This is a genomic window from Bergeyella cardium, assembly GCF_009914665.1.
GTDB classification, from domain to species: Bacteria; Bacteroidota; Bacteroidia; order Flavobacteriales; family Weeksellaceae; genus Bergeyella_A; species Bergeyella_A cardium.
The window spans coordinates 1,340,343-1,571,028 of sequence record NZ_CP029149.1 but is presented as its reverse complement, the minus strand read 5'-3'; the positions used below and the strand labels follow the sequence as shown (position 1 = coordinate 1,571,028).

Annotated in this window: 204 protein-coding genes, 7 tRNA genes, 2 pseudogenes and 1 CRISPR repeat array (2 of these 214 only partly in view); of the genes and pseudogenes, 89 read left to right on the top strand and 124 right to left on the bottom strand. The window is 40.0% G+C overall.

Features of this window, described 5'->3' with window-relative positions:
- Together DBX24_RS07215 and DBX24_RS07210 are read right to left on the bottom strand one after the other, a co-directional pair.
- A protein-coding gene (locus tag DBX24_RS07215; protein ID WP_160224423.1) for a DUF4139 domain-containing protein crosses the window boundary here: on the bottom strand, positions 1–1,020 show its 5' portion. 639 nt of this gene lie to the left of the window's left edge; 1,020 of the gene's 1,659 nt are visible here — the first part of the coding sequence; its start codon is at positions 1,018–1,020; its stop codon lies beyond the left edge, outside the window.
- A gap of 192 nt (positions 1,021–1,212) precedes the next feature.
- Positions 1,213–1,737: a peptidase associated/transthyretin-like domain-containing protein gene (locus DBX24_RS07210; RefSeq protein WP_160224422.1), complete on the bottom strand. Its 525-nt coding sequence runs from the start codon at positions 1,735–1,737 to the stop codon at positions 1,213–1,215.
- Between the two features lie 265 nt (positions 1,738–2,002).
- On the opposite strand from DBX24_RS07210, the gene DBX24_RS07205 reads away from it, so the two are divergent.
- On the top strand, positions 2,003–2,722 hold the full coding sequence (locus DBX24_RS07205) for a pyridoxine 5'-phosphate synthase (protein WP_160224421.1): 720 nt from the start codon (positions 2,003–2,005) through the stop codon (positions 2,720–2,722).
- A gap of 31 nt (positions 2,723–2,753) precedes the next feature.
- Complete coding sequence (locus DBX24_RS07200) at positions 2,754–3,527, top strand: alpha/beta fold hydrolase (RefSeq protein ID WP_120489315.1); 774 nt, start codon at positions 2,754–2,756, stop codon at positions 3,525–3,527.
- Between the two features lie 287 nt (positions 3,528–3,814).
- Here DBX24_RS07200 and DBX24_RS07195 read toward each other — a convergent pair whose 3' ends face one another.
- Both DBX24_RS07195 and DBX24_RS07190 read right to left on the bottom strand, forming a co-directional pair.
- On the bottom strand, positions 3,815–4,723 hold the full coding sequence (locus DBX24_RS07195; RefSeq protein WP_160224420.1) for a UbiA family prenyltransferase: 909 nt from the start codon (positions 4,721–4,723) through the stop codon (positions 3,815–3,817).
- A 3-nt stretch (positions 4,724–4,726) separates the two neighbouring features.
- Positions 4,727–5,653 carry a mevalonate kinase family protein gene (locus tag DBX24_RS07190; protein ID WP_120489725.1) on the bottom strand — a complete coding sequence of 309 codons (927 nt, stop codon included), beginning with the start codon at positions 5,651–5,653 and terminating at the stop codon, positions 4,727–4,729.
- A 183-nt stretch (positions 5,654–5,836) separates the two neighbouring features.
- Here DBX24_RS07190 and DBX24_RS07185 point away from each other — a divergent pair, with 183 nt between their 5' ends.
- Positions 5,837–8,083, top strand: a complete 2,247-nt coding sequence (locus tag DBX24_RS07185; protein WP_260392802.1) for a TonB-dependent siderophore receptor — start codon at positions 5,837–5,839, stop codon at positions 8,081–8,083.
- Positions 8,084–8,335: 252 nt separating this feature from the next.
- On the opposite strand, the gene DBX24_RS07180 is transcribed toward DBX24_RS07185, so the two are convergent.
- Entirely contained in the window at positions 8,336–9,469 is a 1,134-nt protein-coding gene (locus tag DBX24_RS07180; RefSeq protein WP_160224419.1) for a WG repeat-containing protein, read from the bottom strand.
- Between the two features lie 120 nt (positions 9,470–9,589).
- Complete coding sequence (clpB, locus tag DBX24_RS07175; protein WP_160224418.1) at positions 9,590–12,181, bottom strand: ATP-dependent chaperone ClpB; 2,592 nt, start codon at positions 12,179–12,181, stop codon at positions 9,590–9,592.
- 205 nt (positions 12,182–12,386) lie between these two features.
- Here clpB and DBX24_RS07170 point away from each other — a divergent pair, with 205 nt between their 5' ends.
- From DBX24_RS07170 to DBX24_RS07145, 6 genes are all read left to right on the top strand, one after another.
- Positions 12,387–13,400, top strand: a complete 1,014-nt coding sequence (locus tag DBX24_RS07170) for a DHH family phosphoesterase (RefSeq protein WP_160224417.1) — start codon at positions 12,387–12,389, stop codon at positions 13,398–13,400.
- Positions 13,401–13,430: 30 nt separating this feature from the next.
- A complete protein-coding gene (gene folB / locus DBX24_RS07165; RefSeq protein ID WP_160224416.1) occupies positions 13,431–13,799 on the top strand; it encodes a dihydroneopterin aldolase in 369 nt (122 codons plus the stop codon).
- 18 nt (positions 13,800–13,817) lie between these two features.
- Complete coding sequence (locus DBX24_RS07160) at positions 13,818–14,441, top strand: bifunctional nuclease family protein (RefSeq protein WP_160224415.1); 624 nt, start codon at positions 13,818–13,820, stop codon at positions 14,439–14,441.
- A gap of 71 nt (positions 14,442–14,512) precedes the next feature.
- Positions 14,513–15,754 (top strand): MFS transporter, encoded by a 1,242-nt coding sequence (locus DBX24_RS07155; RefSeq protein WP_374210798.1) that lies wholly within the window; start codon positions 14,513–14,515, stop codon positions 15,752–15,754.
- Between the two features lie 182 nt (positions 15,755–15,936).
- The gene (locus DBX24_RS07150) at positions 15,937–16,116 is read left to right on the top strand and encodes a hypothetical protein (protein WP_160224413.1); all 180 of its coding nucleotides are present in this window, start codon (positions 15,937–15,939) and stop codon (positions 16,114–16,116) included.
- 102 nt (positions 16,117–16,218) lie between these two features.
- A complete protein-coding gene (locus DBX24_RS07145) occupies positions 16,219–17,397 on the top strand; it encodes an acetyl-CoA C-acyltransferase (RefSeq protein WP_120489323.1) in 1,179 nt (392 codons plus the stop codon).
- A gap of 50 nt (positions 17,398–17,447) precedes the next feature.
- Here the strand turns inward: DBX24_RS07145 and metG are convergent, their stop codons facing one another.
- A complete protein-coding gene (metG, locus tag DBX24_RS07140; RefSeq protein WP_160224412.1) occupies positions 17,448–19,490 on the bottom strand; it encodes a methionine--tRNA ligase in 2,043 nt (680 codons plus the stop codon).
- A 600-nt stretch (positions 19,491–20,090) separates the two neighbouring features.
- Between metG and lpxD the strand changes: the two genes are divergently transcribed.
- The 5 genes from lpxD to DBX24_RS07115 are packed head-to-tail and all read left to right on the top strand — an operon-like array spanning position 20,091 to position 24,821.
- On the top strand, positions 20,091–21,113 hold the full coding sequence (gene lpxD, locus DBX24_RS07135) for a UDP-3-O-(3-hydroxymyristoyl)glucosamine N-acyltransferase (RefSeq protein ID WP_120489325.1): 1,023 nt from the start codon (positions 20,091–20,093) through the stop codon (positions 21,111–21,113).
- A 10-nt stretch (positions 21,114–21,123) separates the two neighbouring features.
- Entirely contained in the window at positions 21,124–22,521 is a 1,398-nt protein-coding gene (locus tag DBX24_RS07130; RefSeq protein WP_120489326.1) for a bifunctional UDP-3-O-[3-hydroxymyristoyl] N-acetylglucosamine deacetylase/3-hydroxyacyl-ACP dehydratase, read from the top strand.
- Positions 22,522–23,310: an acyl-ACP--UDP-N-acetylglucosamine O-acyltransferase gene (gene lpxA, locus DBX24_RS07125; protein WP_120489327.1), complete on the top strand. Its 789-nt coding sequence runs from the start codon at positions 22,522–22,524 to the stop codon at positions 23,308–23,310.
- A 30-nt stretch (positions 23,311–23,340) separates the two neighbouring features.
- Positions 23,341–23,904, top strand: a complete 564-nt coding sequence (gene efp / locus DBX24_RS07120) for an elongation factor P (RefSeq protein ID WP_120489328.1) — start codon at positions 23,341–23,343, stop codon at positions 23,902–23,904.
- A 17-nt stretch (positions 23,905–23,921) separates the two neighbouring features.
- Complete coding sequence (locus DBX24_RS07115) at positions 23,922–24,821, top strand: LpxD N-terminal domain-containing protein (protein ID WP_160224411.1); 900 nt, start codon at positions 23,922–23,924, stop codon at positions 24,819–24,821.
- A 522-nt stretch (positions 24,822–25,343) separates the two neighbouring features.
- Here the strand turns inward: DBX24_RS07115 and DBX24_RS07110 are convergent.
- The 4 genes from DBX24_RS07110 to DBX24_RS07095 all read right to left on the bottom strand — a co-directional run bounded on the left by DBX24_RS07110 (position 25,344) and on the right by DBX24_RS07095 (position 30,722).
- A complete protein-coding gene (locus DBX24_RS07110) occupies positions 25,344–26,060 on the bottom strand; it encodes a DNA-binding domain-containing protein (protein WP_160224180.1) in 717 nt (238 codons plus the stop codon).
- A gap of 69 nt (positions 26,061–26,129) precedes the next feature.
- On the bottom strand, positions 26,130–28,154 hold the full coding sequence (locus tag DBX24_RS07105; protein ID WP_160224410.1) for a phage tail-like protein: 2,025 nt from the start codon (positions 28,152–28,154) through the stop codon (positions 26,130–26,132).
- 435 nt (positions 28,155–28,589) lie between these two features.
- Complete coding sequence (locus tag DBX24_RS07100) at positions 28,590–29,852, bottom strand: UDP-N-acetylmuramoyl-tripeptide--D-alanyl-D-alanine ligase (RefSeq protein ID WP_160224409.1); 1,263 nt, start codon at positions 29,850–29,852, stop codon at positions 28,590–28,592.
- 12 nt (positions 29,853–29,864) lie between these two features.
- Positions 29,865–30,722 (bottom strand): universal stress protein, encoded by an 858-nt coding sequence (locus DBX24_RS07095; RefSeq protein ID WP_160224408.1) that lies wholly within the window; start codon positions 30,720–30,722, stop codon positions 29,865–29,867.
- A gap of 131 nt (positions 30,723–30,853) precedes the next feature.
- Between DBX24_RS07095 and pheS the strand changes: the two genes are divergently transcribed.
- Positions 30,854–31,864, top strand: a complete 1,011-nt coding sequence (gene pheS / locus DBX24_RS07090) for a phenylalanine--tRNA ligase subunit alpha (protein ID WP_120489333.1) — start codon at positions 30,854–30,856, stop codon at positions 31,862–31,864.
- 220 nt (positions 31,865–32,084) lie between these two features.
- Here the strand turns inward: pheS and DBX24_RS07085 are convergent, their stop codons facing one another.
- From DBX24_RS07085 to DBX24_RS07075, 3 genes are all read right to left on the bottom strand, one after another.
- Positions 32,085–34,511 carry an alpha-ketoacid dehydrogenase subunit alpha/beta gene (locus DBX24_RS07085; protein ID WP_160224407.1) on the bottom strand — a complete coding sequence of 809 codons (2,427 nt, stop codon included), beginning with the start codon at positions 34,509–34,511 and terminating at the stop codon, positions 32,085–32,087.
- 337 nt (positions 34,512–34,848) lie between these two features.
- The gene (locus tag DBX24_RS07080; protein ID WP_162926742.1) at positions 34,849–35,478 is read right to left on the bottom strand and encodes a response regulator; all 630 of its coding nucleotides are present in this window, start codon (positions 35,476–35,478) and stop codon (positions 34,849–34,851) included.
- Positions 35,475–37,388, bottom strand: a complete 1,914-nt coding sequence (locus tag DBX24_RS07075) for a tetratricopeptide repeat-containing sensor histidine kinase (RefSeq protein WP_160224406.1) — start codon at positions 37,386–37,388, stop codon at positions 35,475–35,477. The genes DBX24_RS07080 and DBX24_RS07075 overlap by 4 nt, the downstream gene beginning before the upstream one ends.
- 167 nt (positions 37,389–37,555) lie before the next feature.
- Between DBX24_RS07075 and DBX24_RS07070 the strand changes: the two genes are divergently transcribed.
- Together DBX24_RS07070 and DBX24_RS07065 are read left to right on the top strand one after the other, a co-directional pair.
- On the top strand, positions 37,556–37,771 hold the full coding sequence (locus tag DBX24_RS07070; protein WP_120489337.1) for a hypothetical protein: 216 nt from the start codon (positions 37,556–37,558) through the stop codon (positions 37,769–37,771).
- Between the two features lie 117 nt (positions 37,772–37,888).
- The gene (locus DBX24_RS07065) at positions 37,889–38,626 is read left to right on the top strand and encodes a porin family protein (protein WP_160224405.1); all 738 of its coding nucleotides are present in this window, start codon (positions 37,889–37,891) and stop codon (positions 38,624–38,626) included.
- A gap of 86 nt (positions 38,627–38,712) precedes the next feature.
- Here the strand turns inward: DBX24_RS07065 and DBX24_RS07060 are convergent, their stop codons facing one another.
- Positions 38,713–40,995, bottom strand: a complete 2,283-nt coding sequence (locus DBX24_RS07060) for an NADP-dependent malic enzyme (protein WP_160224404.1) — start codon at positions 40,993–40,995, stop codon at positions 38,713–38,715.
- Positions 40,996–41,247: 252 nt separating this feature from the next.
- A complete protein-coding gene (gene typA, locus DBX24_RS07055) occupies positions 41,248–43,050 on the bottom strand; it encodes a translational GTPase TypA (RefSeq protein WP_160224403.1) in 1,803 nt (600 codons plus the stop codon).
- 219 nt (positions 43,051–43,269) lie between these two features.
- Here typA and DBX24_RS07050 point away from each other — a divergent pair, with 219 nt between their 5' ends.
- Positions 43,270–44,070 carry a S1/P1 nuclease gene (locus tag DBX24_RS07050; protein ID WP_160224402.1) on the top strand — a complete coding sequence of 267 codons (801 nt, stop codon included), beginning with the start codon at positions 43,270–43,272 and terminating at the stop codon, positions 44,068–44,070.
- A 217-nt stretch (positions 44,071–44,287) separates the two neighbouring features.
- Positions 44,288–45,433 carry a Fic family protein gene (locus tag DBX24_RS07045; RefSeq protein WP_160224401.1) on the top strand — a complete coding sequence of 382 codons (1,146 nt, stop codon included), beginning with the start codon at positions 44,288–44,290 and terminating at the stop codon, positions 45,431–45,433.
- Between the two features lie 14 nt (positions 45,434–45,447).
- Here the strand turns inward: DBX24_RS07045 and dgt are convergent, their stop codons facing one another.
- The 7 genes from dgt to DBX24_RS07010 all read right to left on the bottom strand — a co-directional run bounded on the left by dgt (position 45,448) and on the right by DBX24_RS07010 (position 51,057).
- Entirely contained in the window at positions 45,448–46,827 is a 1,380-nt protein-coding gene (gene dgt / locus DBX24_RS07040; RefSeq protein WP_120489343.1) for a dGTP triphosphohydrolase, read from the bottom strand.
- Between the two features lie 18 nt (positions 46,828–46,845).
- Complete coding sequence (menA, locus tag DBX24_RS07035) at positions 46,846–47,775, bottom strand: 1,4-dihydroxy-2-naphthoate octaprenyltransferase (protein ID WP_160224400.1); 930 nt, start codon at positions 47,773–47,775, stop codon at positions 46,846–46,848.
- Positions 47,776–47,778: 3 nt separating this feature from the next.
- Complete coding sequence (locus tag DBX24_RS07030; protein WP_120489345.1) at positions 47,779–47,973, bottom strand: hypothetical protein; 195 nt, start codon at positions 47,971–47,973, stop codon at positions 47,779–47,781.
- 6 nt (positions 47,974–47,979) lie between these two features.
- Positions 47,980–48,585 carry a MarC family protein gene (locus DBX24_RS07025; protein ID WP_120489346.1) on the bottom strand — a complete coding sequence of 202 codons (606 nt, stop codon included), beginning with the start codon at positions 48,583–48,585 and terminating at the stop codon, positions 47,980–47,982.
- Positions 48,586–48,626: 41 nt separating this feature from the next.
- Positions 48,627–49,901 carry a BatD family protein gene (locus DBX24_RS07020; RefSeq protein ID WP_221411190.1) on the bottom strand — a complete coding sequence of 425 codons (1,275 nt, stop codon included), beginning with the start codon at positions 49,899–49,901 and terminating at the stop codon, positions 48,627–48,629.
- A 62-nt stretch (positions 49,902–49,963) separates the two neighbouring features.
- On the bottom strand, positions 49,964–50,329 hold the full coding sequence (locus DBX24_RS07015) for a BatD family protein (protein ID WP_160224399.1): 366 nt from the start codon (positions 50,327–50,329) through the stop codon (positions 49,964–49,966).
- Positions 50,329–51,057 carry a tetratricopeptide repeat protein gene (locus DBX24_RS07010; protein WP_260392801.1) on the bottom strand — a complete coding sequence of 243 codons (729 nt, stop codon included), beginning with the start codon at positions 51,055–51,057 and terminating at the stop codon, positions 50,329–50,331. The genes DBX24_RS07015 and DBX24_RS07010 overlap by 1 nt, the downstream gene beginning before the upstream one ends.
- A 907-nt stretch (positions 51,058–51,964) precedes the next feature.
- Between DBX24_RS07010 and gpmI the strand changes: the two genes are divergently transcribed.
- A complete protein-coding gene (gpmI, locus tag DBX24_RS07005; RefSeq protein ID WP_160224398.1) occupies positions 51,965–53,494 on the top strand; it encodes a 2,3-bisphosphoglycerate-independent phosphoglycerate mutase in 1,530 nt (509 codons plus the stop codon).
- Positions 53,495–53,744: 250 nt separating this feature from the next.
- Here the strand turns inward: gpmI and DBX24_RS09550 are convergent, their stop codons facing one another.
- The 3 genes from DBX24_RS09550 to DBX24_RS06995 all read right to left on the bottom strand — a co-directional run bounded on the left by DBX24_RS09550 (position 53,745) and on the right by DBX24_RS06995 (position 57,134).
- Entirely contained in the window at positions 53,745–53,831 is an 87-nt protein-coding gene (locus tag DBX24_RS09550; RefSeq protein WP_427846822.1) for a hypothetical protein, read from the bottom strand.
- An 81-nt stretch (positions 53,832–53,912) separates the two neighbouring features.
- Positions 53,913–56,600 carry a TonB-dependent receptor gene (locus DBX24_RS07000; RefSeq protein WP_160224397.1) on the bottom strand — a complete coding sequence of 896 codons (2,688 nt, stop codon included), beginning with the start codon at positions 56,598–56,600 and terminating at the stop codon, positions 53,913–53,915.
- 144 nt (positions 56,601–56,744) lie between these two features.
- Positions 56,745–57,134, bottom strand: a complete 390-nt coding sequence (locus DBX24_RS06995) for a ribosomal maturation YjgA family protein (RefSeq protein ID WP_120489352.1) — start codon at positions 57,132–57,134, stop codon at positions 56,745–56,747.
- Between the two features lie 102 nt (positions 57,135–57,236).
- Here DBX24_RS06995 and DBX24_RS06990 point away from each other — a divergent pair, with 102 nt between their 5' ends.
- Together DBX24_RS06990 and DBX24_RS06985 are read left to right on the top strand one after the other, a co-directional pair.
- A complete protein-coding gene (locus DBX24_RS06990; protein ID WP_120489353.1) occupies positions 57,237–58,715 on the top strand; it encodes an MFS transporter in 1,479 nt (492 codons plus the stop codon).
- Between the two features lie 20 nt (positions 58,716–58,735).
- Positions 58,736–59,653, top strand: a complete 918-nt coding sequence (locus DBX24_RS06985) for a cation diffusion facilitator family transporter (protein WP_160224396.1) — start codon at positions 58,736–58,738, stop codon at positions 59,651–59,653.
- 141 nt (positions 59,654–59,794) lie between these two features.
- On the opposite strand, the gene DBX24_RS09540 is transcribed toward DBX24_RS06985, so the two are convergent.
- From DBX24_RS09540 to cas9, 7 genes are all read right to left on the bottom strand, one after another.
- Positions 59,795–61,321, bottom strand: coding sequence for a zinc-dependent metalloprotease (locus tag DBX24_RS09540; RefSeq protein ID WP_160224395.1), 1,527 nt, complete (start codon positions 61,319–61,321; stop codon positions 59,795–59,797).
- 27 nt (positions 61,322–61,348) lie between these two features.
- Positions 61,349–61,903, bottom strand: coding sequence for a hypothetical protein (locus tag DBX24_RS06975; RefSeq protein WP_160224394.1), 555 nt, complete (start codon positions 61,901–61,903; stop codon positions 61,349–61,351).
- Between the two features lie 8 nt (positions 61,904–61,911).
- Positions 61,912–64,179, bottom strand: coding sequence for a zinc-dependent metalloprotease (locus DBX24_RS06970; protein WP_160224393.1), 2,268 nt, complete (start codon positions 64,177–64,179; stop codon positions 61,912–61,914).
- A 33-nt stretch (positions 64,180–64,212) separates the two neighbouring features.
- Positions 64,213–64,761 (bottom strand): hypothetical protein, encoded by a 549-nt coding sequence (locus DBX24_RS06965; protein ID WP_160224392.1) that lies wholly within the window; start codon positions 64,759–64,761, stop codon positions 64,213–64,215.
- Between the two features lie 104 nt (positions 64,762–64,865).
- A CRISPR array of direct repeats spans positions 64,866–66,991; the repeat unit is 47 nt; unit sequence GTTGTGAATTGCTTTCAATTTGATTACTTTTGTGGATATCACACAGC.
- 57 nt (positions 66,992–67,048) lie between these two features.
- Positions 67,049–67,387 (bottom strand): CRISPR-associated endonuclease Cas2, encoded by a 339-nt coding sequence (gene cas2, locus DBX24_RS06960; RefSeq protein WP_120489358.1) that lies wholly within the window; start codon positions 67,385–67,387, stop codon positions 67,049–67,051.
- Positions 67,384–68,277 carry a type II CRISPR-associated endonuclease Cas1 gene (gene cas1, locus DBX24_RS06955; protein ID WP_160224391.1) on the bottom strand — a complete coding sequence of 298 codons (894 nt, stop codon included), beginning with the start codon at positions 68,275–68,277 and terminating at the stop codon, positions 67,384–67,386. Before cas1 ends, cas2 begins: the two co-directional genes overlap by 4 nt.
- Positions 68,278–68,290: 13 nt before the next feature.
- Positions 68,291–72,556, bottom strand: a complete 4,266-nt coding sequence (gene cas9 / locus DBX24_RS06950) for a type II CRISPR RNA-guided endonuclease Cas9 (protein ID WP_160224390.1) — start codon at positions 72,554–72,556, stop codon at positions 68,291–68,293.
- A gap of 162 nt (positions 72,557–72,718) precedes the next feature.
- Here cas9 and DBX24_RS06945 point away from each other — a divergent pair, with 162 nt between their 5' ends.
- Both DBX24_RS06945 and DBX24_RS06940 read left to right on the top strand, forming a co-directional pair.
- Positions 72,719–73,054, top strand: a complete 336-nt coding sequence (locus DBX24_RS06945) for a hypothetical protein (protein WP_120489361.1) — start codon at positions 72,719–72,721, stop codon at positions 73,052–73,054.
- A gap of 348 nt (positions 73,055–73,402) precedes the next feature.
- Entirely contained in the window at positions 73,403–75,424 is a 2,022-nt protein-coding gene (locus tag DBX24_RS06940; protein WP_120489363.1) for a transporter-like protein, read from the top strand.
- Between the two features lie 38 nt (positions 75,425–75,462).
- Here the strand turns inward: DBX24_RS06940 and DBX24_RS06935 are convergent, their stop codons facing one another.
- The 4 genes from DBX24_RS06935 to dnaE form a co-directional block, all read right to left on the bottom strand.
- Positions 75,463–75,759: a DciA family protein gene (locus tag DBX24_RS06935; protein ID WP_120489364.1), complete on the bottom strand. Its 297-nt coding sequence runs from the start codon at positions 75,757–75,759 to the stop codon at positions 75,463–75,465.
- Positions 75,760–75,765: 6 nt separating this feature from the next.
- The gene (locus tag DBX24_RS06930) at positions 75,766–76,338 is read right to left on the bottom strand and encodes a pyruvate decarboxylase (RefSeq protein WP_160224389.1); all 573 of its coding nucleotides are present in this window, start codon (positions 76,336–76,338) and stop codon (positions 75,766–75,768) included.
- A 150-nt stretch (positions 76,339–76,488) separates the two neighbouring features.
- Complete coding sequence (locus tag DBX24_RS06925) at positions 76,489–77,724, bottom strand: MFS transporter (protein WP_160224388.1); 1,236 nt, start codon at positions 77,722–77,724, stop codon at positions 76,489–76,491.
- 92 nt (positions 77,725–77,816) lie between these two features.
- Positions 77,817–82,436 (bottom strand): DNA polymerase III subunit alpha, encoded by a 4,620-nt coding sequence (dnaE, locus tag DBX24_RS06920; protein ID WP_160224387.1) that lies wholly within the window; start codon positions 82,434–82,436, stop codon positions 77,817–77,819.
- A gap of 150 nt (positions 82,437–82,586) precedes the next feature.
- Between dnaE and DBX24_RS06915 the strand changes: the two genes are divergently transcribed.
- The 3 genes from DBX24_RS06915 to DBX24_RS06905 are packed head-to-tail and all read left to right on the top strand — an operon-like array spanning position 82,587 to position 84,078.
- A complete protein-coding gene (locus DBX24_RS06915) occupies positions 82,587–82,877 on the top strand; it encodes a GNAT family N-acetyltransferase (protein WP_120489727.1) in 291 nt (96 codons plus the stop codon).
- 46 nt (positions 82,878–82,923) lie between these two features.
- Positions 82,924–83,652 (top strand): hypothetical protein, encoded by a 729-nt coding sequence (locus DBX24_RS06910; protein WP_120489368.1) that lies wholly within the window; start codon positions 82,924–82,926, stop codon positions 83,650–83,652.
- A 33-nt stretch (positions 83,653–83,685) separates the two neighbouring features.
- Positions 83,686–84,078 (top strand): hypothetical protein, encoded by a 393-nt coding sequence (locus DBX24_RS06905; protein ID WP_160224386.1) that lies wholly within the window; start codon positions 83,686–83,688, stop codon positions 84,076–84,078.
- Positions 84,079–84,154: 76 nt separating this feature from the next.
- On the opposite strand, the gene mltG is transcribed toward DBX24_RS06905, so the two are convergent.
- The 7 genes from mltG to DBX24_RS06870 form a co-directional block, all read right to left on the bottom strand.
- Complete coding sequence (gene mltG, locus DBX24_RS06900; protein WP_160224385.1) at positions 84,155–85,183, bottom strand: endolytic transglycosylase MltG; 1,029 nt, start codon at positions 85,181–85,183, stop codon at positions 84,155–84,157.
- 12 nt (positions 85,184–85,195) lie between these two features.
- Positions 85,196–85,963 carry a diaminopimelate epimerase gene (gene dapF, locus DBX24_RS06895; RefSeq protein WP_120489371.1) on the bottom strand — a complete coding sequence of 256 codons (768 nt, stop codon included), beginning with the start codon at positions 85,961–85,963 and terminating at the stop codon, positions 85,196–85,198.
- A gap of 42 nt (positions 85,964–86,005) precedes the next feature.
- Positions 86,006–86,548 carry a hypothetical protein gene (locus DBX24_RS06890; protein ID WP_120489372.1) on the bottom strand — a complete coding sequence of 181 codons (543 nt, stop codon included), beginning with the start codon at positions 86,546–86,548 and terminating at the stop codon, positions 86,006–86,008.
- 22 nt (positions 86,549–86,570) lie between these two features.
- A complete protein-coding gene (pnuC, locus tag DBX24_RS06885) occupies positions 86,571–87,236 on the bottom strand; it encodes a nicotinamide riboside transporter PnuC (RefSeq protein WP_120489373.1) in 666 nt (221 codons plus the stop codon).
- Between the two features lies 1 nt (position 87,237).
- Entirely contained in the window at positions 87,238–89,004 is a 1,767-nt protein-coding gene (argS, locus tag DBX24_RS06880; protein WP_160224384.1) for an arginine--tRNA ligase, read from the bottom strand.
- An 18-nt stretch (positions 89,005–89,022) separates the two neighbouring features.
- The gene (locus DBX24_RS06875) at positions 89,023–90,348 is read right to left on the bottom strand and encodes a hydroxymethylglutaryl-CoA synthase family protein (protein ID WP_160224383.1); all 1,326 of its coding nucleotides are present in this window, start codon (positions 90,346–90,348) and stop codon (positions 89,023–89,025) included.
- A gap of 443 nt (positions 90,349–90,791) precedes the next feature.
- Entirely contained in the window at positions 90,792–90,962 is a 171-nt protein-coding gene (locus DBX24_RS06870) for a hypothetical protein (protein ID WP_160224382.1), read from the bottom strand.
- 246 nt (positions 90,963–91,208) lie between these two features.
- On the opposite strand from DBX24_RS06870, the gene DBX24_RS06865 reads away from it, so the two are divergent.
- Together DBX24_RS06865 and DBX24_RS06860 are read left to right on the top strand one after the other, a co-directional pair.
- Entirely contained in the window at positions 91,209–92,036 is an 828-nt protein-coding gene (locus DBX24_RS06865) for a hypothetical protein (RefSeq protein ID WP_160224381.1), read from the top strand.
- A 96-nt stretch (positions 92,037–92,132) separates the two neighbouring features.
- Positions 92,133–92,570, top strand: a pseudogene (locus tag DBX24_RS06860) (glycine--tRNA ligase); the annotation flags it as partial.
- 205 nt (positions 92,571–92,775) lie between these two features.
- On the opposite strand, the gene DBX24_RS06855 reads toward DBX24_RS06860, so the two are convergent.
- From DBX24_RS06855 to DBX24_RS06845, 3 genes are read right to left on the bottom strand one after another with little or no spacing between them, the layout of a single operon-like run.
- Positions 92,776–93,111, bottom strand: coding sequence for a cell wall anchor protein (locus tag DBX24_RS06855; RefSeq protein WP_160224380.1), 336 nt, complete (start codon positions 93,109–93,111; stop codon positions 92,776–92,778).
- A 13-nt stretch (positions 93,112–93,124) separates the two neighbouring features.
- Positions 93,125–93,595 carry a leucine-rich repeat domain-containing protein gene (locus DBX24_RS06850; protein WP_160224379.1) on the bottom strand — a complete coding sequence of 157 codons (471 nt, stop codon included), beginning with the start codon at positions 93,593–93,595 and terminating at the stop codon, positions 93,125–93,127.
- Between the two features lie 25 nt (positions 93,596–93,620).
- Positions 93,621–94,784, bottom strand: a complete 1,164-nt coding sequence (locus tag DBX24_RS06845; protein ID WP_160224378.1) for a hypothetical protein — start codon at positions 94,782–94,784, stop codon at positions 93,621–93,623.
- Between the two features lie 365 nt (positions 94,785–95,149).
- Between DBX24_RS06845 and DBX24_RS06840 the strand changes: the two genes are divergently transcribed.
- The 6 genes from DBX24_RS06840 to DBX24_RS06815 all read left to right on the top strand — a co-directional run bounded on the left by DBX24_RS06840 (position 95,150) and on the right by DBX24_RS06815 (position 99,257).
- Complete coding sequence (locus DBX24_RS06840; RefSeq protein ID WP_160224377.1) at positions 95,150–95,818, top strand: S24 family peptidase; 669 nt, start codon at positions 95,150–95,152, stop codon at positions 95,816–95,818.
- A 664-nt stretch (positions 95,819–96,482) separates the two neighbouring features.
- Positions 96,483–97,289, top strand: coding sequence for a DUF4349 domain-containing protein (locus tag DBX24_RS06835; RefSeq protein WP_221411189.1), 807 nt, complete (start codon positions 96,483–96,485; stop codon positions 97,287–97,289).
- Positions 97,290–97,364: 75 nt separating this feature from the next.
- Positions 97,365–97,742: a glycine cleavage system protein GcvH gene (gcvH, locus tag DBX24_RS06830; protein ID WP_120489377.1), complete on the top strand. Its 378-nt coding sequence runs from the start codon at positions 97,365–97,367 to the stop codon at positions 97,740–97,742.
- Positions 97,735–98,091 (top strand): VanZ family protein, encoded by a 357-nt coding sequence (locus DBX24_RS06825; RefSeq protein WP_260392799.1) that lies wholly within the window; start codon positions 97,735–97,737, stop codon positions 98,089–98,091. The genes gcvH and DBX24_RS06825 overlap by 8 nt, the downstream gene beginning before the upstream one ends.
- A 15-nt stretch (positions 98,092–98,106) precedes the next feature.
- Positions 98,107–98,814 (top strand): SMUG2 DNA glycosylase family protein, encoded by a 708-nt coding sequence (locus tag DBX24_RS06820; RefSeq protein ID WP_160224374.1) that lies wholly within the window; start codon positions 98,107–98,109, stop codon positions 98,812–98,814.
- Positions 98,811–99,257 carry an Hsp15 family ribosome-associated heat shock protein gene (locus DBX24_RS06815; protein ID WP_120489380.1) on the top strand — a complete coding sequence of 149 codons (447 nt, stop codon included), beginning with the start codon at positions 98,811–98,813 and terminating at the stop codon, positions 99,255–99,257. The genes DBX24_RS06820 and DBX24_RS06815 overlap by 4 nt, the downstream gene beginning before the upstream one ends.
- Here the strand turns inward: DBX24_RS06815 and DBX24_RS06810 are convergent.
- Positions 99,238–99,750, bottom strand: coding sequence for a shikimate kinase (locus DBX24_RS06810; protein WP_160224373.1), 513 nt, complete (start codon positions 99,748–99,750; stop codon positions 99,238–99,240). The two genes, DBX24_RS06815 and DBX24_RS06810, sit on opposite strands and share 20 nt — an antisense overlap.
- Before the next feature lie 106 nt (positions 99,751–99,856).
- Here DBX24_RS06810 and DBX24_RS06805 point away from each other — a divergent pair.
- The 3 genes from DBX24_RS06805 to DBX24_RS06795 all read left to right on the top strand — a co-directional run bounded on the left by DBX24_RS06805 (position 99,857) and on the right by DBX24_RS06795 (position 100,130).
- Positions 99,857–99,929: transfer RNA gene (locus DBX24_RS06805), tRNA-Lys, on the top strand.
- 32 nt (positions 99,930–99,961) lie between these two features.
- A tRNA-Leu gene (locus tag DBX24_RS06800) sits at positions 99,962–100,045 on the top strand.
- 12 nt (positions 100,046–100,057) lie between these two features.
- Positions 100,058–100,130: transfer RNA gene (locus DBX24_RS06795), tRNA-Lys, on the top strand.
- Positions 100,131–100,232: 102 nt separating this feature from the next.
- Here the strand turns inward: DBX24_RS06795 and DBX24_RS06790 are convergent.
- Both DBX24_RS06790 and DBX24_RS06785 read right to left on the bottom strand, forming a co-directional pair.
- Positions 100,233–101,063, bottom strand: coding sequence for a class I SAM-dependent methyltransferase (locus tag DBX24_RS06790; RefSeq protein WP_260392798.1), 831 nt, complete (start codon positions 101,061–101,063; stop codon positions 100,233–100,235).
- A gap of 110 nt (positions 101,064–101,173) precedes the next feature.
- A complete protein-coding gene (locus DBX24_RS06785) occupies positions 101,174–103,687 on the bottom strand; it encodes a TonB-dependent receptor (protein WP_160224372.1) in 2,514 nt (837 codons plus the stop codon).
- 117 nt (positions 103,688–103,804) lie between these two features.
- Between DBX24_RS06785 and DBX24_RS06780 the strand changes: the two genes are divergently transcribed.
- The 3 genes from DBX24_RS06780 to DBX24_RS09510 all read left to right on the top strand — a co-directional run bounded on the left by DBX24_RS06780 (position 103,805) and on the right by DBX24_RS09510 (position 105,096).
- Complete coding sequence (locus DBX24_RS06780; protein ID WP_160224371.1) at positions 103,805–104,356, top strand: serine acetyltransferase; 552 nt, start codon at positions 103,805–103,807, stop codon at positions 104,354–104,356.
- Between the two features lie 150 nt (positions 104,357–104,506).
- Positions 104,507–104,773 (top strand): hypothetical protein, encoded by a 267-nt coding sequence (locus DBX24_RS09515; protein WP_309568987.1) that lies wholly within the window; start codon positions 104,507–104,509, stop codon positions 104,771–104,773.
- A gap of 5 nt (positions 104,774–104,778) precedes the next feature.
- Positions 104,779–105,096, top strand: coding sequence for a Uma2 family endonuclease (locus tag DBX24_RS09510; protein ID WP_245957200.1), 318 nt, complete (start codon positions 104,779–104,781; stop codon positions 105,094–105,096).
- 219 nt (positions 105,097–105,315) lie between these two features.
- Here DBX24_RS09510 and pth read toward each other — a convergent pair whose 3' ends face one another.
- From pth to DBX24_RS06750, 5 genes are all read right to left on the bottom strand, one after another.
- Positions 105,316–105,879: an aminoacyl-tRNA hydrolase gene (gene pth, locus DBX24_RS06770; protein WP_120489384.1), complete on the bottom strand. Its 564-nt coding sequence runs from the start codon at positions 105,877–105,879 to the stop codon at positions 105,316–105,318.
- Between the two features lie 59 nt (positions 105,880–105,938).
- Positions 105,939–106,598 (bottom strand): HAD family hydrolase, encoded by a 660-nt coding sequence (locus tag DBX24_RS06765; RefSeq protein WP_160224370.1) that lies wholly within the window; start codon positions 106,596–106,598, stop codon positions 105,939–105,941.
- Between the two features lie 20 nt (positions 106,599–106,618).
- Positions 106,619–107,245 (bottom strand): trimeric intracellular cation channel family protein, encoded by a 627-nt coding sequence (locus DBX24_RS06760; RefSeq protein ID WP_120489385.1) that lies wholly within the window; start codon positions 107,243–107,245, stop codon positions 106,619–106,621.
- Positions 107,246–107,330: 85 nt separating this feature from the next.
- Positions 107,331–110,381 (bottom strand): AAA family ATPase, encoded by a 3,051-nt coding sequence (locus DBX24_RS06755; RefSeq protein ID WP_160224369.1) that lies wholly within the window; start codon positions 110,379–110,381, stop codon positions 107,331–107,333.
- Positions 110,382–111,593 (bottom strand): metallophosphoesterase family protein, encoded by a 1,212-nt coding sequence (locus DBX24_RS06750; protein WP_160224368.1) that lies wholly within the window; start codon positions 111,591–111,593, stop codon positions 110,382–110,384. It abuts the gene before it with no gap.
- 133 nt (positions 111,594–111,726) lie between these two features.
- Here DBX24_RS06750 and DBX24_RS06745 point away from each other — a divergent pair, with 133 nt between their 5' ends.
- Positions 111,727–112,743, top strand: coding sequence for a glutaminyl-peptide cyclotransferase (locus DBX24_RS06745; protein WP_120489388.1), 1,017 nt, complete (start codon positions 111,727–111,729; stop codon positions 112,741–112,743).
- 27 nt (positions 112,744–112,770) lie between these two features.
- A complete protein-coding gene (locus DBX24_RS06740) occupies positions 112,771–113,370 on the top strand; it encodes an IMPACT family protein (protein ID WP_160224367.1) in 600 nt (199 codons plus the stop codon).
- Positions 113,371–113,376: 6 nt separating this feature from the next.
- Here the strand turns inward: DBX24_RS06740 and DBX24_RS06735 are convergent, their stop codons facing one another.
- On the bottom strand, positions 113,377–114,087 hold the full coding sequence (locus tag DBX24_RS06735; RefSeq protein ID WP_160224366.1) for a zinc metallopeptidase: 711 nt from the start codon (positions 114,085–114,087) through the stop codon (positions 113,377–113,379).
- A 475-nt stretch (positions 114,088–114,562) separates the two neighbouring features.
- Here DBX24_RS06735 and DBX24_RS06730 point away from each other — a divergent pair, with 475 nt between their 5' ends.
- Positions 114,563–115,642, top strand: a complete 1,080-nt coding sequence (locus tag DBX24_RS06730) for a chorismate mutase (RefSeq protein ID WP_120489390.1) — start codon at positions 114,563–114,565, stop codon at positions 115,640–115,642.
- A gap of 9 nt (positions 115,643–115,651) precedes the next feature.
- Positions 115,652–116,569 carry a ribosome small subunit-dependent GTPase A gene (rsgA, locus tag DBX24_RS06725; protein ID WP_120489391.1) on the top strand — a complete coding sequence of 306 codons (918 nt, stop codon included), beginning with the start codon at positions 115,652–115,654 and terminating at the stop codon, positions 116,567–116,569.
- Positions 116,570–116,573: 4 nt separating this feature from the next.
- On the opposite strand, the gene hisS is transcribed toward rsgA, so the two are convergent.
- The 3 genes from hisS to DBX24_RS06710 all read right to left on the bottom strand — a co-directional run bounded on the left by hisS (position 116,574) and on the right by DBX24_RS06710 (position 119,273).
- Positions 116,574–117,920 (bottom strand): histidine--tRNA ligase, encoded by a 1,347-nt coding sequence (hisS, locus tag DBX24_RS06720; protein WP_120489392.1) that lies wholly within the window; start codon positions 117,918–117,920, stop codon positions 116,574–116,576.
- 149 nt (positions 117,921–118,069) lie between these two features.
- The gene (locus DBX24_RS06715) at positions 118,070–118,759 is read right to left on the bottom strand and encodes a YiaD family glycine zipper/OmpA-like lipoprotein (RefSeq protein WP_120489393.1); all 690 of its coding nucleotides are present in this window, start codon (positions 118,757–118,759) and stop codon (positions 118,070–118,072) included.
- Between the two features lie 43 nt (positions 118,760–118,802).
- Positions 118,803–119,273 carry a lipocalin family protein gene (locus tag DBX24_RS06710; RefSeq protein WP_120489731.1) on the bottom strand — a complete coding sequence of 157 codons (471 nt, stop codon included), beginning with the start codon at positions 119,271–119,273 and terminating at the stop codon, positions 118,803–118,805.
- Between the two features lie 115 nt (positions 119,274–119,388).
- On the opposite strand from DBX24_RS06710, the gene pncA reads away from it, so the two are divergent.
- The 3 genes from pncA to mazG all read left to right on the top strand — a co-directional run bounded on the left by pncA (position 119,389) and on the right by mazG (position 122,624).
- Entirely contained in the window at positions 119,389–120,012 is a 624-nt protein-coding gene (gene pncA / locus DBX24_RS06705) for a bifunctional nicotinamidase/pyrazinamidase (RefSeq protein ID WP_120489394.1), read from the top strand.
- Between the two features lie 177 nt (positions 120,013–120,189).
- Positions 120,190–121,638 (top strand): sodium:solute symporter, encoded by a 1,449-nt coding sequence (locus DBX24_RS06700; protein ID WP_120489395.1) that lies wholly within the window; start codon positions 120,190–120,192, stop codon positions 121,636–121,638.
- A 206-nt stretch (positions 121,639–121,844) separates the two neighbouring features.
- Positions 121,845–122,624 (top strand): nucleoside triphosphate pyrophosphohydrolase, encoded by a 780-nt coding sequence (gene mazG, locus DBX24_RS06695; RefSeq protein WP_120489396.1) that lies wholly within the window; start codon positions 121,845–121,847, stop codon positions 122,622–122,624.
- 66 nt (positions 122,625–122,690) lie between these two features.
- Here mazG and DBX24_RS06690 read toward each other — a convergent pair whose 3' ends face one another.
- From DBX24_RS06690 to DBX24_RS06615, 16 genes are all read right to left on the bottom strand, one after another.
- Positions 122,691–124,064 (bottom strand): tetratricopeptide repeat protein, encoded by a 1,374-nt coding sequence (locus tag DBX24_RS06690; protein WP_160224365.1) that lies wholly within the window; start codon positions 124,062–124,064, stop codon positions 122,691–122,693.
- 30 nt (positions 124,065–124,094) lie between these two features.
- Positions 124,095–126,638: a DNA gyrase subunit A gene (gyrA, locus tag DBX24_RS06685; RefSeq protein WP_160224364.1), complete on the bottom strand. Its 2,544-nt coding sequence runs from the start codon at positions 126,636–126,638 to the stop codon at positions 124,095–124,097.
- A 492-nt stretch (positions 126,639–127,130) separates the two neighbouring features.
- Positions 127,131–128,504: an NADH-quinone oxidoreductase subunit N gene (locus DBX24_RS06680; RefSeq protein ID WP_160224363.1), complete on the bottom strand. Its 1,374-nt coding sequence runs from the start codon at positions 128,502–128,504 to the stop codon at positions 127,131–127,133.
- A 48-nt stretch (positions 128,505–128,552) separates the two neighbouring features.
- Positions 128,553–130,055: a complex I subunit 4 family protein gene (locus tag DBX24_RS06675; protein WP_120489400.1), complete on the bottom strand. Its 1,503-nt coding sequence runs from the start codon at positions 130,053–130,055 to the stop codon at positions 128,553–128,555.
- 2 nt (positions 130,056–130,057) lie between these two features.
- Entirely contained in the window at positions 130,058–131,962 is a 1,905-nt protein-coding gene (gene nuoL, locus DBX24_RS06670) for an NADH-quinone oxidoreductase subunit L (protein WP_120489401.1), read from the bottom strand.
- Positions 131,963–131,968: 6 nt separating this feature from the next.
- Positions 131,969–132,295: an NADH-quinone oxidoreductase subunit NuoK gene (gene nuoK / locus DBX24_RS06665; RefSeq protein WP_185123861.1), complete on the bottom strand. Its 327-nt coding sequence runs from the start codon at positions 132,293–132,295 to the stop codon at positions 131,969–131,971.
- A 6-nt stretch (positions 132,296–132,301) separates the two neighbouring features.
- The gene (locus DBX24_RS06660; protein WP_120489403.1) at positions 132,302–132,796 is read right to left on the bottom strand and encodes an NADH-quinone oxidoreductase subunit J family protein; all 495 of its coding nucleotides are present in this window, start codon (positions 132,794–132,796) and stop codon (positions 132,302–132,304) included.
- A complete protein-coding gene (locus DBX24_RS06655; RefSeq protein WP_120489404.1) occupies positions 132,796–133,347 on the bottom strand; it encodes a NuoI/complex I 23 kDa subunit family protein in 552 nt (183 codons plus the stop codon). Before DBX24_RS06655 ends, DBX24_RS06660 begins: the two co-directional genes overlap by 1 nt.
- A 77-nt stretch (positions 133,348–133,424) precedes the next feature.
- Positions 133,425–134,489 (bottom strand): NADH-quinone oxidoreductase subunit NuoH, encoded by a 1,065-nt coding sequence (gene nuoH, locus DBX24_RS06650; protein WP_120489405.1) that lies wholly within the window; start codon positions 134,487–134,489, stop codon positions 133,425–133,427.
- Positions 134,490–134,527: 38 nt separating this feature from the next.
- Complete coding sequence (locus DBX24_RS06645) at positions 134,528–135,547, bottom strand: NADH-quinone oxidoreductase subunit G (protein WP_120489406.1); 1,020 nt, start codon at positions 135,545–135,547, stop codon at positions 134,528–134,530.
- Between the two features lie 94 nt (positions 135,548–135,641).
- Positions 135,642–136,994, bottom strand: a complete 1,353-nt coding sequence (nuoF, locus tag DBX24_RS06640; RefSeq protein WP_160224362.1) for an NADH-quinone oxidoreductase subunit NuoF — start codon at positions 136,992–136,994, stop codon at positions 135,642–135,644.
- A gap of 92 nt (positions 136,995–137,086) precedes the next feature.
- The gene (locus DBX24_RS06635) at positions 137,087–137,599 is read right to left on the bottom strand and encodes an NADH-quinone oxidoreductase subunit NuoE family protein (RefSeq protein WP_120489408.1); all 513 of its coding nucleotides are present in this window, start codon (positions 137,597–137,599) and stop codon (positions 137,087–137,089) included.
- Between the two features lie 70 nt (positions 137,600–137,669).
- On the bottom strand, positions 137,670–138,890 hold the full coding sequence (locus tag DBX24_RS06630) for an NADH-quinone oxidoreductase subunit D (RefSeq protein WP_120489409.1): 1,221 nt from the start codon (positions 138,888–138,890) through the stop codon (positions 137,670–137,672).
- Between the two features lie 16 nt (positions 138,891–138,906).
- A complete protein-coding gene (locus DBX24_RS06625) occupies positions 138,907–139,401 on the bottom strand; it encodes an NADH-quinone oxidoreductase subunit C (protein WP_160224361.1) in 495 nt (164 codons plus the stop codon).
- A gap of 30 nt (positions 139,402–139,431) precedes the next feature.
- Positions 139,432–139,989, bottom strand: coding sequence for an NADH-quinone oxidoreductase subunit B (locus tag DBX24_RS06620; protein WP_160224360.1), 558 nt, complete (start codon positions 139,987–139,989; stop codon positions 139,432–139,434).
- Between the two features lie 45 nt (positions 139,990–140,034).
- Positions 140,035–140,406 (bottom strand): NADH-quinone oxidoreductase subunit A, encoded by a 372-nt coding sequence (locus tag DBX24_RS06615; protein ID WP_120489412.1) that lies wholly within the window; start codon positions 140,404–140,406, stop codon positions 140,035–140,037.
- Positions 140,407–140,568: 162 nt separating this feature from the next.
- Here DBX24_RS06615 and bshA point away from each other — a divergent pair, with 162 nt between their 5' ends.
- The 3 genes from bshA to DBX24_RS06600 all read left to right on the top strand — a co-directional run bounded on the left by bshA (position 140,569) and on the right by DBX24_RS06600 (position 143,273).
- Positions 140,569–141,714 carry an N-acetyl-alpha-D-glucosaminyl L-malate synthase BshA gene (gene bshA, locus DBX24_RS06610; RefSeq protein ID WP_120489413.1) on the top strand — a complete coding sequence of 382 codons (1,146 nt, stop codon included), beginning with the start codon at positions 140,569–140,571 and terminating at the stop codon, positions 141,712–141,714.
- A 122-nt stretch (positions 141,715–141,836) separates the two neighbouring features.
- A complete protein-coding gene (murB, locus tag DBX24_RS06605; protein WP_160224359.1) occupies positions 141,837–142,856 on the top strand; it encodes a UDP-N-acetylmuramate dehydrogenase in 1,020 nt (339 codons plus the stop codon).
- 3 nt (positions 142,857–142,859) lie between these two features.
- A complete protein-coding gene (locus DBX24_RS06600) occupies positions 142,860–143,273 on the top strand; it encodes a hypothetical protein (protein WP_160224358.1) in 414 nt (137 codons plus the stop codon).
- Positions 143,274–143,275: 2 nt separating this feature from the next.
- Here DBX24_RS06600 and DBX24_RS06595 read toward each other — a convergent pair whose 3' ends face one another.
- The 7 genes from DBX24_RS06595 to DBX24_RS06565 all read right to left on the bottom strand — a co-directional run bounded on the left by DBX24_RS06595 (position 143,276) and on the right by DBX24_RS06565 (position 150,290).
- Positions 143,276–143,797 carry a GNAT family N-acetyltransferase gene (locus tag DBX24_RS06595; protein ID WP_160224357.1) on the bottom strand — a complete coding sequence of 174 codons (522 nt, stop codon included), beginning with the start codon at positions 143,795–143,797 and terminating at the stop codon, positions 143,276–143,278.
- 7 nt (positions 143,798–143,804) lie between these two features.
- Positions 143,805–144,026: a PspC domain-containing protein gene (locus DBX24_RS06590; RefSeq protein WP_160224356.1), complete on the bottom strand. Its 222-nt coding sequence runs from the start codon at positions 144,024–144,026 to the stop codon at positions 143,805–143,807.
- Between the two features lie 16 nt (positions 144,027–144,042).
- Entirely contained in the window at positions 144,043–145,326 is a 1,284-nt protein-coding gene (locus tag DBX24_RS06585; RefSeq protein WP_160224355.1) for a DUF2851 family protein, read from the bottom strand.
- A gap of 469 nt (positions 145,327–145,795) precedes the next feature.
- Positions 145,796–146,968: an efflux RND transporter periplasmic adaptor subunit gene (locus DBX24_RS06580; RefSeq protein WP_160224354.1), complete on the bottom strand. Its 1,173-nt coding sequence runs from the start codon at positions 146,966–146,968 to the stop codon at positions 145,796–145,798.
- Between the two features lie 54 nt (positions 146,969–147,022).
- Positions 147,023–148,291 (bottom strand): ABC transporter permease, encoded by a 1,269-nt coding sequence (locus DBX24_RS06575; protein WP_185150746.1) that lies wholly within the window; start codon positions 148,289–148,291, stop codon positions 147,023–147,025.
- A 26-nt stretch (positions 148,292–148,317) separates the two neighbouring features.
- Complete coding sequence (locus tag DBX24_RS06570; RefSeq protein ID WP_120489421.1) at positions 148,318–149,541, bottom strand: ABC transporter permease; 1,224 nt, start codon at positions 149,539–149,541, stop codon at positions 148,318–148,320.
- A gap of 59 nt (positions 149,542–149,600) precedes the next feature.
- Positions 149,601–150,290, bottom strand: a complete 690-nt coding sequence (locus tag DBX24_RS06565) for an ABC transporter ATP-binding protein (protein WP_160224714.1) — start codon at positions 150,288–150,290, stop codon at positions 149,601–149,603.
- 367 nt (positions 150,291–150,657) lie between these two features.
- On the opposite strand from DBX24_RS06565, the gene DBX24_RS06560 reads away from it, so the two are divergent.
- The 11 genes and pseudogenes from DBX24_RS06560 to DBX24_RS06510 all read left to right on the top strand — a co-directional run bounded on the left by DBX24_RS06560 (position 150,658) and on the right by DBX24_RS06510 (position 161,949).
- Positions 150,658–151,611 carry a ribonucleotide-diphosphate reductase subunit beta gene (locus DBX24_RS06560; RefSeq protein ID WP_120489422.1) on the top strand — a complete coding sequence of 318 codons (954 nt, stop codon included), beginning with the start codon at positions 150,658–150,660 and terminating at the stop codon, positions 151,609–151,611.
- Between the two features lie 39 nt (positions 151,612–151,650).
- Positions 151,651–151,899, top strand: a complete 249-nt coding sequence (locus tag DBX24_RS06555) for a hypothetical protein (RefSeq protein ID WP_245957201.1) — start codon at positions 151,651–151,653, stop codon at positions 151,897–151,899.
- Positions 151,900–151,916: 17 nt separating this feature from the next.
- Complete coding sequence (locus DBX24_RS06550) at positions 151,917–152,171, top strand: hypothetical protein (protein ID WP_120489424.1); 255 nt, start codon at positions 151,917–151,919, stop codon at positions 152,169–152,171.
- Positions 152,172–152,328: 157 nt separating this feature from the next.
- A complete protein-coding gene (locus DBX24_RS06545; RefSeq protein WP_120489425.1) occupies positions 152,329–153,984 on the top strand; it encodes a ribonucleoside-diphosphate reductase subunit alpha in 1,656 nt (551 codons plus the stop codon).
- Between the two features lie 819 nt (positions 153,985–154,803).
- Positions 154,804–155,445: a CdiA C-terminal domain-containing protein gene (locus DBX24_RS06540; protein WP_160224353.1), complete on the top strand. Its 642-nt coding sequence runs from the start codon at positions 154,804–154,806 to the stop codon at positions 155,443–155,445.
- Positions 155,446–155,664: 219 nt separating this feature from the next.
- A pseudogene (locus DBX24_RS06535) lies at positions 155,665–156,514 on the top strand (IS982 family transposase).
- A gap of 400 nt (positions 156,515–156,914) precedes the next feature.
- Positions 156,915–157,460, top strand: a complete 546-nt coding sequence (locus tag DBX24_RS06530; RefSeq protein WP_221407575.1) for an RNA polymerase sigma factor — start codon at positions 156,915–156,917, stop codon at positions 157,458–157,460.
- 378 nt (positions 157,461–157,838) lie between these two features.
- The gene (locus DBX24_RS06525) at positions 157,839–158,279 is read left to right on the top strand and encodes a DUF417 family protein (RefSeq protein ID WP_120489428.1); all 441 of its coding nucleotides are present in this window, start codon (positions 157,839–157,841) and stop codon (positions 158,277–158,279) included.
- A 5-nt stretch (positions 158,280–158,284) separates the two neighbouring features.
- Positions 158,285–159,358 (top strand): peptide-methionine (S)-S-oxide reductase MsrA, encoded by a 1,074-nt coding sequence (gene msrA / locus DBX24_RS06520; protein WP_160224352.1) that lies wholly within the window; start codon positions 158,285–158,287, stop codon positions 159,356–159,358.
- 39 nt (positions 159,359–159,397) lie between these two features.
- Positions 159,398–160,645: a spondin domain-containing protein gene (locus DBX24_RS06515; RefSeq protein WP_160224351.1), complete on the top strand. Its 1,248-nt coding sequence runs from the start codon at positions 159,398–159,400 to the stop codon at positions 160,643–160,645.
- A gap of 398 nt (positions 160,646–161,043) precedes the next feature.
- The gene (locus tag DBX24_RS06510) at positions 161,044–161,949 is read left to right on the top strand and encodes a CorA family divalent cation transporter (protein ID WP_120489431.1); all 906 of its coding nucleotides are present in this window, start codon (positions 161,044–161,046) and stop codon (positions 161,947–161,949) included.
- A 44-nt stretch (positions 161,950–161,993) separates the two neighbouring features.
- Here DBX24_RS06510 and rfbA read toward each other — a convergent pair whose 3' ends face one another.
- Genes rfbA through DBX24_RS06490 form a run of 4 tightly spaced genes read right to left on the bottom strand, consistent with a single transcriptional unit; the run spans position 161,994 to position 164,965 of the window.
- Positions 161,994–162,851 (bottom strand): glucose-1-phosphate thymidylyltransferase RfbA, encoded by an 858-nt coding sequence (rfbA, locus tag DBX24_RS06505; RefSeq protein ID WP_160224350.1) that lies wholly within the window; start codon positions 162,849–162,851, stop codon positions 161,994–161,996.
- 8 nt (positions 162,852–162,859) lie between these two features.
- A complete protein-coding gene (rfbB, locus tag DBX24_RS06500) occupies positions 162,860–163,939 on the bottom strand; it encodes a dTDP-glucose 4,6-dehydratase (protein ID WP_120489433.1) in 1,080 nt (359 codons plus the stop codon).
- A 6-nt stretch (positions 163,940–163,945) separates the two neighbouring features.
- Positions 163,946–164,491 (bottom strand): dTDP-4-dehydrorhamnose 3,5-epimerase, encoded by a 546-nt coding sequence (gene rfbC / locus DBX24_RS06495; protein WP_120489434.1) that lies wholly within the window; start codon positions 164,489–164,491, stop codon positions 163,946–163,948.
- A 24-nt stretch (positions 164,492–164,515) separates the two neighbouring features.
- On the bottom strand, positions 164,516–164,965 hold the full coding sequence (locus DBX24_RS06490) for an adenylyltransferase/cytidyltransferase family protein (RefSeq protein ID WP_120489435.1): 450 nt from the start codon (positions 164,963–164,965) through the stop codon (positions 164,516–164,518).
- Positions 164,966–165,182: 217 nt separating this feature from the next.
- Between DBX24_RS06490 and DBX24_RS06485 the strand changes: the two genes are divergently transcribed.
- The 3 genes from DBX24_RS06485 to DBX24_RS06475 all read left to right on the top strand — a co-directional run bounded on the left by DBX24_RS06485 (position 165,183) and on the right by DBX24_RS06475 (position 168,631).
- Positions 165,183–165,560, top strand: a complete 378-nt coding sequence (locus tag DBX24_RS06485; RefSeq protein ID WP_120489436.1) for a hypothetical protein — start codon at positions 165,183–165,185, stop codon at positions 165,558–165,560.
- A 71-nt stretch (positions 165,561–165,631) separates the two neighbouring features.
- Positions 165,632–166,630 (top strand): hypothetical protein, encoded by a 999-nt coding sequence (locus DBX24_RS06480; protein WP_160224349.1) that lies wholly within the window; start codon positions 165,632–165,634, stop codon positions 166,628–166,630.
- Between the two features lie 24 nt (positions 166,631–166,654).
- Entirely contained in the window at positions 166,655–168,631 is a 1,977-nt protein-coding gene (locus DBX24_RS06475; RefSeq protein WP_160224348.1) for a porin family protein, read from the top strand.
- A gap of 57 nt (positions 168,632–168,688) precedes the next feature.
- Here DBX24_RS06475 and DBX24_RS06470 read toward each other — a convergent pair whose 3' ends face one another.
- Positions 168,689–169,474, bottom strand: a complete 786-nt coding sequence (locus tag DBX24_RS06470) for a porin family protein (RefSeq protein WP_160224347.1) — start codon at positions 169,472–169,474, stop codon at positions 168,689–168,691.
- A gap of 69 nt (positions 169,475–169,543) precedes the next feature.
- Positions 169,544–169,774, bottom strand: coding sequence for a helix-turn-helix domain-containing protein (locus DBX24_RS06465; protein WP_160224346.1), 231 nt, complete (start codon positions 169,772–169,774; stop codon positions 169,544–169,546).
- An 81-nt stretch (positions 169,775–169,855) separates the two neighbouring features.
- On the opposite strand from DBX24_RS06465, the gene DBX24_RS06460 reads away from it, so the two are divergent.
- A complete protein-coding gene (locus DBX24_RS06460) occupies positions 169,856–170,986 on the top strand; it encodes a hypothetical protein (protein ID WP_160224345.1) in 1,131 nt (376 codons plus the stop codon).
- A 91-nt stretch (positions 170,987–171,077) separates the two neighbouring features.
- Here the strand turns inward: DBX24_RS06460 and DBX24_RS06455 are convergent.
- The 3 genes from DBX24_RS06455 to DBX24_RS06445 form a co-directional block, all read right to left on the bottom strand.
- A tRNA-Arg gene (locus DBX24_RS06455) sits at positions 171,078–171,151 on the bottom strand.
- A gap of 51 nt (positions 171,152–171,202) precedes the next feature.
- A tRNA-Pro gene (locus DBX24_RS06450) sits at positions 171,203–171,277 on the bottom strand.
- Positions 171,278–171,286: 9 nt separating this feature from the next.
- Positions 171,287–171,371: transfer RNA gene (locus tag DBX24_RS06445), tRNA-Ser, on the bottom strand.
- Positions 171,372–171,493: 122 nt separating this feature from the next.
- Here DBX24_RS06445 and DBX24_RS06440 point away from each other — a divergent pair.
- The 3 genes from DBX24_RS06440 (at position 171,494) to DBX24_RS06430 (ending at position 173,622) form a co-directional block, all read left to right on the top strand.
- Positions 171,494–172,507 (top strand): N-acetylmuramoyl-L-alanine amidase, encoded by a 1,014-nt coding sequence (locus DBX24_RS06440; protein WP_120489442.1) that lies wholly within the window; start codon positions 171,494–171,496, stop codon positions 172,505–172,507.
- A gap of 1 nt (position 172,508) precedes the next feature.
- Positions 172,509–173,027, top strand: a complete 519-nt coding sequence (locus tag DBX24_RS06435; protein ID WP_309568986.1) for a nitroreductase family protein — start codon at positions 172,509–172,511, stop codon at positions 173,025–173,027.
- A gap of 178 nt (positions 173,028–173,205) precedes the next feature.
- On the top strand, positions 173,206–173,622 hold the full coding sequence (locus tag DBX24_RS06430) for a nucleoside-diphosphate kinase (RefSeq protein ID WP_245957203.1): 417 nt from the start codon (positions 173,206–173,208) through the stop codon (positions 173,620–173,622).
- Between the two features lie 66 nt (positions 173,623–173,688).
- On the opposite strand, the gene tpx is transcribed toward DBX24_RS06430, so the two are convergent.
- The 11 genes from tpx to DBX24_RS06375 form a co-directional block, all read right to left on the bottom strand.
- On the bottom strand, positions 173,689–174,186 hold the full coding sequence (tpx, locus tag DBX24_RS06425; RefSeq protein ID WP_120489443.1) for a thiol peroxidase: 498 nt from the start codon (positions 174,184–174,186) through the stop codon (positions 173,689–173,691).
- Between the two features lie 200 nt (positions 174,187–174,386).
- Positions 174,387–177,269, bottom strand: coding sequence for a protein translocase subunit SecD (gene secD / locus DBX24_RS06420; RefSeq protein ID WP_120489444.1), 2,883 nt, complete (start codon positions 177,267–177,269; stop codon positions 174,387–174,389).
- A gap of 140 nt (positions 177,270–177,409) precedes the next feature.
- Positions 177,410–178,324, bottom strand: coding sequence for a dimethylarginine dimethylaminohydrolase family protein (locus tag DBX24_RS06415; protein WP_160224344.1), 915 nt, complete (start codon positions 178,322–178,324; stop codon positions 177,410–177,412).
- A gap of 185 nt (positions 178,325–178,509) precedes the next feature.
- Positions 178,510–179,796, bottom strand: coding sequence for a citrate synthase (locus DBX24_RS06410; RefSeq protein WP_160224343.1), 1,287 nt, complete (start codon positions 179,794–179,796; stop codon positions 178,510–178,512).
- 131 nt (positions 179,797–179,927) lie between these two features.
- A complete protein-coding gene (locus DBX24_RS06405) occupies positions 179,928–180,602 on the bottom strand; it encodes a superoxide dismutase (protein ID WP_160224342.1) in 675 nt (224 codons plus the stop codon).
- Between the two features lie 22 nt (positions 180,603–180,624).
- Positions 180,625–180,921, bottom strand: coding sequence for a YHS domain-containing protein (locus tag DBX24_RS06400; protein ID WP_160224341.1), 297 nt, complete (start codon positions 180,919–180,921; stop codon positions 180,625–180,627).
- Between the two features lie 125 nt (positions 180,922–181,046).
- Positions 181,047–181,580 (bottom strand): azurin, encoded by a 534-nt coding sequence (azu, locus tag DBX24_RS06395; protein ID WP_120489449.1) that lies wholly within the window; start codon positions 181,578–181,580, stop codon positions 181,047–181,049.
- 99 nt (positions 181,581–181,679) lie between these two features.
- Positions 181,680–182,789: a lipid-A-disaccharide synthase gene (gene lpxB, locus DBX24_RS06390; RefSeq protein ID WP_160224340.1), complete on the bottom strand. Its 1,110-nt coding sequence runs from the start codon at positions 182,787–182,789 to the stop codon at positions 181,680–181,682.
- Positions 182,790–184,190 (bottom strand): 23S rRNA (uracil(1939)-C(5))-methyltransferase RlmD, encoded by a 1,401-nt coding sequence (gene rlmD, locus DBX24_RS06385; protein ID WP_374210795.1) that lies wholly within the window; start codon positions 184,188–184,190, stop codon positions 182,790–182,792.
- A 175-nt stretch (positions 184,191–184,365) separates the two neighbouring features.
- Positions 184,366–184,848, bottom strand: a complete 483-nt coding sequence (locus DBX24_RS06380; protein ID WP_160224339.1) for a MoaF-related domain-containing protein — start codon at positions 184,846–184,848, stop codon at positions 184,366–184,368.
- Between the two features lie 15 nt (positions 184,849–184,863).
- Positions 184,864–185,424: an NAD(P)H-dependent oxidoreductase gene (locus tag DBX24_RS06375; RefSeq protein ID WP_160224338.1), complete on the bottom strand. Its 561-nt coding sequence runs from the start codon at positions 185,422–185,424 to the stop codon at positions 184,864–184,866.
- Between the two features lie 398 nt (positions 185,425–185,822).
- On the opposite strand from DBX24_RS06375, the gene DBX24_RS06370 reads away from it, so the two are divergent.
- Positions 185,823–187,058 carry an OmpP1/FadL family transporter gene (locus DBX24_RS06370; protein ID WP_160224337.1) on the top strand — a complete coding sequence of 412 codons (1,236 nt, stop codon included), beginning with the start codon at positions 185,823–185,825 and terminating at the stop codon, positions 187,056–187,058.
- A gap of 10 nt (positions 187,059–187,068) precedes the next feature.
- Positions 187,069–188,619, top strand: coding sequence for an SGNH/GDSL hydrolase family protein (locus tag DBX24_RS06365; protein WP_120489455.1), 1,551 nt, complete (start codon positions 187,069–187,071; stop codon positions 188,617–188,619).
- A 196-nt stretch (positions 188,620–188,815) separates the two neighbouring features.
- Here DBX24_RS06365 and DBX24_RS06360 read toward each other — a convergent pair whose 3' ends face one another.
- The 15 genes from DBX24_RS06360 to DBX24_RS06300 all read right to left on the bottom strand — a co-directional run bounded on the left by DBX24_RS06360 (position 188,816) and on the right by DBX24_RS06300 (position 202,019).
- Positions 188,816–190,378 (bottom strand): peptidoglycan DD-metalloendopeptidase family protein, encoded by a 1,563-nt coding sequence (locus DBX24_RS06360; protein ID WP_160224336.1) that lies wholly within the window; start codon positions 190,376–190,378, stop codon positions 188,816–188,818.
- A complete protein-coding gene (gene lolB1 / locus DBX24_RS06355; RefSeq protein WP_160224335.1) occupies positions 190,375–191,151 on the bottom strand; it encodes a lipoprotein insertase outer membrane protein LolB1 in 777 nt (258 codons plus the stop codon). Before lolB1 ends, DBX24_RS06360 begins: the two co-directional genes overlap by 4 nt.
- A 78-nt stretch (positions 191,152–191,229) precedes the next feature.
- Positions 191,230–192,246, bottom strand: a complete 1,017-nt coding sequence (locus tag DBX24_RS06350; protein WP_120489458.1) for a sugar phosphate nucleotidyltransferase — start codon at positions 192,244–192,246, stop codon at positions 191,230–191,232.
- A gap of 89 nt (positions 192,247–192,335) precedes the next feature.
- Complete coding sequence (gene menD / locus DBX24_RS06345) at positions 192,336–194,009, bottom strand: 2-succinyl-5-enolpyruvyl-6-hydroxy-3-cyclohexene-1-carboxylic-acid synthase (RefSeq protein ID WP_160224334.1); 1,674 nt, start codon at positions 194,007–194,009, stop codon at positions 192,336–192,338.
- Positions 194,010–194,012: 3 nt separating this feature from the next.
- Complete coding sequence (locus tag DBX24_RS06340; protein ID WP_120489460.1) at positions 194,013–194,339, bottom strand: SUF system Fe-S cluster assembly protein; 327 nt, start codon at positions 194,337–194,339, stop codon at positions 194,013–194,015.
- A 15-nt stretch (positions 194,340–194,354) separates the two neighbouring features.
- On the bottom strand, positions 194,355–195,053 hold the full coding sequence (locus DBX24_RS06335; protein ID WP_160224333.1) for a 3'-5' exonuclease: 699 nt from the start codon (positions 195,051–195,053) through the stop codon (positions 194,355–194,357).
- A gap of 4 nt (positions 195,054–195,057) precedes the next feature.
- Positions 195,058–195,588 carry a Crp/Fnr family transcriptional regulator gene (locus DBX24_RS06330; RefSeq protein ID WP_160224332.1) on the bottom strand — a complete coding sequence of 177 codons (531 nt, stop codon included), beginning with the start codon at positions 195,586–195,588 and terminating at the stop codon, positions 195,058–195,060.
- Positions 195,589–195,804: 216 nt separating this feature from the next.
- Entirely contained in the window at positions 195,805–196,986 is a 1,182-nt protein-coding gene (locus DBX24_RS06325) for an ABC transporter permease (RefSeq protein ID WP_160224331.1), read from the bottom strand.
- A 4-nt stretch (positions 196,987–196,990) separates the two neighbouring features.
- The gene (locus DBX24_RS06320) at positions 196,991–197,953 is read right to left on the bottom strand and encodes an HlyD family secretion protein (protein WP_160224330.1); all 963 of its coding nucleotides are present in this window, start codon (positions 197,951–197,953) and stop codon (positions 196,991–196,993) included.
- 47 nt (positions 197,954–198,000) lie between these two features.
- Positions 198,001–199,401: a TolC family protein gene (locus tag DBX24_RS06315; RefSeq protein WP_160224329.1), complete on the bottom strand. Its 1,401-nt coding sequence runs from the start codon at positions 199,399–199,401 to the stop codon at positions 198,001–198,003.
- A gap of 81 nt (positions 199,402–199,482) precedes the next feature.
- Positions 199,483–199,716: a hypothetical protein gene (locus DBX24_RS09430; protein WP_260392796.1), complete on the bottom strand. Its 234-nt coding sequence runs from the start codon at positions 199,714–199,716 to the stop codon at positions 199,483–199,485.
- 24 nt (positions 199,717–199,740) lie between these two features.
- Positions 199,741–200,235: an MBL fold metallo-hydrolase gene (locus tag DBX24_RS09425; protein WP_260392795.1), complete on the bottom strand. Its 495-nt coding sequence runs from the start codon at positions 200,233–200,235 to the stop codon at positions 199,741–199,743.
- A complete protein-coding gene (locus DBX24_RS09420) occupies positions 200,196–200,528 on the bottom strand; it encodes a hypothetical protein (RefSeq protein ID WP_260392794.1) in 333 nt (110 codons plus the stop codon). The genes DBX24_RS09425 and DBX24_RS09420 overlap by 40 nt, the downstream gene beginning before the upstream one ends.
- A 92-nt stretch (positions 200,529–200,620) precedes the next feature.
- Positions 200,621–200,693: transfer RNA gene (locus DBX24_RS06305), tRNA-Phe, on the bottom strand.
- A gap of 120 nt (positions 200,694–200,813) precedes the next feature.
- Positions 200,814–202,019 carry an RsmB/NOP family class I SAM-dependent RNA methyltransferase gene (locus DBX24_RS06300; RefSeq protein ID WP_160224328.1) on the bottom strand — a complete coding sequence of 402 codons (1,206 nt, stop codon included), beginning with the start codon at positions 202,017–202,019 and terminating at the stop codon, positions 200,814–200,816.
- Positions 202,020–202,468: 449 nt separating this feature from the next.
- Here DBX24_RS06300 and DBX24_RS06295 point away from each other — a divergent pair, with 449 nt between their 5' ends.
- The 7 genes from DBX24_RS06295 (at position 202,469) to secA (ending at position 210,313) form a co-directional block, all read left to right on the top strand.
- Positions 202,469–203,749: a M64 family metallopeptidase gene (locus DBX24_RS06295; RefSeq protein ID WP_160224327.1), complete on the top strand. Its 1,281-nt coding sequence runs from the start codon at positions 202,469–202,471 to the stop codon at positions 203,747–203,749.
- A gap of 134 nt (positions 203,750–203,883) precedes the next feature.
- Entirely contained in the window at positions 203,884–204,492 is a 609-nt protein-coding gene (locus tag DBX24_RS06290) for a MarC family protein (protein ID WP_160224326.1), read from the top strand.
- Between the two features lie 104 nt (positions 204,493–204,596).
- Positions 204,597–204,752, top strand: coding sequence for a 50S ribosomal protein L34 (gene rpmH / locus DBX24_RS06285; RefSeq protein WP_004917131.1), 156 nt, complete (start codon positions 204,597–204,599; stop codon positions 204,750–204,752).
- A 155-nt stretch (positions 204,753–204,907) separates the two neighbouring features.
- Positions 204,908–205,618 carry a cell division ATP-binding protein FtsE gene (locus DBX24_RS06280; protein ID WP_120489469.1) on the top strand — a complete coding sequence of 237 codons (711 nt, stop codon included), beginning with the start codon at positions 204,908–204,910 and terminating at the stop codon, positions 205,616–205,618.
- A gap of 220 nt (positions 205,619–205,838) precedes the next feature.
- Entirely contained in the window at positions 205,839–206,876 is a 1,038-nt protein-coding gene (locus tag DBX24_RS06275) for a GDP-mannose 4,6-dehydratase (protein ID WP_160224325.1), read from the top strand.
- A gap of 71 nt (positions 206,877–206,947) precedes the next feature.
- The gene (locus DBX24_RS06270; RefSeq protein ID WP_120489471.1) at positions 206,948–207,169 is read left to right on the top strand and encodes a DUF2795 domain-containing protein; all 222 of its coding nucleotides are present in this window, start codon (positions 206,948–206,950) and stop codon (positions 207,167–207,169) included.
- A 72-nt stretch (positions 207,170–207,241) separates the two neighbouring features.
- Positions 207,242–210,313 carry a preprotein translocase subunit SecA gene (gene secA / locus DBX24_RS06265; RefSeq protein ID WP_120489472.1) on the top strand — a complete coding sequence of 1,024 codons (3,072 nt, stop codon included), beginning with the start codon at positions 207,242–207,244 and terminating at the stop codon, positions 210,311–210,313.
- Positions 210,314–211,009: 696 nt separating this feature from the next.
- On the opposite strand, the gene DBX24_RS06260 is transcribed toward secA, so the two are convergent.
- From DBX24_RS06260 to DBX24_RS06230, 7 genes are all read right to left on the bottom strand, one after another.
- A complete protein-coding gene (locus DBX24_RS06260) occupies positions 211,010–214,132 on the bottom strand; it encodes an efflux RND transporter permease subunit (protein ID WP_160224324.1) in 3,123 nt (1,040 codons plus the stop codon).
- Between the two features lie 54 nt (positions 214,133–214,186).
- Positions 214,187–214,783: a nitroreductase family protein gene (locus DBX24_RS06255; protein WP_120489737.1), complete on the bottom strand. Its 597-nt coding sequence runs from the start codon at positions 214,781–214,783 to the stop codon at positions 214,187–214,189.
- A gap of 58 nt (positions 214,784–214,841) precedes the next feature.
- Complete coding sequence (locus tag DBX24_RS06250) at positions 214,842–215,105, bottom strand: SemiSWEET family transporter (RefSeq protein WP_120489474.1); 264 nt, start codon at positions 215,103–215,105, stop codon at positions 214,842–214,844.
- 37 nt (positions 215,106–215,142) lie between these two features.
- Positions 215,143–215,961: a phospholipase A gene (locus DBX24_RS06245; RefSeq protein ID WP_260392793.1), complete on the bottom strand. Its 819-nt coding sequence runs from the start codon at positions 215,959–215,961 to the stop codon at positions 215,143–215,145.
- A gap of 140 nt (positions 215,962–216,101) precedes the next feature.
- The gene (locus tag DBX24_RS06240) at positions 216,102–217,157 is read right to left on the bottom strand and encodes an efflux RND transporter periplasmic adaptor subunit (RefSeq protein WP_120489476.1); all 1,056 of its coding nucleotides are present in this window, start codon (positions 217,155–217,157) and stop codon (positions 216,102–216,104) included.
- A gap of 15 nt (positions 217,158–217,172) precedes the next feature.
- Complete coding sequence (locus DBX24_RS06235; protein ID WP_160224322.1) at positions 217,173–218,513, bottom strand: TolC family protein; 1,341 nt, start codon at positions 218,511–218,513, stop codon at positions 217,173–217,175.
- A gap of 13 nt (positions 218,514–218,526) precedes the next feature.
- On the bottom strand, positions 218,527–219,153 hold the full coding sequence (locus DBX24_RS06230; RefSeq protein ID WP_120489478.1) for a TetR/AcrR family transcriptional regulator: 627 nt from the start codon (positions 219,151–219,153) through the stop codon (positions 218,527–218,529).
- A 412-nt stretch (positions 219,154–219,565) separates the two neighbouring features.
- Here DBX24_RS06230 and DBX24_RS06225 point away from each other — a divergent pair, with 412 nt between their 5' ends.
- The 11 genes from DBX24_RS06225 to cysD form a co-directional block, all read left to right on the top strand.
- Complete coding sequence (locus DBX24_RS06225) at positions 219,566–220,702, top strand: GNAT family N-acetyltransferase (protein ID WP_120489738.1); 1,137 nt, start codon at positions 219,566–219,568, stop codon at positions 220,700–220,702.
- A gap of 73 nt (positions 220,703–220,775) precedes the next feature.
- Positions 220,776–224,183 (top strand): isoleucine--tRNA ligase, encoded by a 3,408-nt coding sequence (gene ileS, locus DBX24_RS06220; RefSeq protein ID WP_160224321.1) that lies wholly within the window; start codon positions 220,776–220,778, stop codon positions 224,181–224,183.
- A 16-nt stretch (positions 224,184–224,199) separates the two neighbouring features.
- Entirely contained in the window at positions 224,200–225,057 is an 858-nt protein-coding gene (locus tag DBX24_RS06215) for a hypothetical protein (RefSeq protein ID WP_160224320.1), read from the top strand.
- A gap of 5 nt (positions 225,058–225,062) precedes the next feature.
- The gene (locus DBX24_RS06210) at positions 225,063–226,052 is read left to right on the top strand and encodes a DNA adenine methylase (RefSeq protein ID WP_160224319.1); all 990 of its coding nucleotides are present in this window, start codon (positions 225,063–225,065) and stop codon (positions 226,050–226,052) included.
- Positions 226,053–226,519: 467 nt separating this feature from the next.
- Positions 226,520–227,263, top strand: coding sequence for a DUF6261 family protein (locus DBX24_RS06205; protein WP_160224318.1), 744 nt, complete (start codon positions 226,520–226,522; stop codon positions 227,261–227,263).
- Positions 227,264–227,274: 11 nt separating this feature from the next.
- Entirely contained in the window at positions 227,275–228,300 is a 1,026-nt protein-coding gene (locus DBX24_RS06200; protein WP_160224317.1) for an NAD(P)/FAD-dependent oxidoreductase, read from the top strand.
- A 178-nt stretch (positions 228,301–228,478) separates the two neighbouring features.
- A complete protein-coding gene (locus DBX24_RS06195) occupies positions 228,479–229,111 on the top strand; it encodes a peroxiredoxin (RefSeq protein ID WP_120489481.1) in 633 nt (210 codons plus the stop codon).
- Between the two features lie 23 nt (positions 229,112–229,134).
- On the top strand, positions 229,135–229,449 hold the full coding sequence (locus DBX24_RS06190) for a thioredoxin family protein (protein WP_120489482.1): 315 nt from the start codon (positions 229,135–229,137) through the stop codon (positions 229,447–229,449).
- Positions 229,430–229,687, top strand: a complete 258-nt coding sequence (locus tag DBX24_RS06185) for a DUF6952 family protein (RefSeq protein WP_120489483.1) — start codon at positions 229,430–229,432, stop codon at positions 229,685–229,687. Before DBX24_RS06190 ends, DBX24_RS06185 begins: the two co-directional genes overlap by 20 nt.
- 146 nt (positions 229,688–229,833) lie before the next feature.
- Positions 229,834–230,529 carry a phosphoadenylyl-sulfate reductase gene (locus tag DBX24_RS06180; RefSeq protein WP_120489484.1) on the top strand — a complete coding sequence of 232 codons (696 nt, stop codon included), beginning with the start codon at positions 229,834–229,836 and terminating at the stop codon, positions 230,527–230,529.
- Between the two features lie 64 nt (positions 230,530–230,593).
- Positions 230,594–230,686, top strand: the start of a protein-coding gene (gene cysD / locus DBX24_RS06175; RefSeq protein WP_160224316.1) for a sulfate adenylyltransferase subunit CysD. Its footprint extends 816 nt past the window's final position; 93 of the gene's 909 nt are visible here — the first part of the coding sequence; its start codon is at positions 230,594–230,596; its stop codon lies beyond the right edge, outside the window.

Below are 230,686 nucleotides of genomic sequence, written 5' to 3'. Positions count from 1 at the left end.
AACCACGACATCTGCTACTGCACCTTCCATAGCATTGGATTCATAGGCTACGGCATCTTGTTTTATAGATGCCAAACCTCTTATTTTTACTTGGGCAGACCTTTTATCGGTTTCGTATTCTTGCTGCCTTTCTTTAGCGCTTTGAGCATAGATGAACCAAGGGCTAAGCTCTGGTGCGGTGTTGTTTCGGTAGGAGTTTCCGTTGATAAGGGTGAGCTTTACGCCTTTCCAGTCCAAACCTGTTCTTTGTTTTACAATCGCTTTAAAGGTTACATCCAGCGGAGCGGAGACTTTCTCACTTTTGATTTCGTAATAAGGATTCCAAGTTACATCATTCGCAAGATAGTTGATATTGAGCTTCAAGTTGCCCGCCGTGGAAGCCATTACTTTGAGGACAAGGACGCCACTTGCGAACTCTTCGGCTTCTTTTTGCTCTTTTGTTTTGAGACTGCTTTTCAGTCGGGAAAGTTTTTTAGCGAGCTCGGTTTCGTCTTTTCTGAGAGCCACGAGTTTGTTATCGATTTCAATGCGTTTTTTAGTGTAGAAATCGGTCAGTTGGGTCAGCTGAGCCACGCTTCCAGCATTGCTCCCTACCAGTACGGTTTGGTTTTTATCGAGGAGCTCAATGGCCTTCTTATTGGCGTCGAGTTCTATCTTGTTTTTGGTAATGAGGCTTTCGACAATTTTGATGCTGTCATTTACTTTCTTTATTTGCGGATTGGTAGTATCCATCTTAAAGTCGGAGGAATAATCGTCCGTAAACTGTGAGGAAAGTATAGAGACATTTCTTGAATTTACAGCAATCTGTATTGTTTTCTCATTGATTTCTTCGGAGATATTGCCAATCACCACTTCGGAGATGCCCGCAGGTACGGTGATAGAAGCTACATTTTGCAGCTCAGCAGAGTTTCTGTACACCTTTACGGCGGTTACTTTTGCTTTGGTATAAATGGGTTTCTGTCCAGAAGCCAGCCCTGTAACAAGGCTAAATACCACGGAGAATAAAATGGATTTTTTCATCATTAAATAAATTAAAAAACTGAGAAACGAAGATATAAAAAAAATAGGATAAGACCGCTCAACGAGAGGATTTTTTATCCATAAAGAATACCTATTGAGGAGTTTTCAGTCTTTGATATCATCTCTTCTAAGGGCAAGCCTAAGCCTGCTTTCTACGATATAAAGCCCCCAAAAGCCCAAAAACTACCCTTTTTATTTTTTCTGCTTTTGGGAGTGGGTAGAGATTTCCAAGCCATAAGTAGCTCTGTATTTGTACTTTTTGTAGAGCTCGCTTCTTCTGAGGAGCTTATATTTTAAGGTTTTATCATTGCGGAGGCGTTGTTTTAGCTTGTCTACCGCCTTATCCGTTACCAATTTTCCATTGAGGATAAACAATATCCCACACATCTCATTCTTTTCAAAAAGCATATCGTGAGGATAATCAACCATCACTACATCTATTCTCTGCTTTGGTGTATTCTCGACGATAGGAGCACAATTACTATCAAGGCTCAAGCCTTTCACAGGGCTTTCCCCATAATAGAGGAGGTTATCCCACTGGTATGCCTGTATCTCGTAGAAGCCTTTTGCATTGGTACGCACCTCTTCTCTACCATTAGAGACAAAAATCCCTTCTAAAGGCTTACCATTCCTCATCGAAACCACACCTCTCACCGTGATTTGTGCCATTACAGAAAACCCTAAAACCAAGCCGAATAATACCGATACTTTTTTCATTGCGTGTCTATTTCATTAATAATTTACTTGAACTGCTATAGAATTATAGATTTAATCCTCTCAATATCCCTTACAAGTGCGGGATTTTGCACCTTCTTCTTCCTCTTTTATACTAAAAAACCGAGAAACAAAGCTATTAAAAAAATGAATACCGCCCTCCCACTCCCTCCACTATAAAAGGTATTTTCGTTTTGAGGAATGCCATTTTTTTTGGAAATTAGCCCGCCGAAAAGCGTATCATTAACACTTTAAACAAAAGAAAGAAATGACAAAACTGAGTGTAAATATCAACAAAATTGCGACCCTTAGAAATGCACGAGGGGGGGATGTTCCCAGCGTAACCCAAGTAGCCATAGATGCCCAGAGATACGGTGCACAAGGCATTACCGTGCACCCAAGACCTGACCAAAGGCATATCACAAGAAAGGATGTATACGACCTTAAACCTCTTATAAGCACAGAATTTAATATTGAAGGCAATCCCCACCAGCCATTTATCGACCTTGTGCTGGATATTCGCCCAGAGCAAGTAACCCTCGTTCCCGATGCTGATGATGCCCTCACCTCTAATGCAGGGTGGGACTGCATAAAACATAAAGATTTCCTGAAAGAAGTGGTTTCAGAATTTAAAAAAGCGGGAATACGAACCTCCCTCTTCCTTGATCCCAACCCAGAAATGGTACCACACGCAGCAGATACGGGAACCGACAGAATAGAACTCTACACAGAAGCCTATGCCAAGCAATACCCCACAAATAAAGAGGCTGCCCTCCTGCCCTACCTGCAAACTGCACAGAAAGCAGAGGAATACCACTTGGGGCTCAATGCTGGACACGACCTTAGCCTTGAAAACCTCAAATACTTCGCAGAAAACATCCCCAATCTACTGGAAGTATCCATAGGGCACGCCCTTATCTCCGAAGCCCTCTATTTAGGTCTCGAAAATACAATACAAGCCTACCTGAAACGACTCGCAAAGTGGTAACCTCATCATCAAAAAAACATAAAAAAGTATTATGAACATTCTACATTCTAAAATCTACGGACAAGACAAAAGCGGTACTCCCCTCCTCGTGCTCCACGGGCTTTTTGGGATGCTCGACAATTGGGGTACCTTCGGTAGGGATACGAGCGAGTTCTTCCCCGTGCACCTCCTTGACCTTCGCAACCACGGCAAAAGCTTCCACTCGGCAGGAATGTCTCACGATGACCTCGCACGCGATATCCTGAACTATATGGATTATCACAACATTGAGAAAGCCCACCTCCTCGGGCATTCGCTCGGCGGAAAGGCGGTGATGCAGTTCGCCATCAATACCCCCAATAGAGTCGAAAAGCTCGTCGTCGTAGATATCGCCCCCAAAGCCTATCCTCCCCATCACCAAGGAATCTTCAAAGCCCTCCACAGCATAGACTTTAACACGGTAACTTCCCGCAGCGAGGTAGAAGCCCTCCTCGCCCACTACATCCACGAGCGGACGGTGATTCAGTTCCTCACCAAAAATCTTTATTGGACCGATGAGAAGAAACTCAACTGGCGCTTTAACCTCCAAGTTCTCTCCGATGAATACACCACTGCCGTAGCCAATACCATCCGCTTCGGCACCTTTACTGGGGAGACACTCTTCATCGCTGGCGAGAAATCCAACTATATCCTCCCCCAAGACGGCTTTCTGATAAAGCAGCAGTTCCCCCAGTCCAAAATCGTTAAGATAAAAAATGCAGGGCACTGGGTGCAAGCAGAAAACCCAACCGATTTTTTCCTCACCGTAACGAATTTCCTGCTCTAAACCACCCTGCCTTTACTTATTGTAATCTCACGGAACTTTCCAGCAATGTTGCGGAACTCTCCAGTAATGTTGCGGAAGAGTTCCGCAACATTGATTATAGATAGAGTGATATGACGGAACTTTTCCGCAATCTATCTTATCTATTGAGTAAGATGAATGTAAATATGTGTAGTGCCGACTACGGCATCCGTAATCTAGCTTATCTATTAAGCGAAATAGTAAGTGAATAAGTACTCTCCACGCAAGTGGGTGGTGAGCCCGATTGTGGTATAAGCATTAAAGCAGAGCTATAGAAATGCCTTCAGAAGAGGAATAACACCATCGAGGAACATTGCAAGTACCCCAATGAAAATCCAGAAACGGAGGAGGTTCATTAGCCAGAAAATATTTTTTCTATTAAATGAGAAAATGGGAATCATAGAGAGGAGAAGCACACCCGCAGAAACCAAAAAATAAATGGAAAGCACACCCGCCTGCTGTATATAATCCGCGTAGTAGATAAAAACCGCAGTCGCAGCATTGAGAAGAAGAAGGAGGAGGAGAACCACCTGAGTACCCCGCTTCCCAATCACGATAGGGAGAGTATGGTAGTTAAAGATTTTATCAGAGCGCTGAGTGAGGACATCCTTCATTACATCTACCTCCCATAGAATAAGGAAGAGGAAGACTGCCATCGCCATTATACGAACAGAAAAATGCTGATAATAGACCAGCATACCTGAGAACGGATAGAGGGTGAGAGCTACATAAGTGAGGTTATTCACAACTGCGATTTTGCTCAGCTTGTGGCTATAAAACCAGATAACGAACTGATAAAAAAGAAAGAAAAAGAAAATTCTGTACGACAAGAATAAGGCTACGACGAGAGAGAGAGCATTTAGAAATAAATAGGTATAGAGGAAATGCTTCTGAGAGACGAAGCTCTGCAACCGTACACGAAGTGGGCGCTCTACGCTGTCCTTGTCCCAATCATAAAACTGATTGATAATACCCCCTGCGGCAATGCTCAGTACCGAGCAGAAGATAATCCCATTCACTTTAATATCAAAAACGAAGTTCCTGAGGCTCTCCTCCTGATTAAACAAGAAAAAAGTAGAGACATAGAGTGTAAAAGTAAAGAACGAAAGGACGAAAACCCTCGCACCCAAAAGCAAACTGATGAACTGCGAAAATCTGTATAGCCCTTTGCTCTTCATACGCTAAAATCTATAAATAATCTCTTTGTGGAAGCCTTTAAGCATCTCTTCTGCCTTAGGATAATCCTGAGTAAAACCGAGAATATAGCCCCCACCACCGCTTCCGCAGAGCTTGAGATAGTAGGCATTGGTATCCAGACCTTTTTTCCAAGCGTTGTAGATACTGTCGGGTATCATCGGTTTAAAGTGGTCGTATGCCCAGATGGAGAGCTTCCTAAGGTTTTTAAAGAACGGATTCATATCCTTTTTCAGAAACGCTTGTATGCAGGCATTATTGTATCGTATAAACTCTTCCTTCAAGGTTTTTCGGAAACCTTCGGTCTTCATTTTCTCAAAAAAGATCTGAACCATAGGTCCTGTTTCTCCAACCATTCCAGAATCGATGAGGAAGATTGCCCCCCTGCCTTGCTCCTCTTTTGGGATGGAGACTTTATCTACATTCTCGCGGTTTTCGATAAGGATAGGCAAGTTCATATAGCAGATGAGTGGGTCTATACCCGAACTCTTACCGTGGAAATAGCTTTCCAAAAGTCCAAAGACCTTTTTGAGTTCCTTTAAATCTTCTTTGCTGATGCTTTCGGGGTTGTATTTCTTAATGGAATACTTCTCAAAGATGGCAGCAACCAATGCTCCCGAGCTACCGACACCATAACCTTGTGGGATATTGCTATCAAAATAAAGCCCCTTAGCAATATCATCTTTAAGAGCAGAGATATTAATCTCAAAACCCGCTGGAAGGTCTATACCAAGAAGCTCATCTGAATAATTGAGCAGATGCTCGTTTGATTGTTTTTCAAAATCGGTAGATAAGTCCGAAAACTTCAATGTACCCTTATAAAAGCTGTAAGGTAAGGTAAGTCCTTGCGAGTCTTCAATGATTCCATACTCACCAAACAGTAGGATTTTAGCATAGAATAAAGGATTTGTCATTTCTCTTTTCATTTAAAAGCTGGGCAAAGATAGTCTTTTTTAGTAATTGTACTCGTTTTATGGGCGTTTATTATTTCAGGAGAAGTAGTTGAAATCTATTGATATTAAAAGATATTTTCTATTAACCTCTATTGTTTAGAATGTTTTTAAACAATACTTTTGCCGGCATTAAAAATAGAATATATGATGAATAATTCATTATCCTTAGCCTTGGTTGTGGTGGGTGCCATTTGTGGAAATGCACAAACGACCAAAGACAGTTTAAAATCTAAAACAATCCCTGAAGTAGAACTCTTCGGAGAGAGAAAAAAGCAGAACAAAGGTATGGAAGTTATCACCCGTATGCCTTTGAAAGTGCGAGATCAGATACAGAGCATCTCTGTAATTTCTGATAGAGCCATCGAAGAAATGGGAGCCCTTACCGTAACAGATGCAGCAAAAAACATCCCTGGTGTAGTACTTTTCAGTACCTATGGAGATGGGGAGGAGTCTATGTCTATCCGTGGATATAGAGGAACTCCTGTACTTAAAAACGGAGTACTGATGTATTCCGATTTCAGAACAAGCTCTATACTTACCGATATGCAGGGCGTAGAAAGCCTACAAGTAATACGAGGTTCGGTAGCGATTACTCAGGGGATAGGTTCATCGCTTGGAGCTGCGGGAGGGGTAATTAACCTTACCACCAAAAAACCAAAATTCATCAATGCAGGAACAGTAGGTTTCAGGTATGGAAACTGGAATCTATTCCGACCAACGCTCGACATCCAAAGGGTATTAGACAGCGAAGGCAAAGTAGCTTTCAGGCTCAATGCTGCTTATGAAAACAAAGAATCCTTCGCCGATTATGTAAAAGGTGAGAGACTATACATCAACCCATCGGTTTCTTACAGACCTGATGATAAAACCAATATAACGGTAGAGATGGACTATATGTATAATCAAAACACACCAAACAGAGGTACAGTAAACCTCGCTCCAGATGATACAAATGCCCTCTACGAATTGCCTACAAACAAGTTTTTAGGCTTTAAAACCAATTTTAATAAAACAACTTCCCTCAACTTTGGAGCGTATGCTGATAGGAAACTCGGTGATAAGTTCCGCGTTCGCATTGCCTATCTTCAAGGTGATGTAAGCAACAATGGAGAGTCTTACTCCCTCGCAACCGTTACCTATCCAGACCCTAAAAACCCCAAAAAACAGATTATAAAAGACTACAAAGAGAGGAACAGAAGATGGACGAAGTTTAGCAGTGAAGACCACTCTAAGGTATTCCAAGCGGACTTTATCGGTCAGGAAGTGGAGACAGGTTTCTTAAAACACACCTTCCAGATTGGGTTTGACTGGAAAGAATCCTACACCCTAAGCGGTACCTATCAGCATAAATTCCTCACCGAAGTCGTACGAGGAAAAACCTCCCCACTTAGCTACATTCCAATAGATAAAATCGCTGATGTAACGGGCGAATTTACCAATGACCTCCCTGCAACCTTTAACCCTGATGATTTAGTGCATAAGGGGGATAGAATCTCTGCAAAATCTCCTATCTACGGCATTACGGCACAGGAAGTAATGGCTATCGGGAAGTATGCAAAAGCGGTTCTCGGCATCCGATACAGCTCCTACCAAGGAAATAACCAGACAGGCAAGAAAGACGCTTGGAACCCCTCTCTCGGGCTAATGATTTCTCCATTAGAGAATATGAATATCTACGGCTCTTTCACTACGACGACTGACCTTAGGGGGAACGATAGAGTCCTAGCTAATGGCGAAGGCACAATAGGGGCAACCATCACCCAACAGTGGGAAGCGGGCTTCAAATCCGATTGGTTTGATGAAAAACTCAGGTTTAATCTAAACCTCTACGCTATGAACCTTAACAATCTTTCGTACGAAGTTCTCGATGCGGCTGGAAATGGAACCAAGACTTATGACTTCGCGGGTGACCTTACCCGAAAAGGCGTGGAGATAGACCTCATCGGGAAAATCCTCCCCGAGCTCGAAGTAATGGCAGGCTACTCCTACCTCGATGCGAAGTACAAAAACAGCCCTGCGTATGTGAACGATTCCCGACCGATGATGGCGGCTGAGCATACGGCTAATGCGTGGCTCAACTATACCTTCCGAAGTGGTGCCCTTAAAGGGTTTAACATCGGTGGAGGCGCGTATTATGTAGGCGAAAGACCAGTGAATGAATACACCCAGAAGGTCATAATTCATAACACGACCCCTGGCGTAAAGCCCTTTAACCTGAATGCCTACACCACCCTAAACCTCCAAGCGGGTTACGCTTATAAGAATGTTGGCGTGAGGGTATTCGCGAATAATCTAAACAATGCCTTAGGCTACAACGCCTACTACCGCGGAGGGTATATCAATAGGAATGACCCGAGAAACTTTGCCGTACAGGTCAATTATAAGTTTTAATTTTTTCATATCGTTTAAAGTTTTTTTTAGTGCATCGGGCTGGGGATTTCCTCAGTCCGATGTGTTTTTATAGGCTTATTTTGGATTGATGAAGACTCAATCAAATACCTATTTCAAATACAATACAGAAAATTTAATCTTAGTAAAGCAAGGGTCTAAGCCCCCTATTTATATTAAAATTAGTAAAGAACTGATGTGTTTATAGGGAATCCTCAATTTTTCAATAAAAAAACTGTTTGTTTGAATGCCTTTTTATTCTGCTTCTTCGTCAAGAGACACCTTTCGAGCGGTTTCTAATAATGGATAGATAGAAGCCATTCCCCCGAATTTGGGGATTTTTTTATTCACTTGGTATTCATATCCTCTTGTATCGATGAGATAGTCTGTGCTATCTCTTTTTACTGCTATGTACTCATCATATGCATCAAAGTAACGATTGTGATTTACAGAAGACCAGCCCAAGTTTTCATATATCGCTGGATAGAGTACGCCATTAAGATTAGCAAGACCTTGTTTATTATTGAGATGCAATTCATAGAATTTGCTATTATAACTTTTTATCTTATCATATCTTATGGGAACAAACTCCTCTCCTTTCATATTAACTAAGCCCATTTTACCCATATTCTTCACATAGAATACAGGATTTATTTCGTATTCTTTATATTCTATATCATCGTATTTGACAGGAACTATCTCCTTACCCTCATAATCCAAAATCCCATACTTATCATTGATTTTTACCTTAATATATTCATCCTTATAGGTGTAGGCAACATCATATATAGCGGGGACAATCTCCTTCTCACCCCTCTTTATCCCATATTTACCATCTTTATAAAAAGCCTTATTGCCTGTATATTTATCATATTTCTCGAAGACAAAATCCGAAGTGTGGGCAACTCCCCCAGCCAAGAATAGAATATTTCCTGAGTACTCATAATAGCGCTGTATCAAGAGTTGATTTTCCTTTGTCTTGCCTATTTTAATATAGTTCTTCTGTGTCTTACCATATATCAGCGGGATAAAAATATCCTTGTTCCAGTGAGTCACTTTCAGATAATTTCGTCTTCTCTTCCCTGTAAATGTCTGCTTCTTGGTGGTGAGTTCCCCCAGCTCCATCACGGGATAGGTGAGCTCCACTTTATCAGGCTCCTGAAATTTCATCTCGACCCAATTTACAGTTTCCAAATTTTCCTCACTATTAAAGAACCTTAACATATGAGCCTTCGTGTCTGGTATCTTCTTCTTTCCATTATACTTAAATAAAGATTTGGAATAGTACTTTCCATTCAGACTTTCCAAATTTTCCAGTTTTGTGAAATAACTCGGGCGGCAGGATACCAATGCCAATACTAAAAAGATTAATAATATTTTTACTTTCATAGAACTAAAATTTAATGGTAAATGTAGAAAATTTCTCAATATTATCTCCCAATTGAAAAATACTAAATAAAAAACCACCTCTGGATGAGAGAGGTGATTTTAAAATCAAAAAACTATTATTTAATCAATCTTTCGGAAGATGAGCCCTTCGCCATCAAAGAAATCAAGGCTTATTCTATCGCCGTCATTTACTTTTCCTGCGAGGATTTCCTTAGAGAGTTTATTGAGAACATCCTGCTGGAGCACTCGTTTTAGAGGTCTTGCTCCAAAGGCTGGGTCGTAGCCCTTGTTCATAATATAATCTACTGCCTCTTCGGTAGCCGTCATTATGATGCCTCGTTTTTCGAGCATTTTGTTGAAGCCTCTTAGCTGAAGCCCGATAATCTTGCCAATCTCCTTTTTATTGAGTGGCTGGAAGAGTACCACCTCATCTATCCTGTTGATAAACTCTGGTCGGAGGCTTTGTTTGAGGAGGTCAAAAACTTCGATTTTGGTTTTTTCTACCACTTCAAACTGGTTATCATCATTTATTCCCTCAAAATTCTCCTGAATAATATGCGAACCGAGATTGGAAGTCATAATGATAATCGTGTTTTTGAAATTGACCACTCGACCTTTGTTATCGGTAAGCCTACCGTCATCCAAAACTTGGAGAAGCGTATTGAAGACATCAGGATGGGCTTTTTCAATCTCATCGAGGAGGACTACGGAATAAGGTCTCCTGCGCACGGCTTCGGTGAGCTGACCGCCCTCATCATAGCCCACATACCCAGGAGGCGCACCCACCAATCGGGAAACGCTGTGGCGCTCTTGATATTCACTCATATCAATTCGGGTGAGGTTATTCTCATCATCAAAGAGAAACTCGGCAAGTGCCTTTGCAAGCTCGGTTTTACCAACCCCTGTAGTTCCAAGGAAGAGGAAGGAGCCGATAGGTCTTTTCTCATCACTAAGCCCTGCACGGTTTCTTCGGATGGCATCTGCTACAGCTTGTATGGCTTCCTCCTGACCAATTACTCGCCTGTGAAGCTCATTTTCTAAGTGGAGGAGCTTCTCTCTCTCGCTTTGGAGGAGCTTGGTTACGGGAATTCCCGTCCATTTTGAAATAACTTCGGAGATGTTTTCTGCGGTTACTTCTTCTTTTACAAGTTCATTTTCCTCGTTTTGCATCAGAAGCTCCAGCTGTTTGAGCTCGTCCTCCTTCTCGCGGAGTTTTCCGTACTGTATCTCTGCTACTTTTGCATAATCGCCCACTCGGGAAGCTCTTTCGGCTTCAAATTTTAAAGCTTCAATATCTTTTTTAATCTGGGTTAAATCCTCAGACTTCTGTTTTTCCTGCAACCACTGTGCATTGATGGCATTTCGCTCTTCGGTAACCTTAGCGATATCTTCCTTCAAATGCTCGATTTTGGTTTGATTGCCCTCTCTGGAAATCGCAGCGAGTTCTATTTCAAGCTGCATCAGTTTCCTATCAAGGACATCGAGCTCCTCTGGTTTGGAGTTGATTTCCATTCTGAGCTTAGCCGATGCTTCGTCTATCAAGTCAATTGCCTTATCGGGTAAAAACCTGTCGGAAATATACCTTTGAGACATTTCTACCGCTGCTATAATGGCTTCGTCTTTTATTCTCACCTTATGATGAGATTCGTATTTATCTTTAATCCCCCTTAGGATGGAGATAGCAGATTCCGTGTCTGGCTCCTCTACCATTACCTTTTGGAAACGGCGCTCAAGGGCTTTATCTTTCTCGAAATATTTTTGATATTCGTTTAATGTCGTCGCTCCAATTGCTCTGAGCTCACCTCTTGCCAAGGCCGGTTTGAGGATATTGGCAGCGTCCATTGCACCCTCACCACCACCTGCACCTACAAGGGTATGGATTTCATCGATGAAAAGGATGATTTGCCCATCGGATTTGGTAACTTCATTCACTACGGATTTAAGCCTTTCTTCAAACTCACCTTTGTACTTAGCTCCCGCCACAAGCGCACCCATATCAAGAGAGTAAAGGGTTTTGTCCATCAAGTTTTCTGGCACATCTCCCGAGATAATACGGTGAGCAATACCCTCTGCTATGGCAGTTTTACCCACACCTGGTTCACCGATTAATATCGGATTATTCTTGGTTCTTCGGGAGAGAATTTGAAGTACCCTTCGGATTTCCTCATCTCGCCCAATAACAGGGTCAAGTTTGCCCTCCGCAGCGAGCTCATTAAAGTTTTTTGCATATTTATTAAGGCTTTGGTAAGTGTCTTCGGAGCTTGCCGAGTTTGCCTTACTGCCTTTTCTTAGCTCTTTAATCCCTCCTTCTAAAAGGGATTTGGTTACCCCCATATCTTTGAGCATAGTAGCCACTGGCGAGGAGATTTCTATCAGCGCAAGCCAAAGATGCTCGATGGTTACAAACTCATCTCCCATTTTCTTAGCAATATTCGGAGCGTCGAGTAAGATTTTATTTGCCGGTTGAGAAAGGTAGATATTTCCCCCCTCTACTTTTGGCAGTTTCTCTATCGCCTCTCTGTTTCTCTCTCTGATGAGCGTAGCATCTGCCTCCGATTTCTTTAAAAGGAATGATGAGATATGCTCATCTGCCTGGAAAATCCCCTCTAATAAATGCTGAGGTTCGATACTCTGGTTGCCAAACTCTAAAGCTACTTGCTGTGCTTTCTGAATGGCTTCTTGTGATTTTACTGTATATTGGTTTAAGTTCATCTGAATTGTTTTTATGTTTTATGCCCTCCCTTTCTCAAAAATTATACAACAAGACTTAACACCTCAAAAAAGGCTTATTTATCTGACAAAATTTCCGAATTAAAGTATTTTTAATTTAAATAACACTGACAAAATTTCCGATTACCTACAACAATCCTTGAAATTCTCCTAAAAATATCTACCTTTGAGGTCTTATAAAATCAAAATGTTTAGCGAAAAACAATTAACAGAAATCAAAGCGCTTTTAAAGCCAGAAAATAAAATCGTAATTATCTCTCATTATAACCCTGACGGTGATGCTATCGGCAGTACATTAGGACTGAAACATTACCTCAAAACAAAAGGGCTGGAAGCAGATACCATTGTACCCAACGACTTCCCAAAATTCCTGAAATGGATGCCCGAAGCAAAGAAAATAACCATTGCTGACTACAAAAGAAAAAAAGCCTTTGAGCTTATTGAGAATGCAGATGTTATATTCATACTCGATTTTAATGCTACCCACAGAAGTGGCAACCTCGTAGCTCCTTGGCTCGAGCGGGCAAAAGCGACTAAAATACTTATAGACCACCACCAGCAGCCAGATGATTTCAATTTCGTGTATTCGGATACCAGCGTACCTGCTACCTGCCAAATGGTCTACCACTTTATAGAAGCTATGGGAGATGCCCATCTGGTGAATAAAGACATCGCTCAGTGCCTTTATACTGGGATTATGACCGATACTGGGGGCTTCAGATTCCGCTCTACAAGTGCTACTACCCATAGAATTACAGCCAACCTTATAGAAAAAGGTGCTGACCCTGCAGAGATATCCTCCAACACTTGGGATACCAATACCCTGTCAAGATTTCAATTGCTCTCACTCATCCTTAGCCGTATAGAGATTATCGGTAATGGACGGGTTGCCATACTCTATCTAAAACGAAACGAACTGGAAAAGTATGGCTTTGAGAAAGGAGATACCGAAGGTTTTGTAAATTATGGACTGAGCATATTGGGAGTGCAGGTCTCCGCATTCTTTATGGAGGACTTATATGAAGATTATATCAAAATCTCTTTCCGAAGCAAGAGAGAGGTGGATGTTAATCAGTTCTCCCGATCGTTTTTCAATGGTGGAGGGCATATTAATGCCGCAGGAGGCAAATCATTCCACTCCATTGAAGAAAGTATTAATGAATTTAAAGAAGTATATACTCACCTCAATCTGGAAGAATAGTTTTCAAATAATATAATATCAACAACTCTAATGAGCTTAACGACCAAAATATTTCTCGAAAGCATTAAAATCTATGCGCATCACGGAGTACTTCCAGAGGAAAGGAGTATAGGAACCTACTACCTCATCAATGCCGAACTGCATACCGATTTTAGTAAAGCTATGGAAACCGATAACCTGCACCATACCATTAGCTATGCGGATATAAACGATATTATCCACCAGGAGATGAAAACTCCCTCTCTACTTTTGGAAAGAGTAGCCGGGAGAATCCTCACACGGATAGAAAAAGAATATCCGCAAGTCACCTGCCTGAAACTGAAAATCACTAAAACCACTCCACCCGTTCAAGGAGAAGTATTTGGAGCAGGCGTAGAAGTAGAAAAAACATTCAAATAAAAGCATTATCTTTGTTCTATGGATTACAAAAAACTCATCATACGGGGAATATCTTACAGCCAGACGCAAGCAAATGCCTACGCTCTGCTTCTGGAAGATGAAGAGACCGCTATTAAACTTCCCGTAGTTATTGGTAGCTTTGAGGCGCAATCCATCTCCTTAGGATTAGAAAAAGACCTTACTCCGCCTCGTCCCCTTACTCACGATTTATTCGCTTCATTCATAAAGCTCTCTTCATTAGAGCCTGTATCTGTGATTATCTATAAAATCGTAGATGGAGTCTTCTATTCCAACCTCAACTTTATGGATAAAGCTACTGGAGAAAATAGCAGCCTTGATGCTCGTACATCAGATGCTGTTGCAATAGCGGTGCGTTTCAATATCCCTATCTACACCACCCCAAAAGTACTAGATGAAGCGGGTATCCTATTAGACTTGGATGCTCTCCCTACTGAGAAAACAGAAGATGCTATTCCAGAAATAGATATAGACTTTTCCGAATTTGAGAAAAGCCTTAGGGACTTTAGCAACTTGCCGATAGAGGACTTGGAAAACCTGCTGGAGAATGCTGTAAAAAATGAAGACTATGATACCGCCTTTGAAATACAGGAAATCATCAAACAACGAAAAAATAAAAACTAACTTAAATTAATAACCGATAAAATCTTTTCAAGATGAGTACTACAAATAATGTAAAGTTAAAATTAACGGTAATGAACTTTTTAGAGTTCGCCGTTTGGGGAGCCTATCTTATCTCTATGGGAAATTACCTCGGCACTATTGGATTGGGCAGTAAAATTGGGCTTTTCTATGCTATGCAAGGGGTTGTTTCTATCTTTATGCCTGCTATTATGGGGATTATCGCTGACCGATGGATTCCTGTACAGAGGTTACTCGGTATCAACCACCTTCTTGCGGCTGTATTTATCATCTTAACGGGCTATTACGGATATTCATCAGGTGAGGGGGTAAATTTCACCATTATGTTTAGCTTGTATTCCCTCAGTGTAGCTTTCTTTATGCCGACCATTGCACTCTCTAATTCTGCTGCATATACCATATTAAAACAAAACAATTTAGATACTATCAAAGCATTTCCACCTATCAGAACGCTAGGAACAGTGGGCTTTATCTGCGCTATGCTTTTGGTAGATTTTATGGGCTTCCAGTCTGATTATCGCCAGTTTTATGTCTCTGGTGGGCTGGGCATCATACTCTTCCTGTATAGCTTTGTACTGCCTAACTGCCCAATCAGCAAAAGCAATGAAAAACAATCCTTAGCAGATGCCTTCGGATTAAAGGCTTTCGCTTTGTTTAAGAATAGAAAAATGGCAATATTCTTCATATTTTCTATGCTTTTAGGTGTATCGCTTCAGATTACAAACGGATATGCCAACCCCTATATCTCCAGCTTTAAAAGTATAGAGGAGTTCCAAGACAGCTTCGGAGCCAACCACGCCAATGCACTTATCTCCCTCTCTCAAACATCGGAGGCACTCTGCATCCTGCTTATCCCTTTCTTCCTGAAAAGGTTTGGTATTAAAACCGTAATGCTAATGGCTATGGCAGCGTGGGTTCTTCGCTTCGGGCTATTGGGTGCGGGTAACCCGGGTGGTGGCGTATGGATGTTCGTTATCTCTATGATTGTCTATGGTATTGCCTTTGATTTCTTCAATGTATCAGGTTCTCTCTTTGTAGATCAGGAGACGAATGAAGATATTAAGTCCTCTGCACAAGGCGTATTTATGATGATGACCAATGGTTTTGGAGCCACAATAGGGCTACTTATAGCACAATCTATCGTCAATTACTTTGTAAAAGAGGGCGAATCTCCCGCTCAGCAGCTGGAAGGTTGGCGCTCGGCGTGGTACATCTTTGCGGCTTATGCCTTAGTAGTGGGAGTATTGTTTGCACTGGTATTTAAGCATAAGCAGGAAAAGACCAACGCACAATAAGACATCTGTTTCATTATTGAATATACTCAAAAAGGCTCCTTACTTGGAGTCTTTTGCTATTCTGATAAGACATCATAAGGATTCGTATACCTTATTCTTTTTAGGTCTAATGACCAATAGCCTCCCACACTCTCCCTATCCAATTATCATCATACGGTCGTACGAAACTTAGTCATACGGTAATGTGGCACATCATCGCTCGGGAGAGCGACACACTCTCGCTCGGTAAGGCGAGACACCCTCGCTTGGGAGGGCGACACATTCCATTCCTTACCATTAAAAAAAACTTTACCCCAATAAACATCACTCCATTATCAGCTTTTATACACTGCATCAATAGGAATGAGTCATCAAAAAACTAAGGTAGAGGAAAGGTATGCGACCCCCAAAAGAATACCCAACGAGGATAAAGACTTTTCTACTATTTTTTTCGTAAGTTAGCCGACACGAAAAACAAAAGAATAATGAAAGAAGTATTTATAGTATCCGCTGTGCGAACCCCTATGGGGAGCTTTATGGGGAGCCTCTCCAGCATACCAGCGCCAGCACTTGGGGCTACAGCCATTCGTGGAGCGATAGACAGGATAGGCATCAATGCCTCAGAAGTAGAGGAAGTGTTTATGGGCAATGTAGTACAAGCAGGCGAAGGACAAGCGCCCGCTCGACAATCCGCAATACTGGCAGGGCTTAGTGATGTGGTTCCGTGCACCACCATCAATAAGGTATGTGCCTCTGGGATGAAAGCAGTAATGCTCGCGGCACAAGCGATTAAGTCTGGTGATATCTCTCTTGCCGTAGCGGGAGGGATGGAGAATATGTCTCAAACCCCTCACTATCTCGGAGGGAGAAAAGGCGTAAAGCTGGGGAACATCAATATGGAAGATGGGATGGTAAAAGATGGGCTTACCGATGCCTACTCGGGTGAGCATATGGGTAAGCTCGCAGAGCGCTGTGCAGAGAAGTACGGCATTACAAGAGGGGAACAGGATGCGTTTGCCATAACCTCTTATAAGCGCTCAGCAGAAGCGTGGGCAGAAGGCAGGTTTAATGATGAAATCGTGCCCGTAACAGTGCCACAGCGCAAGGGCGAGCCCCTTATCATCAGCGAAGATGAAGAATACAAACAGGTAGATTTTAATAAAATCAGCAGCCTTAGACCTGTGTTTAAGGACGGGGGAACGGTAACTGCTGCCAATGCTTCTACTATAAATGATGGAGCTTCTGCCCTCGTACTCGTATCCAGAGAACGAATGGAAGCACTCGGCTTAAAGCCTCTGGCGAGAATCCTCTCCTATGCCGATGCAGCGGGAGCTCCAGAGTGGTTCACCACAGCACCATCTAAAGCCCTACCACTGGCAGTTCGCAAGGCAAACCTCAGCATAGAAGATATTGACTACTTCGAACTGAATGAAGCGTTTTCGGTAGTAGGTCTGGTAAATATCCAACTGCTCGGCATCAGCAGCGAGAGAGTAAATATAAATGGAGGAGCAGTAGCCCTCGGGCACCCACTGGGGAGCTCTGGAGCGAGAATTATCGTTAGCCTGCTCAGCGTACTCAAACACCAGAATGCCCGCTATGGAGCAGCAGCGATATGCAACGGTGGCGGTGGTGCTTCCGCAATAGTGATAGAGAATTTACAATAAAAAAATCCCCACAACTTACAAACAGCTGTGGGGATTGATTTATTTAATGATTAACCGATTTCTACACCATTGGCAACGGTTTCATCTGGCGTTACGAAAGCGAGCTTGCCATCTGCTTTTGTAGTGAGGAGCAGCATTCCTTGGGACTCTATACCTCTTATCTTCCTTGGGGCAAGATTGAGGAGAATCATCACTTGTTTGCCGATGATTTCCTCAGGGCTGAAACTTTCTGCAATTCCCGAAACCACGGTGCGAACATCTACGCCGGTATCTACTTTTAGTTTTAGTAATTTGTCGGCTTTTTCTACTTTTTCAGCTTCTAAAATTGTAGCTGTTCTAAGGTCTATTTTTGTAAAATCATCAAATGAAATTTGTTCTTTCATAGGGTTTGCGTTAGGATTGGTTTTTTGATTGTTTATTTTTGTGTTTTCCAGCTTTTTGATTTGAGCCTCTATCACATCATCTTCTATTTTAGAGAAAAGCAGCGGCATTTCATTGATTTGATGCCCTGTTGGGATAGGCGGCGTGTTTAGAACTTCATACCAGTTTTTGTTTCCGAGATTTAGTCCAGATTTCATTTTTTGGGAAGTGAAAGGCAGGAATGGCTCACACAAATACGCCAAAGCTCCAGCGACCTGTAATGCGCAGAACATCTGTGTTTTCACGCGTTCAGGATTGTCCTTTATCACTTTCCAAGGTTCTTCATCTGCAAGGTATTTATTCCCTAATCTTGCCAAATTCATCATCTCGGTAAGGGCGTCACGGAAGCGGAATTCATCTAGGTTTTTACCGATTTTTTCTGGAATTTGCTGCATTTCGTGGTAAAGGTCTTTATCCACTTGCGCAAATTCATTAGGCTGAGGAACGATTCCGTTGTAATATTTCTGGGTAAGAACCGTCACACGATTGATAAAATTTCCAAAAATCCCTACCAATTCCGAATTGTTTTTGGTCTGAAAATCTTTCCAAGTAAAATTATTATCCTTTGTCTCTGGCGCCGAAGAAAGCAGTGCGTAGCGCAGTGCATCTTGCTGATTGGGGAAGTCTTGCACATACTCGTGTGCCCATACCGCCCAGTTTCTCGAGGTAGAAATTTTTTCATTCTCAAGGTTGAGGAACTCAAAAGCAGGTACATTGGTTGGCATAATATAGCCTCCGTGAGCCTTCATCATAGATGGGAAGATGATGCAATGGAAAACGATATTATCTTTCCCGATGAAATGCACGAGCTCGGAGTTTTCGCTCTGCCAATAATCCTTCCAGTTTTTGCCGTTTTCTTCTGCCCATTCTTGAGTGAAAGAGATATATCCGATAGGGGCATCAAACCAAACATAAAGCACCTTACCCTCTGCATTGGGCAGTGGTACGGGTACTCCCCAGTTGAGGTCTCTGGTCATTGCACGAGGTTTCAAACCGTCATTAAGCCAAGACTTCACTTGCCCGTAGACATTGGGTTTCCAATCCTCCTTATGTCCCTCGATAATCCATTGATTAAGGAAATCTTCATACTCATTAAGTGGCAAATACCAGTTTTGAGTAGGTTTAAGGACAGGAACATTACCGCTAAGCATAGATTTAGGGTTGATGAGCTCTGAAGGAGAAAGCGTAGAGCCACACTTCTCGCATTGGTCTCCATAGGCATTTTCATTTCCACAATTGGGGCAAGTACCTACAATATACCTATCGGCGAGGAACTCTCCTGCCTGCTCATCAAAATACTGCTCGGAAGTCTCCTCCGTAAATTTTCCTGCATCATAGAGCGTCTTGAAGAAATCTTGACTCATCTGATGGTGCTTCTTAGAGGTAGTCCTCGAATACCTGTCAAACGAAATCCCCAAATCTTCAAAAGATTTCTTTATAATAGCGTGGTATTTATCTACGATATCTTGAGGAGCTACGCCCTCTTTCTTTGCCCTAATCGTAATAGGGATTCCGTGCTCATCAGAGCCACAAATAAAGGCAACATCTTTCCCTGCCCTCCTCTGAAATCTCGCATAGACATCCGCAGGGATATAAACTCCTGCCAAGTGCCCAATATGCACTGGACCATTGGCATAAGGCAAAGCTGCCGTTATCATCTTCTTATCTGACATAATCTGTATTGTAATTTTTAAAGTGGCAAAGATAAGGTTTCTCAGACGATAAGCTAGCAGCTGGCTGTTGGCTTTTAGCTATTGACTGTAAGTGGTTATATTACGATGAGTTTGCAGTAAGTATCTTCGCTCACTAATTAGTGAACGGAAATTATTTTTTTTTCTCTTCACTAATTAGTGATTGCTTCCTTTTATATATTTTCTCCCTTTCACTAATTAGTTATTGCTTCAAACATTTTGGTTTCTGCCTTTCACTATTTAGTGAATGGCTCCTTTTATATATTTTCTCCTTTTCACTAATTAGTTATTGCTTCAAACATTTTGGTTTCTGCCTTTCACTATTTAGTGAATGGCTCCTTTTATATATTTTCTCCTTTTCACTAATTAGTTATTGCTCCCTTTTATATATTTTCTACCTTTCACTATTTAGTGGATGAAAATTATCTTTTTTTCTCTTCACTAATTAGTTATTGCTCCCAATCATTGGGTTTCTGCTTTTCACTATTCGCCCACAGCCATAAGCTAATGGCTAAAAGCTAGCCACCACTTACTGCTCATAACGCACACATTGGTTTTATAGAAATTATTATCTTTGCGGGTATGAAATTCACAGCTTCACAAATTGCAGAGGTAATTAATGGCAGAATCATTGGTGATGAAAATGCCTTAATTACGGGGGTAGCCCCGATAGAATCTGGTGCAGAAGGATATCTTTCCTTTGTAGCACAGGAGAGATTTTCAGATTTCATAGAGCGCACGGACTGCTCGGTACTCGTTGTTTCAGAAAAATTATTGACGGATAAACCCTACAAGGCAACCATTATCGCAGTGGAAGACGCCTATCTTTCATTTCAAATTCTGATGAATCTTTACAATGAAATGAAGCAGGTAAAACGATCCGAAATAGAGCAAGGAGCTTCTGTAGACACCTCTGCAAACATTGGCGAGGGGGTTTATATAGGAGCTTTTTCTTATATATCCGAAAATGTAAAGGTGGGCGAAGGTACGCAAATCAGCCCGCAGGTATTTATCGGGAAGAATGTAAAAATCGGGAAGAATTGCACGATATACAGCGGAGTGAAAATTTATGATTATTGTGTAATTGGAGATAACTGCATCATTCATTCTAATACGGTTATCGGTGCTGATGGCTTTGGTTTCCAGCCTACAGCAGATGGTTTTCAGAAAATCCCTCAGCTGGGCAATGTAGTTTTGGAAGAAAGCGTAGAAATCGGCTCTAATTGTACGATTGATAGAGGTACAATTGGCTCTACGATTATCGGTAAAGGAACGAAGATAGATAACCTTATACAAATTGCTCACAATGTAAAAATCGGGCAGAATAATGTCATCGCTGCACAGGCGGGCATTGCTGGCTCTACGGTTATTGGCGACTGGAATCAGATTGGTGGGCAAGTAGGCATAGTAGGGCATATAAAAATCGGCAATGAGGTGAAAATACAAGCACAGAGTGGCGTAAATAAAAATGTGGAGGACAAAGAAATTCTATATGGTTCGCCAGCCATCTCTGCAAGCGATTTCAGGAGAAATTATGTACATTTCAGGCATCTCAACGATATAGTAAAAAGATTAGAAGAATTAGAAAAAAAATCAAACGATTAATATTAATGCAATGAGTGATTTGCAAAAGACTTTAAAGGAAGAAGTAACCCTGTCGGGGATTGGTCTCCACACGGGTAAAGAAGTCAATCTTACCATAAAACCTGCTAAAGAAAATACAGGTTTTGTTTTTGTAAGAACCGATTTGGAAGGCAACCCACAAGTAGAAGCAGATGTAAACTATGTAACGACTACCGAAAGAGGAACTACCCTGGAGAAATTAGGCGTAAAAATCCATACTTGTGAGCACCTCTTAGCTGCATTAGTAGGCTGTGATATAGACAATGCCATACTAGAAATGGACTCTGCCGAACCTCCAATTATGGATGGCTCATCTATCCACTTCGTAGAAGCAATAGAAAAAGCAGGGATAGCAGAACAAAGCAAACCGAGAGAATACTTAGTAATAAAGGAAGTCCTAAACTATACAGACCCTAATACAGGCTCTGAGATTACCATCATCCCTTCCGAGCAGTATGAAGTAACCACAATGGTAGATTTCGGTACCAAAGTTTTAGGAACTCAGAATGCTACACTCAAAAACATCTCTGATTTCAAGTCCGAAATATCTTCTGCAAGAACCTTCAGCTTCCTCCACGAGTTGGAAATGCTCCTCGACCACGGGCTTATAAAAGGGGGCGACCTCTCTAATGCCATCGTATATGTGGATAAAGAGCTCACACCAGACACTGCTGAAAAACTCAAAAAAGCATTTAATAAGGATAAAATATCCATTCAGCCTAATGGGATATTGGATAACCTTACACTAAAATACCCTAACGAAGCTGCAAGGCATAAACTCCTCGATGTGATAGGAGACCTCGCCTTGGTAGGAGTGAAGATAAAGGGTAAAGTCATTGCTAACAAACCTGGGCACTTTGTAAATACACAGTTTGCTAAAAAACTAAACCGACAGTGGAAGCTGCAAAAGAAGAAAAATGTTCCAGATTTTGACTTGAGCAAACCTCCAGTATATGATATTAACGGTATTATGAGGCTACTCCCTCACCGCCCGCCGTTCTTATTAATAGACAAAATCCTTGAGCTATCAGAATCCCACGTGGTAGGTCTTAAAAACATTACGATGAATGAACCTTTCTTCGTAGGACATTTCCCAAAAGAACCTGTACTTCCAGGAGTGCTTCAAATAGAGGCTATGGCTCAAACGGGAGGAATCTTAGTCCTCGCTAATGTTCCAGACCCAGAGAACTATTCTACCTACTTCGTGAAGATTGATAATGTGAAATTCAAGAAAAAAGTAGTGCCGGGAGATACGATTATCTTCAAAATTGAGCTTATGGAACCTATCCGAAGAGGCATTGTACATATGCAAGGCTACGGATATGTAGGAGACAGCGTAGTAGTAGAAGCTGAACTAATGGCACAAGTAGCAAAAACAAAAATTGATTAAATGATACATCAATTAGCCGCAGTAGATAAACGAGCAAAAATAGGCAAAGGAGTTACCGTAGAGCCTTTCACTACCATTGCAGCAGATGTAGAAATAGGTGAAGGCACTTGGATAGGTCCTAATGTAACCATTATGGACGGAGCGAGAATCGGGAAAAACTGCCGAATATTCCCTGGTACAGTCATCTCTGCCATTCCACAGGATTTAAAATTTGACGGCGAAGATTCATTGGTCATCATCGGAGATAATACCACCGTCCGCGAATGTGTTACCATAAACCGAGGGACGAAGGCATTAGGATATACCAAAATAGGAAACAACTGCCTCATTATGGCTACGGCACACATTGCTCACGACTGTACTTTGGGCAATAATGTGATTATCGTAAATGGCTGTGGTATTGCTGGGCATGTGGAGATTGATGATTTTGTAGTAATGGGAGGGCTCTCAGCAGTTCATCAGTTTGTGAAGATAGGCAAACACGCAATGATTTCTGGTGGAGCACTCATCAGGAAAGATATTCCACCCTATGTAAAGGTTGCCCGCGAACCACTCTCCTATGCAGGAATCAATTCGGTAGGACTGAGAAGAAGAGGTTTTAGCAATGAGAAAATCTTTGAAATACAGAAAATCTACCGCTACATCTTCCAGATGAAAATGAATGTAAGCCAGGCTACCCACTTCATAGAAAAAGAAATGCTGCCAACGGCAGAGAGAGATGAGATTCTCGAATTTATAAAGAACTCTCCTCGAGGTATCGTAAAAGGATATGGCACAACAAAAGAATAAAATTTAAGAATAATAAAACATATTTAATTAATGGCAACAACAGCTGATATTAGAAAAGGGCTTTGTATTGAATTTAGTAACGACATCTACAAAGTAATCGAGTTTCTCCATGTAAAACCAGGTAAAGGACCTGCATTCGTAAGAACAAAACTTAAATCTGTAACCAACGGTAAAGTGGTAGATAATACCTTCTCCGCAGGACATAAAATAGAGGAAGTAAAAGTTATCACAAGGAAGTTCCAATACCTTTATGATGATGAAAACGGTTTCCACTTTATGAATAATGATGACTTCTCCCAAATCTACATCAATAAAGATATGATAGAGAATGCTCAGTTTATGAAGCCAGGTGAGGAGGTTACCATCATCTTGAAAGAATCTGACGAAAGCCCACTCTCTGCGGAAATCCCACCAACGGTATTCTTAGAAGTAGTAGAGGCAGACCCAGGAGTGAAAGGAAACACCGCTACCAATGCTCTGAAAAATGCTATCGTAGAAACAGGAGCAAGGGTTATGGTACCCCTATTCATAGAACCAGGAGACAAAATCAAAGTAAATACAGAGGACGGCTCCTACATAGAAAGAGTAAAATAAGTGAAAACTCATTGTTTATGACTTTCCAGCACGCTCAAATATTAAAGAATATAGCGGAAATCATCGGTGCCAAGTATATTGGCGCTGATGATTTTCCCGTTTTAGGGACTAATGAAATCCATAGAGTTCGCCCTGGGGATATTGTCTTCGTAAATCATCCGAAGTATTATGACAAGGCACTTGGCTCAGCGGCAACCGTTATCCTTATTGACAAGGAAGTCCCTTGCCCGGAAGGTAAGGCTCTCCTGATTTCCAACGACCCATTCAGAGATTTTAATACAATCAATACCTACTTTACTAAGATTTACAACTTTAAAGAAGATTTAAAGGATACCGAAATAGGCGAAAACACCTCTATTCACCCCTCTGCTGTAATAGGAAATGGAGTAAAAATCGGGAAAAACTGCCATATATTCCCCAATGTAGTCATCGGCGACCGCTGTGTTATCGGGGATAATGTGATTATACAGTCGGGCACCGTTATCGGTGGAGATGCCTTCTATTACAGAAAGGTAGATGGCAGGTTTGACAGGCTGATTTCCGTAGGAAATGTAGTGATAGAGAACAATGTAGAAATAGGAAACCTCTGCACCATAGACCGTGGAGTAACCGATTCTACCCTAATCGGTGAAGGTTCTATACTCGACAACCAAATACAAATCGGGCACGATACCCTAATCGGCAAAAGATGCCTCATCGCTTCCCAAACGGGGATTGCCGGGTGCTGCATCATAGAAGACGATGTTACAATGTGGGGGCAGGTAGGCATAGCCTCTGGGCTGCAAATAGCCTCTGGCACAGTACTCCTCGCACAAGTGGGAGTCAATAGAAACCTTGAAAAAGGTACCTACTTCGGACCTATCGCCGAAGACTTCCGAGGCTACCTAAAAAAAGAAGCCAAAATCCGAAAATTATAGCCGTAGCACAGCAGGCACACCTTGCAGGTGATGCCCACTGGCGTGGAGAGCACCCCTTAGCAGGTGGCGCACTTACTACAAACTAACCGCGCACCGCCAACTGCTAGAAGCTAGAAGCTAGAAGCCAAAAGCTAGTTGCCATTAGCCAAAAAAGAGTACGGCACCCCAAATGGGGTGCCGTACAAATAAATACTAACAATTATAAAAACGCATTATGCACACAAGTGATAAAGTGCAAGGTTTCTATTTTCTTTCTTATCAGCTAATGGCTTTAAAATTCATCGCTGAGTTTATTATTCATTCTTAAAGCTTATTTATTGTTTAGGTTTAATGGGATATCTTGGCTAATTTCTATCGCCTGAGTAGGCGAGACACTATCGCCCGAGAGAGCGAGTCACCTTCGCCCGAGAGAGCGAGACACTATCGCTCGGGAGAGCGAGACTGCTTCGCTTTTCCAATTGTCCCAAAAAAACATTAATATATGATTTAAATAGCATTATAATAGATAGTTAAGTAGATTAATCAGGCAATGACTACAGGAGTATTAAGCACCTCAGTTCTTGGGGTTTTTAGAAAGACTTTCGAGGTATTGCTAAACTGTGTAGTTATGCTCAGCTCGTAGTTGCCTGCGGGGAGCGAGGCGGGGATAAGCACCAAAAGACGAGATGGCTCATTTATCACGATGTCCTCGAGTTTTGTCTTAGCCTTGGTGTCTATATTGGTGAGGTAGATGCCATTGTCTGCGTGGGTGCCTGCAACCTTGAGGTAAGAACCTTTAATCTCTGCATTCTTGCCTTTGGTGAGTGTGCCATCGGTTTTGCCTGTGCTGAGGTCGGTAATACCGAAGATTGCCATTGGACTGGATTGCTCGCCAAGGAATTCTACTTTGGTTTGAGAGATTGCCTTCCTTAGCTCTACTCCTTGATTGACATTTACATAGACGCTGTGCTTGTCCTTATCCCAAGTCCTATCGCGGAAGGCTCCCTTGATGGCTGGGCGCATTATCACGAGACCTGTATTCACTACATAGCCTTGGAGCACGAGCTCTGTGCTCTTGCGATTAAAGCGGGAAACGATGTCTATTGCCGTCTCTTCTTTTATCTCCATACCTTCTTTTTTGAGCTCTGCTACAATCTCTGCTATGCTTACACTCCCTACGCTTGCGGGTACGCCTACAAAATCTGATGGGTCGCTGGTAAGAGGGTTATCTCTTAGCCACGCTTTTAAAGTATTTTTCATTGTAATAATGTTTATTGGTTTATAATGTTTCCTTTTATAAAAGGGGGATTGCTCCCCCTTTGGGATTTACTAGTCTTTTATGCAACGAACGGACATTGTAGATATTTTTTGTATAGTAATATTATTACCTACCCCTAATATTTGTCCTACAGTTTCACCACCTGGAGATACTGATGGATCTAAAGCTTGTGGAACTCTAAATTGTGGGTTCCTATCTTCATATGAAGATGCTCGAATATAATATGCATCATTAGAAGTATCCTGTGTTTTCGTCCATAAAAAACTCCATTGTTCTATCGAAAAAGGACTTGTACCAGAAGCTGTTCCAAGTCGAAGAATCTCTGTAAAAAAGCTTCCTCTATAAGACTTTATATCTACGAGTATACCTCCTCCTACAGTATTTAACTTCAACTGATGCATTTCTGGTTGTGTAGGGGTATGCCAGCCACTTGGGCAAGGATCAGTATAACTAGAAACATTAGCATTATACTCTGTCTTGTTATATCGTTTCCAAGCATCGGTAGTAGTACCTAAAGGAAAATCAGTCACAGAATTATATCTATAGACTCCGTTAGGGCCACTCGGTGATGGACCTGAAAGGCTACTCGGCCAGTCAATTAACTCGTGGCCATCGGCTACCCTGCCCCACTGGAATGCAGAACCAAACATTCTGTAGTCCATAAGTGTATTAGGAACTCGCATCTCATAAATCTGGTCATAGCCAAAGTCTGCTATACGGTTTGCATCGGCAAAATATGCTCCAAGGTTCTTGTCTAGCCATATCTGCCCGTCATAGGTCATTATTTTGCTGTACACAAAGCGGTGGTCATACCTGCCTGCTACCCCTGCTGTCTCGTGGTTATACTGCTTGTCTTTAACTCCTCCTGTAGCATAAACTTTTAAGTTAAATGGCGTCATCGCACTCGTTAGCTGTACCGGAATAGTAGCTATAAGCTCATCGGCACTTCCTGACTCTAAGAGTGGTGCGTTGTAAGTGCCGTCTATTACCTCCAGCGTACCTGTAATTACATTATAAAGCCCTGTACTAGGCGATTGGTGCAGCCTACCAGCAGGTATTGTTAGCTTTAAGGTCTTCTGGTTAGGCGCTGTACCTATGCTTACCGTCTTAGTGAATTCTCCAAAAGACTTACCATCTCCGTTCTTGTACGGTATCTTAACCGGTATCTTATAGATACTGCCGTCTATCTTCCCTTGGTAAGAAGAGGTAATAGGAGGTGTTCCCTGCACTGAGCTGTCTTCCTTCCAAGAAAATACAAATATGCTATGGTCTTGGAACAAGGCCGTACCCTGGCTTACGGTATAGGTCTGCTCTACATTGTATATCCCTATACGGAAAGTAGCCTTTATATTCCCTACCTGCGGCATACCTTTCAGGTTATACGAAATAATCTGGGAGGTGCCTGGTGCTACCGTTACCGAACTGTTTTGGGCTCCATCCAAAGCTACTGTGCCTGTAGGTGCAGGAACGCCCCCTGGCAGAGTGCCAGGAATGTTCGTAATCGTCATTGCAGAAGAAAGGTTTTGAGTATAAGGCGTAGCTCCAGTATTATTAATAAGAAGCTTCACCTTATGCGTACCGGAACCTGCGGCTACGGCTGTCCCCGCTTGGAAGACACCATCCCAGCCCGCTCCCATAATCTGAAGCGTAACTCCTGGTGGCAAAGAAGGCGCAACCGAAGAGATACAGTCCCAACCCGAATTAGAAAATATCTCTACGCATTTCCTATCGGTATTATAAATCATTGTACCTTCTACTATATCTGCAGAATTAAAAGCATCTCGCTCAACTGATGTTACTCTTGGGAAAATTACACCTTGCACAGAACTAGATGATACACTTGTATTCCGCGAAATATCCAGAGTAGCCTTTGGCGTCTCTGTATTGATTCCGACTCTGCCGTCGTACTCTGTCTGTGCGCTGGCTAATACTCCTATTAGCACAAACGCTAAAATCATTTTAAATCTCATATATCTATTATTTATGTTACTTCCTTGGGAATAATTATTGAGCATAGAAACTGCGATTGAGTCGCCAGCCAAAGGCTGGCGACAATGCACCTCCCCTATCTTCACTCTTGTCTGATTTTGCTCTAAAAGAAGATTGACTAGCGCTTTGTCGCTCGCTTCGCTCGCGACTTTGTGGGGAGCACAGCCTCCTGCACAAGTGGAAAAATAAAAAACGGGCAAGTGCAAAAGCGCCGATAGGCGCGCGGGCAGAGCCCGCGCGCCTATCGGCGCTCTATATAGTCTTTTAAATAAGACTATATTTTGAAGGAAGGAAGGAAGGATAACAAATTATTGCACATACGCAAGTTTGCGTATGTGATATTTGTCATATTTTGGGTATTCCTTTTCATCCTTTTTTCATCTAATTGCGAGGCAAATATAAGAGTATTTTTTTATTACGCAATAGGGGCGGCTGGCTACTGGCTTTTAGCTACTAGCTGGGGGTGGTTTGCTTCTCGCAGTAGGCTATAGGCGGTGGGTGGCTATTAGCTAAATTTCTACTTATAGCAGTTTTTCCAGAGCTATGCCTCGCGAGCCTTTCAGGAGGAGGTTTTGGGAACGAATGGGGTGAGTTTTGAGGTATTCAATGAGGGCTTCGGTATTGGGGAAGTTGTGCTCGGTATCTACTTTAGCAAAGTTTTGCCCAACGGTAATGATTTCATCAAAGCCCAGACTTTTGGCAAGATTAAAAATCTGCTGATGCTCAGCTAAACTCTCTTCCCCAAGCTCGAGCATATCACCAATGATAATGGTCTTTGAGCCTTCGAAGGTGATGAAATTATGGAGCGAGGCAGACATACTGCTCGGATTGGCATTATAGGTATCAAGGACGAGGGTTTGCCCCTCTTTTTTGATGATTTGAGAGCGCATATTGGTAGGCGTATATGCCTCAATGGCAAGGGCAATGTCATTAAAATCAATACCGAACGACAGTCCAAGAGCAGCAGCAGCACAGAGATTGGTAAAGTTATAATCGCCTGTGAGATGGGAGAGCGCCTTTCTGCCTGCGTATTCTATACCCACAAAGTGGTCAGAAGTATATTTCTGGAACATAAAATCTGATGCCTCCGTACCGAAAGAAACTCTATTAAAGTAATCCCCCACTTTCTCGCGCTGGATTTCATCATTATCATTCATTAAAATCTTCTGCTGATGGCTTTTTAAATAATCATAAAGCTCGGATTTACCTTTAATAACGCCTTCAAAACCACCGAAGCCTTCGAGGTGAGCCTTTCCAAAGTTGGTAATATAACCTATGGTAGGCTGAGAAATGCTGCACAACGCCTCTATTTCGTGCTGATGATTAGCCCCCATTTCTACCACAGCAATATCGTGTGAAGGTTTTATGGAGAGCAGCGTGAGCGGTACACCGATGTGGTTATTGAGGTTTCCCAAAGTGTATTGGACTTTATATTTCTGCATCAGTACGGTGCTGATGAGTTCTTTTGTAGTGGTCTTGCCGTTGCTTCCTGTAAGCCCTATAACGGGAATGGTGAGCTGCTGCCTGTGATGCCTCGCAAGCGCCTGCAAGAAGTCTAAAGTAGAGGGTGCAAAAAATATATTGAGGTCTCTATTCTCAAACTCCTGCTGCTCTACGATAACCGCCAAAGCACCCTGCTCTACAGCTTTTTCTGCCAAGGTAGCAGCATTAAAATTTTCACCGGAAAAGGCAAAAAAGATATCATTCTGCTCTATTTTTCGGCTGTCTATGGTTACCTTATTTGCCCTTTTGTAATAACTGTTATAAAACTCCTGTACATTCATAGCCCAAAAATACTATTTCTCCTTAATAACCAAAAGCGGGATATCTATTTTGGAGGCGAGCTTATCGCTGAGGCTGGAATAAAAGAGACTGTCTATAAAGCTGAGATTTCTTTTAGCAATGACCAGAGCATCTATATTTTCAGATTTTGTAAAGCCGAGTACGCCCTTTCTTAAATCATCTGCTTTAGAAACTACGAAGTCTAATTTATCACTGCTAAAGAAGTGTTTCCACTCATTGATTTTCTCAGCTGCAAAGGCCTCTTTCTTCTCTACATTACCACTGTATTCTATAATGTGGAGAACTTTTATCTGCGCATTAAAATACTCAGAAGCTGTGAGGAGCTCTTGTAATATCTCCTTATCGGAATCCTTAAATACCGTTGTAAATCCGATATTTTTTATCGTATGAAACTCGGCACTGCCTGGGATACTGAGCACGGGAAGGTTCATAGACTGCATAGCATTTAGGGTATTCGTGCCCCAGAATCTTTTACCAAATCCAGAAGCACCGCTAGTACCCATCACTACCATACTGATGCCTTCTTTCTTGGCCACTTTGGTAAGGATGTGCGGTAGCCCACCAGCCTCAAACATAAAACTAATCTTTAAATCGCTGAGCTGATGCTTTTCGGCAATTTCTCTTAATTTCTGACCTTCTTTCTTAAACTGCTCAAATTCGCCAAGCTCCATCGTAGTATATACATTGGCTACCAGCTCTGGATGCCCACTGTGGAAGCTGGAAAGCACATCGGCATCGAAGGCGTGTACTACAATAATCTCCGCCTGCATACTCTTAGCGAGGTGCAGGGTATAGACAAAGGCATTATCTGCCACTTCCGAGAAATCTGTTGGAAAAAGAATCTTTTTCATAAGTTTTACTTTTTAGGGTTAATATTTCTACTGATTCACGAGCTAAAATTAAATAAAATATTTGAATGACCAGAAAGCAAGCCTATAAAAAAAATTCTTACTTTTGCGCCTTACTAACGATTAAATCCAAGATGATACAAAGTATAGAAGATTATCTGAAAGAGGTACAAAACTTCGTAGCGCAAGGCAAGGAAGAAATGGAGCAATTCAGAATACGGTTTAATGGTAAAAAAGGTATTCTGAATGATTTATTTGCAAAATTTAAAGAAGTGCCTAACGAACAAAAAAAAGAGTTTGGGCAGAAAATAAATCTTTTAAAACAGTCCGTTGCAGAGAAGCTGGAGTCTCTTAAATCTACCTTTGAAACCAGCCAAACCGAAGTAAAAGAAGACCTCACACGCCCTGGCTTCCCTCTCGATTTAGGGACAAGGCACCCCATCAATTTAGTGAGAAACAGAATTATTGAAATCTTTAAATCCATAGGTTTTGCCGTAGCAGATGGTCCCGAAATAGAAGACGACTGGCATAATTTCACGGCGCTCAACCTGCCAGAATATCACCCTGCACGAGATATGCAAGATACTTTCTTCATAGAAACCCATCCTGATATACTCCTCAGAACGCATACCTCATCAGTGCAGATTCGCCATATGGAGCAAAGCGAGCCACCCATCCGAATACTCTCACCAGGTAGAGTATTTAGAAATGAGGCTATCTCCTCCCGCTCGCACTGCATCTTCCACCAGATAGAGGGGCTTTATATAGACAAAGCGGTGAGCTTCGCAGACCTGAAACAGACCATTCAGTTCTTCACCACCGAGCTCTTCGGGAAATCCAAAATAAGAATGCGTCCTTCCTACTTCCCATTCACCGAACCAAGTGCCGAAGTAGATGTATATTGGGGGCTCAACTCCGAGACTGACTACCGAATAACCAAAGGAACAGGCTGGCTAGAAATAATGGGCTGCGGAATGGTAGACCCCGCCGTACTGACTAATGTAGACATAGACCCCGACCAATACAGCGGCTATGCCTTCGGAATGGGAATAGAACGAATCGTAATGCTCCTCTACCAAATGGGAGACATCCGAATGTTCTTTGAAAACGATATCCGAATGCTCAAACAGTTCTCATTAGTATAAAGGCAATTAGTGAGTAATTAAAAATAATTAATCTTCCCCATAGAATGGATATAACTCTCCCCTAACACAGGGAGAGTTTTTCATTAAAATTAAAGCCTTAAACAATGCGATCCATACTATAAACTGATGGCTAAAAACAATTTAGTAGGGATTAGATCTAAAAGTTGGAATTCAATTCCATAAAAAAACTCCTCTGAGTATTCAGAGGAGCTCTTTTATATTAATCTAATGGATACTTCGTGGGATTTACCTCATTAAAGAGCGCATAAACCTTCTCTACAATATCATCCACCGAAGGCTTACTGAAATAATCCCCATCCGAGCCATAGGCAGGCCGATGGTCTTTGCCCGTAATGGTCAGTGGAGCAGAGTCTAAGTACTTATACCCCTGCTGATTCTCCAAAATCTGTTGCAGAATATAAGCAGACGCTCCACCTTGCACATCTTCATCTATAATCACAAGACGATTGGTCTTTTTAAGACTCTCCCCAACGATTTCGCCTGCTATATCAAATGGCACAAGAGACTGAACATCTATCACCTCAGCATTAATACCTAATTTTTGAAGCGTCTCCGCTGCTTGAGTTACAATACGCCAAGTAGAACCATAAGTTACCAGCGTTACATCTGCTCCCTCTCGGGTTATTTCTATCTTACCTACAGGTACTGTAAATTCACCCAAGTTATCAGGTTGAGTTTCCTTTAATCTATAGCCATTTAAGCATTCAATAATAAGTGCTGGCTCATCGGTTTTAAGCATTGTATTATAGAAACCTGCTGCTTTTGTTAAGCTCCTTGGCACAAGGATATTAATCCCTTTTGATAGGTTGAGAATCCCTGCCATAGGAGAGCCAGAATGCCAGATTCCTTCTAATCTATGCCCTCTTGTTCTGATGATAAGCGGTGCTTTTTGCCCTCCTTTGGTTCTGTATTGTAGAGTAGCGAGGTCATCGCTCATCCCTTGAAGGCAGTAGAGCAGATAATCCAAATACTGAATCTCCGCAATAGGACGAAGCCCCCTCATCGCCATACCAATACCCTGACCGAGGATAGTTGCCTCACGAATACCCGTATCTGCCACTCGTGTAGCACCATATTTCTCCTGCATACCCTCCAAACCTTGGTTTACATCGCCTATATTCCCAGAATCTTCTCCAAAGATGAGCGTCTGAGGATATTTTTCAAATATTTTATCAAAATTATTTCTGATGACAATTCTACCATCTACCTCTAAGGAAGTGCTGGAATATACAGGTTTAATCTCCTCCACCGAAGTCGCTTTCCACTGAGACTGAGAATAGAGATGAGAGGAGTAATTATCTTCCTCTGCTTTAAAGAACCTTTGTAATACGGATTTCAAATCTTCTTTCTGAGGTGAATTTACAGAGAATAAAAGCGCCTGCCTTCCCAAATGGAATACATCCTTTTTACCTATGGTTACAATCTTATCAAAAGCATCTAATTCCTGTTTTATGTTTTCATTTCCTTCGGATAATGCCTTTACAAGTGGATAAACCTCTGCTTTTGCATCATCTATTGGCTTTCTGTATGCTGCCCAAGACGCTTTTTGAGCCTCTTTTACTTCCTTTTTAGCTTCGTTTTCTATAGTTTCAAGCTCTTCGAGGGTAGCCAGAGGATGCTTTTTCTTATCTAATGTAACAGAATACTCAAGAATCCATTCTTTGAATTTTGCTAATCCATCATACTCTGCTTCCCAAGCAAGTCTCTCTTCGGATTTATATCTTTCGTGTGAGCCAGATGTAGAGTGCCCCTGTGGCTGAGTTACTTCTACAGCGTGAATAACTACAGGAACGCTCTCTTCACGAGCGAAGTGCTCCGCTTTGGCATAAGCATCAATGAGGGCAGGATAATCCCACGCTTTCACTTGAATAATCTCACAGCCTTGCTTTTCTCCTGCTTTTCTCTGGAAGCCAGATAGCATTTCGGCAATATCTACTTTTGCTCTTTGGTTATGGGTAGGCACAGAGATACCGTAACCGTCATCCCAAATAGAGATAATCATAGGCACTTGGAGGGCACAAGCAGCATTGAGGGTTTCCCAGAAATGCCCCTCTGCAGTGGAGGCATCGCCCACGGTACCAAAAGCTATTTCATTACCCTTGTTTGAAAACTTTTCAGAGCCTTCAAACTGAATTTCCTTGAATATCTTAGATGCTTGAGCCAACCCCAAGAGTCGTGGGAACTGCCCAGCAGTAGGAGAAATATCGCAGGATACATTTTTTATTTTGGTAAGGTCTTTCCAGCTACCATCATCATTCAGGCTTCGGGTAGCGTAGTGCCCATTCATTTGCCTACCACCTGTTGCAGGCTCTCTGCTGGTATCTGTATCTGCATAGAGCTGAGCAAAGAAAGACTGCGGACTAAGAGCACCTACAGCAAGCGCAAGGGTCTGATCACGATAGTAGCCAGAGCGCCAATCTCCCTCTCGGAAGACTTTTGCCATAGCGATTTGCGGGAGTTCTTTGCCATCTCCGAAGATACCGAATTTGGCTTTTCCTGTAAGCACTTCGCGCCTTCCAAGCAAGGAAAGCTCTCGGGAGATTCTTCCAAGTTTATAGTCATCTAAGATGCTTTTCTTAAAATCTTCAAAGGAAACCGACTGGGTTTTCAGATATGTTTCTTTCATAATAATAAGCAGTTTGCCACAAATGTAATCATTTTTAAAATATCCGTAATCTATATGAAACTAAGGAATTATTAATTTATCAAACAAAGAGACAGGGAAAAAGACATTTTGGCAGATATTAGATATTTATCACTTTTTCCTTCCGCCTTTGCTTTGCCTCCATTTTAAGTAGATTTTTTTTAGGAGATAAAATATAGGATTTGCCAGATTGTCAGAAATATTTTTAATAATTTAAAAATTAAAATTGAGTTTTATTGTATAAAAAGTATTATTAACCTCTTAAAAAATAGAGCTCATTAATTTGATAAAGCTGGTATTATACCCATTCACTCTCATTTTATATAATACCTAATTCTTTAGCTTTTTGGAGGAGGTTGATGGTTTTATTGACCGAGAATTTTGCCATTAGATTTTTACGATGGCTATCGACTGTCTGAGAGGTAATATACATTTTTTCAGCAATCTGAGGAGAGGTAAGCCCCTCGGAAATGTATTTTAGAACCTCCTTTTCGCGTTTGGTAATCGGTGGTAGGCTGGTAGTCTCGGTATTCGCAAGAGAAGCGAGGATTTTCCGCGCCTCATCATCAAAATAAATTCTACCTGAATGGACTTCTTTTATTGCCTTTTCAATCTCCACAATAGATGAGCTTTTAATGAGGTAACCAGATGCATTACTGCTAAGCATACGGAGGATATAGCTACGCTCGTTATGATTGCTCAGCGCCAGTACTTTGAGATGAGGGTACTTTGCCTTAATTTCCGCACAGAGCTCTACACCGTTGCTATCGGGCAAGCTAATATCCAATAGAAGGACATCTGCCTGGTAATCTTTTAGAATCTCCCATAGCTCTCTGGCAGAAGAAGCTGTGGCAATAATTCTCATCTCCTTTGTATTATTGATAAAACTTTGAAGCCCCTCGGTAATGAGCGGATGATCATCACAGATAATAATGTCTATTGCTTTCATATGTTGCATTCTATATTTATGGTTGTACCTTTTTGGAGTGCAGATTCTATGGTGAGTTTCCCGTTGAGGGCTATGACTCTCTTTTCTATATTATTAAGTCCTAAATTTCGGCTAACAGTCTCTGGATTGAAACCTTTACCATTGTCCTCTATTTCCATTAGCAGGAAAGGAGGCTCATAGGTGCATTGCACAATGATTTTACTTGCTTCTGAGTGCTTTATAGCATTGCTTACAGACTCCTGCAAGATGCGGTAAATGTGCATTTGAGTTACTTTATCGTTTATAATATTAAGGTTTTTGGAATAGAAATAAATCTTGCAATAATCGTTTTGTGAATTTTGGCAAAAGTCCTTTATCGCCTCTTCCAAACCATATTTGAGGAGGGTGATGGGAGCGAGGTTTTTGGAGATAAGGCGAACTTCTGATACCGCTTCATCAAGGCTATTAATGGCTTTTAGCAGTTTTTCATCTTCCTGCTCACGAGCAAGGTGCTCCAGACTGATTTTAATCCCTGTAATTTTACCACCTATACCATCGTGCAGTTCTTTTGATATCCTCTCTCGCTCTTTATTCTCACCATCAGTAAGGGCTTGTTTTACTTCTATTTCCTTTGTTTTCTGTATGTTAAGGAGTTTTTGTTCATTATGTTTCTTCCTCTGCCGATAAGTATAAATAATAAAAAATGCAATGATGATAATGAGAGCTGAACTTATCCAAAAGATAATCTTCTGCTGGTAATTTTTGGATTTAAGATATTGGATTTCGGTTTGTTGCTCCTTATTTTTAAACTTGGATTCCAGAGAGATGATTTTTGTTTTCTCATCTTCCTGCGTAAGGCTATCATAAATTACCTGAAATTTTTTCAGATACTCAAAAGCCTCTTTATAGTTTTTATTTTCATATTCTAAACTCGCAATATCATTGAGATAAATAAGATGGTTTTTCTTGTTCTTGAGAAATTTCTTGTTTTCTAACAGGCTAATCAATACCTGTTTTGCCTCGCTGTACTGCTTTAAATCTCTGTAAAGTCTGAATTTTTCATAGCTCAAGGACTGCTCATCATACTCCAGTCCCATTTTCTGAGCAAAACTAATTCCCTTTTCTATATAAGTTAAGGCTTCGGTTATGTTTTCGGTACTGATATAATATCGAGATTTCACCTTATATATGAGTACATTATACTGAGACTGCGGAATATTTACAAGTGCTTTTTCTGCCTTTTCTATTGAGTGTAGAGCTTCTATATTCTGCTTTAAAAAGAGATAGGTTTCAGCAAGGTTGATGTATGCCCAAGCAGTGGTTTCTCCTTTTTGTATAGATGATTGGGTGTCTTTATCTAAAATGCTGATGGCTTTTTTATAGTAATGAATCGCCTTTTCGTACTCCTTTATATTAAAGAAAAGAATGCCTATATCGGTATGATAACCTGCTAAAAGGGTATTATTATTTGATTTTTCTGCAAAAGGAATGCACTTTTTAAGGGTGATATCCATCAGCTGTTTGCCATTGCCTTTTATCTGCTCCAAAACACCATAGTTATGCCACAGCCGAGCTCTGTATTCGTAGGATTCTGTTGATTTTTTAGTAGCAATGAGAGGTTCTGCCTTTAAATAAAGCTGCTGGCTGGCGTCTATATCCTTATCAAAATAAACTCCCGCTTTGTAGAAGTATTTCAGCCCTTTTGTATACTCATCTTTTATATAAGGCTCTGCCTGTTTTATCGCTGAAAAAGCCATAGCTGTATCCCTGTAAGACCAGTAATCTGATATTTTCATTAATATCTTAAATTTCTCATCAGGCTTCTGAACTTCTGAGAGCTTTTTATTAAGACTATCCAGAAAAGCATCATTATTCTGGGCAGAAATACTGCTAAATATTATAATAAACAACAGGCTAAAGACTATTCTCATACAAATTAAATAAGGGTAAAAGTACTAAGGTTTTGGGAAATAAGTGCATTAAAGGTGAAAAATCCCTAAAAGTGGGGATTTCAAAATCCATAATTAGCAGGATTGTATAAACCTGTAAGCTTATCTAAGTTTGAAAAAAATTATTGATTAACATTAAAAAAACACTTATGAAATCTTTTAGAAAAAAAATTCAGGCTTTCTTTATTATATTAAGCCTGTCTCTATTAGCCTTCTCCTGCAAGAGAGCAGATGACAATGTAGGAGACAAAGACCCTATCGTTGGGAATTGGAAAATAGCAGCTATTTCCAATGGCAATCAATCGCAAGATGTATCTAATCTCGATTGCTGGAACCTGAGCAGGGGAAGCAAAACTACCCATTAGCCTTATAGACAATCAAACACTTCATGTCAACAGCAGTTCTATTACTTTGATATTTAAGAAATAGAAAATCTCTGAAACAACTTAAGTCTATCATTAAACCTATTAAAAACCAATGTAATGAAAAAAATTGTAATCTCAACCTTATGCTTATGCTGTACCTTTGTCTCTGCACAGAGGAAGCAAAATGTAAAACATAAAAAGACCACAGTACAACAAAAGAAAAGTACAAATAATGACTTAGAGCCTGCCAGAAGAAAGTCTTCGCCGTCTTATTCCAGTAAAAGCTCTGCTGGTGCCTTCCATTTCGGAGGTAAGGCAGGTGGTAACTTCACTACAATAACTGGAGAAGACAAGTACAGAAACCTGAAATCCAAATTAGGCTTCTATGGAGGTTTCTTTGCGAATTATGAAATCAGCAGAAATACGGCAGTGCAGTTAGAAGCGCTTTATCAATACGCAGGAGCCGCCATTACAATGAAACAAAATACCAATATAAAAGGCAGATGGGAGCTCAATTATATCGCTGTACCTCTATCTTTTCAGTTTAAACCTGTTCCTGAGCTCTATTTAGAGACTGGACCTGAGCTCCAGATTAATATAGAAAGCAAGCAGGTGGTTACAGATAGGGCAGGAGATGATTCAGTAAAACCCGAAGTAAATTTTAAAGATGCTACAAATACCCTCACCTTTGGTTGGAATATAGGTGCAGGATACCATATTTCGGATAATATTGGTGTAAACTTAAGATATAGCCTTGGGCTTACAACTCCATATAAAGATCCTGAAAACAACTCTACGAAGGTGACGAGGTTTAAAAATTCCAATATTCAGCTCGGAGTTTTCTATTCATTTTAGTAAATACTTTTTTCCACTCATTTCTATATGAAGAGTCCCCAAACCGTTCGGTTTGGGGACTTTCTTATAATGATTTCTAAATTTGTCTATTTCTCCTCTCTTCTCTGTGCATCGAGAACGGCTATGGTAGCGAGATTGACGATTTCATCTACGCTGGAGCGCATTTGGAGTACATGTACGGGTTTATCTAATCCCATAAGGATTGGTCCCACCATCTGTGCTACTTTCATCCCTCTGAGGATTTTGTAAGACAGGTTAGCAGATGCCAGATTTGGGAACACGAAGACATTTGCAGGTTCTGTTCCGAGTTTTGAGAATGGATAATCGCTCAAATGTTCGGAATCTAATGCAAAGTCTGGCTGAATCTCACCATCTACCACCATATTAGGATATTTATTGTGGAGGATTCTCACCGCTTCGGCTACCTTTTTAGAAGTGCGGGAATATCCTGCAAAGTTCTCAAAAGAAAGCATTGCGAGTCTCGGTTCTATGGCAAAGGTTTTCACAGTGCGCTCTGCCATTTTAGCGATATTGGCGAGCTCCTCTGCCGTAGGGTCTTGGTTGATGGTTGTATCTGTAAAGAACATTGGCTTCTTATCGGAGAGTATCATCATCATAGATGCGATTTTCTCTACTCCTTTTTCTTTACCAATGATTTTGAGTACAGGTCTCAGTACGCTGGAATAGTTCTTCGAGAAACCAACGATAAGTGCATCGGTATCTCCGTGGTGAAGCATTAGCGGACCGAAATAATCTCTCTGGCGCACATATCTCTTTGCTTTGTACTCGTTCATCCCTTTTCTTTGGCGGAGTTTCCAGAGGGTTTCTCTGTATTTTCTTCGGTTTTCTTCTTGGTCATCATCGGCAGGGTCTATAATCGGTACATCTATAGTAATACCGAATTTCTCCATTTGCTCTTTGATGTATTTCTTCTCACCGAGGAGGATAGGCTTCGCAATTCCTTCTTCTACCAAGATTTGAGCTGCTTTCAGTACATTATATTCTTCAGCATTGCCCAAAGTTACCCTCTTAGGATTAGACTTCGCACGGTTCTGCATCATTCGGAGGAGTTTTTCCTCTCTACCCATTCTATCGAGCAGATGCTGTTCATAAGCCTCGAAATCATCGATTGGTCGGCCAGCAATACCGCTTTCCATTGCCGCTTTTGCCACTGCGATAGATACTCGGGTGATTAATCTGTTGTCAAACGGTTTTGGAATAAAATAATCTCTCCCGAACTGTAAGTTTTTAAGGTTATACGCAAGGATTACAGACTCTGGTACCGGCTCTTTGGCAATAGCAGCAAGAGCTCTTACGGCAGCGAGTTTCATCTCTTCATTAATGCCTGATGCCTGCACATCAAGTGCCCCTCGGAAGATGTATGGGAAGCCGAGCACATTATTCACTTGGTTAGGATAATCGCTTCGCCCAGTTGCCATAATCACATCTTTACGGGTAGCCGTTGCCAGCTCGTAGGTAATCTCTGGGTCTGGGTTGGCAAGCCCGAATACAATTGGGTTTTCTGCCATAGAAAGTAGCATCTCTGGCGTTACTACATTTCCTTTGGACAGTCCTACGAATACATCTGCACCCTCCATCGCTTCGGTGAGGGTATTCCTGTCGGTTTTTGCAATAAATTCTAATTTCTCAGGCGTTAATCCTTCCCTTCTCTCATTAATCACCCCTTTGGAATCGCACATTAGGATGTTTTCCTTCTTCAATCCGAGGGCGATGTAGAGCTTCGTACAAGCGATTGCTGCGGCACCTGCACCATTCACCACCATTTTCACCTCCTCAATCTTCTTACCTGCAATTTCAAGGGCGTTGATAAGCGCCGCTGCAGAGATGATAGCTGTACCGTGCTGGTCGTCGTGCATCAGTGGGATATCCAACTCTTCTTTCAGCCTTTGCTCTATATAGAAAGCCTCAGGAGCTTTGATATCTTCCAGATTTATCCCCCCAAAAGTCGGTGCTATTCCTTTTACGATTTCTATGAATTTATCTGGGTCTTTTTCATTGATTTCAATGTCAAAAACATTAATATCTGCAAAGATTTTAAAGAGCAAACCTTTCCCTTCCATTACGGGTTTTGATGCCTCTGCCCCTATATCTCCCAGCCCAAGCACCGCCGTACCGTTGGATATCACAGCTACAAGGTTTCCTTTCCCCGTATAATCGTAGGCTGTGGTTGGGTTTTTCTCTATTTCAAGGCAAGGAACAGCTACCCCTGGCGAATATGCGAGTGATAAATCCCTCTGCGATGAGTGCGGTTTAGACGGTACTACTTCTATCTTCCCTTTCGGCTCAGATTGGTGGTATTCCAATGCTGCCTTTCTAAAACTGTTTTCGTCTCTGTTAATATTAGACATATTCTGATGATATTAATTTAAAAATAAGGCTGCAAATGTATAAAATATTATAGTAAATAAGCTAATGACATACAACTTTAATAGTGGCTTTCTTGCTTATAGCCAATACCCGACTATAGCCTTCATAAGTCTTCTGTCTTTATTTCTTAAAATGGCAGGTGGGTGATTGTTTTATTCTATTATGATAAGTGAAAAATAAAAGAGACCCTTGCACTTTACATACAAGGATCTCAGATTTAATAATGAAAAAAGTTACATTCTACCTCTCTCTGCGCGTTTTCTGTCCTCTTCGGAGAGGAGTTTCTTGCGCATACGGATGAAGTTGGGAGTTACCTCTATGGCTTCATCGGCTTGTATGTATTCCATACATTCTTCAAGGGTCATCAGGACTTTTGGAGCGATGTTTCCGTCCTTATCTTTCCCTGCCGCCCGCATATTATTGAGCTGTTTTCCTTCTACGATATTCACTACGAGGTCGCCAGGCTTGTTTTGCTCGCCTACAATCATACCCATATAGACTTCCTCACCTGGGTCTACAAAGAAACGACCCCTGTCTTGAAGTTTTTCTATGGAATAGGCGGTGGACTGGCCTTGATTTTTAGAAATAAGCACCCCATTTATACGGCTTGGGATAGCCCCTTTGAAGGGTTTATACTCACTGAAGCGGTGCGCCATAATCGCCTCTCCTGCCGTAGCGGTAAGCATCTGAGAGCGGAGACCGATAAGCCCTCTGGAAGGGATATCAAACTCCAAGTGCTGCATCTCGCCTTTGGTTTCCATAACGAGGAGGTCGCCCTTCCTCTGGGTAGCGAGGTCTATTACTCGGGAGGAGTATTCCTCTGGCACATCTACCACCATTGTTTCATAAGGCTCGCATTTCTCACCATCGATTTCCCTTAGAATAACTTGTGGCTGGCCAATCGTCATCTCATAGCCCTCTCTCCTCATCGTTTCTATCAGTACGGAGAGGTGGAGAATCCCCCTACCGAATACGAGGAAAGTATTGGCATCATCGGTAGGCTGCACCCTGAGAGCAAGGTTCTTCTCGAGCTCCTTTTCAAGGCGGTCTTTCAGGTGATTGGAAGTTACATACTTGCCATCTTTACCGAAAAATGGTGAGTTATTAATACTGAAAGTCATATTAAGCGTAGGCTCATCTATGGCAATCCTGTCGAGTGGCTCGGGGTCTTCTAAATCCACGAAAGTATCACCAATCTGGAACTTATCAAAGCCCACAATAGCACAGATATCTCCCGCGAAAACCTCCTGAACTTTCTTCTTGCCAAGCCCTTCGAATACATAGAGCTCCTTTACCTTGCCTTTGATAATCTGGTCACCCTCCTGAGCGAGACCTATCCACTGCCCCTCCTTTACGGAGCCTCTGGCTACTTTACCAATGGCTATTCGCCCAAGGAAAGAGGAGTAATCCAAAGAGGTAATCTGCATTTGGAGGCTGCCCTCCTCTACTTTCGGTGCGGGTACATATTTCAGTACTCCATCGAGGATGGGGAGGATGCTATCGGTCGGTTCCAAACTGGTATTAAACCAGCCTTGCTTAGATGAGCCATAATAGGTTGGGAAATCGAGCTGCTCCTCAGTGGCATCTAATGCAAAGAAGAGGTCAAAAACCTTATCGTGAACCTCCTCTGGTCGGCAGTTTTCCTTATCTACTTTATTGATCACTACAATAGGTTTCAGCCCGAGCTGAAGCGCCTTTTGAAGCACAAAACGGGTCTGAGGCATAGGTCCCTCAAAGGCGTCTACGAGGAGAATAACCCCATCTGCCATTTTGAGCACCCGCTCTACCTCTCCACCGAAGTCAGCGTGCCCAGGAGTGTCTATTACATTAATCTTTGTGTTTTTGTAATTGACGGAAATGTTCTTGGACAGGATGGTAATCCCTCGCTCTCTCTCGAGGTCGTTATTGTCCATAATAAGTTCTCCGCTCTCCTGATTTTCCCTGAAAATATTCGTAGCGTGAATGATTTTGTCTACCAAAGTAGTCTTACCGTGGTCCACATGTGCGATAATCGCAATATTTCTAATGTCTTGCATCGTGATTTTTTTCGGGGGCAAAAGTAAGGTTTTTTATTAGCTTCTCGCAACTGGTAATTGGCTGCTGGCTATTAGCTTTTGGATTCTGGCGGTGTGTGGTTAGTTTGTGATAATCGCCTGCCACGCTGTGGCTGCATCACCTGCAAGGTGTGCTTCCTCTGCTAAGGGGTTAGTCAATAAATACACTATATTTGCAGGCTTTTTAAATATTTAGAAACAATGGGAAAAATAAATCTAAAACTCTTGATGTTTATCGGGTTGCTAATGTCTAGCTATGTATTTTCGTGGGGCATTACAGGGCATAGGGTAATCGCAGAAATCGCAGAGAGACACCTCACAAAGAAATCTAAAAAAGAACTGAGAAAACTCTTCGGAAAAGAGAAAATGGCGTACTGGGCAAATTGGCCAGATGCTATAAAATCTAACTCCACAGACACTTGGAAAGACACCTTCGTTTGGCATTACATCAATGTAGAACCGCAGGCAGATTTTGCAGCCTTTAAAACTGCAGTAAAAGAGCAAAACAAACCCAATGTCTACAACCAGATTTTAGCTCTCTCCGAAACGATAAAAGACAAAAAACGACCGAAAGAAGAACGAAAAACAGCAATTATCTTCCTCATCCACCTAATGGGAGACCTCTCACAGCCTATGCACACAGGAAGAGCAGAAGATTTAGGAGGAAACAAAATAGAAATCACCTACTTTGGAAGCAAAACCAACCTCCATTCACTCTGGGATAGCAAGCTGATAGACGCTCAAAAATACAGCTATACAGAATATGCCACCCTATTGGATACAAAAAATAAAGAAGAGATTAAAGCGATACAATCTGGCACGCTAATGGACTGGCTATATGCCTCCCACAAAGCAGCAAATAAACTCTACGCTGCCACCCCCGCAGGTAGTAAATTGGGCTACGAATATCAATATAAATTCACCCCTCTACTTGAAGAACAGCTAAGAAACGGCGGACTCCGGCTTGCAAAAGTCCTCAATGAACTTCTGAGGGACAATTAGGAGAGAGAGATTGTTTTCCTCTTTTTGTTGTTTATTTACATTGGGGCTGCTTTTCTTATTTTAATTTTTGGGCAAAAACTTAACTAAACCCATCCCTTATTTTAATTTTTAATAAAAAACTTAATTAACAAACCTCCTTAATTAAATTTTAGGCGAAAAATTTAATTAAGGAGATCTATTAATTTATATCTTTGCATAAATCTTAACTAAAAAAAGTATGCAAGATTTTAAAGCAGGGAAGTATATCAATCAAGGATATTATAAAAGTTTTCAACCTGAGCTCATCAACCGTAATTGGTTGCTTAATGATATGGAGATTATATCTCTATTAAGTAAAGCAGATATTGAACTCGGCCGTTTAGATATGTATTCTAAATATGTTAATATTGATATGTTTATACAAATGCATATTACAAAAGAGGCTATACAATCTTCTAAAATTGAGGGAACTCAAACCAATATAGAGGAGGCATTCTTAAAAAAAGAAGAAATATTAATAGAACGAAGAGATGATTGGGAAGAAGTACAAAACTACATCTCTGCGATGAAAGAAGCAGTAAAACTCCTACACACCTTTCCTTTTTCCTCTCGTTTAATAAAGCAAACCCATAAAATTCTATTACAAGGAGTAAGAGGCGAGCATAAACTACCTGGAGAATACAGAAGCAGTCAAAACTGGATAGGAGGTGCTACGCTTAATGATGCTGTATTCATCCCCCCAGCAACTTCCAGCTTATCTGACTTAATGTCTGATTTGGAAAAATTTGCTAATGATGAATTTAATCAACTCCCCATTCTAATAAAAACAGCCATCATCCATTATCAATTCGAAACCATCCACCCCTTTTTAGATGGTAATGGCAGAGTAGGAAGATTATTAATTACACTCTACTTAGTGAGCTGTGGCATTCTGGAACAGCCTATTTTATACCTATCTGACTTCTTTGAAAAGAACAGAATGCTCTACTACGATAACCTAATGCGAGTAAGAACTCATAATGACTTGAAACAATGGTTAAAATTCTTTCTCACAGGTGTAATAGAAACTTCAAAAAAAGGAATAAGAACCTTTGATGATATTCTTCAACTACAAAAATCAACAGAAGATAAAATAAAAATATTAGGAACTAAAAGTTCATATGCACTGAAACTGCTTACCTATATGTATGAAAAACCTGTTATAGATGCCACCACAGCAGCAGCCGTTATTGAAAAAACAAGCGTAACCGCTTACAAACTAATAGAAAATTTAGAAACCTTAGGTATTCTTACTGAAATTACAAGAGCGACAAGAGGAAAACTCTACATCTTTAAAGACTATATTGACCTCTTTCAAGAAAGAAGTAAAGGTAGAGATTTTTAGACAGAAGCCAGAAGCTACATCGTCATTCCAATGTCTATTCCTTTGATTTTACGATAGAGGTCGGTGGCAAAATTATCAGTCATACCCGATACAAAGTCTATCACCCCAAGTACTTTTTGATAATCGGAGAACTCCTTACCATTGATGCTGCCTTCGTAGAGGAATTGCTTAGGGATAAGTTTCAGAGCTTTTTTATCGTAGGCTTTTCGCTCGGTTTTTGGCTTTAGAATTGGGAAAATAAAGTGATTAAGGAGCTCATACATTACATTATAACCTGCGTTCTCTATCTCTACCACCGCTTTATGATTGTAGATTTTCTCGATTGAGAATTTCTCTATGTCTTTCAGAGCCTGATTGCTCTCCTTATGTATATCCAAAAGGGCGGTATTAAGGTTCCCGCTCAGGATTTCCTCAAAATTCTCTTGGTAGAGGCTCAGTGCTTTATTGATAAGAGTATTGATAACTTTTGCACGGAGGTAGGAGATTCTCTCGTTTTCATTGGTAATTTGGGAGAGCTTTTTCTGAATCCTGCTAATGTCGCTCCCTACACCGCTGGACTGCACCAGCCCAAAGAATAAATCCTCACAATCTGCCGTAGAGACAATGCCCAGCCTGTGTGCATCTTCCATATCGATAATATTATAGCAGATGTCATCTGCCGCCTCTACAAGCCATACGAAAGGGTGTCTTTTATAGATTAATGGCTCCTGCTGCTCCTTCATCATACTCGTTTCCTCCGCAATCTGTTGGAAAGTAGCTTTCTCATTCTGGAAGAAGCCGAATTTCTTACGGTGAAGCTTGCCTTCCACTTTTGCCACCGCTTCGCAAGGGTATTTTGCAATGCTCGCCAAAGTGGTAAGGGTAAGCTGAGCACCCCCTACATCTTTACCCGTTTGCTGGTGGGTAAGCACTCGAATGGCATTAGCATTCCCCTCAAAATTGAGAAGGTCTGCCCACTCCTTGTCATTAAATTTATCTTTAAGAAGTGTCTCATTTCGCTCAAAAAAGCTGGCGATAGCATCTTCGCCAGAATGCCCAAAAGCGGGGTTGCCAATATCGTGGCAGAGGCAAGCCGACGCCACTACATTGGAGAGATTATAAAGGTAAAAATTTTTAGAATCTTCGGTAAGTTCATCTTTAAAACGCTCAGTAATAAACTCGCCCACCAAACTGCCAAGGCTACGCCCCACAGAGGAAACTTCTAAGGAATGCGTAAGCCTGTTATGTACGAAAACACTGCCTGGTAGGGGAAAAACCTGAGTCTTATTCTGCAACCTGCGGAAAGCGGAAGAAAAGATAATCCTGTCATAATCCCTCTGGAAATCCGTTCGCGATGCCTTAGTGGGAACATCTTGCCCCGTTCGCTTATTGGTATAAAGATGATTGAGATTCATAAGACTGAACGAAAAAAATTAATTAAAAAAATTAAGCCCAAAAGCCATAAGTACAGCCATCATAAGGGTAATGATGCCAACTTGTTTCAGGAATGGGTCAAGGTCTTTCTGTTTTTTGGTCTGCAAGATACTTCGCCTGAGTTTGGTCAGTGGGAAGAAGAGAATCATTACGATAAAAGCATAATAATTCTGCGTCTGAAAGAATTGATTTACCCCCAAGAATATGAGAATCAGAACCAGTGGAAGCTGCATCAGGAGCATTTGATACACCATCGCTCCACGGAAGCCGAGCCTCAATGCAAGTGTATTTTTCCCTGAGATTTTATCGCTCTCCATATCCCTCATATTATTGAGATTTAAGACTGCTGTACTCATCAAACCGATAGCCGAAGCAGGAAGGAGAATATCCCAACTAAAAGATTTCGTAAAAAGGAAATAACTCCCACAAACCGATACCAGCCCAAAGAAAATAAAGACCATAATATCTCCCAGCCCCATATAGCCATAGGGTTTTTTTCCCACAGTATAGCCTATGGCAGCCAAGATACACGCCAAGCCAAGCCCTGTAAAAATCAAAAACTCGTAGATAAAATCAGGAAAAAAAGCCAGATAGAGCAAAGCAAGAGTAGCTACCAGAGAGAGGAAGGAGAAGAGGAGCATTGCATTTTTCATCTGCTTAGGACTAATCTTCCCAGAGGCTACGGCTCTGTTCTCAGCAGTATGGGTGCGGTGTGTGTCTGTGCCCTTTACACCATCGCCATAGTCATTAGCAAAATTAGAAAGCACTTGGTACAAAAGTGTAACGAGGATAGCAAGAGCAAAAATCTTCCAGTCCCAGTCAGCTCCCTGCAAACCAAGCCTCCATTTAGCAATAAAAGCCCCCATAACAATCCCACTAAGAGAAAGCGGAAGCGTACGAAGGCGAGCAGCTTTAATCCAATCTAGCATATATTATTTTTTCTTTCCGATAGAGCCCCACGCATTTAAAACAAAAACAAGCAGCAGCCCTACAATACCCGCAGACAAAGATAATACAAGACTTGTATTCTCCTCGTGAAAAAAGCCGATTTCATAGTCAATCGCATAAAGACTCGCCCCAATAAACAGGATAAACAAGACGATGAATATCTTATAAAATATCTTCATTTCAGATTAATTAAAGTGAATGTAATTCTCTAACAAATGCGCAAAATTAGCCGTAAATAGCTTTATAGAAATCGCAAGCAGGATAATACCAAATACCTTTTTAAGCACTTGAAGAGTATCATCCCCCAGCTTATTCTCTATCCAATTCGCCGATTTTAAGACGATATAGACGATGAGAACATTCATCAGAATAGCGATAATAATATTAATATCGTGGTACTGAGCCTTGAGAGAAAGCGTAGTGGTAAGCGATGCTGCTCCTGCTACAAGAGGGAATGCAATCGGGACGATAGATGCGGAATTAGACTCCCCACCCTTTTGGATTTCTATACCCAAAATCATCTCCACAGCAATAATAAAAAGCACGAAAGCTCCCGCAATGGCAAATGAATTAACATCTACCGCTAAGAATTTCAAAATCTTTTCACCGATGAATAAAAAGGAAATCAATATTAACCCCGCAACAATAGATGCCTTACCAGAATCTATCTTGCCAAATTTTGATTTTAAGCTCACAATAATAGGAATAGACCCAATAATATCTATTACCGTAAAGAGCACCATTGTAGCTGAGAGTGATTGTCTTAAATCAAAACCTGAAAGGATATCCATTTATTTAAATTTTTCGCAAAAATATCATTTTATTTTCGGAATTACGAAATATGATTTAAAATTGATTTCAAATGGATATGTATCTCTAAAATATTATCTTTTAAAGGGATTGGTCTGTATTTCTCGTGCTGCATTCTTAGCAATAATTCTTGATAATCCTTAATGATTTCATTCTTTTGCTCGCTAATATATAAAGCCAAATCAGTATAACCTTCCTTTTGATATTTTTCATCTAAATCTGAGAGCAGCGCCTCCACATTCTCCAAATAAGCGGTATAATTTTCATCTTTAATCAACCTATCGAGGTCATCAAGGGTAAATGCTGGATCGGCGAGCTGCTCATCTCTCAATTTCTTTTCTATATCGGAGATGTTTTCCTCTTTTTCAGCAGTGGGCTGTGGCTTGCTCTTCCCTTTTCTTAGAAAGATAAAAGCTACTGCTAATATCCCGAAACCACTTATAATAAACGCCAGATTATCCCAAAGAGCATCGAGGAAAGTTTTTTCTATTTCCTTTTTATCGGTCTTTAAGATGGGGATATTTACATTATCTATAATCTTATCGGTATAGTCATTTACCTTATCCAGAGCTGTTTTTTGCTCATTTACTTGCTGCTCGGTAAGGATATTATAGCTTATGGTCTTTGCTCCTAAATCTATATACCTCTCCTTTTCTGGACTGAAATAAGAAAACTCTGAGGTATGCACTTCTATACGCCCTGCCTGTGTAGGAACCACTACATAATCTGCCTCTATACTCCCCGAAACGCTTTCAGAAGTGGTTTTTATATTTTGCCTAATCTTCGGAGGGAATACCTTATACTGCTCCGTTTCTTTTATAACTGGCAGAAGTTTTTTGGTGAGATTGCCCTCACCTTTTAGTTTCACCGTGATATTTATCGGTTTACCTACTTCTATATTCTGCTCCTTCTGAGGGCTTGTAATTTCTATTTTAAATTCTCCCACTGCATTTTTAAAACTCAATGGGCTCTCAGCAGGAAGCCTCTTCACTCTTAGGTCAGCAGTATTAGATTTTATCCTTTCGGTTTCCACACTTGCCATTATCGGGTCTATCATAATCAGCCCTGCCTCTTCGGGGAAGAGAAGATACACCGCAACCGTCTGCGAAGCTACTTGTGAATACCTGTCGAGCTCTATATCTGAACGCGAAAAGCTCACGGGGAAAAATTCTACATTCTTCTGCCTCGGTTGGATAATATTTTTAAACTTCCTCAAGCTGTTAAAATCCCTGCTATACGCCTTTAAAACTGCCTTTACAGGCTGGAAAGGATAGACTTCTCTATCCTCAACCTCCATATTGAGATAGACTTCTGCGGAGGGGAGCCTGTTTACCGCTCGCTCAGGAGTTTTAATATCCGCTACACTGATTTCAAAAGGCTCGGTTTTATAGACTTTACCAGTGCGGAACCTATCTTTAGATTCCCTGAATTTTTCGGTTGGAGGATGATCTGATAAACCATCTGAGAGATTGCTGTATTGGTTACCGGATCAAATACACTATTCTTACTCGAGCCTGACCCTCTTTCGTAGAACTGAGAGAAATCCGGTAGTCTAATGGGCGTTTCCTGCACCATATCTGCTCCGTTGATTTCAAGTGTTACGGTAAGCTCTATCAAATCTTTGGTAGTATATTCCCTCTTATTGGTAAGCAATTCTATATTTACCTGAGCATAAGACTGCACAGAGTACCATAATAAAACGATATATAAAAGTCTATTGCTCATTACCAATCTTTCTCATTGCTTTGGGGAACGGAGTAAGTATTTTTATTAAGGATTTTTCTTGCGGTCTCCTGCTCCCTGCTTTTCACTCTTTCGAGCAGGGCATCTTCTAAGTCTTTCGGCATTCGCTCTCCGTCGTTTTTGCCTTTGTTTTGTTTTTGATCAGTGTTGCCATCATTTCCTTGCTGGTTTTGGTCTTTACCTTTTGGGGGCTTCCCATTGTTCTCATCTTTGGGAGTATTATTCTGATCTTTTTGTTGTTGATTTTTATCCTGCTGATTTTGGTTCTGCTGGCTCTGCTGATTCTCCTTATCTTTCAGTTTTGCGATTTCGTAATTCTTTCTCACCTTTTCATTATAGGGATCATTTTTCAGTGCTTTTTTGTAGTATTCAGCGGCTTTTGCAGGGTTTCCAGATTGCATATAGGCATTCCCGAGGTTATAATGGGCTGCCATTTTATCCTGCTTTGTTTTGGCATTTGCTTCTGCTTTTTTGTATTCAGCCATTGCCTCGTCATACTTTTTCCCCTTATACAAGGCATTCCCAAGGTTATAATGAGCCGAAAAGTCTTTCTCCTTTTGCTTTACTGCCTGCATAAACTTGGCCGATGCCTCATCATAATTTTCCTTCTCAAAAGCTCTATTTCCTTCAAATATCGAAGTCTTATACCGCTCCTGAGCCGTAGCAAAAAACACAAAAAACACCAGTAAAGAATAAATTTTTCGCATCATCTCATTTCCAATGGCAAAAGTATTTGTTTTAATGTTAAAAGAAGTTTTACAATCTGTTAAATTTCGGTTAAAAGCAGCACACCGTAGCCGGTGAGGCACTTAGGCGGTAGGCGATAGACGGCGTTTTTTTTAGCGAATAATTATTTTAATGATGAAAAAAAAACTTTTATGCGTCGGTTAAATCACTGATGAAAAAAAATATTTGTGCGTCGGTTAAATAACCGACGATCGCCAATGAATAATTTTAACTTTCGGTTAAATAACCGACGGCTGCCAATGAATAATTTTAACTTTCGGTTAAATAACCGACGGCTGCCAATGAATAATTTTAACTTTCGGTTAAATAACCAACGGTCGCCAATGAATAATTTTAACTTTCGGTTAAATAACCACTAAACGATAAGCAACAAGCAGCAATTTTTTTTAGCAAATAATTATTTTAATGATAAGAAAAAAATAAAATTTCCTTTCACTATTTAGTGAATGGAAAAAAAAATTTTTGCTTCCACTAATTAGTGAATGGCAGAAAATGAACAAAAACGAGCTTTCACTAATTAGTGAATAGTAGAAAATGAATAAAAACGAGCTTTCACTAATTAGTGAAAAGTAGAAAACAAACAAAAGCGAGCTTCCACTAATTAGTGAATGGTAGAAAACAAACAAAAGCGAGCTTCCACTAATTAGTGAATGGTAGAAAATGAACAAAAGCTAGCTTTCACTAATTAGTGAAAAGTAGAAAACAAACAAAAGCGAGCTTCCACTAAGCTGAAATTAATAGAAATAATATTTTACTATTATTAAAACTATTCGCACTTTGATTTTAATCGTATTTCGCTTGAGTTTTCTTAACTTTGTTAGCGCAAAAAATTAAGCAACTTATTCATTAATTCAATAAAAAAAATATACTATGGCACACAAAGCATTACTCGCAATTTTAGACGGTTGGGGATTAGGCAAAGACCCAAAAATCTCTGCAATAGACCAGGCAAAAACCCCTTTTATGGACTCCTTTTATCAGAAATTCCCCCACACCACCCTCGAGGCGAGCGGTATGGCAGTGGGCCTGCCCGCAGGACAAATGGGCAACTCCGAAGTAGGGCATATGAATCTCGGTGCTGGAAGAGTGGTCTATCAAAACCTCGTGAAGCTCAATATGGCAGTGGAGAATAAAACTTTAGGTAAAGAGCCTGCCATTCTATCCGCATTTCAATATGCTCAGGAGAATAATGCTGCGGTGCATTTCATCGGTCTATGCTCAGATGGGGGGGTGCATTCTCATATCAACCACCTGAAAGGGTTGCTCTCCGCAGCTAAGGATTTCGGATTGAGAGACAATGTCTTTGTACACGCCTTTACCGATGGGAGAGATTGCGACCCACACTCGGGAAAAGGCTTTATCACCGACTTGCAGAGCTTTATGAACCAGAATGTAGGGAAGCTCGCCACCATTGTCGGGAGGTACTACGCTATGGATAGAGACAAGAGATGGGAGCGCGTAAAACTCGCTTATGATGTGATGGTAAATGCCACTGGCACTCCTGCACAAGATGCGGTGGAAGCCATCCAAAAGTCTTATGATGAAGGCATTTCAGATGAGTTTCTGAAACCTATTGTCTGCATTGATGAGCATCAAAACCCCATAGCCAAGATTAAAGATGGTGATGTGGTCTTCTGCTTTAATTTTAGAACCGATAGAGGCAGGGAAATCACCGAAGTACTCTCTCAGCAGGATTTTCCAGATTTCGGTATGCACAAACTGAGCCTCCACTACATCACAATGACGAATTACGACAGTGAGTTTAAGGGAGTACAAGTAGTCTTTGATGAAGAAGTCCTCACCCATACCCTCGGTGAAATCCTCGAAGCCAATGGCAAAAGGCAAATCCGCACCGCTGAAACCGAGAAATATCCCCATGTAACTTTCTTCTTCTCTGGTGGCAGGGAGGAGCCTTTCAATGGAGAAAAAAGAATCCTCTGCCCAAGCCCGAAAGATGTAGCTACTTATGACTTAAAACCCGAAATGTCTGCCTACGACATTACGAAAAACATATTACCAGAAATAGAGCAAGAAAGCGCTGATTTCATCTGCCTCAACTTTGCAAACACCGATATGGTAGGGCATACGGGTGTTTTCTCTGCTGCCGTAAAAGCTGCTGAAACCGTAGATGAGTGCATAGGAAAAGTTGCCACCACAGCATATGAGCACGGCTATACGGTATTTATCCTCGCCGATCACGGTAACTCGGATGTAATGCTCAACCCAGATGGCACACCCAACACCCAGCACTCTACAAACCTCGTCCCTCTCATTGTAATGGATAAAGACAAAACTTGGACACTAAGACCTGGTAAATTAGGAGATGTAGCTCCATCCATTCTTACCGCTATGGGCATCACCATTCCAAAAGAAATGACAGGGGAAGTGATTATTGAGTAGTAGGCGGTAAGTAGCAGAAGGTTAAACTACAGCAAGAGTCTATCACACTGTGACTGCCTCATCTCACGGGCTATGGTACGAAGAAGAATTAGATGGATGTACCATAGTCCGTGAGGTATTTTCTTTGTTTCTGGGGTATTACTAAAAATTATTATGTTTACAATTTAGCATTAAAAACAAAAGTTTTAAAGAACTTTCTAACATCGTTTTTAACTTATTTTTAAAGCAAGAAGTTTCTACTCTGAAGTTCTTACATCCGATTTCTTCTCAGCACTAAAAAACAGCTACAATCTTTACATTTATATCTTTGTCGCTCACCTACAAAACCCGCTTTAATCTTATCTGGTAATTGACATTTGGTACAGTTTATCCAGGTAAATTATAAAAAATACAAAATTAACAACACCAATTTGAAGGTTTAAAATTTATAACTAAGATTAGCTCCGAATGATATTGGTGTAAAGAAATCATATTCTTCTATACTTCCATTATTCAGATTTTTGCGTGCAGGACGGCTATTCAGCACATTATATACATATACCGATGCTTGGAAGCCACTTAGAAAATTCTTCGTAACCCGTAGATGAATATTGTGCAATACCTTACCAAGCCTCTGGGTGGTAGTCTCTGTTGCCTGCCTGTGAATATTTTGATATTTTGCATCTGCCCTCTCTGATTCTGGAATTGGGTGATAGGTGAGATTCCTGTCATAATAGCCTTCGGGATATTTATTGTTTGCATCTACATAGAAATTATCCAGGAGGAAAGTATTGGTCTGCAATGCCAATATAAGCCCTACTTGGGATAAGTGATAAGCAAAAGTGCCATTGATTCTCGCATTCTCAAAAGCATTCCCCCCAGCAGTAAACACTCCATAAGTATACTCACTGGTTTCTATATTAGACTTTTGAAGATAGCGCACATCAGATTTATCATCGGTTCGTACATAGGTAGCATTAAGGGCAACTTCCAAGTTTAGTGCTTCTATTCTTTTAAAATTTATCCCCAGCTCAATACCTTTATCTACCGAATTAAGTGCATTGGTAATACGGCTGTGGGTATAATAATAATCTTTCTGCCCGATAATCTGATAAGTAGGCGGCTGATTACCATTATAATTGATTTTTACATCAGAAATCTGAGTTTTATTAAGCTCCGATACATTGGTAAAACCATCGAAAAGTTTATTATAATAAGCTGTAAAGCTGAGCATTGCAAAAGGGAATTTATAGTCTAAACCCACTTCTGTTTTCCAGCTTTTAGATGGTTTTAAATCCACATTATCCCCTTTGGTTACTACGGTTTGCATTACGGCTACATTATATTTACCTGGCAGTCGAAAGTCCCCTATCAGGTAATCTAAAAATCTATCTCCCGTATAGAGCTGTGCAAGAGTAGGTGCTTTTGAGGTAAGCCCTACCCCACCTCTCAGGCTTATATTTTTATACTTATACGAAGCATTAAACCTTGGTGATAGGGTTTTTATACTGTTCTGAATATCCAATCTGAGCCCCGCATTTAAACTTAATGATGAGTACTCACCTATATCTTTCCTCAAATTATCCTGTAAGTAGGCAGAGTACTGCACACTTGCGGGTACATTTTTAGAGTAGTCATAGTCCCTATACCCCATATTGCTCGCAGCATTAGATATCCCTACAATTGCCGAATTGGTAGTACCAAACCTCCCTCTACCGATATTATCACCAAAGATAAAAGCTCCACCAGCAGATATATTATGTCTCCATTTATTCCTCGATTCTATGAGTTTATACATCTCTACATTCATATTGAGGTTAATCGGTATGCCTTCTACATTCCTCTCAGTCATAAAGGTTACGGGAGTGTAAGGTGCATAATACACCGAATTCTCCATAGCAGTACCGTAAGGTCTCCCTCCTAAATTGACAAACTGCTTATCTATATTCTTCTGCTTATCGTAGCTGAATCTCACATTTGCAGAGAGACCGTCTATCCATCGGTCTTTAAATTTCATCGTAAAATTATCAGAGAGAACAAACCCCACTTTTGATGCTTTTACATACCTCGCCTTATAGTCATCTGGATCGGTTTTACCTTCATCCAGATTCTTTGCATACTGGAAATTGATTTTATTCCTTACAGTCTTATCTCTACTACTCATCTCCCAAAGTATTTTACCTACAATTCTTTTATAGTCAGTAAGGTTATTCCTCGGGTTAGGATTCGCATCCATATAGTTGATAAGAAAATTAATAGCATCTCCTTTTTTATTAATCTGAAAACCTTTGGTAACATCTACCTGATAAGTTCCCCTTTGCAATGAAGCATTTATTTGAAGAGGTTTTTTGCCCGATTTCGTCTCCACGATAATGAGCCCTGTCGTAAGATCTCCGTATTTTGCATCTGGAATCCCCTGCACTACTTTTATATTTTCTATATCTCCTACGGTTATCTCTCTGAGGTCTGCCCCATAGTTTGGTAAGGATGGAGTGGGTATATCCGTTCTGGAAGAAAGTCCTCTGTACACCGCCGAATATGGCGAATTGTACTGCTGCATATTCTCATTATTAGAAACTGCCAATCCATCTACGAGTACAGATACCCCTGCAGCTTTGTTCCCATAGGAATCGTTGTTTCTATTATTAAGGCTTTGCCCACTACCAGTTCGGAAGACTACATTCTTAAACTCATTATTGTTAAGTGGCTTTATAAACTGACCTGGTAGCTGTGTAAGCACATCTGCAATAGAAAAGGACTGATTATTTTTTATCGCTTCTTCCTTTATGTCTATTTCTGAAAATCTACGCCTTTTTGCTGTAAGTTGCACTTCCTTTATGTATATCGTAGCTGGGCTAAGGAGTACTTCCATATTCTCCTCTGCTCTCTGCTTTATTTCGGTATAGCCCGAAAGAATAAATACCAGCTCTTTATGCCCTTTTAAATCTATTTTAAAGCTCCCGTTAGCATCTGTCAGTGTCCAAGAATCTGTACCTTCTGGGCTAATCTTTACATTTTGCAAACTCTTGCCCGTCTCTTTATCCAGCACCACTCCCTGTACTACCTGTGCATAAGACAACCCCATCAATAACAAAAATCCAAAGAATAAAATCTTTCTTCTCTTCATTGCCAATAAAATATTAGCGCAAATTTATTTAAAATTAATTTAGATTATTCACCTTGCTTAAAATTTAATTTTGGTATGAGAGTACAGACTTCCGCCCTTTGAAATAAGAAACTTATGATTAATTTATAGATAGATACCTACTGCCTATTGCTTACTGCCTACTGCATATAACTTGCTACCTAAACCGAGATACATAAGAAGAACACCGATAAAATAGCAAAGAATATCTAACCAAGAAAATGAATTTCCAATGACAATATACATTATACTCCCTTCTTTAAAGCCGAGTAGAGTAGCCAGTTTGAAATACTGAGCAACCTCTACCAACACAGAAAACAGGAATATATAAATAAGAAGTGTACCCTTGTTTTTTATATTAAAAAAGCTGAGAATAGCGGTGTAGAGGAGCATTACAACCAATACATCGCCTATATAGGCTCTAAGGAGAAATATGTCTTTCCAAATAGTAGCGATACAAACCTCTATACCAAAAATGATTAGGCTAAGAAGCCCATATCTCAGATTAAATCTCATCTCTGTTTGCTTTTAAAGGCGCAATTTTAAGAATATTTAAACATCTTTTAATAGATATCTTTTAGTTTTTTATACTTTTGTTCAAAATAATTTTTAAAAAGAATGTCTCAAAACCGAACGAAGACCACAAGCAAAACGGGAATAAAAAATAACCCTAAAATAATGAATGCTTGGGCAGCCTATGATTGGGCAAATTCTGTTTATTCATTAGTAATCACCTCTACCATCTTCCCAATTTACTACTCACTACTCACAACCAAAGGCTATAAAAAAGAATTTATAGAGAGCACCCAGCAGTGGATAAAAGTTCCTGAGAGATATTTCCTTAAAATCTTTGGGGAGGCTTATCACCCAGATGCCGTTTATGGCTATTCGCTCACGGCATCATTTATTATTGTGGTGCTGCTGTCTCCATTCCTCTCTTCGCTGGCTGATACTATTGGAAATAAGAAATCTTTCCTCCAATTCTTCTGTTATCTTGGGGCTACATCGTGTATGGGCTTAGCGATTTTTACGGGGATGAATACCGTTTTCCTCGGGTTGCTGTTCAGTATTACAGCGAGTGTTGGCTTTTGGGGAAGTTTGGTTTTCTACAACTCATTCTTGCCAGATATTGCTTCGCCCGACAGGCAAGATGCCCTCTCTGCAAGAGGATATGTATACGGCTATGTAGGCTCTGTGGTATTAGTAATCATCTGCCTTTTACTGATAAAAGTAGCCGCACAAACCGCTGAAGAATCCAAGCTATACACAAGGGTGAGCTTCCTGCTTACGGGTGCGTGGTGGTTTGGCTTCTCGCAATATACCTTTAAGCACTTACCGCAGTTTGGGAGCGTGAAGGACAATCTTCCGAAAGATTTAGTACTGCTCAACTATACCAATATCTTTAAGAAACACGCCAAGCAGGGAGGCTTTTTCACTGTTTTAATGGATAATATTCGTTTTTATATCGATATTGGTAAGCAGAGTTTTAAAGAACTGTTCAAAGTACAAAAGCAGCTCTTTGAGGATAGAAACTTGAAGTTCTTCCTTTCGAGTTTTTTCTTTTACAGCGTAGGTATGCAGACAATCTTCCTGATGGCAACCCTCTTCGGAAGCAATGAAATCAACTTGGAACAAGGGAAGCTCATCGCTACTTTACTCATCATACAGATAGAGGCGATTATCGGTGCCATAGTCTTCTCCAAACTCTCCCAGAGGATAGGAAATAAAAATGTTATCTCTATTACGGTAATACTTTGGATTGTTGCGTGCCTCGGTTCGTATCTCCTGAACAAAGAAAACCCAAATGTAGAGTACCAGTTCTACGGCATTGCGGGGATTATTGGCTTAGTAATGGGCGGTTTGCAAGCGCTCTCCCGCTCTACCTACTCCAAACTGCTACCAGAGAACTCTATGGACAATACTACTTTCTTCGGGTTCTATGATGTATTGGAGAAACTCGCGATTATCTTCGGTACCTTTATCTTCTCAGCGCTAATAGACCATTTTAATAATATGAGATACGCCGCCTTGTCTATGAGCTTCTTCTTTTTCATAGGTTTGGTGCTGATTAGGTTCATCAAGGCGAAAAAAAGTTAAACCTTAAAACTTAAAATACTATGGAGCATTCACACGAAGGGCATTGCCACCACTCAGTAAGCAGTCTGGATGCTATAAACCGAGCTTTTTATATAGGCATCGGGCTGAATCTTTTGTATACAATTGTGGAATATGGCGTAGGGTTCAGCATTAATTCTCTGGCGCTTATCTCGGATGCCAGCCACAACCTTAGCGATGTTGCGAGCCTCATCATCTCCCTGCTGGGAATGAAGCTGGCACAAAAAGCTGCAAGCCGTACCTATACCTATGGATATAAGAAAGCCTCTATTTTGGCTTCGCTCATCAATGCTATTCTGTTGGTGTTTATTGTTGCGAATATCTGTATAGAAGCTGTGGAAAGACTAAGCCTTCCGCCCAATGTAAAGGGTTTGGATATTAGTATAACCGCATTTGTAGGGGTGATGATCAACTCGATTTCTGCATTTCTGTTTTATAAAGGTCAGAAGCAAGATATCAATATCAAAGGGGCCTTCCTTCATCTAATGGTAGATGCTTTGGTTTCCGTAGGGGTGATTATCTCTGGCGTCATTATCTCACTAACGGGTTGGAATGCAGCCGATATTTTCATCAGCTTTGTAATAGCAGCGGTGATATTAATCTCCACTTGGCACTTACTCACCGAAAGTCTGAAACTTATATTAGACGGAGTGCCTGCCGACATCAATACAAAGGAAATACAGCAGGCAATAGAGCAACACCCGATGATTGACAGTCTGCACCACCTCCACATTTGGGCAATGAGCAGCTCTCAGAATGCCCTCACTGCACATATTGTCTTAGCACAGGAAATAAGCCTTGCCGATACCGAACAAATAAAAAAAGAACTACGGCACACATTAGCCCACAAAAACATACACCACTCCACCTTTGAAATGGAAGTAAAAGGCTGCCACTGCAAACAAGAGGAGTGCGATTAGAGAAGTTTGATTTAATGAAAGGCTTTACGGTTAAATATCTAATAGTAGATAAGTACTAACAAAAAAAATAGAGACTCTTATATTAAAAAAAGAAATCTCTATTTTCGTAATTCTATGAACATCAAAAAATCTTTAAACAGCTTATTGCTTTATAAATTTCAGATGAAGGGCTCCTTTTGGAGTTTCTATACTTAGGATATAATTTCCATTAGATAACTCAGATACATCATAATTCTGCTGTGGAGCAAATGATTTTAAAAGTCTAGCATTGATATCAAAAACTTTAATTTTTGAACTCTGTGGCAACCCTTTCAGTGAGAAACTGCTCTTTACAGGGTTTGGATAGATAAGTATATCTGATGACTTTAAATCAGTGATTTCTGTAGCAAGACTTGGGTCTTCCTCCACAATGAAACCACCTCTAGCACTTGGTGCTTTTTCGGTAATATCAAAAGCTAAACGGTCTATCACTTCCACTTTTATAATCCCAGCATTTACTTTGAGCTTTGCCGAGCCTACTTCTATCTCACCGATATTGATATTTGGCAATGTTACTTCATAATTTCCATTATTCTCAACCTCCTCTGCAAGAGTATATTTAAAGGTTTGCCCCCAATCATCAGAAAGGAGTATTCTCACTTTGGAATCCGCACCAAAAATAGCTTCATCTACTTCCCAATTGAGGTTGATTTTCTCGCCTCCTTTATACTTTTTCTTTATTGCGGTAGTGATTTTAAATGGTTTGCCTTCTATGACTTTTACGGTAGTCTGTGCAAGGTCGAAATTCGTAATAAAATGGTTCTGAGTACTCATTTTAGGGTCGCTCGCAGCAAGCCAGAAACTAAACTCTCCCGTAGTATCCTGAGGCGGTTGGCTGTCATAGATAGCTCCACCCCTCAAATTGGTATCATATTCTCGTTGAAAACTAACAGGATTGGTCTGAGTGGGCTTATATGCCTTATAAATACTTATAGATGGGGAATTTAAAAGACGAACATCCCTCTGCTGAGCCGAGTAGCTGAGGGCATCTCCATCCGCATCGGTAGCAGGAATATAGAATTGGAAAAAAGTATTTTTCGGAATGATATATTCGGTTTTGAGCTTGGATTTATCAATTACAGGAGGGGTATTGGTAAGCTGCTCACCATAAGGAATATTAGGAAAATTGGCATCTCCTCTCACCTGAGTCCTCTTTTTGTCAATATAGTAAGGAAGAGTTGTGATTCTCTCCCTCATTCTCTGGATACTGGATAGAGAGAAGAAATTACGAGGTGCTCCATAGCTCATCACAGATTGTCCGCGACCTAGCTCTGTTTTTTCGGAGTCACTCTGCACCACTTGAGTAGAAAAAGTATGCCTCCCTCCGAAGAGATGCCCAATTTCGTGGGCTATCGTTTCCTTAGAATAGTTACTCACAACAGCCGCTGCCTTGCCACTATCGTAAGCACCAAAGATATACGCAAGCCCTACGATACCCGTACGGCTAAAACCCGAGAGCCAAAGCCCAGAATCAAAGTTCTTATCTCCGATAAGCGCACCTATATTGCGAGTTGCATAGCTAATGATATATTCTGGTGTATGATAATCATAAACCATCTCATTTGCAGCATCTTTTATGATGAGTTTTTCATCATTTATCAACTCAAAACGAATACCCAAGTCTCTCATATAGACTTCATTGAGAAAAGCTTCGGTCTACGCCCAGAAATCCTTGACTTTTTGTACATCCGAATTAAAATAATAATCTGAATAGCGGTTATATGCCACTGCAATAGCAAGCCTGTAAACCCTAAGAATCTCAGTATTTTTAATTTGAGGAGCTTCACTGCCTTCAGAAACAGTATCAAGGTAACGCTTAGCAGACTCACTCTGGTGAATGAGCTCATCTGTACCGCACTGCCCTTCCTCAGAATGATTCTCTTCAGTATAATGAAGCTCACCATTATCAGTATTGATAAAGTACTCCTTTCCATTGTATGACAGGTTCCCAGAAACTGCGTTTGGGCGAATAGAAAGCGTACCGATAAGATTTCCATTGGAATAGCCTACAAAAGTTCGGATGCCCTCACGAGAGAAGGCGGTTTCTCTCTCCTGCCATTGGATAGTCAGCGGGTTACCTGGCAATGGAACCGCCCAACTTATCGCTTCTGAACGATGGAATAATCTCACAATATCCCTTACCTTCTGTGCGCAAAGATTCTGTACAAGTCCTAACAAAAGCAGTACAAAAAATGTCTTTTTTATATTCATTACTCTATTTATTTTTTGATGATTTTAAATGTATGTAAAATGTTATCAGCCTCTACATTAACGATATAAACTCCCGCTGGCAAGTCTGATACAATATACCTCTGCATCTTACCAAAAGATTTGAATTGCTTACCTGAAAGGTCATAGATTTTCAGATTAAAATCTCCCTCTACACCTTCTACTACAAAGGAATCTTTAAAGGGATTTGGGTAAATTCTAAGAGATTTTACTTCCACTTCATCAGTTGAAAGCCCAGCATCATCAGGGTCTATAGTGAATGTCTGTACATATCGGTTTACATTACCTGAACGGTCTTCTGCAAGCCAAACATACTTCTTCTGCTTCTTGCCATTAAGCTCACCAGCTTCCCAGCCTTGGGAAACTTTAACTGCCCCATCGCAATTATCAACAGCTGTAAGCCCTTGCTGAGCGGGAATATCGGCTTCTGTCTTTACTATTTGGTCTTTTGGATAGTCTGACAACTCAGGCGGTGTAGTATCTTGTACCAATATCACTTGTGAATGAGCCACAGGAGATACTTTATCAGCAGAAGCATACCACGAGCGGATGAGTTTATAATTTCCATTCCACAAATCAATCTTTTCCTCTGTAAATTCTATTTTGGTTGATTCATCACCCCCCGTTACCTCTAACTTTGGTACTTCTGGAAGCTGGCTATCCTTACATTGAAAATGAATATCCTTAGGCAAATCTCCGACGAATTTTAATCTATCTTTTTCTATATAAATATACTGAGTAAAGCTGTTTTTATTACCGCAGTTATCGGTTGCTTCCCACTTACGGAGAATATAATGGAGGTGATTTTCCTCTTCATAATCAATATTTGGGATATTATTACCCGTACCACTACAAGATGAAGTAGCGGTAACCTCTGCTTTTGGAGGAATCTCAGTTTTTTTAACGGTAATTACAGGCTCTGGAAGATTTTTAAAAACGATTTTTGGTTCATAAACCTCCATTGGGCTGGGCTCTTTCAGACTTCTTCGGGTATAAAGCGCATAGGCAATATGGTCTATCACTTCTACCTTGAAAATCCCTTCCACCTTATGTTTCGTTCTTTCTGACCCCCAGCTCCAAACCTTTCCTGCCTTTCTTATTCCTGCTGGTAGGCTTACTTTATACTCACCATTATTGGGAACTTCATCTGCTAAGACATACTTATAGGTTTTTCCATAGTCATCTGAGAAAAGTATACGAACTTTAGTATCATTCCCAAAGATATTTCTGTCTACATCCCATTTAATGGTAATAGTATCCCCTTCTTCCATATTTGAAAGTGGCATTACCGAAGTTATTTTAAAGGGAGTACCATCTACTATATTCAGATTCACTTTTTCTATATCATACTGAGTAGCGTGTGGCTGCTGATGAGCTTTCCTCCCTCCATCACTTACGCCCAACCAAAAGGTATACACTCCTCTATCCGATGGTTCTGGTGAAGAATAAGGCACTTTCTGAATTTCATACTCATCTTCTCCATCATCATTTCCAGGATTAGTCAATACCCTCTCATACTTAGCTTCATATTTAACTGTATTATCCTTAGACGGGCTGTAAGCAATGAAATTTGCCTTCCCTGGCTGGTCTATATCCGCCTGATGAGCCATATACAGCAGTGCATCATCCTCTGGGTCGGTAGCATCTATCATAAATTGGAAGAAAGTATCGGGTGGGATTTTGTACTCTGGCTGTAGCTTTGCTCGATTAATCAATGGCGGTCGGTTATTGGTATTAATTCCATAAAAAGGTATCGCGGCCGACTTCTCACCTACCCAATGTTTATGTTCTTCATCGGAATAATAACCTGGATTATAAAATACCCTCTCCTTTATTTTCGATGCACTGACCAATGAGAAGAATACATCATCATCCTTAAAACCATATCCCATTATAGAAGTTCCACTAAGGGGCTCTGTACTGTAAGTTATAGGGCCATTACTAAATGTATGATTTGAGCCAAACAAATGTCCTACCTCGTGTGCCAGCGTATAATTGTTATTAGAGACCAATGCACTCCCTTTGGTGCTTTTATTATAAAAGCCTCCCAGCGTTGCAATACCCAATACCCCTTTTGCAGGCTCGGTAACCATCACTCCTACTTCATAATTATTCTCACCGATTAAGCCATTAATCTTTTGGGTAGAATTGGAGATAATATAATAAAGATTTGTAGTATTAAACAGCTCTTTGTCTTTGGTATCTATAATAAGTCTATCATCATTAATCACCTTAAACTTCATCGCAAGGTCTCTCATATAAAGTTCATTAAGCACCACCTCTGCCGATGCCTAGTAACCTCTAACCCTCGCCTTATTAAAGCCAAATGTTCGAGAAAAATAGCTGTAATCAATCGTAATAGCCAATCGATAAACCCTAAGCACAGGGTCTGTATAAACAAATTTTTGCTTCTTATAATCTACTCTCAAAAAGCTCTTTTCTTCAGCGCTATCAGACGCACAAAAGTTCCCAGAGCAAGTTCCACAATTCATATCTGCACCTGAGGTACTAATCACAACTTTCCCCTGTCGAGTATCAATATGATAAGCCTTTCCTACCCACTGAATACTTCCAGAAATATCATTTCTCTGCACCGACAATGCCCCTACCAATTGTTCATTATAGTATCCTACAAAAGTTCGGATTCCTTCCACTGCAAATGAGCTTTCACGCTCATACCATTTTACGGGTACCGATTCATTTCTATCTGTTTGCACCGCCCATTCCACCTGTTTTTTCTGTGAAAATAACGGCAAAATGCTTTTAACAGACTGCTGAGCTTGTAAAATTTGCATAAAAGCCAATAATACAAGTCCCAAAAAAGAATTTAAGAACTTCATAAGCTGAATTTTTAAGAATCTTATTATTAGTTTTTCTGATGAATATTAAAAAATGGCGACAAAGTTAAGATAATTTAATTTAACCTCTCTCTGCTACCTAAGTACAAAACAAATATTTTCAATTTGATTACTTTTGTGGATATCACACAGCTTAAAGTAAGTCTCACGACTCATAACTCCCGTTGTGAATTGCTTTCAATTTGATTACTTTTGTGGATATCACACAGCGAGTCACCAGTAGCTAAAGAAAAGCGGATAGTTGTGAATTGCTTTCAATTTGATTACTTTTGTGGATATCACACAGCATTCTTTTATTGTTATGCTCTTTTCATTTAGTTGTGAATTGCTTTCAATTTGATTACTTTTGTGGATATCACACAGCTATACGGTGATTTAGTGCCTTTTAAGTATTGTTGTGAATTGCTTTCAATTTGATTACTTTTGTGGATATCACACAGCGAGGGAGGTGGAGGCTCTTTAATAGTCCTGGTTGTGAATTGCTTTCAATTTGATTACTTTTGTGGATATCACACAGCAAAATAGATGAAGCTATCGAGTTGAGCAGTGTTGTGAATTGCTTTCAATTTGATTACTTTTGTGGATATCACACAGCTTGTGAATGCCGAGACCAAAGCCGTTAAAAGTTGTGAATTGCTTTCAATTTGATTACTTTTGTGGATATCACACAGCAATGTTGTTGTATTCATAAAATTATTGTGTGTTGTGAATTGCTTTCAATTTGATTACTTTTGTGGATATCACACAGCCTTTTGCTGTAAAACCCAGCAGAATCTCCCGTTGTGAATTGCTTTCAATTTGATTACTTTTGTGGATATCACACAGCGAAACCTTGAAAATACAAATTTTACACTTGGTTGTGAATTGCTTTCAATTTGATTACTTTTGTGGATATCACACAGCTGCAGACGGAACAGATTATATCAATGCGATGTTGTGAATTGCTTTCAATTTGATTACTTTTGTGGATATCACACAGCGCGTATATTTGACGCATCAATTAAAACAATGTTGTGAATTGCTTTCAATTTGATTACTTTTGTGGATATCACACAGCCCATTGCCTCATTAAAGCATTTAGATAGGTGTTGTGAATTGCTTTCAATTTGATTACTTTTGTGGATATCACACAGCAGTTTTCCCGAGTGGCACACTCCGAAGTTCGTTGTGAATTGCTTTCAATTTGATTACTTTTGTGGATATCACACAGCAGGGCTTATATCCTCAATTATTTTTTTAATGTTGTGAATTGCTTTCAATTTGATTACTTTTGTGGATATCACACAGCCGGAGTAACAGCTCTATTATCTCAGAATTAGTTGTGAATTGCTTTCAATTTGATTACTTTTGTGGATATCACACAGCCTCTACTCTAATAGCATCTGAAATGAATTGGTTGTGAATTGCTTTCAATTTGATTACTTTTGTGGATATCACACAGCGTTAGAGTTGAATTTGATAAACTCAGAGCAGTTGTGAATTGCTTTCAATTTGATTACTTTTGTGGATATCACACAGCATACCATAAGAAAGGGCTCAGAGAGAACCCGTTGTGAATTGCTTTCAATTTGATTACTTTTGTGGATATCACACAGCAAAAGTAATTCAAATGTTACATTTAGAACTGTTGTGAATTGCTTTCAATTTGATTACTTTTGTGGATATCACACAGCAATCACTACCATCAAAATAATAGATCCAGCGTTGTGAATTGCTTTCAATTTGATTACTTTTGTGGATATCACACAGCCGTAACAGATTACTATGATGAAAACGGAGTGTTGTGAATTGCTTTCAATTTGATTACTTTTGTGGATATCACACAGCTATACTCCCTACCAGAAGAACTGGAAATAGGTTGTGAATTGCTTTCAATTTGATTACTTTTGTGGATATCACACAGCAATGGGCTCCTCAAACTCATCTTTGACGCAGTTGTGAATTGCTTTCAATTTGATTACTTTTGTGGATATCACACAGCTAGCCCTGCATCTTCTTGGTAGCTCAGGTGGTTGTGAATTGCTTTCAATTTGATTACTTTTGTGGATATCACACAGCAGTAGACCTGGAAGCTTATTCTGTAGGACTGTTGTGAATTGCTTTCAATTTGATTACTTTTGTGGATATCACACAGCATCGACCGCCTCATGCCTGACACCCGATCAGTTGTGAATTGCTTTCAATTTGATTACTTTTGTGGATATCACACAGCCTCAAAATAAAAACCTTTGTTAATCAAAGGTTTTTATTTTTAATCAGAATTGAAAATTTAAAATAATTCGAGCTGCTGCCAAGTAGGAGGAGGCAATTCTTGCTTTCTAGAATAAAAAATTTCAATACCCTCAAACTGTTTGTCCGTAATACACATTATCGCTACTTTACCATATTTAGGTAGAATATCTTTTACCCTGCGGATATGAACTTCTGCATTTTCCCTGCTTGGACAATGCCTAATGTACATTGAAAATTGAAAGAGAGAAAAACCATCATCAACTAATTGTTTTCTAAATAAATTGGCTGCTTTCATACTTGCCTTGGAATCGGTAGGCAAATCATATAAAACCATTACCCACATAACTCTATATGCATTTAAGCGTTCATTTTTCATAACATTTCAGGATAGGATATTTGTCTTTTCTCCCCTGTATAGCACTTGTACAATGATGATACGGTCATCTTTACCGCAACTATTAATGGACGATTAAGTCTATCTATTAAAATATCTTTTGATGCTATATTTAAAAAATGATTTTTAGCTTCTTTATCCAATTCCTCAGACTTTGGGTTTTGCATTATCCAATCCATCACTAGTAAATCTACAAATGGCCGATAGGGTTCCATTATATCGCTTGCTAAGCAATACGGATTATATTTATTTTTATGAAAAATCCCTAAGACCAATAATAAACCCGTATCTACAATAGCTCTAGCAACAATGCTATGAAGTACTCCATAACCAAAATTAAAGAACAAATTAGGATAATCACCAAACCGCCCCCTAAGAAAGTCTGGATTAATTAAATTTTTCCAGTAATGCTGAGCAGCAATACCTTCCATATTTGTAACATCACCTGATTTAACATTTTTTAGATAATCATACATTGGCTCTGAAAATCTTCCCAACTTATTTAGAACCTTAATCTGATTCTGTATTTTACACTCAATGGTTTGCTTCCAAAGTTGCTTTTTAAGAGGTTCGCTGGCTTCTATCTGATGCTTCACTCTCTCAGAATATTGTGTATGCCCATTGGTTGGAAGCATAATCCCTTGAGGCAAGTGCTTCGTATCACAACTAATAACCACAACTTTAGCCTCCATCATTTTCTGAATTAACTGATGAGAAAGTGTAATCTGCCAATGATCAAGCATTAATAATCCTAAATCTTCTACAGCTACGCTTCCTTTCTCAATTTTAGACTCAGGACAAATGATTTTTAACTGATTATCTTTCAGCTTTAAGTAAGCTGGATTACCAATATATATGGAACGGTAAAGCATATTTTAATTTATGTTAATACTCTCCTACGCTAACAATATCCCCAAGATGATTAATTCTAACCTTTATAATATTATTAATACCTATTAAACTTTCTCGTTTCCAAGTTATATTTTTTAAAGAGATGTCCATCTGCACATTTGTTTCCAAATGATGTCTAAAAAAATAATCTTTAGTAGAGAGCTTCTGAACTCTAAACAAATTAGGACTAATTATTTTCTTATTTTTAGGGTCTAATAAGTCTATTTCATTAGGATTAAAGCCTGTTTCTTTATTTGGAAAAACAAACATTTCATTTTGTTTCATTGTAAATAGAAATGTCCATCCTAAATGCTGATTATAAGTTTTATCGATAATAGGAAGTCCTTGCTTTGCTCTTGCTACTGCTTCAAAAAATGAAACCACATTTTCTTGTAAATCACCTTTATTATCTCTATAAATAGCTATATGATGATTATTGCCCGTTTGGATAAAGTCCGCTGGGATGGGATTACCTTTTTTATCAAGAATTTCATTTCCTAAGTGGTCTTTTTTAGTATGAATAGCCTCTGCATTTTTCACACCGCTTATTGTAACTCGTTTGATAGCAATTCCTTTTTCTTTATTAAGCCAAATAGGATTTTTATCTAAATCTGAAAAGGCCTTTTTAGGATCGTTATCATATTCTTTCAGACGCTCTTTTAGAATCTTCTTTATTCCTTCATCTAGGATTTTATCTATCAACTTCTCAGTCTTAAAATTATCTGGATTGATATCTTTTCTAATAGAATAGTCTACCTCTAACCAAACTAACTTAACTTTCTCAGGCATCACCTTTTGCTTAGAATCATCTAAATAAATTGGATTTTTTTCTAATGAATTTTTACCTGTAAATGCTTTCTTAGGGTCATTATTATTTTCTTCTAATCGAGCTTTTAAAAGCTGTTTAAACAATGGATTGGCAACTTTTTCAATGGTTTCATTGTCAAACTTAACTCCTACTTTTTCCTCTTTACTCACATAGTAATGATACTTTCCATAAACAGTTTCTTTATGTAGTTGTCCTCTTGGCGTTAGAGTATCTTGAGACCTATTATTCTTACCTGAAATTTTGTTTTTATTTTTAGTAGTAACCTTATTTTTTGCTTTGTGAGAAATAAGGACTGACTCTAAATACGCCTTTACTACCTGACGGAAATTGGGTATTGGCTCTTTAAAAACTCTTTTTTCATTTCCATTTTTATCCTTAATTTTCTCAGTCTCTAAATTCTGGATATTTATGATAACATTATGCTCCTTATGATTTTCATCTTTTCGGGCATTTAAGTAATTAAGATACTGGATATGGGTATGTTTGGTAAAAGCAACAGTAAGCGCATCCATTGCGTGATGACGATGGTCGTTTCGTTTTGTCCAATCTGTAATTACTTCCACTTTCTGCCCAAACTTTCGCTCTTGCATTTCCGTTAGTCCCAAGGCTCTATATTTGGGTAAATTAAGTTCTTTCATTACATTGACCAAGTCCCAATCTTCTCTCAATCTGTCTGTAATACTTCCTGATGTAGAGACTATACTTTTGGTAATTTGTAAGAGCATTTCTTTTGCTTTCTTAGCAATATACTGAGTTTCCCTAAGGTCTCTCTCTATAAATCCATCTCCTATTTCCGATTCTTTTTTTAATAGTTTTTGATATTTAGCCTTAGAGATGATATTTTTTTGATAAAGATCTTCTACTCGAGAAAGATAATTTTCTAATTCACTGTTATAATTACTTTCTATAAAATCATAAGCCGTACGATCCCCTTTCTTTAAATTAACATCTCTGAAAGTGATTGTTTTATTAGAAAAACTATCATCAAACAATCTGGATTTTGGGATAATATGCTCAATATCTATTTTATTAGTGAATAAATCACTCCTTGAAATATATCTATTAGTATATAAATCTTTATACCCATTATCCTTTAATTCTTCATAAAGGCGATAACGAGTAATATCATTTTTAGTAGGATTAGGAATGCCAAACTCTGACGACTTTAAAATAGCTATTATTTTTTCATTTCTGGCTTTTCCATCTCTCACTTGTGTATCTAATTCTGCACGCTCCTTAGCATTTTTCTTCAATTCACGAGCGAGCTCTATTCTTATCTCATCAAATGCAAAGTTTTCATCTTCTTTTCTGTATTTATCAATTAGGCTATTAACCACATTTACCATCTGATTAAGAATTTTTTCTACTACAGGCTGGCGCAAACTGTTCTTCTTAACAGGTTCTAGCCTTTGTTTCAATACTCGTTGCTGATTTTCCTCCTTGGTTAAAGAATCTTTAGAATGCTTAAATCCAGCTAATTTACAAGCCTCACTAAATCCATTCTCTTTAATATAAGGATAGATTTTCCGTATTGCCTTAGTTGAGAGGTTTCCATAATCAGTTAAAAATATGATGTCGGCTAATATCTTGGCATATTCTTCTTTAAAGCCAAATTTATCTTCTAATAGCTTATATAATTTTTCATTTCCGCTTTTAGAATTATCACCTTCATAGGAATACAATAAATGCCAAAGTTGATAAGACGCTTGCTTTTCAAATTCTTTTTGTTTTAGCTCAGCATTAAACTCAAGAATATCGGTACTGATATTTATCGTTTCAAAAATCTGTTTTACAATATTTTTTATCTCTAATGATGGGATATTTAAATCATCTAATTGTATATCACTCTTTGTTGATTTCACTTTTACATAGTCTGAAATACTATGACCAGATAAATCTATAATTTTTAAATAAGCATCATAGAGCTGTCTATTCGTTTTATTCCCTTCAATCTGCTTATAATTAAGTTCCCATTCCTTCGAGCTAAGCCCTAATAATTCTAAGATTTTAGACGATGAGAGATTTCCTTTCAAATTTAATTCATCAAACAACAATTGTTTTTGCTCAAGACTTAATATAAAAATCTCTTTATCTTCATCTACAAACAATTCCTGTGCGGTTTCAAGAGCTTTTCTTTTCCTGCTATCTTTTTTCCTTACAGTAACATTATGTAGATTTTGCCAGATTTTAAACTCCTGAAACAGTGGTGATGACCTCGGTGCTACTCGAGAACCTATAAGTTTTTTAACTAATTTCCCATCTTCTTTTACAATTTCTATTTCTTTACTTTCAAACTCACAGAAGCTGATTAAACCTTTCTGAGATTTCAGTTTTCTTTGATAGAATATCACTGTATCTCTAATTTCCTTTTTCAGATTATTCGTCAAGATATCTGGATAAAATTGAGCTTGGGTAGACCATATTTTTTCAAACTCATCTAAGTAATCCTGACGGTAAAACACCTGATTTTTTAATGAAGTATGAGGGTTCTTTTGTATCTGCTCCCACAAATATTCACCTACGGTTTGTTTATTGAAATAAAGCTCTTTGCTACGATCAGAAATTGCTCCCAAATAACCACTTGAATTATTGAGATTATTGTTTATTTCAGTAATGACATACGCTAATTCTTCTTTGCTTAACTTTTCAGATATGGCTTTAGCACGCCACAGGTAGGCTTGTAATTTTTTTTCTTCTCTGCTGCCTTTATTTTCAGCTGTATAGATTTTATATTTTGAAAGAAATGCAGCACTTGTTGCTTTCTGACCCTTTCCTTTTAATTCTATATAAAACTCATCGGTTAAAATATCTGCATAAAATTGCTTTTGAAAATCCCAAACTCTATCGAACTCATTTTGTAAATCCGAACGATAAAAATCAGGTATGCTTTTATTTCCTTTATTTATTAGTTCATAAACAAATTGCCCAGGCGTTAAGTTCTGTTCATAAAGTTTTCTTGCTATAGACATACCATCTATCAGCTGACCTTCTTCTTCATTTTTTGCTTTTCTGCTGCTTTTATAGCCTCTTTTTTTATTAATGATAAGAAATAGTCTTGCTAATTCTGATAAACTAACCTTTTGTTTAGCCGCTTGGGCTCTTAGCTTTAAAGTTTGAAAAGTTGTACCCTTCCCTTCTTCTGCTAAAACAGTATTTTCAGTTATAATTTTATTTTCTTTTAAAATCTTTATTAAGACTTCTCTTCTGAGTTTAAATCTCTGTAAATTTCTCCTTGCGGAGCGCTTACTGGTTCTATCTGCATTTACAGAGATTGATTTCCCTTTTTCAAAGTTGGATAATTCATCCGTTGTTAGAGGATTTACCCGAACACCTATTTCCTTTATTAGGGATTTTTCTGGAGTTTCTCCTTCTACTACATAAGCAAATCCTATTGATGTCGTCCCCAAATCGAGACCTAAAATTCTTTTCATAGTTATGAGTTTAAAAATTTGTGTAAAGTTAATAATAATTTTGCTTACTAATAATAATTTTTCTACATTTGTCCCAATCAAATTGAAAGGAATTCACAATAAGGATTATTCCGTTGTGAAAACATTTGGGTCGCCTCTTGTCCATAATCAGGAGGCTTTTTTATGAGAAAATCTGTACTTTATTTCGTTATTGGAACGACTATTAGTTTTATTATTAATTATTTTATCTTAAATGCAGGAGTTGGTTGGCAACTCAATCTATTTTATGGTATGGCCTTTGGGCTGGGTTGGGGATTAGCTTATTTTGTAGATCAGCCAAAATGGAAACTTCACAAGAAAATGAGTATTTCATTTATAGGGATTATTATTCTATTAATTATTGGGCGCTTATTTTTTAATTCTATACTTGTAATCCCTTCTATTATTAGATTTTCTACTGTATTTGTTGCATATTATCTGATTGCAAGTTTTAAGCAAAGTAAATCCTTAAGACAATAAATAAAAAAAGAGGTTAGATTTCTCTATCCTCTTAATACGCAATAACTTTTTTCATTACTTGTGCTTAATTATTTGCGTATTTTCATCATTTGTGTTTTATTTTTTTTCAATAATGAGTGTTTTATAATTTTCTCATCATTTGTGTTGCTTTCTTTAAATTCAATTTTAATGCCAAAATAAAAATCACCAATGAAATCCTAACAAACCCACAACATATATCACTGATTACAAATAACAAAAAAATATCCACTAAAATAAATTCATTAATCATCTCCTTTCTTTCAATTCTTACCTATAAAAAGGAGGTTCTCTTTCAATTTTTATAGTTTTCTCTATATTTGCCCTTGTATGTCAGTTTTAAAGATTAATAGAGAGCGTTATAATCATATTTTAGAGAGATACTTTACTTTTAAGAATGAGACTACTTCGGTGGAGCCACTGATACAGATAATGAAGAGTTTCAGGAAAGAAAAGTTTTCCATCATATTGAATTTTCTCATTCATCACCCAGAGATTGCTAATAATTTCGGGTATTATATTCAAAATCTCTTTAATGGGAAAACATTTAATTTATCATTAACCGAATCTAATATCTTAACCGAAAATTCTTTCTTTCCCGAACTTAAAAAAAGGGTACTCAACGCTGTTCTCCCCCCTATCTCCAATGAAAACTCTATTGGTTACATTGTTGATAATGTCTCCGTAATTCCATCGGTAGATTTAAAATACTTCAAACAGATTCCGCAAGAGGAATTGGACAAATTTTTTGAGCTACTCGGGATATCTGACTACATTACAAAACCTTCCGTAAGGAGAAGTTTGCTCTATTCTGCTAATGTATTAGCTTGGCGAGTAATAGGAAACGCTATGGATATGGAAGTACTCCGTATGGTTCCAGAATATCAGAATCTTGGCAATCCTTTTTTGGCTCTTCAAAATGAGCTTGACACTCTTATCTCTGAGTTTAAGCAAAATCAAAACTTCCAATTGCATTCTAAAGATGAACTGACAAAGCAACTAAAGATTTATTGGAAACAATGTGAGGAATTCGTAGATACCGCCTTCAAAAACTCCTCAGCCTATGGTATCTCTGGGCGTACCAACCAGTCTTTATTAAAGATCAGGCAGCAGCTTAACCGAATGAAAGAGGTACTAATGCTCCTCGTCATCGATGAAGAAAAAGATATACTCCATAATTCTCAAAAGCTCTTCTTAAACATCTTAGAATACAAGTCTCACAAGAATAATGTGAAGGAACTTGCTGATGACAGCACCCGCCTCCTCTCCCATCTCATCACAAATCATACGGCAGAAACAGGTTCTCACTATATCGCTTCAGGAAAAAAGGCTTATGTCAATATGTTTTGGAAAGCGAGCGGTGGTGGAGTGATTGTTGGTGCCCTTTGCGTTCTAAAAATGATGTATTCTTACAGCCCTGGCAGTGAGTTTATGCACGCGATACTCTATTCGTTCAATTATGCTATGGGGTTCATTATGATTTACTTGATGCATTATACCCTCGCTACCAAACAGCCTGCGATGACGGCCGCAACTATGGCAAAAGCCCTCTCATTAGGTGAAAATTCTGAGAAAAATTACCTTGCTTTCGCTTCCGTTGTCTCCAAACTTTTCCGAACGCAGTTTATCGCCTTTATAGGAAATGTATTGTGGTCGTTTCCTGTGGCTTTAGTTCTTATTTATGGCTTAGATGTACTTTTCAATCAGAATTTTGCCGTAGATAAAGCCGATAAATTTCTAAAAGAGCTCAATCCTTTCGAGTCTAAGGCAATATTACACGCTTCACTGGCGGGTTTCTTCCTCTTTATTTCGGGGATTATCGCTGGGAATGCTTCCAATAACTCCGTGTTTTACCAAATGCCAGAGCGAATTGCTAAAAACCCGATGATTAACCGAATATTCGGGAATAAATTCGCAAACGGTCTCTCAAATTTCTATGCTAAAAACTGGGCAGGGATTACTTCCAACTTTTGGTTTGGGGTATGCCTTGGAGTTACGGGACCTATCGGGAAATTTTTGGGAATTGATATAGACATTCGTCACATCACTTTCTCATCTGGAAACCTTGCGCTGGGGCTCTACGGTAAGGGCTTTGATGTCGTTGCTTCCACCTTCTGGATAGCCTTTATCACCGTCTTTATCATTGGATTTTTCAACTTTATTGTGAGTTTTGGGCTCTCAATCGTCCTTGCATTACGCTCTCGAAAGGTCTATTTCTCGGAGTTTATTCGTATTTCCAAAGTTACTTTCAGGTATTTTATGGAAAATCCACTAAGGTTCTTCATTCCACTGAAATCCAACTTAGATTCAAGCGCCAAAGAGATGCTAGACCAAACCGTCTCCAAGAAATAATGGATACCAATCACCAATAAGCCTACACATACGGCTTCTTAGATGATTTCTACTGTCTCAAATGTGTCTTCCCCGAAGTTTTCTTTGATTTTTTTTAGGAGGAATGAGCGTTTGAATTGTAAATCATTTCTAAGTATCGGAGATTTTACGATAATAATGAGTTTTTTCTGCTTCAAATCCACTTTTTCAATCTCTTTGAAGCTCTCTGTCCCCATATATTCCGCGAGAAAACTCTTTACCTCAAGGGCTAAGAGCTTATTTTCAAAGCCATAAATCTTTGCAAAGGCTTTTACCAGCTCGGAGGACTGATATTCTCTCTTTTTTCGCTGTTTCATCTCGTATTATTTCGCTTTTCTAAGGGCTTTTCTCAGCTTTTTCGCAAGGTCGTTTATCGCACCTTTCGTCCCCACCTGTACAGAATTCTCCGCCGAGCCTAATAGCCTCATATTCTTCCTGTAAGTATTGTATTCCGTCTCTGTTATAAGACTTCCCTCTGCATCATAGAGCTTCATACTCACCACCACTTGGTTAGAGAACACATACTTTCCAAAACCGACCTTAAAATACTTAACACGAGGCAGTACTGCATAGCTTGCACCGTTATTTTTGCAATATTCTCTGATGATTTCGGGAGAAATTTCCTCAAAACTCATCATTGCATCCACACGGAGAACTTTCCTGCCTTTCAAAGAGGCTACCTTATCCGTCAATGCAGAGAAAAAAGCCAGATTCGTAGGCTCCTTAATCTCCTCCACATCGGGGAACACCTCTGGGCTAAAGTACAAAACCGTCTCCTCTCTCTCCTGCTGGAAATTCTGCATTCCCCGCCCCGATGCCAATACCTGAGCGCCAGCCCATCCTAAACCTCCAACGAGGAAAATCAATGCAAAAACAGCTAATCGTTTTCTTTTCATACCAATTATAGGACACAAATATAATACTTTCCTTTCTTGAAATACTGTAGTCAGTGAGGTGATTATTTATTTCCTTTGACCTAATACTATAGCTAATGAGGTGATTAGCTTAAATACTCGTCATGCCATGGCTGACTGCCTTGCTATGGCTTAATACTCCATATTGCGGAGTTTTAGGTTTTTGAGGGCTACGAGAAGGGCAATAAGGAGGGTCATACTGCCACCGAAAATTACCGAGCGGGTTACGCCCATTAGTTTTGCAGCAAGGCCACTTTCAAACTGCCCCATTTCGTTGCTGGACATTATAAATATAGAATTTACACTGAGAACGCGCCCCCGTATCTCGTCTGGAGTCTTAAGTTGGACGATTGTCCCACGAATAACGACGGATATTCCATCTAACATCCCGCTCATCATCAATAAAATAAAGGATAGCCAATAGATTTTTGAAAACCCAAAACCGATAATACAAATTCCAAAACCCGCAACTGCCATCAAGAGAATTTTCCCCTGATTTCTTCGCAGTGGGATGAAGGATAGCGTGATAATGATGAGCATAGAGCCTATATCGGTGGCGGCATTTAGCAGACCGAAGCCCTCTGCCCCTACTTTTAGGATATCGGTAGCAAAAACAGGAATCATCGCCACTGCACCACCGAAAAGTACGGCAAACATATCGAGGAAAAGCGCCCCAAGAATCTCCTTCGTCTTATAAATATAAAGCACACCCTCTTTTATACTCTCCATAATCCTAATGTTCTGGTTATTGTTCTCAGATGGTTGCTTCTGGAGCCCCCAAAAGAAGAGCGAAGCGATGAGCATAAGGCTCATAATCACTATCAGCGTCCATTCTACACCTATTTTCCCGATCAGTATCCCTCCGATAGCGTGCCCACCAACAGATGCAGTGAGGAAGGTGGATTGGTTCAGGGTAATGGCGTTGGGTAAGGTGTCCTTTGTAACAATTTTTGGAATCATAGACGGGATAATGGGACCAAGAAACGCCCTGCTGATGCCCGTAAAGAAAATAACCCCGTAGATGACATAAGTTATCTGGTGATTGCTAAGCCCCCAGCCCTCCGCACTAAACGCCAGAAGCCCCAGCACGGCTACCAACAGGACATAAGCGTAATTGCAGATGAGGAGAAGCCTTTTTTTCTCGTTCATATCAATAACATAGCCTGCATAAAGAGCTGATGACACGGCAGGAATGACTTCCGATAAGCCGATGAGACCAATGGCGAAGGGGTCTTTTGTGAGTTGATAGACCCACCAGCCAAGTAAAGTGCCAAGCATCCTAAAAGCGAGGATTAAAAAGAATCTTCCTGCGAGTAAGCCCCTAAATTGTGCGTTTTGTAGGGTTTTAAGCGGGGTTAATGAAATCATTAATGATGTTTATTAATCGGTTTTCAGTCTCGGTAAAGAGACCAGAGGTTATTACGAATGAGTTGAAGAGCAGCATTAAGGTTTTCACAATTTTAGTTGAGATAAAACTGGAATTTGTTGTTTTCAACAAAGAACTTGATGAAGTCTCCATCTATTTTAATGCTCGGCCTTATGGTATTGAGCTCGAGATGGGAGTTATTCTCCTTATTTCTGAGGTAGAATCTGAGCTTTTTATCACCGAAATTCTCTTGTATCACTTTGGAGAGGAATTCCAAGTCTTCTTGCCTGAAATCTTGTATATCTACTACAACGGAAAGGCTGTTAGCAAAGCGCTCAAAAGCGTCCTTAAGCTCCATTACATCTACTACATTGAGGTATACTCTGCCGTCTTTGGACATTGAGTACTTCACTTTGAAAATAAGGAACCTTTGGAGGTCTATTTTGTCTTTGAGGCGGAGATAATCCCTGTCACCCAAACGGAAAGAATAGCTCCCCGAATAATCTTCCAGTGTTACAAAAGCAACTTTCTCTCCCGAGTTTCTTCCGTCTCGTATGAGGTATTCGGTAACGAGTCCTGCGACCATATTTTCGCGCACAGCGGTATTCATCGCCTGCTTGGTCTTATAATCTACGGTTTCAAAGAGTTTCAGCTGCTCCGCCCCGAAATTTTTATCGCGATAGGCATCCAACTCATCGAGATTTAAGAATCTGAACTTGCCTCTTGCCTCTATTACTTTGGCCGCATTCTCCACTGGTTCTTCAGCATCGCCCATTTCAATATCTATAAGCTCATCTGTGAGGGTATCATCTGCTTCTTCCTGGCTTTCATTGTATGCTGGCTGAGCTTTGTCGAGAAATTCTTCGTCTGTATTTTTAGTTTCTACCACTTCCTTTTTACTTAGCAATCCTTGAATGAATTGATACTGATATTTAAACTCATCTAACGGATGAGATGAAAGGTAAAAGCCGATAATCTCCTTCTCACGATTGAGTTTGTGCATATTTTGCCATTCTGGAGCAGGTGCTATCTTGGGTTGCTCTATCTGTACCTCTTCAGCAAAGTCTGCAAAGAGGGAGTTTTCCATTTCATTTCTGCTTTCTTGGAAGGATTGTCCGTATTTAAGGAGTCTTTCTATGGTGGTTCTATTCGCATTATCTTCTTGGAAGTACTGCGCACGGTGGTATTCATCTACCTCATCAAAAGCTCCTGCTACCACTAAACTCTCCACCACTCTTTTATTAATCTGAGAGGCTGGTATGCGTTCAAAGAAGTCATATATATCTTTAAACTTACCTTGCTGGCGGGTCTCTACGATAATTTCGCTCGGTCCCTCACCTATTCCCTTGATTGCTCCCAGACCAAAGCGAATCTGCCCCTTATCATTTACGGAAAACTCATACTGACTTTCGTTTACATCTGGCCCGAGTACATCTACCCCCATCGCTTTGCAGTCCTCCATAAACATTGTGATTTGCTTTGTGTTATTCAGGTTATGCGTCATCACACTTGCCATATATTCCGCAGGATAATTTGCTTTCAGATAGGCTGTTTGATAGGCAATATAGGCATAACAGGTGGAGTGAGACTTATTAAAGGCGTATTCTGCAAAGGCTTTCCAGTCGTTCCAAATCTTCTCGAGTTTTTCCTCATTCAGATTGTTCTTCTTTCCTCCTTCTATAAACTTGGGATACATTTTATTGAGGACATCTATCTGCTTTTTCCCCATTGCCTTTCTGAGTGTATCGGCTTCACCTTTTGTAAAGTTTGCCAGCTTCTGAGAGAGTAGCATTACTTGCTCTTGATAAACCGTAATTCCGTAGGTTTCCTTTAAATACTCTTCGGTTTCGGGCAGGTCATACACAATCTCTTCTATGCCGTGTTTCCTGTTGATAAAGTTTGGGATATACTTGATTGGACCTGGTCGGTAGAGGGCATTCATCGCAATAAGGTCGGCAAATACGGTGGGTTTCAGCTCCCGCATATACTTTTGCATTCCCACACTTTCGTATTGGAAAATCCCTATTGTCCTACCCTCTTGAAAGAGCTGATAAGTCTTCTCATCTTCCAGTGAAATCTCATCTGGATTTATATCTATATCATAATTATCTTTAATGAGTTTAATCGCATCACGGATAATGGATAAAGTTCTAAGCCCGAGGAAATCCATCTTTAAAAGTCCTGCTGCTTCAGCTACTGAATTATCAAATTGAGAGACCAGCACATCGGAATCCTTAGCCGCAGTGGTAATAGGGACGAGGTTGGAAATATCTTCTGGAGTAATGATAACCCCGCAGGCATGTATTCCCGTATTTCTAATGCATCCCTCCATCTTCTGAGCAGCAGAGAGCACTGGGAATCGTGCATCTTTCTTATTGTCTAAGATGGTTTTCATCTCATCTACCAGTATTTTATCTTCTGGAGGGAGCTTTTCATATTTTTTGAATGCCTTAGCGATATTCATCCCTGGTGCTGGAGGCACGAGTTTCGCAATGCCTTTCGTATCTGGAATGGAATATTCAAGAACACGACCAGCATCGGTAATTGCCGACTTACCACCGAGAACAGAATAGGTAATAATCTGTGCCACATTCATCTTGCCATACTTTTCTACTACCCATTTAATAATCTTGTCTCTCCCTTCATCATCAAAGTCTATATCTATATCGGGCATTGAGATTCTCTCAGGATTGAGAAAACGCTCAAAGAGGAGGTCGTATTTAATAGGATCTACATTCGTAATTCCTATACAGTATGCCACTGCCGAGCCTGCTGCCGAACCTCGCCCAGGACCTACCCATACGCCCATATTGCGGGCTTCATTACAAAAGTCCTGCACAATGAGGAAGTACCCAGGATAGCCTGTATTGGCAATGATTTCCAGCTCAAAGTCTAACCTCTCTCGAATCTCATCGGTGATTTCCTCATATCTTCTCTTGGCTCCTTCGTAGGTAAGATGTCTTAGGAAAGCATTTTCTCCTCGCTTGCCTCCGTCTTTTTCATCTTCTTCGGACTGAAACTGCTCAGGAATCTCAAACTTGGGGAGGAGAACCTCTCTCTTCAAGGCATAAGGCTCAAACTTTTTGAGAAAGTCCTCATACGCCTTAAAAGCGGTGGGATAATGGCTAAACGCCCGCTTTATCTCCTCACGGTCTTTCATATCGTAGTCTTTTGAGGGTAAGCCTTTCCTCTTACCAAAGCCTCTACCAACAGGAGTGGAGAGCTTTTCACCGTCTTTTATACAAAATAAAATTTCCTGTATGTGTGCATCCTCTTTGGAGGTATAATAAGTCTCATTCTGAGCCAGAACTTTCACATCATATTTCTCTGCCCAGCGGAGGAGGATATCATTCAGATACTCTTCTTCGGCCAAGCCGTGGTTTTGGATCTGTACATAGAAGTCCTCTCCAAAAGCATCCTTCCACCATTTGAATACTTGCTCGCCTTTGGTCTCTCCATATTCTAAAACAGCATTGGGTATATCGCCATTAAGCCCTGAAGAAAGGGCAATTACATCTTCCTTATGCTGAAGAATCCATTCTTTTGAAACCCGAGGTACACCGAAGTAAAAACCATTAACAAACCCAAGGCTGGAGAGTTTTGCAATATTCTTATACCCTCGGAAATTCTTGGCAAGGAGGACTATATTCGTCCTGCGGTCGGGGTCATCTTTGGTAAACTGCTTTTGTTCTGGTCTGTCTGAGATATAAAACTCACATCCGATAATGGGAATGAGCTGTTTTAGCGGTGGAGGGGTTTCATCTGGATGATTATCTATGAATTCCTGATGCTTTTTCTTTAAGTCTCCATTGGCTTTCTCGACTTCATTAACGAACTTAAAGGCACCCATCAAATTGCCAAAATCTACCATCCCCACAGCAGGAAAATCATTCTTCAAGGCTTTATTTACCATATCGGAATGGTGGGTAGAGGCCTGGAGGGAGGAAAAAATACTGTGATTATGAAAATTGAAATAACTCCCCAAATCCATCTCCTGTGCGGTTTGGGAAGCACCCTGTTTTCTCTTGTTAAATTCTGCTATCTGGCTTCGAATAACGATAGGGAAAGGCTTTATGGGTTCGGTATGCAGACTTTGGAAATGTGAAATAACACTCTCCTCCACACCGAGATCAGCCGCACTGATAATCCCCCGCCTAAGCATCTCAAAGAATACTTGTGCCGTAGCATTTACATCGGCTGCGGCATTGTGGGCTTCATCAAACTTAAAACCATAGAGCTTCTCATAGAGTTCCTCGAGTTTTGGGGGCTTGAGCCTGCCTGTATTCCCTTGAGGAATCGCGGTAAACTGCGTACCAAGCCACATAGTATCGGCTTTTGGGAGGGCTTGCAACTTATCAGCAATTCCTTTTCGGTAAAATTCTGCTCCTACAATCTTATAATCAAAATCAATGTTCTGCCCCACACCGAATTTACACTTCTCAACCGCCTCAGCAAAGTGCTTGAGGACGGTCTCCAAGTCATCACCAATTTCATTGGCAATACTGGTCGTAATCCCGTGTATTTGCGAGACATTAAACGGTATATCGTAGCCTTCGGGCTTGATAATGAAGTCTTGGTTGTCTATAAGTTTGCCGTTTTCATCGTGGATTTGCCAAGCGAGCTGCACCATTCTCGGCCAGTTGGAAGAATCGGAAATCGGTGCATCAAAATTTTGGGGTAAGCCTGTAGTTTCGGTATCAAAAACTAAATACATCTTGCAAAACTAAATTTCGGGTAAAATTAGGGCAAAAAAAGTTCAGAAAAAAATCGTTTCCTCTCGCCCAATTTCTGTATAGACTGAGCAAAACGCAAATTTTTGAGGATGAAAATTTATCCTACTTTTGTAGGAATTAAAAATCATTCAATGGATACAATAAAGTTTGAAAGAGAGGATGATGGCACCACTGGAAGATTCATTATCTACGATGGAGAAATCTTTGCTGGGGAGATGACTTATAAGTGGGCTGACAGCAAAACCCTCCTCATTGACCATACAAGGATAGAAGAGGCTTTTGGAGGGCGCGGACTGGGGAAGCTCCTCGTAGCCGAAGCAGTAAAATTTGCCCGAGAGCAAGGAATAAAGATTATCCCCCTATGCCCATTCGTAAAAGCTGTATTTAGCAAAGTCCCTAGCCTGGAAGATGTGAAGAAATAGTATTTTAATGAAAAATATTGTACTAATCTATTAAAATCAAAAACTAATGAGAAAATCATTGGTAATAATACTCTTGTTACTATTATCTATCAACTGTACATCCATAAAGAGAGAAAATAATTGGGCAGGAACTTATATTCTTCAAGACAATAAATTATATCAGGCTTTATCCGAGCATAATTATTCAAACATAGAAATCCATAAAAATGGAAATTATACTCTAAATAAAGTAAAAATCTCTTTTTCACCCGTAATAGAACAATGTAGTTATGCCTCAAAAGGGAAGTGGTCTGCTGTTTCAGATAATGTAATGGAAATCACCAGTGAAAATTATTATACAAAACAAAAGGGCTTTGATTATCAAATAAAAAAGGAAAATAAATACTCACAAGATAGTTTGTATATACAGGTCCATCATTCTGCTCATTCTCTCCCTTTAAAATTAAGATTTGCATTCAATTATAATAAAACTATCTTAACAGACAAAACATATATTGCTCTGCCCAAATCAAAATATCTATGGAATAGAGAAACACCCATAAACCATATCAACTTTGAATTAAATGCTGATATATCAGGAACAGAAGTTTATAAAAGTAGAATATTATTTAATATTTTTGATGAATATATAAACACTGAAAAGTATAACTTTCTAACGATTAATTTACTTCATTTTGACCGATGCTTTTTTGAATTTGAACCTTACTACCAAGATTTTATTTATATTAAAGGAAAAAACAAATTACTATGGAAAGGAAAAGTATGGAAAAAGTAAGGAATACGATATTTATTACGATTGTAATTTTTATTGTCAGTATCGGCTTGCTCTACTCCTATTTATAACTCCCAAATTCCTATCTCTAATAATATAGAAATCGCATTAGGTATAAAAAATAATAGGATTTATATACTGCTATTAAACAAGTCTATAGATGGAGATTCCATAAGTTTAAGTAAATTTCTAAAAATAGATTACATATATGATGCAGCAGCATATGATCACGGATATATACTACTTCAATTATTAGAAAAAATAGGAGATACTCAACTTTCTAAAGAACTTCAAAAATTAAATAAAACAGAAATCAAAACTGTTCAAAACTATTTTAATCTAGGAGTGGATGGAATAGATTCACAGGAAGTACAGCAATTACAAAAAAACTATCCTAAATCGTTTGAAATACTGAAAATAAGAAAGTAAGTTTTCTAATATTTCCAACCTTAATAATTTAACTATTAGTCAGTAAATATAAAAAAATCCAGATTTTATCTGGATTTTAGTTTTTAATATTCCTTTGGCTGAGCCATTGCTGGTATTCTCTGGCGTTTTTTGCGTGCTCGGCATCATTGTCTGTAAAACGATGGAAGCCGGGGCGCTTCAGGTCGGCACACATATAAATAAAGTGGTTGTGCTCTGCATTTAGAACGGCATCTACCGAGCTTTTATCTACGATACAAATAGGACCAGGAGGGATTCCTGCATTCATATAGGTATTGTATGGCGAAGGGGTTTTCAGATCCTTATACAGCACTCGGCGGATTTTGGTTGTGAAGTTCGTCTCTTTATTTATGGCGTAGATTACGGTGGGGTCGCTTTGGAGCTTCATCCCCTTTTTGTATCGGTTTAAGTAAAGCCCTGCGATGGTTTTCTGCTCATCGGTCTTACCCCCAGATTCCTTATAAACGATGGAAGCAAGGGCGTAAATCTGCTCTCTGCTAAGCCCAGACTGCTCTTCCAGAGCCTTTCTTTCGGCATTCCAAAAGTCGTTATATTGGTTTTCAAATTTTGTAAAGAAGTCCTTTGGGCTTACCGTCCAAAAGAATTGATAGGTATCGATAAAGAAGTATTTTTTTAGGTCTTCGGCATCGGTATAGCCTTTATCTTGGGCAATTTCATTCAATCCCTTGATGAATGAAAGGGAGTCTGCCTCAGTCTTCCTCACGACCCTGCCGACCATCTGATAAACATCATAAAAGTCGCCTATTCGGAAGGTGTTTGGTACTTGGTTCCCTGCCTTTATCATATTCACAAGGTCGGTATTATTTGTACCTTGCTTTATCTGATAGCGCCCAGCTTTGAATGCTTTAGGCAGGTGTTTGTTTCTAGCAACTTCCTCAAAACTGTGCTCATTAGCCACATAAGGCGATAGGGAGTCTAGTATCTGCTGGAAGCTGGCATTATGATGAATGTGGATAATGCCCTCTTTTTTGACATTGGAAGCATAGTATTTCCTGTAAAAATTAAATCCTAAATAGCTACCTACTCCCCCAATGATAAGGATGATGAAGAAAAATATTTTTTTCATTGAAGTTAAAAATTACTCATTAATCTCTCCACAAAAAACCTGCTGAGCGGGACCTTCTAACCAGATATTTTGGAAGGAACTTCCGTACTGCTCGGCATAGACTTTAAGGTTTCCGCCCAAGACTTTTACCTCTATCGCTGCTACTTTATGCTGTTGAATGTAGGTAAGTGCTGCTGCCGTAGCACCCGTTCCACAACTGAAAGTTTCATCTTCTACCCCACGCTCATAGGTGCGTACAAAGAGGCGAGCATTTCCCTCCAATTCCTCCACAAAATTGACATTAATACCCTCCTTCTGGTAAGTTTTGGAATTTCGGATGTTATAACCATTTTGAAAGACATTATAACCCTCCAAATTCTGGACATATTTCACAAAATGCGGAGAACCCGTATTTAAAACGAAAGCCTCTCCATCAGTTTTTATCTCCTGTACATCTATCATCTTCAGCTTTATGAGCCCGTTGTTTATCTCCGCTTCGTGTAGCCCATCTATGGCATTAAAAGTTGTTTTATGCTCAAATATGTTGAGGAAATGAGCAAAGGCTACGATACAACGCCCACCATTTCCGCACATCGTGCTTTCGTTTCCATCGGAATTATAATACAGCATTCGGAAATCCGCAGTATGGTCTTCTTCAAGTAGAATGAGACCATCGGCACCTATTCCAAAACGCCTGTTGCAAAGCCTTTCTATATATTTCTGCTCTTTTGGGAAGGTCTGATTGCGGTTGTCTATCATCACAAAATCATTTCCTGTTCCCTGATACTTATAAAATTTCATAGACTGATTATCGTTTCTAATCCAAATAAAAAGAGGAGTTTATTATCTCCTCATACTTCTCTGTGTATTTTCAGAAGAAGAATTTTGCTGAACTCCCGAGTTTCTGGAAGAGCTGTTTCTCACCTCTACTCCACCACTTCGGTAGGAATTGTTATCCGAGCTCTGCCTTCTCTGATTCTGATTGCTGTGGGTGTTCATCTGTATGCCCGGGCTTTGGTTGGTATTGTTGCTTCTGTTATAGCCATTATTGTTTTGATGACCTTGATTTCGGAAACCACCACTACCTCCTCTATTTTCGTAATAATTATTATAATTCCTCTGAATGTAGATTTTCTGCCTGTTGGTTCCATAGTAGTAAGGGATACCATTGTCGTAATAGTAATTAAAATCATTCCTGTAATAGTATCCATCATTTCCATAGTAACCACCCTGCCCATAGTACACCTGCGGAGCATAGTAGTATCCATTTTGATAGAAAGGCTCATAATACTGCTCGTTTCCTGAATAATTATCTGGATAGATAACGCAAGAACTAAGACTCATAGCAACAGCCACACCCAGAGAAATTTTTATTAACTTTTTCATTGTCTTTATTTTTTAATATTGATTAAACTAAAGCTCTTTTAGTCTTCCGCCAGCTGAGATAGCCCAGTATGGCGAGCACCGTAAATATCAAATACTGCACCGAAGTAATCCCAAGCCCTTTATAGAGGTACATTGGCACGGAAATGAAGTCTCCTAAAATCCAGAATATCCAGTTTTCTATTCTTCGTTTTGCCATCAGCCACATCCCGACCAAAAATATGGCGGTAGTTACAATATCCAGTTTATTTGCCCAATCCAAATGAGAGAAATCAAGGCTAATCCCCTCCATAGAAAATTTATTATTAATAAAAGGTTTATAATAATAAACAATACTCACCAGCACAATGCTCAATATAAAGAGCAAAAGGCTATATACCCACTCTTTTTTAGTGGTATTGGTTACTTCTATATGGATATTATCTTCTGAACTTTTAGACCAGAGAACCCAGCCGTAGATACTCATCACGGTGTAGTAGAAATTAATCATCAAATCACCAAAAAGTCCGAAGATAAAGAGTATATAAACATAAATTACGGTAGAAATAATCCCCGTAGGATAGACCAATATATTCTTTTTTATAGAAAAGAACACACTGAGCAATCCAAAGACCGCTGCAATAGCTTCCAGTGCTATTTGAGAAGCCTCATATTCCTCATAAGGTCTAATAAATAAGTCGTAAAAATCCATCTTACATTCTATTCACCACACCAATACCGAGAAGGGAGAGGCATTTCTTAATCACCTCTGCTGTAAGTTCAGAAAGATAGATACGAAGCTCTTTCAGGTCTTGGTTTTCATTATTGAGGACAGGATTATTTTGGTAGAAAGCATTATAAGTCTTCACTACTTCATAGACATAATTGGCAATATGCGCAGGGCTTAGCGTATTTGCTGCCTTAGACACCACTTCTCGGTAGTCTGAGAGCAGGCTGATTAAATCTTTTTCGTATTCATTCAGTACAAGGCTATCGTTTATTGATGAAGAACGGCTACCTGCCTTCGCGAGCAGGGATTGAATCCTCGCATAAGTGTATTGAATGAAGGGTCCTGTATTTCCATTGAAGTCTATACTATCCTTAGGGTTAAAGAGCATTTTCTTTTTAGGATCTACTTTCAATATGAAGTATTTGAGCGCTCCCAAGCCTACGGTCTCATAAGATTTTTCTTTCTCTTCATCGGTGAGCTCTTCCAGTTTACCGAGCTCTTGGGCTTTTTCTTTTGCGGTTTCATACATTTCCTGCATTAGGTCGTCTGCATCTACTACCGTTCCTTCTCTGGATTTCATCTTTCCATCTGGGAGCTCTACCATTCCATACGACAGATGATAGAGGTGCTCTGCCCACTGATATCCTAATTTCTTCAAGATTTTAAAGAGTACTTGGAAATGATAATCCTGTTCATTCCCCACAGTATAGATAAGCCTTTGGATATCGTTCTGTTTAAAGCGTTCTACTGCCGTTCCCAAGTCCTGAGTCATATAAACGGAGGTACCATCGGAGCGGAGGAGCAGTTTTTGGTCGAGCCCCTCATCGGTAAGGTCTATCCATACCGAGCCATCTTCTTTCTGGTAGAATATTCCCCTGCTTAATCCCTCTTGTATAAGGTCTTTACCGAGCAGGTAGGTATTGCTCTCATATTGCACTTGGTCAAAATCCACTCCCAATCGCTTATAAGTCTGATTAAACCCATCATACACCCAGGCATTCATCATTGACCAAAGGTTTCTCACGGTTTCATCAGATTTTTCCCATTGTAGGAGCATATTTTGAGCTTCAATGATACTTGGGGCTTGTTTCTTTGCAGATTCTTCATCCAAGCCTTGCTCATTCATCAGTTGTTGCACTTCTTTTTTGTAGAGTTTATCAAATTCCACATAATAATTTCCCACAAACTTATCTCCTTTGGTAGAAGTGCTCTCTGGCGTTGCACCATTGCCGAGTTTTTCCCACGCGAGCATAGATTTACAGATGTGTATCCCTCTATCATTGATAATTTGTGTCTTTACCACCTTATACCCATCTTCTTTTAAGATATTTGCCACAGAAAAGCCCAGCAAATTATTACGAATATGCCCCAAGTGTAGGGGTTTATTCGTATTTGGGGAGGAATATTCTACCATAACGGTTTCATTTTTTGGGCTAATGCATTCCAGCCCCTCCTTTATACTGCTCAAGCACTGAGTAAAGGCTGTATCTTTCAGCTTAAGGTTAAGGAAGCCCTTTACAATATTGTAGCTTTCTATAAAACCTACGGTCTCCACCAGCCTATCACCGATTTCAGTTGCAATAAGGTCAGGATTTTTCTTCAAAGCCTTCACAAGGGGGAAGGTTACGAGGGTAAAGTCTCCTTCAAAGTCGGGTTTCGTCTTTTGGAGCTCAGTTTCTATACCTTTTATCTGGTAGATTTCAGCTAAAGCCTCTTGTATATAAGGTTGTAATCTCTCTTTAATATTCATTTCAAAGCGTTTAAAAAATTATTTAAAATCGTAGTATCTGGCACCTATTTTCACAGGATTTTCTTTTTCTATTGCTAGCAGTCCAAAGCCTTTATAGTTCGGATTAATGGGTTCTTTCAGCTGCTTGAGGTGAAGTTTTTCATAAGTTTCAAAACTAATAGCTTTTCTGCCCGCTAATGTCTCAAATAAATTCCATTTACTGGCTACATCTTTCCATTTTTCTGCTATTTTCCCTGAGAATACTTTAGATTTGGAACCGCTTCCGTAGGAGAGGAAGCCTATTTCCTCACCGCCAAGCTCTTCGCCCTCATCATAGCTGACTTGCAATGCCGAAATAAGCGCCATAAACACCGATGCCGTGTACATATTCCCAATTTCGGAAGACGCCCTCTGCGAAGACTCTATTTTTTGATTGATCAGCTCAATATACCCCTCCGATTTGGCTACGGCTTTCTGCTCCTCGGCGGTAGCGTATGGCAGACTGTTCTCCAAGCTGTAAATCTCAGTAAAAATCCTCTTCCCGTGGAAAGCATACGGCAGATGGAAGATAAGGAATCTCCATTGTTCATAAGGCTTTACTGCTCCTGTTTGGCTTTTGTAATGTTCATAAGCCTCGCGGATTCTGTCTTGATAGCATTGGTTGGAATACTGCCCATCAAATACGGGTTCATCAGTGAAGAGCTCTATCTTTTCGGGCATTTTATCTGTTGCTGTACTCAGGTTTTTCTTGTCCTCCTGTCTTCGTGGTTTGAAGAAATCAAAAACGCTCTCCATAGCCACTCCAAAGGTTGGGTTGATCTCTACAAGCCTTGGGTTTGCACTGATGAGGAGCGCCACTGCACCGCCTCCTTGTGTATATTCACCAGAAGACTCCAGTGCATATTTGGCATAGTCTGAAGCTATAACCACTGCTTTTTTATCAGGGTTTGCCCTCACAAAATCAAGGCAGCTGTGGAGTGCATCTACCCCACCTATGCAGGCAAAAGTGAGGTCCGTTACATCACAATTTCTAAAAACCCTCTCACCAAACTCGGGCTCAAGGGCTTTTTCTACCATTTCCACAGCATAGCTGGCAGTGGGTTTTGCTGCATCTATAGCGGATTCTGTTCCTAAATAAATTCTGCTGATATCTTTCGGATGAATGCTATAATCTCTCACAAGCCTGAGCAATGCCTCAGCGGCAAATGTTGCCGAATCTTCGTACAAGTCTGGCAATGCCATTTTCTGTAGCCCTAATCCTTTTTCCAATTTTGCAGGTTCAATGCCTCTGCGCACAGCCAATTCACTTATCTTCAAATAAAGTGAGGGCGCATAGTAGCTTACGGCGTCTATACCAAAAGTCATTTTATATAATTTTCTTGCAAAGATAGCAATTTAGCTGCTAGCTTTTAGCTGCTGGCTTTTAGCAGTAAGCAACAAAAAAATACAGTATTTTAAAGGCTGTATTTTTTTGCTTTAGGCTAAGTGCCTCCCACGCCAGTGGGCAATAGCCTCACCGGCTACGATGTTTTACAATAAACTTTATATCAGCGGTTATGTTTTGTAAAATAGTCTTTACAAGTATTAGAAAGGTTATTTACAAGGGGAGTAAAGCATTCATTCGCAACTTTGGCTTGTAAATATTAAAAACAAAAAACAATGAAAAGAATGAATTTAAAATCCGTTATTAGCTTAGGTATATAATCGGCAAAACAAAATGTCCAAAATTTCAAAACAAAATGTCCAAAAAATTTGACATGACAAAGATAAGAAAAGCAGTCCAAATGACTGCTTTTTCTATTGTAGTTTTAAAATCTGTTTAAAGGAAGGTTGAACTTCTCTGGATAGTCATTCCTGAATCCATCAAAAGAAACCAGCAGAACATATTGTTTCTCCTGCGGATGTGCGGCGTTTTGGGCTTTTGTTCCAAAAGGAATAAGGGTAAAAAAGGATAAAATGAGAAGCATTAAATTTTTCATGGGAAGAATATTATAATGCACAAAAATATGAAAAATAATCCCTAAAACATTAATAAAATAAAGGTTTCTTTTTCCACTAATACTATAAAAGGAAGTGTATCTATACGATATGAGTGGACTCTGATTTAAACAAAGCAATAGATATTGTTAATGAAGCATATATAAAAAAATATTGACAAAAAAATGTTGTAAATAAATAATTAAAGTATTACCTTTGTAAACTTAAATATAGAAAATATAATTCATATGCTGAAAAGAACATTATTATTCGTTTCATTAGGAAGTGGGTTGCTTATTGATGCTCAGGCTATTAACGAGGCTAAAGCAGCAACCAAAACAAGCGGGAAGGTAGGAATCAATACTGATATTCCTACAAGAACTTTGACTATAAAAAACTCTACCGCCAATGATGGAAAACCTCTTCTTAGATTGGTAGATGCGCCTATATATAGCAAGAATGTTGGTTCTGCTATGGATGCTGACTTAGGTGGAAATACAGCAACTGCTACCAATTACACAGATTACAGACCACTATTGGTGGATGCTGTGGGAGATGTATACAAAGGTCTTCCTATCAATAATATGAGTATCCTTACCCTTACTATTGATAAGGTAAAAGGAGACTATATTAGAAAGTTTGATACAGGTATTGATTATAATAAATATGCCGTAGCCATCATGAGTGCTACATTCAAAATGCCAGATCCTGGCACTGGTAAAATAGTAATGTTGAGAGCTGGTAATGGGGTTATTCCTAGTGTAGATTTCGGTGGTGGTAAGTATGGTGTTACAACTGCCCCTGCTATAGTACTATTAAAGAAAACCCAACTTACTAATAACTGGGAAATATATGCAGATTACCCTAACATAAGCTCCTATGAGTTTGTTTCAGGAAGCACTGATATTGGAAATCTAGTAAATGGTACTTGGGTAATTACTCTATTGGTAGGTAAAAGAGATGCTGTTAATTTCACAGAGCTTAACTTTAATCAAGGAGGTTCTGCTGAAGGAATAGGAAATAGTAATACAACTTATGCAACCCAATTACAAAATTTCCTACAAAAATTAGAATAAAAAACAATCAAAATAAAAAACACTCTCCATTCAGAGGGTGTTTTTTTGTATAGAATATTAAACTAAAATCCTTATTTTTGCATAAATTTTTTAACGATGGCAAAGCAAGAAGATGTTTTTAAGAAAGTGATTTCTCACGCTAAGGAATATGGATTTATTTTCCCTTCCAGTGAGATTTATGACGGACTTTCTGCAATATACGACTACGGACAAAATGGTATAGAACTAAAAAACAATATCAAACAATATTGGTGGAAAGCGATGATTCAGCTCAATGAAAACATCGTAGGGCTGGATAGTGCTATCTTTATGCACCCTACCATTTGGAAAGCGAGCGGGCATGTGGATGCCTTCAACGACCCACTGATAGACAACAAAGACAGCAAAAAGCGTTTCCGTGCCGATGTTTTGATAGAAGACTACTGCGCCAAACTGGAAGACAAAGCCCAAAAAGAAATAGAAAAAGCTAAAAAACGCTTCGGTGAGGCTTTTGATGAGGCGCAATTCGTTTCCACTAATCCAAAAGCATTAGAAACCTGATTTACAGAAACTATTTTGGTTTTTTCAGAAAGCATGTATAATCGGCAAAACAAAATGTCCAAAATTTCAAAACAAAATGTCCAAAAAATTTGACATGACAAAGATAAGAAAAGCAGTCCAAATGACTGCTTTTTCTATTGTAGTTTTAAAATCTGTTTAAAGGCTGTTTAAACACTCCTAAGGTTAAATCCAAAGGGTTTTACTCTTCTTTTTTTCTATTGAGCTGTTTATATTTCTTGAGTTCATCAGTAAGAAGTTCTACTTTATCCTCAAGTTCTTTGATGACCTGCTTGGCCTCATCCAGCTCTTTAATCGCTGTGATGAGTTTTTCACCCAAGTCATCTACCATAGCCCTGTAATATTTTAGGACTTTTTCGGCATTCTCAATCTCTTTGCCTTCGTTGTCAGCGTTAATACCCTCTACTTCAGCGGTCTGCTTCCGCTTTCCAAAGATAAAACCCGCCAACCCCGTCAGCACTGCGGAAATGAAAGTCCCGAAATGCGGCAAAATGTGTTCATTTATAAATTCATTCATTCTCTTCCTTTTTTTACTCAATCAATTTTCCTCCCACGACCTCTGTTGTTGGGTCAAAGCTGTCTTTGTAATATTCGCAGTTCTGCGGAAGTGTTACTTTTTTCAAAGAATAGTTTCTTGAAAATTTAGGAAACTGATTTTCTGCGAAAGCATAATGCCCTATGCTTTTCAGCGTTTTTGGGAAAACCAGATTCTCATAGTTAAGACATCCTGCTATGAATGCACGGTCGCCTATCTTTTCCAGTCCATTTTTGAACTGCACTTGCTCCGTTCTAATATTGACAAACGCATCTTCCTCAATTTCCTTTACCGAACTGGGTAAAATTACTTTCTTGAACGATGTGTCATTGTCTCCGAATAAAGTGCTGATTAAGAATGACTGAACCACTTTTGTCCCTGCTGGAATGTGCAATTCTGATAATTGTTCCACTCTGCCGTCGGCTGTAACGCCGAAAATCTGTTTGATAAATCCTTTTCGTTTCATTGTTTATAAATTTAAATAGTTAATGTTAATTTACTGAATATGAAATCCTTCTTACTTTGTTTACGATTACTTTTACCTGCCGCTGAGTGCCTGTCATGGATTTAGTTGGCTGCACTCTAAACCTCAGACCTTTACGAGAGCCAAACAGCATATCCGAAGTAGTAATTGTCCTTACCACAGCCCTGCTGTTTCTGTTGGTTTCGCCTCCCGTCCAGTTGTCTGTGATAACCCCGTAGCCCACAACCTCAAAAGGGCCTCCCTCCAGTTCTTTTTCTGCAACAATACACCACGGAGAACTTGAAGATATCGCCATATTACCATCTTCTACCGCTAAATCAAAATCCCACTCTGTAACCTGGCTAATGGCTGTATTGGGAACTATTCTGCCGTTATTCAGAAAGGTTTGCGAAAAGTCAGAAGATGTTCCAAACGGCACTTGTATGTTATTATTTAAGAACCCCAGCTGTTTCTGCATCGCTGCTTCGTCTATATCTTTACAAAGATTCAGCACCCCCGTTTCCGTTGTAGAATTAAAATCCGTTGCTGGATTTTTCCCCGCTTTAAAGGTAATATCCACATAGCCAGACTGGTTATATCTGGAAGTATTCTTGTAGAAGAAATTCTCCTGTATGTAACTTGTGCCGTGCTTCAATTTTAAATAACAGGCAAAATTGAACCGATTAGAGTGATTATGATTTTCCAGCACTATTGTTACGCCTGGAGGCAACTCAACCTCTATAAACACCCCTGCATGGTCATTTCCACTACCATGGCTTGTTAATATAGTTTCTAATGGAGGGTCTATTGGAATCTCAGCGGCATCTATGGATAACTGCAAAAAAGATTCTGCAAGGATATTTTCATAATCATTGCTAAAATTGGGATAATTAGACACTTCAAACTCTAATCTTACATGCTTGTTTCCCGCCAAAGAACAGCCTTTGATGTTGATTTTTGGCGTAGGTGCTTCCGCTCCGCCGGATGCCGTGATTTCTTCCCACGCTCCGTTTTTACGGGCGTATTGTTTGTTATCTTTGGGAGCATCGGAAAGCGTTTTTAACTTGGTGTTCCAAGCATCTACCTGCTCCTGTGTCAGTCCCGTAGCATCTGCATTAGCTTTATTGGCTAATTGGTCGGCATCTGCCTTGCTGGAAAGTGTAGTGCTAAGTACAGACAGACGAAGAACCAACGGAAATAAAAGGAGGCCTACAGCTTAAAATAGAATTTGAAAACAATCCAGCAACTTCTGGGAAAATATTCGCAGATACAGCTTATCTAAACAACTTAAACAGCAAAGAAAGAAAAGAAGCAGAAGAGTTTGTACTCAAAAAAGAAAGGGAAAGACTTTTTAACGAATACAAAAAGAATCCTAAATATTTTGATGTAGAATTAAATGAAAATGGAGGATTAAAAGTTGATAAAGTCTGAATATCTCCTGTTTGTTTTTTTTGTTCGCATATACGAACAATCTCGCTAAATTCCATTACCTTTGTCATTGTTATGATGTTTTGATGTTGTAAATATAGAAACTATTTTTTCTAATAAACAAATTTTATGGAAACTTTTTTTACCAACATTAAAGAGAGAGTGCTTTATTTTACTGATTATAAAGGCTTTGCAAAAGAAAAATTTTTTGAAGAATTAGGGGTTACTTATGGAAATTTTAAGGGAAAGGCAAAAGAAAAAGCATTAAGTTCTGATGTTTTAGCAAAAATAGTTTCCAAATATCCCGAATTAAATCCTGAATGGCTTCTTACAGGAGAAGGGGAAATGTTAAAGAGCGAGAACACTAGTACTGAAACCAGCAAAGAGGAATCAGTAAAGGGTATTCCTCTTGTCAATGCTACCGCTATAGGAGGATATGGTAATAATGTGTTTTCTTTTGAAGAGAGAGATGTTAAAGATTACTATGTGATTCCAAAATTTAAGCATAAGCAAGTAGATTTCATGATAGAGGTAGAAGGTTCCTCCATGTATCCTAAATATAACAGTGGGGATGTAGTGGCCTGCCGTATCATAAAAGAAAGAAACTTTATACAATGGAATAAAACCCATGTCATAGCTACAAGAAAACAAGGAATCATTATTAAAAGAATAAAACCAAGTGATGCTCCTAACAGTCTTTTAATGGTTTCCGATAATGAAAGTTACGACCCTTTCAATGTTCCAGAGGAGGAAATAGAAGGTTTGGCTATTGTAGTCGGTGTAATCAGGCTGGAATAGAACAAAATGTCCTATTTTTTATATTTTCTTGGTAAAATCACTGGTTAAAATCACATAAACAACTCATTATTAGATACTTAATTAAAATAAAGAACATTTACAGAGGTAAATAGGGGTATATATTCTTTTGTTTAATGGTCGTTTAATTATTATTTTGGTATAATAGGGGGTAAGATTTTAATACTTTTTTTTGCTAAAAACTACCCCCCATAGTTGCCCCCATTACTTCCCCCAATGTCAAAAAACATGCTTTTTTTATCATTTGTGGGTAGTGGTATGCGGGTAGTAATAGGGGTAGTTTCCGCCCTCATAAGGTGCTTGCTCTATGCCCAGTCCTATAAACAAAACGCCCTGTTTTTAGGGCTGTGGGGGTGTTTTTAGGGTATAATAGGTAATTATAAAGCCCCAATGGTAATTAGGGCTATTTAATAAGTAATTATCTTTATTTTTAATAGAAGTAAAATGGTAGTAAATGGAAGTTTTTGGACATTTTGTTTTTCCTCGTTTTTCGGGCTTTTTTTGGGTTTACTCCTTTATTTATAGGCTTTTTCGGGCTTTTTTATTTACTATTCTTTTTAGACATTTTGTTTTACCCCCTATAGGTATTTTAGCTTTTGTGCTGTCTTGTGCTAAGCACGAGGGTGGCTACACCGACGAAGCAGTGATGAATAGTATAAATACAGAAGAAATAGAAACCGAAGATGTTTCTTATGCTGCTACTCAGAACCTGCCCGATAGAAAATTCGTAAAAACCGCAATGGTAGATATGGAGGTAAAAGATGTATACGAAACTACCGTAGCAATAGAAAATGAACTGAAAAAAATCGGTGGGTTTATTACCAATAGCAGTATTGAGAGCGAGATTATCTCCGATAAAACCTATAATACCTCTAACGAAGATGCAGTGCTTATCAGGAAATATCAGACTTATAACCGAATGACGGTACGCGTGCCCAGCCAGCTCCTCGGTGAGTTTCTACACACCATCAACCAGAACAAACTCTTCCTCAATTCCCAAATCATCAATGCTGAAGATGTAACCAACAATGCCAAAATAGCCGAAATACAAAGGCAAAACAATCAGAAGGCAGCACAAATGATAGACAAAATGAAAAACAGTGGGAAAAAAGTAGAGCTCACAAAACAAAATCTGGACGATGATGCCCAACAGCAAATCTCCCAAATAACACTAAACGATGATTTGAAGTACAGCGAAGTGTCAATCAACCTAAAAGAACCTAAAATACGGATTGCGGAAATCCCTGTAACCAATACTCAGCATATAGAAAGTAAATATCAGGTAAATTTCTGGTATGATGCTCAAGATTCTGTAATCTCTGGCTTCTACTTCTTCCAAAAGGTATGCATTGGGCTGCTATACATTTGGCCTTTATTCATTATTCTGGCAATTATTTTCTATTTCGTTAGAAGAAAAAGGATTTTGGCTTCTAAAAAGAAATCTGAAAATTAATTTCTTATCAATAATTGAATTTTATTTGTGAGGTATAAGGATTTCATTTAAATTTGACGAGCAAAAATCAATGAAATGAATACACCATCAGAATTAAAGTACACAAAAGACCACGAATGGATTAAAATTGAAGGGAATGTAGCAACAGTAGGGATTACCGACTTTGCACAGAGCGAGCTTGGCGACATCGTATATATAGATGTAGATACCCTCGATGAAGAACTCTCCGCAAATGAAGTATTCGGTAGCGTAGAAGCAGTAAAAACCGTATCTGACCTATTCCTACCCGTGTCTGGAAAGGTAATCGAGGTAAATGAAGCCCTAGAAGATGAGCCGGAATTAGTGAATAGCGACCCTTATGGAAAAGGCTGGATTATTAAATTAGAAGTAGCCGAAGGTACAGACCTCTCCCAGCTCCTCTCCGCAGAACAATACCTTGAAGTTATTGGATAAGATTAATAACATACTCAGTAAGACTTTGCCCATTTATTGGGCATTTCTTACTTATATGCTCCTCCGCCCAGCTAAGCAAATCCCCCACAGCCTTTTTGTATTCCACGGTGTGGATAAAGTGCTCCACTTTCTTATTTTTACATTGCTGGGCTTCCTCTTTCGGCTAAGATTCCCTCAGCAATCTTTCATCAAATTTATCCTGATACTCTTTTCCTATGCCTTGATTACAGAAATCCTTCAAGGGATAATGAACCTCGGGCGCTCTATGGAAGCATTAGACCTGCTGATGAATACTTTGGGGATAATCTCAGGGTTCTTCGGTGTAAGGCTGATGGATAAGCATCAATAGGATAAATAATGCTCTATGGATAAGGATAAAAATACATTTGCAAAAAAAGTAGTTCGCTTTAATGAAAACCTCCATTATGCTGGGGAACTCCCCAAAGGATTTGATGTATTAAACCCCTATACAGACAACCCCGAAACCCTAAAAGTAATGGCGGAATTCTATAAGAAATACTACGATGACCACAATGCGCGGAGGTTTATTATCGGGATAAACCCCAGCAGACACGGTGCAGGAGTTACAGGAGTGCCTTTTACCGATACCAAACGCTTGAAATCCGATTGCGGGATAGAGATGAAATCTGCCCATACACACGAGGTGTCCTCCGTTTATGTGTATGATATGATTAATCAATACGGTGGCACGAAGAATTTCTACCGAGATTTTTATATCAACTCTCCGTTTCCGCTGGCAATCGTCCGTAAGACAAAAGACGGTAAATGGCTTAATGCAAACTATTATGATGACAATGAGCTATTCGCTATGGTAAAAGATTTTATGATTGAATCTTTAAAGAAACATATCAGCCTGGGATTGGATACTGACGAAGTTTTCATACTCGGGAAAAAGAATGCAGACTTCATAAAAAAGCTAAACAAAGAAGCACATTTATTTGATAAAATGACCGTTTTGGAGCATCCAAGGTATATTCAGCAATATAAATCCAAAGAAAAACAACTGTATATTGACAAGTATTTAATGGCATTTAATAACGAAGAAAAATGAGAATAGATAAATTCCTTTGGAGCGTAAGAATCTATAAAACCAGAAGTATAGCTGCAGATGAAATTAAAAAGAACAGGGTAAGCCTCGGGAGCCAGCCCGCTAAAGCCTCAAAAGAGATAAAAGTAGGGGATGTTATCAGCATTAAGAAAAATCAGATTGAACTAAAAATTAAAGTTCTCCAACTTCCCAAAAGCCGATTAGGAGCAAAGCTGGTACCCGATTATATCTCTGACCAAACCGATAAAGAGCAATACGAAATCCTTAAAATGAAACGGATGCAACAAAACTACTACCGAGCAAAAGGAGAAGGAAGACCTACAAAAAAGGATAGAAGAGATATCGGTGAGTTTCTTGAAAATACAGAGTCTGTTTCTATCTTAAATACCGATTGGGATGATTTCTTTAATTCCTTAGACGATGATACTACCGAAGAAGATGAATAATCTCCTCTGAAACCTCATCTACGCTTTTATTATCGGTATCTACTGTATATTTCGCTTGATTGTAATAAGGCGTTCTCTCAAAAAGATGCTTTGCAATAAACTCTGAAAGGTCTTCGTCTTTTATTCTAGCGATTAATACCCGTTTGGATTTATTACGCAGCAGTCTCCTAAAAAGGCTTCCCACACTTGCCCTTAGAAACACGGATTCTGACTGAGAATTAATCATCTCCATATTATTATAATAAACAGGAGTGCCTCCCCCAAGGCTCAGTATAAGGTCGCTCTCGGTTTTAAGTACATCTTCCAGAACTTCTCGCTCTGCTTTTCGGAAGAAAAGCTCACCTTTTTTTTCAAATATTTCCGTTATCGGCATCTTATATCGAGATACAATTTCTTTATCGAGGTCAATAAGTTTAAAATTGAGTTTTTTACTTAATATTTTGGATATATGCGATTTGCCACTTCCCATATATCCCACGAGAGAAATTATCATAATTTTATTTTTGACAAAAGTGGAAAAAAATTTTGAGGTTTTAAAAAAAACTGTATATTTGCACCACTTTTAACGGAGATAAGTAAATATCTTTATTAAAGTGGCAGACCTGGTAGCTCAGCTGGTAGAGCAATACACTTTTAATGTATGGGTCCTGGGTTCGAATCCCAGCCAGGTCACAAGAAAGGAATTTTGTTCATTTGACATATTAGCCTGTGTGGTGAAATTGGTAGACACGCCATCTTGAGGGGGTGGTATCCTTTCGGATGTGCTGGTTCGAGTCCAGTCGCAGGCACTATTTAAGACCGACCTGGTAGCTCAGCTGGTAGAGCAATACACTTTTAATGTATGGGTCCTGGGTTCGAATCCCAGCCAGGTCACAAGTTTGCTGAAAGTAAATTTTTTCATATTAATATTTTGTGATTTGGTGTTTTAAGAGCTCTCATTTTGAGAGCTCTTAATTCTTTTATATACCTCAGCACTTATGAAATTCTCAATCTAATAATCCTTTGATTAAATTTTCTATAAAACAAAGGTATCTTATAAAGCATTCGGAAAATAAACGGAAAGCGCTTCTGGTCATAATCACTCATATAATACTCTTTCTCTAAATGAATTTTTGGGTTCCACTTCTCCATTTCCCGAGTAAATAGCTCGCTCCATTTAAATTCTGGTACATTGCCATCTCCTACTTTGCTTACAGTATCGTGGTGCTTAGCCTGCTTCACGAATACATAAGCAAGTATATCAAGCAATACAGTAGCTTCTTCAAATTCCTGGCAAACCTTTTGGAAAAATGCTTCCACTTCATTTTTTGGAAAATACATCAGTACGCCTTCTAATATAATAAGTACAGGCTTTTGATGCGCTTTTACGATATCTATCCATCGATAATCAAATAAAGACATAGCCAAGAAAGTATGATGAGCACTTTCATTAAAAAATCGCTTGCGAAGTTCTATTGATTCTGGGACATCCAGCTCATACCAATGGGTAACCTCAGGCGCTCCCAAGCGTTCATAACGGGCATCAAGCCCTGCTCCAAGCTGTATAACCACTGCATCAGGGTTCTTTTTGATAAATTCATTCGCTTCTTTATCTATTAAACTAGCCCTTATACATACGCCTACCTGAGACATTACCGACTTTTTAAACTTCGTAAAATCGTAATCTACCTGCTCCAAAATCTCCACTGCTTTTTCATCTTTTAGCAATGGATTGGGGCGTTTGATTTCTTCGGCTTTTGCCCAAAGGGTGATGAGCATTGTTTCTGGAATTTGTCCAAGATTTTGTGTTGATTGTAATACTGACATTTTTAAAAATTTTTAAGTCTAACAAAGTTATTCATAATCATAAGGAAAACCACTATCTTAAAACAAAAAGGGAGTAGATTTATAATCCACGCCCTTTTTAATAAAGCATATTAGAATGTAAAGTTCATCCCCGCTACAAAATTGCGCCCTACACCTGGTATAAATGATGCGATATTCTCATTTGTAGGTTTAGGTGCTCCTGGAGGAACAGGAAGCGGTGGCGTAGGAACAATATCTCTTATCAGATAGCTGGATGCATACACCTTATCTGCAAGGTTATTCCCTTGAACAAAGACCGTCCATTTATTCCATTTATAGCCTAATTTCGCTCCAATTAATGTATAAGGGTCTTGATAAACCGTATTTCTATGATCGGTTGGAGTTTTAGTCCAAATAGATTCTGCATTTACTTCTGCAAAAACTCCTATCGGATGCTTATAATCCAGAGCTACAAAGCTATAATGCTCTGGAATACCCGCTACTTGCTTGTTTTTATACAAGTCTCCTCCTCCTGCAAAGTAGAAATCACTCCAATTATAATTGACATAAGCCGTAAAGCTATCTCCCTTAGATGAGAAAACATTCTGTACAAAGGTAGATTGCAAGCCTGCCTCTATACCTCTATGGATGGTATTATACGGAGCATTTATCGTCTCTCCTCCTATTCCGATATCGGTAGAAAGCGTAAAGATTTCATCTTTCACCCAAGAATTATAGAAGCTCACATTCCATACGAAAGCCTTACCAAAATCCCCCTTAGTACCTAATTCAAAAGTTGATGCCTTCTGAGCTTTCAAATCTCTTACCTCTATAGAAGTACCACTCGAATTCATATTTGAAGGTCCAAATTTCTTTTGTAGAGGATTAAAACCTCCAGAAATATTCACAATCTCCAAGAATGTAGGCGGCTCATAGCTAAGGCTGAAATTGGAATAAAGCTGTACATTCTCTTTCGGTTTATAGATAGCCCCCACTTTTGGATTAAAGCCAAAATAGTCAAAACTTCCTCCAATATTCTTGGTAGGGTTAGGTACAGGGACATTTACTTGTGTACCATTGGGCTGAAGAACGATAAAAGGTCTCGTTTTAGCAGTGTAGAGATCTTCTATCTTTCTACTGTCCCAGCTTGCTTGCACTGCCACATTAGCGAGAAACTTATCGGTAAATTTATAAGTATCACTAAGGTAGATTACATTGTGGTAAGATTTTAAATTCTCCCGCGCAAAGAGTCCTGCCCTCTCCCCTCCTTTATGAAGGAAGAAAGACTGCCTCATCACCCCATAGCCAAACTGCGCACCCAGTGAAAAATCATTTTTCTCAGATTTATTATCATAATTCACCTTGATGCCATAGTCATTATTGAGGTCTCTCCTCATATTGTAAGGAAGAGGATAGGTAAACTGATCTTCTGCAAACTGGAAGTACAGCATACCAGAGAGGGTATTATTCTTATCTATTTTATAGACAGATTTACTTCCAATGCGGGCAATTTTCGCACTTCTATTGGGGTGGTCTCTTTTCACATTAGGACCAGCAGCATAGTGTGGAGGTTTTACCACAGGTGCTCCCCCAATCTGCTTCCTATCGGTTTCCATCTGATACCTCGTGAGCGGACCAGGAATATCAAAGTATAAATCCGTAAACGATGCATACAATCTCGATTCAAAATTCTCCGAGAATCTTCGCCCCATATTGAGCAAAGCATTAAATCTTCTGGAAGCATTGTGCTCCCTAAATCCATTGCTATGATTATAAGAAACCGATGCGAAAACATCATTCTTTCCTTTTACAAATCCTGATGAAGCTGCTACATTATAATAATCAAAGCTACCACCTTCTACTTTTAGGCTCAGTGGTGAGGCATTATATCCATTCTTGGTTACGAAATTCATAGCACCGCCCAGTGTAGAGCCTCCATACTCCAAAGCATTTGCTCCTCGGTAGATTTCCACAAGGTTAGATGCCTGAGGCTCCAGCACACCTATAATATAAGCACCATCTGAGAAATTAATCGGGATACCATCTTGTAGGAGAGCTATCCCTCGAGATTGTGGGTTGGACTGGATACCCGAGCCACGAACATTGAGACGAGGCTGGTCATTCCCCCCGAAAAATTCCTGAATCACCACCCCTGGCTGCTTGTGTAAAGCATCTTTCAGTGTTTGCGAGCGCTGAGAACTGAGAGCTTTTAAATCCGCAAGATTCGTTCCCCCAGCGATTTTATCGAGTTTTTTTCTGGAAAGCGATACCGAATTAGAAATTAAGCTCGGATTATCGGTAATTACTACTCCCTCTATAAGTGTAGCATTTCGGTGGAGCACTACATCTGCATAGGTTACGCGGTTCTCATTATTTTGAAGTGCAACTTCGGTGGAGAGGCTCTCGTAGCCGTCTTTGCTAATCACAATTACGGGTGTTGCATTCGCAGGCAGATTAAGGAAATAATTCCCCTTTTCATCGGTGATTACCTGCGTCTGCGGATCGTCTTTCATATAGAGTTTTACATTTGACAATGGGTTTCCATTTTCATCTAAAACCCTCCCTTTCAATTTGCTACTTTGAGCAAAAGCTAAGCTACCCAAAGTGGTAGCCAGCACACATAATGATAGTTTAGTTAAATTCATAAGCATTTATTTTTATCCGTTACAAATTAAGATATAATATTTAAGTCTCACAAGTATTTTTTTTGATTTCATCACTGCCCACCTTTGGCTCATAAATAATACTTACCTTTGCTCGCGATGAACCACTCCACCCTACAAAAAGATTTTTACAGAGAAAGCGGCAAGTGGCTTTCCTTATTTCAGATGCTAAAAAAGTGTATCAACCCCAATCTACACTTTATTTTTGTCCTTAGAATGTGCCAAAAACACTCCCGAAAGCCCTTTCTCGGGCTAATGTGGAGATATCTACTGAGAAAATATCAAATAAAATACGGCTTCCAAATTTACCCTGAGACGGAGATTGGTGCGGGGCTTTATCTCGGGCATTGGGGGGCGCTGGTCATCAACCCAAAAGTAAAAATTGGGAAGAACTGCAACATAGCCCAAGGCGTAACCATAGGTCAGCAAAATCGAGGAAAAAACGAAGGATTCCCCACCATAGGAAACGAAGTCTGGATAGGCACCAATGCCGTTATCGTAGGCAATATCACGATTGGCGATAATGTCCTCATCGCGCCCAATTCTTTTATCAACTTCGATGTGCCGAGCAATGCCATAGTAATGGGAAACCCTGCAAGTATCTCCCCAAAAGAAAACGCTACCGAAGGCTATATTAATCATAAAATATAGCCCTTATTTAGCTCAATTTTTTTAATCAAGCGGTCTCTAAACAGGAGCGTTCAGAAAGCATTTCGTATCTAAAATAATGAATATATTTGCATTGCATCTGGAGATATTCCGAAGCAAAACCCTAAGTTGAACCCTTAAAAACCCTAAAAAATGGCTGAAGTATTAAAATTTGAAGACCTGGACCTCAACGGCTCTTATACCTATGCCGATTATTTATTGTGGAAGTTTGAAGATCGAGTGGAGCTTATTAAAGGGAAAGTTTTCAGAATGGAGGAAACTCCTCCAAGAAGAACACAATCAGTATATAGAAACTTAGTCTATTTTTTAGGAAATTATTTTTGGAAAAAGACCTGTGAATTTTATCCCCCCCCTTTGATGTTCGTCTTACCACAAAGGACAAGGGAGATAATCAAGTAACCACCGTGGTTCAGCCTGATTTATGTGTGGTCTGCGACCCAGAAAAATTGGACGATAGAGGCTGCGTTGGCGCACCAGATTTTATTATAGAAATCCTCTCGCCAGGCAATTCTACGAAGGAAATGAGAATTAAATACGACCTCTACGAAGAGAGTGGCGTGCGAGAATATTGGATTGTAAAGCCCGCCTATGAGGAAATTGCTCAATATGTCCTTGAAGACGGAAAATACACCCTAAAAAACACCTTCGTAGGAATAGAACAAGAGATTTCTCCCTACATTTTCCCTGATTTAAAAATTATTTGGGCAGATATTTTTGCGTAATAGAAATCCAAGTCTCTTTTTCCTCTTTCTCCTAAATCTCCCCCCTCCAAAATAAAAAATTATCCCAAACCCGTTTTCTTGGGGCTGTCCAATTTTCGGACAGCGTCAAGACAACGGGTTTGGCGTTTTCCAATGATTTATTAGCAATAATCCAATGGTTTTATTGAGAATTTAATAATTTAAACCCATAAGAGTAAGGGCTCAAGGGGAGTGTATCGGTTATTTGTTGTTAAACGCATTCATCGTATTGATGAGCCCTGCAAAGACGAAGGAGAGGGCAGCATTAGCAAAAACCTCTATTCTCTCGGGGAGGAGGGCGCTTTCCTCGGGGCCCCACTCTCCGATGACATAATCCACCTGCCTGCCTCGCTCGAAATCTGAGGAAATCCCAAACCTGAGCCTTGCGTAGGCTTGAGTTCTGAGGAGGTCTTGGATGTTTTTTAGCCCATTATGCCCCGCATCCGAGCCTTTGCCCTTAAGCCTTAGGGTGCCGAAGGGCAGGGCAAGGTCATCGGTGATAACGAGGAGGTTTTCAAGGGGGATGTTTTCTTTTTGCATCCAGTATTTGAGGGCATTCCCCGAGAGATTTACATAGGTATCGGGTTTGAGGAGGAGGACTTTCCTGCCTTTGTATTTGCCTTCGGCGAGCCAGCCATAGCTGGTGCTATTAAATTTCGCTTCTATTTTCTCGGCGATCTTTTCCACGATTTTAAAACCGATATTATGCCTTGTGTTTTCGTACTTCTCGCCTTTATTTCCGATGCCAAGAATGAGGTATTTCATAAGTTTTAGTAAAGAATTTTAATACGATTTTGATGAATAAAAAGCCTGATGAATTAAGGCTAAAAATACGCTTGGATGCGCTCTGCTTTGAGGTCATCGAAGGTAGAGACCACGATATTTGCCAAGTCATAATTCTGATTTTTGGAGTTCTCACTACGATAGGCGGCGCAGAAAATATTCGCCCTATGGGCAGCGAGGATGCCGTTGGTGGAGTCTTCAATCACCATACATTCGCTTTTGGAAGCGCCAGAAAGCTCGGCAGCGAGGTTAAAAACCTCAGGATGGGGTTTGGATTCTTTGAGCTCGGCACCGCTGACTTTTGCTTTGAAGAAATGCCCGATATTAAAGCGCTCGAACACCCAGTTGATGGTATTCATCGTGGCGGAAGACGCCAAAACCATCGTGATACCGTGCGCCCTGTAATTTTCAAAAAGGGAATAGACACCTGGCAGAAGCTGAAATTCGGAATCGTGGTCAAAGAGGTATTTAAAGTACTTTCTCTTGATTTCCGAAATCTCTTCAACGGATTGGGAGAGGCTAAATTTTTGGATTAAAAGCTCGCAAACTTTCTTGGTAGAATTTCCTGTAAAGGAGGAATAAAGCGCATCGGAGACCTCGATATTTAAATCTTCAAAGGTCTTAAAATAGGCTTTTTTGTGGAGAGGCTCGGTATCTACGATCACGCCATCCATATCAAATAAAACAGCTTTTAGAGGCATATTTAGTTCTTTATTATCTATTATCTTTCATTTTTTGGGAGGTAGAATTTCGGGATTTCCCATTCGTATTTCACAGCGAGAATCCTTATCGCCACGATGAGGAAGATGGTGAAAAGATGGATAGGCACATAGGGAAAGGAGGTGTATTCTTTCAGGAAAAGAAACATAGAACCACCAACGATACACGCCGTAGCATAGATTTCTTTACGGAAAACGAGGGGGATTCGGTTGAGCAAAATATCCCGAAGGATACCTCCGAAGCAGCCCGTAATCGTCCCCAAAGTGATACAGATTATAGGATCTAAGTGTGCATTAAGCCCTTTTTGTATCCCTACGATGGTGTAGAGCCCCAGCCCGAAGCTATCAAATACGAAGAGAGTAACCTTAAAATCGGTCTCCACAGATTTAAAAATCATTGAAAGAAGGGTAACCGCAAGAATCATATAGAGGTACCAGAGGTCATTCAACCAAAACGGAGGTACATCGATAAGTAAATCCCTTACGGTACCGCCTCCCACCGCCGTAACAAACGCAATGATGAGCACCCCAAAAGGGTCTAATCGCCTTTGCATAGCGGCAAAACTACCCGACATAACGAAGGAAATCATCCCTAAAAATTCAATGATGAAATTAAACTGTTCGTACATATTTGAAACTTATATTTAGCCAATAGGTTTTGCAAAAGTATCTTATTTAGGCTTAAGTCCGAAATGCAAAGCTGCTTTTCTCTGCTTAGATGATTTTGATAAGGCTGCCCCTCTCCTCATCTTTGGTAATGGAGAGGCTGAGGGGGATTCTCTCTTTCAGCTCCTCGATATGGGAGATAATGCCTACAATCCTGTTTTCTTTTTGGAGATTCATTAGGGTTTCAAAAATGATATTGATGGATTCCGAGTCTTGAGTACCGAAACCTTCGTCTATAAAGAAGAAGTTTTTCTCTGCCTTTGCTTCGGTTTGTACCGACTCTGCGAGGGCAAGCGCCAAACTGAGAGAACACTGGAAAGCCTGCCCTCCTGAAAGGGTTTTCACACTTCGGCTCCTGCCTTCATTGAGGTAATCTATAATTTCAAAATCATTATTCTCATTGAGCTGAATGCTTAGCTGCCCTCGCGTCATTCTATGGAAGCGGGTATTGGCGTGGTGGCAAAGCTGCCTTAGGAAAATGGACGAAACATATTCTACGAAACCTGCCCCCTTAAAGAGTTTGAGCATTATACTGAGGTTTTCTGCCCTTTTCTGGATTTTATCGTGCTCGGCTATGAGGTTCTTTTTTTCAGCGAAGAGTTTTTCCAGCCTTTCTATTTCCGCTTCTATTTTGGTTAAAATTGACTGCTTGGTATCCTTTTCCTTTTGCTTTTCTAAAAACTGCTCTTCGGCAGAGACAAACTGCTCCTCGTTAAAAGCAACTCCTTTGAACTTCAATTCCAATTCCTCAATAGCGTTTTTTAATATTTTAAAATCTACCCTAAAACTTTCTACCTCTTTCCTAATTTCCACTACATTGATATTCTGCGCGAGGATTTTTTCTACCTCTTGCTGAGACTGCATCTTGTGCTCCTGCATCGTTTTTCTAAACAAATCAGTATGGGTAGTGAGTGATTTATTTAATTCTGACAAGCGATTTTCTAAATCATTGAGGCGGGTGCTTTGCTCGGCAAGTTGGATGGACAAAGTACTAAGCTGCTCGGTAAGAATTTGATATTTTTCCTCTACGCCCTTGTTCTGCTGGGCGATTTGTTTGAGTTTTTGCTCTACATCGCTGGGATTTTCATTTTCAAACGAATCAAAACTCAGTTGCTTTAATGATTTTTCTAATGATAAAATCTCTCCTTTCTTTTCCGATGCTTCGGAGGTGATTTTTTCTAAGCCTTTCCTGTACTTCCCTAGATTTTCAGTTTCCTGCTCTTGGGATTTTTGAATTTCTAATTTTTGAGACTCTAATTTTTCTATTTGCTTTTCTACCTCAAAGTTCTGCTGCTTTTTCTGCTGAAAGCCCTCAAAATCATCTGCACTGAAACCCTCCCAAATAAAAAGACGATGATGAGCCGAGATTTGCAAATCTATCTCTTTTAGCTCGGTATCTTCCTTTTGGAATTGCTCTTCCAAAGACTGTCGCTTGCCCAAACTGTTTTCCCAATCTTTCTCCTGAGAGAGTAAGGTTTTCAGCTGTCGTTCTATGCTTTCCCATTCTTTTTCTACACCTGAAAGAGCCTCGCTTACATCTTCAAAATGGGTGATATTGGGGTGCTCCTTAGAACCACAAAGCGGGCAAGACTCACCTAAATGCAAAGCCGTTGTGAATCGTGAGAGCTCTCTCTGCACTTCCAGCTGACCTCTCTTTTTAGAAAGCTCAGCTTTTTGTTTCTCCAATCGCTCGATTTCTATGGAAAGTTTTGCCTTAAAATCTCCACCATCTCCCTCTGAAAATAGAGGAATATTCTTCATCTCTTCATCAATACGGTTGAGCTGATTTTGTATTTCTTTTATCCTGTCTTCCTGCTTTTGTTTTCTCTCGGTAAGGTTGATTTTTTTATCAAACCACTGGCTCAGGTTGCTGATAAGCTGGTGATCTATTTTAAGCGCTTTTTGTTCTGATATTTTCTTATCTAATGCCTCTATTTCTCTCTTTTTTTCTTCTAAAATCTGCTCTGTTTTTTCTATTTCTTTATTCCCTTTTTGTATTCTTTGGTTAAGGATATCAAAGCTATGGGAAAGGTGTAATATTTGGAGAATATTGACTAAATCCTGCTCCTCTTCTTTTGTTTTGCTGAGATTTTCATACAGGGGAAGGAGGCTGCTCAGCTCATTTTTTAGTTTCTGCTCATTCACTTGAGTTTGGCTGAGTTCTATTTTCTGATGGTCCCTCTTTTCCTGTGCTGACTGTAATTCTGTTTTTAATCTTCTCTCATCTGAAAGAAGAGTATAGAATGCTTTATACACCGCCTCGAACTGATCGGCTTGCTGGGCTTTTTGGGTAAATTCTGCTTCTCTTTGGGCGAAGGTATTGAATTTTTTCTTTTTATCTGTAAGCGCTTCCCAATCGGTTTTTAACAGCTTTAGCAGCTGATATTCCTCTGTGATTTTCTCAAAGGCGAGACTGATTTCCTTAAAGGCTTTTTTCTCTGTGGCGAGATGGGTTTTATTTTCATTAATCTGCTCTTCGGTTACCTGCTCAAAACTTTTTAACTGCCCTTCGAGATGATGGAGAATGGTATTATTCCTTTCGTTGAGGAGCTTTGCTTTTTCAGCCAAATCAAATTTTTCAAGGCTGAAAATCTCCTTCATCATTGTAGTTCTATCCTTTGCTCCGAGCTCGATGAACTCCTTAAACTGCCCTTGGGGAATGATAATCGTCCGCTTAAAGTTGGTATAGCTGAGCCCGATAATTTTCTCTGCATTGGTATGGTCTAACGGGAGCCAGTCATTATTTTTCCATTCGTAGAAAGTAGCTGTAGTCTTACTCACCTCTTCGAACCTCTTGGAACTTCGTTTAGATTCTCTTATAATGCGGAACTTTTTTTCCTCGAAGTTTTGAAATTCAAAGCAGATATAGGAAAGATTAGACTTTAAGTTCATCATATTATAGGTGCGCTTATCCCGCTGATTAAGCCTTTCGGTTTCGCCATAAAGCGCAAAGGTAATCGCCTCTAATATGGAGGACTTCCCAGAGCCGACAGCCCCAAAAATACCGAACACCCCCGCCGATGTAAGCTGGGAAAAATCTATCGTCTGCCGCTGCTGATACGAATACAGCCCTTCTATGATTAATTTTAGTGGTAACATTTATTCTGCTGTTAGGATTTCATTAAACAAATCTTTCAGTTCTTGATTAGGGTTTTGCCCCTCCATTTTATATCTGAAATAATCCTCAAAAATCGAGTTTATGCTTTGGTTAAGATTAATTTCTCTCTCCTCTTTTGGGCTCTCTGCCTGCTTTTGCGAGAGCTTTGGGATTAAATAAACAATGCCTTGATGGGTTTGGTAAAGCATTTTCCGTTCTTCAGCTTTTAAAAAGTCTTCGGTTTCCAGAGTGAGCTCTACAAGAGTGTGAGGGTGCTCTCTAAGCCATTCTAAAGCGGCATCTACGCCTTTGAAAGACTTTCTATGCAGTGGCTTTCCGCTGCTGAGGGGGTGCTTTTCAAAGGTAACGGGCTTCGCGGGCTCTGCAGTGATGATGACGGCGTATTTGGCTTGCCCCGCCTCGCTAAAACTGTATGCTATGGGCGAGGATGAATAGACAATCGGGTGCGTTTCTGTGCCGATATTCTTATATCCGTGCAAATGCCCCAGTGCCGTATACTGCACCTGAGGGGGTATGGCATCGGAGAAAATCATATCTGCATTCCCTATCTTTATCGGCTTTTCGCCGTCGGGCTCTTCGAGAATCTCACCCTCTTTCGGATTCATATAAAGGTGAGTAATGAGGAGATTTACGCCTTTATCATCGCAGAATTTATCTGCCAGAGAGCGCCAATTGTCTGCTAAAATTTGGTTGAGCTTATTTTCTTTTTCTTCTTCGAGGTTTTGTTTTAGCCGAATTTCATTCGCATAAGGCGTGTGAAGTATCCGCACGGGATAGTCATATTTCTTGAACTGAATTTCGATAAACCCAGATTCAGATTTTGTAATCCTGAAGTCTCTGAGCTCGAATGGTGGAACCTCGGCGTTGGGCTGACCGATGAGGATGATGCCACACTCCCTCGCGAGAGGGTTCGGAGCATCGATGAGGGAGGGAGAATCGTGGTTGCCGGCAATCGCAACGACGGCACGGCTCCCCTCTTTTGCAAGGCGCTTTAGCGACTTATAGAAAAGGTCTATCGCTGCAGTGCTGGGGTAGAAACTATCAAATAAATCGCCTGCGACAAGCACTAAATCTACCTGCTGCTGCTCGGCGAGGTTGAGGAGCTCGTCCATCACGGCTGTTTGTTCTTCGAGGCGAGAGAATCTGTCTAATTTTTTACCCAAATGCCAGTCTGCCGTATGTAGAATTTTCATACACTTATATTTCTAATGCACAAAAATACTAAAACCCAGAATGTAATGAGCCAAAACAGAAGCGAATAAAACTAAGCCTCTATTGCCAAAAGGGCTAATTGTTGTATTTTTGAGGCAAATTTTAGCAAAGAAAATGAAAAAATCAATCATCATCGGGATATGTGCCTTGGGACTTCTTACTTCCTGCAATAAAGACGAAAAAATCCTCAATACACTCAATGATTTCAACACTTCTATGGAGGAAAAAGGCTACCACTTTGGGGATAAAATTAGCCTACCTGCAGAGGTTTTGGAGGATGCAGAGAGCATCAGTATCAGCTTTGGGGATAAGGAAACCAATACCCTCGCCATTAGCCCAGATTTTTTCTCTCTTGGGGACAATGCGGTAACTTTCATCATCCAAAAGAAAGATGGAGAAAGCCTTTACCAAGACGCTATAATCAATGTTTTCTCAAAGACGGAGGAGAAAAATATAAACTTCAAAATAGAGAAAGAATACAATAAAGAAAAGGTATTTACGCAGGGCTTCCAGATTGAAGGAAACACGATTTACGAGAGCGATGGGCAAAATGGAAGCTCAAAAATATGGAAATATTCGCTCGGAGAGACTACACCCATCGCTTCTACTCCTCAGCCAGATGAAGTATTCTCAGAGGGGGCAACTATCGTTGGCGATAAAGTCTATCAGCTCACTTGGAGGAATAAAATAGGCTTCATTTACGATAAAAACAGCCTAAAACTCCTCTCTCAATTTGATTATCCCAATATCATCGGTGAAGGCTGGGGGCTTACCTACAATGGCAAGGAACTCATCCTCTCCGACGGCTCAAAGAACCTCTATTTCCTCAATCCTGAAAAGCCATCAGAGGTAGTAAGGCAGATTTCAGTAGCGGGAAATAAAGAGATTTATGATAACCTCAACGAACTGGAGTATCACGACGGATTTATCTACGCCAATGTGTGGCAGAAGCCTTTTATCCTGAAAATAAACCCTAAAACTGGGGAAGTAGTAGGGAAATTTAACTTTACCGAACTGGCAAAAAAACATACCACTGGCGATGATGATGTACTGAACGGAATAGCCTTTAAAGACGGCAAAATGTTAGTAACAGGAAAGCTCTGGGATAAAATCTACGAGGTTTCTTTTTAGCTCCCCCCTTAAAACTCTACCCCAAAAGTGCATCAGTACAACAGCATAAAATCTCCCATTGAAAATACCCTTTTGAAGGAAAAAGGCAGCAAATTCATCGGCTTTGCCTACCCTGTAAATTCTGAAGAGGAGATAAAACAGCGCTTAGAAAAAATCTACGAAGATCATCCCAAAGCTACCCATCATTGCTACGCTTTCCGATTGGGGCTTAAGGGTGAAAATTACCGTGCGAATGACGATGGAGAGCCCTCAGGCAGTGCGGGCTTACCGATATTTAATCAGCTACTGGCACACGATATTACCAATGTACTGGTAGTCGTAGTGAGGTATTACGGAGGAATAAAGCTCGGTGTAGGCGGTCTTGTGAAGACCTATAAAGAATCCGCAAAGATAACGCTGGACGAAGCCGAAATCATCACAAAAGAACTGGAAACTACGATAGAAATCAGCTTTAATTATTCCCATCAAAACCTCGTCTTCACCCTTCTGAATAAATACGATGCTAAAATCCTCAACTTTGAAACTGCGGAACAGTGCCGCATAACTGCCACACTGAAATTAGCACATAAAAAAGGCATCTCGGAACAGCTCTCCGAGATGCATCATCTTTCTTATACCTTTCCCTGAGCGGGTCTAATCCCTACGCCCACCCACAAGCATAGATGCCCAGTACATCAGCTGACCGAGGGAGCCGAGCGCTGCTACTACATAGGTTCGCGCCGCCCATTTAAGGCTATCCTCCACACCTACATACTCCTCATCGGTTACCGTACCTGTATTTTTAAGCCATTTCATCGCTCTCTTGCTCGCATCATACTCCACAGGAAGGGTGATGAATGCAAAAAGAGTAGTTACAGCAAACAATGCAACTCCGATTGCCAATACTAAGGTATTCCCCTGCGGATTTTCTATTGTTCGAGTACCAATCATCGTAGCAATACCTGCCATTATGACAAACTGAGAAAGAGTTGAGCTAATATTCACCATCGGGACGAGTTTAGACCTCAACTGAAGCATAGAATAGCCCACAGCGTGCTGTACTGCGTGCCCTACCTCGTGAGCAGCCACCGCCGCGGCAGCAGCATTCCTCTCTGTATATACAGCTTCGGACAAATTGACAGTCTTATCCATCGGATTATAATGATCCGTAAGCTGACCTTGTACAGAAATGACCTTTACATCATAAATTCCATTATCGCGAAGCATCTTTTCAGCGACTTCCTTTCCCGACATACCATTCCTCAGATATACCTGTGAATAATACTGAAACTTAGACTTTAAACGAGACGATACCCACCAGCTCGCGAGCATCGTAAGACCAATAATTACATAATATCCTAACATATTTTCTATTTTTTCTCCCCCTCCTTTTGTAAAAACTATGCCAGCCGTAGCACGGCAGGCTCTTAGACACACCTTGCAGGTGGCGCGCTTATCCATTGCGTGGGGAGCACACCTTGCAGGTGAGGCGCTTAGCTAACTCATTAACACGAGGGACACTTACCTTAAATAAAGTATCTCAATTCAGATATCTTTAAAAAATCTTCTATTCTTATCAAAAAAAGATAATTCAAATAGTACGGAAAATTCCCTCCTTGTGTTAGGAAGTTTTATTGCTGGCGTCAGGAAATAAAGTAGCTTCTGGCTATTAGCTATTGGCGGTGTGTGGTTAGTTTGTGGTAAGTGCTCCCCACGCTAGTGGGTAAGTGCCTCACCGGCTACGGTGTAAGTGTGCCACCTGCAAGGTGTGCTAAGGAGCTTGCTGCCTACAACGGTTTTATTATCTTTGCCTCCAACTTTTTAGTGCTATTGAAGGGCTATGAATTTACAGGATTTAGAAAATAATTGGATACACGAATACTCGGAGCCGCTTATTATTGCTGGTCCGTGCAGTGCAGAAAGCGAAGCACAAGTGCTGGAAACAGCAAGGAGGATAAAAGAAACAGGAGCAAGCGTGCCTGTATTCCGTGCAGGAATATGGAAACCGCGAACAAAGCCCAACGGATTTGAAGGGGTAGGAGCCATCGGTCTGGGTTGGCTGAAAAAGGTAAAGGAAGAATTCGGATTTAAAACCGCAACCGAAGTGGCGAATGCCCACCATATAGAAGCCGCTCTGGAAGCCGATATAGATATACTCTGGATAGGTGCGCGCTCTACGGTAAACCCCTTCACGGTGCAGGAAATAGCTTCAGCACTTCGCGGGACGGATAAAATCATCCTCGTGAAGAATCCTGTAAATCCTGACTTAGCCCTGTGGATAGGTGCTTTGGAAAGGCTACTCGGGCAGGGAGTAAAGAATATCGGAGTGATACATCGAGGCTTCTCCTCATACCAGAAAACAAAGTACAGAAATACGCCCAACTGGCAAATTGCCCTTGATTTTAAGAGGGAATACCCAAACATCCCCATCATTGTAGACCCATCGCATATCTGCGGTAACCGAACGGGGCTGGCAGGCATTACCCAAGAGGCGTTAAATGTAGGCTATCAAGGGGCAATGATAGAGACCCACAGCAGCCCAGATGATGCGTGGAGCGATGCTCAGCAGCAGATAACTCCAGAGGTCTTAGCGGCGCTCATCAGCCAGCTGAAAGTAAGGAAAACAGATATTTCAGGCTATGAGAAAGAGCTGGAAAACCACCGTACATTAATCTCGGATATAGATTTCCAACTAATGGAACTCCTGCGCAGTAGAATGAAAATATCGGAGAAAATTGGAGCGCTGAAAAAGGAGAATAATATCGCAATCTTCCAGCCTGATAGATGGAAAATCATTACTGAATATGCTGCTGCAAAGGCACTGGAAACGGGATTGTCCCAAGACTTTATAGAAAAAATCTTTAAGGCGATACACGAAGCATCCATAGAGGTGCAAAACAGTATAATGATAAAGCAATAATCTAAAAACTTGAAAGGCTTAGTAATAAAATCAACAGGGAGCTGGTATCAGGTCTTGGAGCACGATACCCACACTGTATATGAGGCGAGGATAAGAGGGAAATTTAAAATGCTAAAAAACCGACTGACCAATCCCCTCGCTGTAGGAGATATCGTAGAGTTTCAGCTGGAGCAGGATCATATTGCGTGGATAACGAAGATAGAAGCAAGGAAGAACTACCTCATCCGAAAGTCTGTAAACCTCTCCAAAGAATCGCACATCATCGCCTCTAATATAGATATTGCCTGCTTTATCTTCACCTTGAAATTCCCAGAAACTTCACTCGGCTTTTTAGACAGATTCCTTGCCTGCTGTGAGGCATACAACATAAAGCCCCTCATCCTCTTTAATAAAACCGATACACTGAATGATGAGGAGCTCAGCCTCCTATCCGAAGTAGCGAGTATCTACGAAAGTATCGGCTATGAAACCCTGCAAACTTCATCTGTATCCAAAGAGAATTTGGATATTCTGCAAGGACTTATTAAGGATAAAATATCGGTGTTTTTCGGTCATTCGGGTTGTGGTAAATCTACTTTGGTTAATGCCCTTCAGCCTGACTTAAATCTTAAAACGGGAGAAATCTCAGATGCACACCTCAAAGGCAAACACACCACTACTTTTGCTCAGATGCACTTCTGGAAGTTTGGAGGGAGCGTGATAGATACCCCTGGAGTAAGGGAGTTTGCAATGATAGATGTAACGAAGGAAGAGATACAGCACTTTTTCCCTGAAATCTTTGAAAGCGGAAGGGAGTGTAAGTTTCACAACTGCCTGCACATCAATGAACCGAAATGTGCTGTACTTGCTCAAGTAGAAACGGGACTCATCTCTGAATCCCGCTATATAACTTACCTCAAACTAATGGAAGAGGCAGAAGAAGTCTAAACTCTTAACCCCAAAATTCGGATAGAGGAAGCTCCCTCTGCTCACCTGTTTGCTGGTTTTTTATGGTAACTGTATTGTTTTGAATCTCCTTATCGCCTACGAAAACTAAATTCTTCACCCCTCTTTTCTCGCTATAAGTGAAGAATTTCTTCATTTTTCCTGCTTCTGGGTAGAGCTCAGCGCTTATGCCTTTTTTCCTTAGTTCAGCGATGATTCTCTGTGCCACAAGAGCTTCTTCATCCCCATAATTAGCAAAGAGATACTCGATATTATCATCCATTATATCCTCTGGAAATAGGTTGAGCTCCTCGAGGGCGAGGTAGATTCTGTCCAATCCGAAAGAGATCCCAATACCAGGGATATTCTTCACATCAAAAATCTCTGTAAGGTTATTGTATCTTCCTCCACCACCTATGGAGCCGAGCTCTATGCCTTCTGCCTTTACCTCAAAGATTGCCCCAGTGTAGTAATCCAGTCCTCTGGCAAGGGTAATGTCAAACACGAGTTCCTGTTCTATCCCTAAGGCTTTGCAATGTTTTAAGACAAATTCCAGCTCTTCTATGCCTGCTTTCCCCATCTCTGAGGACTCAAAATTGCATTTTAATAGCGCTAAGACTTCCGTTTGAGACTTCCCTCCGAAAAGGAAATCTAATTTCTCTATCGCTTGCTGGGGGATATTCTTCTCTTGAAGTTCCTTTATAACGCCTTCTTTTCCGATTTTATCGAGCTTGTCTAAGGCAATGGTGAAATCGATGAGCTGATGAGAAATACCTGCATAATCTGCCAATCCAGAGAGGATTTTTCTGTTATTAATATGGATTTTCACAGGTAATTTAAGGTCATTGAAAGATTTTAAATACAGCTGAATTAAATCTATCTCCTGCCAAAGGCTTTCGCTACCTACGATATCTGCATCACACTGATAAAACTCTCTGAAACGCCCTTTTGCAGGTCTATCTGCCCTCCAAACGGGTTGAATCTGATAGCGCTTAAAGGGGAATGTGAGCTTGCCGTGGTTCATTGCAATAAACCGGGCGAAAGGTACGGTAAGATCATACCGAAGTGCCTTCTCAGATATTTTAGAGGTGAGCTTTTGGGAGTTTTTTTCTGCCCAATCTTCATCGGAGACCTTTGCCACATAATCTCCTGAGTTCAGAATTTTAAAAATGAGTCTGTCGCCCTCCTCACCGTATTTTCCTGTAAGTGTAGAGAGGTTTTCAAAGCTCGGAGTTTCTAATGGCTGAAAGCCAAAAAGCTCAAAATTCTTCTGCAATATCTCTATAATATATTTCCTTTTGGCTACTTCCGAAGCCGTAAAGTCTCTGGTTCCTCTTGCTAAAGATGGTTTCATTTTATCTGAATAATTAGTTGCAAAAATAAGAACATTCCGTAATAAAACCTTGTACCTGCTAGAATAATGAAAAGAAGAGATACTTCTTTCAAAAAAGTACTCCTCTACAAATAGAGGAGTAATAATATCATTGTTATTTTAATACCTTATTAGTTACCGCTATGAGCATCATTAATCATATCTTGATTTGCGGTGATGGCAAATTCTACGCGTCTGTTTTGTGCTCTTCCTGATTCAGTATCATTAGTTGCTACAGGATTGCTCTCTCCCATTCCAGTAGCGATCATTCTGCTAGAAGAAATTCCTTTGGAAGAAAGGTAAGACTTCACTGCATTTGCTCTTCTCTCAGATAATGCAAGATTATAAGAATCTGAGCCCTTACTATCGGTATGACCATAAATATTGATATTGGTATCTGGATTATTTTTGAGGACTTTTGCAAGTTTATCGAGATTTGTTTTTGCAGCAGAAGTAAGATTAGAGGAATCGAAAGCAAAGTTTACAATATTTTCTTTCATTGTTACTTTAATACCCTCTCCCACTCTTTCTACTTCTGCACCTGGTAGGGTTTCTTTTATCTCCTTCGCCTGCTTATCCATCTTTCTACCAATGACATTACCTGCTGCACCACCCACTACTGCACCGAGTACAGCACCAAGTTCAGAATTCTTACCACTTCCAACATTATTTCCTATCACTGCTCCTAATACTGCTCCTGTAGCAGCTCCTATCGCAGTACCTTTTTGTTGATTATTCGCATTTTGTACAGATTCACAGCTCGATAATAATAATGCTGAACCTAAGAATACAGATGCCACTTTTATTTTACTAATATTCATTTTTATGATTTTTAAAATTAATTATTAAATACTTTCCTAATTTCTAATTTGTCTTTTGGAAGTTATAAACGATTCTTACACCGCTTACATTCTGTTCTAAGCTAAAGGAAGTATCGGTTTGGTCGAGGAGATAGAGAGAGTATCCTGCTATATTGTCCTTAGCCTTGGTTCCCTCTACTATTTTTTTAAACTTAAACTCTGCACCATCCACAAGCTCAAACTTTATAACTCTGGAAAACGATGGGCAACGGCCTTCACCAAGGAGCGCATAGGTACCAGAGTAGTTATTGGGCACCAATTTCCATTGACTACCGACGAAGCACTGCGCATCAATGCCTTCATCAAAAGGTTTTACACGATAATTATGGTCATAATCCACGCTTGTAATCTGCCAATTGCCTTTGAGCTTTGCAAAGTCTGTCTTATTCTTTTTATTCTGTGCTATTTTTGTAGGCGAGCAAGATGCTACCGCCAACGCAGAGCCCAAAGCTCCTATTAGAAATAAGTTTTTCATAATTCTTGAATTTAATTTGCTGTAGTCTATCAAAACCGTGCCAATTTAATGCAAATGTCGGTGTTTTTTCAATAAAATCATTACCTTTGAGCGTTTAAATAATAAATTTTTCATTATGAAAAAGGCATTAATTGTAGTAGATGTGCAGAATGATTTCTGCAAAGGAGGTGCATTAGCTGTACCTGGTGCGAATGAAATTATACCCTATATTAATACCCTTATAAAAAGGAATGATTATGATGAAATTATCTTTACTCAGGACTGGCATCCTGCTCATCATAAGAGTTTTGCATCTAATAATGATAAGAAGGTGGGCGATATTATCTCGCTAAATGGTACCCCTCAGATAATGTGGCCAAAGCATTGTGTGCAGGGGAGCTTTGGGGCGAAATTTCATAAGGATTTGGATACCAGTAAAGCTACCCATATTATAAAAAAAGGCACTCACCCTGAATTTGATTCCTATTCTGCGTTTCAGGATAATCATAGGTTTATGAAAACGGATTTGGATGATTATTTGAGATCAAAAGGGATAAAAACAATAGAAATTGCTGGTCTGGCGCTGGACTACTGTGTAAAATATACCTGTTTAGATGCTCTGGAAAACGGCTACACAACCTATCTACATACTGCGGGAACCCGTGCAGTAAATATAAATCCCCAAAATGGTAAAGAAACCCTTGATCTCCTTCTAAATAAAGGAGTATATACTATAGACAATATAAACTGTACACCTTAGTTAGCGAACTATGAGTACAAATGCTAAATAATTTTTACAATACAGGTGATTTGGGATTGTATTATAATTGTTTTACTCAGTATTGCAATAAATACCTCCTGCACTATTACAAATGATTTTATTTGATGTTATGTATCATTCATTATATTTGTGGGCTTTAAAAAAATAAGATTAAGAATGGCTACAAAACTTTTTTTATTCATTATTATAGCCTACTTTGCCCTCCTGCTGTGGGTAGCGTATCGCACTGGGAAAGGGAGTGATAACGATAGCTTCTTCATAGGAAACCGAAAGAGTAACTGGATGCTCGTAGCGTTTGGTATGATAGGGACTTCGCTCTCTGGAGTAACCTTTGTGAGCGTACCAGGCTTCGTGGGGAAGGACAATTTTGGGTATTTGCAAATCACGATAGGCTATGTGATCGGATATATCACGATAGCGTATGTACTCTTGCCGCTTTATTATCGCTTGAAACTGACTTCGATTTACGGCTACCTCCAGCAGCGAATGGGGCAGCTCTCGTATAAATCCGGTGCTTGGATATTCATTGTTTCTCGCTTGGTAGGGGCTACGGCGAGACTTTTTCTCGTAGTAAATATCCTGCAAGTGAGCATTCTTGATAGCTTGGGTGTACCGTTTATTGCAACAACGCTCGCCATCCTCACGATGATTATCCTCTATACTTATGAGGGAGGCGTAAAGACCATCGTCTGGACCGATACCCTGCAAACGACTTGTATGCTTCTCGGATTGGTGATTTGTACTTATTATATGCTGAGCCACCTTGATATTAACTTTGGCGAGAGCCTTAGGATGATGAGCGAGAAGGGCTATACGAGGGTCTTCAATACCGATATAAACTCTGCGGGCTTCTTCGTGAAGCAGGTTCTTGCTGGGGCGTTTATCACCCTTACAATGACGGGGATAGACCAAGAGATGATGCAGAAATCTCTCTCCGTAACCAGCCTAAAAGATAGCCAAAAGAATATGGTAAGCCTTGGGTTTATCTTGTTTGGCGTTATCTTGCTCTTCCTCTATATGGGGGGGCTGCTGTACCTCTTCGGAGCGCAGGAAGGAATAGAGGCTACGGGGGATAAACTCTTCCCAGAAATTGCGCTCAACCATATGCCGTTCTATATTTCTATTATATTTCTTATTGCTCTGATTTCGGCGCTCTTCCCCAGTGCCGATGGCGCGATGACGGCGCTTACATCCTCGCTCTGCATAGATGTATTTGGGCTAAACGACAAGAGCTGGGAGGCAAAGCAAAAGGAAAAATTTAGGAAGAAGGTTCACCTTTGGGTCGCTTTTTCTTTCCTGATGATGGTTCTCCTCTTTAAATGGATAGATGATAATTCAATGATTGGCCTTATCCTTAAACTCGCGGGCTTTACTTATGGCCCACTGCTGGGTCTCTTTGCATTTGGCATCTTTACTCGCTATAAAGTGAAAGACCGTCTTGTGCCTTATGTGTGTATTGCTTCGCCAGTGATTTCGTTTGTTATAGATAAGTATCAGGGCTTTCTTTTTGGTGATTTTAGGATTGGTTTGGAGCTGCTTATCATTAATGGAATGCTGACTTTTATCGGTTTATGGATGATTAGCGACGGAAAAGTAACGAAATAAAAAAATAAGGGGGCAATGCTCCCTTATTTTGTGGGGTTTGTGGTGTAAAAATGATGGTAAATAGTGCTTATGCAAAGATTTTTGCAAATTCTATCTTCATTTTTGTTTAAAATCAAAAGTTTTTGCTCTTATATTCTCTATCTCTTTTCCCTTTGGAGGAAGCAGGTGAGAAATTGTACTTTTGAGGCATAAAAATCATCTCAGAAATGAATACAAAACAAGAGAAAATAGAGGCTTTTGGGCGATTATTAGACATAATGGATGAGCTTAGAGAAAAATGCCCTTGGGATAGGAAACAAACCCTGCAAACACTGAGGCATCTCACCCTTGAAGAGACCTATGAACTGACCGATGCACTCCTAAACGAAGACCTCCCAGAGATAAAAAAAGAGCTCGGAGATGTACTCCTCCACCTTATATTTTATTCTAAAATAGCTTCAGAGAAAAAAGCCTTTGATATTGCTGATGTAATCAACTCCTTAAATGAAAAACTCATCTTCCGCCATCCACATATATATGCTGATACTCAAGTTTCAGACGAAGAAGAAGTAAAACAAAACTGGGAAAAGCTCAAACTAAAAGAGGGAAATAAATCCATACTCTCTGGGGTTCCAAAAGGCTTGCCCAGCCTTATAAAAGCCTATAGAATTCAGGATAAAGTGCGAGGTGTAGGTTTTGACTTCCCCAATGCGGATGAAGCCTGGCAAAAAGTGGAAGAAGAAATCCGCGAGATGAAAGCCGAGACCGATACTCAAAAGAAAGAAGAAGAGCTTGGAGATGTTTTATTCTCTATTATTAATTATTCACGGATTGCAGGGATTAATCCAGATGCAGCTTTAGAGCGAACCAACGCTAAGTTTATCTCCCGCTTTCAGGAAATGGAAAAATTAGCTGCTGATAAGCGCATCAGCCTTGCTGACCAGCCTCTCCCTCTCCTCGATGAGCTTTGGAATACCGCAAAACAAAGGCTGAAGGATAAAGCTTAAATCCAAAAATAGAAGAGAGGTAAATCACTACCTCTCTTCCTCCATTAAATTTTATATACAATAAGATTATTTCTTCATTGATTCTTCCTTAGCTCTAAATTCCTTAGCCTTAGCCTCATTTTTCAACGAAGTATAAAGCCCTTTCAGCTGAGAAACCGCATCTATACTGTTAGGATCTGACTCGTACCACTTTTCTGCATACGGAAGCGCTTCTGCTAATCTCTTTCTCCTTGCTTCAATCACTTTGTTGGCCGCTTCTATCTTGCCAGATTTCCTCAGTTTGTTGTACTCGTCTATCGTTTTCTCATCGTCTCCAATAGTTACATACACTAAATTCTGCCAAGCATTTGCAAACTTAGGATCCAGCTCTACAGCCTTTTTAAAATAACCGAGTGCCTCTTCCTGCTTCGCAGGGTCTTTGCTTACCATTACCCCGAGGTTATACCAAGCATCTTTATCCTTCGGATTTTGCTCCAGCGTTTGTTTTAATGATGCAATAAACTCCTCTGTTTTACCAGACTTATAATAAGCAAGCCCCTTAGAGTTATTAAGTTTTACATTCTTAGGGAATTTTTTCAGTCCCTTATCTGCATAGACAATTGCCTCATCATATCTATCATTTTCAGATAGAAGACCTACAAGCGTTTCATAGAGCTCTTCCTCTACACTTTTAGTAACTTCAGTTTTGAAGTCTGTATAATCTCCTCCCGCAGCTTTCTTTAAGAGCTCCCAAGAGTTTTTATCAAGGTTTTCTACCTCATTGGTCTTTTTATTTTTTGCTAAATATCGTGTTTCTACTCCTGTATAGCCAGAATCTATCAGATATTTATACGAATTAATCGCATTGGTATGATCCTTAGCCAAAGCATAGGTAATAGCTGAATAATACAAATACTGCTTATTGTCTTGCCCCACAGCTTTTAGCAGGTTATAGACTTCCGCAAACTTAGGAGCTGCCTTTGCATAATCTTTTGCATTATAGGCATCCATTGCTGCTTTATTCGCTGCTTGAAGAGATGGGTTCAGTATCTCTCCGAGTTTTGATGCATATTCGGGGCTATAAGTTTCTTCTTTCAGATTATTAAGCCCTGATTGCTTAGCGGCATCCATACCTACGAAATACAGTTTTTGCTTACCGTTTTTACCTACATAGATTTTAGATTTTCCCAGTTCGCCTATTTTCCCAAGTAGTTCTGCTCCCTGCTGAACATTCCCAGTTCTGAACAATGCCAATCCCTTAGCATAATAGTATTTTTCTAATAGAGAAGGTTCTAAAACAGTAGTATCATTTCCAAAAGCAGCTTCTGCTTCGCTTATCTTTGCTAATGCTCCAGCAGCATCACCTGTATCTACGGATTTTACAGCCGCTGAGATTTCCTTTTTCTGTGCAAATGCTAATGATGTAGCTATGATTGCCAGACTTAAAATTACTTTTCTCATTGTATAAAGATTTTATGTTTTTAAATTGATTTATTCTGCACTTTCGCTATTCAGATTTTCAGTAGAATCAGAGGTTTGTCCTGTATTTTCTACGGCTTCATTTCCTTCTCCATCTTCCACATCTCTGTCCATTTCTACTTTTGCAATGGCTGCAATCGCATCATTATTTTTCAGGTTAATGACTTTCACACCCTGAGTATTTCTACCCATAATTCTGAGCTCATCCATACCCATTCGGATAGCAACGCCTGATTTATTAATAATCATTAATCCATCTTCATCAGTTACATTCTGAATTGCGATAAGGCTACCCGTTTTCTCGGTAATATTAAGGGTAATAACCCCTTTACCTCCTCGGTTGGTGATTCTATAATCTTCGACTGCAGAGCGTTTGCCATACCCCCTTTCGGATACTACGAGTACGGATTCTTTTTCTACATCTTCTATTGCAATCATCCCAATAACCTCGTCGCCAGCTTCCAGGGTAATGCCTCGCACACCGATAGACCCACGCCCTACTTCGCGAACGATCTCCTCTGAGAAGCGGATACATTTTCCGTTTTTGGTTGCAATCATTATCTCGGACTTTCCATCGGTTAATCTCGCACCGAGTAGCTGGTCGTTATCTCGGATTTCAATAGCATTGATACCGTTTGATCTCGGTCTGGAATATGCCTCAAGCGAAGTCTTTTTAATCGTACCGTTTTTGGTAATCATCACTACGCTCATCTGGTTTACATATTCTGTATCTTTCAAGTCATTGGTTCTGATGTATGCCTTTATCTTATCATCAGGTTCTATATTGATGAGGTTTTGTATCGCTCTTCCTTTTGCTGTTTTAGACCCTTCAGGAATTTCAAATACGCGGAGCCAGTAGCATTTCCCTTTTTCGGTAAAGAAGAGCATATACTGGTGATTGGTTGCAGAGACGATGTATTCTAAGAAGTCCTCATCTCGGGTAGCTGCAGCTTTGTTTCCTACGCCACCTCGTGATTGTATTTTGTATTCGGTAAGCGGTGTTCTCTTGATGTAGCCCGCGTGCGAAATCGTGAGTACTACGGTTTCATTTGGGATAAAGTCTTCTATGGACATTTCTCCACCTGAGAAATCTATTTCGGTTCTTCTTTCATCGCCGTATTTTTCTTTTACTTCTAAGAGTTCATCTTTAATGATTTGATACCTTCTCGGCTCATTGGAAAGGATATCTTCTAAATCTCGTATTAATGCCATAATCTCCTCGTACTCGGCACGGATTTTATCCAGCTCCATACCTGTAAGGCGAGCGAGTCTAAGGTCTAATATCGCCTGTGCCTGTATTTCTGAAAGCTCAAACTCTTGTATCAATCCTTCTTTTGCCTCCTGAGGAGTAGCCGAGTGGCGGATGATAGAAATTGCTTTATCCAAGGCATCTTGAGTAGAGATTACCTTCATAAACCCTTCAAGGATGTGGGCTCTTTCTTTGGCTTTTTTGAGTTCAAACTCTGTGCGCCTTACGACAACCTCGTGCCTGTGGTCTACAAAGTGGTGGATGATGTCTTTAAGGTTAAGCTGCTCGGGTCTTCCTTTTACGAGGGCGATATTATTCACCGAGAAGGAAGTTTGGAGCGCTGTGTATTTATAGAGCAGATTGAGAACTACATTTGGGATAGCGTCGTTTTTGAGTTCATAGACAATGCGGAGCCCTTTTCTGTCGGATTCATCGCGGATTTCGTAGATGCCAGGGATTTTATCTTCTTTTACGAGCTCGGCAGTTCGTGCAATCATCTCCGCTTTATTTACTTGGTAAGGCACTTCGGTTACGATGATGGCATTTCGGTTTCCTATCTCTTCGAAGTTGGTCTTCGCACGGAGGACGATTCTCCCTCTCCCTGTGTGGAAGGCATCTCTCACGCCATCGTATCCGTAGATAATCCCTCCCGTAGGGAAGTCTGGCGCCAGAATATGCTTCATAAGGTCGTCTATGCTAATCTCTCTGTCGTCTATATAAGCGCAGATAGCGTCTATGGATTCTGAGAGGTTGTGCGGAGCCATATTGGTTGCCATACCCACAGCGATTCCCGAAGTACCATTTACGAGCAGGTTTGGGATTTTGGTAGAGAGTACGGTAGGCTCCTGCAATCTATCGTCGTAGTTGTTTTGGAAGTCTACGGTATCTTTATCCAAGTCTGAGAGTACTTCATCGGATATTTTTTTAAGCCTCGCTTCGGTGTAACGCATAGCTGCTGGTGGGTCTCCATCCATAGAACCGAAATTACCCTGCCCGTCTACTAATGGATATCTCAGACTCCAGTCCTGCGCCATACGCACCATAGTGTCATATATAGAAGAGTCGCCGTGCGGGTGGAAATTACCCATAACCTCACCTACAATTTTTGCAGATTTCAGGTGTTTTTTATTAGAGAACACTCCCAAATCGTACATACCATAGAGCACTCTTCTGTGCACTGGTTTTAGCCCGTCTCTTACATCTGGCAGCGCCCTTGAAACAATTACCGACATAGAATAATCTATGTAAGATGACTTCATTTCATCTACAATATTAATCGGTATTAGTCTTTCTCCTTCTTTATGCATAAATAAAGTTTATTTTAATACGAAAAATTAGTGTGCTAAAATACGAAAAAATAATAAAACAGCGGTAAGTTTAGGCTATAAGCAATAGGCTGCAGGCAGTAAGCAATAAAAAGCCTCTTTCAAAGTAGTTTTCCTTTCTGTCACCATATAACAATATCCTCGTAAAGGCCGTAAGCCGTACGCAGCAGGCAATAAATGGTAAAAATATCCTCTCAAAGTAGTTTTTCACTCCATCCCGGTACCAGAAACTCTTAGCAGGGTGTCCCGATACTAGGACACCTTCGCAAAGTAGTTTTCAGTATTTCTGGTATATGCTAATAAGCATTATAGACAGTAGATGGCAGCTAGCAATTAGCGACTGGCTACTAGGTTTTGGCGGTGGGTGGTTAGTTAAAAGTTCTCCACGCAGTTTAAGTGCATCACCTGCAAGGTGTGCCTGCTGTGCTACGGCTAAGTGCTCCCCAGGCAGTGGGTGCATCACCGGCTACGGTGTTAGTGAATTTTAGCAAAAAGGTCAGGATAGATACCTATACCGATAATCAGTAAAATAATCAGTAGAGAGAGAAGATTGTAAGTAAAACTCACCCTCTCGGAAGTATTAAATGATGATTCTTTTGCAAAGAACATAGAGATAATCAGCCTTAGGTAATACGCAATAGAGAGTGCAGAACCTACCACAGCAACTACTACCAGAAATGGTGCTACGCCAATCGCTTGTGCGAATATCCCAAACTTCCCTATAAAGCCAGCGGTAAGCGGTACTCCAGCCATAGAAAATAAAGAGACAGCAGTAACGAGAGCGAGTAGAGGTTCGGTCTTTGCCAAGCCTCGAAAAGCTTCGTAGGAGGTTTCTCGTTTTATTTTTTCTACCCAAATCAGGCACATAAATACCCCAATGGTGGAAAGTGAATACGCAAAAAGATAGAATGCCAATACCCCTACCGAGAGGTTATTAAACCCAAAGAATACCATCGCTATATATCCTGCGTGAGATACGGAGGAATAGGCAAGCATTCTCTTGGCATTGGTCTGTGCAAGCCCCATAATATTTGAGAGCAGAAGTGTGATAATCACAAGCACACCGATAATATTAATCCAACTTGGAGCGATACCGATAAACGCAGTAGTCATCAGCTTAAAGAAAGCACCAAATGCAGAGATTTTAACTACACTCGCCATAAAGGAAGTAATGAGGGATGGCGCACCTTGATAGACATCTGGCGACCAAGTATGGAAGGGTGCCAATGAAGTCTTAAACGCCAAAGCAACAAGCATAAGCACAGCTCCGAGTATGAACATTGTATCATTAGCATTCTCAGTACTCAACTGAGCGATTTGATGGATATCAAAGCTACCTGTAGCACCATAAACGAGGGCTACACCAAACATAAGGAAACCCGTAGCAAAGGCACCCATAAGAAAATATTTGAGGGCTGCTTCTATCGAGCGCAAGTCGGTCTTACTACTCCCCGCCATTACATAAAGCGGTATGGAGAGAATTTCTATACCTAAGAAGAGTACCGTCATATTCTCAAAACCGAAAAGGATAATCCCCCCACAAAGAGCAAAAAGCATAAGGGCATAGAGCTCGGACTGATGACTTCTGTGATTGCTCAATGCAAAGCCCCCAAGGAAAAAGATAAGCGTAGTAATGATGATGGCTATCCTTGTAAACAGCGCTGCCGTTTCATCATAAATATACATTGACTGATACTTCGCGAAGAATGAACACTCGGGCTGGAAACTCACAACCAAAGCAAACAAAAGCCCCGCAATACCAATATATCTGGAAAACTTACCTCGCCCCGATGTTCCTGAAAATAATACCACAATGGCCGTAAGAAAAACTATAATAAGTGTACTCATTTCTTTAATTTAAATTTAAAACTACGATAGGTCTTTAAGATTATGATATTAGTTCATTTTAGGTAAGGTGAGATAGATGTACTCGATAGAGCTATCTACCATATTCAGTACAGGCTGAGGATAGACTCCCATCACGATAACAAATACCGAAAGCGTAGCCAAAACGATGAGTTCTACACCCGAAATATCCTTAGCGGTAGCCAGCACCTCATCATTCCCCTTGCCAAACATTGTCTTAGCATAAAACCTCAGTAAATAAGCTGCTGCTAAAATAACCGTAATACCTGCAATAACTCCCATAAGGGCATTATAATCAAATACAGATTTTATAAGGATAAACTCACCGATAAAACCATTGGTGAGCGGTACGCCCAGTGAACCAAAAAGGATAATCATAAACACAACAGCGAACTTCGGTGCTACCCTTGCAAAGCCACCCATTTGATTAATATCTCTTGTATTAAACCTTTTGTAGAGGATATCTGCACAGTAGAAAAGCCCTACCACATTTAAACCGTGAGCAAAAGCCATTACCATAGCTCCCTCGCCTCCTTCAGTAGTAAAGTTTCCATTGGCACTCAGTATGGCAGAAGCAAAAAGCCCCGCCGTTAATAAACCGATATGCGAAAGAGAGGAGAAAGCAATAATCCTCTTGGCATCGTTTTGTACGATTGCGATTAAAGCACCATAGAGCACTCCAATGACCGCTAAGACCACAACGATACCCCCAGAAACACCTGCAATAGCATCTGGTGTAATCGGTAAAAGATACCTAAGCACACCGAATACCGCCATCTTTAGCATAATCCCCGAGAGGAGCATAGAACCCTGAGTAGGCGAATAAGTATAGGTATCCGCCTGCCAAGAATGGAAAGGAAATACAGGTAGCTTCACTGCAAAAGCAAAGAAGATAAACCAGAATACCAAGTTCTGCTGATTGATATCAAGAGTAGTATTATACAAATCTGTAAGAGCAAAAGATGCTGTATCAGGGAGCGCATAAAGATATACCAAACCCGCTAACATAAAGAGAGACCCCACAAATGTAAATACGAAAAACTTGGTTGTAAAACGGGGATTCTTATCTGCCTGCCCCCATATACCTGCAATAAACCAGATAGGGATTAAGGTAATCTCCCAGAAAGCATAGAAAATAATTCCATCTAATGCTGTGAAAACTCCCACTAAACCAAACTGCATTAATAAAATCAGCGCATAGAAAGAGTTCCTGTATGATTTTTCTTCATTAAAAGAAGAAAGGATAATAAGCGGAACGAGGATATTGGTAAGGAGGAGCATAAGCATACTCATTCCATCAATACCGAAATGTATGCTGCTTTTTATGAAGTTAGACCACGGATACTGGATTTCATATTGCAGTGCTGAATCTACCGTAGGAGTAGCATCAAAGCTGCAAAGCATACAAAAGCTGAGAACTAACTGAACGAGAGCTATACCCAAAGCAAAATACTTAGCGGCTGCATTTTTAGACGCGAAAATAAATCCTGAACCTATAAGAGGTATGAGTAGTAATGCTAATAACTGATACATTATTATAGTAAAAAGTTAATAATTAATATAATTCCTACTGCCAATGCCATAATCAGCAGATAGTTCTCCACATTTCCATTTTGGAATTTCTTCATCGCTCTACCAGAGTCCTCTGCTCCATCTCCTATAAACTGAGCGGTAGAGTCTAAAATATTTTTATCAAAAGCCCTTAGAACCTTACCTAAACCTTCGGCTGTTTTTACAAAGAGAGCATTATAGATTTTATTGTCATACAAGGTCTTTGCGGAAAGTTTTTCCCAACCTGAATACTCAGCAAGAGGGAGTTTGGCTTTATTTACATAGATATTTCTCACAATAAACCATACAGTAAAGAACATTATAATGGTAAGGGATAAGAGAAGCATCTCCGTTGTGAAATCTACTGCTAAAACAGAGGTTTCGTGCAGACTTTTGCCCTGCTCAGTAATGATTGGGCTCAGCCACTGATTGAGGAAAGAGAAATGACCGTGCCCTACAAAGTGAGGGAGATTAAAGAAACCTCCAAATACCGAAAGCACTGCTAAAACGATTAAAGGTAAAGTCATATTTAAAGGGCTCTCGTGCAGGTGATGCTTCTGCTCCTCCGAGCCTCTAAAATCCCCATAAAAAGTAAGGTAATATAATCTGAACATATAAGTAGCCGTAACCGCTGCAAGCACAAAGAGTATAACCCAGAATGCTGGATTCTTAGCAAATGCTGCGATAAGGATTTCATCTTTTGAAATCATACCAGAGAATAGCGGCATACCAGAGATTGCCAAGGTCCCGATAAGGAATGTCCAATGGGTAACAGGGATATACTTTCTTAAACCACCCATATACCTCATATCTTGCTCTCCGCTCATTGCGTGGATTACAGAACCAGAACCGAGAAAGAGCAACGCTTTAAAGAATGCGTGCGTCATCACATGGAACATCGCTGTAGTATAAGCCCCTAAGCCCAATGCTACAAACATAAACCCAAGCTGAGAAACGGTAGAATATGCCAAGACTTTCTTAATATCATTCTGCCTTAGAGCGTAGAACCCAGCTAATGCTGCCGTTAGAAGACCAATAAGCAGTATTATATCTTGCACAGATGGCGCCAGCGTATAAAGGAAATTTGAACGAACGATGAGGTAAATACCCGCAGTAACCATCGTAGCAGCGTGGATAAGCGCCGATACAGGAGTAGGCCCCGCCATCGCATCAGGGAGCCAAGTGTAAAGAGGTACTTGTGCCGATTTACCCACCGCACCGATAAATAAACTCAGTGTAATGAAGATAATTATAGTGCTGTCCATTCCAAATACACCTGCATTATTGGCTACACTGATATAGTCCAAAGAATTTGTCTGCTGAGCGATAAGAAAAATCCCTATGAGCAAACCTAAATCCCCAATACGGTTCATTATAAATGCCTTTCTCGCTGCTTTACCATACTCCCAGTTTTGAAACCAAAAACCAATTAAGAGATAGGAGCAAACACCTACACCTTCCCAGCCGATGAAGAGAATGAGGTAATTAGACCCCATTACCAAAAGGAGCATTGAGAAGATGAAAAGGTTGAGATAAGTAAAGAATTTATAAAATCCTGTATCGTGGCTCATATAACCGATAGAATAAAGGTGGATAAGCGAACCGATACCCGTGATAATCATCACCATCATCAGAGAAAGCTGGTCAATCTGGAAACCGAAATTCACCTGCATACCATTTACTCTGAACCATTCAAAAGTCTTTACTATTACGGGTTGGCTATCAGAATCAAAGTTGAGAAACAGGCTTACTGCTATACAAAATGAAGAAAAAACCGCTAAAGTTGCTATACTCCCCACTAAAACCTTTGGAAGGTATTTCCCAAAAAATCCATTGAAAAGGAAACCTATAAGCGGCAGTAATATGATAGTATAAATTAAATTTTCCATTCCTTATTATCCCTTTAATTTATTTAAAATACTCACATCTACAGATTTTGTATTACGATAAATCATTGCAATGATAGCCAAACCTACTGCTACTTCCGCAGCTGCTACTACCATAATAAAGAATACCAGTATCTGCCCATCTCCATTTCCTTTGTATGCAGAAAAAGCTGCTAAGAGAAGATTTACGGAATTGAGCATAAGCTCTACACAACCTAAAATAATGATTGCATTTTTCCTGAGTAGTACACCCAGCACTCCCAAGCAAAACAAAACTGTACTCAGCACAATAAAGTTCTCCAAAGGAACACTTTGTATAAAAGTATTTGCTTCCATAATATCTTATAAATCTCTTTTACCAATTAATACTGAACCTACAATACCTGCCAGAATAAGAATTGAAGCAAGCTCAAACGGGAGGACATATTCATTAAACAAAAGCCCACCAAGATTTTTTGTAAGCCCTACTGAATAATCTACATCCTGTGCTACGGCTCCTGTTTTCAAGCCTCTATAAGCCCCAAGCATACCGATGAAAAGTATCCCACTGGCAATAATCCCAATGAATTTATTGATGCTCTTCTTTCTACTTTCATCCTGATTGTTTAAGTTGAGCATCATTAATATATAGAGGAATAAAACCATAATAGCCCCTGCATATACCATTATCTGAACAATTCCCAAGAACTGTGCATTGAGTAATACATACAAGCCTGCTATTGAGAAAAAAGTAACGATGAGCGAAAGTAAAGAATACAACGGATTCTTTGCGAATACGAAATAAACCGCACTACAAAGCGCTACTCCCGATACCAAATAGAAAAGAAATTGCTCCATTACTTCTTTAATTTTAAAAAGTTTCTTTGTTTTTCACTTTGTCTTTCAGACACATCTATTCTGTCATCCATAGATTCTAAGAGTTTTTCCTTACCATAGATAAATGAGCCTCTATTGTTCTCTGGCTCTACAAGGCGATCGGTAAGGTAGATTGCAGATTTAGGGCAAGCCTCCTCGCAGAGACCGCAGAAAATACATCTAATCATATTGATTTCGTAAGTAGCTGCATATTTTTCTTCTCTGTAAAGGTGCTTTTCATCTTTCGTACGCTCTGCTGCCGTCATTGTAATGGCCTCTGCCGGGCAAGCCACAGCACAAAGTCCACAAGCGGTACATCTCTCCCTACCCTCATCATCTCTTTTGAGGACATGGCGACCTCTCCAAACCTTAGCACGAGGCTTTTCTTCATCAGGATAAGATACACTGCCTGGCTTTTTAAACATATGCTTCAATGTAATACCCATCCCCTGAATAATTGCAGGGAGATAGATACTCTCACTGAAAGTCATTTTTTTATTAGAGACAACCTTAGATCTATTGGTTAATTTCATTTCTTCTTTATGTTTTAGCTAAAAGTATAAATCCCATTAGCTCTTAAATTCTAAACTATTCTATTAAATCTCTACTATTAGTTATTAAATAATAATATGATAGCGCCTGTTATCAATAGGTTTATCAATCCGAAAGGGATTAATTTTTTCCAACCGAGATGCATTAGCTGATCGTATCTGAATCTTGGAATCGTCCATCTAATCCACATAAAGAGGAATATTCCAAAGAATACTTTTATAAGGAAAGAGACAATGCTGAAAACTCCCGCTACATTTTCTCCCCAGTTTTCTGCTACCCAGTCTATACCAGGATAATTGTACCCACCGAAGAACAGCACAGCGATAAGGGCATTTGAGATAAACATATTTACATACTCACCAAACATATAAAGCCCTAATTTCATTGATGAATATTCGGTAGAATACCCTGTAACCAATTCGGATTCGCACTCTGGCAAGTCAAACGGGTGTCTGTTGGTCTCCGCAAGTGCAGCGATAAGGAATATAAGAAAAGCAAAAGGCTGATAGAAAATATTCCAGTTTATCCCTGAAACTTCTGGTACAATGCCCCAAAGTTTCCCGTGCGTCTGTTGCTCTACAATTACTTTTAAATCCAATGAACCGCTCATCATTATAATCGCTAAAAGCGCAAGCCCCATTGCTAATTCATAAGAAATCATCTGCGAACTCGCACGGATAGCTCCGATAAGCGAGTATTTATTATTTGAAGCCCAGCCCCCAAGCATCATTCCATATACAGATACAGAGGCTAATCCTAAAATATAAAGAACCCCGATATCAATATTGGCTACTTGTAAATCAAAAGACTCTCCAGCAATATTTATCGTGCTTCCCCAAGGGATAACCGCCCCTGTAAGCAATGATAAAAACATTACGATAGAAGGACCGATAACGAATAAAAACCGCTCTGCATTGTCTGGCGTAAAGTCCTCCTTAAAGAAGAACTTCCCTCCATCAGCTAAGGGTTGCAAAAGTCCGAAAGGTCCTGCTTTATTAGGTCCTATCCTGTCCTGCATTACGGCTGCTACTTTTCTTTCTGCCCAAGTAGAATATGCTGCTACTGTAAGAGATAGAAGGAATAAAGCTAAGACTAATATGATTTTAAATGTAATTAATTCCACTTTTATAAAATTAAATTTTACTAAGATTCGGTGAATAACTATCCATTACTGGTTTCCTTTTTATCAGGAGACCCTATTTTATTTTGGTTGAAATGATTCCAAAGGTTGGTTTGCTCCTTAGGCTGAGGCGTTTCATAGTGGTTGAGAGAGATAACGGAATGTCTCTCAATATTTCTTGGACCTTCTACCGTCCAGTACTTAAGATCTTTCTTATGGAAACGGCAATCATCACAAATAAATTCTTCTACTTCTCCATATTTATCTTTTCTACCTGTAACACGAACGATTTCCTCACCTTTCATCCAGATAACGGCTTTTCCGCTACATTTATCGCAGTTGCAAGTAGCATTCATAGGTTTTGTAAACCATACACGGCTGGCAAAACGAGCCGTTCTATCTGTAAGTGCTCCCACAGGACACACATCTATCACATTACCAATAAAATCATTTTCCAATGCTTTATTGAGATAAGTTCCTATTTCTGCATGCTCACCTCGGAACAGGATGCCGTGCTCTCTCTCTTCTGTAAGCTGATTTGCCAGTAAAACACATCTTGCACACAGAATACAGCGGTTCATATTCAGTTTGATATTCGGACCTATATCTTCTGCATCAAAAGTTTTCTTTTCAAACTCCATTCGGCTATCGGAAAGACCGTGCTCATAGCTGAGGTCTTGCAAATGGCACTCCCCTGCCTGGTCGCAGACTGGGCAATCAAGAGGGTGATGGATAAGCATAAATTCGGTAACCGCTTTTCTCGCCTCCTGAGTTCTTTCAGAGGTAAGGTTTTTCACTTCCATACCATCCATTACGGCTGTACGGCAACTTGCTACCAATTTAGGCATAGGTCGTGGATCTGCTTCGGAACCTTTTGAAACCTCTACGAGGCAGGTTCTACATCTTCCTCCACTATGTTCAAGTTTGCTATAATAACACATCGCTGGCGGTACAGACTTACCACCTATCTGTCTTGCCGCTTCTATAATCGTAGTCCCTGGCAAAACTTCCGTAGTCTGTCCATCAATGGTTATTTTAAACTTTTTTACTTCTTCGCTCATATGATCAGCGTTAAAATTTTATTTATCAGCTCTTAAAATTAAACTTCTAAAAGCGTTTTAGGCTCTTCTTTTTTTTATCAATATTCTAATCCACTTACTCGGCTGGCACTGGGATTGGGTCAGCATAATGCGCCAATCCGAATGGTTTTACCTTAGCGAGTTCAGGCGTTTTTACATAATATTCAAACTCATCTCGGAAATGTCTGATAGCTGCCGCCACAGGCCAAGCTGCTGCATCACCGAGAGGACAAATCGTATTACCTTCTATCTTTCTCTGGATATCCCAAAGTAAATCAATATCCTTCATCTCGCCTTCTCCATTTACTATTTTCTTCAAGATTCTGTAGAGCCAGCCTGTCCCCTCTCTACAAGGAGTACACTGCCCACAGCTCTCGTGATTATAAAACCTTGAAAGTGTCATCGTATGCTCTACAACCGACTGGTCTTCATCCAATACGATAAAACCTCCCGAACCCATCATCGTTCCCGTAGCAAAGCCACCATCGGAAAGAGATTCGTAGTTCATATATCTCGGCTCTCCTTTTATGGTTTTGAGCAATAGATTAGCTGGCAAGATAGGAACAGAACTTCCACCAGGTATGCAGGCTTTCAGCCTTTTTCCATTAGGAATACCTCCGCAATATTCATCGGAATAGATGAATTCTTCTACTGTAATGGTCATATCAATCTCATAAACACCAGGTTTATTGATATTACCACAAGCGGAAATCAGTTTCGTTCCTGTAGATCGCCCTACACCTATCTTTGCATACTCAGCACCCGTCATATTAATAATAGGTACTACAGCAGCGATAGATTCTACATTATTTACTACAGTTGGTCTCTCCCAAAGCCCTTTTACAGCTGGGAATGGGGGTTTTAATCTCGGATTTCCTCTCTTACCTTCGAGGGATTCGAGGAGTGCCGTTTCCTCTCCACACACATATGCCCCAGCACCTCTTTGCACATATATTTCCAAGTCAAAACCAGTTCCTAAGATATTTTTTCCTAAGAAACCAGCATTTCTTACCTCTTCAATAGCGGCTTCCAGTATATCTGGAATCCAAGAATACTCACCTCTTATATAGATGTAGGAAGCATTTGAACCCAAACAATAAGAAGCGATGATTATCCCTTCTATTAATATATGAGGAATATGCTCCATAAGGTATCTGTCCTTAAAGGTACCGGGTTCTGACTCATCGGCATTTACTACCAAGTGTCTTGGTATTCCTTCGGGTTTTGCAAGGAAGCTCCACTTCATTCCTGTAGGGAAGCCCGCACCACCACGACCGCGAAGTCCAGAGGTTTTCACTTCCTCTAAAATCTCTTCGGGCGTCATTTTAAGAGCCTTCTCAGCGGCTTGATAACCGCCTTGCTTTCGATATACATCAAAATATCGAATTCCCTCTATGTGAGCATCTTTAAGTAAAAGTTTTTTACTCATTTGTCTATTAAATTTTGTAAGTATCTAAAATAGCTTACACTTAATTATTCAACTTTATTTCAATTACTCTCTCTTCAAGAGTATTTTTATTTTTAATCCAAAGCTATGGCTCCCTGTCGGCAAAGCTCAAGGATTTCATCTACTTTCTCTATGGTCAAGTTCTCGTGATAAAACTTACCGAGTTGCATCATTGGTGCATAGCCACACGCACCGAGGCATTCCGCAGGTTTTAATGTAAATAGCCCATCTTCGGTAGTCTCACCATCTTTTATATTGAGCTTTGTGCGAATATGGTCGAGAATTTTCTCACTCCCTCTCGTCATACAAGGGCCTGTACGGCATACTTCCAATACATATTTACCTACGGGCTGCATATTAAACATCGTATAGAAAGTTGCCACTTCATATACTTCAATAGGTTTTATGTCTAATAAGCTCGCCACATAATCCATTACAGGGACATCTAACCAGCCTCCAAATTCTTTCTGTGCAATATGGAGAATGGGGATGAGAGCAGATTTCTGCCTTCCCTCTGGGTATCTTGCGATAATTTTCTTTACCTGCTCTAAGGTTTCAGGTTTGAAAGTTATTATTTTTTCGCTCATTTTCTTTTGCTTTTTTTCAGGTAGTTTGTCTCTGCCTTTTTTATCTTAAATTTTATTTGTTGAGCCAGATTTAAGCATCGAGCTCACCTGCAATTATATTCATACTACACATTGTAACAATGGCATCTGAAATCCCAGCTCCCGTAATCATTTCTGGATATGCCTGATAATAAATAAAGCAAGGTCTTCTGAAATGCAATCTGTACGGACTTCTCCCTCCATCGCTCACTAAGTAAAACCCGAGCTCTCCATTTGCTCCTTCTACACAATTATAAACCTCTCCTACAGGTATATTGGTCTCTCCCATTACAATTTTAAAGTGATAAATAAGGGATTCCATTTTAGAATAAACATCTGATTTCTCAGGGAGGTAATATTCTGGAGCATCTGCGTGGAAGTCTCCATCTGGAAGGTTTTCATAAGCCTGTTTAATGATTTTAAGAGATTCCCAAACTTCCTGCTGGCGAACCATAAATCTATCATAAGTATCACCAGAAGTTCCCACTGGAATGATGAAATCAAAATCCTCATAGGAAGAGTATGGCTGTGCTACACGCACATCATAATCCACTCCTGTCGCTCTGAGGTTAGGACCTGTAAATCCATAGCTTAAAGCCCTTTCGGAAGAGATAGCACCTACATTGATGGTTCTATCCATAAAGATTCTGTTTCGCTCTAAGAGGGAGCAGAATTCTCCATATCGCTTAGGGAAGTTTTTAATAAACTCCTGTAAATATTCGTGGAATTTATCATTAATATCTCTTTCAAAGCCACCGATTCTTCCCATATTGGTCGTCATCCTCGCACCGCAGATTTGCTCATACATATTGTAGATACGCTCCCTGTCTTGGAACATATAGGTAAGCCCCGTAATAGCTCCTGCATCCATACCTGTAACACCATTGCAAATCAGGTGGTCACCAATCCTTGCAAGCTCCATAAGGATTACCCTTAGATAATCTACCCTCTTAGGCGTTTCTATGCCCAAGAGTTTTTCTACGGTCATATGCCAGCCAAAGTTATTAATAGGCGCAGAGCAGTAGTTCAGCCTGTCGGTCAAAGTAGTAATCTGAGTAAGATTTCTCCTTTCGGCAATCTTCTCAAATGCACGGTGGATATAACCTACGGTTTGCTCGGAGTGGAGGATTTTCTCTCCATCCATCGTGAGGACATTCTGGAAAATCCCGTGCGTAGCGGGGTGTGTAGGCCCGAGATTGAGGGTATAAAGTTGCCCATCAATCTGCTCATTAATATCGTGGTTTAATATATTAGATAGCTCGTTGTTTTTCATATCTATTAATTGTGAATTACCTTCCGAACATTAAATCGTTTTTATCTGTTCTTGTACCATCTTCCAGTCTATACTCTTTCAGAAGAGGGTGGAAGCCTAAATCTGGCATATTTAGAATAACCCTTAAATCAGGATGCCCTTTAAATTTAATCCCAAAAAAGTCAAAGGTTTCTCTCTCCATCCAGTTGGCACCAGAAAATAAATCAACCAAAGAATCTACTTCTGCATTTTCTCTCGGCATAAAGGTTTTAAGGCGGATTCTCACATTCTCCATCATATTATGAAGATGGTAGATAACCCCGATTTCTTTCCCTTTATCATTCGGATAATGTATACCGCAGATATCGGTTAAGAAAAAGAAATTAAGAGACGAATCTTTGAGGTAATGAATCACCTTTTTTATCTCTTCTTTTTTTATTTCAAGAGTTAACAAACCATACGGCTCCGAAGCAGACAGCACGGCTTCTGGGAACTCGCGGGTAATGGCTTCTAAAACAAATTCATTTGTCATTTTCTCAGCTTTTAAGCGCTAAACAAAGTCTTAATTAATTCCGTAAGATTCTAATAACTTCTGATATTCTGGCAAATCTCTCCTTCTAATGCTTTCACTCTCTGCCAGTGCTTGCACCTGGAGCACACCTTCTATAATCTGCTCTGGTCTTGGCGGGCATCCTGGCACATACACATCTACGGGGATAATTTTATCTATCCCTTGGAGAACGGAATACGAGTCAAAAATACCACCACTACACGCACAAGCCCCTACAGCTACTACCCATTTAGGCTCTGCCATCTGGGTATAAATCTGCTTCAGTACAGGTCCTAATTTTTTGGAAATAGTACCGCAAACCATCAGCATATCTGCCTGTCTTGGCGAGAATGAGTTTCTCTCCATACCATATCTTGATGCATCATAGGTAGGGTTTAGCATTGCCATATATTCTATACCGCAACAAGAGGTAGCAAAAGGAAGAGGCCAAAGAGAATATTTCCTTGCCAAACCGATTACACTGCTCAGTTTTGTAACAAAAAAGCCCTCACCTTCATATCCTTCGGGCATTTCTGCGGTAGTGATTATCTTTTTATTATTATTAGACATTATCTTTTTTATTGTTTCGCTTGATTATTTTGTTCGAGTCATCGGTTATTTATTCCAATCCAAAGCTCCTCTTTTCAGCACATAGAAAAAAGCCACGAAAAATATAGCTACGAAAGTAAGCACAGCTAAAAAGCCTTCTACTCCAAATTCTTTAAAATTCAAAGCATAAGGATAGAAAAATACCACTTCTATATCAAAGAGTACGAATAAAACTGCGGTAAGAAAATACTTTATAGAGAAAGGCGTTCTTGCGTTTCCTTCTACCTCTACACCACACTCAAAACTCTGGTTTTTTGTGGTGGTGGTTTTCTTTTGCCTTGGTCCTAAAAAATGCGCTCCCAATAGAGAGACCGCTACAAAACCTATAGCTACAACAGCTTGAATTAAAATCGGAATATAATCATTAGGTAAATCCATTTTTACACTCAATTTTATTTGGGGGCAAATTTAGCCAATTAAAATCATCATTAAAAAATAAAAGACAGCAATATCCCCTTTAAATGCCCTAAAATGTTAAATTTATAAATCATATAAATTAATTTTTAGTTACCTTTGAGCCCCAAATTTTAGACTTGAATAATGAAAATAGGAATCTTATGTTATCCCACTTATGGAGGTAGTGGAATTGTGGCAACAGAGCTTGGGATGACGCTCGCAGATAAAGGCTACGAAGTTCATTTTATCTCTAATAATCTACCCGCGAGGTTAGACATTACAAACCCCAATATTTTTTTCCACAAAGTCAATGTACAGACCTATCCTCTTTTTCAGTATCAGCCCTATGATATTGCGCTTTCTTCTATGATTTACAGGGTGAGCACGCTTTACAAGTTAGATCTTCTGCACGCTCACTATGCTATCCCTTATGCTTATGCGGCATTTACTGCCAAGCAGATGCTCAAACAAGATGGCAAAGACATCCCTCTCATCACTACTTTACACGGGACAGACATCACTCTGGTGGGTCAGCATCCCAGCTATAAGCACGCGGTAGAGTTCTCCATCAATCAGTCCGACACCATTACCGCCGTTTCCGAGAGTTTAAAGAAAGATACCCTTCAGTTTTTCAATATCAAGAAGGAGATAAAAGTCATCAATAACTTTATAGATAATAGTCTATTTATAAAATGTACGAAGTGCGACCGCAGCCAGTTTGCCCTTCCAAATGAGAAAATCCTCATCCATATCTCAAACCTCCGACCTGTAAAGCGGATAGAAGATGTACTACAGATTTTCAGGAATGTAAACAGGAAAATAGCCTCCAAGCTCATCATCATAGGCGAAGGTCCCGATATGGAAAAGGTAAATGAATTTCTGGAAAACCATACCGAACTGATAGACAAAATCCGCCTTCTGGGCAAAACCAATGATTTATACAAAATCCTTGAGCTCTCCGACCTCTTCCTCCTCCCCTCCGAGCAAGAGAGTTTCGGTCTCGCTGCCCTTGAAGCAATGGCAGCATACACTCCCGTTATCAGCTCAAATGCTGGAGGTATCCCCGAAGTAAATATACAAGGAGAAACAGGCTACTTAGCAGAAGTAGGAAATGTAGAAGCGATGAGCAACTATGCAATAAAACTCCTGAGTGATGACCACCTCCTCAACCAAATGAAACAACAAGCAAAAGAGCAAGCCCTCCGCTTTGATATAAAAAACATTATCCCCCAATACGAAAAAATGTATTCCGAAACTTTGGAAAGCAGCAAAAAAAATACAGTCTTTTAAAGACTGTATTTTTTTTGCTATTAGCTTTAGGCAGTAGGCTGTGGATGGTAAGTTTGTGGTAATCGCATCACCGGCTACGGTGCGGTGCTACGGCTATAAGCATATTTGCTATCTTTGCAGCTATGGAAATTCAAGAAAACATCTCCCTAAAACCTTTTAATACATTTGGAATAGAGGTACAAGCGAGGTTCTTCACTCGTGCAAAAAGCATCGATGAGCTGAAAGCTGCAATAGGCTTTGCAAAGGATAAAAACCTTCCGCTCCTCTTCCTTGGTGGCGGGAGTAATGTACTTTTCACCGAGAATTATAACGGTCTGGTGGTTTTAGTCCAGATGAAAGGAATCACAACTCAGCCTGCGGGTGAAAATGAGGTTTTGGTAACGGCACAGGCAGGTGAGAACTGGCATAAATTCGTGCAGTGGTGTCTTAGTCAGAATTTCGGTGGGCTGGAAAACCTCTCATTAATCCCAGGAAATGTAGGCACCTGCCCTATGCAAAACATCGGGGCGTATGGAGTGGAGATTAAGGACAGATTTCACCACTGTAAGGCGCTCAATATTGAAACTTTGGAAGTGGAAGAGTTTAGCCTTTCCGATTGTAAATTCGGCTATCGGGAATCTTTCTTCAAGCGCGAGGGCAAAGGGAAATATGTGATTTTGGAAGTCAGTTTCCTCCTTACCACGACTAATCACGAACTGAAAACAGGCTATGGAGCCATCCAAGAAGACTTGCAGCGCTTAGGGATTTCCAAACCTACGATACAGGAGGTTTCAAAGGCAGTGGTGCGCATCAGAGAAACCAAGCTCCCCAATCCAAAGGAGACGGGCAATGCTGGCAGCTTCTTCAAAAACCCAGTTATCAGCAAAGAAAAGTTTGAAGCACTCAAAAACCTTTACCCAGAAATACCGAGCTATCCAAATGGTGATTTCATCAAACTCCCCGCAGGCTGGCTGATAGAAAAAGTAGGCTGGAAAGGCAAGCAAGTGGGAAATGTAGCGGTGCATAGCCGTCAGGCACTCGTGATTATCAACCGCACGGGAGAGGCAACTGGAAAAGAGATTTTTAATTTCTCGGCACAGATTATCGCTTCTATAAAGGAGAAATTTGGAATCGAGCTGGAAAGGGAAGTCAACATCATCTAAAAAATGAGCGATATAGATATTTTAGTAGATAAAACGGTAGAATTCGCCATAGACGAAGCCACTCAGAAGCTCAATTCCGAACAAAAGTTTCAGCCATTTTCTTTTCTGATAAATTCTGATGGTGGCTTTACCTCCGTTATTCCCGCCGTGTATGATTATTATTTTGATGAAAGTGTAATGGTAGATTCTTTTAAGAGTTTTGGGAATGAAAAACTAATGGGCACTGCCGAGGGGTTTTGCATTTGCTATACCTCCAGTGTCTCTTTAAAGGGTGGCGAGGCCGAGGCAATCGTCGTATTCTGTAAGTTTAAGAATGACCATCTCCCTCTCAAAACAAGGATTTATTACTTCCCATTTACCACCTCTCACGGCAGTGTTTTCATAGATTTTGAAGCCTCTTTCGCCAGCGAGGCTTAGCCCTAAACCTCTACACCATAGACCGTCCTGTGGATTTCCTGCTCTACCGCTTGGATATCCTCTGGGAGCCAAGACGCCATAAGGAAGAGCTCTAATGGATTCTTACCCTCCTCATAGCTCGGCTGTATATAGCTTTCATTAATGATGCTGAGGCTATTTTTCTGGTAAAAGCCAATCCGCCTCTCGGCAATATCACTAAGATAAGAGGGCTCAGATTCGAGTATAATGTTAGAGTGCTCTTCTATCAGGGTTTTTACCACCACAGAGCCGAGTTTTTGATTTCTAAACTCTTCAAAAACCTCAAAATGCTCCACAAAAATACTTTCGGAGAGCTTCCAGAGAACGAGGTAGCCCACCTCTGCCTCCCGCCAGAGAATAGAATTTACAAAAGCATTCGGATGCTCAAAAAGTGCCTTAAACTGCTCATCATTTCGTCTTTCATCTGCTGGGAAAGTAGTGGTATAGGCTCTATAAATCTTCTGTGCTGAAGGATTTTCAAAAGAGTGTACGGGTATGAATTTCATTGTTCAGTTATAAATCAAAAACGCTGGGTCTCCTCACGATAAAAATATCTTTCACCCAAAGTACAAACGCCATAGCGAGGTAGATAAGAAAGAAAAAACCCGCCGTAGCAAAGGTTGAATAAATAAAAAATACCCTGAGTTTAGAAACGGGAATCCCGAGCTTTGTACCGAACCGTGTAAGTACCCCGAACCATTCGCGCTCCATTTTATGGCGTAAGTTGCTAAACATATCTTATTATTAAGTATTAATTAGGCTCCGATTTCCTGAGAATCTGCAAACCGACGGCGCAATTTAAACATTTTTTTCTAAGGCAGAAACTCCTGTATTGGTAGAGATAGCTCTGGCTTTGCAGTGCATTTTTTACCTCACAACCGAGCGCTTTCCATTCGGAGATAATCGTATTTTTCTCAGCAGGGATTTCCTTATAAAGACCAATGATTTCTTCCTTCATTTCCCCTCTTTTCTCATCAAAAGCACTGTAATAAGCGTATTTCATAGGGAGAATGACATTGATGATGATAAGGTCAATAAAGGCTGCACTGAGCTTCTTCGAGTGAGATTTTGCTACCTCCTTCCCAAACTTAAAATGCGTATCCCAATAGCTAGAAGCCTTCACTCCACTAAAAAGATTCCTCAGCTCAGGATAGGTTTTTGCCTCCATTATCTTTGAAAATAGATTTTGATTGAGATGATAGACCTGTGCCAGCTGAGAGAGCCTGATAGTTGGGAAGTTCGCCGGCCTTAGCCTTAGGAATTTCGGAGAGAAGCAGATGCTACCGAGATTAAATTTCTTAGTGATAAAATCATACTCCCTCTTCCAGCTCTGGTGCTCTTCATCGGTAGGATGAGTGAGCCAGCCAGCCTTCCCGAAGAGGAAAGATTCCAGTTGCTTTACCTCCTGACTGAGCTTCCTGATGGTAGAAAACGGAGTGCTTTCGGCTATGCTTTTAAATATCTCGGCATTTACCTTCAGCCCGAAGCTATACGCCATATAATGGAAGAGCACTGCCTCATAATCGTTCTTATAACGCTCTAATTCCCGTTGGATTTTCTCAGATTTCTCATCCAGCTTCTTCAAAAGGTTCTCTCTGTGGAAGTCCTCAGACTGCTTCTGACCGAGGAAAAGCTCTTGGCAGGGAATAAATTCTGCCTTTGAAGCCAGCGCCTCATACCGAGCAATAACCTCTGGGCTAATATAATTTTTGAGTTCTATTGTGGGGATATTTCGCTCCTTAAGGAAAGCGATTTCCTTGTTGTGAATAAAGACAGCGTGGAGAATTACATTCTGATACGCCTCATCTTTGGAGTGCCCGTGCAAATCCCAATCCGACGAGCGCAAGTGCAGTTCTATATGCCCCGAAAAGCGAATTCCGTTCGTCTCTATCCTTGCAACTTGGAAGTCTGCCCCAGCATCTCGGTTCCAGCTTCCAAAGTCTAATACCTTCACAGGATTTCCCTCCGTATCCTGAAAAAGATGAGTACCAAAAACCTTGTGATTCCAAAGGTATTGAAGCAGTAATTCATTCATATCTTAATCTTTGACTTGCACAAATATAAGGCTTCTAACAAATAGCTAATTGCTATTAGCTAACAGCCAACTGCTAATTATCGTTTTAATAAAAAAATACACTGTTTTTTATCAACTTTTAGGTTCTTAACCTAAAAATTCTGGTTTCTAACCTAAAATTTCCGGTCCTGAACCTAATTGAATACGGTGACCCACCTAATCGTTCGGGTTTTTAACCTAAATGACGGCCTTTTTAACCTAAAAGATAGGGTCTCTGACCCAAATGATGGGGTCTCTGACCCAAATAATAGGGTCTATGACCCCTTTTTAAAAACTTCCCCCTAGACAAATCATCTAGGGGGATTTTCTGTTATAATGCTAATGATGCTATACCTAAAAGCCAATTATCAACACGCTAGTGTCCCTACTAAGTGCCTGCCGTGCTACGGCTAAGTGCGCCACTTGCAAGATGTGCTCCCCACGCAGTGGGCTATGGCTGCTTTTTCAATTCTTCTTTATCTTTATCTGAGGGGTTCCAGACTTTTACTTCGGCATTTTTATCTATTCCTGAGAGGATTTGTACATTCACACCATCGCTTGCACCGAGTTTTACGAAGACTTTCTTAAATGAACCTCCTGGCTGCTTTACTTCTACGAATGGTATGTCGTTGCCTTTTATTTTTTCGTATTGGATGAGAGATTCGTCGAGGAGGAGGGCATTTTTCTGGGAGCTGAGGATAATCTCTCCATTGGCAGAGAAGCCTGCACGGATGTATTCGTTATTCGGATTGAGAACGCTTCCCTTTACGGGGAATTTTATGGTGCCACTCTCTTCGGTTCCTTTTGGGGCGATGAGGGTCATCTTTCCAGCAAAGGTCTTGTTTTGCAATGCTCCGATGATGATGTTCATCTCCATTCCCTCTTTAATCTTGCCGACTTGTGCTTCATCAATCTTACCCTCGAAGATGAGGTAGCTGAGGTCTGCGATGGAGCAAATGGTGGTGCCCGCATTGAAGGAATTAGCTTCTATCACTTGGCTTCCTGTTTTTACGGGAACTTCGAGGACAGTACCGTTTGCCTTAGAGCGAATCTGGGTAGTCGCCATATTTTGAAGCTCAGGAGTAGCCCCTGTACGCGCTATTTGGAGGTTTTTCTGAGCGGTGGAGAGGAGCTGCTGTGCGTTTTTGAGGCTCTGCTGATTGGCATAGAGCTGCTGCTGAGCGGTGAGGTACTCCTGCTTGGAGATAACGCCCTGTTTGTAGAGGTTCTCCTGCATTGCAAACTGTTGTTGCTGGTTGGCAAGGTTGGCTTTGGCGTTATTGATTTGCAGCTCTGCATTGCTCACCTCTTGGAGAGCAGAATTTACACTCGCCACGCTGGGAACGATGCGGAGGGTAGCAACCAACTGCCCTGCAACAACTTTATCTCCCTCTTTTACGAAGATTTTATCGATAATCCCCGAGATATTGGGTTTGATTTCTATCTCTTCTTTGGGTACAATCTTCCCCGTTGCCATTACTTTATCCTCCATATCCTGTACGATAGGTTTTCGGGTGAGGAATTCCTTGCGCTCGGAGATATTGGAGCTGATAAGATATCCGATGACAGACGATAAAGCAACGAATGCGATAAACCCGAGTACGATATAAATTGTCTTTTTCATTGTTATAGAGATTAGATTAATTTTTATTGATGTTTTAATGTTTATCCTTGTTCTTTATTCACTTCTCAGTGCATCTATCGGGCGAATGCTGATGGCTCTCTGTGCGGGGATTAAACCGATGATAAGCCCCAGTATGACCATTATCGCCATTGCACCAAATACATTGAGGTAATTGACCGTAGGGTTGTAAAACGGTGCATCTTCCTGATTTTTTGTAGCGAGATTCAGTAGCATCAAGACCAGCATACCGAAAATAAAGCCTATTAAGCCCGATGAAAGGGTGATGACGACGCTCTCCAAGAGAATCTGATTCCTCACCTCCGAAGGTTTTGCCCCGAGCGCACGGCGGATACCTATTTCTTTCGTTCGCTCCTTTACCGTGATGAGAAGGATGTTTGAAATGGCAATAACCCCCGCGATAATCGTAAGCGTGCCGACAATAATCGTGAGGAGCTGCATACCATTAAGGAAGCCCGTTACTTTTTTAAACTCATTACCGAGGTTGAATGCCCCATAGGCATTGGTATCTTCTGGTGATATGCTGTACCGGTCTTTGAGTACTTCTTTTATTCTTTCATCCACTCTACCGATATCTGCATCGGACTTTGATACAATGGCAAAGAAATCTACTTTATCACCATCGTTATACATTTTGGTAAAAGTGGATAAGGGGATATAAGCGCTATTATCACTATCAATACCGATGGACTTTTTAACACTAAAAACTCCAATAACAGTAAAGAAAATCCCTTTGATATTAATTGTTTTGCCAACAGGGTTTTCGTTCTTTTTAGCATCGAAGAAGTTCTTGTAAATCTGCTCACCGATGACTACTACATTTTTATTTTCTGAGACATCAGCATCATTTAAATACCTGCCAAACAGAAGTCTCTTTTCTGCTATTTTATTACCGATGGGGTAATCGCCTTTCAGGATATAGGTGGCAGATTTGGTGCCTCTCACCATCGTTACCCCACTCGTACCGAAATCTCCTCTTGAGTTTTGCGGAGAGATATAATCAATCTCTGGGATTTTCTTCTTCAAATATTCTATGTCTGAAAGATGAATATAGACCGTTCTCCCCTTAGGAAAACCACCATAGGGGATGGTTGTCTCCTGCCCCCAAAGGAAAATCGTATTGGTAGCAAAGCCAGAGAAGAGCTTATTGAAGCCATTCTCCATACCTTTGGCAGCACCGAGGAGGGTTACATAGAGAAACATTCCCCAGCCCACTCCTATCATTGTAAGGAAAGTCCGAAGTTTATTATTCCGTAGGGAATGATAAATCTCCTGCCAAGTATCTATTTTAAATATGATATTCATCTCGCTTTTTCTTTTGATATGAGTAATTATCCCCTTAATGCCTCTATGGGTTTTATCTTTGATGCCCGATAGGCAGGTACAAAGCCCGCAATAGCCCCAGAAATGATAAGGCAGATAAATGCAGAAATGATAACTCCCCAGCCTACATTCGGGTTTAAGATGAAGTATTCTTCAAATCTGTTTCCGATGAGGTTTAATGACAAAACGCCCAAAGCCCCCCCAATAATCCCCGATAATACCGTAATCACGATACTCTCCTGCAAGATAAGCCCTACGATACTCATAGGCTTAGCTCCAATCGCCTTCCGTATTCCGATTTCCAGCGTTCGTTCCTTTACGATATACACCATAATATTACTGATGCCGATAATCCCTGCGATAAGTGTCCCAATACCGATAAAACCTACAATAATCCCAATAACACCGATAAATATCGCTCCTTCCTTACCATTCTTTGCGTTGTTGAATACCGTAATCGCTTCCTCATCTTCTGGAGATACTTTCTTTCGCTCTTGGAGCTGGCGCTTCACCTCATCACCAAAGGCTATGGCTTCGTCGGTAGAGAGCTTCATATCGTAGGTAATGGATATTCTCGACAGGGTATCCGAACTCTTCCTGAGCTGCTGCATTGTGCTAACAGGAATACTGATGGTGCGCTCTTCCCAGTCGCCATTATTATCCGAGAAAACTCCGATCACCTTAAATGCAGTTCCATTAATGTCCAGCTCCTTACCGATAGGTGTACCGTTTTTTATAAGGTCTCTCTGTACCATTCTCCCGATAACGGCTACGAACTTCTTCTCTTTAATATCCCTTGGAGAGAGGTATCGTCCGTCCAAAACTTTTCTATTGGCAATATAGACTTCCTCTTCTCCTGCACCATTGATTCTGTAGCCCCCACTTTCTTTGCCGTACTTCACCTTCCAGTATGTGGTATAAGTTGGCGCTGAGTATTCTATATTCTCCTTATTTTCCTCTCTTATACTACTGAGGTCGGTATTATTAAAACTGATTTTTCGGTTAGATTGAAGCCCTGCATAAGCAATAGAAGTATGCCCCGTAGAGAATGTAATAAGGTTCTGAGCACTTCTAAAACCTTGATTAAAGGCATTTGCCAGACCATTACCTATCCCAAAAAGCACGATGAAAATGTACAAGCCCAAAGCCACAGTAAAACCAGAGAGCACCGTCCGAAGCAAATTACTTCGGATAGAACTAAAAATCTCCTGCCAGCGGTCTAAATCAAACATTCTAATCGGTTTTTAAGTTGAGTGTTAAAATTCTTCGGCTTTCGCTTTATTGATGGGTTTTAGAGCACGACTTGTTCAATGACTTCATCGCTTTCTATTATACCATCTTTCAGGAAGACATTCCTTTTGGTCTGGGCGGCTACATCGGGTTCGTGGGTTACGATGATGATGGTCTTCCCTTCGTTATTAATCTCCTGCAAGAGCTTCATAATATCGTGAGTGGTCTTGCTGTCTAAAGCGCCCGTAGGTTCATCGGCGAGGATAATTCTCGGATTGGTTACCAATGCCCGTGCTATGGCGACCCTTTGCTTTTGCCCTCCCGAGAGTTCATTGGGTAGGTGATTTGCCCAGTCTTTCAAGCCTACTTTTTCCAAGTATTCCATTGCTTTTTTGTTGCGTTCCTTTCGGCTTACATTCTGGTAGTAGAGCGGTAAAGCTACATTTTCAAGTGCAGATTTATAGCTAATTAAATTAAATGACTGGAAGACAAAACCGAGGAATTTGGAACGGTAGTCTGCCGACTTTGATTCGTTCAAATGCTCTATCGGGATACCGTTGAGCTCATAAGTACCGCTATCCTTTTGGTCAAGAATACCGATGATATTGAGCAGGGTAGACTTACCCGAACCCGAAGAGCCCATAATAGATACAAATTCTCTCTCCGAAATGCTGAGATTAATGCCTTTTAAAACATGGAGCTTAGACAGCCCCATATCATAGGATTTGTGTAGGTTTTCTATTTTAAGCAAAGGTTGAGACATAGAATTTTCCATTTGAGGGATAAGTAATGCTTTTGATACAAATGTTACAATTCGAAAGGTACTAATTTTTTTGTTTAATTATATTATATTTAAATTCAATTATTTATAACTTTCTATTTAATTAAAAAACCCTTTTAAAGCACTTCTAAGATTTGGACATTGCGCTAAGCCTTTATTGATAGTACATTGCTATAATTGTGGAAAACTTTAAGTATTTCCTATCAAATGGTTATTTTTTCTGCCTTTTGAGATTAGGATGCATTTTATATTTTTGTCGTCAGCGATAAGAGAGAGAAAAAACTCTTTTTTTATTCAGTTGAACAAGTAGATCAATCAATTTCTTAATGAAAATACTATGGGAATATTTGACAAAAGAGTAAGCTACAAACCGTTTGAGTACCCAGAAGTTTTGCAGTTTACCGATGCAATGAACAAATCATTTTGGGTACATTCCGAAGTAGAATTCACTGCCGATGTGCAGGATTTCAAGTCTAACCTATCACCTTCCGAGAAGGAGGTCGTAAAGCGTAGCCTCTTAGGCATTGCACAGGTAGAGGTAGCCGTGAAGACTTTCTGGGGAGATCTCTATAAGTACATCCCAAAGCCAGAGTTTAATGGCGTGGGGGCAACCTTTGCAGAGTCTGAATTCAGGCATAGCGAGGCGTATTCCAGGCTGTTGGAAGTCTTGGGCTACAACAATGAATTTGAGAAATTAGTAGAAGTCCCTATCTTCAAACGAAAGCTCGAATTGTTCGAGAAACACTTTGGACAAGACATTTCGTTTATTAATAAGCTTCTGTTTTTCGTCATTGTAATTGAAAATACTTCGCTTTTCAGCCAGTTTGCCAATATACTCTCTTTCACAAGGTTTAAAGGATATATGAAGAATACTGCCAATATCATCGCTTGGACTTCCGTAGATGAGCAAACCCACGCCAACGCAGGGGTCTATATCCTCGGTAAAATCTTTGAAGAATACCCAGAGGAGCGCCTCTCTCAGGAGACCTTAGAGACCATTATAAAGGACTATATAAGCTATGAATCCGAACTGTTAGATTGGATTTATGAAAACGGCGAGCTCTCCTTCTACACAAAGGAAGATGTGCTAAACTTTATGAAGTACAGGGTAGATATGGCGATCACTCAGCTGGGATATAACAAGATTTTTGATATAACACCACAGCAATACTCCAAAATGAAATGGTTTGATGAAGATGTCTTCGCTAATGAGCTGGATGACTTCTTTGCCAAAAGACCAACGGCATACACGAAGCACGATAAATCCATCACTGGAGATGATTTATTCTAATTCTTAGGATTCCACACTCAATAATTAAATGAAATGACTATGACAAAGGAGATTCTACAGGAGTTGGACTATATAAAGTCCGATAAATTCAGGCTCGGAGAGTACATCTATATGGCGATGGCACTCGTAGGCGAGCAGAAAGTTTGCATCGCAGTGGCATACAAAATAGACTACTGCATCAAGAAAGCCGAGCAGTTTGCCACCTCCGTGCCTCAGATTAAGTTCGCCTATATCAACAAGGTAAAAGTAGGAGAGCTCAAAGCCTGTAAGCGGTTTGAAATAAATTAAACGAAATAAGTAATTGGATGACAAAGAAAATTTTAAAAGAAATTGATGAAAACCACACCGAGAACTTTAAATGGGGAGAACACCTCTACCTCGGTATGGCAATCGTAAATGGGCACAGAGCCTGTATCTCCGTAGCGTATAAAATGGACTACTGCGTGAAGAAAGCCCTCCAGTTTATGGAAGCCGATCCTGCCGTAGTATTTACGCATATTAATAAATTCAAAATCGGAGCTACCGAGCCCTGCGATAGATTCAATCTCGACGAGGAATAAAGGTTTTTATTACAAAACCTAACCTCATAAAAGATGATAGTCTTAAATAAGGTAGATTTAAATTCTATAGCAGGAATCTCTATTACAGAATTAATTTTTTTTAACGAAATAATAAGATTAATCAAAGTTTAATAATAAAACATTTTTGGGAAAAATAATGGAAGAAACACAAGAAATATGGTGGCTCAATGACGAGTCTGAACAGATGCTCAACCGAGGCTACCTCCTCAAAGGCGAAACCGTAGAAGGCGCCATCGATAGAATCACGACTGCCGCTGCGAAAAGACTATACAAACCCGAACTGAAAACTGCCTTTAAGGAAATGATTACCAAAGGGTGGATTTCCTTCTCCTCACCCGTTTGGGCAAATATGGGTACGCAAAGAGGCTTACCGATTTCTTGTTTCAATGTCCACATCCCAGACAGTATAGAGGGCATTACCCACAAGATGGGGGAGGTGATTATGCAGACCAAAATCGGTGGAGGAACCTCTGGATACTTCGGCGAGCTACGCCACAGAGGCACTGCCGTAACCGATAATGGGAAATCTTCTGGCGCCGTATCCTTTATGAAACTCTTTGATACTTCTATGGATGTCGTGTCTCAAGGGGGTGTACGCCGAGGTGCATTTGCCGCATACCTTGATATAGACCACGGGGATATTGAGGAGTTTTTAACGATAAAAGACATAGGCTCACCCATACAGAACCTTTTCTTTGGAGTCTGCGTACCCGACTACTGGATGCAAGATATGATAGACGGCGATGCAGAGAAGCGGAGAATCTGGGCAAGAGTTCTCGAAAGCCGACAGCAAAAAGGCTTGCCATACATTTTCTTTACCGATAATGTTAATAGAAATAAACCTCAGGTTTATAAAGATCTCGGTTTGATGATTAATTCGAGCAACCTCTGCTCCGAGATAATGCTCCCTTCCACCACAGATGAATCCTTTATCTGTTGCCTCTCTTCGATGAACTTAGAACTCTTCGACGAATGGAAAGATACCAATGCCGTAAAGCTTGCCATCTACTTCTTAGACGCTGTACTCTCAGAATTTATAGAAAAAACCGAGGGCAATTATTACCTCCAAGGTGCGAGAAACTTCGCTATGCGCCATAGGGCGTTAGGCTTGGGAGTACTCGGTTATCATTCCTATCTGCAAAAAAATATGATACCTTTCGAGAGCTTCGAAGCTACGCAGTTCAACGCTCGTGCATTCAAACATATAAAAGAGCAGGCAGAAGCGGCATCACGAGAGCTTGCCAATATCTATGGCGAACCAGAACTTCTGAAAGGCTACGGTATGAGAAATGCTACCCTTCTCGCGATAGCTCCTACAACTTCCAGTTCGGCTATTCTCGGGCAAACCTCACCAGGGATAGAGCCTTTCTCCTCAAACTACTACAAGGCAGGGCTCGCAAAAGGAAACTTCATTCGTAAAAATAAGTACCTGAAAAAGGTTTTGGAGCAAAAAGGTATAGACGACGAGGAGACTTGGAGAAGCATAATGCTAAACCACGGCTCTGTACAGCACTTAAAAGAACTGTCGGACGAGGAAAAACTCGTGTTTAAAACCTTTAAGGAAATCTCACCAATGGAGATTGTTTCCCAAGCGGCACAGCGGCAGCAGTACATCGACCAAGCACAGTCGCTCAATCTACAAATACCATCGTCTATGCCAGTAAAAGATGTAAACTATGTAATTCTGGAAGCGTGGCGCAAAGGAGTAAAATCACTCTACTATCAGAGAAGTTCCTCCGTATCTAAAGAACTGATGGTAAATTTTGTTTCCTGCTCGTCTTGCGAAGCATAGATAGCCGTTAGCGATTGGCTATTAGCTTCTGGCTTTTTATAGGCTTTTAGGTCTAGCATTATAATAGAAAAATAGGTATTTAGTATATTTGTTAAAAATATTGAAATCTATAATTAATTGTAAAAACAAAGCAATAAAAAAATATAGAATTCGAAATAACATACATATAACAATACCCCCCCCTTATTAAAATTGGGAAATTTTTCCAATCTTTGAAATATGGGAAGGCGTTGTTGTGGCATAAGTATAAATACCTTGTATCCTACACTACACCTCCTATAAAATGAACGGAGATAATAAGGCTATGGATCTCTTTGAGAAACACAAGGATGAGTACTATATACTTGCCATATTTTGTCAAAAGGCAACTATACTGAAATGCTGGAATTTATATTACCAACTCAATAAAGAGACTACAAGCCTTGGCATATCTATCCATTTCTATATCGAGTAGCCTTAGATCAATGACTCCTTAAAAAGAGAAATTAAAAAGGTAGACAAAAGATATATCCTCACCTTTTAAGGCTGACGAACAAAAGAAACTCGATAAATTCTATCGTATAAAATCCAACTTGAAACCTTTAAATTGTAACTGTAAACTCATCTTTAACAAGGAAATAAAAAAGGATATAAAAGATACCAAATTTTAATTCCTTGCTCTTTTTCCGGAGTCAAAGGTTAATGATGATAAGCCCAACATAGTAGAAGAGGGGCTGTATGGATAGCCGGTCACAAGGTACAAATAACCACCGGCAAGCCTGTTATTTTCAATCTAAAGGAGAATAAAAAAAGATACTAATAACCTTAAAATACAAATACATGTTTATACTAATTGAAGAATTAAAGGCACATGCATACAAGAAGAGTATAATTGACCCACCTAAGGAATTTCTAAATAACACAAGAAGAACAGTGGAAGTATTTACCGAGAAAAATGCACGCCCTAACCATCTATTAACAAAAGGATTAAACTATGAATATAAGGATGGTATTTATATCTCTGATTTAGCAAAAAAAAATACCTCTTCTGAGAATGAACGCCCACGAATAGAGCGAGAATATGAAAATAAGCTGATAGTCGCTAAAGCATTGAAAAATCACCTAAATGAACCAGTAAAAGTATTGCCAGAAATAAAACCTAGCAATAGGGAGTATGATTATCATTTTGACGGCAATCCTCATTATGGAAAAGTCCCCGACCTAAAGGTAGGTGAAAACTTTTGGGAAGTGGAAAGTTATGAGGGAAAATACAAGAAGTCTAAACTTTGGCATATGATAAAAGAGGGTAGTAAACAAGCTGATTTTATAGCATTGAAACTCAATGAATTTGTACCTATAAATAATATAAAAAAGCAATTAAACTTATTATCAAATGATAAATTTAACCAAATGCCTTTGAGTATTATTATTATCAATAAAGATGGAGAAGTAATTTATACTTATAAAAAAGAGCGTAAATAATTTATTTACGCTCTGACTTAACTCTTTTTAATTTCGAGATTAAGGTGCGGGGAGGTTTGATGCCCCCCAATTGTGACACAAATGTACAAATTTATTTTTAATAACCCATTATGCATTATAAAAATAAATAGGAAAAAGTTGTTCATTTAACTGAGATATCAGTATATTATTTTGTGAAAACGCAATAAAAATAAATAACTTAGGATAAATATAGGGTAAATATATGAAAGGTTTTTAAATGTTTTAGAAAAGTTTTTTTCACACCACCTTCTTCCTCTCCAAAGAAGGAAACCTATAATGAACGATTTGAAATTAATATATCTTAATACTGTGGCTGAATATTTAAATATAGATATTGATTTACAGCTTTTTAGAATAGTAGATAACTCCTTGACTGACAATATAGAAATAAGCGTTTATAACAAACGAAAACAAAAGTTAGCTCCCTTTACAGAAAGATTAGACAAAGGATTGCAAAAGAATTTAACGAGTTTGAAAATATTTTTGTAATAGATAGTAGCCGAAAAAATTTGCGAAAATGCCCATGCATTTTGTTCAAAAATTTGTAAAAGAGAAGTATTTTTATCACCAAATTATGGTTACTATACATCTTAAAGCTCACACTTTTATGAATATAAGCCACATACTATTTGCTCGTTACGCGATGTGATTCATAGCTTTGACATTACCCTAACTTCTGTCCATAACATTTATTATTTAAAAGATGTTCGTGAGTAAATAAAGAATTGTACCTTGATTGGAAATAAAGGATATTTATCTACCGATGTTCGAATAGATTTGTTTAATTATGCTAATATTCTATTAGATGTCTCTATAAGGAGTAATCAAAAAAAACATGTTCCTCAATTTTCATTATTCAGAAAAAAGAGAAAAATAATAGAAACGTTAGTCTATCCAATTTATAATAAAAAGAAATTATGCAAAAGTCTTTTAAGGATTTAAAATATTGATAATCAGCGAGATAATATCAGCGACAATCATTCAATATATCATCAATAAATTTATCTTAAAGAGAAATATAAACACGCTTAAAGCTAATATAATTTAAAATACATAAGGGGGAGATAAACTATATATCTATAAATAAAAAGTCGCCTTATATAGGTGACTGGCGTAATGCGCGGAATCACCCTACACTTTACTCTGCAAATATACAAACATTTTTTAATACACAAACATATCTTTGTTGCTCTCGTACAAAACCTGCTTTAATCTTATTTGATGATTGACATTTAGTACAATTTATCCCGTAAAATCACAAAAATATATTATATTAACAATCCTGTCTGTTTTATTATGAGTATTCTGCTAAAAATATCCTGTATTTAGTCTTTTAAAACTAATTTATTTTATTTTTGCCCATTCTTCCTTCTATTTCTTGGTCTTTGCAAACGAGAAAATAAGAAGAAGTTGCCCTATGAAAATATGGAATTAACAAACAAAACTAAATGATGAAGTCTAAAGAAGATGAACTCTCTCGGTGGGTAGATGAATATTCCGAGGCCTTACTCAGCAGGGCTGTATATTTACTTTCAAACGATGAAGATGCGTCAGATATCGTGCAGGAGGTTTTTATTTCTGCATACTCATCCTACGATTCATTCGAGGGGAAGAGTAATCCTCTCACTTGGCTTAATAAAATTCTCTTGAATAAAATATCAGATTTCTATCGTGCAAAATACAGAAATCCACAGTCCATAAGCCTTAATCATTTCTTTGATGAGTCTGGTAGCTGGATAGACAAAAGCGTTCTAAACGATTGGGAATATGATCTTAATGAAGAAAATTTATCCCAAGACAACTGGGAAACTTTCTTAGAGGACTGTCTGGAACTGCTCCCCGACCGCTGGAAAATCCTAATGAAATTATATTATCTACAGGAAGAAAAAGCCACAAATATTTGTCAGGAAATAGGAATTACCACGACTAACCTATGGAAAATACTGCAAAGAAGCAGACTACAAATAAGAGAATGTATAGAACAAAAGATTTAATCCCCTTGAGCCAATGTTAGTTAAAATAATACATCATATCTTCTTACCGTGTAGCAAAGCTAGTTTGCTTATGGAGAAAAAAAACTCTGGAGCCCTTAACCTGTACGAAAGTTTCAGGCTAAATTCTCATTTTCTCATCTGTAAATTTTGTAGAAAGTATCAGGAAAAGATTATAAAAATAGATCAAGGACTAAAAAACCTGCTGAACAAAAGAAAAAACACCGAAATTAATAATATTGAAATACAGCTATTTAAAGAAAAAATTAAAAATAAATTAAAAAATTAGGCTGCTTTTTTGTCAGGTTCTCACACTTTGTACGACTATAATGGTGAAAGAGAGAAAAACCATAACAAAACCTCTCCTTTCTGTATAAAGAAATGACAAAAAGATTAAATAATAAAATTTCGCAAACAGGATTTTACATACAAATCTTCGCTGCATCATTAATTCTTCTTTGGATAGGTATTTTTAAATTCACCCCAAGTGAAGCAAAAGCCATACAAGACTTGGTAGAAAATCACTTTATTACCTTTTGGGTATATGAAAAATTCAGCTTACAGACGGTTTCAAATATTATAGGAATTATAGAAATCAGCATTGCTCTCCTCCTGCTATTAGGATTTACTTTCAGGAAGCTGTGGAATATTGCTGGGGCAGGTATGCTTATCCTATTTTCTATCACTCTCAGCTATCTTTTCACTACTCCCAACACATTTCGTATGGTGGATAATATCCCTATAACTGACTTCTTTATACTGAAAGATTTATGCTATCTGGGTTTGGGAGCTGTACTTTTAGGATATTCAAATAACAAATAAACAAGATGAAAAATATTATTTTAAAAAGTAGTTGTATTTTGGCTTTGATGATATCAATACTCAGTTGCTCATCTCAAACAAAGGAAAAACTAAAAAATATGGAAGTAAATACTGAAAAAAAAGGAAAGGAAATCTATTTTGCAGGAGGCTGTTTCTGGGGTACAGAGCATTTCTTCAAACAAGTAAGAGGGGTAGTTTCCACAGAAGTGGGCTATGCCAATGGAAATACAGAAAACCCAACCTATGAGCAAGTTTGCTCCACAGAGACAGGTTTTGCAGAGACCGTAAAAGTAGTTTATAATCCCAACGAGGTTTCTCTAAGTCTTTTATTGGATTTATACTTTAAGACCATAGACCCTACGAGCCTCAATAAGCAGGGAGGAGATATTGGCACACAATATAGAACGGGGATTTATTACACTGATGAATCTGATAAGCTCATCATCTCACAAGAGCTCGATAAACTTTCCCAAAAATACAATGCACCTGTAGTAGTGGAAAACGAGCCCCTAAGAAATTTCTATAGAGCAGAGGACTATCATCAGGATTATTTAGATAAAAACCCTGCAGGATACTGCCATATCAATCCGTCCCTCTTTCAGCTTGCAAAGAAAGCAAACCCCGTTCAAAAGGAGTTTAAGAAGCAGACTGCTGAATCATTAAAGAAAAACCTCACGCCTCTACAATATGAAGTAACCCAAAACGGTGCAACCGAAAGACCTTTTGATAACGAGTATTGGAACGAATTTCGAAAAGGTATTTATGTAGATATAACCACTGGCGAGCCTCTTTTTATCTCTACCGATAAGTTTGAATCAGGTTGTGGATGGCCGAGCTTCTCCAAACCTATCAGCAAGGGACTTATTGATGAGAAAATAGATAAATCTCACGGAATGATACGCACCGAAGTACGCAGTAAAATGGGTGATAGCCACCTCGGGCATCTGTTCACTGATGGGCCACAGGATAAAGGAGGACTTAGATACTGTATCAATTCAGCTTCATTAAAATTCATTCCCAAAGAGCAAATGAAAGCCGAAGGATACGGGGACTACCTCTACCTCCTCCAAAATAAATAAGAAAACTAATATAAACTAACCATTAACTAATTCAAACTAATGAGAAAAAATGTTTTAAAAGTAGCAACTATAGCTACAGGAATTGTAAGTGTATCATTCTTATCATCTTGCCACAACAGAGACAATATGATGTCTGATGATGCGAAATCAAAAATGGAGAGAACCATCACTTTTGAAAACATCATTACCCCGAAAGAATTCAGCCAAAGCGGTACTTTTAAAGGAATTAAACCTGGGGAATCTGTGAGTATTACATTCAGTGCTGGGAAGACTCAGAGGCTAATGTTCACCACTATGTTTGCAAACTCCTACGATTGGTTCTTCGCCTCCAAACAACCGGGTATTAAACTCTTTGATGACAATGGGAATGCCATTACTGGAGATGTCTCTTCACAGCTTACAGTCTGGGATAATGGTACTAAAGATGAGATAACGGGTACCCCAGAGGATAAAGTAATTGAAACCCGAGGAAATGTCCTAAAAGTAAGAGAACTAATGAAAGCTGAATTATCCTATAACGAATCTACCTCTGTATTTACTCTAAAAATCACCAATACTTCAGAAGGTAAATTAGCAGGTGCTAATCTTAGAGATAAAACCCAAAACCTCACCCCTTTTTCAGATGGAGTCTGGGTAGTCTCTAATTATGATGGACAAAAGCTTTTATCCGAGAAACCATTCTTTACTGTAAAGGAAAAGACTAATCCAGAGATTACCGATGTGGCACAAATGGGAGATATCACAAAACTTTACAATAAAGTAAAAGCAAATACAGGTATTATTACAGGGCTTTCACCAGCTTTGGTAGTAGTATATACTGGAGAGAAAAACCCTCTCTATGAGCTAAACAAAAAAGATCAGGGACTCGGTCTGAAAGAACTTTCCCAAAAAGGTGATTTTTCTAAATTACAAGAATCTCTCAAAAAAGATAAAAGTGTAAAAGAAGTATATATTGCTGGCAATACTCCCGTAGCTCCTGGGCAAAAAATGATGGCTACCTACAAAGTAGAAACAGGTGCTAAAGTAGCTTATGCCACTATGTTTGGATTTTCAAACGACTGGTTTTATACCAATGAACAAAACATCTCTGCAGAACATAAAGGCGATGTAACCAACAGAACTTCACTGTTTGATTCAGGGACTGGCGTAGATCAATTCCCAGGAGCCGGGAACCGACAAGCCCTCTTCGGAGGTACACCAGAAAAAGAAAATAACCCAATACAAAAAGTGGGAAATAAATTCCCTGTACCAGCAGTTGCCAACACGCTAAAAATAACCATAAACTAATAATCATCTCATATATTCTAATCCGTATCAGCATCTTTTTATAGGTGCTGATATTTTTATCTTTATATTCCTCCTTTTTTCTCTCCTCTTCCTACTTTAGCCCTTAGCAGGGCAAGCAATTATCTTATCTTCCTATGACGACAGCACAATTATCTACATAACTGGGATGTCGTCATATGACGACAGAGCAATTAAGTACCTAACTAAAGCGTCGGGGTACCCCGACAGGATAATTAACTAAGGTATTGGGGTATCCTGACGGAGTAAGTGCCCCACCGGCTACGGTGTCGGCATAGGATGGCAGAATTTCGCTTATTGCCTATTGCTTACTGCTTAAAGCCTATTGCTTATTGCCTAATGCCTACTGCTTTTTATATTTGCAATCTTAATTTTATCAGATGGCATTAGATATTATTTACCAAACTGAGGGCTGTGAATGGATAGACTGCGAATCGGCTACAGCAGAGGATTTTGCTTACCTTAAAGAGCGATTTAAAATCAACCCACTGCTTCTCGAAGATACAATTGATGTAAATCACCTCCCAAAATATGAAGAGGAGGCAAATGTGAAATTCTTCCTGATGAGGGAAAATATACGGCCAGAGACTAAAAGTGGCACACTGAATGGGACGAGTGATATCTCCACAAAGCTCAGTATTTTCGTTTTAGATGGAACGATACTCACCATTCACAGGATGAAAAACCCAAGCATCTACGAGTTTCGGGAAGAAATAAAAAAACTAAAAACGGAGATTACACCAGACCTGATTGCCCTGAACCTCGCATTAAAAGTCCTCAATTCCTACGATAAAGAAAGTGTACTGCTGATGGATAAACTCGAGCAGATAGAAACTGATATTTTTCTGAGAGATTCTAAGGAAAACCACCTCATCACAAGGCTGTACAGGATTAAAAGAAAGGCGGGGCTCAACCTAAAAATCCTGAATGTATCCTCATCTTGGGTGAATTATTTTAGATTTCTGGATATCTCTCACGCTCAGTATACCGACTTACAGGATAAGCACAAAGATGTGATTTCGGATTTTGAACACCTGACAGCGGAGGTCAACAACTTAATCTCAATGTTCATCGCACTCTCTGACCAAAAGGCAAATCAAGTGATGAAACTGCTGGCAATCTATTCGGTATATTTCCTCCCAATTACCTTTATTGCGGGGCTTTATGGGATGAATTTCGAGCATATGCCCGAGCTGCGAACCGAGTATGGCTACTACATTACTCTTGGAATAATGGCGCTTATCGTCATCATTACCTTCATCTATTCTAAAAGGAAGAAGTGGTAAAAAAAGAAGAGGAGACTCATACGAATCTCCTCTTTTATTATGTGCTAAATCAGTTTTTTCAAGTAGCTTCCGTAGCCGCTTTTGCCGTACTTCTCTGCGGATTTTAGGAGCTGCTCCTTATCGATAAAGCCTTTTTTGTAGGCGATTTCCTCGATGCAGGAGATTTTTACGCCTTGTCTTTTTTCGAGGACTTTCACAAACTCAGAAGCCTCGTGAAGGGAGTCAAAAGTCCCAGTATCCAGCCAAGCGGTTCCGCGACTCATCACACCCACCTCGAGCTGACCTTTTTCAAGGTAAATTTTATTAATATCGGTAATCTCGAGCTCGCCTCTCGCTGATGGTTTCAGATTCTTGGCGTATTCCACCACAGAATTATCATAAAAATACAAACCTGGCACCGCGTAGTTTGATTTCGGAGCTAATGGCTTTTCTTCTATGGAGATTGCCTTTTGGTTTTCGTCAAATTCTACTACGCCGTATCTTTCTGGGTCGGAAACGGGATAAGCAAAGACGCAGCCTCCTTTTACATCGGTCTTACTTTCCAAAAGCTGAGAGAGCCCAGAACCGTAGAAGATATTATCACCCAAAACAAGGGCTACGGAATCTTCGCCTATAAATTCTTCTCCCAGAATAAACGCTTGTGCAAGCCCATCTGGTGAGGGCTGAACCTTGTATTCAAACTTGCAACCGATTTGCGAACCATCGCCAAGTAGTTTTTTAAAGGCTTCTTGGTCGTGCGGCGTTGTGATAATCAAAATCTCCCTAATTCCTGCCAAAAGCAGCGTAGAGATGGGATAATAAATCATCGGTTTGTCATAAACGGGCATTAGCTGCTTGCTAACGGCTATGGTGAGGGGATAAAGCCGAGTACCCGACCCTCCCGCAAGAATAATTCCTTTCATTTTAATCTTTAATTGTATTGTTTTTCATAGTACTTCTGATACTCACCGCTGGTTACATTTTCTAACCATTCTTGGTTGTTTAGGAACCAGTCTATCGTCTTCGCCAATCCTTCCTCAAAGGTTACCGATGGCTTCCAGCCGAGGTCTCTATTGAGCTTGGTAGCGTCTATTGCGTATCGTTTATCGTGCCCTGGACGGTCTTTCACAAAGGTAATGAGCTTTTCGGAGTAGCCTTCTGGTCTGCCGAGCTTGGCATCCATTTGCTTGATGAGCTCTTTTATCAGATCTATATTTTGCCACTCATTAAAGCCTCCGATATTGTAAGTCTCCCCTGTTTTCGCTTCATTAAAGATTTGGAAAATTGCCCTCGCGTGGTCTATTACAAAGAGCCAGTCGCGGGTATATTTACCATCTCCGTAGATAGGAAGAGGTTTTTCATTAATGATATTGAAAATACAGAGCGGAATTAATTTCTCTGGGAAGTGGTTGGGGCCATAGTTGTTGGAACAATTAGAAACGATGAACGGTATCCCGTAAGTATTCCCGTATGCCCTTACCAAATGGTCGCTCGCCGCCTTGCTCGCGGAGTATGGAGATTTAGGGTCATACGGCGTCTCCTCTGTGAAAAATCCCGTCTCTCCCAATGCACCATACACCTCATCTGTGGAGATGTGATAGAAAAGATTTTTGCGCTTTTCGTTTGGGAATCTGCCGTGCGTATGGTCTGGGTTAAGCGTCCAAAACTCTTTACAGAGGTTGAGCAAATTCGCTGTGCCCACTACATTGGTATTGATAAAAGCATTCGGGTCGGTGATGCTCCTATCCACATGGCTTTCTGCTGCGAGGTGAACTACAGCATCGGGCTTATGCTTTTCAAACACCCGTCTGAGTTCTTCAGGCTGGGTAATATCTGCCTTTTCAAAGATATAGTTCGGCTCGTTCTCTATATCCTTTAAGTTTTCAAGATTCCCTGCATAGGTAAGGGCATCGAGGTTAATAATTTTCGTTTGTGGTAAGTTTTTCACAAACTCCCTTACCGTATGGGAGCCAATAAAACCCGCTCCACCAGTTATAATAATTGATTTCATTGCTTTTTAGTAATTTTTATCTTTAAATAATGCCTGTACTTTATCTTTTTCGGATAAGATGACTGCCTCTGCAGGAAGTTTCCAATCGATATTAAGGTCTGAATCATTCCAAAGTATGCCGCCTTCGGATTCTTTATTATAGAAATTATCACACTTATAGGCAAAGACTGCTTCATCACTAAGAACGGCAAAACCGTGTGCAAAGCCCCTCGGAACATAAAACTGTAATTTATTCTCCGCACTAAGCTCTATACCGAACCACCTACCGAAACTCGGAGACTCCTCCCTAAGGTCTAAGGCTACATCCCACACGCTTCCTTCAAGGCAGGAAACGAGCTTTGCCTGCGCAAACGCTCCCTTTTGTAAATGCAGCCCACGAAGCACTCCGTAAGAGGATTTTGAAACATTATCCTGAACGAAATGCCCATTAAGCCCCGTGAGCTCCTCGAATTTTTTTTCATTAAACTTTTCATAGAAGTAGCCTCTCTCATCTTCAAAGACCGTAGGCTCTATGATGTAACAATCTTTAAGTGGCGTTTCTTTTATCTTCATTTTTGATGAATAATTTAGTAATTATTAGTTTTTACTCGGAACTTCTATTTTGGATCTTTCTTGCTCGTATACAGCTCTTTTCAGTGCTGAGCTGGAGAATCTGTGGTCCCTTTTGTTATAGTAGATTTCTATTCCTTTCTGCTCGCAATATTCTTTACCAGTGAAGTTTTTATCCTTATAATCATCACCGATAATGCGAACATCTATCACAAAAGATTGAAGGATGTCCATTAGATCTTCTTCCGTGTTGTATGGGATAATTTCATCTACCGAGCGGCAGGCTTTTAGCTGAATATACCGCTCTACGACGGACTGTGTAGGCTTGTTCTTCTGCGGGCGGTCGTGCGTAGGGTCTAGCTGCAGCCCTACGATAAGGTAATCGCAAACCGTTTTAGCTTCTTCCAACATTTTGATATGCCCCGCGTGTAGTAAATCAAAGGCAGAAAAGGTAATTCCTATCTTCTGAGTCTTCATTCTTAAACCTATTTTATTGGCAAAGATAATAATAATTTAGCGGCTAGCTATTAGTATCAGGCAGTAAGCTTTTACATTAATAAAACACAAGTTTAAAATTCATCATTCCATTAAAATACAAAAAGAAGTTGTACCTCTAAAACATCTCATTGGCTATGGTATACTTTACTGCTTTTTATCATATTTATATATAATTTATTTCTTTATTTTTGCAACAATGCAAAGGAATACACAACATATCATTTCATTTGTTTTGAGCCTGCTGATTCTTTACAGCACGGTTCGAGGTGCTGTGTATCACCTTTATTATACTATAGATCAGAAAGGTTTTATAGAAAACTTCTGCATCAATAAAGACAAGAAAAACCTACACTGCGAGGGGAAATGTAAGCTGAAAGAAGTATCCAAAGAAGATCCAAACACAGCGAAAGAATCCAATTTTGACTTTACCAAATTTCAAAAAGAGTTTTATTGGGAGTCTCCCCTACCCCTCCTTACCACAACTCAAGATTTTGAGCAAGTAAAGCATTTATTTTATTATAAGATCCCGTTCTGGGACAATCTCTCACCCGATTTCCTCAGTCCGCCTGCATAAGTATTTCATTACCTTATCAATTTTGATTCAAAAAAATTTAAATTATTAATTACTATTAAAACCCCAAAAAAATGAAATACTTAAAATTTTTATGCCTAATGATTTTGGCATTCAACCTCTCTTGTACAACAGATAGAACTGATTTTGATAACAACCCAAGAGGAAGAGACAGAACTACAATGATGCCTGTACTTACCTTTACAAATGGAGAACATCAGATTGTTATGCAGACTCCTGGTGGGAAATTCTTTAGCGGATACAATTCCCTTATGGTAGAAGTATTTGATGCAAACTCAAAGCAGAAAATACATGTTCACTCCTTCAAATTTTTACCAATTCAGACAAATACTAATAATGGGCTTTCTAGCTCTTGTCCACACCTTTATGAATTAGAGTTTAAGTCTGATAAAAAGGCTTTTGAAGGCTTTGCGGTATTCAACAACCCAAATGATGCTATAGAATATGAAATTGATGCCAATGGAAATGTAAGAGCAAAACTGAAAAACACTATTAAAAACTGGTCTCTCTACCTCTCCTATACTGTAAAAGGGGTAGATTATCAAGTGAAAAAAGATGTAGATGTAAGCAGTCTTCCATTGGAATATCTCAATAGAAACTTCACTGAGTTTATGGGTAATGATGGTGAGAAATATACCCTTGCCCTTGTAGAACCACAAACTCCTGGAGTTAAAGAAAACCCTCTAACGGCAGGTCTGTACAAATATATCAAGCCTGCAAACGGAGCATTTGAGCATAAAATTGACAATGACAAACCAGACCCAAGTCTTTTCTCATATACCATAGTAGATGGAGCTACTTTGGAGCTTGACCCAAGGATGCCAGACCCATCTATGGGCAATCACTCTTCACCGAATAACAAGCACCTTACTCAACAGGCTGATAAAATGTATCACGGAGTGGTGAACTATACAATGACAGGGCTTTGGACGCTCAACTTCATCTTCAAAGATAAGAATGGCACCGTTATAAAAGGAACAAAAGTGCCACACCACCACACTCCAAATGTATGGGGCAAGAAAAGTGAATTGTTTATAGACATCATTTTCTAAAAAAACAGATTATAATCATCCTCTATGAAGAAACTTATCCTCCCACTATGCCTTATTGGCATTGGGATTAATGCACAAAAAGTTAAAAAAGATAGTATAAAACAAATAAAAGGCGTAACGCTAACCACCTTTGCAAAGAAAAAGATACAAAATGATGTAAAACTCAACTGCTCAGTAGACGAGTACTTGGCATCATCGGATAATATTAGCTTTGTGAAAAGAGGGGCCTACGCCTGGGAGCCTCTCCTCAATAATATGAACAGCGAAAGACAAGTGGTAACCATTGATGGTATGCACATCTTCGGAGCGTGTACCGACAAGATGGATCCCATTACCTCCTATGTAGAGACAAACAACCTTTCCAAGATAGACATACAGTCTGGTCAGGAAGGTGGTCTGCACGGCTCTACCATCGCTGGCGCAATAGACCTCAAACGAAGGAGATTTTCTTTCTCTACTACTGAAAAATTCGGTGGTTCTTATCAAACAGGTGCTGAGCTGAACAACTTCCAGTTTTTTAACCTTGGAGATGTGTACTATACCACCCCAGGATTTGTTGTAGATGGAAGTGTTTCCTATCGTACTGCAAGTAATTATAAAGCAGGAGGTGGAGAGGAAGTACTCCATTCTCAATACAATAAGTTTAATACCTCTGTAGGCTTGGGCTTTAAGACCAGTCCTCTCTCTGCAGTAAAGGTAGATGCTATCTTTGACTTGGCAAAAGATGTGGGCTACCCCGCTCTCCCTATGGATGTATGGCTTGCAAGGGCGCTCATCACCTCTGCATCTTATAAACAATTATTCGAGGATAAGATGATAAAAGTTTGGGACACCAAGTTCTATTTTAATGCGATAGAACATTATATGGATGATACCAAACGCCCAAACAACCCAGTGCATATGGATATGCCAGGATGGAGCACCACTTATGGACTTCTTTCCAAACTGGTAATAAAGGAGCGTAAGTTTGCTTCCGAGATACAGATTAATGGCTATCAAAATGAATCTACAGCAGAGATGACGATGTATCCAAAAGCCTATGGACTCCCTCTGATGTTTGCCTATACCTGGCCCGTAGTTACTACAAACTATGCCGGGCTATCAGTAAGCAATCAATGGGATATAAGTGAGAGAAGCTCTATTAATTTTGGAGGCTCTGCCAGCCTTCACCACAACCGAGCGAAGTATATGGATTTCGCTTGGATATTCCACCCTGGAGCTCCTCAGGAGACTACAAGGTTCCTCCCGAGCCTTTATGGTTCGTATAAAGTGGACTTCTCACCTGTTAGTTTCAGTTTCGGATTGGGCTACGGGCACAGAGCACCTTCCGTCTCCGAAGGCTATGGCTACTATATCTACAACAGTTTTGATAGATACGACTATATCGGTAATCCTAACCTGAAAAATGAAATCTCCCACGAAGCCAACTTCCTCGCGAGCTTCAAAGGTGGTAAGTTTAGTGCAGAAGCAAAAGCCAATTTCTTCTATATTAAGAATTATATCATCGGTAAGATTTTGAATATCGGTTATCCAATGAATATTCTATCGGTAGGAGTAAAAGGCTATACGGGATTAGAACATGCTAAAATCTTTAATGCTTCGCTGGATATGAAGTATACCTTCTCCGATAACTGGAATTGGAAAGGTATGCTCACCTACGCAAAAGGAGAGGATTTTAATGGTCGTAATCTACCGTTTATTCGTCCGCTAAGCTATCAGACGAGCCTTAGGTTTAATAATGATAAGTTTTCTGTGCAGGCTTCTGTAAATGGAGATTTTGAGCAGACCGCATTCAGTGCCGAGTATGGAGAGGATAAAACTCCTGCCTACATCGTCTATAACCTGTCGGCTGATTATACCCTGCCTATCGGAAGAAGGAACCTTCAATTGCAGGTGGGTGCCGAGAACTTATTAGATACCCATTATAGCACCTATGCCGACTGGGGGAATATCCCTCGTATGGGGCGTAATATATTCTTAGGTGCGAAAGTGAGTTTTTAAAACTTCATAGAGTAATAAAAAAAGAAGCCTCCCTTTTGGGGGCTTTTTTTATAATTTTCATCTATAAGGAAGGTTCCATATAAGGTCTATTGCTGCATAATGTACTCCGTACTTAGCCTTAGGATTATTTCGCACTTGGTTGTTCATATAGCCGATATCCATCGTGAGCGCCGTATTCGGGATATCAAATGAATAGAAAAAGGTATATCGGGTTTCCTTATACTGAAAAGGCGACCAATAAGACGGCTCAGCAGAGATTTTATACCCTGTACTGAAAAATGCTTCTGCCCCAAAATGAAGTTTCTGATTATTTTTTGAAGACAGCGCATAGGTAAGCTGAGCCTTTACACGAGTTCTCAGTTGCAAGGTTTCATCTGCATTATTAAAATCTGCATCGTAGAATTTCCTCACTTCCTGCCTTAGCGTATTCTTCCATTTCCATCGGTTAAATGGCTTTAAAGTATAACTGTAACGAGCATAAATCTTAAACTCCTGCCTCACACCCTCTTTATTATAAGGTGCTTCATCTGAATATTCATTCTTTCTACTGTAACTAACAGCATAAGTGTATTGATGGTTAGGTGCAAAATCTCTATACATCTCATAATTGAGAATCAAAATTGAGTTTTTAGAAAAGGGATTATCATTATTGGGTTCGCTTGTATTCCCCACTCCGATGTAGGCAAGTGATTTTTTCGTTCCCTCCTCGTTCAGCTGCTTCTTTATTCCCAATGCAGACCAGCTCCCTACATTCGTATCCCTTCCCAACCCAGGTGGACTGATTTGCGCCTTAGCAATAATAAAGGCAACGCTTCCCAAAAGACTAAAAATAGTTTTTTTCATAATTTCTATACGATAAATGGCAAATTTAGTACATAAGCCACCATATGAAAGGCTCACTTTTACTAAAATCTACTTAACAAAAAAGTCTAATAAATCCTTTGGATGAATCTCCAATGCTTCTGAAATTCTAAAAAGAGTAATAATAGTAGGATTAGTTCTTCCTGCTTCTATTCTAGAAATATTGGTTGGGTCTATATTTCCTTCCATTTTGCCAACAAGTTCTACTTGGGAAAGACCTCTCTGAAGCCTAATCTCTTTGATTTTTCGTCCTATATTTTTAAGGATTTCAGATTTTTCCACTTGACTTATTTGACAAGTCAAAACTATTTATTAGCTTTGCTAACCTAAATGCCATATATGGCAATATTAAAATAAATTATTATGGCTTATATTACTATTTCCACTTTTAATCAGTTAACAGGTAACATTAATATTCCAAAAGAATATTGGGAAAAGATTACATTAGAAGAGTTTTTAGATTATCTCTATAATAATGAGCTACTTTATCCTATATTTAATCAACTTGAATTAAATCAATTATGCAATATCAAATTACTCATAAAAGAAGGAGATAATGAGAATATTGAATATTATAAGCCTATTCCTTCTCAAAAAGATACCAAGGATAGGGTATTTTTCAAGGGAAGAGATAATGCTTCATATCACTTATATAAAGATTGTGAATATTTACATCGTAGTTATATTGATTTTACTATTCCTTCTGATATTCAAGAATTAGATTATAAATATCCCGAGAGTGAAGCTGTAATTTTTTTCAGACAGTGGTTTGAGAAATTCATATGGGAAAAAATTGAATACAAAGCAAGAATAGATGATAATTTTTCAGAAAAATATAAGCATCTTATTGATAAAAAACAAAATTTATTAGAGACTTTACATATAATAGATGACGATTTTAACCTTAATGAGTATCATGATATTGTTGAAAGATACAATTCCTTTATTGTTAAAAAATTTGAAGTTTATAAAGATGAAGCTGGAGATTCAATTGTTAAAAATCTTAATCGTGATTATATTATGATGATAAAACATAAAAATACTAGCTATACAGAAATTGAAAGAGAATTCAACATTACAAAAGAAGTAGATAATATTATAAAAGAAAGAAATAAAATATGCCTACCTGAACATTATGGAGAAATTCTTTATAAATTATCGAAATACTCTTACTGTCATAATAAAGAAGAAGAAGAAATATTTGAAATTATTAGAAACCGAAAAGAAGGTGATTCTTATGTTACTTTTATTAAAGAATATTATAGCTTAGAAAATATAAGATCTTTCTGGAAAGAACATTTAAATTTATCAAAAAAGGCAGTAGATATACTAAAAAAATATTTTATATGGACTTATGGAATTGAGGACAAATCATTTGACACAGTATTTCTTCAGAATTTTAATATTTACTGCTGTTACAATTGTCAACAAAGGAGTTTTGATTTTGATTTATTTATTAAAGAATACGAAAAAAACAATAATATTACTAACTAATGATGACTTATTAAAGTTCTTATAATTAGTACTCTCTATACACAACTAAAAAAAGCCCTACAATTCCTTGTAAGGCTTTAATTTCTAAAAGTGAGCGCGAAAGGATTCGAACCTTTGACCGTCTGCTTAGAAGGCAGATGCTCTATCCAGCTGAGCTACGCACCCTTCATTTTGTTATGAGTAATAAGCAAAAACTCCCGAGGGGAAGTTTATTTGTCGGGGTGGCAGGATTCGAACCTGCGACCTCCTGGTCCCAAACCAGGCGCGATGACCGGACTACGCTACACCCCGTTTTCTGTGCGGAGGGTAAGGGATTCGAACCCTTGCGACCCTTTCGGGTCGACAGTTTAGCAAACTGCTCCGTTAACCACTCCGGCAACCCTCCTTGCAATACTTTTTAAGACCGTCTGTTCCTTAATTGCGAGTGCAAATATATAAGAGTTTTTATTATCTGCCAAATTTTTGGGGAAGTTTTTTTTCGTACTTTTGAACCCTAATTTTAACAAAATGATAAAATCAAAATATAATTTATTATTTATCACTTCATTAATGATAAGTGCAGTTTCTTGCTCAACTCAGAATAAAACGCATAAAAAACCAATTCCACACCAACCCAATACCACCACTACCACTACAGAACACAAAAAACCCGAAATTACTCATATAGGGAATTATGATTTTTTCCCTCAAAATATTGCAGACTCTTCTAAGAATAATAATACCACGAGCTACGGTTCCATAGTCTCTGCAAAACCTGCTGGCTATAAAGTAACCAAAGATTACTTCCCTTCTATGGGTCAGAATTTCAGACAGAGATTTCTTATTCTTCATTATACCGCATTAGATAATGAAAAATCTGCAATGGTTCTTACCCAGCAGTCGGTAAGTTCTCATTACCTTGTAAATGATACTAATGACAATGAAATTTATCAGTTGGTCGATGAAAATAAAAGGGCTTTCCACACAGGTATTAGTTACTGGAGAGGCTTTGAGCAGCTTAATGACAACTCGATAGGTATAGAAATAGTGAATAAAGGCTATACCACAGTAGAGGGTAAGAAAGTTTTTGTAGATTATCCTGAATGGCAATTCAGAAAAGTCGCTGCTCTGGCTAAGGATATCATTACAAGGTATCAAATGCCCCCTACCAATGTACTCGGGCACTCAGATATAGCTCCTACAAGAAAGCAAGACCCTGGTCCTACCTTCCCTTGGAAAAGGCTCTATAATGAATATCAAATAGGGATGTGGTATGACGATGCCACTAAGCAATACTTCATCAGCCAGATGACTCCAGAGGAATTCGAAGTACAGCTATCAAGCGCTCCTTTTATATTTAATTATCAAACAATGCTAAAAAATTTCGGCTACAAAATAGAGCTTTCAGGAGCTAATGATACCACTACACAAAAGGTTGTAGAGGCTTTTCAATATCATTTCCGACCAGAAAAATGCGATGGAATAATGGATATAGAAACCTATGCAATACTTCGAGCTCTGCTTCAAAAATATCCTAAATAAGATGATGATGACGGAAATAGAAGTTTTAAAACAGATTATAGAGAAGAGGAAAAGCATTTTTCCAAAAGATTATACCGATAAAGATATCCCTGCACAGGTAGTGGAAGATATCGTCTCCACTGCAAAACTTGCTCCTAATCATAAACGGACAAAACCTTGGAAATTTAAAGTTCTCCGAGGTGAGGAAAAGAAAAAGTTAGGCAAAGAACTCCAAAAGATTTATAAGGATACCGTGCCGCCCAATATGTTCTTAGATAAAAAATATCAGGATATAGGCTTTAAGATAGAAAAAGCGAATGCCGTCGTAGCTTTAATCTGCGAATTCAGTGTAATCGTACCTGAATGGGAGGAAATCGCAGCCGTAGCAATGGCAGTCCAAAATATGTATCTGATGTGTACCGCTTATAACTTGGGCTGCTATTGGAGCTCCCCTGCGTATGTAAATCAGGTAAAGGAAAGTTTCCAAATTGGTGAGAGCCAAAAGTGTTTAGGACTATTCTACATAGGGAGTGTGGATTAGTATAAAATAAAAACCCCGCAGGACGCGGGGTAAAAACTAATAACCATGAAAACTCAAATTAAACATGAGAATCGCTTTCCTTAGTAACAAACCCCGTGCCAAAAACAGTCTGTCAGAAAACAAAAAGCCCTAGCATATAAAACTTTTTTGATTATTTTTGCCCCGAAAAATATGATTTATGTCAGATATTACATTTACAATGATTAAACCCGATGCGGTTCAAGATGGGCATATCGGTGCTATTTTATCAAAAATCACTGAGGCAGGCTTTAAGATAAAAGCATTAAAACTCACTCAACTTACAGTAGATGACGCTAAAAAGTTCTATGCCATACACTCTGAAAGACCATTCTTCGGAGAGCTTGTTGAGTTTATGAGTAGCGGACCCATAGTAGCAGCAGTCTTGGAAAAAGAAAATGCAGTGGAAGATTTCAGAAAGCTGATAGGTGCTACCAACCCTGCCGAAGCTGCTGAGGGAACAATCAGAAAACGGTTTGCAAGAAGCGTAGGAGAGAATGCAGTACACGGTTCGGATTCCGATGAGAATGCTTTAATAGAAGCACAATTCCACTTCTCTGGCAGAGAGATTTTCTAAGAGATGATTAAGAAAAAGCAAAGGGACTTCAAATGAAGTCCCTTTTTTATTTGAATATTTATATTCTTATTTAAGTGCAGCAATTGCAGCATCATAATTCGGCTCATCGGTAAGCTCTGCTACAAGTTCGGTATAGATGATTTTATGAGTTTCATCTGTAACCACCACAGCACGGCTAAGAAGACCTTTTAATGGAGTATCGGTAAGGACTACCCCCAGCCTGTCGCCATAATCAGATCTAAAGTCTGACAAATTGTCTATATTATCCAATCCTTCAGCAGCGCAGAATCTGCTCATTGCAAAAGGGAGATCTCTTGCTACATTAATCACCACTGTATTTTCAAGGTTGGTAGCCTCTACATTAAACTTTCTTGCAGATGCCTGGCACACACCAGTATCTATACTTGGGAAGATATTAAGGACTAATCTTTTCCCTTTAAAATCTGCCAAAGACTTCTCAGAGAGGTCTTGTGCTACGAGTTTAAAATCTGCCAGTGCTGTTCCCACTGCTGGAAGCTCCCCTGAGGTATGAGCTTCATTTCCTTTAAATGTAATTGTTGCCATATTTTTTAATAATATTGGTTAAAACAGTTCAAAGGTAATTAAAAAAAGCTGATAATATTCATAGAAAAAAACTATACCTGCTATAAACCTCCGTAACCACTTTTCAATTTCCCCCTCTACAGCTTACTGCCTGTAAAAAAAAACGAATCGTTCCGCTATCAAAGATAGCGGGACGATTCTATGTCAATTCCAATTTAACTTTATTTATTGGTAGAGGTTCTCCCTGTTACGGTTTCTTCCTTGCCTTTACCCCTAAGGGTGTCATAAGCAATAGCCGAAGCTACGAAGATGGAAGAATATGCCCCAAAGGCAATACCGAGAAGGAGAGCGAAGATAAAGCCTCGAAGATTCTCACCACCGAAAATAAAGATGGAGAGCAATACGAGGAGGGTGGTTATCGTGGTATTGAAAGTTCTCCCCAGCGTGCTGGAAATAGAATCATCAAAGAGACCTGCCAGCGTAAGGGCTTTTTTCTCACGAAGGTACTCACGGATACGGTCAAAGATAATCACGGTATCATTGAGCGAGTAACCAATTACGGTGAGTATTGCGGCTATAAAGTCTTGGTTGATTTCCATATTAAACGGCATTATGGTGTAGAAGAGCGAGTATGCTCCAAGCACGATAATAGCATCGTGAAGGAGAGATGCCACTGCACCGAGAGAGAATTGCCATTTATTAAACCTGATGAGGATGTAAAGGAAGATCGCTGCTAATGATACAACCACTGCCAGCGTACCACCGAGCTTAATATCTTCGGCTACGGAAGGACCTACCTTAGCAGAAGACACGATACCAAACTGAGACTCATCCGAAGATTTAAAGGACTCCAAAGTAGCCTCTTTCGGAAGGAAAGGCTTCAAGCCTTCGAAGAGCTTTTGCTCGATCTCTTGGTCGGTTTCTAGAGATTCATCATCTATCTTATAATCGGTTGTTATTTTAAGCTGTGTATCATTACCGAAAGTCTTTATGTCTACGGTATTATTCTTACCATCTTCGGTTTTGAAAAGCGGAGCAAGGGCAGTTTTAGCCTCATCGAGATTGGCTTTCTTTTCAAGTTTCACTACATAGTTTCTACCTCCTTCAAAATCTACCCCGAACTTAAATCCATTAATAGCGATAGATGCAAGGCAGATAACGGTAAGGATAGTAGAGAAGATATACGCATATTTCCTCTTACCGATAAAGTCTATCCAAGTGTTTCTAAACAGGTTTTTAGTAGGAGCCGTCCATACCGAAAGAGGTTTTCCTTTCTCCAGCCTGTTGAATATCATCACCCTTGCAAGACCGATATTGGTAAAGAATGTCATCACAATACCGATAATCAAGGTAACAGCAAAGCCTTTAATAGGCCCCGTACCGAAAATATAGAGTACGATAGCCGTAAGAATAGTAGTAAGGTGACCATCAAAAATAGCCCAGAAAGCGTGTTTAAAGCCATCTTTATAAGCTTGAAGGATGTTTTTCCCTGTAAAAAGCTCTTCTTTTGTTCTTTCATAAATGATGACATTGGTATCCACTGCCACTGCCATTGAGAGTACGATACCCGCAATACCTGGCAGGGTAAGGGTAAAGTCCCCAGAATCCATTATACCAAAGATGTAGAAGAGGTTAAATATCATTGCAATTACAGCATATACCCCTGCCCCACCATAGTAGAAAATAATATAGACAATCATCACTACAAATGCGATAAGGAAGGATACAAGACCTGCATTAATAGATTCTTGCCCAAGTGAAGGACCTACTACATCTGCCTGTACTACTTTAGCACCTGCCGGGAGCTTACCTGCACCGAGTACATTCACCAAATCCTGAGCTTCGTCTTGAGTAAAGCTACCCGAGATTTGAGTTCTACCATTAGGGATCACACTCTGAACCGTAGGTGCAGTATATACGCTGTTATCCAAAGTTACCGCAACTGGTTTTTTGAGGTTTTTCTCCGTCATTGTTTTCCAGTCTTTTGCTCCTTTAGAATCCATCTGCATATCTACTACTATCCTACCAATCTGGTCATACGAGATATTTGCAGACTCTACGGCACCGTCTACTGGTGCTTTTTGGTTGATATTCCCTTTTATAGCATAAAGTGTAAGATGGTCTGGCGATTCAGACTCTGGCTTATACCCCCACATAAACTGTGTATATCTAAGGTTAGCAGGTCTGAGTTTAATAGCCACTTCGCTGTTAAGGAGTTTATTTACAGCCGCGGTATCCGATAGTTTTACATTCGCAATTCCATTGGAATACAATCGCTGAGAAAAGAGTACTTTTTCTAAGTTGATATTTTTATCTACACCTATGGAATCTCCTTTTGTAGAAACGGCAGCTTGTAACTGCTGTATGTATGGAGCAACTTCCTCCCCGAGCTGTACTTCCCAGAATTGGAGTTTAGCAGATGATTGGAGCATTTTCTTTACTCTATCTATATCTTTTACCCCAGGCATTTCTACAGAAATCCTACCTGTACCTGGCACTCTCTGTACATTCGGCTGTACAGAAGCATTCATCTTCTCGATACGGGTACGGATAACTTCAAAGGCAGTACCTACCGACTGATCTATTCTTGTTTTTACGATTTTCTTTACCTGCTCATCAGTGGTATTGTACTTTACAGCAGGCAGGTTTATATTCCCAAATACTTCTGGGTCTGCGAGTTTAAGGTTCGCTTGTTTTTCCTGATTTACTTTATCAAACTGCTCAAAAAAGAGATCTATATATGCCTTAGCAGAGCTTTTAGAGACTTTGTCTGTTCTGTTAAGCGCCTCTATTACCACTGGGTTTGCGGTGTAATTGGTAAGGTCATTTACTAAATCTCTCTGATTGATTTCCAAAAGAACATTGATACCACCTTTAAGGTCAAGACCGAGTTTCATCTCTTTTTCCTTCGCTTTGGAGTAGTAAAGTTTCGTGTAGTAAAGGTCTAAGGTATCCTCTTTAATTCTTTTAATTTCCTTCTCATTGCCCTTTGCAGCGGCTATTTTTTCCTCAGTTCTCGCAACATACCAAGTTGGTAACAGTTCATTGAGGCAAATAAGCCCTAATACAATGGCAATGGTAACGATAAGTCCTTTTCCTTGCATTTTAATACAACATTAATTTTAACAGTCGGCAAATATAATCATTTTCTTTAAAGCAAATGGGGTTCAAGTAGATTAATTAAGCTAAAAATCATAAAAAAAATCCCCACTTACTGAGTGGAGATTATTATAATTATCATTTTTTATTCCCTTACCAGTGGCATTGTGGAGCATCTCAAGAGACCGCCCATTTTAGAGATTTCCCTGTAGGGTATTTCCTCTACGCTAAGGTTCCAAACCTCTCTAAGATGATTATTCATACGCGTAAAAGCAGAGTCTGAAACCACAACTTCTGGTGAAATAGAGAAGATATTCGGGTTCATAGCAAACATCTCTTCATCCGTAACCTGGAAGCAATTTTCCTCACCAAAAACATCCAATATCAAGTGAAAATCATCCTCATCTACAAAGCCATTAGGATATACAATACACTTGTCTTCACCCACAGGATTAAAGGTACAATCCAAATGCAAAATCCCCTTATACGGCTCTTTATCATTCTTTTTTAGGTCAAAATCTATTATTCTTTTCTTTGGGAAAAACTCTTTAAGAATATCAATCGCATATTCATTGGTTCGTGCAGTTTTAAAATTTCTGTAATCTTCACTATAGCAAGTTCCTACAAAAATAAAATCATTCCACACAATCACATCTCCACCCTCTATATGCGCTCTTTCTGGGAGGTTGATAAGGTTTCTCCAATCTATCTTTTCAAAGATTTTAGAGTATGCGTGCTGCTCATTTGCCCTATCAGAAATCAGATTAGAAATAATCATCTTATCCTCTATCACAAAAGCTACATCTCGCGCAAAAACCTGGTTATAATCCTCTATCACATCGGGTCTAAGAACTTCTACACCATATTTTTTAAGGATATTTTCAAAAATACTCATTTCATCCACAATATCTTTCTCTGTAGGATAGATATTATGCAGAATGGTGTGGTAAGATTTCGCATCATAGCTCTCTTCCAGCGTGGGAATAGCCCCCATAGAAGCGGGCTGACCCAGCACTACCGACCTTAAACGCCCCGTTTCGTTCTTGATATTAAGTTTCATAAAAAATCTACTTGTGCCAAAAGTAGAGAAATTCAAAAAAATACACAAATACAGCTACTCAATATCCATATTAAAAGTATCTTATGGACAATGCCCTCGGCTGGCAATAGCATAAAAAATAAGAGCCAGTATTTTTTAATACTGGCTCCTTATTTATGAAAAAAACTATTAAAAATTCTTACTGATTAGCGCGCTTCAATAGGGATGTACTCTCTTTTTGGAGCACCTTGGTATACTTGTCTTGGTCTTCCAATTGGGTCGCCTTTCAGCCTCATTTCTTTCCATTGAGAGATCCATCCTGGTAATCTTCCGAGGGCAAACATTACCGTAAACATTTCCGTAGGTATGCCCAGTGCTCGGTAGATAATTCCAGAGTAGAAATCCACATTCGGATAGAGTTTTCTCTCTACAAAGTACTCATCTTCCAGCGCTACTCTTTCGAGCTGCATAGCGATATCGAGTGCTTTATCGTGGAGTCCTAATTTATCCAATATATCGTGAGCAGATTTCTTAATGATTTTTGCTCTCGGGTCAAAGTTCTTATACACCCTATGACCAAAGCCCATCAGCCTAAATTTATCGTCTTTATCTTTTGCTTTTGCTACGAATTTCGCTACATCTCCGCCGTCTTTTTCTATCATTTCGAGCATCTCAATTACCGCTTGATTAGCTCCTCCGTGGAGAGGTCCCCAAAGCGCAGATACCCCTGCGGAGATAGATGCAAACAATCCTGTATGCGCAGAACCTACCATTCTCACGGTAGAAGTAGAGCAGTTTTGCTCGTGATCTGCGTGGAGGATGAGCAGCTTATCCAAAGCATTTACGATAACGGGGTCGCTCTCAAACTCTTCATTTGGCAGTCGGAACATCATTCGGTAGAAGTTCTCTACATAGTCTAATGAATTATCTCCGTGATTGAGCGGAAGCCCTTTGGTCTTTCTATAAGTCCAAGCAGCGAGGTGGGCAAATTTCGCAATAAGCATCTCCGCAGCGTGGTCAAGGTCTTCCTTAGACTGAACATTTACCGCCCTTGGGTTGAATGCCGTAAGCGAAGATGTAAGCGTGGAAAGAACTCCCATAGGGTGCGCAGAACGAGGGAAAGCATCCAGCACTTTCTTCATTTCCTCTGCCACATAGTTATATACTTTAATACTTTTATTGAATTTATCAAACTCCGCCTGCGTAGGAAGCTCTCCGTGAAGCAAAAGATACATTACCTCTGTAAAGTTTGATTTTTCAGCAATTTGCTCAATAGGATACCCCCTATAATAGAGCTCTCCATTATCCCCATCCAAATAAGTAACTTGGCTAATTGTAGCTCCCGTATTCTTATATCCTAAATCAAGAGTAATGAGCCCCGTATCACTTCTAAGTTTAGAGATATCTATACCTCTATCACCAATTACACTGTCTATGATAGGATACTCAAACGATTTTCCATCATAGCTTAATACAACTTTATTTTCTGACATATCTTAAAATTTTTCGTTAAATGTAAGAGTATTTTCACAAACAGCAAAATTATTTTTTTAAATAAAATATAAAAAAGCATAAAATTCAATAGAATCTTATGCTTTTACAAACAAAATATCTAATATGAAAATCACTTTCTTCTTAGAGCAACTTCATACCTTTTGCTCACCTCTTTCCAATTGATGATATCCCAGATGGCAGCAAGATAATCATTCCTCTTGTTTTGATATTTCAGATAGTAAGCATGCTCCCATACATCAATCCCAAGAATAGGCGTACCCTTCACTTCCGCCACATCCATAAGAGGATTATCCTGATTAGGAGTAGAGCTTACTACAAGTTTTCCATCTTTGGTCACCACAAGCCATGCCCAGCCAGAACCAAATCTCGTAGCACCTGCTTTGCTTAGCTCTTCTTTCAGCTTATCTATACTTCCAAAAGTCTTATCTATCGCTTTGCTTAGCTGTGCAGAGGGCTTTGTATTCTTCTCAGGAGTAAGAATCATCCAGAAAAGTTCGTGGTTATAATGCCCACCAGCATTATTTCTAATCCCTACATTCAAAGTGGAGACCTTAGACAAAATCTGAGGTAAAGATTCCTTTTCTAAAGGTGTACCTGCTATTGCCTTATTAAGATTGGCTACATAACCTGCTGCATGCTTTGTATAATGGATTTCCATCGTCTCGGCATCAATAGAGCCTTCGAGTGCATTATAAGCATATGGAAGCGGTGTTTGCTTAAACTGTGCAAAAATACTTTGTGCAAATAACAAAGTTCCAATTACTGTTAATTTAGTAATGTTCATAATTTAAAAATATCTATCTTTTTTATTTTACTGCATATTTTTCAGGGTCTTTCTTAAATTCTGCCTTACAATGAGCAGAGCAAAAACCATATACATCACCTTTATAATGAAGGGTATCTTTAAGGTGTTCAGCAGTTTTCATTTGGCAAATAGGATCTATTTCATTTACCACTTTTACATTCGTAAGATCTGGCTTTTTCTGATCACCCATTTCCTCAGTAGCCATATGTTCATGATGATGTTCCTCTGGCTGCTGCTTAGAGCAAGAAACAAATAGCATTGCTCCTGCCATTACTGATAAGTACGCTAAATTTTTCATATTGGTATTATTTATAAGTTTAAATATGACCCAAAAGTAAGACTTTTAAATTAATAAACAAGAAAATACATAAAAAAAGTAGCCCAAATAATTTGAGCTACTCTATTTTAATATTCAGAAAAAAATTATTCTGCAACAATCTTTCCTTTCATCATACTATAATGACCAGGGAAAGAGCAAAGGAACTCATAAGTTCCTGGTTCCAAGGTAAACTTAACAGTATCCTCTTCACCTCCACCAATGGTTTTAGTGTGTGCAATGATATCTGCATCTCCATCAGGGATATAATCAGTATCCTTAGCTTTCATTGCTTTTTCAGCAAATGCAGGGATATCTACACCTGGTTTTAGAAGAACGAAGTTGTGCCCCATTACTTCCTTAGGTTGCTTACCTGTGTGTTTTAGAGTTAGAGTAACTTCTTCACCAGCTTTTACTTTAAACTCAGTTTGAAGAAACTTCATATCATCTGTACTTTCAAGAAGTAAAGTGTTTGAAGTTTCTGGAGTAGCTGCTGCATCAGCAGAAGCATCTTCAGTTGCTGGAGCCGCCTCTTCAGTTGCTGGAGCTGTCTCCTCAGTTGAATCTTTTTTTTCTCCACCACAAGCGACTAATGCAGCAGAAAGGAAAAGTACTCCTAATAGTTGGATTGACTTTTTCATAGATGTTTAATTTAATTGATAATTTAGAAATAATAAATTTTACACTGCAAATCTAAATACAATATATTTAACCTCCAAAAAATAAATTCATTTTTTCGCTTACAATAATGCTTTAATGATAACCATTGCTGCTTTATCACTCGCTCCTTTTCCTCCTAATTTATTCTGTAATTCTTTATAATCCAAGAGTATTCTCTCTCTATTCTCGTATAAAACCTTGTGAAGTTCTCCTACTAAATTATCTGTGGTCAACTCATCCTGAATTAATTCTTTTACCACTTCTTTATTCATAATTAAATTAACCAAAGAGATGTACTTTATGTTTCTAATGAGCCATTTTCCTATGTGGTAAGACACTTTACTGCCACGGTAGCACACTACTTCTGGAACATTCAGCAGAGCTGTCTCCAAAGTCGCCGTACCAGAGGTAACCAACGCCGCCGAAGAGCATCTAAGCAGGTCATAAGTACGGTTAGAGACAAAGTGTACATCATCATCTACATATTTTTGATAGAATTCTCTCGGTAGGCTTGGTGCTCCTGCTATAACAAATTGATAATCCTCAAATCTCTCCCTTACAGAAAGCATTATGGAGAGCATTTTCTCCACTTCCTGTTTTCTTGAGCCGGGGAGCAGTGCTATAATTTCTTTATCATTAAGATTAAACTCCTTTTTAAACTCGTCTTTACTGATGGGTTTCAAATCCGAAATAGCATCTAAGAGAGGGTGCCCTACGAACCGAACCTTATTATACTGATGTTTTTTATAAAAATCCTCTTCAAAAGGGAGGATTACCAGCATTTCATCTACATATTTCTTAATAATATTCACTCTTCCTTCTTTCCAAGCCCAAAGTTGGGGCGATATATAATAAACCACCCGTATTCCGAGGCTTTTAGCAAACTTTGCAATCCTCAGGTTGAAGCCAGGATAGTCTATCAGCACCAATGTATCAGGGAGGTAGTTTTTTAGGTCTTCTTTGCAGAATTTTATGTTTTTAAGTATTGTTCTGATGTTTTTTGCCACCTCTAAAAAGCCCATAAAAGCCAGATCTCTATAATGTTTTACGAGTGTTCCGCCCACGCTTTCCATTAAATCTCCTCCCCAAAACCTAAATTCAGCGTTGGGGTCTTGTTTTAGGATGGCTTTCATCAGGTTACTGCCGTGCAAATCCCCAGATGCCTCGCCTGCAATGATATAATACTTCATTTATTTCTTTATTAAGAGGGCTATATTCTCTATATGATGGGTTTGTGGGAACATATCTACGGGGAGTATCTTCACCAGTTTATAGTCGTCTTTCATCAGGGCGATGTCTCTCGCTTGTGTAGCCGAGTTGCAGCTCACATAGACGATTTTTTCAGGTGAAAGTTTAAGGATTTGCTCCACAACTTTTGGGTGCATCCCATCTCTCGGAGGGTCGGTGATGAGTACATCGGCTTTGGGGTGGCGAGCGAGAAATTCCTCTGTAAAAACCTCCTTCATATCCCCACAGTAGAAGGTACAGTTCGCAAGTCCGTTGAGTTTTGCGTGCTCCGTAGCGGCATCTATCGCTTCTTGTACGGATTCTATCCCGATAACCTGCTTTGCGTTCCGAGCTACATATTGAGCGATCGTTCCTGTGCCAGTATAGAGGTCATAAACCACTTCATTGCCCTTTAAATCGGCAAATTCGAGCGTCTTTCTGTAAAGTTCGAGCGCTTGTTTATAGTTGGTTTGGAAGAAGGACTTCGCACCAACCTTAAACTTAAGCCCATCCATCTCTTCCATCAGAAATCCATCGCCATAATAGGTTTTAATCTCCAAATCATACACAGAATCATTGCCTTTTGGGTTAATGGCATACACCAATGTCTTAATCTGGGGGAATTTTGAGAGGATAAAGTCAAAGAGTTTCTTCCTATTTTCCTCCTCCTCGCGGAAGAGTTGGAAGACTACCATCCATTCGCCCTTAGAATTTTGCCTCATCATCAGCGTTCGGAGGAATCCATCTTGGTTTTTCAGATCGTAGAACGCCATTCCGTGTTTTTCTGCGAAGGAGCGCACCGCTATTCTCAGTTCATTAGAAGGGTCTTCCTGCAAGTAGCAGTTTTTCAGGTCTAAAACCTTGCTCCACATCCCAGGTATATGAAATCCGAGCGCATTTTTATCGTTAATATCTTGCTGCGAGCTCACCTCTTCTGGGGTAAGCCAGCGGGCGTTCGAGAACGAGAACTCCATTTTGTTTCGGTAGTAGTATTGCTCCTCTGAGCCGAGGATAGGCACCAGCTCAAAATCATCCACACCACCGATTCTCCTAATATTATTCAGCACCTCGTCCTGTTTGAAGTAGAGTTGCTTCTCATAGCTCAGGTTTTGCCACTTACAGCCCCCGCAAACACCGAAATGCTCACATTTTGGTTCTACTCTGTCCGCTGAATACTCCAAAATCTCCACTGCCTCACCTTCTATGTACTTGGATTTAGACTTCCTCACCCTTACATTTACGCTATCGCCAGGCACTGCACCTGTTACGAGCACTGTTTTCCCTTCTTCCGTCCGTCCAATTGCTACTCCTTTCGCTCCTGCAGCGAAGAGTTTTATATTTTCTAAAATCTTGTTTTTCTTCATCTTGCTAATGGCTTAGATTCTAATAAGAACCTGCAAATGTACCACTTTTTTATTGTTCAGTAAGGATTAAAGATTAATAGACAAACAGTCGCTCCATTGTATAAATAAAATCCCTCCGATTTGGAGGGAAGAATTTTATTTTAAAAATCTATTATTTAGAGTTATAGATTCAAATTTAAGGTTTTAGACTGAATTTCCCCTCGAGGGAGCGGACTTCTCTCCCGTTTCCTTCATTATAAGTCTCCTCTCCCTCATTATAAATACTTAGTAAGACGCTGGCGCTTCCTTTTTCAGTGTCGATGAGCTGGCTTACAGCAGTACCGTCGTCCTCCACCCAATGAACCAAAAATTGGGTGTCGCTGATTTGTTTTATCCCAGCAGTGGAGGTTTCCTCTAAGGTATTTCCATCTATATCGGTAGTCTTCCAGCGGACTTTCGTGGGGCTAATGTATTCTACCTCAGCAACAAAATCGGGGTAGGTGATCGTAGCCTTCTTACCGATGATGTTGATGGGTGTTTTAGCTGCGCTAAGGTTCTCGCTTTGGGAATTATCCTCTGTTTTCTCGTGATTTATGCCCGTTTTCTGGTCAGCATTGTTGGGCTTCTCGCAAGAGAGGATAAAGAATGCGGAGAGGCTGATGATGATTGCTTTTTTCATACGGATAAGGTGGTTTTAGAGGTTATAAATCTGGTCAAATACTTGCCGTGTGTGGTCTTTAGCCTTAGATTGAAGCGCTGTAAGGGCGGATTCTGGCGATAGACCAGGGAGATACATCATCCCGAAAGAAATTACAGGGTCGAGGAGGCTGAGCTGGCAGAGCGCTGCGGTTTCTTTGTGGGGTGGCAGGAGGTTTTCAAAGGGTTTTTCTCCTTCGTTCTCAGGGGTATAGTCCTCTACGCCAGCGCCAGCAGTAAAGGAGAGGATGAGCTTCTTACCTTTGAGCTTATCGCCTGTGCCTCCGTAGGCAAAGCCGTAGGTGAAGACATCATCTATCCATTTTTTGAGGATTGCAGGCACTGAATACCAGTAAACTGGCGCTTGCCACACGATTACATCGGCGTTTAGGAGTTTCTTCTGCTCTGCTTCTACGGCGATTTTGAAATCTGGGTAGAGCGCCCCGAGATCACTCACTTCCGCATTGGGAAGGAGGTGTTTCAGTTCGTCTATTATCGCTTTATTGGCGTTAGATTGGGCTAAATTAGGGTGCCCACTTACGATGAGTACGCTTTTCATTGGTTCTTTAATTTTCTATTTATTAATAAGAGGACAAAGGTAAATCATTAATCTGAATAAAAATCTTAATTTAAATTAAGATTTTAGAGAAGAGACATTTAAATGGTAAAATAGAAATATAGCTATCAATGTTCAAATGATAAAATCTCAATATTTAAATACAGTTTCTTCCTTTGAAGAAAGAATAAACAAGAGATAGACAATCTTTATCAACAGAAAATTAGATATTGTTTAATATTAAACAAAAATATTTAATCCTATAATATATATATTATTTACAAGCAATTATCATTATTAAATGAATTAAACGATATAATATTTTATAGATTTTGTTTAATAAATCTTATGTTTTGAATAATGATTATTATATCTTTGGGCGATTATTTTTAGAATTAGTTATGAAAAAACTCGTTATTAGCGCATCATTACTGGCTGGTACGATGGTCTTTGCAGGAGGATTTAAGGTTTCTCTGCAAGGCGTAAGGCAGCTAGCGATGGCACACACTTCAGCACACGCAGAAGACGCCAGTATTGCATTCTTTAACCCTGCGGGGATGTCATTTATCCCCTCAAAACTGAGTGTAGTAGCGGGAGGCTTCGGGGTAACCTCTACTATTGAGTACCAAAACCCGCACACACTGGAGAATCACAAGACAAATAACCCTCTGGGCACGCCGCTCTACGCTGCGGTCGCTTATAAAGTGGTGGATGAGGTCTCTGTGGGCTTCAGCTTCGCTACGCCGTTCGGAAGTACGGTAGATTGGGGGGAAGAATGGAGTGGTAAGGATATCGTACAGAAAATGCAGCTGAAAAGTTTCTTTTTTCAGCCGATGGTATCCGTAAAACTGGCGCCTTGGGTATCGCTGGGCGGTAGCTACATCTACGCAAAAGGTTCGGTAGATTGGGATAAGGCGGTTACCCTACTCGGAGGAAGTCTAAACATAAAAGATGAGAAAGCCAGTGGAAGTGGCTTCGGTCTGGGTTTCTATTTTCAGCCTGATGACAATCTGAATGTCAGTATTGCATACAGAAGTCCTGTGGATATGAAGGCGGAGAACGGAAAAGTGAGCTTTAATGTGGCGCCAAGCCTCTACTCGGTTCTCGGGCTCGATGCAAATGGGCAAGATTCCTTTAAAGCGACGCTCCCATTAGTGGATGAATACACACTTGCCGCTTCGTATAGAATAACGCCTAAGTGGAAAGTGGCTGCGGACTTCAATTATACGGGCTGGGACGGCTATGATAAGCTTACCCTCGATTTTGAAAACGCTAAAATCGGGAACCACCCGAGCGACCCTACCGTTTTGGTATCTGACAAGAACTTTAAGAGCACGAGAACCGTTAGACTCGGGACGGAATACAAATTTAATGAGCTCATCACGGGTAGATTGGGCTGGTATTGGGACGAATCTCCGTACGCGGACAAAGATTTTATCCCCGAAACGCCTTCATTTAATATGAATGTTCTCACCGCTGGGGTAGGTTTTAACTTTAAATCCTTCGGAATCGATTTGGCAGCGGCAAGAGCCTTCCAACAAAGCAGAAAATTTAATAACGAACAATACAACTTCTCTGGACAAGCGAAATCGAAGGCTTACTACTTCGGCTTGGGCATCAGATATAACCTCAAATAAGAAAAATGATATGAAAAAGATAATTATCAGTACGGCAATAGCAGCTGTATTCCTGTCTGTACAAAGCTGTAACAGTACAGACTTTGACCAAGATGTAGCAGATATAAAAGTAACTAACGGCGATGCAGATTTTAGCAGATATATCGCGCTCGGAAACTCGCTAACCTCTGGTTATAGAGACGGTGCGCTCTATATAGACGCACAGAACGAGTCTTACCCGAACATCATCGCCCAACAGATGAAACTTGCAGGAGGAGGAGAGTTTAAACTCCCTTTAATGGCGGATAATAACGGGGGAATTGTAGTTGGAGCGGATGTTATCCAGCCTACGAAACTCTATATTCAGTCGTTTATCAAGGGCTCGCCTGTCATTAGCAAAGTAGATGCGGTTCCTACGACCTCACTTACAGCTCCACTCTCTGGTGGCTTTGGAAATATGGGGGTACCAGGAGCAAAATCCTTCCACTTAGTAGCAGAGGGCTACGGAAATTTGGCTAATGTAGCTTCTGGCAAGGCAAATCCTTATTTTGTTCGCTTTGCCTCTTCTGCATCTACCAGCGTTTTAAAAGATGCTGTGGCACAAAAGCCTACATTTTTCTCGCTTTGGATTGGAAATAACGATGTCCTCAGCTATGCGACGAGTGGAGGCGTAGGAACCAACCAAACCGGCAATTATAATGCGGCCACCTACGGCAGTAATGACATCACAGACCCAAAAGTACTCGCAGGAAGCATAAAAGCAATAGTAGAGGGAATGAGAGCAGCGGGCGCAAGCAAGGGAGTGGTGGCCAATATCCCTTCGGTAACGGACATACCTTTCTTTACAACGATACCGTATAACCCAGTACCATTAACTAAAGAAAATGCAGCGGTAATTAACGGAGGACTTGGAAGATTGACCCCTATATTAAAGGTATTAAAAGCTGATGGCAGGCTTCAAACCTTGAAAGAAGGGCAAAATCCTGTATTGATTAAGGATGAATCTCTCAAAGACCTTTCAAAGCCGATAAGTTTTATGCTCAAACAGAGTGGAATCCCAGCTGAACTCGCTAATTTCCTTGGGGATACTTTCGGACAGGCAAGGCACGCGACCAGTGAGGACTTAATTCTCCTCACTACAAAGGCAGAAATAGGCACACCAGTAACGCTCCCAAGCACAATACCCGCAACTTATGCAAATATGCTGAACAAACACGGAATAACCTATCCTTTGGATGACAAATATGTGCTTACAAAGGCTGAAATTGAGGAAATAAAGACCGCAACTACAGCTTATAATGCCGCAATAAAGTCCCTCGCTGATGAATATAACCTCGCTTTCGTAGATGCTAATGCTAAAATGGTGGAGCTTGGAAAAAATTCGGGCATTAAATGGGATGGAGTAAATTACTCTGCGAAATTCATTACTGGTGGAGCGTTTTCATTAGATGGTGTTCACCTCACAGGCAGGGGCTATGCCATTATCGGCAATGAATTTATAAAAGCGATTAATGCAAAGTACAACTCTACCCTCCCACAAGTAAATCCTAATAAGTATTCAGGGGTTACCTTCCCAAAGTAGAATAGCTTTTTTATCATTTGTGTTAAATTTGAGCCTTGCAGCTGGTAACAGTTGCGGGGCTTTTTATTCCTCTCGTAATGACTGGAAATAGTATTATCCCTTTCTTTTTATTTAATTTATCTTTTATCTAACCTGTAAAAATATGTCCGAGCCTTTCAGCTCGGACAGTATAAGGTATATATATCATCAGCTTTTACTATCGGGCTACCCATCCCAATGGGTCAAGAGGATTTTTACCATCCCATATCTGGAAATCTAAGGTATGAGAGCCATCGTAATCCTCAGCTATGGTTCCAATAACTGTCCCGGCGGAAACCTTTTGCCCTGCAGAAACCCGAGTAGAACTCAGATTTGAATAAATGGTAAAGTAGTTTCCGTGCCTTACCATTACATTTTTCGTACCTCCTTCTACGAAGACTTTGCTCACCTCTCCTGGGAAAACACATTTGGCAGAAGTGCCTGGAGGTACGGAGATTTTAATCCCGATATTCTCCTCTATAATATTCTTAAAAACAGGATGAGGACGCTTCCCGAAGTAATGGGTAATCGTCCCCCTATCCACTGGGAAACCAATACGCCCACGGTTCTCGGCAAAGTTGCTCCCCGCTACGGCACCCACACCAAAGCTGGTCATTGTCTTGGCTTCGGCAGCTTTTTTGGCTTCTTCGTTTTTCTTGGCAAGTTCAGCTTCATTTTTCCTTGCGAGCAAGGCTTTCTCTTCTGCTGCTTTTCTCCTATCTTCTGCTTCTTTTGCTTCCTTTTCAGCGGCTATACGGCGCTCCTCTGCTCGTGCGCTGGCATCTGCTTTTGCAGCTTCCTCGGCTTTCTTCTTTGCATCTTCCAGTTTTTTTCTTTCAAGCTCCGCAAGTCTCTTTGCTTCGGCTTCAGCTTTTGCTTTCTCTCGTGCTGCTTCTTCCAGCTTCCTTCTGTTCTCTGCTTCTATTCTTGCCTTTTCTTTTTCAGCTGCAATCTTCGCAAGGCGGATTTTCTCTTCTCTCTCCTTGCGCTCAGCTTCCTCCTTAGCCTTTGCGATTCGTATTTCTTCAGCAATAATCGCCCTTATCTTTGCCTCAAGCACTTTTGATTCCCTCTGCTTCTGATGAATCTCAGCAGTGAGCTTTACTTCATTCTTCTTAAACTCTGCAAGGAGATCCTCCCGCTGCTTTCGCTCTACCTCTATCGTTAGGAGTTCTTTCTTTTGATTGGTGAGGAGCTGCTCTTTATCTTTTACGATTTTCTGACGGGCTTCTATCGTTTGTCTTAGCTGCTCTGCTACACCCATAATCTCCGCAGCTTTTTTCTCCTGATAATTTGAATAGCTCTTTAAATATTGTACGCGGCGCAATGCCTGTCCGAGGTTTTTCGCAGAGAGAATAAAGGTTACCTTATTCTGAACGCCCTTGTTCTTATATGCCTTTACCAATACATCTGCATAGTTTTTTCGGATGACCTCAAGCTCTTTTTTCTGGCGATTGATTTCTAATTGTTTCAGGTAGATATCCTCTTCCAAAATTTTCTTTTCTTTCTGGGTATTGTTCACAACCTTCTCCCGAAGTACAATTTTTTTATTGACTTCATTGAGGTAAGTGAGCGAAAGTTTCGCTTCTTTCTTAGTTTCAGCTAAGTTTTTATTGATTTCAGCAATTTGCTTTTTGAGCTCTGCATTTTGTCTTTGAAGTTCTTCCTTTCTTTTCTGAGTTTGACTAAAAGCTGAAAGGGAGAATAATGCAATGATGAGGAGACTTATTCTTTTTATCATTTAATCTCGATTTTAGTGTAGTTAGAAGGCACAGAATAGGGTGTTTCCATCTTGTTGAAGTCAAATTTCGTATTTTCTATACGAATCTGACCATTTTTTTCTCCTTTTATAATTATTTTAACAGTCTTTGGGAGGCGTAATGAGCCGTAATCTGCCCAATTTTCATAATAAACTTCGAGCTGATTGCCCTTGCCAGAAACTTCTCTCAGATCAATTTTCTTTAAATCCAGTGCTGGGCTATATTCTAAGCTCATCTGATAATCAGAATCCTTAATTTTTTGAAGCTTTTTCGTCTTCAAACTAAAGCCAGAAGGAGTTTCATCCAGAATAAAATCGGCTTCATTGATGGGAACAAAGGTACGCCCAATCAGTAAACTCTGAAAAGCCTTATAATTGATAAAATCTACATTGAGCAAGTTATTCAGATAGCTAAAATCCGATTCTATATAGGTTTTATTCCACTTCTCATAGCCCTTTATCCCGTCCTCCGTAGCCACTCCTCGAGCTACATTAATAAATATTGCAGCGGCATTGAGCCAAACCTTTTTATCTTTTTCAATATAAATGGTTGCATCTATCGTTGGGATAAACCTGCCCATATCTACACTAATTTGGCTGTTTATTTTAAGCTGCTCAAAGGTTTGTTCTTTCTTCATTTCCTTAAAAAAGGAAGTTGTGCTCACCTTCGGCTGGGCTTCCTTAGTCGTAGCCTGTCTTGTCTTACACGAAATAAGAAATATTGAAAGTACGGATAAAAAGATATGTTTTTTCATTTGCTAAACTTAAAACAAGTTGAGAGTTCAAACCAATTTAAACTCTCAAACATTTTGTTGAACGGTATTTTCTGAATTTTATTGAGAAAGGAAATCAAGAACCGAGAAATCTCCCAAAGAAATCTCCCTTGCTACGCCGTAATACTGGGCATTATTCCCAATCATAGAATTGCTGAGGTTTCCGTGATTGATTATCGTCTTCTCCTGAATAAGCGAGGTTTCGATATTGGAATTAATCACCTTTGTACCCTTTCCAAGAGAGACATAAGGACCAATCTTAGAATTAATAATCTCTACATTCTCGCCAATAAAGCACGGTGGAATGATAAGGCTGTTCTCAATCTTCGCAGAAGCGGGGTGCTTTGCCATATTGTTCTTTTCATATTCAAGGATTTTCCCATTGGTTTCCACTGTTGCGTTTTTATTACCGCAATCCATCCAGTCATCTACCTTTCCGAGGGAGAATTTAGCTCCTTTCTGTCTAAGGTTTTCAAGGGCTGCGGTAAGCTGGTACTCTCCTCCTGCTTTTATATCGTTATCTATAAGGTAGTTTATCTCTTTCATCAGGTTCTCTGCGGATTTAAAATAATAAATCCCAATGATTGCCAAATCTGAAACAAACACTTGAGGCTTTTCTATAAAGTCGGTGATAAAGCCATAATCATCTAATTTAACTACGCCAAAAGCAGATGGGTCTTCTACTTTTTTTACCCAGATAACACCGTCTGAATTTTTATCTAATACAAAATCTGCACGGAAAAGCGTATCTGCAAAAGCTACGATAACATCTCCCTGCATAGATTTCTCTGCACATTTAATCGCGTGAGCCGTTCCAAGTGGCTCATCCTGAGTATAGACAGAGCCTTTTGCACCGAGACTTTCCGCAATATGGATAAGAGAATCCACCACTTCCTGACCAAAATCTCCGATAATAAATGCGATTTCTTCTATGGGTTCGCCCGCTACTTTGGCAATATCTTCTACCAACCTTTGTACGATAGGCTTGCCTGCAATAGGGATTAGGGGCTTAGGAACGGTTAAAGTATGGGGTCTTAGTCGGGAGCCTCGCCCTGCCATTGGCACTATAATCTTCATATCTTTTATAAATTTAAACTTATATTTTATGCTCGGCAAAAGTATAAAAAAATATACTTGAGCCTGTCCTTTATTATATGATATATATCCTATGAATTAAGATATTCAAAGTATTGCTTCAGAATATCGGCATTGTTTTGTTCGCCCGTCATTACCTCTAATATTTTTGGTTGGGCATCTGGCTTGAAGAAATTATCGAGAATGCGCTCAAGTGTTACTTCATCTTCTGCTTTTGCATAGCTGAAGCCAAAGTGTTTTGCCAGATGTTCAGCGGTTTTTTTATGCTTCGTTGTGATAAATTCTTCCAATACATTTTCATTTGCCTGCGTAGGACCAGGGATAATCTTAAAGATATTCCCCTCAGAATTATTAAATAAAATAATCCTCGTAAAGGGTGGGATATACTGGTTCCACAGTGCATTAATATCATAGAAAAAGCCCAAATCTCCTGTAACAAGCAGTGTAGGTTCTGGGTTCTTCATAGCATATCCCATAGCCGTAGAGGTGCAGCCTTCTATACCGCTCACGCCTCTGTTGCAACTGATGCGGTAGTTTTGGAAATCAAACAGCTGGGCATAGCGAATCGCCGAGGAGTTTGAGAAATGAATATGATAATTCTCTGGCACTTTTAGCGGTAAGATGCTGAATAAATAATAGTCTGAAAAGCCTATTTTCTCCGTATATTCTAAATGTTTGGCATCTTTCTTTTCTTTAAGAGATTCCCAGAGATTGTAGTAAGCGCTCGGTTCAAGGCTGATTCTCTGCAAGAGATTTGAGAAGAATACCTCTGGCTTTGCTTTCACTTTCTCGGTGAGGCAGAAGTAAGTATCAGGGTGCCAATGCTCATCTATATGCCAATGTTTCTCTGGTTGTGCCTTTCTCAGAAACTGTTTTACCTTTTTTGAGACGATATTCTGACCTACGGTAATGAGCAAATCGGGTGCGAAGTGCTTATAATCTTCCTCATTAAAACCGAAGATATATCGGTCTGTATGACTAAAAAGCTTGGGATGATGAAGGTTAGAATTCGCTTCGGTGAGGACCACCGCCGAATGATTTTTCACCAGCTGTGCGAGCTGAGCTTCCAGCTCCTCAGTATAGGGGCGTGTACCTACGAGTATCAGGATTCGCTTTGCGAGGTTCCACTCGGCTACGAGGCTCGCAGGGAGGTCATATTTCCTCTTGGGGATTGTATTTTCTACTGAGGGGAAATAAGGAATTTCTTCTGAGAACAAATACAAAGGTTCCTTTAATGGAATATTAATATGCACTGGACCTTGCTTCTCGAAGCAGAGTTCCACTGCGGTTTTTATCGCGTTGAAGTTATATTCATCGGCATTATCTTCATCATCATCCAAAAGCTGAAAATCTCCAAAAGAATGCTGCTGATAGAGATTTTGCTGCCGTATGGTTTGCCCATCGAATATATCCACAAAATCATTTGGTCTATCAGCGGTTATTAAAATGAGCGGGATGTTTTGGTAGAAAGCCTCTGTAACGGCGGGGTAATAATTAGCCGCCGCCGAGCCACTGGTACAGGTAACCGCTACGGGCATTCGAGTGCTTTTTGCCATTCCGAGGGCTACGAAAGCGGCAGACCTCTCATCTACAATGCTAAAACAATTAAAGAAATCGGTCTCGGCGAAGTGTATTGCTATCGGAGCATTGCGCGAGCCTGGTGAGATTACAGCGTCTGAAATTCCATATTCTTTAAGGATATGTGCCAGAATCTGCACACTTCTTTTGGTGGAATATCTTTTCATTCGTTAGAGCATTCCCAGTTCAAATTTCGCTTCCTCGCTCATCATTTCTTTATTCCAAGCGGGCTCGAAGGTAAGGTCGAGCGCTACATCATTCACACCCTCTACTTCGCCTACTTTTTCTTTTACCTCTGCGGGCAGGGATTCTGCCACAGGACAGTTGGGCGTGGTAAGGGTCATTACGACTTTTACATCGCCTTCTTCGGAGATTTGTACATCATAAATTAATCCCAATTCATAGATGTCTACTGGGATTTCTGGGTCATAAACGGTTTTAAGTGTCCTGATAATATTCTCGCCGAGCTCGGCGATTTGTTCGTCTGTATATTTCATTTTCTAAAAATTATTTTAGTCTCCGCTGCGTTTCAGTAGGTCTTCCTGCCGAAGCCGTCGGAAAATATTCGCCAAAGTTAATACATCTTTTTCACAATAGGCTACTATCCTTGGCAAATCTCGCTCTTTGTAATAGATTTCTGCTACCATAGAGCCGTCTATATCGTCTTTTGGAGTGGGCACATTGAAGATATGCGCCATCAGCTCCAGAGAGATGAAGCTTTTGTAATCGCCAAATTTCCATAGCTCCATCGTATCGAGGTGGGGCACTTCCCAAGGTTTCTTTCCAAACATTTGGAAGGGTGCGGGCGGTTCTAAGCCATTGATGAGGAAGCGGCGGGCTACCCACGGGAAGTCAAACTCCTTACCGTTGTGTGCGCAGAGGATTACATTCATCAGCCTTGGGCTATTGAAGATTTGACCAAACTCATCCAGCAGATTTTTTTCATCATTGCTGGAGAAACTTCTGATTTTGAGCCTCTCGTTTCTATCCACCATCCCTACGGAAATACAGACAATCTTGCCAAATTCTGCCATTACGCCCGCTCTTTCAGGGTAATAGTCCCCCGCCGAGATTTCTTCTCGCCTTTGGGAGAGGGTCTTTTTTGCCCAGAGTTTTTGGGTAGTTTCGGGGAGGTCTTCCCAGTTTTCGCACTGCGGTACGGTTTCTATATCAAGGAAGAGGATGCGCTCGATGGGGATATTTTTAATCATTTGCCTATTTCTGATTTCTGATTCTGCTCAGGGTTTCCTGCGTAATGCCCAGAAAAGATGCGATATCGCCCAGCGGAGCGCGCAGGAGTATGCTGGGGTTTTCTGCCAAGAGGGCATTGTATTTATCTCTGGCGGTCATATACTGGAAGTACGCCAGCCTTTTATTTTTCTCTAAAATAATGTCTTGTAGGATGTATCTGGTGAAGTTCGCCATAGTTAGAGACACTTTACAGAGCGCATCGAGCTGGGTATAGTTGCAGTAGCTCACGCGGGTGTTTTCCAATGCCTCAATATCGTAGATGGATGCCTCGCGCTCAGCGAAGTTAATAATCGGACTAAGCACGCTGCCCTCCACATAGAATCCTGCGGTAATATCCTTCCCCTGCTCGTAATAAAAGGTGCGGAGCAGCCCTTCCTCTACAAAATAGACATTCTGCTGATGGCTCCCTGCAGCGGAGAGCACCTCGCCTTTTTTAATCGATTTTTCTTGGGTATAGTCGTCCAGAAATACCTTTATATCAGTGTCGTTAGACATTATGGAAGTTAATTTCTCTTGGAGCATCATCGGTGATTATTTCCACAAAAATAGATATTTTTCTTTTGTATGGATGATTTCTACACTACCTTTTTCTACTTATCTGAGCATTAAATAATATTAAAAGGGTTTCTGTCCCCTATTAGAAACAGAAGCCTCCCAGCAAGGCGCGGGGAGACTTCATTAACACAAACTAATATGATGAAAAATATCATTCTACGATGTTTCAAGGTGGGTTTTATCCGCCTTAAAGAGGCTTTTAACCTTAACTTTCAGTGCAATCCACCCCAACAAAAAGTAGATGACCGACTGCGCAACGAGCTGTAGATAAAAACCATTGGTAAGGCTGCTCTCGCCCTTCTGTATCAGCAATATTTTCAGCGCCTCTAAGTAGGGCGTGAGCGGGATAATATTCGTTAAATACCTCAGCGCAGTGGGCATAGAATAGACAGGCCAAGTAAATCCGCTGACGATAAAAGCAGGCGAAGCGATCACCATCAGTACCTGAGTAGCCTTTAGCGGGTCAGGCACGAGGATGCTGACGAAGACCCCAAGGTTGCAGGCCGCCAAAACGAAAACTGCGGTTACCCCAAAGAAATGCAACGAATCTTCAGGAGTAGGGAGCTTAAAGAATAAGCTGAACGCATAGAACATCAGGAGATTAAAGATAGAGAAAAGCCATATAGGGAGGCTTTTAATCGCCATAATAAGTGCGGTATATCGCTGCTTTCCATTAAAGTCCGTGATGAAGCTCGTACGCTTGAAATCCTCTGAAAATGAGACCGCCATAGCCAAAAGAATCACTTGCTGCAAGACGACCGCCATTAGCGGTGGCCACATAAATACGAGGTAGTTGCTCGTGGTGTTATAGAGGGTGATGTAGTTCGTCTTGAAGGGCTCCATCTGAGATTTTGCCTGCTCGGAAGACATCCCCCTACGCTGCAGTGCTTTTATCTCTGCCCCTGCGGAAAATGTACCGAGCGTAATTTGGATTGCCTTAGAGGCAAAATTACCCGTGAGCACATTGGAAGTGTTGATATATACATTGATTTCTGGGTATTTCTTTTGGAGCATCATCGCCTCGAAACGCTCGGGAATGATGACTACCGCGGCGGCATTCTGGCGAATGACCTCAGCAGAGACCTCCTTCGGTATTTGGCTATAGTGGATGAGCCTTAGGGAGGAATTGTCCTCCAACATATCTACGACCTGCTGTGCAGTAGGCGTTTTATCAGCATTCACGAGCAAAACGGGGATTTCAGTTACTTTACCCTCCTTATAGGTAAAGCCGATGAGGAGCGCATAAGCAATCGGAGCGAGGAAAAAGACCGAAAGTAGGGTTTTATTGGTAAGGAAGAGCCTGAACTCTCTTTTGATTAATGCTAAAATTCCCATCATCTTTCTATTCTAAAATCACACTTGAATTGACCAATAAGGTATTTGCCTTTGCCTTATCTGTTGGGATCACTTTCAGCTCATAGACCGCATCTTGAGGCTCAAAATCTGGGAAGGCAGTGGTAATATCTGCGTATTTTGTGAGCTGCTTAACTGCCACAATCTTACCCGAGATACGGTGGTTTCCGTAGGTTGATTTTATCTGAACGGTTTGTCCGTTCCTGTATTTTTCCATTTTGCTTTCGGGGATGGTAAAGCGGAAATAGGTGGATTTTGGCACATAGCCATTGAAGAGTGGATAGCCCGCCGTAGCCAGCTCGCCTTTGTGAAGGGAGATGGTCTCGATTTCCATATCGCTGGTCGCAATGACATACCGCTCGGAGTAGGCAGTTCGCGCCTCCTGAAGCACACCAAGTGCCTGCTCGGCTTGTCCTTGTGCCATTTCTACTTTCTCGAATCTTGTGCCTGTTTCCACATCGTGGAGCTCGGCATTTACCGCATCGAGCTGTGCTTTTGCCCCTTGATATTTAGCAAAAATCTCATCATAGCTCTGTGGAGACATCAGGCTGTCATTAAACATATTCTGTGCTCGCTGGTAGGATTTTCTGGCATAATCATACTGCTCTTGCAAACCCTTTTGCTTGGCTCTGAGCTGGGTAAGTTGGTCTTTTGTAGCTCCATTCTTTGCCATTTTCACTTGGGCAAGGGCAGCTTCTGAAACTCCCTTTGCCTGAGCCATCTTTGCGGACACTTCAGGGATGTCAATCTTCGCGAGGGTATCGCCTGCTTTTACGGTTTGTCCTTCTTCTACATAGATTTCAAGTATCCTGCCCGTAACTTTCGGTGCAAAGGAAATAACTTCTTTTTTGGTTTTCCCATCAAAGCCTTTTTCATTGTTCTGTGGGTTCTTTCCGCAGGAAACCAAAGATGAAAGAGCTAAAAGGATGAGCATTTTACTGATATTTTTCATTTTGTTTGTTGTTAATTTTATGATGAATGAATGATAATACTGAGGTTTTATAATTTATTTAGATCTAAACTTTGGGTAGATTTCATAAGCTCTATGGCGTTTCTCCTCTGGTTGAAGATAGCGGTTTTGTATTCTAATTCTGCATTTTGGAAATCAGTTTCTGCATCTATTAAATCGGAGGATTTTTTGGTTCCATAGCGGAATTCTTTCTCTACATTCTCAAGAGCCGTTCGTGCAATGCTTCTGGCTTTATCTTTCAGACTGATTTGCGCATTTGAAATCTCATAATTGGTTTGATTATTCGCGAGGTTGAGTTTGAGTTTTCGCTCGGCATCTGCTTTTTTATTGATGAGGATTTCTTTATTAATGCTCGCTTCTTTTATGGAGGTTTTGCCTTCGTTTCCATCAAAAATTTCCCATTTAAAACCTATTCCCACTTGGAAGATAGGGAAAATATTCAGGTTTGAAGGGTTTAAATCCAACTTCTTTCCTAAGCCATAGAGGGTTTCTTTGGAGGTGGAGATATGGTTGCTATAAAGTCCCGCGTAGGACAATGATGCCAGCGCCTGCACTTTGGGAACCCACCACCTTCTTTCAGCTTGGATTTTATATTCTGAGGCTTTGATGCCGTGCTCCAATGCTTTCAGCTCAGCTCTATTGCTAATATCCTGACTTTCCAAAGTATAAAGCACAGGCTGAAGCTCTGGAGAGAGCTCCATAAGCCTTTCCTTTTCTATACCTGTAAGAATTTGAAGCTGAGTGATGACGAGAGCTTTCTTCCCTTCATATTCTACGATTTTGGAATCTAATACCGCCTGTGCAAGCTCGATTTTCTTATGGTCATAAGGTGTAATCAGCCCATATCCAAGGGCTTTATCGGCAGTTTTTCGGTTGATATCCAATCGTTTTTTACTTTCCTCCAAGACTTTTCTGGCTTCCTCCAAGAGGGCAAGCTGGTCATACGCCTTTGAAATAGTGGTAACGATATCATCTTTTGTCTTCTCCATCATCTGCTCTTCGGAGAGGGCTTTTTCAGCATTTGCTTGTTTCAAATACTTGACTTTACCACCAGAATAGAGCACCATAGAGGCTTCTGCCTTTGCCAGCGAGGAAATACCCGAAATATTGAGATTATTAGAATAGTCGGGAATGGTTTTCCCTGGGAACAATTTCGGGATTGGGGGAAGATGGATTTCAGGAGTGGTATATCCTACCGAAGTATACATATAGCCCGCTTTGCCAGAAATATCCAGCTTTGGGAGGAAGATGTCTTTTAGTTTTTCATCATTAAGAGCAGTGAGTTTGTTTTGAAGTTGCTGCTCATTAAGGGTTCCATCAATAGCGAGAGCTTTATCTACAAGCTCCTGCAAAGTGGGAGGGACAGCCTGAGAAAATCCTAAGAAAGGAAACATCAGGAGAGCCCCTAACCAGCTTTTGTTATTCTTCATCTTGTTTGTTGTTAATTGCGGGTGCAAAAGTAGAGAAGCCGGCAGGTCGGTCTTTTGACAAATATCAAAATCTTTGAGCGATTAGAAGGCTTCTACCCTACCAATTTTAGGAGTGAGGAGATGGATTTCTGGTTCTGTTTCCTGAATTTTCTTAATGGTTTCAAGAGGTTCCTGCCAAGAATGTTTTGCTAATTCAAATTTGGAATTATGCCCAGTGAAATAGAGCTTTGCACCGAGCTCTTTCATCACTTTTGGAAGTTCATAGGGCTGCGTATGGATGTGCTTCCAGTCTTCATCATACTGACCATTTTCCAAAATAGCAAAATCTATATTCGGAAACTATGCTCCGATACGAGAAAAATGCTTTCCGTAGCCACTATCTCCACCTACATAGACGGTTTTATCCTGAGCTTGCAACATAAATGAACCCCAGAGGGTTTTGGTAGGTAAAAGACCACGACCAGAGAAATGTCTGGTAGGCAAGCAAGTGATTTTCATATCGAGAAGGGAGGTTTCTTCATCCCAATCAAGCTCAGTGATCTGCTCTGGACTAAAACCCCAATACTCCAAATGGGAACCTACACCGAGCGGACAAAGTATTTTGGAGATACGGCCTTTAAGCTTCTTTATCGCTTTATAATCCAAGTGATCCCAGTGGTCGTGGGTGATAATCAAAAGGTCTATATTGGGAATATCATTAGTGGAATAGTTGTATTCGGCATCAAAAGGTTTTACCATAAAGAATAGGGGTGAGGCTTCATTAAACACAGGGTCTATGAGGAGGTTTTTATCATCTAACCGAATGAAATAGGAGGAGTGCCCGAACCAGACCATAGAATTATTGGGGATATTGCTGAGATTGGTCTTTTCGGCAGGTACTTTCGTGGTAGGTTTGAGCTTTTAGCCTTTTTAAAAAGATACTCGTATAGGGATTGAATGAAGGATTTATCCGATGTGAGCTGTGGGGTATGCTCCAAGTTTACGAACTTACCATTTTTATAGTTAGGTGAGGCTTCTATACGCTTTAATCGCTCACCAGAGGGGAGTTTCCCGAATTTTGGAGTGTTGAGAAAGAGGACAATCCCAACGATAAGGAGGGATAAAAGCACGGAGATGATGTATAGCATTTTTTTAAGATTTTAAGCATTATAAGGTTGTCTATATATAAAAGAAAAACTTCCCGAAACGGATGTCTCGAGAAGTTGGGGCTATTTTTCAGTGGTTTCTCCAGGAATCGAACCAGGGACACACGGATTTTCAGTCCGTTGCTCTACCAACTGAGCTAAGAAACCATCGCTTTTAGCGGTGCAAATATAGAATTTTCTTATTTCCCTCCAAAATTTATTTATTAAAAAGGTGATAAATATATTTTAACCCATTGGTTTTAATATTAAAAAAAACTTTATACTCGCCTATTCGTTGCGCTGGAGGAGTGCCATATAGAAGCCATCGTAGCCTGAGCTGGGGAAGAGGGTTTGGTTGGAGAGGAGGGAGAAATTGGGGTTGTTTTGGAGGAAAAGCTCGACTTGCTGGTTGTTTTCTGAGGGGAGAATGGAGCAAGTGGCATAGATCATCTGCCCCCCTACTTTGAGCATCTTTGAGTACTGGTGGAGGATTTGTTTTTGCTCGTTTTGTATTCTATTAATAAAGTCAAGGTCTATTTTCCATTTGGTATCGGGGTTTCTTTTGAGGACGCCGAGACCGGAGCAGGGAGCGTCTATAAGGAGTTTATCGGCAGTGTTGTGAAGTCGCTTGATGACTTTATTATCCGAAATAAGGCGGGTCTCTATATTATGGGCTCCTGCACGCTTTGCTCTTCGTTTGAGCTCGGCGAGTTTCCAATCGAAGATATCAAGGGCGATGATTTGTCCTTTATTCTTCATCAGAGCAGAGATATGGAGGGTTTTCCCACCTGCACCAGCACAGGCATCGATGATGCGCTCGCCTTCTTTTGGATTAAGGAGGTGAGCGATGGTTTGAGAACTGGCATCTTGAACCTCAAACAGTCCGTTTTTGAAAGCTGAGGTGAGGAAGACATTTTTTTTCTCTTCGAGCTGTACGGCATCGGGGTGATTTTTTAGGGTAAAAGCCTTGACGCCCTCATCTGCAAGGATGGAGACGAGGTTTTGAGGAGAGGTTTTGAGGGTATTGGTGCGGAGGACGGTGGGAGCTTGCTCGTTGAGGGCTTTTGCCTCGCGTTCCCAGCTATTGCCGAGCTGATTTTGGAGGGTTTCAGCGAGCCACTCGGGCAAGGAATACTCAATAGCCTTAGTTGGGACGGTGTTTTTCTCCAATTTTCGGAGGATATCGGAGATTTTAATGCCAGAAAACTCATCAAACTTCTTGTAGTGGGTTTTTGACCAAAGGAGGTAGGCTAAGATGAGTTTGTAGAGGTTTGAGGGCTTTACCCCCTCGCCCATATAGTACTCGAGGCGCTTTTTCCAGCGGATGATGTTATAAAAAATCTCGGAGACGACGGCTCTGTCTTGGCTGCCCCACTTTTTATTGGCTTTGAGGAGGCGCTCGATGACTTTGTCGGCATATTTATTTTTCTCGAAAAAGGTTTCTGAGAGCGCAGTGTGGATTCCTATAAGGAGATTGCGGTGTATGAGTTCCATATTTAAAGTCTTATACTATTTAATAAGGTGCAAAAATACAATTTTTGGGGTCAGAGACCCTTTCTTTGGGGCATAGCCCCTTTTATTATTAAAATAATGGGGTTGGGGGGGGGTATTTATGTCATTGATATTAAACAAATTGAGGATTTTGCAATTTTTATAGTTGATGATTAATTTTTTGTAGCGTATCTTTCATTTTTGCTAGTTGCAGCGCTAATCTTAGCGTTGATTTGTTGATTTAGATAGTCGTAGAGGCATTTTTACCCGTTGCATTAGCATTTTTGAGCGTTGCATTCGTATTTTTATACATTACACTGGTATTTTCACCTATTGCATTGATATTTTTTAGTCCGTTTTATTGAATTTTTCATAATGAAGATTAAATTTAGTCATTAGATATTAGGTTTTATATATATTTGTGGACTTTTAGAGATAAAAATATTTGAGTTATGATAAAGAAAATGGCTTTTATAGCGTTTGGATTAGCATTAACGATGCTGACAGGACAGAAAGTGGATTTTGATACTTATTTTGAGAATGGGAGCCTGAGGATTGACTTTTTGCTGCACGGAAGCTACCAGAAACAAAGCATATCAATAGCACGGATGAAGAGAGAACCGCTGTTTGGCGGAGGGACATCTAACCAGTTGCTATATCCTGATTATGGGAATTATAGGTTCCAAGTGAGGGATAAGAAATCTGGTGAACTGATTTTTTCGAAAGGTTTTAGCCCGATATTCCAAGAATGGCAAGCGATGGAGGAAGCGAAGCGCATTAACAAAACCTTTGAAAATACGATGCTCATCCCCTTCCCGAAAGGGGAAATCATAGTAGATATACAGTACAGAGACATCTACGGCAACTTCCAGAGTACATTCCAAAGGGAAATAGACCCGAAACATTATTCTGTAACCCAAGAGAAAATAACCCCATACCCAGTAACGAAAATATATGATAACGGTAGCCCAAAAGAGAAATTAGACCTCGCAATAATCGCTGAAGGATATACAGAAGCGGAAATGCCGAAATTCATTAGCGATGCAAAGAGGTTGGTGGATTATATGTTTACCATACCGCCATTTAACAAATACAAAGCTCAATTTAATGTGTATGCAGTGCAGAGCCCATCGTTAGAATCTGGAACCGATATCCCCGGTGAAGGCGTATATAAAAACACGATTCTGAACTCAAATTTCTACACTTTTGGAGAAGCGAGATATTTGACTTCTATGGACAACTTTAAACTCGCAGATATAGCGGCAAATGTACCTTATGACCAGCTGTATGTATTAGTAAATACACCGAGATACGGAGGAGGTGGCTTTTATAATGTCATCAACTTGGTATCGGTAGATAATGAGCTTTCGGATAAGGTGTTTGTGCACGAATTTGGGCACGGATTAGTAGGATTAGCAGATGAGTATTACAATGCTTCAATAGGCGGAAGTGAGTATTATAACCTGAATATTGAGCCTTGGGAAAAGAATATCACTACACTGATAGACTTTGATAAAAAATGGAAGAAAAAAGTAAAGAAAGGTACCCCCATCCCTACCCCAAGAACAAAAAAATATACAAAGACCATTGGTGCATTTGAAGGAGGCGGATATGTAGCAACAGGAGTGTACAGCCCTATGCAAGACTGCAGGATGAAATCTAACGAGCCTGAAGGCTTCTGCCCAGTATGCTCAGATGCAATAAATGAAATCATAGAGTTTTATACAAAATAAAACAGCATCAACAGAAATACGATAAGAAAGCTATCAAAGCACGAGGAACAAATACTCGTGCTTTATTGTTGATATTTGCTAGTACAATAAATAGAGTTATTTTTGCAACCCTTTTGACTAAAATTAATGATAAAATGAATTTATTTTTAATCACATTTGCGGCTTTATTTTCGGTTTTAAACCCCATTGGGAACCTTCCTGTATTCCTCGGGCTTACACACGGAGATACCACTGCAACGAAGAATAGAATAGCCCTCTGGGTAGCTATTAATGTTTTTGTAATTCTTATTATATCTTTCTTTATAGGTGAATATATCCTTACCTTCTTTGGGATTACGATTCCTGTTTTAAAGGTTACGGGTGGTTTTTTAATCTGCCTTGCAGGGTTTAGCCTGCTCTCCAAATCAGTACCCAAAAACAATGAAGAAGAGGAAATAGAAAAATCTAATTCCAATATCGCAATGACGCCTCTCGCTCTACCACTCATAGCAGGACCAGGCTCTATGTCTCTCCTCATAGCAAAATCAAACGAGCACCCAGAGCTTACAGACAAAGCGATTATTATAGCGGCAGTTTTTGCAGTTTCATTGATTATTTACATCTTTTTCAGAAGTGGTAATCTCATCCCGAAACTATTAGGCGTAGCTGGAATGACTACGGTATCTAAAATCATAGGCTTCCTCGTACTGGCAATAGGACTGCAATATATCACAGATTCCCTCCTTATTATCTTTAAAATTTAATCCCTTGTATAAGTTTAGAAATAAATTTTGCGGTTTATAAAAAAACATATATATTTGCAGCCTAAAATTCAAGGAATATTACATACACTTTATAAATTGAAGTAATGAAAAGAACATTTCAACCATCAGAAAGAAAGAAGAGAAACAAACACGGTTTCAGAGAGAGAATGTCTACTCCAAATGGTAGAAGAGTATTAGCAGCAAGAAGAGCTAAGGGAAGAAAGAGATTGACAGTAAGTGTGTCAAGAGCTAAAAGATAATTCCTCATCAAATTATCTTATATAAAATATGCTTGGAGATTTATTTTCAAGCATTTTTTATTGTTAAAAATTGTTATTTATTTTGTCTGAGAAATCTTTTTCTCTACTTTTGAACACCTTATTCAGAATAGATCTTTCATTAAAAACATATTAAGATGCCTCATAGAAACGAGACGGGAGAGTTGGTTATCAGACTTTCAAATGCTAAAATCGCTCAGAAGAATTTCACTGTATTAAATAATGTAGACTTAGAAGTAAAAAGAGGGAAGTTCTGCTATCTTATTGGCAAAACAGGCGCTGGAAAGAGCTCATTATTAAAGACCTTATACGGGCACATTCCTTTGGTAGGAGGGGTAGGCAGCGTAGTGGGCTTTGACCTTTCCACCCTCAAAACTTCAAACATCCCTAATCTCCGAAGGAAATTGGGCATTGTCTTTCAAGATTTTCAGCTATTGCCCGATAGAAGTGTAGAGAAAAACCTGAGATTCGTCTTAGAAGCAACGGGCTGGAAGGAAAAAACAAAAATCGAAGACCGTATAAACGAGGTGCTCTCCAGTGTGGGAATGAAAAACAAAAAGCACAAAATGCCTCACGAACTCTCTGGAGGCGAGCAGCAAAGGGTAGCCATAGCACGCGCACTGCTCAACCATCCAGAACTCATCCTTGCCGATGAGCCAACGGGGAATTTAGACCCAGAAACCTCCAACGAGATTATGAGCCTGCTGAAAAGAGTGGCACTGGAAAACAATGCCGCCGTAGTAATGGCAACGCACGACTACCATATGATACAAAACTTCCCTGGTGAGGCGATCCGCTGTGAGGACGGAAAGGTAAGCGTATTAGACACAGCCGAACTTTTCGAGTAAAAAAAGTAAAGATTATTCTATTTTAAATTTTATAATAAAGGGGGACATTGTCCCCTTTATTCTTGGATAACTAATCCCCTCCCCCACCCTTTTTTACAAAATAAAACCATTTCATCAGTATCAAAATATTAAAAAAGATAAATAAGCCTCTGAAGCCTTGAGTTTCATTAAATATTTGGTCTTTTTTCTCTATTTTTGCGGGCAATAAATGAAAAGGGAAATGACTTACCTCATCACAGGAGCGAGTGGTTTTATTGGTTCACACTTGGCAGAAAAATTATTAAAAAGCGGACATTCTGTCATTAATATTGATAATTTTGATGACTTCTACCCCTATTCCATCAAAGTTAGAAATACATTAGAATCGGTTGGTAAGGCTGGCTATTTTGAATTTTCAGCCAAAGAAAAGGATATAGAAAGGCTTATTTCTGAGACACAATCCGAAAGATATACGCTCTATTATCAAGACATTAGAGAGATTGATGGACTGAGGAAAATCTTTACCGAGAACAGAATTGATTGCGTGATACACTTGGCAGCACTGGCGGGAGTGCGACCATCAATAGACCGACCATTAGACTACGCAGATGTGAATATCAAAGGGACGATGAACCTCTGGGAAATTTGTAAAGACTTTGGGATAAAGAAGTTTATTTGTGCGTCATCTTCAAGCGTATACGGCAATAATGAGAAGATTCCGTTTGCTGAAACCGACAGCGTGGATAGACCGATATCTCCCTACGCAGCTACAAAAAAATGCACCGAAATACTGGGGCATACCTACCACCACCTGTACAATATTGATATGATACAGCTGAGGTTCTTCACCGTGTATGGTCCGCGCCAGAGACCCGACCTTGCTATCCATAAATTTACGAGACTTATCTCTGAAAACAAGGAGGTTCCATTCTACGGAGACGGCAGTACGGCGAGGGATTATACCTTTGTGGATGACATCATTAGCGGTATACAGCAAGCTATTCTCTACCTTGAAAATCATAGCAATGTCTATGAAATCATCAACCTTGGCGAGAGTGAAGTCATCAACCTGAATGAGATGCTCACAACTATTGAAACCGAGCTTCATAAAAAAGCCCACAGGAAAAATCTGCCAATGCAACCCGGTGATGTAAATAAAACCAATGCAGATATAACGAAAGCAAAAGAATTAATCAGCTATAAGCCAACGACAAAATTCTCCGATGGCATAAAAAAATTTGTGGAATGGTTTTTGAGAAACGCCGAAACTCAAAAATGAAAAATAAAAACTTTGATAAGTCATCATTTTTTTTAACTTTTGCAAAAAATTTAAATAAAAAATAAAAACATATGTACTGGACATTAGAATTAGCCTCATACCTGAGCGATGCACCTTGGCCTATGACCAAAGCAGAGCTGATAGACTACGCCATAAGAACAGGAGCCCCAATGGAAGTAGTAGAAAACCTGCAAGCAATTGAAGACGAAGGGGAAGTATATGAATCCATAGAAGAAGTATGGAGCGATTATCCTACCGATGAAGATTTCCTCTGGAACGAAGACGAATATTAAACAAAAGCAGTAAGCAGAGCACGGATAGCTTACTGCTTATTGTCTATATACCACATAAATTTAACCTATATTATGAGTTTTTTAAACAGTATTCTTAAAAGTTTTTTAGGTGATAAAAACGCTAATGACTTAAAAGAAGTAAGAAAAGTAGTTGCAAAAATTAAGGCTGTAGAACCACAAATTCAGCAGCTTTCCGATGAAGGATTAAGAGAAAAAACAGCAGAATTTAAAGAAAAAATAAAGGCTTCCTCCGCAAATGTTACCTCACAGATAGAAAAGATTAAAGAGGAAATAGCCAATACTTCCAATATAGATGAGAAAGAAGCGCTCTTCAACAAAATTGAAACTCTGAAAAAAGAGGCTTACGATTTAGAAGAAAAAGTCCTTACACAAATACTTCCTGAGGCATTTTCCCTCGTAAAAGAAACCGCAAGAAGATGGGCACAAAATGGGGAAATTCGCGTAAAAGCCACCGATAGAGATAGAGAACTTGCCGCAACAAAGGATTTCGTGTCCATAGAAGGAGATGAAGCCGTATGGCACAACCACTGGGATGCAGCAGGTACACAAGTAGAATGGGATATGGTACATTACGATGTTCAGTTCATCGGTGGGGTTGTTCTTCACTCGGGCAAGATTGCAGAGATGGCAACAGGTGAAGGTAAAACCTTGGTAGGAACACTTCCTATCTACCTCAATGCACTGCCAGGAAGAGGGGTACATGTGGTAACCGTAAACGACTATCTTGCGAAAAGGGACTCCGCTTGGATGGGACCGCTCTATCAGTTCCACGGACTTACGATTGACTGTATAGACAACCACCAACCGAACTCCGATGCTCGTAGAAAGGCATACAACTCAGATATTACCTACGGAACGAATAATGAATTCGGATTTGATTACCTCCGCGATAATATGGTAAACTCCCCAGAAGAGCTCGTTCAGAGAGACCTCAACTTTGCGATTGTAGATGAGGTGGATTCCGTTCTCATCGATGATGCCAGAACGCCACTTATTATCTCTGGACCCGTTCCACAAGGCGACAGGCAGGAGTTTGATGTACTAAAACCCTCTGTTGATAGAATCGTAGAGGTTCAGAAGAAAACCGTTTCAAGCATCTTTAATGAAGCAAAGAAACTCATCGCAGCAGGAAATACAAAAGACGGAGGCTTCAAACTGCTACAGGCGTATAGAGGACTTCCAAAGAACCGACAGCTCATTAAATTCCTTTCAGAAAGCGGTAACCGCGCATTGCTTCAAAAGGTAGAAGCACAGTATATGCAGGATAATAACCGCGATATGCCTATCGTGGATCAAGACCTCTACTTCGTTATTGATGAAAAAAACAATCAAGTAGACCTTACCGATAAGGGAATCGAGTATATGTCTCAGGGGAATTCAGATGCCAACTTCTTCGTGCTTCAAGACATAGGAACTGAAATCGCAGAACTCGAAGCTAAAAACCTTGATAAAGAGCAGGAGTTTGCAGAGAAAGAAAGACTCTTTGCAGATTTTGCAGAAAAATCCGAGAGAATTCATACGCTTAACCAACTGCTAAAAGCCTATACCCTATTTGAAAAAGATGATGAATATGTGGTAATTGACGGTGAAGTGAAGATTGTAGATGAGCAAACAGGGCGTATTATGGAAGGGCGCCGCTATTCCGATGGCTTACACCAAGCGATTGAAGCAAAAGAGAATGTAAAAATCGAAGCGGCTACACAGACTTTTGCTACCATTACCCTGCAAAACTACTTCCGTATGTATAACAAACTGGCAGGGATGACAGGTACTGCTGAAACAGAAGCTGGCGAATTCTGGCAAATCTATAAGCTCGATGTAGTGGTTATCCCTACCAATAGACCTATCCTCCGCCACGATAGACACGACCTCGTCTATAAGACCAACCGTGAGAAATACAATGCCGTAATTGAAGAAATCGAGAGACTCACCGCAGAAGGAAGACCCGTACTTGTAGGGACTACATCGGTGGAGATCTCCCAATTGCTTTCCCGTGCATTAAGCCTCAGGAAGATTCCTCACCAAGTTCTCAACGCTAAACTCCACAAGAAAGAGGCAGAGATTGTAGCCGAAGCAGGTAGAGCAGGCGTAGTAACTATTGCTACCAATATGGCAGGGCGTGGTACCGACATTAAACTCACCAAAGAAGTAAAAGAAGCAGGAGGGCTTGCCATCATCGGAACAGAGAGACACGATTCCCGAAGGGTCGACAGGCAGCTTAGAGGGCGTTCTGGCCGTCAGGGAGACCCGGGAAGTTCGCAGTTCTATGTATCGCTTGAAGACAACCTGATGCGCCTCTTTGGCTCAGAACGAATTGCCAAAATGATGGACAGGCTCGGGCATAAGGAGGGAGAAGTTATACAGCACTCTATGATTACCCGCTCCATAGAAAGGGCTCAGAAGAAAGTAGAGGAGAATAACTTCGGTATCCGTAAAAGGCTCCTTGAATACGATGATGTAATGAACAAACAGAGAGATGTCATCTACAAAAGAAGAAAGAATGCACTCTTTGGCGACCATCTGAAATACGATATTGCCAATATGATTTTTGATGTAGCCTACTCCATCGTGAATAGAGGAAAGGTAGATGGCGACTTCAAAGACTTTGAGTACGAAATCATCAAGTACTTCACAATGGGCTCCCCTGTAAGCGAGGAAGATTTCAAGAATAAATCCGTAAAAGAGCTCACCGATATTGTCTTTAATGCAGCTCAGGAGGATTACAACAATAAACTCAACCTGATGAAGGAAAAAGCCTTCCCAATCATTGAAAATGTATTCAAAAATCAAGGGAATATGTTTAAGATGATTCAAGTGCCATTTACCGATGGGCACAAGACAATGACCATCGTTACCAACCTTGAAAAGGCATACGAAAGCCATTGCGAAAGCCTCATCAGCGACTATGAGAAGAACATTACCCTCGCCATTATAGATGAAAACTGGAAACAGCACCTCCGCGAGATGGACGACCTAAGGCGCTCCTCACAAGGTGCCGTATATGAGCAGAAAGACCCGCTCATCATCTACAAGCAGGAGTCTTTCCACCTATTCAGCGAAATGATAGACAAAATGAATAAAGAAATCGTTTCCTTCCTATACAGAGGAGAAATCCCATCATAACACCATAGCCGGTGAAGCGCTTAGCCCTCAACAATTGAGGGCTTTTTTTTGTCCTCCCCACCTTACAGGTGACCCAGCCGTAGCACGGCAGGCACTTATTACAAACTAACCACGCTCCGCCTACTGCTTACTGCCTAAAGCCAATTGCTTACCGCTAATAGCTAGAAACCAAAAGCCAGTAGCCAGCTACTGCCTAAAGCCAGAAATAAGATTTGATTCTTTCATTTGATAAAAAATAATAAGCAGTCTATCACGAGAAGGATAGACACTCTATTACGGGAAGGATAGACACTCTATTACGGGAAGGATAGACACTCTATTACGAGAATGTGAGACACCCTCACACGGGAATGTGGCAATACCTCACATTCTCGTGTGAGGTATTGCCACATTAGATATTCGCTTAACTCATTATTTAAAAACATCTGTATGGAGGCTCTATTCCTCCCTTAGCACAAATTAAGCGTATATAGGGGTGAGGATGTGAGTCTGCCCATAATTGACAGTTAGCTAATAGCCAAAAGCCAGTAGCTAGAAGCTATTTAATTTCTTGACGTCACCAACAAAATTTCCTGACATTAGAATGGCTGAGATTCTAATAAAACAGCACTGGGCGCCCCGCAGGGGCGCCCAGTGCCTATATATCTATTGGCTATCAGCTAATAGCTAACAGCCAGAAGAGCTATTTGCCAGTTGCTATTCGCCTTTCATCAGTGCATCTATATCTTTTTCTTTGTGTCCGAAGAAGCGCTCTTCCAGCCCTACGAGAATCATATACACTACAGGTACAATGATAAGGGTGAGAAAGAGGGAGGAGAGCAGCCCCCCGATAATAACGATAGCCAAGCCATTGTTCATAGACGAAGCCTCACCATTTGCCATTGCAATAGGGAGCATACCTATGACCATTGCAATGGTCGTCATCAGGATAGGGCGGAGACGGGCGTGGTTTGCCTGTACAAGGGCATCAAAGGTAGTTTCTCCCTCAGCTTTCCTTTGGTTAGCAAAATCTACGAGGAGAATTGCGTTTTTAGCCACGAGACCGATGAGCATAATAATCCCCAGAATGGTAAAGATATTCAGGGATTGATTGGTGAGTGCCAAGCCCCAGATTGCCCCGATGAAGGAAAGCGGAATGGAAAACATCACGACAAACGGGCGAATGAAGTCATTGTAGAGAATCACCATCACCATATACACGAGCATTAATGCAGCGAGCATTGCTACCCCGAGCGTACCGAAGCCTTCGGACTGGTTTTCTTTGTTGCCCCCCCATTTCCACTCTACGCCAGCAGGTCGCTGGGTGTTATTGAGTAATCCTTCCCATTCGTCTGCCACTTCACCAGCGGTTCTACCTACTACCTGAGCATTTACGGTTACGGACGGTGAGCGGTCGTACCTCTCTAATGAAGAAAGCCCTGTGGAATTAGCCACCGTAGCAAACTGTGCAAGGCTAACGCTCTGCCCAAGAGAATTGATAAACGAAATATTACGAACATCATCTATACTCATTCTGAAAGACTCATCGAGGATAACATTAATGTCAAACTCACTGTTGCCCGTACGGAATTTGGAGTCTGTATTCCCGCTAAATGCAGTTCTCAGGGTTTGCCCTACGGTTGCTACATTCAGACCAAGTGCGGTCATCTTGTCTCGGTCTATATCTATTGCGATCTCGGGGTTTCCTTCTTTTACGCTTAGCTCTACTTCATTAGAACCTTTAATCCCTTTGAGGAGCTTCTCTGCTTCTTTGGCATACTTCATTACATCTGCCAGTGTATTCCCTGTAATATTGAGCTGTATAGCTGCCTGCTCAGCCCCCATCATACCGACAGGCACAGTAGTTACTTTTACTCCTACGAGTTCTTTCTCAAGCTGTCTTTTGAGCTTCGCAGCAAAGACTTTGGTAGATTTCTCTTCCATCTGGTCTCTATCGATGAGTTTTACGGTAATCTCAGACTTGTAGGAAGTAGCCTGCGCCGTTCCCATACCACTGCTGGCTTGCCCTACGGTAGTAATGGTAGATTGTATCTCTGGAATTTTATTGAGGAATTCTTCAGCTTTGAGCGTAGCGAGATTGGTCTGCTGCACAGAGGCATCCTTATTCAGCTCGAGCTGGATGAGAAACTTACTCCTCTCTGTAGAGGGGAAGAAGTCATTACCAATATACCCAAACTTACCTAATAGGATAATGGTAGAGAAGATTGCTACCGCTAAAACAGAGGTAATTGCCTTATGGTTTAAACTCCATTTTAAGAGGTTGCTAATCCAATGGGTGAATTTATCGAGCTGTCTCTCGAAGGCATAGATAATCTTACCAAAAATAGAGCTCTTACTGATATGCTCCAGCTTACCAAATCGAGAGAAAAGCCAAGGAACTACGGTGAAAGATACCAAGAGCGAGAGCAAGGTAGAAATAACCACCACTACGGCAAACTGGCGGATGATATCCGAAACCAGCCCCGAACTCATCGCAATCGGGAGGAATACCACTACTATCACCATCGTAATAGCCGCTACTGTAAAGCCAATCTCCGAAGCACCATCATACGCTGCTCTGTATTTGTTTTTCCCCATCTCCATATGCCTGTGGATATTCTCTATCACCACAATAGCATCATCTACCAAGATACCTACCACGAGGGAGAGAGCAAGCAAACTCATCAGGTTTAAACTATAGCCTAATATCATAATACCGATAAAGGTTGCAATAAGCGACGATGGGATGGATACCATTACGATAAGGGCATTCCTGAACGAGTGAAGGAAGAACAGCATCACAAAAGCTACGAGAAATACCGCGATAAACAAGTCGTGAGTTACAGAATCTGCCGCCTCGAGGGTAAATACACTGGTATCATCTGCGAGGTCAATCTTTATATTCTGCTGCTTATATTGCTTTTCTACTTCCTTTATTTTTGTCTGCACGAGCTCACTTACCTCTACTGCATTGGCATCAGATTGCTTCTGAACTTCGAGAAGAAGGGTGCTTTTACTGTTGATACGAGCGATTTTCTCTGCATCTTTCTGCGTGTCCTGTACATCTGCCACTTCGGAGAGGAGGATATTCCTTCCATTTTGGGAAGCTATTGTAAGATTTCTAAGCTGCTCCACAGAGGTAATATTCCCTGAAAGACGGATGAGGGTAGTATTATCCCTTGTCTTCAAATTCCCCGTAGGAAAGTCCATATTAGAGGCTTGTATAATCTGCTGAACGGCAGAAATGGTAAGCCTGTATGCTTTTACCTTCTCAGGGTCTAAGCTCACACGAATCTCTCTCTCTTGCCCTCCTACGATATTAACCTTCGCTACACCAGGGATTCGGGAGAATGCAGGCTGTATTTTCTCATCTACCAGCGTATAGAGCTCGGCAGAGCTGAGGTTTGCCGTAATCCCCATCTTCGCAACAGGAAGGTCGGAAAGGGAAAATTTACTGAGCGATGGCTCCTTAGCATCATCTGGTAATTCAGAGCGGATGGCATTAATCTTCCTCTGGGCATCATTCAGTGCATAATCTACATCCGCATTATTATTAAAGGTAATAATCACCACAGATGCGCCCTCATAGGATCTGGACTGTATCTTCTTTACATTCTCCAATGATGATACGGCATCTTCTATCTTTTTAGTAACCGTATTTTCTATCTCGGAAGGCCCTGCACCTGGGTATATGGTGGAGATGGTTACTACCTTTACCTCAAACTTTGGGATAAGCTCGTAGCTAAGGCTTTTGTAACTGAAAAGCCCCCCAATGATAAGAGCGGCAAGCAGTACGATAACCAAACTCGGCCTCTTGATAGATATTTCTGCTAATTTCATTTGATGTTGTTGTGTTGTTTTTAATATTTGAAAAGACTTAAGTAAGTTATAGTCTTAAATCTCATTGATGATTTCTTCGGCTTTTAATCTCGTTTTAGGGCTGATGTGAGGCTGATTTTTATCCTCCACACTTCTATAACCAATGGCTACAGCAAAGAGGGTTTTATATCCATCGATTGGGAGTAGCTCATCATACTTTTGGGTATCTATCCCCTCCATTGGAGTAGAATCTATCTCCAAAGCAGCACAAGCGCTAAGGAAATACCCAAGAGAAATATACACCTGCTTCTGTAACCAGTTTTTTACGGCTTCTTCACCTTTTGGTTTTACGATTTGCTGATAGTAGGCTATGGCACCTTCGGGAAGTATAGCAGTAATCTGCTCTTCAAAGAGGTTGAGGTTATCTACCACTCGGAAAACCACCAGATGACTTGCTTCTTTTATTTTCTGCTCATTAAAAAATGAGGCTTCAGCGAGCTGGCTTTTCACTTTCTCATCCGAAACAAAAGTAAATCTCCACGGCTGGCTGTTGATAGACGAAGGGCTAAGCCTCAATATCTCTTTCAGCTCTGAGATTTGCTCTGCTGAGATTTTCTGCTTGCGATAGGTTTTTGTTGTATATCTGTTTTTAGCTAAATCTAAAAAGTTCATTCTGTTATTTGTTTTAAAATTTATAATAGGCTTGTAATTGCAATAGGCATTCATCAAGCTACAATGCAGTAGCAAAAGTTACCAAACCAAATAATATCCCTGGCATATTCGCAAGAGCGATGGGCCAGTCTCGTTTGGGCTTTTTCATCAGCCCGTACATTACCCAGAGCGTACAGTTGATTGCTGCAACGAGTGGCTGCACAGGATTGCCGGGCTTCCCGTTTAAGTTATCTTGAATCTGAGGAACATAAGACACATACATTCCCACTGCGGTTACAGTAGCTATCCAACCTAATATGGTTATAAATTTATCGTTATTCATTTCTTTATTTTTTTATACTATTTATGTTAATATTAATTTAAAAATCAAGGAATATAATCCCAACACCAAGAGTGGTTTGCTTATGATTATATTCTATAAGTGAGTCTCCATAGCCGTGAGATGCCTGAAACAAGAGCTTAAGGTCTCCCTTGATTGGATAGATGTAAGAGAACTCTACAAAACCCCGAAAAGGATCTCCCAAATTACTCCTCATATAGAGAGAAAAAATATGCTTGTGTGAGTTATAAAACAAATGTGCATCAGTCTTGCCTATATATTCTGAAATCTTGGGATTGTCATCTTCTATAGGGTTTTCGGGTAATCTGTACCATACGCGGTGTAGCAGCCCCCAGTTTCCGTATTCGTAGGCAGACATAAAGATAATTCGGTTCCAGCTCCTTGAAAGCGATTGCTCTTTACCGTTGGATTGATGGTTTACGGAAAGTCCTGCCATTCTTACCTTAAAATCTCCAAGCGACAGGTCGATGGGATAAGTAAACATCAGCTCTGGCTCGTAGTTAATCTCCCGAAACGGTCGGGAAAGTCCCCCATTATACATTTGCCAGTAAGCAGATTGGGTAAAGCCCAGCCAGAGGTTTCCTTTCCCAAAGAGAACTCCTTCCATAATTTTCACCTTCATACTCAGCTGAAACTTTACTTCTACATTTTGGTAGTCTTTAAATTCTGGGATTGGTCGCTCTGGATTAAAGCTCTGAGGCTGTCGGTTAAATACATCCGTCCATCGGAAAGGCAGTACATAGGTTCTCCTGTATGCTGTTGGTTTGAAGAGCTTCGTTTTTGAATCTTCATCGAGCTCCCATATTCTGGTAATCGCATTACTGATACCTGTAATCATAAAATTGGTACTTAAGCTATCAGTTTTTGCTATTAATGAATCCGATGCTTTAGGGGTTATCTGCGAAAAACCAAAAATGGGAATTAATGATATGAAGAATATAAGCACTCTCACTTGGTAACTTTACTTTTGTATGGAGATTATTTAAGGATGCTCACTTTTGAGCCATTGCTAAGGTTGATTTGCCCGCTGGTAATGACTACATCTCCTTCTTTCAGCCCACCAAGAATCTGTACTTTATCGCCATAATTGGTTCCGCTTTGCACTTCTACCAGCTGAGCGGTATTATTCTTCACAATAAAAATCTGATTATCGCTCACACTACCTACAAAGGCGGTTCTCGGTACTATAAGTTCTCTGCTTTGGTGCCCGCCACCTCCGAAGATTGCGGTACCATACATCCCTGCTTTCAGTTTATTGAAGTTATTAGGAACGGTAACCTCCACAGGGAATTTTAAAGCACCTGACGCTGCTGGGGCTATGAAAGTAATCCTGCCTTCTACAGTTCCATCTTCTACCGATGGCTTCACTTTCACGCTTTCGCCAAGGCTGAGTTTATTGATATCGGCTTCATCTACATCTACTTTTAGTTTGAGTGAAGAAATATCCACTACTTCTACTATTGCAGTACCTGCACCTATCACCATTCCCAGCTCTACATTCTTTTTATTGACAATCCCCCTTACTTTGGAGCGAACTACGGTATCTCCCGAGCTTAGCTGTGCAGATTGCACCTGTGCTCTTGCGTTTTTCACTTGCAGTCTTGCCTGGTCGAGTTGCAATGCAGTAACCCCTCCTGTTTTATAAGCCGCTTCATACCTGTTGAGGGCGGAGATTGCTTGCTCCAGATTTGCCTGTGCATTATTTACATTTACATCATACTTATCGCCTTTGAGTTTAGCGATAACTTGACCTACGCCTACACTACTCCCTTCTTTTACATAGAGGGCTACGATTTGCCCACCCGTTTCCGCTGCGATGGTAGCCTGTGTATTGGCGAGGAAGTTTCCATCTACTGTAAATTCATCATTGATGTTTTCGTAAGCTACTTTGGCGGTTCTTACAACTACATCGGTATTTTTTTCGGCTACTACTGCCACTTGAGCGGCATTCTTCTCTTTATTTTTTTGGAGGATATAATAAGCTCCGCCCGCAGCCAATGTAAGAATTAAGACTGTTGTGATTATTTTTTTCATTAGTTGATATGATATTTAGTTAGATAATGTTTTGAGTTTTCCTTGAGATTTTAATAATTGAATCTCTGCAAGTTTATAATCGAGTTTGGATTTCGTGAGGTTGTTCTTAGCACTTGCTAAATCTTTCTCCGCATCCAAAATATCATTGAGAGATGCCAGACCAAACTTATAATTGTTTCTGATATTTGAGAGAACCTCTTCTGCAAGTTTTACATTTTCCTCTTGAGTACTGATGGCGATGGCTGAATTTTCCAATTGCGTCTTGGCATTCTTAAAGCTCATATCCAAAGCAAGCTGAGTATCTCTGAGGTCTGCCTGTGCTTTCTGAATTTCTATCTTGCTCTGCTCTACTTTAGACTTTATCGCAAAACCATTGAAAATAGGAACCGTAATATTTAGAGAAATAGAAGCGATATCTGACCAGTATACTCCATTTTTACTACCATTCCACCAAGGGAATTTAGAGCCCTGACCATACCAAGTATAATTCGCACTAAGGCTTGCCGTAGGGTAATACTGTGCCTCTGTAGCTCTCTTTTTCCAGTCTAAAAGCTCGAGCTGCTTGCCTAATACTTTCAGTTCTGTGCGTTCCGATAGCTGAGTTTCTTCCACCTCTATAAGCTGTGGGTCAAAAGCAGATGCAGGTAGCTTCACGCTTTCTTCCATTGGCATTCCGATAATAAATTTAAGGGCATTCTCACTGAGAGAAACCGTATTCACAAGCTGATTTCGTGTAGATTTCAGATTATTAAGCGCCACTTGAGTTCTATCATAGTCTATCTTTTTTGCAAGCCCAGCATCATACAATCCTTTAATGATGGTATTCGTCTGCTCAGTGATAGCGAGGTTATCATCCAAGTTGCTGAGCATCTGCTCGGCTTGATAGACCTGATAATAGGCATTGGCAACTTTTTCTATAATCTGCTCTTCTGTAAGTTGAGCATTGATAATATAAAACTCACGGGTAGATTTCGCAGCTTTAAGCCCTACGAATACTGCCTGATTAAACAATGCCTGCTGCAGAGCGAGGCTATTTGAAGAGGTCCATTTCTGCCCCATTGTGAGTTTTAGCGTTTGTGTAGGGTCTATAAAACTCGGGATCACCATCTCCTGTAAAATAGGGTTATAGGTCGTAGTACTGCTTGCATTGAGCTTTGGGAGTGCACCAGCCTTGGCTTCGGTAATTTGTGCATCGGCATTTTTAATATTAAGCTGGGCTTTCTCTGCATCGGCTTTATGCTGGAGTGCATAGCTTATCGCTTCCGAGAGGCTGAGCTCCCTACTGCTCTGTGCTGAAAGCGCTGTAGTCAGTAGCACTGCCGCAAGGCTCATTTGGATTATATTTCCTTTTATCATTAATATATTAGGTTTATAGATTAATTTCTTTTTTACTTTTCTGGAAGACCTCCCTTCCCTTTTCGGTCATAATGGCATCGAGGTAGAAGTTGATAATACTCTCTGAGTACTCACATCTGCGGAGGTTATGGTCTTCCTGCTCCTTTTCCAGAATTGGGGATTCATCATAAGAGAATGCGAGCAGGAGGAAGTATTTCGCATACTGTTCGGCATCAAAATCGGTTCTATACAGCCCTTCTGCCCTTCCTTTTTCTATATTGTTTATCAGAATCTCAGAGATTACTTCGGTTATTTTTATCACTTGCCTGTTATAGAGCTCGGGATAGTACTTTTTCAGCTGTTTGATAAAGGCATTTTTATTTGCCTCCGTCATTTCGTTGAGCTTTTCCTCTCGCATCAAGAATTTTTGGATGGGGTTGGTATCCGTATTTTTTATATGAAGGAGGAGTCCCTTAGACATTTGCTCCAGCTGGAAGTCCAGCACTGCTTCTAAGAGTTCGTCTTTGTTTTTGAACTGCTGATAGAGTGTTTTTTTAGACATAGAAAACTCCTTCGCTATGTCGTCCATAGTAAAGGTTTTTGCTCCATATTCAATGAAAAGATGAGAGACTTTTTCTATAAAATGATCTTTCTTTGCCATAATGAGGCTGCAAATGTAAACTAAAAAACTAAAATAAAAAAAAAGTTTCCTCGTTTTTCATGTTTTTTTTACTAAATTCCTGTAATTCTGCATAAGATTTTCACTTGTAAAAATGCTGCTACTCTTTAGCCAAAAAGTAAATTTGAAAAATTAAACTGATTTCAATTTTCAGAAAAAAAAATTAGAATTGTTATATTTCTATAAATTGAAACACAGAATTTTCACTACAGTTTATTTTGGTTTAACAAAAAAATATTTAGAATACTTTTTAAATTTTCAAAGAAAAGAAATTCCACCTCTCCTCACACCTAATTATATATTAAGATATATTATTGATTACAGGGCAGTAAATGCCCTTGATAACCTAAACAATGGCAGAATATGCTATATTTGCAACTTAGTTTTAAAGGTTATGGAGAAAAAAATTACCATTAAAGAGGTTAAAAATAGCAAAGATTTAATGGCATTTATTAAGTTTCCAATGGACTTATATAAGGGCAATCCGTACTTCGTACCCCCACTCATTAATGATGAGAAGAACATCTGGAACCCGAAGGAAAACCCCGCCTATGCCTACTCGGAGGCAAAGCAATTCCTCGCATTGAAAGGCGAGAAAGTAGTGGGGCGAGTTGCCGTTATCATCAACCATAAAGAAGCGGAGGAGCTGGGGATTCACAAGGTGAGATTCGGCTGGCTCGATTTCATTGATGATATTGAAGTATCCAAAGCGCTCTTTGAAACCGTAAAGAACTATGCAAGAGAAAAGGGCATCGCAAAGATTGAAGGTCCAATGGGCTTTACAAACCTCGATAAAGCGGGAATGCTGACCAAAGGGTTTGATCGATTGGCAACGATGATTGGTATTTATAACCACAGCTACTACCCCGAGCATCTGGAAAAGCTCGGACTGAGCAAAGAGAAAAAATGGGTGGAGTTTGAAATAGCCTTCCCCGATCAGCTGAATGAGAAAATCCTCAAATTTAATGACCTTGTCCTTGAGAAGCACAAGCTCCGCGTCCTTAAATTTAAAAACAAAAGAGAGATACTGCCTTTCGTAGAACCGATGTTTAAACTCCTCGATGAGACCTATAAAAACCTCTCTACCTATACCCCCATCACCGATGAGCAGATAAAAACCTATAAAGAAAAATACTTCAGTTTTATTGATAAGGACTTTATCATCTGCATAGAAAACGCCAAAGGCGAGCTGATTTCGTTTGCCATCACGATGCCGTCTTACTCAAAAGCCTTGCAAAAAGCGAATGGCAAGCTCTTCCCTTTCGGATGGTGGCATTTCCTGCAAGCAGGAAGGAAAAACGATAGGGCGAATTTCTACCTCATCGGGATACACCCCGACTATCAGCGGCAGGGCATTACCTCCATTATCTTTAAAGAAATCTACGATGTCTTCAAGAAAAGAGGTGTAAAATTCCTCGAAACCAACCCCGAACTCGAAGAGAATAAAAGCATACAGCTCTTGTGGAAAGACTACAATCCCGAAAACCACAAACGCAGGAGAACCTACTCCCTCACCCTTGATGAAATATAGATAAGACACAGAGCGATTTATTCTTTTTTCAATGATTTTTATTATATTCGCGCACTTATAATAGAACATTCTTATGGCAAAGTTTAGCGAATATAAAAGCCTTGACCTGATAGATGTTGCAGAAAATGTTGCAGCATACTGGAAAAATAACGATACCTTTAAAAAATCCGTAGAAATACGCGAAGGACACCCAGAATTCGTCTTCTACGAAGGTCCTCCTTCCGCAAATGGACTGCCGGGCATTCACCATGTAATGGCACGAACCATAAAAGATATTTTCTGCCGATTCCAAACACAGAATGGTAAGCAAGTTTTCCGTAAAGCAGGCTGGGACACTCACGGGCTACCCGTAGAACTCGGCGTGGAGAAAGAACTCGGCATCACAAAAGAAGATATCGGTAAAAAAATCTCTGTGGAAGATTACAACCAAGCCTGCCGAAATGCCGTGATGCGCTATACCGACATCTGGAACGACCTTACGGAGAAAATCGGCTACTGGGTAGATCTCGAGAACCCATACATTACCTACAAACCAAAATATATGGAGTCGGTTTGGTGGCTCCTCAAGCAACTCTATCATAAGAATTTACTTTATAAAGGATACACCATACAGCCGTATTCCCCAAAAGCGGGAACGGGGCTCTCTTCCCACGAGCTGAACCAGCCAGGTACTTATAGGGATGTAAGCGATACCACTGTGGTGGCGCAATTTAAAGTGAAGGAATTTTCAAAGGTTTTAGCCGAGAAGCTCTCTTCCATCACTAATGAGCCTGTGCATATCCTCGCTTGGACAACTACCCCTTGGACATTGCCGTCTAATACCGCCCTTACCATAGGTGAAAACATAGACTATGTACTTGTAAAAACCTTCAATCAATATACTTTTGAGCCTGTAAATGTTATTTTAGCTAAGACGCTACTTCCAAAACAGTTCGGGAAGAAATTTGCAGAAGCTAATGATGAAGACTTTGCCCATTATACCTCCGAATCTAAGGTCATTCCATACAAAATTTTAGCAGAATTTAAAGGCACTGATTTGGTGGAAACTACCTACGAACAGCTCGTGCCTTGGTTCCTCCCTGCGGAGAATCCAGAGAAGGCATTTCGTGTAATTGCAGGCGACTTTGTAACCACCGAAGACGGAACTGGGGTGGTGCATACCGCACCAACATTCGGGGCAGACGACGCTCGCGTAGCGAAAGAAGCAGGCGTACCACCGATGCTCGTAAAAGATGAAAACGACAATCTCGTACCTCTTGTGGATCTTCAAGGGCGATTCATCAAGGGAGAAAATGTACCCGAAGTCTTCGCTGGCAAATACATTAAGAATGAATATTATGACGATGGCTCTGCCCCAGAAAAATCTTGGGATGTAGAGCTTGCCATTCTCCTTAAAACCGAAAATAAAGCCTTCAAAGTAGAGAAATATACCCACTCCTACCCTCACTGCTGGCGAACCGATAAGCCCGTATTGTACTATCCGCTGGATTCTTGGTTCGTGAAGATGACTGCTGTGAAAGATAGATTGGTGGAACTGAATAAGGGCATCAACTGGAAGCCAAAAGCTACGGGGGAAGGGCGTTTCGCTAATTGGTTAGAGAATGTAAACGACTGGAACCTCTCCCGCTCAAGGTATTGGGGTATCCCACTCCCAATCTGGCGAAGCGAAGACTTGAAAGAGGAAAAAATCATCGGTTCTGTGGAAGAACTCATTAATGAAATCGAGAAATCCATCTCAGCTGGGCTAATGACAGAAAATCCTTTCAAAGGGTTTGAAATCGGAAATATGTCCGAAGAGAATTATGACCTGATCGACCTCCATAAAAATATCGTAGATAATATCATTTTGGTTTCCGAAACAGGAAAACCGATGAAACGAGAGAGCGACCTTATCGATGTGTGGTTTGATTCTGGTGCTATGCCTTATGCTCAGCTTCATTATCCTTTTGAAAACCGCGAACTCATCGACCAAAACAAAGCCTACCCTGCGGATTTCATCGCGGAGGGAGTGGATCAAACGCGCGGCTGGTTCTACACACTACACGCCATCGGCACTACAGTTTTTGATTCGGTAGCATATAAAAATGTGCTTTCCAATGGATTGGTTTTAGATAAAAACGGACAGAAAATGTCTAAGAGGTTGGGCAATGCCGTAGATCCTTTTGAGACGCTTGCGAAATACGGTCCAGATGCTACGCGCTGGTATATGATTTCCAATGCCAACCCTTGGGAAAACCTGAAATTTGACATCGATGGAATCGACGAGGTACGCCGTAAATTCTTCGGAACGCTGTATAACACTTACTCCTTCTTTGCCCTCTATGCCAATGTAGATGGCTTCAAGTACGAGGAGGCTGATATACCAAATGACAAGCGCCCTGAGATCGACCGCTGGATTTTATCAGAGCTGAATCTCCTCATTAAGGAAGTAAAATCCTTCTACGAAGACTACGAACCTACAAAAGTGGCAAGAGCCATCAATACTTTTGTGAATGACAACCTCTCCAACTGGTATGTAAGGCTTTGCCGCCGCCGTTTCTGGAAAGGAGATTATTCGGAAGACAAGATTTCGGCTTATCAGACCCTCTACACTTGTCTTGATGTAGTGGCAAAACTTTCTGCACCTATCGCTCCATTCTTTATGGACAGATTGTTCCAAGACCTCAATGCCGTAACGGGTAGAGACAAAGCCGAGAGCGTACATTTGTCTGATTTCCCAGTGGCAGACGAAACAAAAATAGACACCGACCTTGTAGAGAAAACGCATCTCGCACAGACCATTACTTCAATGGTATTCTCACTTCGTAAGAAGGAAAACATCAAGGTTCGCCAGCCACTCCAAAAAGTGATGCTCCCCGTCCTCGACAAAAAGACGGAAGAGCAAATCTTGGCAGTCGCAGATTTAATAAAACAAGAGGTAAATGTAAAAGAACTTCAGCTCATCAACGCTGATGAAGCCGCACACCTTATCGTGAAACAGATAAAACCAAACTTCAAAGCCCTCGGCGCAAGGCTCGGCAAGGATATGAAAGCCGTAGCTGGCGAGATACAAGGCTTCTCAAACGAACAAATCGCACAGCTGGAAAGCTCAGGTAAGGCGGTCGTTCAAGGTTATGAAATCACATTAGAAGATGTGGAGATTTCCGCGAAAGATATCCCAGGCTGGACTGTCGCAAGCGAAGGAAAGACCACTATTGCCCTTGACATCACCATCACCGACGAGCTAAAAGGCGAAGGCATTGCCAGAGAGTTTGTCAACCGAGTGCAGAACCTTAGAAAAGACAAAGGCTTCGAGCTTACGGATAGGATTTCCATCAGTTTGGAGATGAAAAATCCATTTATCAAAGAGATTCTGAACAATCAGGCTTATATTTCGGCAGAAGTTCTCGCGGATGAAATCAATGCTATTGAATATTTGACCAACGCTGATGAGATAGAGATTGATGATGTGAGATTCTTAGTAGAAATCGAGAAGAGGTAAAGGGAAAATGAATTATATGAATGATATAAGAGATATAAGAAGGACTATTAACCAAGAAATTGTAAAAAAGATTTTTGGTAATAAGAAAAATGCTATCATATTTCTGTCATATTTCAACTATGATGGAAATATGTGGTCTCGTAAATCATCAAGTGAGGTATATAATGAAATAGTTCGTATCTGGAACTATGATGAAGCAAAAGATAAATTAAGAGAAATATTTAAAAATACTCCTAAATATTTAAGAGGATTAGAAGGAGAAAATAATATTAATATCCTAATTTCTGAGTGGAGAAATCTTGGCTTAGGAAATATTAGTTGGCCTTTTTCACAAGGTCAATTTGATAATTTCGTTCAAAGTCTTAATTCTGAAAATTCTGATAGAAATACAAAAGACGAAAAAGTAAAAGAAGCTGCTGTAAAGTATAGAAGAATTAAAGAGATTAATACCGAAAGAAATGACTTCCTGGAAACATTAATTTTTCAGAAAAATGAAAATATTATCCCAACGATATCTCATAGTAGAGGTGTAGATTTTTTTATTGATGGTATCAGCTATGACCAAAAAGTAGCTAAAAGCCCTACTCAAGAATTTAAAAGAGATTTTAATAATTGGCGAGAAATAGCGATTAATTCTCCTGAAAAAGTTGCTGAATACTTATATAAATATCAAGATGAGGGTAGGTTTGGTGCATCTCCTCGCCTTTTTATAGTTTATTTAGATGAAAATATATCTCCCTTACGAGTTAGAGAACTTATAGACAGAAGTTCTTTGGATACTCCATTACAAATTACCTTTAATTATAACCATCAAAATGGAGGAATAAGAACATATAAAACACAGGCATTTATTATTTTACTATATAATAATTAAACTGAATGAACTACATCGGTTCAAAATATAAACTCTCTTCTTTTATCTATAAGTCTATAAAATCTGTTGTAGGCGAGGATTTATCAGCTAAAACATTTTGTGATTTATTTGCTGGAACAGGTATTATTGGGCGTATATTTAAGACCGAAGTCAAAAAAATCATCAGTAATGATATAGAGTATTATAGCTATGTACTCAACAGAAATTATATAGAAAATCATCTCTCCATTCAATACCAGCATTATATAGATGAACTTAATAATCTAAAAGGTATCGATGGTTTTATATTTAATGAATATTCTGAAGGAGGACACGCTGGAAGAAAATATTTTAAGATAGGTAATGGAAAAAAAATAGATGCTATACGCCAAAAAATAGAAATTTGGAAAGAAAATCAGAACCTTTATTATTTCCTTTTAGCATCCCTTATAGAAAGTGCCGATAAAGTTGCCAATACAGCCTCCGTATATGGCGCCTTTCTTAAACAAATAAAAAAATCTGCTCAAAAAGACCTTGTTTTAGAACCCGCCCTATTTACTCTAAATGATAATCAACACCAGGTTTTTAATGAAGATAGTAATATCCTTATAAAAAGAATACAAGGAGATATTATCTATCTCGACCCACCTTATAATACTAGAGAATACGGAGCTAATTATCATTTACTAAATACTATTGCTAAGTATGATAACTTTGTCCCAAAAGGGAAAACCGGACTTCGAGAATATAAAAAATCTCGATTCTGCAAAAAGAATGAAGTAGCTTTTGCTTTCGAAGAACTCATAAAAAACGCCCAGTTTAAGTATATTTTTTTAAGTTATAATAATGAAGGCTTAATGCCTTTGGCTATTATAAGAGATATAATGGAAAAATATGGGAAATATAATTTCCTCGAAACAGACTATCAAAGATTCAAAGCAGATAAAACAGAAAATAGAAATCATAAAGCCACCTCTACTAAAGAATACCTGCATATATTAGAAAAGAGTATTTAAATAAATTCAAACACCGATGAGATAGAGATTGATGATGTGAGATTCTTAGTAGAAATCGAGAAGAGATAAAGGAAAATAAATCCTTAACTAAGAGAATATAAAAAGAATAGCCCTGCAAATTCGCAGGGTTATCTTGCATAAAGCAAAAAAACATCTTTCCCCTAAACTTTCCTCCCTCATTTCTTTTTATATATAAACTTTATTAATTACATTTGCTCCGTATCAGATAGATACGGAGCAAATGTTTTTTGTTTTTTGGGAAAGTAAATTTACTTCAAGGTAGAAAACCACTCCGTAAGGGAAAAGCAATTTTACTTTATGGTAAAAAACCACTCCACAGATAAGAAGTAAAACTATTTCAGGGTGGAAAAGGGCTCCGCAAGGGTAAAGTAATTTTACTTTAGGGTAGGGAACCGCTCCACAGGATAGGATCAAAATTTTTTAATCAAACAAAAAGTATAAACATTATGAAAACACCAAAACTTCAAAAATTATTACTTACAAAACTACAAAATGCTGAGTTTGCACAGTTCATCACACGCCTGTTAGAAGATGTTTCTAAGGCGAATCTGGACTTAAACCAAGACCTTAATGCAAAAGGGCTTTTGGATACCATAAAATCCCAAAGCGAGACCTACGACAAGGCACTGATGCAAGTCTATGCCAACGACGAGTCCAAAAAAATAGCAGAGCTTGACAAGATAAGGGATGCCGACCTACAATCCTTAAAGGATAGCATTAAACCCTATCGCACCGCCAAAAAGGAAGCCGAGCAGAAGGCTTACCACTCACTGAAAATTTTATTTAACCAGTATAAAAACCTCGCAAAGGAATCCTACGAAGAGGAAACCAAAAAGCTATCCATCCTCATCTCGCAACTTAAATCCGATGATTATAAGAACAGCGTGAAAGAGCTGGGCATTGGTAAATTCGTTACTGAAGTAGAGACCTCTAATGAGGCTTTTGACAAGCTGTTTAGCAAGCGCTCGTCATCAACACTGAAAAAAGAAACCTATAATACGAAGAAGCAGCGCCAGGAGTTGGCAGAAACTTACAGGAAGCTCTCCAGCTACATCGCTGTATTAGCAGAAGTGAGAGACGAGCCGTATTACAAGAGCTTTTTAGCGGTAATTAATAACAGCCGCAAGTACTACGCTGACCTTCTTGCAAAAAAAGGAAAGCCCGGCACAGAGAAAAAAGAAAAAAAATAAGTTAATTTACAATGAAAAAAGTAGAATACATTATTGTAGGAGGTGGTTTTGCAGCATTATTTTTTGCACACAGGCTTATTCAGGAGGGTATTTCTTTTATACTCTTTGCAGAGGAAGGGAAGACGGCTTCCAACATCTCCGCAGGTATGGTAAACCCCGTAGTCTTAAAGAAATTTACCACTTTTGATAATGCCCTTAGCCAAATCTCCGAGTTGAGGAAAGTTTTAGGCGAGATGGAAGCCTACACGGGGCAAGATACGCTTATTGACCAGCCTATACACCGCATCTTCCACGATGAAAAAGAAAAAGAGACCTGGCTGAAGAAATCAGAAGATGAAAATCTATCGGTATTCCTCAACCGCAGTTTTGTAGCAGTGGAGGGTGTAAATAATCCTTTTGGTTGTGGTGTAGTGGAGCAATCCTTTAGGATAGATGTACCTCTTTTCTTCTCTTCGTTTTTTGATTATTTGGAAAGCAAAGGGCAGCTCATCAGAAAGAGGTTTGAGCACTCAAAAATCAATACAGAAACTAATCAGTATGGAGATATCAACTTCTCAAAGATTGTTTTTGCTGAGGGTATAGGCGTTAGGAACAATCCTTTCTTCCGAGAGATTCCTATTATTGTAAATAAAGGTCATCATCTCAGCATTAAAATCAATGGATTTAATCAGGAAAAGACTTTTAAAAAGAAGCACTTCCTCCTCCCGCTTAGCGATGGCGAATATTATTATGGCGGCACTTACGACAGAGAAAATGAAACTGAACAGATTGATGCCAATGCCGTAGAACAATTGGAAAGCGGACTGAAAGAAATCGTGGGGGATGATTATGAGATTGTAAGGGTGGAATATGCCTTCCGACCGACGACAAGAGACAGAAAACCAATACTCGGTCAGCATAAAGAACATAAAAACTTCTATGTATTTAATGGCTTAGGTGCTCGAGGATTGCTCAACGGAGTGCATTACTCGCAGGCACTCTTTAATCATATAGAAAAAGGAGAACCGATACCAGAAGAAGCGAAATCAGGCAGATAAAGCCTGATTTTTTTTATATAAACTTCAATCTTTCCTAATGCCAATCGCTATTCTCAGACTTCATACTTAAAGGAAATATTTCATATAGATTTTATGTATTAAGATTGCTTTTGACGATAGCCGTATTGAAGTACTTTTGCCCCGTAAAATTTAAAATCAACGAAAAACTATATCAATTATGTCATTAGTAGGAAGACAGTTCCCAAACATCACAGTAGATGCAATGTCTGAAATGGGAGACAATCTTAGAATTAATATCTTGGATGAGGCAGTAAAAAACCAACAAAAAGTACTTTTGTTCTGGTATCCTAAGGATTTCACTTTCGTATGTCCTACGGAATTACACGCTTTCCAGGAAGCATTAGCAGAGTTTGAAAAGAGAAATACCAAAGTAATCGGTGCTTCTTGCGACACCAATGAAGTACACTTCGCTTGGCTCAATACCCCAAAAGCTCAGGGCGGAATAGAAGGCGTAACCTATCCTATCCTTGCAGACACGCATAGGCAGCTTGCAAATGCTCTTGGGATTGTAGATCAGGACTTCGATTATGATGAAGAAGGCAACGAGCTCCTTTCCGGCTCTAATGTTACTTACCGCGCTACTTACCTCGTAGATGAAACAGGAAAAATCTTCCACGAAGCGGTAAATGATATGCCTCTCGGAAGAAATGTAAAAGAGTTTTTAAGACTTATAGATGCCTATACTCACACTCAGAAGCACGGCGAAGTATGCCCTGCAAACTGGGAAGAGGGTAAAGACGCTATGAGCGCTGATAGAAACGCTACCGCAGAATATTTAGCAACACACTAATCTCATTTAAATCTCATTATTTTATGTTCATTGAATTAACAGAAGACAATCTCCAGCAGATCGTAGCTCAAAACGATAAAGTAGTCGTACAATACGGTGCTTCCTGGTGTGGAAACTGCCGAATTATGAAGCCGAAGTTTAAAAAACTCGCTTCCGAAAATGAAGCTATTCCCTTTTATTATGTAGATGCCGAGCAGTTCGTAGAAAGTCGCAAACTGGCGAATGTAAATAACTTGCCCACATTTGCTACATTCGTGGGAGGTAAGCTCGTAGGAGAGCTCCAAACGAATAAAGCCGAAAACCTAACAGAATTAGTCAATGAAATTACCCGTAATTAAGCACCTCACTCAGTTTATTGAGGAGAATGACGAGGACTACATCATAGAAACCTTAGAGGTATTAGAAAACCTAACCGAAGCCCCAGCTCTAAAAGATGAAGAGCTTGATGTAATAGGCGAGCTTATATCTAATATGTACGGTGCTATGGAGGTTCATAAGATGACTAAGAAAGGAATGGACAAGAAAGAAGCCCTCAACTCTTTTATGAAGAGAGTAATGGGAAGTATCGATAAATAATTTAATTTTTTATAGTTTCATACGCTGGTGCTGCTACTTGATTTTTCAGGTAGCAGTGCTTTTTATGATTTCAAAGCTATAGGTGGTTTTAGCGGAATCAATTCATTTTTTTTTCGCAAATTTGCCCACATTTAGTACAAAAACCTGTGCAGATAACAAAAGACGATATACAGCATCTGGAAGAACTCCCCCTCGTGGAAGCACTGCGATACATCGCTGCTAAAACCACTGGAAAGGTCGTTTTCTCCACATCTCTCGGGCAGGAGGATCAGATCATCACAGATGCTATCTTCAAAAACGATATCCCTATAGAAGTTTTCACCCTTGATACAGGGAGACTCTTCAATGAGCATTACGAGCTTCTCGCGATGAACAATGCCAAATACAAAGGCAAAATAAAAGTCTTCTTCCCAGACCCTGAGGATGTAGAACGCTTCGTGAATGAAAAAGGCATTAATGCTTTCTATCATTCCGTAGAGAACAGGAAAGAATGCTGCTTTATCCGAAAGGTAAAGCCCCTCAACCGCGCCCTCAAAGGTGCCGAAGTCTGGGTTACAGGGCTCCGCGCAGAGCAAAGCGAGAACCGCGAAAATCTACCGATAATAGAGTGGGATGAGGAGAGAACCCTCTATAAATTCAATCCACTCATCCGTTGGACTTATCAAGAGGTCCTCAGCTATATCGCCGAACACAAAATACAAGACCTCCCCCTCCACCGTAAGGGTTACATCAGCGTAGGCTGCCAGCCCTGCACTCGCCCCATAATGGAAGGCGAAAACCCCAGAGCAGGCCGCTGGTGGTGGGAAGAGTCTAAGAAAGAATGCGGGCTTCATACCCATTAATCAAAAGAACAAAACAAGAGAACAAACGGCAGAATTTCACCACACCTGCCTATAGAATAAAATTATGGAAAAGCATCAATTCAACCATTTAAAACAGCTGGAAGCAGAGAGCATCTATATAATGCGCGAAGTCGCTGCGCAGTTCGAGCGCCCAGCC

Bases quoted from the DNA above. Each gene is read 5' to 3' on its own strand.
- DBX24_RS07160 (WP_160224415.1), top strand. From the start codon at position 13,818: ATGGATTACAAAAAACTCATCATACGGGGAATATCTTACAGCCAGACG.
- DBX24_RS06225 (WP_120489738.1), top strand. From the start codon at position 219,566: ATGGAGAAAAAAATTACCATTAAAGAGGTTAAAAATAGCAAAGATTTA.
- DBX24_RS06655 (WP_120489404.1), bottom strand. From the start codon at position 133,347: ATGAAATTAACCAATAGATCTAAGGTTGTCTCTAATAAAAAAATGACT.
- DBX24_RS06850 (WP_160224379.1), bottom strand. From the start codon at position 93,595: ATGAAACGAAAAGGATTTATCAAACAGATTTTCGGCGTTACAGCCGAC.
- DBX24_RS06735 (WP_160224366.1), bottom strand. From the start codon at position 114,087: ATGTTAGGATATTATGTAATTATTGGTCTTACGATGCTCGCGAGCTGG.
- DBX24_RS06620 (WP_160224360.1), bottom strand. From the start codon at position 139,989: ATGTCTAATAATAATAAAAAGATAATCACTACCGCAGAAATGCCCGAA.
- metG (WP_160224412.1), bottom strand. From the start codon at position 19,490: ATGTCAGATAAGAAGATGATAACGGCAGCTTTGCCTTATGCCAATGGT.
- DBX24_RS06435 (WP_309568986.1), top strand. From the start codon at position 172,509: ATGATGATGACGGAAATAGAAGTTTTAAAACAGATTATAGAGAAGAGG.
- DBX24_RS06595 (WP_160224357.1), bottom strand. From the start codon at position 143,797: ATGAAATTCATACCCGTACACTCTTTTGAAAATCCTTCAGCACAGAAG.
- DBX24_RS07070 (WP_120489337.1), top strand. From the start codon at position 37,556: ATGAAATCTTTTAGAAAAAAAATTCAGGCTTTCTTTATTATATTAAGC.
- DBX24_RS06375 (WP_160224338.1), bottom strand. From the start codon at position 185,424: ATGAAAAGCGTACTCATCGTAAGTGGGCACCCTAATTTAGCCCAATCT.
- DBX24_RS06260 (WP_160224324.1), bottom strand. From the start codon at position 214,132: ATGAAATTAGCAGAAATATCTATCAAGAGGCCGAGTTTGGTTATCGTA.
- DBX24_RS06710 (WP_120489731.1), bottom strand. From the start codon at position 119,273: ATGAAAAACTTATTTCTAATAGGAGCTTTGGGCTCTGCGTTGGCGGTA.
- DBX24_RS09420 (WP_260392794.1), bottom strand. From the start codon at position 200,528: ATGCTATACATCATCTCCGTGCTTTTATCCCTCCTTATCGTTGGGATT.
- DBX24_RS07115 (WP_160224411.1), top strand. From the start codon at position 23,922: ATGACTTTCCAGCACGCTCAAATATTAAAGAATATAGCGGAAATCATC.
- DBX24_RS06675 (WP_120489400.1), bottom strand. From the start codon at position 130,055: ATGTATCAGTTATTAGCATTACTACTCATACCTCTTATAGGTTCAGGA.
- DBX24_RS06255 (WP_120489737.1), bottom strand. From the start codon at position 214,783: ATGAACTTTTTAGATTTAGCTAAAAACAGATATACAACAAAAACCTAT.
- hisS (WP_120489392.1), bottom strand. From the start codon at position 117,920: ATGAAACCATCTTTAGCAAGAGGAACCAGAGACTTTACGGCTTCGGAA.
- DBX24_RS06365 (WP_120489455.1), top strand. From the start codon at position 187,069: ATGAAAAAGATAATTATCAGTACGGCAATAGCAGCTGTATTCCTGTCT.
- DBX24_RS06765 (WP_160224370.1), bottom strand. From the start codon at position 106,598: ATGCCTCTAAAAGCTGTTTTATTTGATATGGATGGCGTGATCGTAGAT.
- DBX24_RS07020 (WP_221411190.1), bottom strand. From the start codon at position 49,901: ATGGAGGTTGAGGATAGAGAAGTCTATCCTTTCCAGCCTGTAAAGGCA.
- DBX24_RS07050 (WP_160224402.1), top strand. From the start codon at position 43,270: ATGGGAAAAATAAATCTAAAACTCTTGATGTTTATCGGGTTGCTAATG.
- DBX24_RS07030 (WP_120489345.1), bottom strand. From the start codon at position 47,973: ATGAAGATATTTTATAAGATATTCATCGTCTTGTTTATCCTGTTTATT.
- DBX24_RS06970 (WP_160224393.1), bottom strand. From the start codon at position 64,179: ATGAGAGACCTTGCGATGAAGTTTAAGGTGATTAATGATGATAGACTT.
- DBX24_RS06215 (WP_160224320.1), top strand. From the start codon at position 224,200: ATGAATGATATAAGAGATATAAGAAGGACTATTAACCAAGAAATTGTA.
- DBX24_RS06330 (WP_160224332.1), bottom strand. From the start codon at position 195,588: ATGTCTAACGACACTGATATAAAGGTATTTCTGGACGACTATACCCAA.
- DBX24_RS06915 (WP_120489727.1), top strand. From the start codon at position 82,587: ATGGATACAATAAAGTTTGAAAGAGAGGATGATGGCACCACTGGAAGA.
- DBX24_RS06270 (WP_120489471.1), top strand. From the start codon at position 206,948: ATGTACTGGACATTAGAATTAGCCTCATACCTGAGCGATGCACCTTGG.
- DBX24_RS06515 (WP_160224351.1), top strand. From the start codon at position 159,398: ATGAGAAAAAATGTTTTAAAAGTAGCAACTATAGCTACAGGAATTGTA.
- DBX24_RS06405 (WP_160224342.1), bottom strand. From the start codon at position 180,602: ATGAACATTACTAAATTAACAGTAATTGGAACTTTGTTATTTGCACAA.
- DBX24_RS06340 (WP_120489460.1), bottom strand. From the start codon at position 194,339: ATGAAATATACAGACGAACAAATCGCCGAGCTCGGCGAGAATATTATC.
- azu (WP_120489449.1), bottom strand. From the start codon at position 181,580: ATGAAAAAGTCAATCCAACTATTAGGAGTACTTTTCCTTTCTGCTGCA.
- DBX24_RS06660 (WP_120489403.1), bottom strand. From the start codon at position 132,796: ATGGAGCAATTTCTTTTCTATTTGGTATCGGGAGTAGCGCTTTGTAGT.
- DBX24_RS06630 (WP_120489409.1), bottom strand. From the start codon at position 138,890: ATGAAAAACAACGAGCTATCTAATATATTAAACCACGATATTAATGAG.
- DBX24_RS07150 (WP_160224413.1), top strand. From the start codon at position 15,937: ATGTGGCACATCATCGCTCGGGAGAGCGACACACTCTCGCTCGGTAAG.
- DBX24_RS06550 (WP_120489424.1), top strand. From the start codon at position 151,917: ATGACAAAGAAAATTTTAAAAGAAATTGATGAAAACCACACCGAGAAC.
- DBX24_RS06790 (WP_260392798.1), bottom strand. From the start codon at position 101,063: ATGTCAGTATTACAATCAACACAAAATCTTGGACAAATTCCAGAAACA.
- DBX24_RS06475 (WP_160224348.1), top strand. From the start codon at position 166,655: ATGAAGAAACTTATCCTCCCACTATGCCTTATTGGCATTGGGATTAAT.
- DBX24_RS06410 (WP_160224343.1), bottom strand. From the start codon at position 179,796: ATGTCAGAAAATAAAGTTGTATTAAGCTATGATGGAAAATCGTTTGAG.
- mltG (WP_160224385.1), bottom strand. From the start codon at position 85,183: ATGAAAAAAATATTTTTCTTCATCATCCTTATCATTGGGGGAGTAGGT.
- DBX24_RS07170 (WP_160224417.1), top strand. From the start codon at position 12,387: ATGTTTAGCGAAAAACAATTAACAGAAATCAAAGCGCTTTTAAAGCCA.
- secD (WP_120489444.1), bottom strand. From the start codon at position 177,269: ATGCAAGGAAAAGGACTTATCGTTACCATTGCCATTGTATTAGGGCTT.
- DBX24_RS06715 (WP_120489393.1), bottom strand. From the start codon at position 118,759: ATGAATATTAGTAAAATAAAAGTGGCATCTGTATTCTTAGGTTCAGCA.
- DBX24_RS06350 (WP_120489458.1), bottom strand. From the start codon at position 192,246: ATGAAGATTATAGTGCCAATGGCAGGGCGAGGCTCCCGACTAAGACCC.
- DBX24_RS06820 (WP_160224374.1), top strand. From the start codon at position 98,107: ATGGATAAGGATAAAAATACATTTGCAAAAAAAGTAGTTCGCTTTAAT.
- pth (WP_120489384.1), bottom strand. From the start codon at position 105,879: ATGAAATACCTCATTCTTGGCATCGGAAATAAAGGCGAGAAGTACGAA.
- DBX24_RS06320 (WP_160224330.1), bottom strand. From the start codon at position 197,953: ATGAAAAATATCAGTAAAATGCTCATCCTTTTAGCTCTTTCATCTTTG.
- DBX24_RS07010 (WP_260392801.1), bottom strand. From the start codon at position 51,057: ATGATGCGAAAAATTTATTCTTTACTGGTGTTTTTTGTGTTTTTTGCT.
- rfbB (WP_120489433.1), bottom strand. From the start codon at position 163,939: ATGAAATCAATTATTATAACTGGTGGAGCGGGTTTTATTGGCTCCCAT.
- DBX24_RS06555 (WP_245957201.1), top strand. From the start codon at position 151,651: ATGACAAAGGAGATTCTACAGGAGTTGGACTATATAAAGTCCGATAAA.
- rpmH (WP_004917131.1), top strand. From the start codon at position 204,597: ATGAAAAGAACATTTCAACCATCAGAAAGAAAGAAGAGAAACAAACAC.
- DBX24_RS07060 (WP_160224404.1), bottom strand. From the start codon at position 40,995: ATGTCTAATATTAACAGAGACGAAAACAGTTTTAGAAAGGCAGCATTG.
- DBX24_RS07190 (WP_120489725.1), bottom strand. From the start codon at position 5,653: ATGACAAATCCTTTATTCTATGCTAAAATCCTACTGTTTGGTGAGTAT.
- DBX24_RS06870 (WP_160224382.1), bottom strand. From the start codon at position 90,962: ATGAAAAATTTAATGCTTCTCATTTTATCCTTTTTTACCCTTATTCCT.
- DBX24_RS06700 (WP_120489395.1), top strand. From the start codon at position 120,190: ATGGCTACAAAACTTTTTTTATTCATTATTATAGCCTACTTTGCCCTC.
- cas1 (WP_160224391.1), bottom strand. From the start codon at position 68,277: ATGCTTTACCGTTCCATATATATTGGTAATCCAGCTTACTTAAAGCTG.
- DBX24_RS06925 (WP_160224388.1), bottom strand. From the start codon at position 77,724: ATGATTTCATTAACCCCGCTTAAAACCCTACAAAACGCACAATTTAGG.
- cas9 (WP_160224390.1), bottom strand. From the start codon at position 72,556: ATGAAAAGAATTTTAGGTCTCGATTTGGGGACGACATCAATAGGATTT.
- DBX24_RS06300 (WP_160224328.1), bottom strand. From the start codon at position 202,019: ATGGAACTCATACACCGCAATCTCCTTATAGGAATCCACACTGCGCTC.
- DBX24_RS06585 (WP_160224355.1), bottom strand. From the start codon at position 145,326: ATGAATGAATTACTGCTTCAATACCTTTGGAATCACAAGGTTTTTGGT.
- typA (WP_160224403.1), bottom strand. From the start codon at position 43,050: ATGCAAGACATTAGAAATATTGCGATTATCGCACATGTGGACCACGGT.
- DBX24_RS06755 (WP_160224369.1), bottom strand. From the start codon at position 110,381: ATGTTACCACTAAAATTAATCATAGAAGGGCTGTATTCGTATCAGCAG.
- folB (WP_160224416.1), top strand. From the start codon at position 13,431: ATGAGCTTAACGACCAAAATATTTCTCGAAAGCATTAAAATCTATGCG.
- DBX24_RS06835 (WP_221411189.1), top strand. From the start codon at position 96,483: ATGAATAGTATAAATACAGAAGAAATAGAAACCGAAGATGTTTCTTAT.
- DBX24_RS06615 (WP_120489412.1), bottom strand. From the start codon at position 140,406: ATGGATTTACCTAATGATTATATTCCGATTTTAATTCAAGCTGTTGTA.
- DBX24_RS06745 (WP_120489388.1), top strand. From the start codon at position 111,727: ATGAAAAAATCAATCATCATCGGGATATGTGCCTTGGGACTTCTTACT.
- DBX24_RS07145 (WP_120489323.1), top strand. From the start codon at position 16,219: ATGAAAGAAGTATTTATAGTATCCGCTGTGCGAACCCCTATGGGGAGC.
- DBX24_RS06230 (WP_120489478.1), bottom strand. From the start codon at position 219,153: ATGGCAAAGAAAGATCATTTTATAGAAAAAGTCTCTCATCTTTTCATT.
- DBX24_RS07185 (WP_260392802.1), top strand. From the start codon at position 5,837: ATGATGAATAATTCATTATCCTTAGCCTTGGTTGTGGTGGGTGCCATT.
- DBX24_RS06485 (WP_120489436.1), top strand. From the start codon at position 165,183: ATGCAAAGGAATACACAACATATCATTTCATTTGTTTTGAGCCTGCTG.
- nuoF (WP_160224362.1), bottom strand. From the start codon at position 136,994: ATGAGTAAAAAACTTTTACTTAAAGATGCTCACATAGAGGGAATTCGA.
- DBX24_RS06635 (WP_120489408.1), bottom strand. From the start codon at position 137,599: ATGAGCGAAAAAATAATAACTTTCAAACCTGAAACCTTAGAGCAGGTA.
- DBX24_RS06875 (WP_160224383.1), bottom strand. From the start codon at position 90,348: ATGACTTTTGGTATAGACGCCGTAAGCTACTATGCGCCCTCACTTTAT.
- cas2 (WP_120489358.1), bottom strand. From the start codon at position 67,387: ATGAAAAATGAACGCTTAAATGCATATAGAGTTATGTGGGTAATGGTT.
- murB (WP_160224359.1), top strand. From the start codon at position 141,837: ATGGAAATTCAAGAAAACATCTCCCTAAAACCTTTTAATACATTTGGA.
- ileS (WP_160224321.1), top strand. From the start codon at position 220,776: ATGGCAAAGTTTAGCGAATATAAAAGCCTTGACCTGATAGATGTTGCA.
- gyrA (WP_160224364.1), bottom strand. From the start codon at position 126,638: ATGCATAAAGAAGGAGAAAGACTAATACCGATTAATATTGTAGATGAA.
- menA (WP_160224400.1), bottom strand. From the start codon at position 47,775: ATGCTAGATTGGATTAAAGCTGCTCGCCTTCGTACGCTTCCGCTTTCT.
- DBX24_RS06210 (WP_160224319.1), top strand. From the start codon at position 225,063: ATGAACTACATCGGTTCAAAATATAAACTCTCTTCTTTTATCTATAAG.
- mazG (WP_120489396.1), top strand. From the start codon at position 121,845: ATGAATACAAAACAAGAGAAAATAGAGGCTTTTGGGCGATTATTAGAC.
- DBX24_RS07195 (WP_160224420.1), bottom strand. From the start codon at position 4,723: ATGAAGAGCAAAGGGCTATACAGATTTTCGCAGTTCATCAGTTTGCTT.
- DBX24_RS06575 (WP_185150746.1), bottom strand. From the start codon at position 148,291: ATGAATATCATATTTAAAATAGATACTTGGCAGGAGATTTATCATTCC.
- DBX24_RS06400 (WP_160224341.1), bottom strand. From the start codon at position 180,921: ATGAAAAATTTAGCGTACTTATCAGTAATGGCAGGAGCAATGCTATTT.
- DBX24_RS06200 (WP_160224317.1), top strand. From the start codon at position 227,275: ATGAAAAAAGTAGAATACATTATTGTAGGAGGTGGTTTTGCAGCATTA.
- DBX24_RS06415 (WP_160224344.1), bottom strand. From the start codon at position 178,324: ATGAAACTTAATATCAAGAACGAAACGGGGCGTTTAAGGTCGGTAGTG.
- dapF (WP_120489371.1), bottom strand. From the start codon at position 85,963: ATGAAATTTTATAAGTATCAGGGAACAGGAAATGATTTTGTGATGATA.
- DBX24_RS07100 (WP_160224409.1), bottom strand. From the start codon at position 29,852: ATGAATGTACAGGAGTTTTATAACAGTTATTACAAAAGGGCAAATAAG.
- dgt (WP_120489343.1), bottom strand. From the start codon at position 46,827: ATGAATCTCAATCATCTTTATACCAATAAGCGAACGGGGCAAGATGTT.
- DBX24_RS07205 (WP_160224421.1), top strand. From the start codon at position 2,003: ATGACAAAACTGAGTGTAAATATCAACAAAATTGCGACCCTTAGAAAT.
- DBX24_RS06965 (WP_160224392.1), bottom strand. From the start codon at position 64,761: ATGAAGTTCTTAAATTCTTTTTTGGGACTTGTATTATTGGCTTTTATG.
- DBX24_RS06315 (WP_160224329.1), bottom strand. From the start codon at position 199,401: ATGAAGAATAACAAAAGCTGGTTAGGGGCTCTCCTGATGTTTCCTTTC.
- DBX24_RS09515 (WP_309568987.1), top strand. From the start codon at position 104,507: ATGGCTGAAGTATTAAAATTTGAAGACCTGGACCTCAACGGCTCTTAT.
- DBX24_RS06855 (WP_160224380.1), bottom strand. From the start codon at position 93,111: ATGAATGAATTTATAAATGAACACATTTTGCCGCATTTCGGGACTTTC.
- DBX24_RS06490 (WP_120489435.1), bottom strand. From the start codon at position 164,965: ATGAAGACTCAGAAGATAGGAATTACCTTTTCTGCCTTTGATTTACTA.
- DBX24_RS06290 (WP_160224326.1), top strand. From the start codon at position 203,884: ATGAATTTATTTTTAATCACATTTGCGGCTTTATTTTCGGTTTTAAAC.
- DBX24_RS09425 (WP_260392795.1), bottom strand. From the start codon at position 200,235: ATGGTCTGGTTCGGGCACTCCTCCTATTTCATTCGGTTAGATGATAAA.
- DBX24_RS06780 (WP_160224371.1), top strand. From the start codon at position 103,805: ATGAACCACTCCACCCTACAAAAAGATTTTTACAGAGAAAGCGGCAAG.
- DBX24_RS06930 (WP_160224389.1), bottom strand. From the start codon at position 76,338: ATGAAAAGAAAACGATTAGCTGTTTTTGCATTGATTTTCCTCGTTGGA.
- DBX24_RS06205 (WP_160224318.1), top strand. From the start codon at position 226,520: ATGAAAACACCAAAACTTCAAAAATTATTACTTACAAAACTACAAAAT.
- DBX24_RS06945 (WP_120489361.1), top strand. From the start codon at position 72,719: ATGAGAAAATCTGTACTTTATTTCGTTATTGGAACGACTATTAGTTTT.
- DBX24_RS06985 (WP_160224396.1), top strand. From the start codon at position 58,736: ATGGAGCATTCACACGAAGGGCATTGCCACCACTCAGTAAGCAGTCTG.
- pncA (WP_120489394.1), top strand. From the start codon at position 119,389: ATGAAAAAGGCATTAATTGTAGTAGATGTGCAGAATGATTTCTGCAAA.
- DBX24_RS07155 (WP_374210798.1), top strand. From the start codon at position 14,513: ATGAACTTTTTAGAGTTCGCCGTTTGGGGAGCCTATCTTATCTCTATG.
- secA (WP_120489472.1), top strand. From the start codon at position 207,242: ATGAGTTTTTTAAACAGTATTCTTAAAAGTTTTTTAGGTGATAAAAAC.
- DBX24_RS06280 (WP_120489469.1), top strand. From the start codon at position 204,908: ATGCCTCATAGAAACGAGACGGGAGAGTTGGTTATCAGACTTTCAAAT.
- DBX24_RS06440 (WP_120489442.1), top strand. From the start codon at position 171,494: ATGATAAAATCAAAATATAATTTATTATTTATCACTTCATTAATGATA.
- DBX24_RS07015 (WP_160224399.1), bottom strand. From the start codon at position 50,329: ATGAGCAATAGACTTTTATATATCGTTTTATTATGGTACTCTGTGCAG.
- pheS (WP_120489333.1), top strand. From the start codon at position 30,854: ATGATACAAAGTATAGAAGATTATCTGAAAGAGGTACAAAACTTCGTA.
- DBX24_RS07200 (WP_120489315.1), top strand. From the start codon at position 2,754: ATGAACATTCTACATTCTAAAATCTACGGACAAGACAAAAGCGGTACT.
- DBX24_RS06460 (WP_160224345.1), top strand. From the start codon at position 169,856: ATGGCTTATATTACTATTTCCACTTTTAATCAGTTAACAGGTAACATT.
- DBX24_RS06480 (WP_160224349.1), top strand. From the start codon at position 165,632: ATGAAATACTTAAAATTTTTATGCCTAATGATTTTGGCATTCAACCTC.
- DBX24_RS06935 (WP_120489364.1), bottom strand. From the start codon at position 75,759: ATGAAACAGCGAAAAAAGAGAGAATATCAGTCCTCCGAGCTGGTAAAA.
- DBX24_RS07000 (WP_160224397.1), bottom strand. From the start codon at position 56,600: ATGAAGAGAAGAAAGATTTTATTCTTTGGATTTTTGTTATTGATGGGG.
- DBX24_RS06245 (WP_260392793.1), bottom strand. From the start codon at position 215,961: ATGATTACAGGTATCAGTAATGCGATTACCAGAATATGGGAGCTCGAT.
- pnuC (WP_120489373.1), bottom strand. From the start codon at position 87,236: ATGGATTTTTACGACTTATTTATTAGACCTTATGAGGAATATGAGGCT.
- msrA (WP_160224352.1), top strand. From the start codon at position 158,285: ATGAAAAATATTATTTTAAAAAGTAGTTGTATTTTGGCTTTGATGATA.
- DBX24_RS06360 (WP_160224336.1), bottom strand. From the start codon at position 190,378: ATGATAAAAAGAATAAGTCTCCTCATCATTGCATTATTCTCCCTTTCA.
- DBX24_RS07085 (WP_160224407.1), bottom strand. From the start codon at position 34,511: ATGAAAGAAACATATCTGAAAACCCAGTCGGTTTCCTTTGAAGATTTT.
- DBX24_RS07080 (WP_162926742.1), bottom strand. From the start codon at position 35,478: ATGAAAGCAATAGACATTATTATCTGTGATGATCATCCGCTCATTACC.
- DBX24_RS06185 (WP_120489483.1), top strand. From the start codon at position 229,430: ATGAAATTACCCGTAATTAAGCACCTCACTCAGTTTATTGAGGAGAAT.
- DBX24_RS07095 (WP_160224408.1), bottom strand. From the start codon at position 30,722: ATGAAAAAGATTCTTTTTCCAACAGATTTCTCGGAAGTGGCAGATAAT.
- nuoK (WP_185123861.1), bottom strand. From the start codon at position 132,295: ATGGAAGCAAATACTTTTATACAAAGTGTTCCTTTGGAGAACTTTATT.
- DBX24_RS06840 (WP_160224377.1), top strand. From the start codon at position 95,150: ATGGAAACTTTTTTTACCAACATTAAAGAGAGAGTGCTTTATTTTACT.
- lpxB (WP_160224340.1), bottom strand. From the start codon at position 182,789: ATGAAGTATTATATCATTGCAGGCGAGGCATCTGGGGATTTGCACGGC.
- DBX24_RS07210 (WP_160224422.1), bottom strand. From the start codon at position 1,737: ATGAAAAAAGTATCGGTATTATTCGGCTTGGTTTTAGGGTTTTCTGTA.
- DBX24_RS06750 (WP_160224368.1), bottom strand. From the start codon at position 111,593: ATGAAAATTCTACATACGGCAGACTGGCATTTGGGTAAAAAATTAGAC.
- DBX24_RS06370 (WP_160224337.1), top strand. From the start codon at position 185,823: ATGAAAAAACTCGTTATTAGCGCATCATTACTGGCTGGTACGATGGTC.
- bshA (WP_120489413.1), top strand. From the start codon at position 140,569: ATGAAAATAGGAATCTTATGTTATCCCACTTATGGAGGTAGTGGAATT.
- DBX24_RS06510 (WP_120489431.1), top strand. From the start codon at position 161,044: ATGGCATTAGATATTATTTACCAAACTGAGGGCTGTGAATGGATAGAC.
- DBX24_RS06190 (WP_120489482.1), top strand. From the start codon at position 229,135: ATGTTCATTGAATTAACAGAAGACAATCTCCAGCAGATCGTAGCTCAA.
- rlmD (WP_374210795.1), bottom strand. From the start codon at position 184,190: ATGAAGAAAAACAAGATTTTAGAAAATATAAAACTCTTCGCTGCAGGA.
- DBX24_RS06195 (WP_120489481.1), top strand. From the start codon at position 228,479: ATGTCATTAGTAGGAAGACAGTTCCCAAACATCACAGTAGATGCAATG.
- DBX24_RS06600 (WP_160224358.1), top strand. From the start codon at position 142,860: ATGAGCGATATAGATATTTTAGTAGATAAAACGGTAGAATTCGCCATA.
- DBX24_RS06590 (WP_160224356.1), bottom strand. From the start codon at position 144,026: ATGTTTAGCAACTTACGCCATAAAATGGAGCGCGAATGGTTCGGGGTA.
- DBX24_RS06295 (WP_160224327.1), top strand. From the start codon at position 202,469: ATGATAAAGAAAATGGCTTTTATAGCGTTTGGATTAGCATTAACGATG.
- DBX24_RS06910 (WP_120489368.1), top strand. From the start codon at position 82,924: ATGAGAAAATCATTGGTAATAATACTCTTGTTACTATTATCTATCAAC.
- DBX24_RS06645 (WP_120489406.1), bottom strand. From the start codon at position 135,547: ATGAGCGAAGAAGTAAAAAAGTTTAAAATAACCATTGATGGACAGACT.
- lolB1 (WP_160224335.1), bottom strand. From the start codon at position 191,151: ATGAAAAAACATATCTTTTTATCCGTACTTTCAATATTTCTTATTTCG.
- DBX24_RS06580 (WP_160224354.1), bottom strand. From the start codon at position 146,968: ATGAAAAAGACAATTTATATCGTACTCGGGTTTATCGCATTCGTTGCT.
- DBX24_RS06525 (WP_120489428.1), top strand. From the start codon at position 157,839: ATGACAAAAAGATTAAATAATAAAATTTCGCAAACAGGATTTTACATA.
- DBX24_RS06240 (WP_120489476.1), bottom strand. From the start codon at position 217,157: ATGAAAAAAATAATCACAACAGTCTTAATTCTTACATTGGCTGCGGGC.
- DBX24_RS07075 (WP_160224406.1), bottom strand. From the start codon at position 37,388: ATGAGAATAGTCTTTAGCCTGTTGTTTATTATAATATTTAGCAGTATT.
- argS (WP_160224384.1), bottom strand. From the start codon at position 89,004: ATGAATATTAAAGAGAGATTACAACCTTATATACAAGAGGCTTTAGCT.
- DBX24_RS07065 (WP_160224405.1), top strand. From the start codon at position 37,889: ATGAAAAAAATTGTAATCTCAACCTTATGCTTATGCTGTACCTTTGTC.
- DBX24_RS07110 (WP_160224180.1), bottom strand. From the start codon at position 26,060: ATGAAAAATACTTTAAAAGCGTGGCTAAGAGATAACCCTCTTACCAGC.
- DBX24_RS06530 (WP_221407575.1), top strand. From the start codon at position 156,915: ATGATGAAGTCTAAAGAAGATGAACTCTCTCGGTGGGTAGATGAATAT.
- DBX24_RS06940 (WP_120489363.1), top strand. From the start codon at position 73,403: ATGTCAGTTTTAAAGATTAATAGAGAGCGTTATAATCATATTTTAGAG.
- DBX24_RS06730 (WP_120489390.1), top strand. From the start codon at position 114,563: ATGAATTTACAGGATTTAGAAAATAATTGGATACACGAATACTCGGAG.
- DBX24_RS06995 (WP_120489352.1), bottom strand. From the start codon at position 57,134: ATGAGATTTAATCTGAGATATGGGCTTCTTAGCCTAATCATTTTTGGT.
- DBX24_RS06760 (WP_120489385.1), bottom strand. From the start codon at position 107,245: ATGTACGAACAGTTTAATTTCATCATTGAATTTTTAGGGATGATTTCC.
- rfbC (WP_120489434.1), bottom strand. From the start codon at position 164,491: ATGAAGATAAAAGAAACGCCACTTAAAGATTGTTACATCATAGAGCCT.
- nuoL (WP_120489401.1), bottom strand. From the start codon at position 131,962: ATGGAAAATTTAATTTATACTATCATATTACTGCCGCTTATAGGTTTC.
- rfbA (WP_160224350.1), bottom strand. From the start codon at position 162,851: ATGAAAGGAATTATTCTTGCGGGAGGGTCGGGTACTCGGCTTTATCCC.
- DBX24_RS06810 (WP_160224373.1), bottom strand. From the start codon at position 99,750: ATGATAATTTCTCTCGTGGGATATATGGGAAGTGGCAAATCGCATATA.
- DBX24_RS06325 (WP_160224331.1), bottom strand. From the start codon at position 196,986: ATGATGGGAATTTTAGCATTAATCAAAAGAGAGTTCAGGCTCTTCCTT.
- DBX24_RS09540 (WP_160224395.1), bottom strand. From the start codon at position 61,321: ATGAGAGACTTGGGTATTCGTTTTGAGTTGATAAATGATGAAAAACTC.
- DBX24_RS06545 (WP_120489425.1), top strand. From the start codon at position 152,329: ATGGAAGAAACACAAGAAATATGGTGGCTCAATGACGAGTCTGAACAG.
- tpx (WP_120489443.1), bottom strand. From the start codon at position 174,186: ATGGCAACAATTACATTTAAAGGAAATGAAGCTCATACCTCAGGGGAG.
- DBX24_RS06250 (WP_120489474.1), bottom strand. From the start codon at position 215,105: ATGAATAACGATAAATTTATAACCATATTAGGTTGGATAGCTACTGTA.
- DBX24_RS06690 (WP_160224365.1), bottom strand. From the start codon at position 124,064: ATGAGAAAAGTAATTTTAAGTCTGGCAATCATAGCTACATCATTAGCA.
- DBX24_RS07025 (WP_120489346.1), bottom strand. From the start codon at position 48,585: ATGGATATCCTTTCAGGTTTTGATTTAAGACAATCACTCTCAGCTACA.
- DBX24_RS06890 (WP_120489372.1), bottom strand. From the start codon at position 86,548: ATGAAAAAGTTAATAAAAATTTCTCTGGGTGTGGCTGTTGCTATGAGT.
- DBX24_RS06380 (WP_160224339.1), bottom strand. From the start codon at position 184,848: ATGAAAAAAGCAATCATCATCAGCCTCTCCGCATTCTTTATCCTCTCT.
- lpxA (WP_120489327.1), top strand. From the start codon at position 22,522: ATGATACATCAATTAGCCGCAGTAGATAAACGAGCAAAAATAGGCAAA.
- DBX24_RS06680 (WP_160224363.1), bottom strand. From the start codon at position 128,504: ATGAGTACACTTATTATAGTTTTTCTTACGGCCATTGTGGTATTATTT.
- DBX24_RS06335 (WP_160224333.1), bottom strand. From the start codon at position 195,053: ATGATTAAAAATATCCCCATCGAGCGCATCCTCTTCCTTGATATAGAA.
- DBX24_RS07130 (WP_120489326.1), top strand. From the start codon at position 21,124: ATGAGTGATTTGCAAAAGACTTTAAAGGAAGAAGTAACCCTGTCGGGG.
- dnaE (WP_160224387.1), bottom strand. From the start codon at position 82,436: ATGTATTTAGTTTTTGATACCGAAACTACAGGCTTACCCCAAAATTTT.
- DBX24_RS06540 (WP_160224353.1), top strand. From the start codon at position 154,804: ATGTTTATACTAATTGAAGAATTAAAGGCACATGCATACAAGAAGAGT.
- DBX24_RS06470 (WP_160224347.1), bottom strand. From the start codon at position 169,474: ATGAAAAAAACTATTTTTAGTCTTTTGGGAAGCGTTGCCTTTATTATT.
- DBX24_RS07045 (WP_160224401.1), top strand. From the start codon at position 44,288: ATGCAAGATTTTAAAGCAGGGAAGTATATCAATCAAGGATATTATAAA.
- DBX24_RS06990 (WP_120489353.1), top strand. From the start codon at position 57,237: ATGTCTCAAAACCGAACGAAGACCACAAGCAAAACGGGAATAAAAAAT.
- clpB (WP_160224418.1), bottom strand. From the start codon at position 12,181: ATGAACTTAAACCAATATACAGTAAAATCACAAGAAGCCATTCAGAAA.
- menD (WP_160224334.1), bottom strand. From the start codon at position 194,009: ATGAAAAGATATTCCACCAAAAGAAGTGTGCAGATTCTGGCACATATC.
- gpmI (WP_160224398.1), top strand. From the start codon at position 51,965: ATGGCACACAAAGCATTACTCGCAATTTTAGACGGTTGGGGATTAGGC.
- DBX24_RS06560 (WP_120489422.1), top strand. From the start codon at position 150,658: ATGGGAATATTTGACAAAAGAGTAAGCTACAAACCGTTTGAGTACCCA.
- DBX24_RS06625 (WP_160224361.1), bottom strand. From the start codon at position 139,401: ATGACAAATGAATTTGTTTTAGAAGCCATTACCCGCGAGTTCCCAGAA.
- DBX24_RS06865 (WP_160224381.1), top strand. From the start codon at position 91,209: ATGCTGAAAAGAACATTATTATTCGTTTCATTAGGAAGTGGGTTGCTT.
- lpxD (WP_120489325.1), top strand. From the start codon at position 20,091: ATGAAATTCACAGCTTCACAAATTGCAGAGGTAATTAATGGCAGAATC.
- DBX24_RS06430 (WP_245957203.1), top strand. From the start codon at position 173,206: ATGTCAGATATTACATTTACAATGATTAAACCCGATGCGGTTCAAGAT.
- DBX24_RS06570 (WP_120489421.1), bottom strand. From the start codon at position 149,541: ATGTTTGATTTAGACCGCTGGCAGGAGATTTTTAGTTCTATCCGAAGT.
- efp (WP_120489328.1), top strand. From the start codon at position 23,341: ATGGCAACAACAGCTGATATTAGAAAAGGGCTTTGTATTGAATTTAGT.
- DBX24_RS06815 (WP_120489380.1), top strand. From the start codon at position 98,811: ATGAGAATAGATAAATTCCTTTGGAGCGTAAGAATCTATAAAACCAGA.
- DBX24_RS06275 (WP_160224325.1), top strand. From the start codon at position 205,839: ATGACTTACCTCATCACAGGAGCGAGTGGTTTTATTGGTTCACACTTG.
- DBX24_RS06235 (WP_160224322.1), bottom strand. From the start codon at position 218,513: ATGATAAAAGGAAATATAATCCAAATGAGCCTTGCGGCAGTGCTACTG.
- DBX24_RS06785 (WP_160224372.1), bottom strand. From the start codon at position 103,687: ATGAATTTAACTAAACTATCATTATGTGTGCTGGCTACCACTTTGGGT.
- DBX24_RS06975 (WP_160224394.1), bottom strand. From the start codon at position 61,903: ATGAATATAAAAAAGACATTTTTTGTACTGCTTTTGTTAGGACTTGTA.
- DBX24_RS07180 (WP_160224419.1), bottom strand. From the start codon at position 9,469: ATGAAAGTAAAAATATTATTAATCTTTTTAGTATTGGCATTGGTATCC.
- gcvH (WP_120489377.1), top strand. From the start codon at position 97,365: ATGAATACACCATCAGAATTAAAGTACACAAAAGACCACGAATGGATT.